Annotated in this window: 206 protein-coding genes, 2 pseudogenes and 1 riboswitch (1 of these 209 only partly in view); of the genes and pseudogenes, 113 read left to right on the top strand and 95 right to left on the bottom strand. The window is 63.4% G+C overall.

Annotation, left to right across the window (positions count from 1 at the left end; translation table 11 throughout):
- Together HNP33_RS03045 and HNP33_RS03040 are read right to left on the bottom strand one after the other, a co-directional pair.
- Positions 1-652, bottom strand: the 5' portion of a protein-coding gene (locus HNP33_RS03045) for a MaoC/PaaZ C-terminal domain-containing protein (protein WP_184705128.1). The gene continues 230 nt to the left of window position 1, outside the view; the window shows 652 of its 882 coding nt (coding positions 1-652); its start codon is at positions 650-652; its stop codon lies beyond the left edge, outside the window.
- A gap of 73 nt (positions 653-725) precedes the next feature.
- The gene (locus HNP33_RS03040) at positions 726-1631 is read right to left on the bottom strand and encodes an SDR family oxidoreductase (protein WP_418903819.1); all 906 of its coding nucleotides are present in this window, start codon (positions 1629-1631) and stop codon (positions 726-728) included.
- A 302-nt stretch (positions 1632-1933) separates the two neighbouring features.
- Between HNP33_RS03040 and HNP33_RS03035 the strand changes: the two genes are divergently transcribed.
- The 9 genes from HNP33_RS03035 to queC all read left to right on the top strand — a co-directional run bounded on the left by HNP33_RS03035 (position 1934) and on the right by queC (position 11333).
- On the top strand, positions 1934-2827 hold the full coding sequence (locus HNP33_RS03035; RefSeq protein ID WP_184705124.1) for an FAS1-like dehydratase domain-containing protein: 894 nt from the start codon (positions 1934-1936) through the stop codon (positions 2825-2827).
- Between the two features lie 90 nt (positions 2828-2917).
- The gene (locus tag HNP33_RS03030; RefSeq protein ID WP_184705123.1) at positions 2918-4084 is read left to right on the top strand and encodes an acyl-CoA dehydrogenase family protein; all 1167 of its coding nucleotides are present in this window, start codon (positions 2918-2920) and stop codon (positions 4082-4084) included.
- A gap of 107 nt (positions 4085-4191) precedes the next feature.
- On the top strand, positions 4192-5382 hold the full coding sequence (locus tag HNP33_RS03025; protein WP_184705121.1) for a CaiB/BaiF CoA transferase family protein: 1191 nt from the start codon (positions 4192-4194) through the stop codon (positions 5380-5382).
- A 24-nt stretch (positions 5383-5406) separates the two neighbouring features.
- Positions 5407-6786, top strand: coding sequence for an MmgE/PrpD family protein (locus tag HNP33_RS03020; RefSeq protein ID WP_184705119.1), 1380 nt, complete (start codon positions 5407-5409; stop codon positions 6784-6786).
- Positions 6787-6836: 50 nt separating this feature from the next.
- Positions 6837-7832, top strand: a complete 996-nt coding sequence (locus HNP33_RS03015; RefSeq protein WP_184705117.1) for a tripartite tricarboxylate transporter substrate-binding protein — start codon at positions 6837-6839, stop codon at positions 7830-7832.
- A gap of 104 nt (positions 7833-7936) precedes the next feature.
- Positions 7937-8815 carry an HpcH/HpaI aldolase/citrate lyase family protein gene (locus HNP33_RS03010; RefSeq protein ID WP_184705115.1) on the top strand — a complete coding sequence of 293 codons (879 nt, stop codon included), beginning with the start codon at positions 7937-7939 and terminating at the stop codon, positions 8813-8815.
- Positions 8816-8897: 82 nt separating this feature from the next.
- Complete coding sequence (locus HNP33_RS03005) at positions 8898-9758, top strand: hypothetical protein (RefSeq protein WP_184705113.1); 861 nt, start codon at positions 8898-8900, stop codon at positions 9756-9758.
- A 202-nt stretch (positions 9759-9960) separates the two neighbouring features.
- Positions 9961-10632: a 7-cyano-7-deazaguanine/7-aminomethyl-7-deazaguanine transporter gene (locus HNP33_RS03000; protein WP_184705111.1), complete on the top strand. Its 672-nt coding sequence runs from the start codon at positions 9961-9963 to the stop codon at positions 10630-10632.
- On the top strand, positions 10629-11333 hold the full coding sequence (queC, locus tag HNP33_RS02995) for a 7-cyano-7-deazaguanine synthase QueC (protein WP_184705109.1): 705 nt from the start codon (positions 10629-10631) through the stop codon (positions 11331-11333). The genes HNP33_RS03000 and queC overlap by 4 nt, the downstream gene beginning before the upstream one ends.
- 112 nt (positions 11334-11445) lie before the next feature.
- Here the strand turns inward: queC and HNP33_RS02990 are convergent, their stop codons facing one another.
- From HNP33_RS02990 to HNP33_RS02975, 4 genes are all read right to left on the bottom strand, one after another.
- Positions 11446-12438, bottom strand: coding sequence for a Bug family tripartite tricarboxylate transporter substrate binding protein (locus HNP33_RS02990; protein WP_184705107.1), 993 nt, complete (start codon positions 12436-12438; stop codon positions 11446-11448).
- Positions 12439-12470: 32 nt separating this feature from the next.
- Positions 12471-14045, bottom strand: coding sequence for a class I adenylate-forming enzyme family protein (locus tag HNP33_RS02985; RefSeq protein ID WP_184705105.1), 1575 nt, complete (start codon positions 14043-14045; stop codon positions 12471-12473).
- 27 nt (positions 14046-14072) lie between these two features.
- Entirely contained in the window at positions 14073-15050 is a 978-nt protein-coding gene (locus tag HNP33_RS02980) for a Bug family tripartite tricarboxylate transporter substrate binding protein (protein WP_418903818.1), read from the bottom strand.
- A gap of 210 nt (positions 15051-15260) precedes the next feature.
- Complete coding sequence (locus tag HNP33_RS02975) at positions 15261-16568, bottom strand: Glu/Leu/Phe/Val family dehydrogenase (protein ID WP_184705103.1); 1308 nt, start codon at positions 16566-16568, stop codon at positions 15261-15263.
- A 225-nt stretch (positions 16569-16793) separates the two neighbouring features.
- On the opposite strand from HNP33_RS02975, the gene HNP33_RS02970 reads away from it, so the two are divergent.
- Positions 16794-17573 (top strand): fumarylacetoacetate hydrolase family protein, encoded by a 780-nt coding sequence (locus HNP33_RS02970; protein WP_184705101.1) that lies wholly within the window; start codon positions 16794-16796, stop codon positions 17571-17573.
- Positions 17574-17654: 81 nt separating this feature from the next.
- On the opposite strand, the gene HNP33_RS02965 is transcribed toward HNP33_RS02970, so the two are convergent.
- From HNP33_RS02965 to HNP33_RS02925, 9 genes are all read right to left on the bottom strand, one after another.
- Positions 17655-18413, bottom strand: coding sequence for a hypothetical protein (locus tag HNP33_RS02965; RefSeq protein ID WP_184705100.1), 759 nt, complete (start codon positions 18411-18413; stop codon positions 17655-17657).
- Between the two features lie 11 nt (positions 18414-18424).
- The gene (locus HNP33_RS02960; RefSeq protein ID WP_184705098.1) at positions 18425-19300 is read right to left on the bottom strand and encodes a YaiO family outer membrane beta-barrel protein; all 876 of its coding nucleotides are present in this window, start codon (positions 19298-19300) and stop codon (positions 18425-18427) included.
- Positions 19297-20499, bottom strand: a complete 1203-nt coding sequence (wecB, locus tag HNP33_RS02955; protein WP_184705096.1) for a non-hydrolyzing UDP-N-acetylglucosamine 2-epimerase — start codon at positions 20497-20499, stop codon at positions 19297-19299. The genes HNP33_RS02960 and wecB overlap by 4 nt, the downstream gene beginning before the upstream one ends.
- Positions 20496-22382 (bottom strand): polysaccharide deacetylase family protein, encoded by a 1887-nt coding sequence (locus HNP33_RS02950; RefSeq protein ID WP_184705094.1) that lies wholly within the window; start codon positions 22380-22382, stop codon positions 20496-20498. Before HNP33_RS02950 ends, wecB begins: the two co-directional genes overlap by 4 nt.
- A gap of 14 nt (positions 22383-22396) precedes the next feature.
- Positions 22397-23383 (bottom strand): hypothetical protein, encoded by a 987-nt coding sequence (locus HNP33_RS02945; protein ID WP_184705092.1) that lies wholly within the window; start codon positions 23381-23383, stop codon positions 22397-22399.
- Positions 23380-24333, bottom strand: a complete 954-nt coding sequence (locus HNP33_RS02940) for a polymer-forming cytoskeletal protein (RefSeq protein ID WP_184705090.1) — start codon at positions 24331-24333, stop codon at positions 23380-23382. The genes HNP33_RS02945 and HNP33_RS02940 overlap by 4 nt, the downstream gene beginning before the upstream one ends.
- Positions 24326-25705 (bottom strand): glycosyltransferase family 2 protein, encoded by a 1380-nt coding sequence (locus HNP33_RS02935; protein ID WP_184705088.1) that lies wholly within the window; start codon positions 25703-25705, stop codon positions 24326-24328. Before HNP33_RS02935 ends, HNP33_RS02940 begins: the two co-directional genes overlap by 8 nt.
- A 207-nt stretch (positions 25706-25912) precedes the next feature.
- Positions 25913-26893 carry a Bug family tripartite tricarboxylate transporter substrate binding protein gene (locus tag HNP33_RS02930; RefSeq protein WP_184705086.1) on the bottom strand — a complete coding sequence of 327 codons (981 nt, stop codon included), beginning with the start codon at positions 26891-26893 and terminating at the stop codon, positions 25913-25915.
- 133 nt (positions 26894-27026) lie between these two features.
- Positions 27027-27797: an enoyl-CoA hydratase gene (locus HNP33_RS02925; RefSeq protein ID WP_184705084.1), complete on the bottom strand. Its 771-nt coding sequence runs from the start codon at positions 27795-27797 to the stop codon at positions 27027-27029.
- Between the two features lie 343 nt (positions 27798-28140).
- Between HNP33_RS02925 and HNP33_RS02920 the strand changes: the two genes are divergently transcribed.
- The gene (locus HNP33_RS02920) at positions 28141-31440 is read left to right on the top strand and encodes a mechanosensitive ion channel domain-containing protein (RefSeq protein WP_233464303.1); all 3300 of its coding nucleotides are present in this window, start codon (positions 28141-28143) and stop codon (positions 31438-31440) included.
- A gap of 138 nt (positions 31441-31578) precedes the next feature.
- Here HNP33_RS02920 and HNP33_RS02915 read toward each other — a convergent pair whose 3' ends face one another.
- Entirely contained in the window at positions 31579-32520 is a 942-nt protein-coding gene (locus HNP33_RS02915; protein WP_184705079.1) for a LysR family transcriptional regulator, read from the bottom strand.
- 138 nt (positions 32521-32658) lie between these two features.
- Between HNP33_RS02915 and HNP33_RS02910 the strand changes: the two genes are divergently transcribed.
- Positions 32659-33114: a PACE efflux transporter gene (locus tag HNP33_RS02910; protein WP_233464300.1), complete on the top strand. Its 456-nt coding sequence runs from the start codon at positions 32659-32661 to the stop codon at positions 33112-33114.
- Between the two features lie 130 nt (positions 33115-33244).
- Here HNP33_RS02910 and gltS read toward each other — a convergent pair whose 3' ends face one another.
- Positions 33245-34480, bottom strand: coding sequence for a sodium/glutamate symporter (gene gltS / locus HNP33_RS02905; RefSeq protein ID WP_184705077.1), 1236 nt, complete (start codon positions 34478-34480; stop codon positions 33245-33247).
- 228 nt (positions 34481-34708) lie between these two features.
- Positions 34709-34820, top strand: a riboswitch (S-adenosyl-L-homocysteine riboswitch).
- A 35-nt stretch (positions 34821-34855) separates the two neighbouring features.
- Between gltS and metH the strand changes: the two genes are divergently transcribed.
- The 4 genes from metH to HNP33_RS02885 all read left to right on the top strand — a co-directional run bounded on the left by metH (position 34856) and on the right by HNP33_RS02885 (position 40138).
- The gene (gene metH, locus HNP33_RS02900) at positions 34856-37624 is read left to right on the top strand and encodes a methionine synthase (protein ID WP_184705075.1); all 2769 of its coding nucleotides are present in this window, start codon (positions 34856-34858) and stop codon (positions 37622-37624) included.
- A 154-nt stretch (positions 37625-37778) separates the two neighbouring features.
- On the top strand, positions 37779-38603 hold the full coding sequence (locus HNP33_RS02895) for an ABC transporter substrate-binding protein (RefSeq protein ID WP_184705073.1): 825 nt from the start codon (positions 37779-37781) through the stop codon (positions 38601-38603).
- 78 nt (positions 38604-38681) lie between these two features.
- Positions 38682-39449, top strand: a complete 768-nt coding sequence (locus tag HNP33_RS02890; protein ID WP_184705071.1) for an amino acid ABC transporter permease — start codon at positions 38682-38684, stop codon at positions 39447-39449.
- Positions 39446-40138, top strand: a complete 693-nt coding sequence (locus tag HNP33_RS02885) for an amino acid ABC transporter permease (RefSeq protein ID WP_184705069.1) — start codon at positions 39446-39448, stop codon at positions 40136-40138. Before HNP33_RS02890 ends, HNP33_RS02885 begins: the two co-directional genes overlap by 4 nt.
- Positions 40139-40195: 57 nt before the next feature.
- Here HNP33_RS02885 and HNP33_RS02880 read toward each other — a convergent pair whose 3' ends face one another.
- The 3 genes from HNP33_RS02880 to HNP33_RS02870 all read right to left on the bottom strand — a co-directional run bounded on the left by HNP33_RS02880 (position 40196) and on the right by HNP33_RS02870 (position 42893).
- Positions 40196-41566 carry a glycerophosphodiester phosphodiesterase family protein gene (locus HNP33_RS02880; protein WP_184705067.1) on the bottom strand — a complete coding sequence of 457 codons (1371 nt, stop codon included), beginning with the start codon at positions 41564-41566 and terminating at the stop codon, positions 40196-40198.
- A 216-nt stretch (positions 41567-41782) separates the two neighbouring features.
- Positions 41783-42052 (bottom strand): hypothetical protein, encoded by a 270-nt coding sequence (locus HNP33_RS02875; protein WP_184705065.1) that lies wholly within the window; start codon positions 42050-42052, stop codon positions 41783-41785.
- A gap of 58 nt (positions 42053-42110) precedes the next feature.
- Positions 42111-42893 (bottom strand): SDR family oxidoreductase, encoded by a 783-nt coding sequence (locus HNP33_RS02870; RefSeq protein ID WP_184705063.1) that lies wholly within the window; start codon positions 42891-42893, stop codon positions 42111-42113.
- 125 nt (positions 42894-43018) lie between these two features.
- On the opposite strand from HNP33_RS02870, the gene HNP33_RS02865 reads away from it, so the two are divergent.
- Entirely contained in the window at positions 43019-43936 is a 918-nt protein-coding gene (locus HNP33_RS02865; RefSeq protein WP_184705061.1) for a LysR family transcriptional regulator, read from the top strand.
- 12 nt (positions 43937-43948) lie between these two features.
- Here HNP33_RS02865 and HNP33_RS02860 read toward each other — a convergent pair whose 3' ends face one another.
- Positions 43949-44626 (bottom strand): ankyrin repeat domain-containing protein, encoded by a 678-nt coding sequence (locus HNP33_RS02860; RefSeq protein WP_184705256.1) that lies wholly within the window; start codon positions 44624-44626, stop codon positions 43949-43951.
- Between the two features lie 321 nt (positions 44627-44947).
- On the opposite strand from HNP33_RS02860, the gene HNP33_RS02855 reads away from it, so the two are divergent.
- Positions 44948-46042 carry a hypothetical protein gene (locus HNP33_RS02855; protein WP_184705059.1) on the top strand — a complete coding sequence of 365 codons (1095 nt, stop codon included), beginning with the start codon at positions 44948-44950 and terminating at the stop codon, positions 46040-46042.
- 18 nt (positions 46043-46060) lie between these two features.
- Here the strand turns inward: HNP33_RS02855 and HNP33_RS02850 are convergent, their stop codons facing one another.
- The 4 genes from HNP33_RS02850 to HNP33_RS02835 all read right to left on the bottom strand — a co-directional run bounded on the left by HNP33_RS02850 (position 46061) and on the right by HNP33_RS02835 (position 49261).
- Positions 46061-46642 carry a pseudouridine synthase gene (locus tag HNP33_RS02850; protein WP_184705057.1) on the bottom strand — a complete coding sequence of 194 codons (582 nt, stop codon included), beginning with the start codon at positions 46640-46642 and terminating at the stop codon, positions 46061-46063.
- On the bottom strand, positions 46639-47331 hold the full coding sequence (locus tag HNP33_RS02845; protein ID WP_184705055.1) for a GntR family transcriptional regulator: 693 nt from the start codon (positions 47329-47331) through the stop codon (positions 46639-46641). Before HNP33_RS02845 ends, HNP33_RS02850 begins: the two co-directional genes overlap by 4 nt.
- A gap of 4 nt (positions 47332-47335) precedes the next feature.
- Positions 47336-48655 carry a C4-dicarboxylate transporter DctA gene (locus HNP33_RS02840; RefSeq protein WP_184705053.1) on the bottom strand — a complete coding sequence of 440 codons (1320 nt, stop codon included), beginning with the start codon at positions 48653-48655 and terminating at the stop codon, positions 47336-47338.
- 237 nt (positions 48656-48892) lie between these two features.
- Positions 48893-49261, bottom strand: a complete 369-nt coding sequence (locus tag HNP33_RS02835; RefSeq protein WP_184705051.1) for a RidA family protein — start codon at positions 49259-49261, stop codon at positions 48893-48895.
- A 126-nt stretch (positions 49262-49387) separates the two neighbouring features.
- Here HNP33_RS02835 and HNP33_RS02830 point away from each other — a divergent pair, with 126 nt between their 5' ends.
- From HNP33_RS02830 to HNP33_RS02785, 10 genes are all read left to right on the top strand, one after another.
- Positions 49388-50041, top strand: coding sequence for a TenA family protein (locus HNP33_RS02830; protein ID WP_184705050.1), 654 nt, complete (start codon positions 49388-49390; stop codon positions 50039-50041).
- A gap of 111 nt (positions 50042-50152) precedes the next feature.
- Complete coding sequence (locus HNP33_RS02825; protein WP_184705048.1) at positions 50153-51352, top strand: threonine ammonia-lyase; 1200 nt, start codon at positions 50153-50155, stop codon at positions 51350-51352.
- 302 nt (positions 51353-51654) lie between these two features.
- Complete coding sequence (locus HNP33_RS02820; RefSeq protein WP_184705046.1) at positions 51655-52923, top strand: MFS transporter; 1269 nt, start codon at positions 51655-51657, stop codon at positions 52921-52923.
- Positions 52924-52956: 33 nt separating this feature from the next.
- A complete protein-coding gene (locus tag HNP33_RS02815) occupies positions 52957-54393 on the top strand; it encodes an MFS transporter (RefSeq protein ID WP_184705044.1) in 1437 nt (478 codons plus the stop codon).
- 26 nt (positions 54394-54419) lie between these two features.
- Positions 54420-58226 (top strand): nitrate reductase subunit alpha, encoded by a 3807-nt coding sequence (locus tag HNP33_RS02810; protein WP_184705042.1) that lies wholly within the window; start codon positions 54420-54422, stop codon positions 58224-58226.
- A gap of 29 nt (positions 58227-58255) precedes the next feature.
- On the top strand, positions 58256-59779 hold the full coding sequence (gene narH / locus HNP33_RS02805) for a nitrate reductase subunit beta (protein WP_184705040.1): 1524 nt from the start codon (positions 58256-58258) through the stop codon (positions 59777-59779).
- An 11-nt stretch (positions 59780-59790) separates the two neighbouring features.
- Positions 59791-60477 carry a nitrate reductase molybdenum cofactor assembly chaperone gene (narJ, locus tag HNP33_RS02800; protein WP_184705038.1) on the top strand — a complete coding sequence of 229 codons (687 nt, stop codon included), beginning with the start codon at positions 59791-59793 and terminating at the stop codon, positions 60475-60477.
- A gap of 17 nt (positions 60478-60494) precedes the next feature.
- On the top strand, positions 60495-61217 hold the full coding sequence (narI, locus tag HNP33_RS02795; protein WP_184705036.1) for a respiratory nitrate reductase subunit gamma: 723 nt from the start codon (positions 60495-60497) through the stop codon (positions 61215-61217).
- Complete coding sequence (locus HNP33_RS02790; protein ID WP_418903817.1) at positions 61214-62107, top strand: peptidylprolyl isomerase; 894 nt, start codon at positions 61214-61216, stop codon at positions 62105-62107. Before narI ends, HNP33_RS02790 begins: the two co-directional genes overlap by 4 nt.
- On the top strand, positions 62108-62773 hold the full coding sequence (locus tag HNP33_RS02785; RefSeq protein WP_184705034.1) for a carbonic anhydrase: 666 nt from the start codon (positions 62108-62110) through the stop codon (positions 62771-62773).
- On the opposite strand, the gene HNP33_RS02780 is transcribed toward HNP33_RS02785, so the two are convergent.
- On the bottom strand, positions 62752-62976 hold the full coding sequence (locus HNP33_RS02780) for a DUF3079 domain-containing protein (RefSeq protein WP_184705032.1): 225 nt from the start codon (positions 62974-62976) through the stop codon (positions 62752-62754). The two genes, HNP33_RS02785 and HNP33_RS02780, sit on opposite strands and share 22 nt — an antisense overlap.
- Positions 62977-63097: 121 nt before the next feature.
- Here HNP33_RS02780 and HNP33_RS02775 point away from each other — a divergent pair, with 121 nt between their 5' ends.
- From HNP33_RS02775 to HNP33_RS02765, 3 genes are all read left to right on the top strand, one after another.
- A complete protein-coding gene (locus tag HNP33_RS02775; protein ID WP_418903816.1) occupies positions 63098-63655 on the top strand; it encodes a hemerythrin domain-containing protein in 558 nt (185 codons plus the stop codon).
- 62 nt (positions 63656-63717) lie between these two features.
- Positions 63718-65679, top strand: a complete 1962-nt coding sequence (locus HNP33_RS02770) for a type IV pili methyl-accepting chemotaxis transducer N-terminal domain-containing protein (RefSeq protein ID WP_184705028.1) — start codon at positions 63718-63720, stop codon at positions 65677-65679.
- Positions 65676-66383, top strand: coding sequence for a response regulator (locus HNP33_RS02765; RefSeq protein ID WP_184705026.1), 708 nt, complete (start codon positions 65676-65678; stop codon positions 66381-66383). Before HNP33_RS02770 ends, HNP33_RS02765 begins: the two co-directional genes overlap by 4 nt.
- 44 nt (positions 66384-66427) lie before the next feature.
- On the opposite strand, the gene azu is transcribed toward HNP33_RS02765, so the two are convergent.
- The 4 genes from azu to HNP33_RS02745 all read right to left on the bottom strand — a co-directional run bounded on the left by azu (position 66428) and on the right by HNP33_RS02745 (position 70298).
- Complete coding sequence (gene azu, locus HNP33_RS02760; RefSeq protein WP_184705024.1) at positions 66428-66883, bottom strand: azurin; 456 nt, start codon at positions 66881-66883, stop codon at positions 66428-66430.
- A gap of 72 nt (positions 66884-66955) precedes the next feature.
- Complete coding sequence (locus HNP33_RS02755; RefSeq protein WP_184705022.1) at positions 66956-69241, bottom strand: nitric-oxide reductase large subunit; 2286 nt, start codon at positions 69239-69241, stop codon at positions 66956-66958.
- 146 nt (positions 69242-69387) lie between these two features.
- Positions 69388-70065, bottom strand: a complete 678-nt coding sequence (gene ytfE / locus HNP33_RS02750) for an iron-sulfur cluster repair protein YtfE (RefSeq protein ID WP_184705020.1) — start codon at positions 70063-70065, stop codon at positions 69388-69390.
- Positions 70062-70298, bottom strand: coding sequence for a hypothetical protein (locus tag HNP33_RS02745; protein ID WP_184705018.1), 237 nt, complete (start codon positions 70296-70298; stop codon positions 70062-70064). Before HNP33_RS02745 ends, ytfE begins: the two co-directional genes overlap by 4 nt.
- 159 nt (positions 70299-70457) lie before the next feature.
- Here HNP33_RS02745 and norR point away from each other — a divergent pair, with 159 nt between their 5' ends.
- The gene (norR, locus tag HNP33_RS02740; protein WP_184705016.1) at positions 70458-72029 is read left to right on the top strand and encodes a nitric oxide reductase transcriptional regulator NorR; all 1572 of its coding nucleotides are present in this window, start codon (positions 70458-70460) and stop codon (positions 72027-72029) included.
- Between the two features lie 30 nt (positions 72030-72059).
- Here norR and HNP33_RS02735 read toward each other — a convergent pair whose 3' ends face one another.
- Positions 72060-73556, bottom strand: coding sequence for a PLP-dependent aminotransferase family protein (locus tag HNP33_RS02735; protein WP_184705014.1), 1497 nt, complete (start codon positions 73554-73556; stop codon positions 72060-72062).
- 134 nt (positions 73557-73690) lie between these two features.
- On the opposite strand from HNP33_RS02735, the gene HNP33_RS02730 reads away from it, so the two are divergent.
- Positions 73691-74302, top strand: coding sequence for a LysE family translocator (locus HNP33_RS02730; RefSeq protein WP_184705012.1), 612 nt, complete (start codon positions 73691-73693; stop codon positions 74300-74302).
- 53 nt (positions 74303-74355) lie between these two features.
- On the opposite strand, the gene HNP33_RS02725 is transcribed toward HNP33_RS02730, so the two are convergent.
- Positions 74356-76542 (bottom strand): phosphocholine-specific phospholipase C, encoded by a 2187-nt coding sequence (locus HNP33_RS02725; protein ID WP_184705010.1) that lies wholly within the window; start codon positions 76540-76542, stop codon positions 74356-74358.
- Between the two features lie 279 nt (positions 76543-76821).
- On the opposite strand from HNP33_RS02725, the gene HNP33_RS02720 reads away from it, so the two are divergent.
- Positions 76822-76962 carry a hypothetical protein gene (locus HNP33_RS02720; RefSeq protein ID WP_184705008.1) on the top strand — a complete coding sequence of 47 codons (141 nt, stop codon included), beginning with the start codon at positions 76822-76824 and terminating at the stop codon, positions 76960-76962.
- Positions 76963-77320: 358 nt separating this feature from the next.
- On the top strand, positions 77321-79189 hold the full coding sequence (locus HNP33_RS02715) for a phosphoenolpyruvate carboxykinase (GTP) (protein ID WP_184705006.1): 1869 nt from the start codon (positions 77321-77323) through the stop codon (positions 79187-79189).
- Between the two features lie 200 nt (positions 79190-79389).
- On the opposite strand, the gene HNP33_RS02710 is transcribed toward HNP33_RS02715, so the two are convergent.
- A complete protein-coding gene (locus HNP33_RS02710) occupies positions 79390-79827 on the bottom strand; it encodes a hypothetical protein (RefSeq protein WP_184705004.1) in 438 nt (145 codons plus the stop codon).
- Between the two features lie 146 nt (positions 79828-79973).
- Between HNP33_RS02710 and HNP33_RS02705 the strand changes: the two genes are divergently transcribed.
- The 3 genes from HNP33_RS02705 (at position 79974) to HNP33_RS02695 (ending at position 82440) form a co-directional block, all read left to right on the top strand.
- Complete coding sequence (locus HNP33_RS02705; RefSeq protein WP_184705002.1) at positions 79974-80951, top strand: LysR family transcriptional regulator; 978 nt, start codon at positions 79974-79976, stop codon at positions 80949-80951.
- A 44-nt stretch (positions 80952-80995) separates the two neighbouring features.
- Entirely contained in the window at positions 80996-81841 is an 846-nt protein-coding gene (locus HNP33_RS02700) for a metallophosphoesterase (RefSeq protein ID WP_184705000.1), read from the top strand.
- A gap of 176 nt (positions 81842-82017) precedes the next feature.
- Complete coding sequence (locus tag HNP33_RS02695) at positions 82018-82440, top strand: universal stress protein (RefSeq protein ID WP_184704998.1); 423 nt, start codon at positions 82018-82020, stop codon at positions 82438-82440.
- Positions 82441-82752: 312 nt separating this feature from the next.
- Here the strand turns inward: HNP33_RS02695 and HNP33_RS02690 are convergent, their stop codons facing one another.
- Complete coding sequence (locus tag HNP33_RS02690) at positions 82753-83697, bottom strand: LysR family transcriptional regulator ArgP (protein ID WP_184704996.1); 945 nt, start codon at positions 83695-83697, stop codon at positions 82753-82755.
- Positions 83698-83790: 93 nt separating this feature from the next.
- Between HNP33_RS02690 and HNP33_RS02685 the strand changes: the two genes are divergently transcribed.
- Positions 83791-85137, top strand: coding sequence for a D-amino acid dehydrogenase (locus HNP33_RS02685; protein ID WP_184705252.1), 1347 nt, complete (start codon positions 83791-83793; stop codon positions 85135-85137).
- A gap of 59 nt (positions 85138-85196) precedes the next feature.
- Here the strand turns inward: HNP33_RS02685 and HNP33_RS02680 are convergent, their stop codons facing one another.
- The 3 genes from HNP33_RS02680 to HNP33_RS02670 all read right to left on the bottom strand — a co-directional run bounded on the left by HNP33_RS02680 (position 85197) and on the right by HNP33_RS02670 (position 89611).
- The gene (locus HNP33_RS02680) at positions 85197-86294 is read right to left on the bottom strand and encodes a branched-chain amino acid aminotransferase (protein ID WP_325064901.1); all 1098 of its coding nucleotides are present in this window, start codon (positions 86292-86294) and stop codon (positions 85197-85199) included.
- 218 nt (positions 86295-86512) lie between these two features.
- Positions 86513-87322 carry an alpha/beta fold hydrolase gene (locus HNP33_RS02675; protein WP_184704992.1) on the bottom strand — a complete coding sequence of 270 codons (810 nt, stop codon included), beginning with the start codon at positions 87320-87322 and terminating at the stop codon, positions 86513-86515.
- A 156-nt stretch (positions 87323-87478) separates the two neighbouring features.
- Entirely contained in the window at positions 87479-89611 is a 2133-nt protein-coding gene (locus tag HNP33_RS02670) for an IPTL-CTERM sorting domain-containing protein (protein ID WP_184704990.1), read from the bottom strand.
- A gap of 295 nt (positions 89612-89906) precedes the next feature.
- Here HNP33_RS02670 and HNP33_RS02665 point away from each other — a divergent pair, with 295 nt between their 5' ends.
- Positions 89907-90419: a flavin reductase family protein gene (locus HNP33_RS02665; protein WP_233464291.1), complete on the top strand. Its 513-nt coding sequence runs from the start codon at positions 89907-89909 to the stop codon at positions 90417-90419.
- A 130-nt stretch (positions 90420-90549) separates the two neighbouring features.
- Here HNP33_RS02665 and HNP33_RS02660 read toward each other — a convergent pair whose 3' ends face one another.
- Entirely contained in the window at positions 90550-91323 is a 774-nt protein-coding gene (locus tag HNP33_RS02660) for a ferredoxin--NADP reductase (protein ID WP_184704985.1), read from the bottom strand.
- Positions 91324-91698: 375 nt separating this feature from the next.
- Between HNP33_RS02660 and HNP33_RS02655 the strand changes: the two genes are divergently transcribed.
- Positions 91699-92901: an ABC transporter substrate-binding protein gene (locus HNP33_RS02655; protein ID WP_184704983.1), complete on the top strand. Its 1203-nt coding sequence runs from the start codon at positions 91699-91701 to the stop codon at positions 92899-92901.
- A 217-nt stretch (positions 92902-93118) separates the two neighbouring features.
- Entirely contained in the window at positions 93119-95038 is a 1920-nt protein-coding gene (locus HNP33_RS02650; RefSeq protein ID WP_184704981.1) for an ABC transporter permease, read from the top strand.
- On the opposite strand, the gene HNP33_RS02645 is transcribed toward HNP33_RS02650, so the two are convergent.
- From HNP33_RS02645 to HNP33_RS02630, 4 genes are all read right to left on the bottom strand, one after another.
- A complete protein-coding gene (locus tag HNP33_RS02645) occupies positions 95035-95973 on the bottom strand; it encodes a DUF6963 family protein (protein WP_184704979.1) in 939 nt (312 codons plus the stop codon). The two genes, HNP33_RS02650 and HNP33_RS02645, sit on opposite strands and share 4 nt — an antisense overlap.
- A gap of 164 nt (positions 95974-96137) precedes the next feature.
- Entirely contained in the window at positions 96138-96635 is a 498-nt protein-coding gene (locus HNP33_RS02640) for a hypothetical protein (RefSeq protein WP_184704977.1), read from the bottom strand.
- A 136-nt stretch (positions 96636-96771) separates the two neighbouring features.
- Positions 96772-98358, bottom strand: coding sequence for a DUF3482 domain-containing protein (locus tag HNP33_RS02635; protein ID WP_184704975.1), 1587 nt, complete (start codon positions 98356-98358; stop codon positions 96772-96774).
- 17 nt (positions 98359-98375) lie between these two features.
- Positions 98376-99866 (bottom strand): DUF2868 domain-containing protein, encoded by a 1491-nt coding sequence (locus tag HNP33_RS02630; RefSeq protein ID WP_184704973.1) that lies wholly within the window; start codon positions 99864-99866, stop codon positions 98376-98378.
- Between the two features lie 103 nt (positions 99867-99969).
- Between HNP33_RS02630 and trpB the strand changes: the two genes are divergently transcribed.
- Positions 99970-101175 carry a tryptophan synthase subunit beta gene (trpB, locus tag HNP33_RS02625; RefSeq protein ID WP_184704971.1) on the top strand — a complete coding sequence of 402 codons (1206 nt, stop codon included), beginning with the start codon at positions 99970-99972 and terminating at the stop codon, positions 101173-101175.
- 77 nt (positions 101176-101252) lie between these two features.
- On the opposite strand, the gene HNP33_RS02620 is transcribed toward trpB, so the two are convergent.
- Positions 101253-102791 (bottom strand): YifB family Mg chelatase-like AAA ATPase, encoded by a 1539-nt coding sequence (locus HNP33_RS02620; protein ID WP_184704969.1) that lies wholly within the window; start codon positions 102789-102791, stop codon positions 101253-101255.
- 292 nt (positions 102792-103083) lie between these two features.
- Between HNP33_RS02620 and HNP33_RS02615 the strand changes: the two genes are divergently transcribed.
- The 3 genes from HNP33_RS02615 (at position 103084) to HNP33_RS02605 (ending at position 105565) form a co-directional block, all read left to right on the top strand.
- A complete protein-coding gene (locus HNP33_RS02615; RefSeq protein ID WP_184704967.1) occupies positions 103084-103821 on the top strand; it encodes a TorF family putative porin in 738 nt (245 codons plus the stop codon).
- A 41-nt stretch (positions 103822-103862) separates the two neighbouring features.
- Positions 103863-104201 carry a P-II family nitrogen regulator gene (locus HNP33_RS02610; protein ID WP_184705250.1) on the top strand — a complete coding sequence of 113 codons (339 nt, stop codon included), beginning with the start codon at positions 103863-103865 and terminating at the stop codon, positions 104199-104201.
- Positions 104202-104266: 65 nt separating this feature from the next.
- Positions 104267-105565, top strand: coding sequence for an ammonium transporter (locus HNP33_RS02605; protein ID WP_184704965.1), 1299 nt, complete (start codon positions 104267-104269; stop codon positions 105563-105565).
- A 110-nt stretch (positions 105566-105675) separates the two neighbouring features.
- Here the strand turns inward: HNP33_RS02605 and HNP33_RS02600 are convergent, their stop codons facing one another.
- Positions 105676-107940: an aminotransferase class V-fold PLP-dependent enzyme gene (locus tag HNP33_RS02600; RefSeq protein WP_184704963.1), complete on the bottom strand. Its 2265-nt coding sequence runs from the start codon at positions 107938-107940 to the stop codon at positions 105676-105678.
- An 86-nt stretch (positions 107941-108026) separates the two neighbouring features.
- On the opposite strand from HNP33_RS02600, the gene HNP33_RS02595 reads away from it, so the two are divergent.
- The 4 genes from HNP33_RS02595 to glcF all read left to right on the top strand — a co-directional run bounded on the left by HNP33_RS02595 (position 108027) and on the right by glcF (position 112110).
- Complete coding sequence (locus HNP33_RS02595) at positions 108027-108503, top strand: Lrp/AsnC family transcriptional regulator (RefSeq protein WP_184704961.1); 477 nt, start codon at positions 108027-108029, stop codon at positions 108501-108503.
- Between the two features lie 66 nt (positions 108504-108569).
- A complete protein-coding gene (locus HNP33_RS02590; RefSeq protein ID WP_184704959.1) occupies positions 108570-109517 on the top strand; it encodes an SMP-30/gluconolactonase/LRE family protein in 948 nt (315 codons plus the stop codon).
- A 136-nt stretch (positions 109518-109653) separates the two neighbouring features.
- Complete coding sequence (gene glcE, locus HNP33_RS02585; protein ID WP_184704957.1) at positions 109654-110814, top strand: glycolate oxidase subunit GlcE; 1161 nt, start codon at positions 109654-109656, stop codon at positions 110812-110814.
- 27 nt (positions 110815-110841) lie between these two features.
- Positions 110842-112110 carry a glycolate oxidase subunit GlcF gene (glcF, locus tag HNP33_RS02580; RefSeq protein ID WP_184704955.1) on the top strand — a complete coding sequence of 423 codons (1269 nt, stop codon included), beginning with the start codon at positions 110842-110844 and terminating at the stop codon, positions 112108-112110.
- Positions 112111-112163: 53 nt separating this feature from the next.
- On the opposite strand, the gene HNP33_RS02575 is transcribed toward glcF, so the two are convergent.
- The 3 genes from HNP33_RS02575 to HNP33_RS02565 form a co-directional block, all read right to left on the bottom strand.
- Complete coding sequence (locus tag HNP33_RS02575; protein ID WP_184704953.1) at positions 112164-113636, bottom strand: gamma-glutamyltransferase family protein; 1473 nt, start codon at positions 113634-113636, stop codon at positions 112164-112166.
- A 1-nt stretch (position 113637) separates the two neighbouring features.
- A complete protein-coding gene (locus HNP33_RS02570) occupies positions 113638-115176 on the bottom strand; it encodes a hypothetical protein (RefSeq protein WP_184704951.1) in 1539 nt (512 codons plus the stop codon).
- A gap of 114 nt (positions 115177-115290) precedes the next feature.
- Entirely contained in the window at positions 115291-115503 is a 213-nt protein-coding gene (locus HNP33_RS02565) for a hypothetical protein (protein WP_184704949.1), read from the bottom strand.
- A gap of 44 nt (positions 115504-115547) precedes the next feature.
- On the opposite strand from HNP33_RS02565, the gene HNP33_RS02560 reads away from it, so the two are divergent.
- Both HNP33_RS02560 and HNP33_RS02555 read left to right on the top strand, forming a co-directional pair.
- Positions 115548-115775 (top strand): hypothetical protein, encoded by a 228-nt coding sequence (locus HNP33_RS02560; protein WP_184704947.1) that lies wholly within the window; start codon positions 115548-115550, stop codon positions 115773-115775.
- 272 nt (positions 115776-116047) lie between these two features.
- Complete coding sequence (locus tag HNP33_RS02555; protein WP_184705248.1) at positions 116048-116701, top strand: GntR family transcriptional regulator; 654 nt, start codon at positions 116048-116050, stop codon at positions 116699-116701.
- Between the two features lie 45 nt (positions 116702-116746).
- Here HNP33_RS02555 and HNP33_RS02550 read toward each other — a convergent pair whose 3' ends face one another.
- The 5 genes from HNP33_RS02550 to HNP33_RS02530 all read right to left on the bottom strand — a co-directional run bounded on the left by HNP33_RS02550 (position 116747) and on the right by HNP33_RS02530 (position 119449).
- The gene (locus HNP33_RS02550; RefSeq protein ID WP_184704944.1) at positions 116747-117676 is read right to left on the bottom strand and encodes an ornithine cyclodeaminase family protein; all 930 of its coding nucleotides are present in this window, start codon (positions 117674-117676) and stop codon (positions 116747-116749) included.
- Between the two features lie 61 nt (positions 117677-117737).
- Positions 117738-118484, bottom strand: a complete 747-nt coding sequence (locus HNP33_RS02545) for a sulfite exporter TauE/SafE family protein (RefSeq protein WP_233464289.1) — start codon at positions 118482-118484, stop codon at positions 117738-117740.
- Positions 118481-118771 carry a 2Fe-2S iron-sulfur cluster-binding protein gene (locus tag HNP33_RS02540; RefSeq protein ID WP_184704942.1) on the bottom strand — a complete coding sequence of 97 codons (291 nt, stop codon included), beginning with the start codon at positions 118769-118771 and terminating at the stop codon, positions 118481-118483. Before HNP33_RS02540 ends, HNP33_RS02545 begins: the two co-directional genes overlap by 4 nt.
- A gap of 16 nt (positions 118772-118787) precedes the next feature.
- Positions 118788-119108, bottom strand: a complete 321-nt coding sequence (locus HNP33_RS02535; protein ID WP_184704940.1) for a ferredoxin — start codon at positions 119106-119108, stop codon at positions 118788-118790.
- A 17-nt stretch (positions 119109-119125) separates the two neighbouring features.
- On the bottom strand, positions 119126-119449 hold the full coding sequence (locus HNP33_RS02530; RefSeq protein ID WP_184704938.1) for a 2Fe-2S iron-sulfur cluster-binding protein: 324 nt from the start codon (positions 119447-119449) through the stop codon (positions 119126-119128).
- Between the two features lie 304 nt (positions 119450-119753).
- Here HNP33_RS02530 and HNP33_RS02525 point away from each other — a divergent pair, with 304 nt between their 5' ends.
- The 6 genes from HNP33_RS02525 (at position 119754) to HNP33_RS02500 (ending at position 125792) form a co-directional block, all read left to right on the top strand.
- Entirely contained in the window at positions 119754-120491 is a 738-nt protein-coding gene (locus HNP33_RS02525) for a TenA family transcriptional regulator (protein WP_184704936.1), read from the top strand.
- A gap of 178 nt (positions 120492-120669) precedes the next feature.
- Positions 120670-122127, top strand: a complete 1458-nt coding sequence (locus HNP33_RS02520) for an aldehyde dehydrogenase family protein (RefSeq protein ID WP_184704934.1) — start codon at positions 120670-120672, stop codon at positions 122125-122127.
- 37 nt (positions 122128-122164) lie between these two features.
- Positions 122165-122641, top strand: a complete 477-nt coding sequence (locus tag HNP33_RS02515; protein WP_184704932.1) for a GlcG/HbpS family heme-binding protein — start codon at positions 122165-122167, stop codon at positions 122639-122641.
- A 63-nt stretch (positions 122642-122704) separates the two neighbouring features.
- Positions 122705-123736 (top strand): 2Fe-2S iron-sulfur cluster-binding protein, encoded by a 1032-nt coding sequence (locus HNP33_RS02510; RefSeq protein WP_184704930.1) that lies wholly within the window; start codon positions 122705-122707, stop codon positions 123734-123736.
- 2 nt (positions 123737-123738) lie between these two features.
- Positions 123739-124518 (top strand): SDR family oxidoreductase, encoded by a 780-nt coding sequence (locus HNP33_RS02505; RefSeq protein ID WP_184704928.1) that lies wholly within the window; start codon positions 123739-123741, stop codon positions 124516-124518.
- Positions 124519-124700: 182 nt separating this feature from the next.
- A complete protein-coding gene (locus HNP33_RS02500) occupies positions 124701-125792 on the top strand; it encodes a ProQ/FINO family protein (RefSeq protein WP_233464287.1) in 1092 nt (363 codons plus the stop codon).
- Between the two features lie 306 nt (positions 125793-126098).
- Here HNP33_RS02500 and HNP33_RS02495 read toward each other — a convergent pair whose 3' ends face one another.
- The 3 genes from HNP33_RS02495 to lplT all read right to left on the bottom strand — a co-directional run bounded on the left by HNP33_RS02495 (position 126099) and on the right by lplT (position 128910).
- Entirely contained in the window at positions 126099-126593 is a 495-nt protein-coding gene (locus HNP33_RS02495; RefSeq protein ID WP_184704926.1) for a glutathione peroxidase, read from the bottom strand.
- A gap of 9 nt (positions 126594-126602) precedes the next feature.
- Positions 126603-127484, bottom strand: coding sequence for a DMT family transporter (locus HNP33_RS02490; RefSeq protein WP_184704924.1), 882 nt, complete (start codon positions 127482-127484; stop codon positions 126603-126605).
- A 121-nt stretch (positions 127485-127605) separates the two neighbouring features.
- On the bottom strand, positions 127606-128910 hold the full coding sequence (gene lplT / locus HNP33_RS02485) for a lysophospholipid transporter LplT (RefSeq protein WP_184704922.1): 1305 nt from the start codon (positions 128908-128910) through the stop codon (positions 127606-127608).
- A 349-nt stretch (positions 128911-129259) separates the two neighbouring features.
- On the opposite strand from lplT, the gene alr reads away from it, so the two are divergent.
- From alr to HNP33_RS02455, 6 genes are all read left to right on the top strand, one after another.
- Entirely contained in the window at positions 129260-130363 is a 1104-nt protein-coding gene (alr, locus tag HNP33_RS02480; RefSeq protein WP_184704919.1) for an alanine racemase, read from the top strand.
- Between the two features lie 325 nt (positions 130364-130688).
- Positions 130689-134768 (top strand): Pls/PosA family non-ribosomal peptide synthetase, encoded by a 4080-nt coding sequence (locus HNP33_RS02475; protein WP_184704917.1) that lies wholly within the window; start codon positions 130689-130691, stop codon positions 134766-134768.
- Positions 134756-135373: a hypothetical protein gene (locus tag HNP33_RS02470; protein WP_184704915.1), complete on the top strand. Its 618-nt coding sequence runs from the start codon at positions 134756-134758 to the stop codon at positions 135371-135373. The genes HNP33_RS02475 and HNP33_RS02470 overlap by 13 nt, the downstream gene beginning before the upstream one ends.
- A gap of 60 nt (positions 135374-135433) precedes the next feature.
- A complete protein-coding gene (locus HNP33_RS02465; RefSeq protein WP_233464282.1) occupies positions 135434-136279 on the top strand; it encodes a hypothetical protein in 846 nt (281 codons plus the stop codon).
- A 205-nt stretch (positions 136280-136484) separates the two neighbouring features.
- A complete protein-coding gene (locus HNP33_RS02460) occupies positions 136485-138020 on the top strand; it encodes an ABC transporter substrate-binding protein (protein WP_233464321.1) in 1536 nt (511 codons plus the stop codon).
- A 117-nt stretch (positions 138021-138137) separates the two neighbouring features.
- Positions 138138-138965: a substrate-binding domain-containing protein gene (locus HNP33_RS02455; protein WP_184704911.1), complete on the top strand. Its 828-nt coding sequence runs from the start codon at positions 138138-138140 to the stop codon at positions 138963-138965.
- 107 nt (positions 138966-139072) lie between these two features.
- Here the strand turns inward: HNP33_RS02455 and HNP33_RS02450 are convergent, their stop codons facing one another.
- Positions 139073-139693, bottom strand: coding sequence for a glutathione S-transferase family protein (locus tag HNP33_RS02450; RefSeq protein ID WP_184704909.1), 621 nt, complete (start codon positions 139691-139693; stop codon positions 139073-139075).
- Between the two features lie 155 nt (positions 139694-139848).
- Here HNP33_RS02450 and radA point away from each other — a divergent pair, with 155 nt between their 5' ends.
- Positions 139849-141234 (top strand): DNA repair protein RadA, encoded by a 1386-nt coding sequence (gene radA / locus HNP33_RS02445; protein WP_184704907.1) that lies wholly within the window; start codon positions 139849-139851, stop codon positions 141232-141234.
- Positions 141235-141237: 3 nt separating this feature from the next.
- Positions 141238-141930 (top strand): phytanoyl-CoA dioxygenase family protein, encoded by a 693-nt coding sequence (locus HNP33_RS02440; RefSeq protein WP_325064900.1) that lies wholly within the window; start codon positions 141238-141240, stop codon positions 141928-141930.
- 51 nt (positions 141931-141981) lie between these two features.
- Here the strand turns inward: HNP33_RS02440 and HNP33_RS02435 are convergent, their stop codons facing one another.
- The 5 genes from HNP33_RS02435 to HNP33_RS02415 all read right to left on the bottom strand — a co-directional run bounded on the left by HNP33_RS02435 (position 141982) and on the right by HNP33_RS02415 (position 146880).
- Positions 141982-142986, bottom strand: coding sequence for an aldo/keto reductase (locus HNP33_RS02435; RefSeq protein WP_184705238.1), 1005 nt, complete (start codon positions 142984-142986; stop codon positions 141982-141984).
- 84 nt (positions 142987-143070) lie between these two features.
- Positions 143071-144168 (bottom strand): FHA domain-containing protein, encoded by a 1098-nt coding sequence (locus tag HNP33_RS02430; RefSeq protein WP_184704905.1) that lies wholly within the window; start codon positions 144166-144168, stop codon positions 143071-143073.
- On the bottom strand, positions 144165-145640 hold the full coding sequence (locus HNP33_RS02425) for a S1 family peptidase (protein ID WP_184704903.1): 1476 nt from the start codon (positions 145638-145640) through the stop codon (positions 144165-144167). Before HNP33_RS02425 ends, HNP33_RS02430 begins: the two co-directional genes overlap by 4 nt.
- A complete protein-coding gene (locus HNP33_RS02420) occupies positions 145637-146071 on the bottom strand; it encodes a pyrimidine dimer DNA glycosylase/endonuclease V (protein WP_184704901.1) in 435 nt (144 codons plus the stop codon). The genes HNP33_RS02425 and HNP33_RS02420 overlap by 4 nt, the downstream gene beginning before the upstream one ends.
- Before the next feature lie 89 nt (positions 146072-146160).
- Positions 146161-146880 carry a MarC family protein gene (locus tag HNP33_RS02415; protein WP_184704899.1) on the bottom strand — a complete coding sequence of 240 codons (720 nt, stop codon included), beginning with the start codon at positions 146878-146880 and terminating at the stop codon, positions 146161-146163.
- 247 nt (positions 146881-147127) lie between these two features.
- Here HNP33_RS02415 and HNP33_RS02410 point away from each other — a divergent pair, with 247 nt between their 5' ends.
- From HNP33_RS02410 to HNP33_RS02395, 4 genes are all read left to right on the top strand, one after another.
- Positions 147128-147559, top strand: coding sequence for a glycerate kinase (locus HNP33_RS02410; RefSeq protein WP_184704897.1), 432 nt, complete (start codon positions 147128-147130; stop codon positions 147557-147559).
- Positions 147560-147799: 240 nt separating this feature from the next.
- Entirely contained in the window at positions 147800-148006 is a 207-nt protein-coding gene (locus tag HNP33_RS02405; protein WP_021028650.1) for a zinc-finger domain-containing protein, read from the top strand.
- Positions 148007-148819: a glycosyltransferase family 2 protein gene (locus HNP33_RS02400; RefSeq protein ID WP_325064899.1), complete on the top strand. Its 813-nt coding sequence runs from the start codon at positions 148007-148009 to the stop codon at positions 148817-148819. It begins immediately after the preceding gene.
- Positions 148816-150114, top strand: coding sequence for an O-antigen ligase family protein (locus tag HNP33_RS02395; RefSeq protein ID WP_233464281.1), 1299 nt, complete (start codon positions 148816-148818; stop codon positions 150112-150114). The genes HNP33_RS02400 and HNP33_RS02395 overlap by 4 nt, the downstream gene beginning before the upstream one ends.
- A gap of 25 nt (positions 150115-150139) precedes the next feature.
- Here the strand turns inward: HNP33_RS02395 and pdxY are convergent, their stop codons facing one another.
- The 3 genes and pseudogenes from pdxY to HNP33_RS02380 all read right to left on the bottom strand — a co-directional run bounded on the left by pdxY (position 150140) and on the right by HNP33_RS02380 (position 152993).
- The gene (gene pdxY, locus HNP33_RS02390) at positions 150140-151015 is read right to left on the bottom strand and encodes a pyridoxal kinase PdxY (protein ID WP_184704895.1); all 876 of its coding nucleotides are present in this window, start codon (positions 151013-151015) and stop codon (positions 150140-150142) included.
- A gap of 28 nt (positions 151016-151043) precedes the next feature.
- A pseudogene (locus tag HNP33_RS02385) lies at positions 151044-152099 on the bottom strand (NAD(P)H-dependent flavin oxidoreductase); the annotation flags it as partial.
- 15 nt (positions 152100-152114) lie between these two features.
- A complete protein-coding gene (locus HNP33_RS02380) occupies positions 152115-152993 on the bottom strand; it encodes a LysR family transcriptional regulator (protein ID WP_184704891.1) in 879 nt (292 codons plus the stop codon).
- 73 nt (positions 152994-153066) lie between these two features.
- Here HNP33_RS02380 and HNP33_RS02375 point away from each other — a divergent pair, with 73 nt between their 5' ends.
- From HNP33_RS02375 to rbsD, 7 genes are all read left to right on the top strand, one after another.
- Positions 153067-154338: a YbfB/YjiJ family MFS transporter gene (locus HNP33_RS02375; protein WP_184704889.1), complete on the top strand. Its 1272-nt coding sequence runs from the start codon at positions 153067-153069 to the stop codon at positions 154336-154338.
- 253 nt (positions 154339-154591) lie between these two features.
- On the top strand, positions 154592-155542 hold the full coding sequence (locus HNP33_RS02370) for a sugar ABC transporter substrate-binding protein (RefSeq protein ID WP_184704887.1): 951 nt from the start codon (positions 154592-154594) through the stop codon (positions 155540-155542).
- 25 nt (positions 155543-155567) lie between these two features.
- The gene (locus tag HNP33_RS02365) at positions 155568-157142 is read left to right on the top strand and encodes a sugar ABC transporter ATP-binding protein (protein ID WP_233464278.1); all 1575 of its coding nucleotides are present in this window, start codon (positions 155568-155570) and stop codon (positions 157140-157142) included.
- A 106-nt stretch (positions 157143-157248) separates the two neighbouring features.
- Complete coding sequence (locus HNP33_RS02360; protein ID WP_224152557.1) at positions 157249-158187, top strand: ABC transporter permease; 939 nt, start codon at positions 157249-157251, stop codon at positions 158185-158187.
- A 10-nt stretch (positions 158188-158197) separates the two neighbouring features.
- On the top strand, positions 158198-159250 hold the full coding sequence (locus HNP33_RS02355) for a LacI family DNA-binding transcriptional regulator (RefSeq protein WP_184704882.1): 1053 nt from the start codon (positions 158198-158200) through the stop codon (positions 159248-159250).
- Positions 159247-160236, top strand: coding sequence for a ribokinase (rbsK, locus tag HNP33_RS02350; protein ID WP_325064898.1), 990 nt, complete (start codon positions 159247-159249; stop codon positions 160234-160236). The genes HNP33_RS02355 and rbsK overlap by 4 nt, the downstream gene beginning before the upstream one ends.
- The gene (rbsD, locus tag HNP33_RS02345; RefSeq protein WP_184704880.1) at positions 160233-160652 is read left to right on the top strand and encodes a D-ribose pyranase; all 420 of its coding nucleotides are present in this window, start codon (positions 160233-160235) and stop codon (positions 160650-160652) included. The genes rbsK and rbsD overlap by 4 nt, the downstream gene beginning before the upstream one ends.
- Here rbsD and HNP33_RS02340 read toward each other — a convergent pair.
- From HNP33_RS02340 to HNP33_RS02330, 3 genes are all read right to left on the bottom strand, one after another.
- On the bottom strand, positions 160649-161908 hold the full coding sequence (locus HNP33_RS02340; protein WP_184704878.1) for a sensor histidine kinase: 1260 nt from the start codon (positions 161906-161908) through the stop codon (positions 160649-160651). The two genes, rbsD and HNP33_RS02340, sit on opposite strands and share 4 nt — an antisense overlap.
- Before the next feature lie 61 nt (positions 161909-161969).
- On the bottom strand, positions 161970-162698 hold the full coding sequence (locus HNP33_RS02335) for a response regulator transcription factor (RefSeq protein WP_184704876.1): 729 nt from the start codon (positions 162696-162698) through the stop codon (positions 161970-161972).
- A 119-nt stretch (positions 162699-162817) separates the two neighbouring features.
- The gene (locus tag HNP33_RS02330) at positions 162818-164170 is read right to left on the bottom strand and encodes an AmpG family muropeptide MFS transporter (protein ID WP_184704874.1); all 1353 of its coding nucleotides are present in this window, start codon (positions 164168-164170) and stop codon (positions 162818-162820) included.
- Positions 164171-164410: 240 nt separating this feature from the next.
- Here HNP33_RS02330 and HNP33_RS02325 point away from each other — a divergent pair, with 240 nt between their 5' ends.
- The 4 genes from HNP33_RS02325 to HNP33_RS02310 all read left to right on the top strand — a co-directional run bounded on the left by HNP33_RS02325 (position 164411) and on the right by HNP33_RS02310 (position 167524).
- Positions 164411-165121 carry a helix-turn-helix domain-containing protein gene (locus HNP33_RS02325; RefSeq protein WP_184704872.1) on the top strand — a complete coding sequence of 237 codons (711 nt, stop codon included), beginning with the start codon at positions 164411-164413 and terminating at the stop codon, positions 165119-165121.
- A gap of 123 nt (positions 165122-165244) precedes the next feature.
- On the top strand, positions 165245-166228 hold the full coding sequence (locus HNP33_RS02320) for a DMT family transporter (protein ID WP_233464277.1): 984 nt from the start codon (positions 165245-165247) through the stop codon (positions 166226-166228).
- 64 nt (positions 166229-166292) lie between these two features.
- Positions 166293-167135, top strand: a complete 843-nt coding sequence (locus tag HNP33_RS02315) for a M48 family metallopeptidase (protein WP_418903815.1) — start codon at positions 166293-166295, stop codon at positions 167133-167135.
- A gap of 8 nt (positions 167136-167143) precedes the next feature.
- Positions 167144-167524 (top strand): hypothetical protein, encoded by a 381-nt coding sequence (locus HNP33_RS02310; RefSeq protein WP_184704870.1) that lies wholly within the window; start codon positions 167144-167146, stop codon positions 167522-167524.
- 101 nt (positions 167525-167625) lie between these two features.
- Here the strand turns inward: HNP33_RS02310 and HNP33_RS02305 are convergent, their stop codons facing one another.
- The 3 genes from HNP33_RS02305 to HNP33_RS02295 all read right to left on the bottom strand — a co-directional run bounded on the left by HNP33_RS02305 (position 167626) and on the right by HNP33_RS02295 (position 170749).
- Positions 167626-168264 carry an MBL fold metallo-hydrolase gene (locus HNP33_RS02305; protein ID WP_184704868.1) on the bottom strand — a complete coding sequence of 213 codons (639 nt, stop codon included), beginning with the start codon at positions 168262-168264 and terminating at the stop codon, positions 167626-167628.
- Between the two features lie 112 nt (positions 168265-168376).
- The gene (locus tag HNP33_RS02300; protein WP_233464275.1) at positions 168377-170449 is read right to left on the bottom strand and encodes a heavy metal translocating P-type ATPase; all 2073 of its coding nucleotides are present in this window, start codon (positions 170447-170449) and stop codon (positions 168377-168379) included.
- A gap of 30 nt (positions 170450-170479) precedes the next feature.
- On the bottom strand, positions 170480-170749 hold the full coding sequence (locus tag HNP33_RS02295) for a zinc ribbon domain-containing protein (RefSeq protein ID WP_184704866.1): 270 nt from the start codon (positions 170747-170749) through the stop codon (positions 170480-170482).
- Positions 170750-171147: 398 nt separating this feature from the next.
- Between HNP33_RS02295 and HNP33_RS02290 the strand changes: the two genes are divergently transcribed.
- Positions 171148-172743 (top strand): Re/Si-specific NAD(P)(+) transhydrogenase subunit alpha, encoded by a 1596-nt coding sequence (locus HNP33_RS02290; RefSeq protein WP_184705224.1) that lies wholly within the window; start codon positions 171148-171150, stop codon positions 172741-172743.
- A 29-nt stretch (positions 172744-172772) separates the two neighbouring features.
- A complete protein-coding gene (gene pntB / locus HNP33_RS02285; protein WP_184704864.1) occupies positions 172773-174185 on the top strand; it encodes a Re/Si-specific NAD(P)(+) transhydrogenase subunit beta in 1413 nt (470 codons plus the stop codon).
- 149 nt (positions 174186-174334) lie between these two features.
- On the opposite strand, the gene HNP33_RS02280 is transcribed toward pntB, so the two are convergent.
- Entirely contained in the window at positions 174335-175168 is an 834-nt protein-coding gene (locus HNP33_RS02280) for a DUF2789 family protein (RefSeq protein ID WP_184704862.1), read from the bottom strand.
- Positions 175169-175291: 123 nt separating this feature from the next.
- The gene (locus HNP33_RS02275) at positions 175292-176095 is read right to left on the bottom strand and encodes an exodeoxyribonuclease III (RefSeq protein ID WP_184705222.1); all 804 of its coding nucleotides are present in this window, start codon (positions 176093-176095) and stop codon (positions 175292-175294) included.
- Positions 176096-176105: 10 nt separating this feature from the next.
- On the opposite strand from HNP33_RS02275, the gene pyrE reads away from it, so the two are divergent.
- Genes pyrE through HNP33_RS02260 form a run of 3 tightly spaced genes read left to right on the top strand, consistent with a single transcriptional unit; the run spans position 176106 to position 178133 of the window.
- Positions 176106-176816, top strand: a complete 711-nt coding sequence (gene pyrE, locus HNP33_RS02270; protein WP_184704860.1) for an orotate phosphoribosyltransferase — start codon at positions 176106-176108, stop codon at positions 176814-176816.
- Positions 176817-176860: 44 nt separating this feature from the next.
- Positions 176861-177505 (top strand): DUF4124 domain-containing protein, encoded by a 645-nt coding sequence (locus HNP33_RS02265; RefSeq protein ID WP_184749434.1) that lies wholly within the window; start codon positions 176861-176863, stop codon positions 177503-177505.
- A 19-nt stretch (positions 177506-177524) separates the two neighbouring features.
- Complete coding sequence (locus HNP33_RS02260) at positions 177525-178133, top strand: DNA-3-methyladenine glycosylase I (RefSeq protein ID WP_184704856.1); 609 nt, start codon at positions 177525-177527, stop codon at positions 178131-178133.
- Here HNP33_RS02260 and HNP33_RS02255 read toward each other — a convergent pair.
- The 5 genes from HNP33_RS02255 to HNP33_RS02235 all read right to left on the bottom strand — a co-directional run bounded on the left by HNP33_RS02255 (position 178130) and on the right by HNP33_RS02235 (position 181250).
- The gene (locus HNP33_RS02255) at positions 178130-178672 is read right to left on the bottom strand and encodes a GNAT family N-acetyltransferase (RefSeq protein WP_184704854.1); all 543 of its coding nucleotides are present in this window, start codon (positions 178670-178672) and stop codon (positions 178130-178132) included. The genes HNP33_RS02260 and HNP33_RS02255 overlap by 4 nt on opposite strands.
- Positions 178673-178793: 121 nt before the next feature.
- Entirely contained in the window at positions 178794-179024 is a 231-nt protein-coding gene (locus HNP33_RS02250; protein ID WP_184704852.1) for a hypothetical protein, read from the bottom strand.
- 70 nt (positions 179025-179094) lie between these two features.
- Entirely contained in the window at positions 179095-179418 is a 324-nt protein-coding gene (locus HNP33_RS02245) for a hypothetical protein (RefSeq protein ID WP_184704850.1), read from the bottom strand.
- A gap of 31 nt (positions 179419-179449) precedes the next feature.
- Positions 179450-180043, bottom strand: a complete 594-nt coding sequence (locus HNP33_RS02240; RefSeq protein ID WP_184704848.1) for a hypothetical protein — start codon at positions 180041-180043, stop codon at positions 179450-179452.
- 76 nt (positions 180044-180119) lie between these two features.
- Positions 180120-181250 (bottom strand): alkene reductase, encoded by a 1131-nt coding sequence (locus tag HNP33_RS02235; protein WP_184704846.1) that lies wholly within the window; start codon positions 181248-181250, stop codon positions 180120-180122.
- Positions 181251-181562: 312 nt separating this feature from the next.
- On the opposite strand from HNP33_RS02235, the gene serA reads away from it, so the two are divergent.
- The gene (gene serA, locus HNP33_RS02230) at positions 181563-182792 is read left to right on the top strand and encodes a phosphoglycerate dehydrogenase (RefSeq protein ID WP_184704844.1); all 1230 of its coding nucleotides are present in this window, start codon (positions 181563-181565) and stop codon (positions 182790-182792) included.
- Positions 182793-182853: 61 nt separating this feature from the next.
- Here the strand turns inward: serA and HNP33_RS02225 are convergent, their stop codons facing one another.
- Positions 182854-183405 (bottom strand): nitroreductase family protein, encoded by a 552-nt coding sequence (locus tag HNP33_RS02225; RefSeq protein WP_184704843.1) that lies wholly within the window; start codon positions 183403-183405, stop codon positions 182854-182856.
- A gap of 165 nt (positions 183406-183570) precedes the next feature.
- Positions 183571-184029: a PaaI family thioesterase gene (locus tag HNP33_RS02220; protein WP_221451973.1), complete on the bottom strand. Its 459-nt coding sequence runs from the start codon at positions 184027-184029 to the stop codon at positions 183571-183573.
- 204 nt (positions 184030-184233) lie between these two features.
- On the opposite strand from HNP33_RS02220, the gene HNP33_RS02215 reads away from it, so the two are divergent.
- Positions 184234-185580 (top strand): hypothetical protein, encoded by a 1347-nt coding sequence (locus tag HNP33_RS02215; RefSeq protein ID WP_184704841.1) that lies wholly within the window; start codon positions 184234-184236, stop codon positions 185578-185580.
- The gene (locus tag HNP33_RS02210; RefSeq protein ID WP_184704839.1) at positions 185577-186752 is read left to right on the top strand and encodes a hypothetical protein; all 1176 of its coding nucleotides are present in this window, start codon (positions 185577-185579) and stop codon (positions 186750-186752) included. Before HNP33_RS02215 ends, HNP33_RS02210 begins: the two co-directional genes overlap by 4 nt.
- Positions 186753-186789: 37 nt before the next feature.
- Here HNP33_RS02210 and HNP33_RS02205 read toward each other — a convergent pair whose 3' ends face one another.
- The gene (locus HNP33_RS02205) at positions 186790-187647 is read right to left on the bottom strand and encodes an alpha/beta hydrolase (protein ID WP_184704837.1); all 858 of its coding nucleotides are present in this window, start codon (positions 187645-187647) and stop codon (positions 186790-186792) included.
- Positions 187648-187965: 318 nt separating this feature from the next.
- Here HNP33_RS02205 and HNP33_RS02200 point away from each other — a divergent pair, with 318 nt between their 5' ends.
- The gene (locus tag HNP33_RS02200) at positions 187966-188121 is read left to right on the top strand and encodes a transcription initiation factor TFIID subunit D10 (RefSeq protein WP_184704835.1); all 156 of its coding nucleotides are present in this window, start codon (positions 187966-187968) and stop codon (positions 188119-188121) included.
- A 34-nt stretch (positions 188122-188155) separates the two neighbouring features.
- Positions 188156-188314: a hypothetical protein gene (locus HNP33_RS02195; protein WP_184704833.1), complete on the top strand. Its 159-nt coding sequence runs from the start codon at positions 188156-188158 to the stop codon at positions 188312-188314.
- A 107-nt stretch (positions 188315-188421) separates the two neighbouring features.
- On the opposite strand, the gene HNP33_RS02190 is transcribed toward HNP33_RS02195, so the two are convergent.
- The 5 genes and pseudogenes from HNP33_RS02190 to gatC form a co-directional block, all read right to left on the bottom strand.
- Positions 188422-189552, bottom strand: coding sequence for an acyltransferase family protein (locus HNP33_RS02190; RefSeq protein WP_184704831.1), 1131 nt, complete (start codon positions 189550-189552; stop codon positions 188422-188424).
- Positions 189553-189578: 26 nt separating this feature from the next.
- Positions 189579-191033 (bottom strand): Asp-tRNA(Asn)/Glu-tRNA(Gln) amidotransferase subunit GatB, encoded by a 1455-nt coding sequence (gatB, locus tag HNP33_RS02185; RefSeq protein WP_184704829.1) that lies wholly within the window; start codon positions 191031-191033, stop codon positions 189579-189581.
- A 20-nt stretch (positions 191034-191053) separates the two neighbouring features.
- A complete protein-coding gene (gatA, locus tag HNP33_RS02180) occupies positions 191054-192529 on the bottom strand; it encodes an Asp-tRNA(Asn)/Glu-tRNA(Gln) amidotransferase subunit GatA (protein WP_184704827.1) in 1476 nt (491 codons plus the stop codon).
- Between the two features lie 13 nt (positions 192530-192542).
- Positions 192543-192650, bottom strand: a pseudogene (locus tag HNP33_RS20965) (hypothetical protein); the annotation flags it as partial.
- 31 nt (positions 192651-192681) lie between these two features.
- On the bottom strand, positions 192682-192981 hold the full coding sequence (gene gatC / locus HNP33_RS02170; RefSeq protein ID WP_184704825.1) for an Asp-tRNA(Asn)/Glu-tRNA(Gln) amidotransferase subunit GatC: 300 nt from the start codon (positions 192979-192981) through the stop codon (positions 192682-192684).
- A gap of 212 nt (positions 192982-193193) precedes the next feature.
- Between gatC and HNP33_RS02165 the strand changes: the two genes are divergently transcribed.
- The 4 genes from HNP33_RS02165 to mrdA all read left to right on the top strand — a co-directional run bounded on the left by HNP33_RS02165 (position 193194) and on the right by mrdA (position 197917).
- Entirely contained in the window at positions 193194-194240 is a 1047-nt protein-coding gene (locus HNP33_RS02165) for a rod shape-determining protein (RefSeq protein ID WP_184704823.1), read from the top strand.
- Positions 194241-194444: 204 nt separating this feature from the next.
- Entirely contained in the window at positions 194445-195386 is a 942-nt protein-coding gene (gene mreC / locus HNP33_RS02160; protein ID WP_184704821.1) for a rod shape-determining protein MreC, read from the top strand.
- A 34-nt stretch (positions 195387-195420) separates the two neighbouring features.
- On the top strand, positions 195421-195939 hold the full coding sequence (gene mreD, locus HNP33_RS02155; RefSeq protein ID WP_184704819.1) for a rod shape-determining protein MreD: 519 nt from the start codon (positions 195421-195423) through the stop codon (positions 195937-195939).
- Between the two features lie 25 nt (positions 195940-195964).
- On the top strand, positions 195965-197917 hold the full coding sequence (gene mrdA, locus HNP33_RS02150; protein ID WP_184704817.1) for a penicillin-binding protein 2: 1953 nt from the start codon (positions 195965-195967) through the stop codon (positions 197915-197917).
- A 93-nt stretch (positions 197918-198010) separates the two neighbouring features.
- On the opposite strand, the gene HNP33_RS02145 is transcribed toward mrdA, so the two are convergent.
- The gene (locus HNP33_RS02145; protein WP_184704815.1) at positions 198011-198781 is read right to left on the bottom strand and encodes a TSUP family transporter; all 771 of its coding nucleotides are present in this window, start codon (positions 198779-198781) and stop codon (positions 198011-198013) included.
- Here HNP33_RS02145 and HNP33_RS02140 point away from each other — a divergent pair.
- Positions 198780-198953, top strand: a complete 174-nt coding sequence (locus tag HNP33_RS02140) for a hypothetical protein (protein ID WP_184704813.1) — start codon at positions 198780-198782, stop codon at positions 198951-198953. The two genes, HNP33_RS02145 and HNP33_RS02140, sit on opposite strands and share 2 nt — an antisense overlap.
- A gap of 208 nt (positions 198954-199161) precedes the next feature.
- Here HNP33_RS02140 and HNP33_RS02135 read toward each other — a convergent pair whose 3' ends face one another.
- Positions 199162-200847, bottom strand: coding sequence for a GMC family oxidoreductase (locus tag HNP33_RS02135; RefSeq protein ID WP_184704811.1), 1686 nt, complete (start codon positions 200845-200847; stop codon positions 199162-199164).
- 244 nt (positions 200848-201091) lie between these two features.
- On the opposite strand from HNP33_RS02135, the gene HNP33_RS02130 reads away from it, so the two are divergent.
- Genes HNP33_RS02130 through HNP33_RS02110 form a run of 5 tightly spaced genes read left to right on the top strand, consistent with a single transcriptional unit; the run spans position 201092 to position 205380 of the window.
- A complete protein-coding gene (locus HNP33_RS02130) occupies positions 201092-202216 on the top strand; it encodes an MlaE family ABC transporter permease (protein WP_184704809.1) in 1125 nt (374 codons plus the stop codon).
- 2 nt (positions 202217-202218) lie between these two features.
- The gene (locus HNP33_RS02125) at positions 202219-203067 is read left to right on the top strand and encodes an ABC transporter ATP-binding protein (protein WP_184704807.1); all 849 of its coding nucleotides are present in this window, start codon (positions 202219-202221) and stop codon (positions 203065-203067) included.
- Between the two features lie 2 nt (positions 203068-203069).
- Positions 203070-204035 carry an MlaD family protein gene (locus HNP33_RS02120; RefSeq protein WP_184704805.1) on the top strand — a complete coding sequence of 322 codons (966 nt, stop codon included), beginning with the start codon at positions 203070-203072 and terminating at the stop codon, positions 204033-204035.
- 16 nt (positions 204036-204051) lie between these two features.
- Positions 204052-204729 carry an ABC-type transport auxiliary lipoprotein family protein gene (locus HNP33_RS02115; protein ID WP_184704803.1) on the top strand — a complete coding sequence of 226 codons (678 nt, stop codon included), beginning with the start codon at positions 204052-204054 and terminating at the stop codon, positions 204727-204729.
- Positions 204730-205380 (top strand): hypothetical protein, encoded by a 651-nt coding sequence (locus tag HNP33_RS02110; RefSeq protein WP_184704801.1) that lies wholly within the window; start codon positions 204730-204732, stop codon positions 205378-205380.
- Positions 205381-205419: 39 nt separating this feature from the next.
- Here HNP33_RS02110 and HNP33_RS02105 read toward each other — a convergent pair whose 3' ends face one another.
- From HNP33_RS02105 to HNP33_RS02080, 6 genes are all read right to left on the bottom strand, one after another.
- Positions 205420-205653 (bottom strand): hypothetical protein, encoded by a 234-nt coding sequence (locus HNP33_RS02105; protein ID WP_184704799.1) that lies wholly within the window; start codon positions 205651-205653, stop codon positions 205420-205422.
- Complete coding sequence (creD, locus tag HNP33_RS02100; RefSeq protein WP_184704797.1) at positions 205650-207077, bottom strand: cell envelope integrity protein CreD; 1428 nt, start codon at positions 207075-207077, stop codon at positions 205650-205652. Before creD ends, HNP33_RS02105 begins: the two co-directional genes overlap by 4 nt.
- 124 nt (positions 207078-207201) lie before the next feature.
- Complete coding sequence (creC, locus tag HNP33_RS02095; protein WP_184704795.1) at positions 207202-208662, bottom strand: two-component system sensor histidine kinase CreC; 1461 nt, start codon at positions 208660-208662, stop codon at positions 207202-207204.
- Positions 208663-208665: 3 nt separating this feature from the next.
- Positions 208666-209397 (bottom strand): two-component system response regulator CreB, encoded by a 732-nt coding sequence (gene creB / locus HNP33_RS02090; RefSeq protein WP_184704793.1) that lies wholly within the window; start codon positions 209395-209397, stop codon positions 208666-208668.
- Positions 209398-209400: 3 nt separating this feature from the next.
- Positions 209401-210147 (bottom strand): SDR family oxidoreductase, encoded by a 747-nt coding sequence (locus HNP33_RS02085; RefSeq protein WP_184704791.1) that lies wholly within the window; start codon positions 210145-210147, stop codon positions 209401-209403.
- A gap of 100 nt (positions 210148-210247) precedes the next feature.
- A complete protein-coding gene (locus HNP33_RS02080; protein ID WP_184704789.1) occupies positions 210248-211129 on the bottom strand; it encodes a helix-turn-helix transcriptional regulator in 882 nt (293 codons plus the stop codon).
- On the opposite strand from HNP33_RS02080, the gene HNP33_RS02075 reads away from it, so the two are divergent.
- From HNP33_RS02075 to HNP33_RS02065, 3 genes are all read left to right on the top strand, one after another.
- Positions 211128-212474 carry an MFS transporter gene (locus HNP33_RS02075; RefSeq protein ID WP_233464273.1) on the top strand — a complete coding sequence of 449 codons (1347 nt, stop codon included), beginning with the start codon at positions 211128-211130 and terminating at the stop codon, positions 212472-212474. The genes HNP33_RS02080 and HNP33_RS02075 overlap by 2 nt on opposite strands.
- A gap of 54 nt (positions 212475-212528) precedes the next feature.
- Complete coding sequence (locus HNP33_RS02070) at positions 212529-213218, top strand: dienelactone hydrolase family protein (RefSeq protein WP_184704785.1); 690 nt, start codon at positions 212529-212531, stop codon at positions 213216-213218.
- A 140-nt stretch (positions 213219-213358) separates the two neighbouring features.
- Positions 213359-215425 carry a bifunctional 2',3'-cyclic-nucleotide 2'-phosphodiesterase/3'-nucleotidase gene (locus HNP33_RS02065; RefSeq protein WP_184704783.1) on the top strand — a complete coding sequence of 689 codons (2067 nt, stop codon included), beginning with the start codon at positions 213359-213361 and terminating at the stop codon, positions 215423-215425.
- An 87-nt stretch (positions 215426-215512) separates the two neighbouring features.
- On the opposite strand, the gene HNP33_RS02060 is transcribed toward HNP33_RS02065, so the two are convergent.
- Both HNP33_RS02060 and hemB read right to left on the bottom strand, forming a co-directional pair.
- A complete protein-coding gene (locus HNP33_RS02060; protein ID WP_184704781.1) occupies positions 215513-216754 on the bottom strand; it encodes a magnesium transporter CorA family protein in 1242 nt (413 codons plus the stop codon).
- A 92-nt stretch (positions 216755-216846) separates the two neighbouring features.
- Complete coding sequence (hemB, locus tag HNP33_RS02055; RefSeq protein WP_184704779.1) at positions 216847-217854, bottom strand: porphobilinogen synthase; 1008 nt, start codon at positions 217852-217854, stop codon at positions 216847-216849.
- Between the two features lie 142 nt (positions 217855-217996).
- Here hemB and HNP33_RS02050 point away from each other — a divergent pair, with 142 nt between their 5' ends.
- The 9 genes from HNP33_RS02050 to HNP33_RS02010 all read left to right on the top strand — a co-directional run.
- Positions 217997-218416: a CopD family protein gene (locus HNP33_RS02050; RefSeq protein WP_184704777.1), complete on the top strand. Its 420-nt coding sequence runs from the start codon at positions 217997-217999 to the stop codon at positions 218414-218416.
- A 24-nt stretch (positions 218417-218440) separates the two neighbouring features.
- Positions 218441-219607, top strand: coding sequence for a VanZ family protein (locus tag HNP33_RS02045; protein WP_184704775.1), 1167 nt, complete (start codon positions 218441-218443; stop codon positions 219605-219607).
- 81 nt (positions 219608-219688) lie between these two features.
- The gene (locus HNP33_RS02040) at positions 219689-220042 is read left to right on the top strand and encodes a (2Fe-2S) ferredoxin domain-containing protein (RefSeq protein ID WP_184704773.1); all 354 of its coding nucleotides are present in this window, start codon (positions 219689-219691) and stop codon (positions 220040-220042) included.
- Positions 220043-220108: 66 nt separating this feature from the next.
- Positions 220109-220750 (top strand): alpha/beta hydrolase, encoded by a 642-nt coding sequence (locus HNP33_RS02035; protein ID WP_184704772.1) that lies wholly within the window; start codon positions 220109-220111, stop codon positions 220748-220750.
- A gap of 83 nt (positions 220751-220833) precedes the next feature.
- Positions 220834-222006 (top strand): D-alanyl-D-alanine carboxypeptidase family protein, encoded by a 1173-nt coding sequence (locus tag HNP33_RS02030; protein ID WP_224151093.1) that lies wholly within the window; start codon positions 220834-220836, stop codon positions 222004-222006.
- Between the two features lie 259 nt (positions 222007-222265).
- The gene (gene rpsL / locus HNP33_RS02025) at positions 222266-222643 is read left to right on the top strand and encodes a 30S ribosomal protein S12 (protein WP_013517317.1); all 378 of its coding nucleotides are present in this window, start codon (positions 222266-222268) and stop codon (positions 222641-222643) included.
- Between the two features lie 162 nt (positions 222644-222805).
- On the top strand, positions 222806-223279 hold the full coding sequence (gene rpsG, locus HNP33_RS02020; protein WP_184704770.1) for a 30S ribosomal protein S7: 474 nt from the start codon (positions 222806-222808) through the stop codon (positions 223277-223279).
- A gap of 155 nt (positions 223280-223434) precedes the next feature.
- Positions 223435-225546 (top strand): elongation factor G, encoded by a 2112-nt coding sequence (fusA, locus tag HNP33_RS02015; RefSeq protein WP_184704769.1) that lies wholly within the window; start codon positions 223435-223437, stop codon positions 225544-225546.
- 160 nt (positions 225547-225706) lie between these two features.
- The coding region (locus HNP33_RS02010) for a GTP-binding protein (RefSeq protein ID WP_233464271.1) at positions 225707-226011 on the top strand (305 nt) is incomplete at its 3' end.

The raw sequence follows: 226011 nt of genomic DNA, 5'->3' as shown, positions 1-226011 counted from the left end.
GAATGGGTTTTTCAAACCCGGCAGCCTGGGCCACGCGCGGATCGGCATGCAGCGGGTTGTAGTCGCCCATCAGGCGGTAGAGCAGGGCGGCCTCGGGGCGGATGCGATGCTCGAACGTCCACCGGGGAGCGGTATCGGGCGTGGCGGCAAGGGCGGGCAGCGATTCGTCGCTGGGCTGGCCGCCCAATTCCTGGCTGTAGCCGCCGTCACCACGGCAGAAGGTGACTTGCTCCAGCGTGGCGTAGAGTGTGCCGTCCTCACCTTCGAGGCTGCGCTCGCTCACCACGATGGCGCCCTTGCCTGGGCCCTTGTCGATGATGCGCGTGACCCGCGTCTTGCCTACCACCTTGGCTTGTACCGGTACGGGCTGGTGGATGGTGGTGCGCTGCTCGCCATGCACCAGCCTGACCCAGTCGATGCCGCTGTCCTCCTGCTTCATCCAGAAGCCGGGGTAGCCCAGCACCGAGCTCATCGTGGGCAGGGCTTGCAGTGGCTGGTCCATGCCTTCGTATACCAGCGGCAGATTTGTCGTGTCGAGTGGGTGGTTGCCAACGCCCAGGCTCAGTGCGTAGAGCATGGTGTCGCGCTGGGTGTAGTGCTGGCGCACCGGCTCGAACACACGGTTCTTGAGCTGCTGGTAATGGATGGCCATGGTGCTTGTCTCTCTGTTTGTGATGGTGCGTTGCGCCGCCAGGCGCGGTGCAACGTGGCTGGAGCAGTGGGACTCAGATCGGGTCCCAGCTGAAGACTTCTGGCGAACGCTCCATGGGCACAAAGGACGACTTCAGCGCGGGTATGGCGTGGCTGGCGATGTCTTCGGGGGTCCAGCCCTCGCCCTGGTGCACCGAGCGCAGCGGGCGTGGCTGGCTCATCAGGAAGATTTCGTTATTGCGCACCGCAAACACCTGCGCGTTCACATCCCTGGCCTGGTCGCTCAGCAGGTACACGGCCAGCGGCGCAATCTTGTTGGGCGTCATCTGCTTCAACTTGTCCACACGCGCCTGCTGTTCGGGCGTGTCGGTGGGGATCGAGCCGATCATGCGGCTCCAGGCAAAGGGCGAGATGCAGTTGCTGCGCACGTTGAACTTGGCCATGTCGAGCGCGATGCTCTTGGACAGTGCCACGATGCCCAGCTTGGCGGCCGCGTAGTTGGACTGCCCCAGGTTGCCGATGAGTCCTGAGGTTGAGGTCATGTGCACCATGGCGCCGCTTTCCTGTTCCTTGAAGTGGTTGGCCGCAGCGCGTGCCACGTAGTAACTGCCGTACAGGTGCACCTTGATCACCGCATCCCATTCATCGACGCTCATCTTGTGAAAGAAGCGGTCGCGCAGAATGCCGGCGTTGTTGACGATGCCGTCCACCCTGCCAAAGGTGTCGACCGCACACTGGACGATGCGGGCTGCGGCGTTGGCGTCGGAGACGCTGTCGGTGTTGGCCACGGCCTCGCCGCCAGCGGCCTTGATCTCGTTGACCACTTTTTGCGCGGGGCCGTCGTCATGGCCTTCGCCACTGGTCGAGGTGCCGATGTCGTTGATCACGACTTTCGCACCCTCCTTGGCCATGGCCAGCGCCATATCGCGGCCAATGCCGCCGCCGGAGCCGGTGACGATGACGATTTTGCCTTCGAGCATTTGGGACATGTCTGTTTCCTTGGATCTGTGTTTATGGAGTGCCTCCGAGGATGCTCTTCAAAAACCGGCTTGCCAATTCGCAAATCCAGAGGAAGCCCTTAGGCAAACTGAAACCGCGGGTTCAAAAACGGGTGGCCACGCTCGCGTATGGCGCGCAGCGGCTGTCTTTCGAGAGCGGCTCTTCCGCCTGAGGCTGGCCGGTGGCGTGGAATACGGGCTAACCCTTCGTCTTCGTGCCCGCAAAAGGATGCGTTCCAATTTCTGTGATTGCTTTGGCCCGCAGAGCCTGCGACAGTGCCACCATGTCGCAAACCCTTTCATCCGCTGCCGCGCTGACGCCTGCGCAAGTGGCGCACCTGCAAAGCTGGATCGGAAAATCCGAATCCCTGCACGACCTGATTGCCGCCGCACCGGTGGCTGGCCTGTCGGCCACCCTGGACCGCGATGACGCGCCACCCCAGGCTGGCGATCCACTGCCGCCGCTGTGGCACTGGGCGAATTTTCTGCCCATGGCCCGCCAAAGCCTGCTCGGGCCCGACGGCCATCCGGCGCGCGGCGGCTTTCTGCCACCGGTACCCCTGCCGCGTCGCATGTGGGCGGGCGGACGCCTGCACTGGAATGCGGACAACCCCATTCAGATTGGCCAGAACGTAGAGCGCGTCTCGCGCATTGCTTCGGTGGACCACAAGGTGGGCCGCTCCGGGGAGTTGCTGTTCGTGCTGGTGCAGCACGAATACCGCAATGAGCGCGGTGTGGCGCTGACTGAAGAGCATGACATCGTCTACCGCGCAGCCGCATTGCCGACCGATCCCGTGCCGCAGCCTGCCGCTGCCGAAACCGTGGCGGCATGGAAGCGCGAGGTCAACGCCGATCCGGTGATGCTGTTCCGCTATTCGGCACTCACCTTCAATGGCCACCGCATCCACTACGACCGCACATATGTGACGCAGGAGGAGGGCTATCCCGGCCTCATCGTGCATGGCCCGCTGATTGCGACCTTGCTGGTGGATCTGCTGCGCCGCAATGCGCCGGGCGCGGTGCTGACGGATTTTTCATTCAAGGCGGTTCGCCCGACCTTTGACCTGCACCCCTTCACCGTGCTGGGCCAGCCGCAGCCCGATGGCAAGACCATCAAGCTGTGGGCGCATGACCATGAAGGCTGGCTCACCATGCAGGCGACCGCCACGGTCCGCTGATGAAGAGGTTTTGCAAACGCGCCTGAAAACAGAGCTGCTGGCACTTGCTGGCAGTAAGCAGAAGGCTTTTTGATTCAATAGATTGATTCCATGATCGAACACACCAGCTCCAACAACTTTCACGAAATCCGCGATGCCATCCGTGCGCTGTGTGCCGAGTTTCCCGATGAATATTTCCGCAAGGTGGACGAGGCGCGCGCCTACCCAGAGGCGTTTGTGGACGCACTCACCAAGGCGGGCTGGCTGGCGGCGCTGATTCCGCAGGAATATGGCGGCTCGGGCCTGGGCCTTACCGAGGCTTCGGTCATCATGGAAGAGATCAACCGCTGTGGCGGCAACTCGGGCGCCTGCCACGGTCAGATGTACAACATGGGCACCTTGCTGCGCCACGGCAGCGCTGCGCAGAAAGAAAAGTACCTGCCCAAGATTGCCAGCGGTGAATGGCGTCTGCAATCGATGGGTGTGACCGAACCCACCACCGGCACCGACACCACCAAGATCAAGACCACCGCAGTGAAGAAGGGCGACAAGTACGTCATCAACGGCCAGAAGGTGTGGATCAGCCGCATCCAGCACAGCGATTTCATGATTCTGCTGGCGCGCACCACGCCGCTGGCCGAGGTCCGGAAGAAGAGTGAAGGCATGTCGATCTTCATGGTGGATTTGCGCGAGGCCGAGAAGAAGGGCCTGACGGTGCGCCCGATCCTGAACATGGTCAACCACGAGACCAACGAGCTGTTCTTCGAGAACCTGGAGATCCCGGAGGAGAACCTCATCGGGGAGGAGGGCAAGGGCTTCAAGTACATCCTCGATGGCTTGAATGCCGAGCGCACCTTGATCGCCGCCGAATGCATTGGCGATGGCTACTGGTTCCTCGATCGCGTCACCAAGTATGTCAGCGAACGCGAGGTGTTCGGCCGCCCGATTGGCCAGAACCAGGGCGTGCAGTTTCCGATTGCCGATGCCTTCATCGAAGTGGAGGCCGCCAACCTGATGCGCTGGAAGGCCTGCGAGCTGTTCGACCAGCACGAACCCATGGGCGCCCAGGCCAACATGGCCAAGTACCTGGCGGCCAAGGCAAGCTGGGAGGCAGCCAATGCCTGCCTGCAGTTCCACGGCGGTTTTGGCTTTGCCTGCGAATACGACGTGGAGCGCAAGTTCCGCGAGACGCGCCTGTACCAGGTGGCACCGATTTCGACCAACCTGATTTACTCGTATGTGGCCGAGCACATTCTGGGCCTGCCACGCTCGTTCTGATGGCACAACGGCCCGTTGCTGCATGGCCTTGGCGCTGCCACCTTGCACCAGGGCCGCACCAGTCTTCGGCATTGCCAACAATGCCGGCTTTCATGAGTTTTTGAGATATGCCCCCTAGAACCCGACCTCTTGACGGAATTACCGTCGTCTCGCTGGAGCACGCGGTTGCTGCGCCCTTTTGTGCGCGCCAGCTGGCCGATCTGGGCGCCCGCGTCATCAAGGTGGAGCGGCCGGGCAGCGGCGATTTTGCGCGCGGCTATGACAGCCGTGTGCGCGGCCAGTCATCGCACTTCACCTGGCTCAACCGCAACAAGGAGAGTCTGGCGCTCGATCTGAAAGACGCGGCGTCGCTCGCTGCGCTGAAAAAACTGCTGGGCACGGCCGATGTATTGCTGCAGAACCTGGCGCCCGGCGCGGCTGCGCGCATGGGGCTGTCCTACGAGGCGCTGCACGCCGAGTTTCCGCAGCTCATCGTCTGCGATATCAGCGGCTATGGCGAAGACGGCCCGTACCGCGACAAAAAGGCCTATGACCTGTTGATTCAGAGCGAGGCGGGGTTTCTCTCCGTCACCGGCACACCCGAGACCCCGAGCAAATCAGGTATCTCGGTGGCTGATATCGCCGCTGGCATGTACGCCTACACCAATATTCTGTCGGCCTTGTTGCTGCGGGGTAAGACGGGCGAAGGCAGCCACATCGACGTATCCATGCTCGAAGCACTGGGCGAATGGATGGGCTACCCGCTGTACTACGCGTTCGAAGGCGCTGCGCCGCCGCCGCGCACCGGTGCATCGCACGCCAGCATCTACCCCTACGGCCCGTTTGTGGCGGGCGACGGCGGCACGGTGATGCTGGGTTTGCAGAACGAGCGCGAATGGAAGATTTTCTGCGACCAGGTGCTGCTGGCGCCGCAACTGGCCACCGACCCGCGCTTTGACAGCAATGCCCGGCGCAATACCAACCGCGATGCATTGCAGGCCGAGATCCTGCGCATCTTCGGGGCGCTCAAGGCGAATGAGGTGGTGCAGCGGCTGGACGATGCCGGTATTGCCAACGCACATGTCAACGACATGGCCGGCCTGTGGGCGCACCCGCAGCTCATCGCACGCCAGCGCTTTGCCGATGTGGCGACGCCTGTGGGAGCCGTGCCCGCCTTGCTGCCGCCTGGCCGCAACAACCAGTACAGCTACCGCATGGACCCGGTGCCAGCGGTGGGCGAACACACCGCAGCGATTCTGCAAGAACTGCAATTGACCCCCGAGGCACTGGCCGCAGTGCACAAGGCATCCGGCATTTGATGCCCTGTTGGAGATACAGGAACCATGACAACAACCCCCGCAACATCCACCCCCGCAGCCCAGCTGGCCCGTTTTGCCGCCGAGCTGAAATACAGCGATATTCCCGAGACAGTTGTCCAAAAGACCGAAGACCTGTGGGTGGACTGGTTCGGTTCGGCCGTTGCAGGCCACAATGCGCGGCCGGTGGCAAGCATCACCCGCTTTGCGTTGGCCATGGGCCCGCAGCAAGGCCCGTCTGAGGTGATCGGCCCGCAAGGCGCCACCAGCAGCCCGTACCTGGCCGCCATGGCCAATGCGGCCGCATCGCACGTGGCGGAGCAGGACGATGTGCACAACGGCTCGGTGTTCCACCCGGCGGCCGTAGTCTTTCCGCCCGCCGTGGCTGTCGCGCAGGCGCTGGGCAAATCGGGCAAGGATCTGCTCACTGCCTGCGTCGCGGGGTACGAGGTGGGAATCCGTGTAGGCGAATTCCTGGGTCGTTCGCATTACAAGATCTTTCACACCACGGGCACGGCGGGCACCTTGGCGTCTGCGGCGGCTGTCGGTCATCTGCTGGGGCTTAATGCTGCGCAGATGCTCCACGCCTTTGGCTCGGCAGGTACGCAGTCGGCGGGCCTGTGGGAGTTTTTGCGCACGGCGGCCGACAGCAAGCAGCTGCACACTGCGCACGCGGCTGGCGCGGGCCTGATGGCCGCTTACCTGGCACGCGATGGCTTTACGGGCGCGGCCGATATCTTCTGCGGACCGCAGGGCATGGCGGCGGGCATGTCCACCGACAGCGACCCGGCCCGGCTGATCGATGGCCTGGGAACACGCTGGGCCACAGCGGAGACATCGTTCAAGTGGCATGCATCCTGCCGCCACACCCACCCAGCCGCAGACGCACTGCTGCAGGTGATGCGCGAGCACCGGCTGAAGGTGCCTGACATTGCGGGAGTGGTGACCCATGTGCACCAGGCTGCCATCGATGTGCTGGGGCCCGTGGTTGATCCGAGCACGGTGCACCAGAGCAAGTTCTCGATGGGTACGGTGCTGGCCCTGGCTGCGCGCCATGGTTTTGCGGGTCTGACCGAATTCGACAACGACTACCGCGCGCAGGACACCATGGCGCTGCGCGACAAGGTCAGCATGGTGCTGGATACCGAGGTGGATACCGCTTACCCCCGGCGCTGGATCGGCAAGGTGACGGTGACCACCACCGGTGGCCGCACGCTGCACGGCCGTGTCGACGAGCCCAAGGGCGACCCAGGCAATACCCTCAGCCGTGAAGAACTGACGGACAAGGCGTTGCGCCTGGGCGCGTTTTGCAAGGAAGTGCCTGCTGTGCAGATGCAAAACGCAGTGCACAAACTCTGGAAAGTACGGGATTGGACCAGGGTCGAAACCCTGCTGCAAGCCGTATAAGACGACAAGCAGGCCATGTACCTGCCACAACCGATAACCGAGGAGACACGATGCGCTATTCGTTGCTGAAGAAAACTGCAGGCGCGGCCCTGCTGGCCTGTGCGGGCCTTGCCATTCACAGCCAGGCCCAGGCCGAAGACTGGCCGACCAAGCCGGTGGTGATGGTGGTGCCGTATTCCGCAGGTGGCCCGACCGATGTGGTGGCCCGCATGCTGGCCATACCCATGGGTAAATCGCTGGGCCAGACCGTGGTCGTGGAAAACACCGTGGGCGCTGGTGGCACCATTGCCCCTGCCCGTGTGGCCCGCGCCAAGAATGACGGCTATACCATCCTGATCCACCACATGGGCATGGCCACAGCGCCTGCGCTGTACAAGAAGCTGCCCTATGACCCGCTCAAGGATTTCGAATACATCGGTCAGGTGCTCGATGTGCCGATGACCTTGCTTTCGCGCAAGGACTTTCCGGCCAACAATTACCAGGAGCTGCTCGCTTACGTGAAGGCCAACCAGGACAAGGTATCGCTGGCCAATGCGGGCATCGGTGCCGTCTCGCAGTTGTGCGGCATGTTGTTCATGCACCAGATCGGCGTGAAGCTCACCACCGTGCCCTACAAGGGAGCCGGCCCGGCGATGAACGATCTGATGGGCGGGCAGGTGGATCTGCTGTGCGACCAGACCACACAGACTGCGCCGGTCATCAAGGATGGCAATCGCGTCAAGGTATTTGGCGTGACCACGCCGCAGCGTCTGTCGACCATGCCCAATATTCCCACGCTGGACGAGCAAGGCCTCAAGGGCTTTGATGTAAAGGTGTGGCACGGCATGTATGCCCCCAAGGGCACGCCTGCCGAGGTGATCAAGAAGATCAATGCTGCGCTGAACGTGGCTTTGAAAGACCCGGTGGTGGTGCAGCGCATTGCTGACCTGAGCAGCGAGCTGGTGACGCCCGACCGCGCTACGCCGCAGAGCCTCAAAACCCTGCTTGAATCCGAGGTGAAGCGCTGGAACACGGTGATTCGCGCCGCGGGTGTGACTGCGGAGTGATCGGATTTTTGTTTCTCCTTCGTCAGTCGCCAGAGAGCAGCCCAGGGGGCTGCTATTTCAGTCGGAATCTGCGGCTGGCTTAGGTTGTGTAATGTTGGTGCGCTATGAAATTCGAGAATCACCCCTTGGCCAATGCCACATCGTGGCTGTTTGTTCCGGCCAGCCGTCCTGAACGCATCGGCAAGGCTCTGGCAAGCGGTGCCGATGCCGTGATCGTGGATCTGGAAGATGCGGTGGCTCCCGCCGACAAGGATGCCGCACGGGAAGCGTTGCTGGATGTCATGCAGACGTTGGCTGCCTCACAGCGCGCGCGGGTGCTGGTACGCATCAACGCACCAGGCACGCAGTGGTTTGATGGCGATGTATGGGCGCTGCGTCAGCTATGCCAGCAGGGCTGCGCAGGCGCTGTGCTGCCCAAGGCCGAGGAGGCTGCAGCGCTGGCAATGCTGGCCGACGCCGTAGGCGATGGTGGCGTGGTGGTGCCCATCATCGAATCTGTGTGGGGATTGCATTGCATCGACACCATTGCACAGGCGCCCAAGGTGCTGCGGCTGGCGTTTGGCCATCTGGATTTTCAGGTGGATGCAGGTATGGCCTGCGCGGCGGACGAGGCAGAGCTGGTGCCGGTGCGGCTGGCAGTGGTGCTGACATCGCGCCGTGCACAATTGCCCGCGCCGATCGACGGTGTGACCGTCAACACGCAAGACGGCAGCGTGGTGCGGGCTGACGCCGAGCGCGCGGTGCGCGGCGGTTTTGGCGGCAAGCTGTGCATCCATCCGATGCAGGCGGCCGAAGTAAATGCCGCCTACACCCCGAGTGATGCACAGTTGCAATCGGCGCAGCAGGTGCTGGCCGCGGCAGAGGCTGCGCACGGTGGTGTCTGTGTGGTGAATGGCCGCATGGTGGACGCTCCGGTGATTGCACTGGCGCGCAAGACGGTTCTGCGCCACCAACTGGCGACACGCCGTGCTGAAACGGTCTGACACGTTCCGCCTGCCACCCACCGATATACTCGCTGCAAGATGGCACTGCGACCCGGCAGTGCCAAAAACGCAGGAGTGAAACATGTTCAAACACACCATTACCGCTGCCGCACTGGCCGTGACTGGCATGGCGCATGCCTTTGTGCCCCAGGGAGGCACCTGGATCATCAGCGATGAATTGAACGGTGCGCCTGGCCGTGGTTTTGCCATCGATGTGCAAAACGACACGGTGGTGATGCAGGTCTATGCATACGAGAGAAATGGCCAGCCCACGTTCTACATGGCCACGGGCCGCCTGGGTGACAACAACATCGTTGACGCACTGTTGGGCCGCTATGAAGGTGGTCGCTACCTGGGCAGCGGCCCGCAAAGCGGCGTCGAGCGGGGGAGCCCTGGCAATGTGCGGATCCGTTTTGTCAGCGGTACGCAAGGCTTCATCACCCTGCCGGGCGAGCCTGAAAAGGAACTCAAGCGCTTTCAGTTTGGCTATGACAACAGCCCGCAGGCCTTGTTGGGCCTGTGGAGTGCCGTATATGCAAACACGGCAGGCCGTATTGAGCATGACGCCATCGAACTGACGCGCGTGACGCAGGGCTCGTCGTTCAGCAACGGAATGGCCGTGTCGTATGACGGCTTGTTTGCCTGCGAGCAGATGATCCGGGGCACCGATGCCGGCAAGACGCAGTGCGTCAAATTCCGCAGCAGCACGTCGAGCGAGTCGGTGCGCTCGTTTGTGATGACCTGGAGCGTGAACCAGGGTGAAGGCAGCTGGCGTTTCAGCAACGGCTCGGATGACGGCGCAGTCTATGCCAATCGCCTGATGCAGCAGTCCGGGCGTATTACCGGCCTTCTGCGCAAGGTGCCCGCAGAGCCTACGCCGGAGCAGGCGAACAACGATGCCGCGCTGCGCGCCGCACTGGAGGCGCTGGCTGCGTCGCGTTGACAGCGGTCAGCCCTGCCAAGCCCCGGCCCAGCCGGGGCTTTTTCGTGGGGCGTTGACCGGGCTCAGGTGCAGATACCTGTTTGCAGCCATGCTGACAGCGTGAGAGCGCCATGCGGGGAATCATCCTGGCAGCTACAATAACGGCCTTCATATTTGTCGTCCCAATGGGTTCCCTCGCCCCCATTCACCAAAAAGGATTGCCATGACGCCCGTTCAGGCATCGCCATCGCGCGTGCCGCTTTACCTACCTCTCCTGGTGGCGTTCCACATCGCCATCGTCATCGCCAGCAATTACCTGGTACAGCTGCCCATCACGCTGCTGGGATTTCACAGCACCTGGGGTGCGTTCAGTTTTCCATTCATCTTCCTCGCAACCGATCTGACGGTGCGGCTCATCGGCAAGGCGCCCGCACGGCGCGTCATTGCGCAGGCCATGCTGCCGGCGTTGGTTGCATCCTATGTCGTGGGCGTGCTGTTTCATGAGGGCCGCTTCAACGGGATGGATGCCCTGTCCGATTTCAACAGCTTCGTCTTTCGGATTGCGTTTGCCAGCTTTGCTGCCTATGTCTTGGGGCAGCTGATGGATATTCAGGTGTTTGACCGCATTCGCCAGCAAAGCCGCGCATGGTGGCTGGCGCCTGCTGCCGCTTCGGTGTTTGGACAGGCGCTGGATACGGTGGCGTTTTTCTCCATCGCTTTCTGGCGCAGTGACAATGCTTTCATGGCGGCCAACTGGGTGGAGATCGCCATGGTCGACTACGTCATCAAGCTCGCCGTGAGCCTGCTTCTGTTCGTGCCTGCCTACGGTGTGCTGCTGGCGGCCATTGTGCGCAGCATGCGGCAAGGCACCGAGCCTGCAGGGGTAACACCATGAATTCAACACGGCGAGCGCTGGTGCTCTTTTCGGGGGGGCAGGATTCGGCCACCTGTCTTGCGTGGGCGCTATCGCGCTATGGGCACGTGGAGACCCTGGGCTTTGACTATGGCCAGCGCCATCGCGTCGAGCTAGAGTGCCGCTACCAACTGCGCGAGGGTTTGCTGGCCATGCAGGATCAGTGGCCAGGGCGCCTGGGCGATGACCATCTGCTGCATGTGGATGTATTGGGCCAATTGGGGGCCAGTGCCATGACGGACGATGTCGCCATCGCCATGCAGGCCGATGGGCTGCCCAATACCTTTGTGCCGGGGCGCAACCTGCTGTTTTTCACGCTGGCTGCGGCACTGGCGTACCGGCGTGGGCTGGATGTGCTGGTGGGCGGTATGTCGCAGACCGATTACTCGGGCTACCCGGATTGCCGCGACAACACCCTCAAAGCGCTGCAAGTGGCGTTGAGCCTGGGGGTGGATCGGCCGTTGACCCTGGAGACTCCGCTGATGTGGATCGACAAGGCGGAGACTTGGGCGCTCACGCACGCACTTGGCGGCGATGCACTGGTAGAACTGGTGCGGCGCGATTCCCATTCCTGTTACCTGGGGCAGCGAGAGCAGTTGCACAGCTGGGGTTATGGTTGCGGAGACTGCCCCGCCTGCCAGTTGCGTGCCCGGGGGTGGGAGCAGTGGCAGGAGCTGCCTTGAGCGGGAGGCAGCGACGCGGAAATCTGCAGCCTCCCCCCCTGTGCCACGATTGGATGCAAAGACGCCCTGTGTAGAAACAGGGCGTTTTTCTTTGGCCCGGCGCGGTAGTCGTTCAATCGACCCGTGCGCCTGTGGCCTTGACCACGGTAGCCCACCGATCGATTTCGCGCTGGATGTGCGCGCCCAGCTCCTGCGGCGTGGAGCCCACGGGCTCATAGCCACTGGCTGCCAGCTGCGTCTGTACTTGCGGGTTCTTCAGCGCCTTGGCAATTTCCTGGCTCAATCTGGTGGTGATGTCGGCGGGCGTGCCTGCAGGAGCGACCACGGCATACCAGCCGGTGATGTCGAAGTCCTTCAGGCCCTGCTCCTGCACCGTCGGCACCTCGGGCGCCAGCGCGGACCGCTTGGCGCTGGTGACCGCAAGCGCATGCAGTTTGCCACTGCGCACATGCGGCATGGAGGTGGAGATGCTGTCGAAAGTCAGATCGATGTCGCCCGCCAGCATGGCGTTGACGACCCCCGCGCTGCCCTTGTAGGGCACATGGGTCATCTTGATACCTGCGGTGCTGGCGAACAGCTCGCCCGCCAGATGCCCGGTGTTGCCATTGCCTGCGGAGCCGAAGGTCAGTTTTCCAGGGTTTGCCTGCGCCGCCTGGATCAGTTCAGGGACATTCTTTGCTGGCAGTTTGCTGCTGCCCACCACGATCATCGGCAGATTGGCCACCAGCGAGACGGGTGCAAAATCCTTGCGCGTGTCGTAGGGTAGTTTGGGGTAGAGGCTGTCGTTGATGGCATGGGCGGCCAGCACCATCAGCACGGTGTAGCCGTCGGGCTTGGCGCGTGCCACATACTGCGATGCCAGGGTGCCGCCTGCACCGGGTTTGTATTCCAGCACCACGGACTGGCCCAGCTGCTGCTGCAGTTGCATGGCCAGCGGCCGGCCCAGCAGATCGGCGCTGCCACCGGGCGGATAGGGGATGACCAGCTGTATGGGCTTGCTGGGCCAGTCCGCAGCATGCACCAGGCCGGACAACAAGGTGCAGCCTGCGACTGCCAGGCTGGCGAGCAGTGCGCGGCGCATGGTGGAAGGGCGGGGTGTGTGCATCCGTGTCTCCTGGGCTGTCATCAAGTGAGCGGTCATGCAGCGCTGGCGTGCGTGCGGGCGTACAGGTCGCGCAGCTCGCGCTTCAATACCTTGCCAATTTCGCTGCGGGGCAGTTGTTCGGCCAGCACCACATCGGCAACGCGCTGGGTCTTGCCGACGCGGCTGTTGAGCCAATCCTGCAGCGCAGGTGCAGCAGGCACTGTGCCTGGCTGCGCCACTACGTAGGCAACGGGCGTTTCGCCCCAGGCGTGCGAAGGCACGCCCACCACGGCGCATTCACGCACCTCGGGGTGCTGCAGCAGCACGCTTTCGATGTCGCTGGGATAGACGTTGAAGCCTCCGGTGATGATCATGTCTTTCTTGCGGTCCCCCAGCACGATGAAGCCGTCCTCGTCCAGCTGGCCTACATCGCCGCTGCGTATGAAACGCTCGCCGCTGGCGCTGAACCACTCGGCTTCGCGGGTCTTTTCCGGCAGGCGGTAGTAGCCCGTCATCATGCCCGCAGAGGCCCCGACGATCTCGCCCTGGGCGCCGGGTGGCAGCTCGTTGCCTTGCTCGTCGATGAAGCGGATATCGGCGCCGGGGCCTGCGCGCCCCACGGTGTGCAGCTTGTCCGGAAAGTCATGGCAATGCAGCTCGCAGCGCACACCGCCTTCGGTCATGCCGTAGTACTCGATCAGCTTGCCGGGCCAACGGCGCAGCACCTCGGCCTTGAGTGCTGCCTTGAACGGCGCACTGGTGCAGAACTTGTTCTGCAGGCGGCTCAGATCGGCTGCATCGAATGCCGGACAGTCGAGCAGGCGCTGGTACTGCACCGGCACCAGCATGGTGTGGGTGGCATGGTGCTGCTGGGCCAGTTGCAGGTACTGGGTTGCGTCAAACTTGCGCATCAGCACCAGGGTACCGCCCAATGCGAGCGTGGGCAGCGCTGCCACCAGGGTGGTGTTGGAGTAAAGCGGTGTGGCGCACAGCGAGACAGCGTCAGGCCCATAGCCGTTGGTGACGGCGCGCTGCACATGCGACCAGCGCATGCCCCAGCTTTGCACGATGCCCTTGGGCACGCCAGTGGTGCCCGATGAGTAGATCAGGTTGAACGGCCAGTCCGGCTGCGGCGCAATGGGTGCGGGCTGCGCATCGGCGGCAATGCCATGGAGCCATGCGGACCAGGGCGTGCCTGCCTGTGGTGCATCGTCCAGCGCAATGCATTGCACCTGGGTATTGTCCTGCACCGGCCATTGCGCTGCCACTTCGGCATCGCGCAGTACCAGCCGGGCTTGCGAGTTGGCGAGCATCGCACTCAGATGCGCTGCCGTGGCAGAAGGTGCGAGCGGCGCAACGACGACACCGGCGCACAGCGCTCCCAGGTAGGCCAATACATAGTGGGGCGAGCTGCTGGCGCAGATGGCCACCACATCGCCTGGCTGCAGGCCCTGGCGTTGCAAGGCACATGCCACCTGGCGCATGCCTTGCGCTACCTGCCTGTAGTTGAGTTGGGTGTTGCCCAGAACCAGGGCAGTGTGGGTGGGTCGCGCCTTCGCATTGGCCTCCACCATGGCGGGAATGGAGCCAAAGCTCTGGGCCAGTTGTTCGGATACGGATGCAGTCATGGCGGGCAGAAGGAATAAAGAGGAGGATCAGTCCAGCGAGAGATTGGCGGCCTTGACGATTTGCGCCCAGTTCTTGCGCTCCTGCGCAATAAAGGCGTCATGCTCGGCAGCGCTTTCGCCGCCGGGCACGCCGCCGAGTTCGGCAAACTTGCTGCGGATTTCTGCGGTCTGCATGGCGTCGTGCGCCACCTGCTGGATACGGTGAACGATGGCATCAGGCGTTCCTGCGGGTGCCAGCAGGTCGAACCACGCCGTCACGTCCATCGGCACACCGGCTTCGCGCATGGTGGGCACGTCTGGCAGTTGGGGCGAGCGCTCCTTGCTGGTGATGGCCAGGGCGCGGAACTTGCCCGATTTGATGTGCGGGATGGAGCTGGGCAGGTTGTCGATCATGAAATCCGTCTGCTTGCCCAGCAGGGCGGTCACAGCTGGTGCGGCGCCGCTGTGTGGCACGAGGGTCACGTCCAACCCGGCTTTCTGGCGGAACATTTCGGTGGACATATGCGGCGATTGCCCAATGCCCGAGGTGGCTGCGGTCAGTGGCTTTTGCTTGCCCCAGGCAATCAGCTCCTGCACGTTCTTGACGGGCGTGTCGGCGTTGACGACCAGGATATTGGGCACCGAGATCACATTGGTAATGCCACGCAGGTCTGTCTCTTTGTACTGCAGCTTCTTGTACAGACTGAAATTGATGGCGACGGGACCGATATTGCCCATCAGCAGGGTATAGCCATCGGGCTTGGCGCGGGCGACGAACGCAGTGCCGATGCTGCCTCCGCCGCCAGCCTTGTTCTCCACGATCACACTGGTTTTCAGCGCAGAGCCCATCTTCTCTGCCAGCACACGGGCAGCGATGTCGGTGGTGCCGCCCGCTGCTGCAGGCACGATGATAGTGATGGGGCGCTCGGGCCAGCTGGCAGCCAGCGCCATCAGTGGCGACAGCAGCAAGGCTCCAAGGGCGTGGCGGCGCAGCATGTGCATGGCAGTCTCCGTATTTTTCGTCATGGACTCACGATACGGAACCACGCCCTGGTGCGTGATGGGGTTTGCCTGCAAAACCACACCCCAAGGCTTCGCACTTGCGAAAGCCATGCTTCAAGTGGCTGGAAGCGGCGCTGGAGTTCGGCCGCAGCAAGTGCTCTTTTTGGGCCGATTGCAGGGCTGCAACGAAAAAGCGGCCCGAAGGCCGCTCTGGTGTACCTGCGATCCCTTGCTTTATGGGTACAGGCCGCGCATTTCGCGTGCATGCAGAATGCGGCGGCAGGCGATGATGAAGGTCGCAGTACGCAGCGATACCTTGTTCTCCTGGGCCACTTGCCACACGGCGGCAAATGCTTCCTGCATGATGCGCACCAGGCGGGCGTTGATTTCGTCTTCGCTCCAGAAGAAGCTGGAGAAATCCTGCACCCATTCAAAGTAGCTCACCGTCACGCCGCCGGCGTTGGCGATCACATCGGGCAGCACCAGCACGCCCTTGTCGGTCAGGATGTCGTCTGCCTCGGGGGTCGTCGGGCCGTTGGCGCCTTCGATCACCAGCTTGGCTTTGATCTTGCCAGCATTCTTGGCGTTGATCTGGCCTTCCAGCGCAGCGGGGATCAGGATTTCGCAGTCTACAGACCAGAAATCGTCGTTGGCCATCTTGTCGGCGCCCTTGAAGCCGCCTACGCCGCCGGTATTGGCCACATGCTCCAGCACGGCTGGCACGTCCAGGCCCTTGGCGTTGAAGATGGTGCCGGTGTGGTCTTGCACGGCCACTACGATGGCGCCAGCTTCGGCAAACAGCTTGCCTGCCGTGCCACCCACGTTACCAAAGCCCTGCACCGCAACACGTGCGCCCTGCAGCGCCAGGCCGGAGAGCTTGGCTGCTTCCACACCCACGGTGAACACGCCACGGCCGGTGGCTTCCACACGGCCGAGCGAGCCGCCCAGGTCGATAGGCTTGCCCGTGACCACGCCGGTCGCAGTGGCGCCGGTGTTCATCGAGTAGGTGTCCATCATCCAGGACATGATCTGGCCGTTGGTGTTCACATCGGGTGCAGGGATGTCCTTGGACGGGCCGATCAGCAGGCCGATTTCGCTGGTATAGCGGCGGGTCAGGCGTTCGAGCTCGCCCTTGGACAAGGTCTTGGGATCGACACGGATACCGCCCTTGGCACCGCCGTAAGGCACGTTCACGGCAGCATTCTTGATCGACATCCAGGCAGACAGCGCCATCACCTCAGACAGCGTCACATCCTGGTGAAAGCGCACGCCACCCTTGCCCGGGCCACGGCTGAGGTTGTGCTGTACGCGGTACCCTTCAAAGTGTGCGATGGTGCCGTTGTCCATTTCAATCGGCACATCCACGATCAGCGCGCGCTTGGGGCGCTTGAGGGTTTCGACCCAGCGGGCCAGCGAGCCCAGGTAAGGGGTGACGCGGTCGACCTGTTGCAGGTAGATGCCCCAGGGGCCCAGGTGCTTGGGGTCCAGGTACGAAGGCAGCGGATGGTTGGATGCTGCTGCAGGAGTGCTGTTGGATGTCATACGATCCATGCGGTTGAAAAGGTACGCATAGCTTAAATTCTCACCCCCCGTCTTGTCCAAGGCCAGATGATAGGCATGGAATGCATTTTGTGCATAACCATGCTTTCGAAATAAGCATCAAAAACAGGAGCTATTGGTGCATGTAATTTATGGAGAAATGGCCTTTTTGACGGGTATTTTGAAGTAACACCTGTCTTGAATGATCTTTTGAAAGCGTTCTCTGCCATGTTCCATTTCGATACACCCTCTACTTTCGAGCCGGGCCTTCTGGCGCAGGCCTTGCAGCAGGCCACTGCTGCGGGCAGCGCGTTGGACGCTGCGGCGTGGCCGCAGGGGCTGTCCGCAGGCGATGTGCTGGGCGTGCATCAGGCGCGGGCGCATAGGTGGGGTGATACCGATCGCGCCCCTCTGTACTGGAAAAGCGGCGGGCCGGGCCGCAGCCAGCCGCTGGCCCACGCGCCGCTGCCTCCGCAAGGTGTGCATGGCGCTGGCGCCTATCTCGGAAGCACTGCGTTCCTGATGCGCGGCGTGGAAGCAGAGATCGCCCTGCGCATTGCCTGCGATGTAGATGCTGCCGCCGCAGCGCATCTGGACGAGGATGCTGCTGCCCTGGTAGATGCAATGGCTGTCAGTATCGAGATCGTCGATTCGCGCTGGCAGCAGCAACTGCAGGCGCCAGAAGCGCTCAAGGCGGCTGACCTGCTGTGCCATGGCGCCTTGGTGCTGGGCGGCTGGCAGCCCTACCACCCACGAAATTGGGCGGAGCAACGCTGTTCCGTGCAGATTGGCAATCAGCCGCAGGTGGTGCGCCAGGGCAGCCATTCGCTGCAAGACCCTGCCTGGCTGCTGCCTGAGTGGCTGCGCCATGCCACCCGGCACTTCGGCACCGTGCAGGCCGGCACGGTGGTGACCACTGGCAGCTGGTGCGGTTTGCTGCAGGCGACCAAGGGTGAGGCCATCCGCGTGCATTTTGATGGCGTTGGCGAAGCGGTAGTACAGCTATGAAAAGTAAAGCGCGCATCGCTGCTGCGATGCGCGCTGGTGGTCTCAGGCGCGGGAGTTTGCGATCGGTTGTGGGCAAATCGTTCAATAGTCGGGCGAGGGCGCCAGGCTCATGAACAGGCCATAGATGCCCAGCTGCCCCACAATCTGCGGCAAAAAACTGAACAGCATGTACAAGGGCACCGCTACCAGCAAGCTGGACTGCTGCGCCAGCCAGGCCAGGGAGGCCGCCTGCAGCGGAATGCTGACGACAAGGAAAAGCAGGCCGGTGAGCGTGGCACCGATTTTGTACAGCACTGGCATCGGAAAGATATACAGCACCAGTGCATGCACGGCGGGCAGCAGCCACAGCATGGCCAGGCCCATATCCAGAATGTTGTCTGCCAGCAGGCGGTTGACATCGCTCACCGCCAGGGCTGGGAGGAATTCATAGGACAGCAGTCCTACGATGCCCAGCGTAGCGATGATGCGCAGGACATAGATCAGGGGCAGGCGCTCCCGCGACAGGAGCAGTGAAATGGCGATCAGCGCAACGGATATGCCAGCGCCCAGCCACCATTGCAGCAGATCGGGCGGTGGCACATAGAAATGCGTGCGCACGACATCGATGGACAGCCCCAGAAATGGAATCACGGAGGTCTGGACGTCTGCGGTGTCTCCCAGGCCCAGAAGCGGCCAGGCCCAGGCCAGCACCTGTGACCAGAACTGGACAGCGAGGGACGCACCCCACCACAGCAGCAGCCAGAATGTGGCCAGCAGCAGTACCAGCTGGATGGCGTGCTGCCAGGTCCAGATATAGCTTCTGAGCCCGCGGTGCTGGCGGGTCATGCGAAGATGGGGCACGGTGCAGGGTCCTAAAAGTCAAAGAAAAGCGCGGCGCTCAACCCTTTGCGGTTGTAGTAGGGGTTGCGGTAGAACTGGCCGCCGACGATATAACCCCAATCCTTTGCGAGCCACTGGCGCCACTGGAGGCTGACTTCGGTGGATTGAAAGCCCACATGGTTGCCGCTGTCGGCAATGGCGCCGGTGGGCAGATAGCCTTCCTTGCCATGGTCGATACGTGCCGTGAAATAGTGCTGCTTCTCGGTGCCCAGGGTCAGCGCCGCAAAGCCGCGGAAACCATCGACGGCGCCGGGGTTGGATTTGTTGTAGACCACGCCGCCTTCAGCAACCCAGGCATTGGTGGAGTAGTACGCAACCGAGGCGGTGATGCCGGTGTCGCGGTGAACGCCGTCGCGGCTGGCAGATTTCATCAAGGCAAGGCCGCTTACCCACTGCTGGGTATCGGTCCATTTGCGGTAGATGGCAATGTCGCCCCGGTACTTGTTCTGAAAATCGGCAGATCCCGCGCTGGCGCCGACTGACATGTACCACCAGGGCGACAGGGTGTGGGTCAGTGACAGGGCGCCGACCGTGCCGCGCTCGTCGAAGTGGCGCTGACTGGACAGATCCCAGTTCAGGGTGGTTCCGGGCTTGAGCCCTATGTGGCCACGAACGAACTGGTCGTTCCAGTTGCTGTTGCCGCCCGTCAGCGTGGAATACCCCATGCCGACGTCTACGCGGCCACGGCGCCCGGGTTCAAATTCAGGGGCCGGTGCTGGCGCAGTTTCCGGGGCAGTGGTTGTGGATGCCGCGGCTTCGCTTTCCACCGTCTGGGCAGATGTGGTGACGGGCATGCTGAGGCTGGCCGTGCCCAGGCCCAAGACCGCAATCGTGAGGAGGTGCTTCATACAGGTAAGGGATGAGGGGTTGCGGCATGGGCGCCATGCAGATGCTTGCGCAGTACAGCTGCAATCTGCGCACCACTGGTGCCATCGCCAAAAGGGTTGGCCTGACCGTGGGTGGGAGCCAGGCCGGGCAGACGGCCGTCGGCCAGAACGCTGGCCGCAGCCGATACGATGCGGTGCGGGTCTGTGCCCACCAACAGCCCGCCGCCGCAGGTGATGACTTCGGGGCGTTCGGTGACGTCGCGCATCACGAGCAAGGGCTTGTGCAAGGACAGCCCTTCCTCCTGGATGCCTCCCGAATCGGTGAGCAGCAGGTTGGCCGCATCCATGATTTCCACCATGGGCGGGTAGTCGAGCGGTGCGCTCAGACGCCAGCGTTGCTGGATATCGGGCGTGCAGGCGGCATGGACGGCGCGCACGGCTTGCTGTACCAGAGGGTTCAGGTGCAGCGGCCAGATGACGGCAGCGTCCGGGCATTGCTGCAGCAAGGCGGCCACGGCACTGGCGATCTGCTCCATCGGCGCGCCCCAATTCTCACGCCGGTGCGCTGTCACCAGCACCAGCTTGCGCAAGCCGCTGTCCAGAAACCACTGGTAGTCTGGATTGGCGATCGGCTGGCCCGCCAGGCGCTGGGCACGCACGTGTTGGGCGGCCAGCAATACCGCATCGACCACGGTATTGCCGACGATGGACACCGATCCGGGCACATTTTCCCTCTGCAAGTTGCTGCTGGCCTGGGCCGTGGGGGCAAAGTGCCAGTGGCTGACGCGGCCGATCAGACTGCGGTTGATTTCCTCTGGAAAGGGTTCATCCATGCGTCCTGAGCGCAAGCCTGCTTCCACATGGCCCACGGGTATTTGCAAGAACGCGGCAGCCAGCGCTCCCATGGCAGCGCTGCTGGTGTCACCGTGAACCAATGCCGCCGCGGGCTGCAGGCTGGAGAGCTGCGTGCCGATGGCCGACATCAGCTCGCTTGCCAGCGCTGGAAGGGTGGGTACTTCGCGCTTGAGGCGGATGATTTCTGCTGGCTTGATTCCAAAGAACTCGTACAGCGGCCAGGCCATTTCCTCATGCTGCCCGGTGTGCAGCACATGGGTCGGCATGCCCTGTTTGCGCAGGGCGAGCACGACGGGCGCCATCTTGATGATTTCCGGGCGGGTGCCCATGATGGCGACAACGCAAGATTGGGTGGGTGATGTCATGGAAGACGGTGCAATACCAGTATAAGTTGCTGACCGGCTTCTGCGCATACCAGCCAGCTGTCGTTTGTGCTTTGCACATTGGCGTTGCCTGACTGTATCTGGACGCCGGAATACCGGGCCTTGGGAACCTTCCAGGCCATGGTGGCCAGGGACTTGGGATGGGATGCGGACAGGATGTCGTTGTCGCCTTCTGGTTGCAGCGACCATTGCACCTGCGCCCGGTTGCTGAGAAATTCCGCAGCTTCGGTCATGGAGATGAACTGGCATTGCGCGCGGTCTGCGCAGCGTTGCATGGTTTCGATATAGGCTTTGACGGCAGGCAGGTAGCTGACGGCGCCAATCGGGTGAAAGTAGCTCAGCCGGATGGAGCGTGTCTGTTCGATGAACCGGGCAAGCTGCTGCAGCCATTGTCCGAATTCGTCGACGGACATGTGCTGAAACGAAGCTTCTTCGGCCGATGCGACCTGGCCATAGGTCAGCACCGGAAACGCCCAGGCATCGCTGACCTGGCGAAACCCCAGCCACAAGCGCGTTGGCGGCATGCCCACGCTGCCCGATGTGTAATAGGCCTTGACGCCATGCGCGGCCATCCAGTCATACACCCACAGGGGCTGGTTGCCGGTCGGGGCGGAGTATTCCTTGGGCTCCTCGCCACCATTGGCCTGGGTGACAGACTGGTTGTTCTGGTCCAGGTACTGCTTAAAATCGTCGCCGTTGTTGTCGTTGGCATTGGCGCCGAAATAGTTATGGATCCATCCGCCATGGTTGCCGATGGTGTGGCCCTGGCTGCGCAGTTTCTTGATCATCTGCTGCGCATCCTGGTTGTTATCCAGGTCCATGCCCAGGCCATCACCCTCCCGATTCACATCGGGGCCGGCGGTAAAGTGCATGGACTGGTGGCCATGGTCAAAGATGCCTTGGTCCTGCAAGGTGTGCAGGAAGCCGATGGCCTTGCGGTCGTCGTTGTGCCAGTTCAGTACCAGGGCGCCTGTGCCGCCGGGGGTGGCCAGCAGGGACGGTTGCTGCGCCAGTTCACTCGAGAAATAGGCGAGAAATCCATGCAGAAAGATACCGTCGGTGCGCTCAAGCAGGTAGGTGAGTGGCAGGTTGACGAACATGGCCTCGCCCTGGCCCCAGCGGTGGATGCTGGCAACGATATTGCCGTCTACGGATTGGAGCAGGATGCGCGGCGCAACCGGGCGGTCGGTTTTCAGGATGGCAAAGCGCTGGGAATCCTTGGTATAGCCTGCCACAAAGGTGTCGAACTTCGGGCTGGCGCGCGCCAGATCGGATGCGGAAATCGAGGTCAGGTTCGCTGCCGCCTTGGTGCTCAGATACCGGCCAGGGGGAATGCCCAGCGTTTCCATGGTGTAGGCGGAGCCCATGATTTCGTCGTAATCAGACAGGTTTTCCTTGTATTGCTCGTAATCTCCGTAGCGGACTCCGAGCATGGCGGAAAAACGCGCCTGGCCTCGGCTGTAGTAGCCCCTCTCATCTAAGAGGCCCGCGTCCTGCACCACCATGGCCTTGCCTCCGGCGTGCACCACGTCCATCAAGGTTTGGGTCGCTGCGTCGGACATGCGGCGATGAAAAGTGTCCGGAATGATGACGGCTTGCCGGGCCGCTTCTGCCCCATAGTTCACACCACGCATCCAGGTGCTGATGGAAAGCGGTGCCAAAAGCACGCCGCGCTCTGCGGCAGCCTCGGTCCAGATGCGTACCTCGGGCGCGTCCTCGGCCATGGAATCGGGGATCAAGAGGGTGAGGCTGCCATAACGCTCGCTGGCGATGAGACTGGCTATCTGGTGCCCGGCAATCGCCGCCAGCACGCAGAGCACGACTGCGATGGCTGCCAGCCATTGTTTCCATGTCAGGATTTTCATTGTCGGCAATGCGCTTATCGGGCTGCGATAGGCAGTGCGCTGGCGCATTGCTTGGCTATGCCCAAATGCGCCAGAGACAGATCAACCATGGCGTCCAGAACGGTCCAGCCGATCTTCTCCTGGAAAGGGCGCAGGGAGGCCCGCCAGCAGGCGGCTTGAATGGGCGCAGTGTGGCGCATGTTCCAGGCAACCAGTCCCCAGGCGTAGTGGTCGCCGCTGCGTGCAAGCCAGGTATCGCGGTGCTGTGCCAGCCACTGGACGGTTGCGCTGTCCGATTCCTTGACCGGCAGGATGCCCGTGTTCCACAGATAGGCACTGGCCAGCGTATGGGGATAGAACTGGACCTGGGCATATTCAGGGATGGCAGGTTTCCATTGCCGCCCAGTCCAGAACTGCTGGCGAATGGCTGCTGCCAACTGGTTGGCCTGCCATGTGGCGCGGGCGTCAGACCGCAAGGCCTCATACACCTCGACGTTGTCCATCAGGTAGCACAGATCGGTATGGGGGAAAACTCTGTAAAGCTGGGTCTGCGGATTGCGAAGGCTGGCCAGCAGACGCTGGCTGGCGGCGATGGCCTGGTTTGCCGCGGGCTGCTGGTCGGCAGGGATCCATGCTCTTTGCAATGCCATGTTCAGCATTTGGATGGTGGTGGCAGCCGTGGAGTCATCGGCATCGGCCGCCATGCAGCTGTGCCACGTCTTGTCAGCTTCCAGGCAGAAGCGGTCAAAGCCGCCATCCTTGCGTTGCTTGGGAAGCAGCCACTTGAGCCATTGCACAAACTCGGTCTGCAGGGGCGCGGCTGCCTGCATGGCAATGATGAAGCTTTTGTTGATGAAGTACGGGTCAGCCACCGGGCTGCCCAGCGTGGTGTAGTAGGCGCCGTCGCCAGTTGCAAAGTCGCTGAGGGCGGGGGGCTCCGCCGCCCGGACGATGCCTGCCGCCCCCATGGCTATGCCAAGAGCGACGGAAGTGCGGGTAAACAATGCATGCAACGGCTTCATAGAACCACCTGACCTGAGCGTACGGCAGACATGCTGCCATAGACGCGAACGGATGCAAGCAGCGCAATGGACCATGCAGATACGCTGCATGGCACTTGTTTGCTGCCAATCTGACTGTTGGGCCCCAGCTGCAGGTGCTTGCCTGCACACAAAGGGCCTTCAATATAGTTGCTGCCCAGGGTATGGATGTCTCCAAGCGCGAACAGCGCGCCCTTGACGCAGGCACCTGTGGCCAAGGTCACGTTGCCATGCACCTTGACATGGCCGGTGACCACCGCCATGTCTTCAATCCACAGATTGCCCGTTACTACCAGTCCGCCCTGAACCATGGTACCCGCCGGTATGTGCAGGTCGCCGTAATGGCGCTGCTGAAGTGCGGTCAAGGGCATGCCTTCGCCCAGGCTGTCCAGTGGAAAGCCCAGCGAACGCTTGAGCGGCCAGGTAAAGATGCAGGCAGCCGACATGCGCTGAAACCGGCTGCCGGGAGACAGCACGATATTGCGCGCAGCGCTGCTCAGCCGAGCCAGGTGTACGGGGCCCAGGCAGTGGATGTTTTGGGCATGCAGTACATGCAGCACCATGCTGTTGGCCTGCAGCTCCACCGTTTCGTTGGAGACCAGCGCCTTGACCTGTGCGCGGAACCCCAGCACCACCGACTGCATGGTTCTGGCCTCCAACCGGGTCTGGCCGCGCGGGATCACTATCTGCCCGCGATCGTCGCGCTGCCACTGCTCGCTGCGAGGCATCTCCTCCAGCAGAGGCAACTGGTCGAGCATGCGCAGCGCGGCATAGTCGGTGCGGCCATTGTCGAGATGGTCGATCTCCAGGGCGGCTGCATCGCTGCGCGAATACAGCTCACGCAGCGCTGGAAGCAGCGGAATCAAGAAGATGGATACCGTCAGCAGCAGCCATGTCGCGCCAAACACCCAGGTGTGCGAAGCGTCACTCACTCGGCACCTCTTGTATCGGCGCTGGCGAAGTCTGGCGGTAGCGCACTGTCTTGTCCCATTTGAACTGGCGCTTGAAGAGCCTGTCAAGCACCAGTCCATCGAGCGTGGCTTTGGAGACGGCAATCATGCTCACGACAAAGCCGGTCAGCAGCAGAGGCAGCAGGCGCAGGCGCCGCTGATGGCCATCCAGGTGCACAGCGGCTGCCACTTCAAAAAAGGCCGCAAAGTTGCCCACACAGGCAAAGCCAGCGGTGACCAGCAGCATCACCAGGGCAATGTTGACGTTGGCATCGATGCCATAGCCCGTCACCGTCAGCACCAATGCCAGAATCCAGCCGATCAGCAGAACCGGTGACATCAGGAACACACCGAGCAGGGCGAGGCCATCGACGCGCTCCATCCATGTCAGGCCCTTACGGGTGACCATCTGCTGCCAGAACTTGGCCAGCACCTGGTTGTGGCCCTTGGCCCAGCGGCCAATCTGGCGAAAGCGCACGGCCCAGCTCTCGGGTACCTCTTCATAGCATTCGGCATAGCCCAGGTAGGCGGTCTGCCAGCCTTTGAGCAGCAGGCGGTAGGTGAGGTCCGTGTCCTCAGCCAGCACGTTGGGCGTCCAGCCTCCCACTTCTTTCAGTGCGCTCAAGCGAATGCCGCCCACGGTGCCGCCATACTGCGCAACCGCGCCAATGTTGTAGCGTGCCTGCTGGTCCACCTGGTAGCCGCCAGAGCGCTCCAGGTCGAGCAGTCGCGTCAGCAGGTTGACGCCAGCATTCTGCGGCACCACGCGGCCCATCACTGCGCCAATTTCGGGGTCCAGAAATGGGGCGACCAGTTGCTTGATGATCTTCTTGCCGGGTAGGTAGTCGGCATCAAAGATCACGATCAGCTCGGATTGGCCTTGGGCTTGCACGATGTTGGTGGCATCTGCCAGAGCAGCAGCCTTGCCGGGAGGGCCGTCCTGGCGGTGGAAAAGCTGCAGGCGGCCGGGGTTGCGGTCCGCGTAGCTATCGATGATCTGGCGCGTTCCGTCGGTGGAGCGGTCATTGACCGGCATGATGGTCAGGCGGTCGCGTGGGTAATCCACATTCAACAGCGCCTCAATGCAGCCGGAGATGACGGCCTCTTCGTTGTGCGCTGCAATGAAAACGGTGATATGCGGCCAGTTGGCCTGCTCGATTCCTGCGTAGATGGGGCGCTGGCGTGCAAACAGGCGGTTGAGGGTGAAAGCGTAGTGCCGGAAGGTATACAGCGCCTCCAGCGCCACGATCACGATCAATGCCACCAGGCACAGAGCCAGCACCCACCCCAGCCAGCCATCGCTTCTGTCCATGGCCCAAGGCTGGGCATGGGCCAATACCGGCAGGGTGCCCATGGCAAACGCCAAGGCTTTACCTACTATGAATTTTGTTGCTTTATGTTTCAACACGGTATTGATAGATTAAATCACTCCAAGCGAGCGAGTCAATTCTATCAATCAAATGTTAAGAATAAATAGTTATTTTCTAAATACTATAGGGAAATAGGCTTTGTTGACATTGTTTCGCTGTTGGCAAAGGTCGTTTGCAGTAAAAGAAATTCGTTACAATTTGATTCCAGCCTGCGCAATGATCTTCGCATTGGCTGCGCTTTCCTTGCGCAGCAGCTCGGCGAATTCGGTGGGACTCATCTTGAGCGGCACGTTGTCGGTGCTACGCATCAGCTCCTGAATGCCGGGTTCATCGAGCTGGGTCTGTATCGCCTTGGCAAGCTGGGCGATGATGGCAGGCGGGGTCTTGCCCGGAGCCATGAAGCCGAACAGCGATGTCAGGTTGGCTTCGGGGACGCCAAGTTCTGCCAGCGTCTTGGCCTGGGGTTGGTTGGGCGCGCGCTGCGGCCCGGTGGTGGCCAGCAGGCGCAGCGTGCCCTGCTGGAGCAGGCCGTTGATGGTGCCGAAGGGATTGCCCAGCATGATCTCGAAGTGGCCGCCCACGGCATCGTTCACGGTCTGGCCCACGCCTTTGTAGGGGACATGGATCATTTTTGCCCCGGTCTTGGCCTGGATCTGCTCAAGCATGATGTGCCCCACCGATCCGATGCCCGAGGTGGCGAAACGAATGGTTTCCGGTTTGGCCTTGGCCTGGGCAATCAGATCTTCCCAGCTTTTGCCGCTAAAGGCAGGCGTGGCCAGCACATAGACGGGGGAGTACATCATCGGCGCCACTGCGGCGATCGAGGTGGCCGGGTCATAGGGCAGCTTCATCAGGTGTGGCGACAAGGTGAGCGGGCTGATGGCCGATAGCGCCAGGGTGTAGCCATCGGCAGTTGCACGGGCCACGTCGCCCATGCCCAGCGTGCCGCCAGCGCCAGCCTTGTTGTCCACCACCAGGGCCTGACCCAGGGCCTTACCCAGGTTTTCGCACAGCTTTCGGCCGACGCTGTCGGTCACGCCGCCTGCGGCGTAGGGAATGACAACCCGAATCGGCTTGGCGGGGTAGGCATCGGCTGCCCGCACAAGACCAGGCGCTGCGCTTGCACTGATGGCGCTGATCGCGGAGAGGGAGAGAAATTGGCGGCGTTGCATGAATGCTCCTGTGATGAAAGCAAAAACCTGCGCGGCAATGGGCCGTGCAGGTTTTGATGGTGATGGTGTTGAAATGCTATTATTTAAATAGCTGGATACGCAATCGGTATTTGCGTTAGTGCGGTATCTGACGCTAATGTTTGGCGCCAAAGCTGGCCATGTAGGTCTGGGGCTCGCCGGTCTTGAAGGCATTGGCAAACTCCTGCACGCTCTCGTCAATGGCCGCGTCGATGGACTGCTTTTCCCAGGCGCGCAGCATGCGCTTTTGCTGGCGCAGGGCCTGCGGGCCATATCCGGCCAACTGCTTGGCAAGGCGCTCCACTTCTTCGTCCAGGCGATCGGGGGCCACCACATGGTCGAGCAGGCCCCACTGCAGGGACTGCGCAGCGTCGATGTTGTCGCCCGTCAGCAGCAGCCATTGCGCGCGGGCTGCGCCAATCAGGCGGGGCAGCAACGCGGCGTGGATGACGGAAGGAATGCCCACCTTCACCTCGGGCATGCCGCACTGCACGCGGTTGCTGGCAATGCGGATGTCGCATGCACAGGCCAGCTCCAGCCCGCCACCCAGCGTCCATCCTGGCAGGCGGGCGATGACGGGGGTGGGGAACTGGCGCGCTGCCTCGCACACGGTACGCAGGCGCGTGATGAAGGCGGCCGCGTTGTCCGCATTCAGGCCGCGCATCTCCTTGATGTCGGCGCCTGCGACAAAGGCTTTGTCACCGCTGCCACGCAGCACCAGCACGCGGATCCGCTCATCTTTGGAGAGCGCGTCGAAGGCCTGGGCCAGATCGGTCAGCACTGGGGATGACAGAATGTTGAGGCTGCCCGCATTGCGGAAGGTGAGGGTGGCAACGCCATGGTCCTCAAGGGTGGCGTGGGCGTGGTGGAGGTCGATCAGGCTCATGCCGGCATTGTGCAAATGCTGCGGCGCGTTGCCCGTCCCGCCAGGGACAAAATAGCAATTACACGCATCCTCGCTGCCGGTGGAAGATGTTTCAATTCATTGATTTTCCGGGAAAATTACACATTCTTTGGGATTGCTTCCAATTTCATAGCTGTTTGCCTGCATGACAAGCCGATTTGGATAAAAAGGCAGTTGAATTCATTGAATATCAAGCGCACACAGCTCTTGAATCCATAGCGAAGGGCCCATGGCATACCGATACACTGTGCCGATGCGAGCTCTCCTTTTGTCGATTCCGGCCCGATTGCGTCCGCCGCACATTGCAACTCACCGATCCTGGGGGATGTATCTGCTGCTGGCGCTGTGTGCATGGCTGCTGCCCTTGGCAGCGGGTGCAGCGCCAGCCTCCTTGCCCTCGCTGGGCGGATTGAGCGTGGGCCAGGCGAGCGGCGGCAGCGAGGAAGAGCGGGCCATTCAAGCGCAGCGGGATGCGGCCAATACTGCTGAGCAGGAGGCCGATGCGCTGGCGCAGTCGCTGGAGCGCCTGCGCAACCGCGTGCAGGCGCCAGCACCGGCACTGCCTGCGCCTTTGAGCGATATGGAGCTGGGCCAGATATTGGCGCGTTGGGAAGAGCGCGTTCCTGCAAATGCGAGCCAGGAAGTGCTGGAGCGCTTGCTCACGGACGAGCGCGAGGCGATTGCAACGCTCAAGGCCGGCATCGAGAAAACGGCGGCCGAACAGGCCAATCTGGTGGCGCAGCCCGGTACGGGCCGCGTCGATCTGGCCACATTGCAGCAGCGGGTGCAAGACAGTGCCCTTCCTGTGACCGCAGAGCCCGGCGAATCGCCTGCGCTGACCCAGGCGCGCCAGCAGCGGCGCAGTGCCGAACACCGGCGTGCCACGCAGGAGCTCGCCCTGCGCCAGGAGGAGCAGGCCACCATCGAGACCCGGCAGCGCCTGCTGGATGCGCAATTGCAGACGCAGCGCCGGGAACTGCTGGAGCGCACGCCGCGCGTGGCCTGGCTGAACCAGCGTATTGCCGAGCGCAGCCGCCAGCAGCTGGAGCAGCAGGTGCAGCAAGCCCAGGCGGCCGAAAGCAATGCGGCAGAGGCCGCACCGGCCATTCGTGAGCTGGCGCAGCAAAATACAGGGCTTGCCGAGCAGATCCTGGAGCACACCAACCGCCTGGTGCAAGAGCGCCAGGCACTGGCCGCCGATGAGTACCGCCAGGGCCAGCTGGCTTCGGCGCTGCGCGATACACAGGCGCGGCTGCGCCTGGGTGGCAGCGCATCGGTGGGGCAGTGGCTGTGGAAGCAGCGGGTAGCGCTTCCCACGGCCAATACCATCCAGGCGCGGCGCAAAGCCACGCAGCGGCAACTGGCGGAGCTGCGCCTTTCGCTGTTCAACGCCAGTGAATGGCGCTTCAATCTCAACGGTACGGTGGCAGGCTCTGGCAGTGCGCAGACAGGAGCGGGTGTGGGGAGCAGTGCCCAGCGCACTGCCCTGTGGACCAAGCAGGCGGCGCTGATTGACCAACTGCAGCCGCTGCTGCTGCGGCGCATTGCCGTGCTGGAGCAGACCGACGCCGCCTTGCAGGCCACGCTGCGCAGCGGCAGCGCACTGCGCCAGGTGATGGACAAGGAGTTGCTGTGGTTCCCGAGCCACCAGGCCATGGACAGCGCATGGTTGCGTGAATGGCGCACCGTGCTGCGTGGCTCGGAGGGCGCGAGCGTTGATTCAGGCGCGAACGCATCGCCATGGAACACGGCGCGCGTGCTGGGCGCCAGCATGCTTCGCAACCTCTGGGTCTATGCCGGCATTCTTGCGGGCGTTCTGGTGCTGCTGGGCCTGCGCCGGTATGCGCTGCGCCAGTTGCAGGCCATCGCCTTGCGGGTCGATGATTTCTCGCAAGACCACTTCGGCCTGACCTTGGTTGCGCTGGGCTGGAGCCTGCTCTACGCCTTGCCATGGAGCTTTGCCACCGCCGCCTTGGGCCTGCTGCTGCAATCGGCTGCCGCGCCAGCGGCGCTGGAGCCGCTGGGCCAGGCGCTTGAGCAATTGAGCGATTTCGTCTTTCTGGTCACCCTGCTCCATGTGCTGTTCCGCCCGGGCGGGCTGGCGCTGGCGCACTTTGGCTGGCCGCGCGAGCGCGTGCAGGCGCTGCGCCAGATGGTGCTGCGGGCTACCTGGTTGATCGTGCCCATCGAGCTGCTGGGCGGCATGGCGTTCTTCAGCCATGACGATGCAGCCATCAGCACCTGGGGGCGGCTGTGCCTGCTGGTGCTCACTCTGGGTCTGGCGTGGATTGCCTTCCGGTACCTGCGGCAAAGCATTCGCAAGCAGCGTCCCGGCCTGCGCTGGGGCCAGGTGGTGAGCGTGGCGGTGCTGCTGGTGCTGGCGGGCACGCTTGCTGGCATCGTGTTGGGCTACGTCTATACCGCCACCGAGGTCATCCAGGCGCTGCTGAGCAGCTTTGTGTTCCTGGCGGCAGCCGAAGTGCTGGTCAGCCTGTTGCGGCGCTGGCTATTGCTGGGCGAGCGCCAACTGGCGCTGAACCGGCTGCGCGCCGCTGCCGTGCAGACGCATGCGGGCAGCACACAAGGTGCGGTGGATGCGGCAGGCAAGGCGCCATCCGATGAACAAAGCCAGATGGCGCTCGTCACCGTGAGCACGCAGGCCCACCGGCTGCTGGGCCTGCTGCAGCGGGTGCTGGTGGCGCTGAGCCTGGTCTACGCCTGGTCGCCGGTGCTGCCCGCATTGCTGCGGTTTGAAGGTGTGGTGCTCTGGTACACCACCAACACCGAGGCGGGCGGTGTCACACGATCTGCCCCCGTGAGCCTGATGGATCTGCTGCTGGGCATGCTGATCCTGCTGCTGACCTTCAGCCTCACGCGCAACCTGCCGGGCCTGGTGGAAGTGGCATTCTCCGCCTCGCTGCGCATCAGCAGCTCTGCACGCTACACCATGGCCACGCTGGCGCGCTACACCATCACCATTGCCGGTACGGTGAGTGCGTTGACACTGCTGGGCCTGCGCTGGAGCCAGCTGCAGTGGATGGCTGCTGCGCTCACCGTTGGCCTGGGTTTTGGCTTGCAGGAGATTTTTGCCAACTTTGTCTCTGGCCTCATCCTGCTGGTGGAGCGGCCTTTCCGCGTGGGCGACATCATCACCATCAACCAGCACACCGGCACGGTAACGCGCATTCGTACCCGGGCCACCACGGTGCTGGATTTCGACAACCAGGAAATCGTCATTCCCAACAAGACCTTCATCACCGGGCAGGTGACGAACTGGACGCTGAGCGACGATGTGACACGTCTGGTCATCGACGTGGGGGTGGCCCACGGCAGCGACCCGGCAAAGGTGCAGAGCCTGCTGCTGTCCATTGCGGCCGAGCACTCGCTGGTGCTGCGGGAGCCAGAGCCCAACTGCTGGTTCATGGCGCTGGAAGGGCAGGGCCAGAAGTTCGAGCTGCGCGTGTATGTGGGCGCCGTGGGAGACCGGTTGCAGGTGCGCAACGATCTCAACCGCAGCATCAACGCCAAGCTGGCGGCAGCCGGTATTGCGATCGCATTTCCGCAGATGGATATCCATGTACGCGACATGCCGTCTGGAGCTGCGGAGAGCGCGAAAGGCGCATAGCGACACGGGTGTCGCTCGGTTCAGCCGGGTTTCTCAAGAAAAGAATAGCTGGCGGCGCTCATGAGTGCAGGATTGAAGACAAAAATCTCTGAAATTCAAGTGCAGCAGCGCTCCTAGCGCACCTTTTGGGCGGCTGGTTCAGGCGTCGGCCTGGGCAGCCGCCTGCACCAGGGCTACAAAGCGCTTGGCTGCAAGGCCCATAGGGTGCTCCTTGGACCAGACCACATCCACACACAATTGGTTGCCATTGCTCAGGTTGGCAAATTCCATCGCCACCAGCGCGCCCGATTGCAGCTGGGGCGCGACCAGCTTGCGCGGCAGCCAACCCCAGCCGATACCGGCGCTGATCATGCGCAACGCGGCCACATGGTTGTCCGTGCGCCAGACATCGCGGGCATAGACCAGCCGCTCGTCGTTCAGGCTCCAGTCACGGCTGGCCACGACGATCTGGCGTGTGTTGGTGAGGTGGTGCTCGCGCAGTAACGGCGCTTTCTGGTTCTTTTCGTGGCGCGCGGCCTGCATCATGGGATGGGCGGGTGCGATCACTGCCAGCAAGGTCTCGCTGGCCACTTCCTGAAAGCCTTCACGGCCATCCAGGCTGGGCCGTTCAAAGACCAGCGCCAACTGTGCGCGGCCGGTGTGCAGCATGGTCAGCGCATCGGCCTGCGGTGCGGTCAGCACCTCGACAGCCAGTTGCGGATATTCCTGCGCCAAGGTGGCCAGCGGTTCTGCCCATGGGGCGGACAGAAGTTCGGGCGCGATGGCCACCGTCAGGCGCGTCTCCAGGCCCCGCTCCAGAGCCAGTGCATGGGCATTGAGCTGCTGCAGCTGGGCAGCCAGCAGGCGAGCCTGTGGTTCAAGCGCCAGCGCGGCGGGCAGCGGTGTGGGTTCGCGCCCGCTGCGGTCAAACAGCGGCATGTTCAGCGCGGCTTCCAGCTGCGCAACCTGCATGCTGACGGCCGACGGCACCTTGCCCAGTGCGCGGGCGGCGGCGGAAAAACTGCCATGGTCCAGTACTGCCAGCAAGGTCTGGATGGCGTCGGAATCGAAAGGGGCAAAGGTGGCGAGCGGCTCGGTCATGGGCAAATCGATTGCGGCGGGGCAAATCTGGCTGGTTCCGCTTGAACGGAGCGATGCCCTGGGATGCCTGATCTGTCAGATTTTCTGAAAGATTCTGACTTATGTTATCAGCATAAAGCACATACCATGGCGGCCAATATGTCAGTTCAAAACATTCAAGGCAGCCCCTGGTCTCTGCAGGGGCCATGGCGCCGCGTCGCGTATGTAGGTTTGTATGAGGCCATTGCCATTGTTGCGGCAACGGCGGGCCTGTCCGCATTGTCGGGGCAGGGCGCTGCGCATTCGGGAGTCGTGGCCGTGGTCTCGTCGGCCATCGCCATTTGCTGGAACGTGGTGTGGAACCACCTGTTCGAGATGTGGGAGGCGCGCCAGGCCACGCGCGGCCGAGGCATTGGCCGCCGCATTGCCCATGCCATCGGTATGGAGGGGGGCCTGGTCTTCATGCTGGTGCCGCTGTTTGCCTGGTGGTTCAAGGTCAGCCTGTGGGAGGCGCTGGTGATGGATATCGGCCTGCTGCTGTTCTTTCTGGTCTATACCTTTGTCTTCAACTGGAGCTTTGACCGCATCTTTGGCCTGCCGCGTTCCGCACAGTGAGCGTAGCTGGGTACCGCAGACAGGCATTCAAAAAAGAAGCTACCTGCGCCTGATGGGGAGGGGTTTCAGGCGAAAAACGATCTGAAGTCCGCATCCATCAGGCGCAGGCAGCTATTAATTTTTGGCTGCCTCAGCGCAGCAGGGCAATCATCATCTGCAGCACAAAGGCGTTGATGATGTCGATGAAGAAGGCGCCCACCAGCGGCACGATGAGAAAAGCCTTGTGCGACGGACCATACTGGTTGGTGATGGCCTGCATGTTGGCTACGGCTGTGGGCGTGGCGCCCATGCCGAAGCCGCAGTGGCCGGCGGCCAGCACGGCCGCGTCGTAATTGCGGCCCATGACGCGGAAGGTCACAAAGGCCGCAAACAGTGCCAGTGCCAGGGTCTGCGCCGCCAGGATGATCATCAAGGGGCCCGCCAGGTCGGTCAGCTCCCAGAGCTTGAGCGACAGCAATGCAATCGCCAGATAAATCGACAGGCCAGCGTTGCCGAACACATCGATGGCGCGGTCAAAGACCTTGAAGCCAAAGCCATAGTCCAGCACGTTGCGGATGACCACGCCGCCGCCCAGTGCCCAGACGAAGGTGGGCAGTTGTACGGCCGTGCCCTTTGTGGCGCCGGTCATGAACTCGGCAAAGGCAAGGCACCCTGCAAACAGGGCCAGGGTTTCGATGGCGGCCTCGGCGGTGATCAGGCGCGGCGCCGTGTTGGGCGATTCGAAATTGGCCACATCGCTGCCTTCGCTCACCGTGGTGCGGTCGCTTTGCTGCTCTGCATTGGTGCGCGGGCGCGCCAGCTGGTGCCGGGTGATCAGGCGCTTGGCCAGCGGCCCGCCCAGCAGGCCGCCAATGACGAGGCCAAAGGTGGCGCAGGCAATGCCCAGGGCAGTGGCACCGCTCAGGCCATATTGTTGCTCCAGCACCGCGCCCCAGGCGCCAGCCGTACCGTGGCCACCCAGCAGCGTGATGGAGCCGGCCACGAGACCAATCAGCGGGTCCAGTCCCAGCAGGGTGGCCAGACCCACGCCCACGCCGTTCTGCACGACGATGAAGACCACGATCACGCACAGAAAGATGATGAGCCCCATGCCGCCTTCGCGCAGCTTGGCAAAATTGGCGCTCAGGCCAATGGACGAAAAGAATACCAGCATGAAGGCCGACTGCAGCCCGGATTCAAAGGACAGGGTGAGGCCGGTGAGCTGGTGCAGCGCAAAGATCACGGCCGCCACCACCAAGCCGCCGGAGACAGGCTCCGGAATATTGAAATCGCGCAGGAAACGGATGTGCCGGGTCAGCAATTTGCCCAGCAACAGCACGAGAACGGCCATGATCAGGGTGTAATAGGCACTGAAGCTCAGGTGCAAGGTTTTCTCCTCAGGGTGCAGGCCTTTGGCCTGATTGGATACAAAAGCGCAGGTGTTCTCTGCTGATCGGCATATTTTTCCGACAAAACCGCGCAATATGCGCGAAATGCGATGGCAGCGTTCGTGAATGGCGATATAACCCGGTCAAACTGCTGCATTTGCCGTTGCTATGCCTGCTGCGCGTGCTATAGGGCAATGTGGGGCGTCCTGGCTTAAAATGGCTGGCCTTGTCCCAAGGAGCGCTGCAGCAGGCCGGTGGTATGACCATTGCGGGCCTGTCAGGCTTGGGCAGGTGGCTGGGTATGCTCTGCGCTGCCCACAGCAACGGCGCTCACCTGTTCTGTCGTGTATTTCTGGTTTTTACAGGTGAGCCCCATGTCCGCGTCTGCTTCTCCCATCTCCGTCCCTCCCATGCGCCTGTCGGGCCTGGAGCCCGTCTTCATCGGCGAGGGCACGCTGTTCGTCAACGTGGGCGAGCGCACCAACGTCACCGGCTCCAAGGCTTTCGCGCGCATGATTCTCAACGAGCAGTATGAGGAAGCGCTATCGGTGGCGCGCCAGCAGGTGGAAAACGGCGCCCAGGTCATCGACGTGAACATGGACGAGGCCATGCTTGACAGCAAGGCCGCCATGGTGCGCTTTCTGAACCTGATTGCCTCCGAGCCCGACATCGCCAAGGTGCCGGTGATGGTCGATTCTTCCAAGTGGGAAGTTATCGAGGCTGGCCTGCGCTGCCTGCAGGGCAAGGGCATCGTCAACTCCATCTCCATGAAGGAGGGGGTGGACAAGTTCAAGCATGAGGCCAAGCTGATCAAGCGTTACGGCGCTGCCGCCGTGGTGATGGCTTTCGACGAGCTGGGCCAGGCAGACACTTACCAGCGCAAGATCGAGATCTGCGGGCGCGCCTACCGCGTGCTGGTCGATGAAGTGGGCTTTCCACCTGAAGACATCATCTTCGACCCCAATATCTTTGCCGTTGCCACCGGGATCGAGGAGCACAACAACTACGCGGTCGAATTTATCGAGGCCACACGCTGGATCAAGCAGAACCTGCCGGGCGCCAAGGTGAGCGGCGGCGTCTCCAATGTGAGCTTCTCCTTCCGCGGCAATGACCCGGTGCGCGAGGCCATCCACACCGTGTTCCTCTACCACGCCATCCAGGCGGGCATGGACATGGGTATCGTCAACGCCGGCATGGTGGGCGTCTACGACGACCTGGAGCCCACACTGCGTGAGCGCGTGGAAGACGTGGTGCTCAACCGCCGCCCCGATGCCGCCGAGCGCTTGCTGGAGATTGCCGAAGCCGCCAAGGGCGCGGCCAAGGACGATAGCAAGAAGCTCGAATGGCGCGGCACGCCCGAGCACCCCAAGACCGTGGGCGAGCGCCTGTCGCATGCGCTGGTGCACGGCATTACCGATTTCATCGTCGACGATACCGAAGAGGCCTACCAGCAGATCGTTGTGCAGGGCGGCGGGCGTCCGCTGCATGTGATCGAAGGCCCGCTGATGGACGGCATGAACATCGTGGGCGACCTCTTCGGCGCGGGCAAGATGTTCCTGCCCCAGGTGGTGAAATCCGCGCGCGTGATGAAGCAGGCCGTGGCCCACCTCATTCCCTACATCGAAGAAGAAAAGCGCCAGCAGGAAGCCGCGGGCCTGGACGTGTCGAGCAAGGGCAAGATCGTCATCGCCACCGTCAAGGGCGATGTGCACGACATCGGCAAGAACATCGTTACCGTGGTGTTGCAGTGCAACAACTTTGAGGTCATCAACATGGGCGTGATGGTGCCCTGCCACGAGATTCTGGCCCGCGCCAAGGCCGAGGGCGCAGACATCATCGGCCTGTCGGGCCTCATCACCCCCAGCCTCGAAGAGATGCAGTACGTGGCGGGCGAGATGGATAAGGACGATTATTTCCGCATCAAGAAGATACCGCTTCTGATTGGCGGGGCCACTTGCTCGCGTGTGCACACGGCCGTCAAGATTGCGCCCAAGTACGACGGCCCCGTGGTCTACGTGCCCGACGCCTCGCGCAGCGTGAGCGTGGCGCAAAGCCTGCTGGGCGAAGGCAAGCAAGCGTACTTGAGCGAGCTGGAAGCCGACTACGACAAAGTGCGCCACCAGCACGCCAACAAGAAAAAGACGCCGCTGTGGCCGCTGGAGAAGGCACGCGCCAATGCCACGCCCGTGGATTTTGCGTCCCACCCGCCCGTCGTGCCGCGCATGCTGGGCCGCCGCGTGTTCAAGAACTTCGATCTGGCCGAGATCGCTCGCTATATTGACTGGGCACCGTTCTTCCAGACCTGGGATCTGGCTGGGCCTTACCCTGCAATCCTTGACGACGAGGTGGTGGGCGAGGAGGCGCGCAAGGTGCTGGCCGATGCACAGGCCATGCTCAAGAAGATCATCGAAGGCCGCTGGCTTACCGCCAATGGCGTGATGGCGCTGTACCCGGCCAACCGCGTGGGCGACGACATCGTGTTCTACAGCGACGAGACGCGCAGTACCGCGCTGATGACCTGGTACGGCATGCGCCAGCAGACCGAAAAGCAGGTGGTCGAGGGCCCCGATGGCCGGCCCGTGATGCGTCCCAGCCGCTGCCTGTCGGATTTCGTGGCCACCAGGGAATCGGGCATCGCGGATTACGCGGGCTTGTTTGCCGTGACGGCCGGCATCGGCGCCGAGAAGAAGGACAAGGAGTTCCAGGACGCGCTGGACGACTACTCGGGCATCATGTTCAAGGCACTGGCCGATCGTCTGGCCGAGGCCTTTGCCGAATGCCTGCACGAGCGCGTACGCAAGGATCTGTGGGGCTACGCCGCAGATGAAGCCTTGAGCAACGAGCAGCTCATCAAGGAGCAATACAAGGGCATTCGCCCCGCGCCCGGTTACCCTGCTTGCCCGGACCACACGGCCAAGATCGACCTGTTCCAGCTGCTGGACGCCAAGGACATCGGTATGGAGTTGACCGACAGCCTGGCCATGTTCCCGGCATCGAGCGTGAGCGGTTTCTACCTGGGAAGCCCCGAGGCCACCTACTTCAACGTGGGCCAGATCGGCGAAGACCAGCTGGCCGACATGGCCGAGCGCCGGGGCATGGACATCGAGGAGCTGCGGCGCAAGCTGGCGCCCAACCTGGGGTAATGGCTTAGCTGACAAAACGCTGGCTGTACATGCGAAATTTACATATCGATTGAATGAAAACGTCGTTGCCTGACGACGGTTCGGCTTTCTACACTGACTTCACTGTGCTGCGGCCCGAGGGGCTGCACACGGGTTTGTTCAAGAAAGCATCGATATGAAAAACAAGACATTGGCGCTGGTCGCCACCGCTGCTCTGGCAGCACTGGCATCGGGCGCCGCCTGGGCGGATCGCTTGCAGGACATCAAGCAGGCAGGGGTGTTGCGCGTGGCGGCGTTTGATGCCAACCCGCCTTTTGGCTTCGTCGACCCAAAGACCCGCAAGATCGTGGGTCTGGACGTGGACTATGCGCAGGAGTTTGCGAGGCGCCTGGGCGTGAAGCTGCAGCTGGTGCCCACCAATCCTGCCAACCGCGTGCCGCTCCTGCTGGCGGGTAAGGTCGATCTGGTGCTGGCCAACTTCACCATCACTGAAGAGCGTGCCCGGCAGGTCGGTTTCAGTATTCCGTACTTTGCTTCGGGTACGCAGTTCATCGCGCCCAAGGGCACATTGACGACGCAGCAGCAACTGAACGCGCTGCGCATCGGTGTGGACAAGGGCACGACCAACGAGATCGTGCTGCGTGAGAAATACCCCCAGGCGACCCTGGTGGCCTACGACGACACGCCGTTTGCCTTTACCGCGCTGCGCAATGGCAATGTGCAGGCCATCTCGCAGGACGGCCCCAAGCTGGTGGGCCTGCTGGCCACCATCAAGGACAAGCAGGAGCGTGACAAGTGGGAGGTTCCGGCCTTCACGATCTCCAGCGACTACATCGGTGTGGGCATTCCCAAGGGCGAAGCTGCTCTGACCGATTTTGTCAACACTGCCTTGCAGGAGCTGGAGGCCAACGGCCAGGCTGGCAAGATCTACGACACCTGGTTTGGCCCGCAAAGCGCAACGCCTCTGACGCGCAATTTCAGGATCGGCGACAAGCGCTGAGGTTTGCCTTCGGCAATGGCAATGGTGTCCGCCTGATCTCGGCCTGTGCCGGGATTCAGGTCTGGTGTGCTGGCAAACATGCATCCTTTCCTCTCCTGGCTCGATCCGCTCTGGCAGCATCTGCTGGCCGGTAAATACTGGCACTGGCTGCTTGGCGGCTGGTGGGTCACCGTGCTGACTTCGCTGCTGGTCATCGCCGCCGCCACGGTGCTGGGCATTGGCTTTGCCCTGGCGCGCAATTCCAGGCTGGCGCCGGTGCGCGGGCTGGCCCTGGTCTATCTGTCGGCCTTCCGCAATACACCGCTGCTGGTGCAGCTGTTCTTCTGGTACTTTGGGGTGCCCAGCCTGCTGCCAGCCGAGTGGGTGGCCTGGCTCAACCGGCCGCACCCGTTGGGCGGCGGATGGCTCAGCCTGGACTGGCCTTCCTTCGAGTTCATCTCTGCGGCGGTTGGTCTGGTGTTCTATTCCACGGCCTATGTGGGCGAGGAAGTGCGTGCAGGCATCCGCAGCGTGGCGCCCAGCCAGATCCAGGCGGCGCGCTCGCTGGGCATGACGGGCTGGCAACTGCAGCGCTACATCGTGCTGCCGCAGGCGCTGGCCACCATTACCTCGCCGCTGCTGGGGCAGTACATGAACATCATCAAGAACACATCGCTGGGCATGACCATAGGCCTGGTCGAGCTGTCCTACCGTGCGCGCCAGGCCGAGGCCGAGACCTTCCAGTCCTTTCAGGTGTATGGCATCACCACGCTGCTGTACATCGTGCTGATCCTGGTGGTGGAGCTGCTGAGCCAGCACCTGGCTCGTCGGCGTCGCTGGGGCAGAGTTCAGCCGGGGCGGGCATGAACTTTTCCGCATTGGGTGACGACTGGCTCTACCTGCTGGTGGGCACCTTCCCTGATGGGCCGCCCGGCGGCGCTCTGCTGACGCTGATTCTGAGCGCCAGCTCGGGCCTGCTGTCTGCCGTGCTGGGATTGGTGCTGGGTGTGGCCCTGGTGATGGGTACCGGGCGATGGAGTGGGTGGTTGCGCGCTGTGCTGGGCTTTTTGCGCGCCATTCCGGTGCTGCTGCTGATCTTCTGGATCTACTTTCTGCTGCCGGTGCTCTTTCATATGGATGTGCCCGGCAGCGTCTCGGTGGTCTGCGCACTGTCGCTGGTCAGCGGTGCCTATCTGGCGCACGGGGTGGCGGCGGGCATTGGCGCCGTAGGGCAAGGCCAGTGGAATGCGGGGGCCGCGCTGGGCCTGACGCGCTGGCAGGTGCTGCGCAGCCTGATCCTGCCCCAGGCCTTGCCGGTGATGCTGCCGTCGTTCGTGAACCAATGGGTCACCCTGATCAAGGACAGCTCGCTGGCCTATATCGTCGGCGTGGGCGAGCTGTCCTTTCTGTCCACCCAGGTCAATGCGCGGCTGATGGTGCATCCTGCCGAGGTGTTTTTGCTGGTGGGCGCCATCTACTGGTTGCTGTGCACGCTGCTCAATCTGCTGGCCTGGGCGGTAGAGCGCTTGGGCAAGGCAGGGTTTGCCGGTGCATAGGCGATAAAAAAGGACGCATGGCGTCCTTTTGCATTGTGAGGGCGGGGGGCAGCAGGCTTACTTGCCTTTCAGCTCGGCAATGTAGGCGTCGCGGGCCTTCACGCCGGTCGGGGTGAAGTCAGTGAAAACGCCATCGATGCCCAGGCGGTAGTAGGCGAGGAATTCCTGCACCGGGTCTCCCTTGTAGATACCGGCAAGGCGCCCCGCTTCGTTGCGGAAGGTGAAGCTGTGCACGACCAGGCCAGCCTTGTGCGCGTTGGCAATCAGGCCGGTGTCCTTGAGGGTGTTCACGTCCTTGAGACCTGCGCCTTCCTTGTACGGTACTACCGAGTGGGCCAGCACCTGAGGCTTCCAGGGGCCGATGCCGTCGGCGTAGGTCTTGATCTCGGCGAGGCCCGCCGGGGTCTGCATGACGGCGAAGGTGCGCGCGTCACCGGCCAGCGTCCAGCTGTAGGGGCGGCCGCTGATGAAGGTCCACTCATCGGAGGTGATGTAGACCATCGAGCCGTCCTTGAGGTCGAAGTCATTGCCGTCGATCAGCTGCACGCCCTTGGCCTTCATGCCAGCCTTGCGCAGGTACTTCAGGCTTTCGGGGTCAAAGCTCTGGATGTAGATGGGAGCATCCTTGCTGTTGAGCTTGTTCTTCTCCAGCAGGGCCAGGGTGGCGTCTTCCAGCGGGTGGCTGCCTGGCGCGCCGCAGCCATTGGCAATGGCCTGCTGGTTGTTCCAGTAGGGGTTCTTGGTTTCGGCGTAGACCGGGATGGTGCGGCCCGCTGCTTTGCCCTTGGCCGCGGCGATGTCGATCACATCCTGCGCGCTGATGAGCGGCAGCTTGCCATTCCACTCGGTAGGGCGGTCGGCACGGTTGTCCAGCGTGGTGCCTGCAATCCAGTCGCGCAACTCTTGCATCGTGAAGTCGCTGATTGACCAGTCGTTGCTGTGGTCCTCGCCATCGACTACCAGGGCCTTGAGCACCGACTTGGGATCGCTGGGGTTGATCTGGTCGCTCAGGTACTGTGCGGGGCCGTTGGCGGGAATGGCGGGGTATTTCACATCCACCAGTACGCCCTTGGCCGTGCGTTTGCGGGCGGCCACGGCGGCGTTGGTCTTGGCAACGTCGGCGATGTTGGTGCTGTCCCCCAGCCATGCATTGTGGCGAGCCACCAGCTGGCAGTCGCGCGTCAGGTGCATGTCCAGCTCGATCATGTCGGCACCGGCGTCGATGGCCTTTTCATAGGCCATGCGTGTCTGCTCGGGGTACATGCCGGAGTAGCCGCGGTGCGCGATCACCTGGGGCTGGGAGCCATCCAGGGTGAGAAAGCGCACACCGTCATCACCGCCGCCACCACCGCAGGCGGTGAGCAGCAGTGCGCCACACAGGGCTGTGCCCAGCGCTGTCAGATGAAACTTGGGAGTACGTGTTGTCATAGGATTCGACCAAGGGTTGAGAAAGCGAAAGGTGGGTGGATGCTGCGGGCGCTGTATGACTGTGGTGTGACAGCACGCCCGGCCGTCAGCTGGCGCCAACGGCAACGCTGCAGCAGCTCGCTTGCGCAAACTGCTGCATGGCAGCGTACGGGATTGCGGGCGCTTTACCCAGTACTTTCGATATTGCGGCGCAGCAAATGTGGCGTAAACACTTTCTCAGGCGCGTTGCAGCAGCCAAACCAGCATCAATGCCAGCGCAGCGGGCACGGCAAAATTGAGCAGCAGAATGGGCAGCTCTTGCGCCACGGTGTAACCGGCCTTGCTGACACCGACCCACATATTGGCCAAGGTCATCGCCAGCCACACAGGAATGAATGCCTTGGCGCCGGTGGCCATGCTGGCTGCATCAGCCCCCCACAGTTTGCCCAGCAGCACGAAAACGGCGAGCTGCAGCCCGCCTGTCACCATCACCAGCAGCATGTGCATGGCGGTCTCCTCTTGGTTGAAAACAATGCGGCCTGCCGCTGGTGCAGGCCATGTCTGCTTATTTTGTCGTGTAACCGCCGTTGATCAAGATCGTTTGTCCGGTGATCCACCAGCCGTCGCTCACCAGGTGGCGCACAAAGGGAACCACGTCTTCGATATCGGTGAGGCCCGTCTGGCTGAAGGGCGAGAGGGCCGCTGCGCTCTTGTGGTAGGCCTGGGCATCGGTGCTTTCCTGGCCGTAGAAGAATGGCGTGTCCATCGGGCCGGGGCCCACGGCAGTCACCGAGATGCCGCGTGCGCCGAATTCCTTGGCGGCTGCGCGGGTGTAGTGTTCTACCGGTGCCTTGGTGCCAGCGTACGACGAATAGAACGGCGTGAACGCGCCCAGCAGCGACGTTACCAAGGTGCAGACCTTGCCGCCATCGTTCACATGCTTGCCTGCTTCCTTCAAAAAGAAGAAGGCGGCCTTGTTGTTGACTGCGTCCATTTCGTCAAATTCAGCCTCACTGATGTCGGCCATCGGTTTCTTCAGCACCTTGCCCACGGTATTGATGGCGATGTCAGGGCGGCCCACGGCGGCAACGGCGTCGGCAAACAGCTTTTCCACCGCAGCGGCCGTTGTCAGGTCGCCTTGCAGGATGACGGCCTTGGCGCCAAGTTTTTGCACGGCAGCCAGGGTCTGTTCGGCATCGGCCTTGCTGGCAGCGCTGTTGTAGTGGATGGCAATGGCCTTGGCACCGTGCTGAGCGAAATCCGTAGCGAGCAGGCCGCCCAGGTTTTTGGCGCCACCGGCGATCAATACGGTTTTGCCCTGGAGGCTGTGTTTGGAAGAAGAGGACATGAATGAATACTCCTGTGCATGAATCAGAGGTATCCAGCGTAATTGGTTATAAATCAAAGATAAATATAGAATTTATTCCATATTTATTCAGAATTTACTAACAATCAACGCCCGCTCTGTGCACCATGGACCGTATAGACCTGCTCCAGATTTTTCTGCGTGTGGCTGCGACCGGCAGCTTTTCGCAGGCGGCCGATCAGCTGTCGCTGCCCCGTCCCACGGTCTCGCTCGCTGTACAGCAGCTGGAGGCCCGCCTGGGCACCCGGCTGCTGCACCGCACCACGCGCAAGGTGGCGCTCACGCTGGACGGCCATGCCCTGGTGGAGCGCGCAAGCAGCCTGGTGGACGAGATGCAGGATCTGGAGCAGCGCTTTCGCCCCAACCACCATGCGGTGGCGGGGCGCTTGCGCATCGATGTGCCCAGCCGTGTGGCGCGCCTGCTCATTGCGCCGGCCCTGCCCGCCTTGCTGGCGCAGCACCCGGGGCTGGAGGTGGATCTGGGCTCCAGTGACCGCGCGGTCGATCTGGTGCTGGAGCATGTGGATTGCGCGCTGCGTGTGGGGCCGCTGGCCGACAGCAGTCTGGTGGCCAAGCCGCTGGGCAGCATGCGGCTCATCAACTGCGCAAGCCCCGCGTATCTGGCGCAGCATGGTACTCCCCAGACCCCGGCCGATCTGGCGGCGCACCAGGTGGTGCGCTACAACTCGCCCACCACCGGCCGCTCCGCGCCCTGGGAATGGGTAGAGGGCGGCAGCGAACACAGCCAGGTGGTGCCCGGTGCGGTGGGCGCCAACCATGTGGAAAGCTATATCGCCTGCGCCCTGGCCGGGCTGGGGCTTATCCAGATTCCGCAGTACGACGTGCGCGGCCACCTGCAAGCGGGTGAGCTGGTGGAGGTGCTGCATGATTACCCGCCGCCCGCCTTGCCGGTGCATGTGCTCTACCCGCACCGCACGCATCTCTCGCGCCGGGTGCGTGTGTTCATCGAGTGGGTGGCGCAGTTGCTGGCGCAGGCGGGGGCTGTTGAAGACGCCATTCAATAAACAGCTTGAAAATCAGCGTGCACCTGCGGCAGTCAGCATTTTTTCGATGGTCTTGTAGCCCCGTTGCCTGGCGTGGGCCAGTGGTGTCACGCCGTCCTTGTCGGCCAGGTTCACATCGGCCTTGGCTTCGATCAGCAATTGCACGATTTGCTGGTAGCGCGGGCCGCCATCCGACAGGATGATGGCTTCGAGCAGGCCTGTCCATCCCAGGCGGTTGACATGGTTCACGTCGACGCCTGCGGCGATGAGGGTCCGCACGGTTTCGACATGGCCGCGCTCGCAGGCAGGAATGAGCGCGGTGCCGCCGTAGCGGTTGGTGCTGCGCAGATCGGCCCCATGGGCCAGGGCCATTTTCAGTATTTCCAGAAGGCCGCGCGCACCGGCGTACAGGTACGGGCTGTCTTGCATGTCGTCCTTGGCGTTCACGTTGGCACCAGCCTCGATCAACGCCCTGGCCGCATCTACGTAGTTGCCATGGGTGGCCACCAGCAAGGCGGTGCGGCCCTGCGCGTCACGAGAGTCAATAGCGGCACCTTCTTTGAGTAGCTGGCGGATCGCGGAGACATCATTGGCTGCAGCGGCCTGGTGCAGGCGGAGGCTGGTCATGGCAGAAGTGGAGGGGTGGGTCTGTGCGCTTGTGTTGGCCTGGGCTCGGGCTGGTGCTGCCCATGGCGCGCTGAGTGCGCCCATCAGGCAGAGTGCAAGAAAACGGTGCAAGGCTTTTCCTCCTGGTCGTTGGGCATGGGGAAATGGCGCGATGAGGGCGAGAGGTCTTGGAGATCGTAGCATCGCCAGAACCCCTATACTCACAAATTCATAGCTGTTGGCGCATAACTGGTGAGCGCCAGAAGGTGATTTATATCGATAGCGATGCTGACCGAATGAGGTGCAGCGACCCCATCATTCCTCCAAGACATGCTGAAAAAAGCCGCACGCGCACATCCTTGCCGCGCAAAGTGCTATCAAAAACAAAGTGGGAACGCAGCGCTGCTGGGCCTGGGCTGGTGCGTGATGGCGGTTCTGGCGCTGGTGATGCTGTGGCTGCTGGCGCCGCTGCTCGTGGGCATAGTGGTGGGCCTGGGGGTGACCGTGCTGCTGTGCCAGAGCATTCGCATCGGACGGGCGTTGCAGTGGCGGCGCGCCTTGCGGGCAGAGTCGCTGGAAAGTGCCGAGGAGGAGGCGCGCACGCCGAACTGGGTGCCGTTTGCGGCAATGCTGTTCACATTGGTAGGCGGCGCAACGGGCTGGCTCACCCTGTTCTGGCTGCCCGAGGGCCTGCACCCCGAGCAAGTACTGCCACTTGGCACAGCGCTGCTCTGCGCGCTGGGGGTGTTCGTGCTGGTGTGGTTGGTGGGGCAGCTGTCCACCGGCTGGAGCCATCTGCGGCAGGGCGAGGCCTGGAATGCGGCACCCATGCCCTCGGATTGGTGGGTGTGGGCGCTGCTGCTGGCATTGCCGACCGGCGTGCTGACGGGCCTGGTGGCACCCGACCAGGCCAGCCAGAAGGCCTGGGGCGAACAATGGCGCGGTTATTACAGCGTGCCCATTCGTATTGCACTGGCACCTGTGGAAAACAGCGAATCACGCCAGCAGCGCGATGACGCCCTGCTGCAGCTGGTGGGCCCCTTGCTGGAACAAGGCAGCCGCCGGGTGGAGGCTCGCCTTCGCACCCGCAACGGCACCACGGTCATGACGGCTGCCGTTCCGGCGCGCTACCGCTGGGCGGATGATGCGCTGGAGATTCGCCTGGCGGGGGAGTTGGCTCCCCAGGTGCTGGCCCAGCATGTAGAGGCTGTGCGAGGGGCGACCCGTGGAGAGGCGGGGATGTGGGTACTGCTGGGCATGGCGCAATGCCAGCCAGCACCCAGTGCGATGGCCGCGTTGAGCATGGCGCACCGCCGTGCGCAGTGGCAGCGCACCCAGGTCTGCGCGAGGGAGCGAGGCGCCGAAATGCAGCGTCTGGCGGCTGTGTTGCAAGGCCAGATAAGCGCTGTGGAGGTACTGCCGGGCGTGCGCTTTCGTCCTTGGCCGTTGCGGCATGGCTGGCGCGCGGTGGAGCTGCCTTCTGGAAAAGCGCTGGAAGCTGCACCGCTGCTGGCGCGTTAGCCCTGCCTTGGGGCGCTTTCAGGCGGAGGGCTGCAGGCAGTCCGCCCATTCACCGGGGTGCAAACCATCCAGCGTATAAGGCCCGATGGCCATGCGCACCAGCCGCAAGGTCGGGTGGCCGACGGCAGCGGTCATGCGGCGCACCTGGCGGTTCTTGCCTTCGCGGATGATGAGCTCGATCCAGCAATCGGGGATGCTCTGCCGCACCCGGATCGGCGGGTTGCGCGGCCACATATCGGGTTGCGGGTCGAGCAGGCGCGCCTGCGCGGGCAGGGTCTTGCCGTCGTTAAGCACTACGCCATCACGCAGTTGCTGCAGTGCGACATCGGTGGGAATGCCTTCCACCTGTACCCAGTATGTCTTGGCCATCTTGTGGCGCGGGTCAGCGATGCGTGCCTGCAGCCTGCCGTCGTTGGTCAGCAGCAGCAGGCCTTCGCTGTCGGCGTCCAGGCGCCCTGCCACGTACACACCGGGTACATCGATCCAGTCCTTGAGCGCCGTCCACCGCCCTTCGGGGGTGAACTGGCTGAGCACGCCATAGGGCTTGTGAAAACGCAGCAGGCGCGGCGCGACTGCGGGCGGGGGCTGGCGCCTGTTCATCGGAGCACCGGAGCCAGGGTGGCACGCAAGCGTTCGCTGGGCGCGGGTTCCGGCTCGGGCGAGGGTGGCGCGATCTCCAGCGCCTCTTCCACCTGGCCGATGTGCGCCAGCATCAGCGCGCGGGCCTGGGCGGTGTCGCCGCGCTCCAGCGCTGCAACGATGCTGGCATGGTCGGCGCAGGATTGCTCGGCGCTGTGCTGCGACTGGTAGAGCGTGGCGGCCAGCGTGGTGCGGGCCGTCAGGTCGCGCAGCGTATTGGCCAGCAGGCGGTGGCCCATCTGCTCGGCCAGGCACACGTGAAAGTCGGCCAGCAGAAAGGCGCGGGTGGCGGCATCGGCGCCCTGGATGGCGCGTTCTTCCTCGCCGATGTGCTGGCGCAGTTGCACAATCACCTTCTGCATCGGGCGCCCGGCCGCATCGATGATGCCCGATTCAATGATGCGGCGCGCTGCGAAGGCGTCGCGTGCCTCGTCGGCGCTGGGCTGCACCACATACCAGCCGCGGCGCGGCTGCACCTGCACAAAGCCGCGCGCCTGCAATTGCATCAGTGCTTCGCGCACCACGGTGCGGCTCACGGCAAAGTTATCGGCCAGCTCCTGCTCCCCCAGCCGTTCTCCGGGCGAGAGCTTCTGCGCCAGGATGGCTTCGACAACGCGCTCGGCGATGGAGGTGGGGGTGACAGGAGACATGGACTCAGGCATGGGATTCGGACGTACCCGATTGTGCCGCCGATTGGGGTGCATCTTCGGCGATGCGCTCGCCATTGAGCACACGATGGGCACGTTCGCGGTCGATATCGCCTTCCCAGGCGGCGATGGCTACCGTGGCCACGCAGTTGCCGATCAGGTTGCCCAGCGCGCGGGCGATGCCCATGAACCAGTCCACCGACAGCACCAGCACCAGGCCGATGGCCGGAATCGCGGGAATCGCATGCAAGGTGGCGGCCAGCACGACGATGGCCGAGCCCGGCACGCCGTGCGCGCCCTTGGAGGTGACCAATGCAATGGCCAGAATGGTCAGCAGGTCGGACATGCTGATGGGCGTGTTGGTGGCCTGGGCAATGAAGACCGCCGCCAGCGTGATGTAGATCGAGAACGCATCGAGGTTGAACGAGTAGCCGGTGGGGATCACCAGGCCCACGGTGGAATCGCGCACGCCCATGTTGCGCAGCTTGGCCATCACCTGTGGCAGCACGCTGTCGGAGGAGGTGGTGGCGAACACGATGGTCAGCTCTTCGCGCAGGTAGCGCAGCAGCTTGATGAGGCTGAAGCCGGACATGCGCATCACCAGACCCAGCACCACGAACACGAAGAACAGCACCGCCACGTAGAACAGGCCCACCAGCATGCCCAGTTGCTTGAGCGAGCCGATCCCGTACTTGCCCACGGTGAAGGCAATCGCGCCCAGCACGCCCAGCGGCGCCAGCTTGATGATGATGCCCATGATCTTGAACAGCGCGAGTGCCGTCATGTCCACCAGATCGGCCAGCGGCTTGACGCGATCGCCCAGCAGGGTGAGCGCACAGCCGAACAGCACCGCAAACAGCAGCACCTGCAGCACATCGCCCTTGGCGAAGGCATCCACCACCGTCGTGGGGATGAGCTTCATCAGGAAATCCACCGTGCCGCCGCTGGTCAGCTTGTCGGCATTGCTGGCGTAGGCTGCCATGGCCGCCGGATCGAGCTGGCTGACATCCACGTTCATGCCGACACCGGGCTCGAACACAAAGGCCAGCACCAGCCCCATGGTCAGCGCGATCGTGGTGAGTACTTCAAAGTAGATCAGCGACTTAACCCCCACGCGGCCCACGCGCTTCAAGTCGCCCGCCCCGGCAATGCCGTGCACGACCACGCAGAACACCAGCACGGGGATGATCATCTTGATCAGCTTGATGAAGCCGTCGCCCAGCGGCTTGAGTTTGACGGCGTATTCAGGCGTCAGCAGGCCAACGATCACACCCACAATGAGTGCGATCACCACCTGCCCGAAGAGGGATTTGACAAAGCGGCGCATGGGAGGGATTCCTTGAAATGTATTTGCATACAAGATTTGTTTATCTTGTGCACAAGAATGTACTCAAGGAGTTTGCTGCGCGTGCAGCGGGTATTCCCGGTAGTGCGGCTGTAGTTGCCAAAAGCCAAAAGGCATGCCCGGGGAGTGTTTCCATGGGCATGCCTTTTGGCAGGGCACAGCGTCAGCAGGGCAAATGCCTGCGTCGGCGCATAACAGTTATTCCTGAGCGGGAAGTGTTCAGCGGGCCGATTCCACTGCGGCTACCACCACCACCTCGATCTTGTAGGCCGGGTTGGCCAGCTGGGCCTGCACGGTGGCGCGGGGCGGCGTGTGGCCAGCCGCGACCCAGGCGTCCCAGACTTCGTTCATCTGGCCGATTTCGCTGATATCGGTCAGGTAGATCTGGCATTGCAGGATGCTTTGCTTGCTGGAGCCAGCCTCGCCCAGCAGGCGGTCGATGTGGCCCAGCACCTCCTGCGTCTGTGTCTTGATGTCCGCGCCGGGGCTGTTTTCCGGAATCTGGCCTGCCAGATACACGGTGCCGTTGTAAATGGCGGTTTCGGACAGGCGGGCGCCCACATGGCGGCGATCGATGGCAGAGGTCATGGGTGTCTTTCTGTGGATGAAAAGATTTTCAAAAATCATAGCGCATGGCGCGCACTGGTGGAGCGCCTAAGGCTGTTTTGGTGCAGATGCGGCACAATGACGGTCCTGCGCCAACGAGACCATGCCATGAGCCAACGATTTTCCGAGTCCCTCAAAGAGCTGAACCACACGCCGTGGCAGGCCTGCACCCAGCACCGCTTCATCAACGAAATGTTCGCTGGCACCCTGGATGATGCGGTGTTGCGCCGTTACCTTGTGCAGGATTACCAGTTCATCAACCAGTTTGTGGCCCTGCTGGGCGCGGCCATTGCCAGTGCAGACCAGTTTGCGCCGCGTGTCACCCTGTCGCAGTTTGCGGCCATGATCACGAGCGATGAAAACACCTATTTCATCCGCAGCTTTGACGCGCTGGGCGTGGCCGAATCCGACCGCCACCTGCCGCAGCTGAGCCTGCCCACGGTTCAGTTCCAGGCGCTGATGCTGGAGGCCGCGCGCAGCCAGAAATACGCCAACTGCCTGGCTGTGCTGTGTGTGGCAGAAGGCCTGTACCTGGATGCATTTGACCGCGATGGCGCTGCACTGCCGCCGCGCTTCGAGCATGCTGAATGGATTCATCTGCACGCCAATGACTTCTTCCGCGGTTTTGTCGCCTGGCTGCGCGCCGAGCTCGACCGCGTGGGCGAGGGCTTGGACCCGCAGGCCCGGGCCGAGGCAGCAGACTTTTTTGCCCGCGCCGTTGCGTTGGAGCAGAGTTTTTTTGACCATGTTTATCCCGCCTAGCACGCACCGCCAGGTCAACGTGCTATCAAAAACCAGAGCAAAACGGCCCCTGCCTTGTGGCGGGCACATCGCTTGCAGGCGCGGCCCTTCTTCCTGACAATGCCATCCACCATGCTCAGCATCCAAGACATCCGCGCTGCCGCGCAGCGCATCCAAGGCAAGGTCGAACGCACACCTTGCCTGTATTCACACACCTTGTCGAACATCGTTGGTGCCAAGGTGTACCTCAAGTTCGAGAACCTGCAGTTCACGGCGGCTTTCAAGGAGCGCGGTGCCTGCAACAAGCTGATGCAGCTGTCCGACGAGCAGCGCGCGCGCGGCGTGATCGCCATGAGTGCAGGCAACCATGCGCAGGGCGTGGCCTACCATGCCCAGCAGCTGGGCATTCGCGCCGTCATCGTCATGCCGCGTTTCACACCCGGGGTGAAGGTGGAGCGCACGCGCAGCTTTGGCGCCGAAGTGGTGCTGCATGGCGACACGCTGGAGGAAGCACGCATCCACGCCTACGCGCTGGCTGACGCGCAGCAACTGGTGTTTGTGCATCCGTTTGACGATGAAGACATTGCCGCAGGCCAGGGTACGCTGGCGCTGGAAATGCTGGAAGACCATCCCGATCTGGACGCCTTGCTGGTGGCCGTGGGCGGCGGGGGCTTGATTGCTGGCATTGCCACGGCGGCCAAGTCCGTCAAACCGGGTATAGAAGTGGTGGGCGTGCAGACATCGCGCTTCCCCAGCATGCTCAATGCCGTGCAGCACAAGGATCTGCCAGTGGGCGTTTCCACCATGGCCGAAGGCATTGCGGTGGCCACGGCAGGCATGATCACCCGCCAGATCGTGGCCGAGACAGTGGACGATCTCGTGCTGGTGGAAGAGGGCGACATCGAGCAGGCCGTGCTGATGCTGCTGGAGATCGAGAAGACCCTGGTCGAAGGCGCGGGCTCGGTGGGCTTGGCAGCGCTGTTGCGCTACCCAGAGCGCTTCAAGGGCAAGAAGGTGGGCCTGATCCTTTCGGGCGGCAATATCGATCCGCTACTGCTCGCGTCCATCATCCAGCGGGGCATGGTGCGTTCCGGGCGGCTGGCGCGGCTGCGCATCAGCTCACGCGACGTGCCGGGCATGCTGGCGCGCATCACGGCCATCGTGGCCGAGGCGGGCGCCAATATCGAAGAGGTGCACCACCAGCGGGCCTTCACCAAGCTGGCCGCACAGAACACCGAGATCGACATCGTGCTGCAGACCCGCAGCAATGTGCATATCCAGGAAGTCATGGACAAGCTGCGCGCAGCAGGCATGCAGGTGGAGCTGGCCTGATGCAGCGCTGGCGCTGACGACACCCCATCCGAGCGTCGTCAGCATGCCGCATCGGGTAAGGGCGTTGACCGCGCAGAGCGACTCGCCAAAGTGGCGAAAACTTTCCATCTTGCTTGCAGGGTGGCATTTCACGTTTGATGCAGATCATGCATTTGAGGGAATTACGAGGCAGTAGTTCTTCAGAACGATGGCATGGCGGCAGCCATCGTTCTTTTGGCGTGGCGTAATGCACTAACAGGTGGATAGTGCGGCGCGCACTGGCGCGCGACAGTAGGGACAGATTCAACAACATCTGCCCCACCATGGATTCCGCCTCCGCACCACCCGCTGTCTCCCGTCAGGCCTGGAGCGTTCTCGCCGTCAGCACACTGGCTTTTACCGTCTGCTTCATGGTGTGGATGATGTTCGGCGTCATCGGCATTCCGCTCAAGAAGCAACTGGGTCTGAACGCGACCGAGTTCGGCCTGCTCACTGCCATGCCCGTGCTGTCGGGCTCGCTGGTGCGGGTGCCACTGGGCATCTGGACAGACCGCTATGGCGGCAGGATTGTGATGACCATATTGATGGCCGTCACCGTGCCAGCCATCTGGCTCATGGCCTATGCCACGCAGTACTGGCAGTTTCTGGTGATTGGCCTGTTCGTTGGCCTGGCTGGCGGATCGTTCTCGGTGGGTACGCCTTACGTTGCGCGCTGGTTTCCCAAGAGCCGCCAGGGCATGGCGATGGGTGTGTATGGCGCGGGCAACTCGGGCTCGGCGGTCAACAAATTTTTGGCACCGGCACTGCTGGTGGCGGGCGGCTGGGCGCTGGTGCCCCAGGTCTATGCCGCCATCCTGGCAGGCACCGTGGTGCTGTTCTGGTTGCTGAGTGCGCACGATCCTCGGCATCTGGTGTCAAGCAATGTGCGTTTCGTCGATCAGCTCAAGGCCTTGAAAGACCCGCGTGTGCTCAAGTACTGCCAGTACTACAGCATCGTGTTCGGTGGCTATGTGGCGCTGGCTCTGTGGATGGTGCAGTACTACGTGGGCGAATACGGCCTTGATATTCGCGTGGCAGCGCTCCTGGCCGCTTGCTTTTCGCTGCCTGGCGGTGTGTTGCGCGCCATCGGTGGCGTGCTGTCAGACAAATATGGCGCCCACAAGGTGACCTGGTGGGTGATGTGGGTGAGCTGGATCTGCCTGTTCCTGCTGAGCTACCCGCAGACCGATTTCACCATCGCCACCATCAACGGCCCCAAAACATTCCACGTCGGGCTGAACGTCTACACCTTCACTGCGCTCATGGGCGTGCTGGGCGTGGCTTTCGCCTTCGGCAAGGCCAGTGTCTTCAAGTACATCGGCGATGACTACCCCGACAACATCGGTGCCATCAGCGGCATCGTGGGCCTGGCCGGGGGGCTGGGCGGTTTCGTGCTGCCCATCCTATTTGGCGCCTTGCTGGATGTGACCGGCGTGCGCTCCAGCGCCTTCATGTTGCTCTACGGCGTGGTCTGGGTGTCCCTCATCTGGATGTACTGGACCGAGGTGCGCCATACCGACCTGATGGGCGGCGTGGCCACCCCAAGCGCATGAACGCCGACTGAATATCCCCTGGAAAGAATCTCCATGAACACCACAACCACCACTGCGCCGCGCCGCGGCAGCACCTTGAAGATCTGGACCCCGGAGGACAAGGCCTTCTGGGAAAAAGAGGGCGAAGCCATCGCCAAGCTCAACCTGTGGGTCTCGGTACCTGCCCTCTTTCTGGCGTTTGCCGTCTGGCAGGTCTGGAGTGTCGTTGCCGTCAGCCTGCCGGGCCTGGGCTTCCAGTATTCGACCAACCAGCTCTTCTGGCTGGCAGCGGCGCCCGCGCTGTCTGGCGCCACGCTGCGCATCTTCTATTCGTTCATGGTGCCCTTGGTCGGCGGTCGCCGCTGGACGGCAATCTCCACCGCGAGCCTGCTGATCCCGGCCATCGGCATCGGCATCGCGGTGCAAGACCCGAGCACGCCCTATCCCACGATGCTGATCCTGGCACTGCTGTGCGGCCTGGGCGGCGGCAATTTCAGCTCCAGCATGGCCAACATCAGCTACTTTTTTCCCAAGGATCGCAAGGGTTCCGCGCTGGGCGTGAATGCTGGCCTGGGCAACCTGGGTGTTTCGGTGGTGCAGTTCCTCAGCCCCATCGTTGTCACGGCCGGGCTGCTGGGTATCTTCGGCGGCGATCCACAGACCGTCACCAAGGGCGGTGCCCAGGTGCAGGTGTGGATGCAGAACGCCGCGTTCATCTGGGTGCCATGGATTGCCCTGACCTCGGTGGTGGCCTGGTTCACGATGAATGACGTAGCAGATGCCAAGGCATCGGTGGCCGCGCAGGCTGCGATTTTCGTGCAGCCGCACAACTGGATCATGTGCGTGTTGTACCTGGGCACCTTCGGCTCCTTCATCGGTTTTTCGGCAGGCTTTCCGCTGCTGATCAAAGGCCTGTTTCCTGCTGTCAATCCGCTGTCATACGCATGGCTTGGCCCGCTGGTGGGCGCCGTGGTGCGGCCTTTTGGCGGTTGGCTTGCCGACAAGGTGGGTGGCGGTGTGGTCACCATGTGGAACTTCCTGGTGATGGCGCTGGCGGTGCTGGGGGTGCTGTATTTCCTGCCCAAGGGCGCGAGCGGTCTGGCACTGTCCGCTGGTCCTGCGGAAGGCAGCTTTACCGGCTTCTTCCTCATGTTCCTGCTGCTGTTCGTCACCACGGGGATCGGCAACGGATCGACATTCCGCATGATTCCAATCATCTTCAACCAGCTCGCACTGCGCCAGGCCGGCAAGGATGACGCATCGCAGGCCGCAGCCATCAAAGAAGGCAATGTACGGGGCGCCGCCGCAGTGGGCTTTGCTGGCGCATTCGGCGCCTACGGTGGCTTCTTCATTCCCAAGGGCTACGGCTCATCCATTGCTGCAACCGGTGGGCCAGAGGCCGCGCTGTGGGTCTTTGCCGCCTTCTACCTGTTGTGCGTGGTCATTACCTGGTGGTGCTATGCACGCCGCCAAGCCGCCATGCCCTGCTGACCTATCACGAGAAAACGAGAACCACCATGAGTCATTTCCTCGACCGCCTCACCCACTTTCGCCTGCCCAAGGAGAGCTTTGCCGACGGCCACGGCCGCACCACGGGCGAAGACCGCACCTGGGAAGATGCCTACCGCGCCCGCTGGTCGCACGACAAGATCGTGCGCAGCACGCACGGCGTGAACTGCACCGGTTCGTGCTCCTGGAAAATCTATGTCAAGGGCGGTATCGTCACCTGGGAAACCCAGCAGACCGACTACCCCCGCACCCGCTGGGACATGCCCAACCACGAGCCGCGCGGCTGCGCGCGCGGCGCCAGCTACAGCTGGTACCTGTACAGCGCCAACCGCGTGAAATACCCGATGGTGCGAGGCCGCCTGCTGGAGCGCTGGCGCGCTGCGCTGGCGGTGGCCAAAACGCCCGTGGATGCCTGGGCCCTGATCGTGCAGGACGATACTGCGCGGCGCGATTACCAAAGCGTGCGCGGCATGGGCGGATTCGTGCGCAGCACGTGGGACGAGGTCAACCAGCTCGTGGCTGCGGCCAACGTCTACACCATCAAGCAACATGGGCCTGATCGCATCATCGGCTTTTCGCCCATTCCAGCCATGAGCATGGTCAGCTATGCAGCGGGCAGCCGCTACCTGAGCCTGATTGGCGGCGTATGCATGAGCTTCTACGATTGGTATTGCGATCTGCCGCCCGCCAGCCCGCAGGTCTGGGGCGAGCAAACCGACGTGCCTGAATCGGCTGACTGGTACAACAGCAGCTACATCATTGCCTGGGGCTCCAACGTGCCGCAGACACGCACGCCTGATGCTCACTTCTTTACCGAGGTGCGCTACAAGGGCGCCAAGACGGTGGCCGTGACGCCCGACTACAGCGAAGTGGCCAAACTCTCCGACGTCTGGCTGCATCCCACGCAGGGCACCGACGCGGCGCTGGCCATGGCCATGGGCCATGTGGCGTTCAAGGAGTTCTACTTCGACCGGCGCAGCGAATACTTCGACGATTACGCACGCCGCTACACCGACCTGCCGATGCTGGTCCTGCTGGAGAGCAAAACCCTGCCCGACGGCAGTGTGATGCAGGTGCCGGGCCGCTACCTGCGTGCCAGCGACTTCAATGGCAAGCTCGGGCAGCAGAACAACCCAGAGTGGAAGACCATGGCTTTCGACAGCGATGGCCGTGCTGTGCTACCGCATGGCTCCATCGGTTTCCGCTGGGGCACAGAGGGCCGCGACGACGCTGGTAAATGGAACCTGGAGGCCAAGGAGGCGCGCCACGGCGCCGAGGTGAAACTCAAGCTCTCGGTGCTGGAAGACGGGAGCCAGGCGCATGAAATCGTCGATGTGGGCTTTCCGTACTTCGGAGGCATTGATACACCACATTTCACGGCCAATGAACAGCAGGGCGATGTGAACCGTGCCCGCGTACCAGCTGTGCGCCTGCGCCTGGGGTGCGATGGCGAGTACCGCGATGCATTGGTCGCCACCGTGTTCGACCTGCAAGCGGCGCAGTACGGTATCAACCGTGGCCTGGGCAGCGGCGCTGCCAGCTATGACGACAATGCGCCCTACACGCCCGCGTGGGCTGAGCAGATCACTGGCGTGCCGCGTCAGCATATCATCACCGTGGCGCGCGAATTTGCCGACAACGCAGACAAGACGCGCGGTAAATCCATGGTCATCATCGGTGCGGCGATGAACCACTGGTACCACTGCGACATGAACTACCGTGGCGTCATCAACCTGCTGATGCTATGCGGCTGTATTGGCCAGAGCGGCGGGGGCTGGTCGCACTACGTGGGCCAGGAAAAGCTGCGCCCGCAGACCGGATGGACGGCGTTGGCCTTCGCACTGGACTGGGCGCGGCCACCACGCCAGCAAAACAGCACCAGCTTCTTCTATGCGCACACCGACCAGTGGCGCTACGAGAAACTGGGCATGGAAGAGATCGTCAGCCCGCTGGCCGATCGCAGCCAGTACGGCGGCAGCATGATCGACTACAACGTGCGTGCCGAGCGCATGGGGTGGTTGCCAAGTGCGCCGCAGCTCAAGGCCAATCCGCTGTTGATTGCTGCGCAGGCTGATGCGGCAGGCATGGCGCCGCGCGACTATGTGGCCCAAAGCCTCAAGAGCGGAAGCCTCGCAATGAGCTGCGAAGACCCGGACGCCCCCGAGAACTGGCCGCGCAACCTCTTCGTGTGGCGCAGCAACCTGCTGGGCTCCAGCGGCAAGGGGCACGAGTATTTCTGCAAACACCTGCTGGGCACCGACAACGGCGTGCAGGGCAAGGACCTGGGGCCGCAAGATGCCAAGCCTGAAGAGGTGACCTGGCATGCCCAGGCACCCCAAGGCAAGCTGGATCTGTTGGTCACGCTCGATTTCCGCATGAGCACGACCTGCCTCTACTCCGATGTGGTTCTGCCCACGGCCAGCTGGTACGAGAAGAACGACCTCAACACCAGCGACATGCACCCCTTCATCCACCCGCTGTCGGCAGCGGTCGATCCGGTGTGGGAATCGCGTTCCGACTGGGAAATCTACAAAGGTTTTGCCAAGGCTTTCAGTGAGGTCTGCGTGGGCCATCTTGGCGTGGAACGCGACACCGTGCTCACACCGTTGATGCACGACACCCCCGCCGAGCTGGCGCAACCCTATGGCGTGGCCGAATGGAAGAAGGGCGAGTGCGACCTCATCCCCGGCAAGACAGCGCCGCAGGTCACGGTGGTGGAACGCGACTACCCCAACACCTACAAGCGCTTTACCGCGCTGGGCCCGCTGATGGATAAGCTGGGCAACGGCGGCAAGGGCATCAACTGGAAAACCGGTACCGAGGTGGAACAGCTGGGCCAGTTGAATGGCCTGACCACTGAGCCTGGCGTGACTGAGGGCCGCCCACGCATCGTCAGCGATATCGACGCCTGCGAAGTCATCCTGCAGTTGGCACCCGAGACCAATGGCCACGTGGCCGTGAAGGCATGGGAGGCGCTGGAGAAGGCCACGGGCCGTGAACACAAACACCTGGCGCTGTACCGCGAGGACGAAAAGATCCGCTACCGCGACATCCAGGCGCAGCCGCGCAAGATCATCAGCTCGCCCACCTGGAGCGGCATCGAGAGTGAGACGGTGAGCTACAACGCGGGCTACACCAATGTGCACGAGCTGATTCCATGGCGCACGCTCACCGGCCGCCAGCAGTTCTACCAGGATCACCCCTGGATGGTTGCCTTCGGCGAGGGCTTCTCCAGCTACCGTCCGCCTGTCGACATGAAGGCCACCGCTGGCATGCAGGGTATCAAACCCAATGGGCACCCCGAGATCCAGCTCAACTTCATCACTCCGCACCAAAAATGGGGCATCCACAGCACGTACACCGACAACCTGCTGATGCTCACCCTCAACCGGGGCGGCCCCGTGGCGTGGATCAGCGAAGAGGACGCCAAGCGCGCAGGTATCGAGGACAACGACTGGATGGAGATGTTCAACCTCAACGGTGCAGTCGCCGTGCGTGCGGTGGTGAGCCAGCGCGTCAATCCCGGCATGGTGCTGATGTATCACGCGCAGGAAAAGATCATCAACACGCCCGGCAGCGAGATCACCGGCGTGCGTGGCGGTATCCACAACTCGGTCACGCGCATCGTGCTCAAGCCCACGCACATGATCGGCGGTTACGCGCAGTACAGCTACGGCTTCAACTACTACGGAACCATCGGCACCAACCGTGACGAATTCGTCGTCGTGCGCAAGATGGCCAAGGTGGACTGGCTGGACACGCCGCGCGATGACCACTTGGCTGGCGCTTACCAGTCGCAGGGCGAGAACCCCTGATTCCGATCAGAAAGAACAAGGAAACCGCGATGAAAGTACGTGCACAGATCGGCATGGTGCTGAACCTGGACAAATGCATCGGCTGCCACACCTGCAGCGTGACCTGCAAGAACGTCTGGACCAGCCGCCCCGGCGTGGAATACGCCTGGTTCAACAACGTCGAGACCAAACCCGGCATTGGCTACCCCAAGGAGTGGGAAAACCAGGAGCGCTGGAATGGCGGCTGGACCCGCAAGGCCGACGGCTCCATCGTGCCGCGCCAGGGCGGCAAGTGGCAGCTCTTGATGAAGATTTTCGCCAATCCCAATCTGCCGGAGATTGACGACTACTACGAGCCCTTCACCTTCGACTACGACCACCTGCAGACGGCCAAGGAGATGAAGGCGGCGCCTACCGCTCGCCCGCGCAGCCTGATCACCGGCCAGCGCATGGAGAAGATCGAGTGGGGCCCGAACTGGGAGGAAATCCTGGGCGGCGAATTCAGCAAACGCAGCAGGGACAAGAACTTTGACGAGGTGCAGAAAGACATCTACGGCCAGTTCGAGAACACCTTCATGATGTACCTGCCGCGTCTGTGCGAGCACTGCCTCAACCCCGCCTGCGTGGCGAGCTGCCCCAGTGGCTCGATCTACAAGCGCGAGGAAGACGGCATCGTGCTGATCGACCAGGACAAGTGCCGTGGCTGGCGCATGTGCGTCTCTGGCTGCCCGTACAAGAAGATTTACTACAACTGGAAGAGTGGCAAGGCCGAAAAGTGCATCTTCTGCTACCCGCGCATTGAAGCCGGGCAGCCCACCGTATGCTCGGAAACCTGCGTCGGCCGCATCCGCTATCTGGGCGTGCTGCTCTACGACGCCGACCGCATTGAGCAGGCCGCCAGCGTCGAAAAGGACAAGGACCTGTACCAGGCTCAGCTGGACATCTTCCTCGACCCGAACGACCCGGCCGTGATCGCGCAGGCCCGCCGCGACGGCATCCCCGAGGCCTGGCTGATCGCTGCGCGCAACAGCCCCGTCTACAAAATGGCGGTGGACTGGAAGGTCGCGCTGCCGCTGCACCCCGAGTACCGCACGTTGCCGATGGTCTGGTACGTGCCGCCGCTGTCGCCCATCACTGCGGCGGCCCAGGCTGGCTACGTGAGTGCCAACGGCGAGCTGCCGGATGTGAACCAGCTGCGCATTCCTGTCAAATACCTGGCCAACCTGCTCACGGCAGGCGACACCGTGCCTGTGGTGCGGGCGCTGGAGCGCATGCTGGCCATGCGCGCCTACCAGCGCGGCAAGCATGTGGAAGGCATGCCCAACCAGGCTGCACTGCAACAGGCGCAGCTGTCTGTGGCCGAGGCCGAAGAGATGTACCAGATCATGGCCATCGCCAATTACGAAGACCGCTTCGTCATCCCCACCACGCACCGCGAATATGCCGAAAACGCCTTCAATGTGCGCGGCGGCTGCGGCTTCTCCTTTGGCAATGGCTGTAGCGAGGGTGAGACCGAAACCAGCCTGTTTGGCAGCGAGAAGAAGCGCACCATTCCCATCAAGGCAACGCTGTGAGGAGCGAAGACATGAAAGACAGCATCAGCTTCACGCTGCGCGCACTGGCCCACCTGCTGCGCTACCCGGATGCCGATATGCGTGGCCATCTGGTCGACATCCATACCGCGCTGAATGCCGAGAACGCCCTGGGCAATGTGCGCCGCTCCGAACTTGACGCTCTGATGGATCGCCTGCTGGCAGAAGGCATGGATGCCGAAGCCAGCTACGTAGACCTGTTTGACCGTGGCCGGGGCACGGCGCTGCATTTGTTCGAGCATGTGCACGGCGATTCGCGTGACCGCGGCCCGGCCATGGTCGACCTGGTGAAGACCTACGAGCAAGCGGGTCTGCTGCTCGATCCGGCCGAGCTGCCAGACCACCTGACCGTGCTGCTGGAGTTTGCCTCCACCCAGCCCACACAGGAGGCGCGAGCCTTCATTGGAGAGTTCGCCCACATTCTGCAGTCCATCGCTGCGGCCCTGGTGCGCCGCCAAAGCGACTATGCCGCCGTGGTGTCTGCCGTGCTTGACCTGGCAGGCCAGCCGGTGGTGGCCGATACGCCAGCCGCTTCCTTGCCCGCCGACGAATCGCTCGATGCAAGCTGGGAAGAGCCAGCAGCTTTCGGCGGCTGCAACAGCCAGGGGCAGGCCGCACCGGGCACCCCGCAACCCATCCACATCACGCGGCGCCAGCCACCGGCCGGCGCCGCCCGCTGAATCCCGAGGAGCCCGCCATGCCACTTGCATTGCACAACTTCCTGTTCGTCGTCTACCCCTACATCTGCCTGGCCGTCTTCCTGATGGGCAGCCTCGCGCGCTTTGACCGCGACCAGTACACCTGGAAAAGTGATTCGTCGCAGTTGCTGCGCTCGGGCCAACTGCGCTGGGGCAGCAACCTGTTCCATATCGGCATTCTGTTTCTGCTGTTCGGCCACACCGTGGGCCTGCTCACGCCGCATTTCATATACGAATGGCTGATCACCGCGCCGCAAAAGCAGATGCTGGCCATCATCTCCGGCGGCATTGCTGGCTTGGTGTGCTTTATCGGCCTGACGTTGCTGCTGCACCGGCGCATCGCCGATCCGCGCATCCGCCGCACCAGCCACCGCACCGATCTCGCCATCCTCGTCATCCTGTGGGTGCAACTGGTGCTGGGTCTGGCAACCTTGCCAGCATCGTTTTCTCACCGGGCTGACGCCAGCGCCATGCTGGTGCTGGCTGACTGGGCGCAGCGTATCGTCACCTTCCGCCCCGACGCCGCGGGTCTGGTGGCGCTGGATTGGCCGTTCAAGGTCCACATGGTGCTGGGCATGACGATCTTCCTGCTGTTCCCCTTCAGCCGTCTGGTGCATGTATGGAGCGGTCTGGCTTCGGTGGCCTACCTGGCGCGCCCCTACCAATTGGTGCGCTCGCGCCGATTGAACCTGCCAGAAAACCGTGAAGGAGGCCGGTCATGAGCGACCACCTGCACGCTGACGCAGGTGGCTGCGGCAGCCACGCCTGCACTTGTCAGGAGAGTGAGACAACCGGCATGCCGCGTATCGAGGCGCCGCTGGATGCTCCGCGCTCCACCTTTCCTGTTCCGCAGGTGAACGGCATTGCCTTGTGCGACACAAATGAGCTGCTGGATGCGATGGAACTGCGCCAGCGTGCCTGCACTGAGTTGCTGCGCCAGGCTGCGATGGAGCAAGGGCTCTTGGCGGCTGATGACCCAGTGCCCAGCGCCGGCGCGATCAGCGAAGCAGCGGGAGATGCCATTGAGCACCTGCTGGACAGGGAACTCCACTTGCCAGAACCCGGCGACGAGGCGGGTCGCCGCCACTATCAGGCGCATGCGGCGCGCTATGCCTGTGGAGCGCGGGTATTGGCGCGCCACGTGCTTTTTGCCGTGACGCCCGGAGTGGATGTGAATGCACTGCGTCAGCGCGCCGAAGCCTGCCTGCTTGATGTGCGCAGCGCCACGCCGGAAGAACAGGCTGCGGGCGACCGCTTTGCTGCTGCCGCACGGGCCAGCAGCAATTGCCCCAGCGGAGCGGATGGCGGAAAGCTGGGATGGTTAAGCGCCGAGGACTGTGCGCCCGAGTTTGGCCGAGAGTTGTTCGGCCACTCAGAGATTGGTGTGCTGCCGCGCCTGGTGCACAGCCGCTTCGGCCTGCATGTTGTTGAAGTGCTGGAACGCGAGAGTGGCACCGTTCCCCCTTACGAGCAGGTGCGCGCTGCGGTAATGCAACAACTGCACCAGCAAAGCTATGCAACAGCCCTGTCGCAGTATTTGCGTTTGCTGGCCGGGCGTGCGCGCGTGGTTGGTGTGGATCTGGATGCTGCGCAGACGCCGCTGGTGCAGTGAATGCCAGACGACGACCTGCTCCAGCGCCTGCGCCGCTTCCGCGACCATGCCTTTCCGATGCATGAAGAGCAGTTTCGTGTGTTGGTGGACCATGGCCAGCATCCCGCTACGCTGTTCATCGGTTGCAGCGACTCGCGGTTGGTGCCGTACATGCTGACCGGCACCGGGCCGGGAGAATTGTTTCTGGTGCGCAATGTGGGGGCCTTCGTGCCTCCCTATGACGGGAGCTGGGGCTACCACGGGACTTCGGCTGCCATCGAGTTCGCAGTCCTGAATCTGCAGGTGCGTCGCATCATCGTCTGTGGCCACAGCCATTGCGGCGGTATTCGTGCGCTGTATGGCGGCGTGCCGGATGCGGCACGCAATCTGGCAGCCTGGCTGGAGCTGGGCCGTGAAGCGGCACTGCCGGTGGCGGAGCCGGGAGCCGATGTGCTGCGCCGTACGGAGCAGCGGGCCGTGGTTCTGCAGCTGGAGCGGCTGATGGATTACCCCATGGTGCGCGAACAGGTCGAGGCAGGCACGCTCAGCCTGCATGGATGGCACTACGTGATCGAAGACGGCGAAGTGCATGTCTTCGATGTGGCAAGCGGTAGCTTCATTGCCGCTGCCGAGGCGAGCCATGCGGGAACCGGGCCTTACGAGCCCTATGCAGAGTCTCCGGCTTGATGCGGAGGAGGCTCTGGCTTGGTCTTCTCCTCCGTAAGCTCCAACGCATTCCATTGCGACCAGTCAGGTCCAAAAAGCTCAGCGGGGTGTTGCGAGCGCTCCGACCCATTGCCGCAAGCCATGTCGGAAGCGGCGCAGTAGCGATCACAGCCCCAGCAGGTACGCTCTGGGTGTGCAGGGTTGTTGGGAAAGCGTTTGGTCATGGATGCGGGAGGGGAGGACAATTCCACTATGTGCGGCAACCTGGCACAAAAAATTGATGTAGATCATTAACGGCGTGCACCATGTGATGGCGCCATCGACCGGCAGCGACAATTTATGGCTGTGACCCTGCAATTGCGTACCTCTCCTTCCGCAGGCTTCGACGAGCCGTTTGGCATGCTGCATGCTTGCCACGGCCGGGTGGAGCGCACGTTGGCGCTGCTTTCCCGTCTGGGCGAGCACCTCGCCGCGCATGGCGGCCAGAGCCCCGATGGGCAGGCGCGCGATGCGGCGGCTGATGTGCAGCGCTATTTCGATGTGGCCGCGCCATTGCACCACCAGGACGAGGAGTTGCACGTGTTCCCGGTACTACGCGCAGCGGGAAACTCGGCGCTGGCCGATGCCCTGCATGCAGAGCACGAAAGGATGGAGGCTTTGTGGCGGCCCATCCGGGCTGATTTGCGGGCCGTGCACGCCGGAAACACCTTGGGCGGTGAGGCCCTTGCCGATGCGCGTGGCCGCTGGGCAGATTTTGCGGCTTTGTATGCCCGCCACATCACAGCGGAAGAGGAGCTGGCCTACCCCCAAGCCCAATCGTGTCTGGGCCTGCATGAGCAGCAGGCCATGGGCAAGGATATGGCGCAGCGCCGCGGCGCTCGCTACCCAGATTCGGCGACATGATTTCGCGCACTGACGCCAGCCAAGGCGGGTCGCACCGCAATGCACAGCAAGGAGGTGATCTCATGAATCCTGAGGGTTCGCAAGCATCGGGGCGCCCGCTGGCGGTCAAGATTGGCGCCATTGGTTGCGCCTTGCTGCTGATGGCACTGATTGCCATTGGCCTGACGTTGCGGCTGACCTGGTCACTCGAAGGAGGGGCTGCCGCCATCAATGAGGCTGGGCGTATGCGCATGCAGACCTGGCGGTTGGCGCAAGCGCTGCCCGGCGCCGATCCGCAGCGCCTGGCCTTGCTGATCGGCCAGTTCGACACCAGTCTGGATTTGCTGCAACGGGGCGATGCTGCCCGTCCGTTGTCTGTGCCGCGCAATGAGGATTCTCGCGTGGCGCTGAAGGCTGTGCAGCAAAGCTGGCAGGAGCTTCGCAAAGAGTGGCAGCAGCCGCTGGCGGGCGGCAATGCAGCGCAGAATGCACTTATTGCGCGGCAGGCAGAGGAATTTGTGGGTGGCGTCGATCGCCTGGTGGGCACCATTGAGCAGCAGCTTGCGCGCTGGACCACCTTGCTCAACGTTGCGCAGTTTGCAATGATGGCATTGGCCATTGCGGCGGCATTGGCGCTCATGTATTCCGCGCAGTTGCTGGTGTTCGGTCCGCTGTCACGGCTACAGGCCGCATTGGCAAGCGTCGAGTCGGGTGACCTGTCGGCGCGGGTGGCGAGCGAAGGCGGCGACGAATTTGGTGCCGTGGCCCGGGGCTTTAACCGCATGGCCGTGCGGCTGCAGGACCTGTATTCCAGCCTGGAGCGTCGGGTGCAGCAGAAAACGGAGCATCTGCAGGCTGAGCGTGCCCGTCTGGCGGCTCTGTATGAGGGCGCGGCGTTGGTGGCGCGGGCTGATTCGCTGCAGGCACTCGCGCAGGGGTTTGCGGCGCAGACGCGCAGGGCCGTACAGGCCGACGCCGTGGCCGTGCGCTGGTCAGACGAAGAGAATCGCCGCTATGTGTTGCTTGCATCCGAAGGGCTTCCCGACGAGATGATCGATGCCGAGCATTGCGTACCGACCGGAGACTGTTTCTGTGGCCAGCCCAAGGCGCAGGCGCAGACTCAGCTGGTAACGCTGCAAGACTGGCGCGGTAGTGTTCCCCGGCGGATGGGTCGCGTGGATGCTGGCCAGTGCCGCCGTGCGGGCTTTGCCTGTGTGCTGAGCGTGCCTGTACGGCTCCATGAGCGTATGGTCGGCGAGGTCGACCTGTTCTTCCGCACTCCCACCGAGCTGGGCGCTGACGACCAGGCACTGCTGGATGCATTGGCCAGCCATCTGGCAGGTGGCATGGAGGGGTTGCGCGCCGACGCGCTGCAGCGAGAGGCTGCAGTGGCAGACGAGCGCAGCCTGTTGGCGCGCGAACTGCATGATTCCATTGCACAGAGCCTGGCATTTTTGAAGATTCAGGCGACGTTGCTGCGTGATGAAATCGCCCGGAAACCGCAGGATGGTGGGCGTGTACAAGCGACGCTGGCGGAATTGGATGCCGGCATCCGCGAAAGCCTGTCTGATGTGCGCGAGTTGTTGGTGCATTTCCGCACCCGCACCAACGCAGAGGACATCGGGCCTGCGCTGCGCACCACGTTGACCAAGTTCGAACACCAGACGGGTCTGCCTGCGCACTTGAGCATCGAGGGCGAAGGCATGGCGCTACCGCCTGATGTGCAAGTGCAGGTACTGCATGTGGTGCAGGAAGCGCTCTCCAATGTGCGCAAGCATGCGCAGGCGCATGCCGTGTGGGTGGATGTACAGCAGGCGCCGCAGTGGGTGGTGGAAGTGCGCGACGATGGCCAAGGCATGGAGAATGCATCGCCCGCATTGGACGAGACCCATGTGGGCCTGCGTATCATGCGCGAGCGCGCCGCCGGTATCGGCGCAACGCTGGATATCACATCCGTAGTGGGTGCGGGCACTTGTGTGACCCTGACCTTGCCGCGCCTGCTGCCCGCTGCCGAGACCTTTGAAGTGGAAAGGACCCTGTCATGAGCGCGGAGCAAGCCCAGCGTGCCCCTATCCGGTTGTTGGTGGTCGATGACCATCCGCTTTTCAGGCGAGGCGTTACAGCCCTTTTGGCTACCCAGCCGCAGCTGCAGGTGGTGGGCGAGGCAGCCGATGCCGGTGAGGCACTGCGCCGTGCGGAGCAGTTGCAACCCGATGTGGTGCTGCTGGATCACCACATGCCTGGCGTCAGCGGGGTAGATCTGCTGCCCGGCTTGCGCGAAGCAGCGCCTGCGGCACGGGTGCTGATGCTCACGGTCAGTGAGGATGCGGATACGCTTGCCCTGGCATTGCAGCGCGGAGCGCATGGCTATCTGCTAAAAACGGCGGATAGCGAGGTGCTGGTTGCGGCGATCGAACGCGCGCTACGCGGCCAATCCACGGTAAGCATGGAAATGACGGACAAGCTGGTGAGCGCATTGCAGGCCCAGCAGCCGCAGGCTGTTGCGCTGCCGGTACCGCCCGTCGCTGCCGAACCGGTCGATCCGCTGGAGCAGTTGTCGCCACGCGAATTTGAGATTCTGCGCGAGATTGCGGCGGGGGCCAGCAACAAGGAAATTGCGCGCAGTCTGGCAATTGCCGAGACTACGGTGAAGATTCATGTTCAGCACATTCTGCGCAAGCTTGGCCTTTCTTCAAGGGTGCAGGCGGCAGTGCTGTTGACGGAGGGACGCGGGCGCGCCAGCGGGTGATGGGGAGCACCGGCGCGCCGCGGGTCCTGTCCAGACAGAGGTGTTTACTTGGCCAGGGCGAGTGTGCCCTTCATGATTCCAGAGTGGCCGGGAAATGAGCAGAACCACGCATAGCTCTCGCCACTTTTGAGTTTGGCCACATCAAAGGTGGCCGAGGCAGATTCGCCGCCGCCAATGACCTTGGTGTATGCGATCACGCGGCTGTCACCGGGCTTCACATAGTCTTTGTCCGCTCCGGCAGAGATGCCATCGGTTGCGGTGGCCTGAAGGTCGGCGGCCTTGGTGAGCACCCAGTTGTGCCCCATGGCGACCTTGGCCATCTTGCCCGTATGCTTGAGGTTCACGGTGAACTGCTTGCAGCTGGCCGGAACAGCAATGCTGGACTTGTTGAACTGCATGGCGTCGTTGGCTTCGATCGCGATATCGCAGCCAGCGGCAGCCATGGCAGGTGCAGCCACCAGGGTACCGAGCAGCAGGGCAAGTTTGGTTCGAGCTTTCATTATTTTCTCCGGGTTGAAAAACAGGCAAGGAAACAGTTTGCCAAGCTGTAGATGAAGTGAATTGGATGTGGATCAAAGCCGTGCGCTTTCGGGCCGAAGCCTGGTCGTTTGAAGGCTTGCGGTGCTGCCCGCGAGTCCACGCACGACCTGTAGCGCCATGGCCACGGCGCCGGTGATGAAGACGACGTCGCCAAAGGTGCGCACCCACCGCAGCGTCTGCAGCAGAGGTTGCTGCATGAAGGCCTCGCTGCGCGCCCACCACAGGCCTTCGCTCACACTGGCGTGGAACTGGATGATGCCGATGGGCAGCAAGCTGGTGGCGATCATCAGCACCAGTCCCGCATTCAGCCCCCAGAAGGCGGTTTTCATCAACCCTTCGCTGAATGCCAGATATGGGCGCACATAGCGCAGCACCAACAGTGTGAATCCCAGGGCGAGGAACCCGTAGACGCCAAACAGCGCGGCATGGGCGTGCACCGGTGTGGTGTTCAGGCCCTGTACGTAGTACAGCGAAATGGGCGGGTTGATCATGAAGCCAAAGACCCCCGCGCCCAGCATGTTCCAGAATGCCACTGCCACAAAGCAGGCCAGTGGCCACTTGAGCTTCTCCATCCACGCAGCGCGTCTGCGCAGACGCCAGCTCTCCCAGGCTTCGTGCCCCAGTACGATCAGCGGAACCACTTCCAGCGCACTGAAGGCTGCGCCGACGGCCATGACCGGTGTCGTGGTTCCCGCGAAGTACAGATGGTGGAATGTGCCCGGAATGCCCCCCAGCAGGAAGAGCGAAGCCGAGGCCAGGCTGGCCGATGTGGCCATGGGGCGTGAGACCAGGCCCATGCTGCTGAAGACGAAGGCCAGCGCCGTCGTGGCGAAGACTTCAAAGAACCCTTCCACCCACAGGTGCACCACCCACCAGCGCCAGTACTCCATCACCGACAAGCTGGTGCGCTCACCATAGAACAGGCCGGCGCCGTAAAAGAGGCCGATGGCACCCACCGAGCAGGTCAGCAGTGCCAACAGGTTCTTGTCTTCCTTGTTGCGGGCCAGAAGCGCTGGCAGTACACCACGCAGCATCAACACCAGCCACACCAGGATGCCCACCCACTTGAGGATCTGCCAAAGGCGGCCCAGGTCTACGTATTCATAGCCCTGGTGGCCGAGCCAGAAGCTCCATTGGGGCGGAATTTTCTGTGCAATCGCCAGGTAATTGCCTATGAACGAGCCCACACAGACCAGCACCAGAGCCCAGAACAGAATGTCCACGCCGAGTTTCTGGAATCTCGGATCCTTGCCACCATTGATGACCGGAGCGAGAAAGAGGCCCACCGCAAGGAAGCCGGTGGCGATCCAGAACAGCGCGCTTTGGATATGCCAGGTACGTGTGAGCGAATATGGCAGCCACTGGGAGATGTCGAGGCCATAGAACTGCTGGCCCTCCACTGTGTAATGTGCGGTAAAGCCACCAATGAACACCTGAAATACGAACAATCCTGCCACAAGCAGCAGATATTTGCCCAGGGCGCGCTGCGAAGGGGTGAGTGCGAAGGCCGCCAGTGGATCGCGTGCTGGCGCAGCCGGTTGCGGCTCGTTGTGCTTGTGCAGAAAGAACCAGCCCCAGATGAGGAAGCCCACGCCTGCGAGCAGCAGAACCACGCTCGCAATCGACCAGACCACGTTTTCGCTGCTGGGTGTATTGCCTATCAGCGGCTCGTGCGGCCAGTTGTTGGTGTAGGTCACATGGGTATCGGGGCGCTCAGTAGCGGCAGCCCAGGCCGTCCAGAAGAAGAAATGGGTGAGCTGCTGGCGCCGCTCGGCGCTGGGCAGTGTGTTTTCCTTCATCGCGAAGCTCGCGCGGCTCTTTTTCAATGCAGGTGCGTCAGAGAAGAGTTGATCGTAGTAGGCTGCGGTCTGGGCCATGGCCTGTGCACGGCGTTCGCTCACGACCAGCCTGCCGGTTTTGTCTACATCGTTTCCTCGGTATTCGGCCCGCAGTTCAGCACGCAGCGCGCCCTGCTGGCCTTCGCTGAGGTCGGCATAGGGCTTGCCGTGCCGTGCCTTGGCGGCGAGTTCGAGCCAGGCGGTGAGTTCACGGTGCAGCCAGTCAGCGGTCCAGTCGGGCGCCTGGTAGGCGCCGTGACCCCAGATTGAACCCAGCTGCATGCCCCCCACCGATTGCCAGGCGGTCTGGCCGTCGAGGATGTCGTCTTTGCCGAACAGTGCCTTGCCATCGCTGGTGACCACCTGTGCGGGAATGGGGGGCGCTGAGCGGTAAATGTCTGCGCCGAACCAGCCCAGCAGCGAGAACATCACGATGCACAGGCCGATCAGCGTGAACCAATGTTTTTTGTACGGTCCCATGATCCGTATTCCTTGATATAGATGAGTGATTTCCGCTTGCACCGCGCGCAAGTGCGCTGGCAGCACCCAGGTGGAGGTACTGCCAGCACTGGCAGCTTTCTTGGCTTGGGTCGCTTCGGCAGAGCGCCGTGCAACGGCTCGGGGGGTTAGTGCACTTTTGCAGGTGCAAAGCGCTCGAACAGGATGTTGTTTTCGGTGTGGATATGCGCTATCAGATCTTCGCGAAATGTGCGCAGACTGAGGTACAGCGCACGCCAGGTGGTGCAGGCGTCGCGCGGCGGAGTGATGTGATTGGTCAGATCTTCCAGGCGCCGCAGCTCGGTGCCGTGGCTGTCGTGCTCCATGCGCATCACGTCGATCGGCATGCCAGCCAGCGAACCCTGGCCTCGCGCGATCAGCGGGAACAAGACCGCTTCTTCCTTGTGCATGTGGCTTTCCAGCTCTTGAGCCATGCGCTGCAGGTGATTGGTCAGGCCATGCGGGCAGTCCTGGCGGTCGCCATGTACTTGTTCCACGCGCTGCGCCAGGCGGATCAGCTCGGGCAGCTGTTCTCGGTGCACGGCATGGTAGCGGCGGAGGATGTGATCGACCAGCTCGGTATCGGTGGCGGTGCTCCAGTCTTTCATTGCGTTGTCATCGGTACGTAGTTGCAGCGTGTGCAATGCATCGGCAATGGGCTCCGCGGCGATGCCCGCCTCTTGGGCTGCGGTGCGCAGGGTGCGGTTGCCAGCGCAGCAGAAATCCAGATGGTGCTGGTCGAACAGGCGCGTGGCGCCGGGAATGCGGCGAGCCAGTTGGCCCAGCGATTGATCCAGGTAGTTCATAAGGGGCTCCTTGTACTGAAAGAATGAGATTGCTCAGCGTTTTTCGGCCCTGTAGACGCCAGCACGATTTCCACCGTGCCATCCACTGCTGCTGGGAGTGCGGGGTTGACTGTTTCCTTGTCATCCACAGAAACCGTCTTGCCGCCCACGATGTTGGTTCGGACCGAGGCAGCTGCGGTACAGACCGGTGCGCTGATCTGCAGGGCAACAGGAAGTGGGCCAAGCATGGTCATGTGATGTCGTCTTTTGGATGAATGCCGTTGTGAACGGTTCTATCCATGCAAGCACTGCGCCATAAAAATGTGATTTGAATTCATAGGGTTGAAAAAACATTGGTAAAAATTACCTTGCGTGATAATGGTTAAATAGACCCTTGAAAGGTATTAATCACCATGAAAGCCATTGATAGCTTGCTGCTTGCCGATCTCGCAGCCGAATTGCCAATGGCGGTGCGCCAGCAGCGGTTGGTGGAGACGCTAAGGCTGCATTTCCGCTGTGGGGCCGTGGCCCTGCTGCGGCTGGACGGAGAGGGCGAGGTGCTGCGGCCCATGGCGGTGGACGGTTTGGTGAGTGATGTGCTGGGCCGGCGCTTTGCGATCAAGGAGCACCCGCGCCTGGCGGCCATATTGCAGGGGCGCGAAATTACCTGTTTTCACCATGACAGTGGCCTGCCTGACCCCTATGACGGCTTGGTGGTGGAGCGGCCCGGTGAGCCGCTGCAGGTACACGACTGCATGGGTGTGGCACTGGATGTGGAGGGGATGCGCTGGGGCGTGCTGACCCTGGATGCGCTCACTGTGGGTACCTTTGATGCGGCCGCGCAACGCGAGTTGGCACAATTGCGCCCGCTCATCGAGGCGGTCGTGCGTGTATCGCGGCTGGAAATGGCGCTGCGTGCAGCGCAGCAACCCGGCGGTGCGGCGGCGGGCGTCGTTCCACTGCACGAGGAAAGCGGCGCTGCCAGCGAAATACTGGGCCATAGCGAGGCCATGACTCGCCTGCTGCGCGAGCTACAACTGGTGGCGGATACCGAGCTGCCTGTGCTATTGCTGGGCGAGACGGGTGTGGGCAAGGAGATGTTTGCCCACCGGCTGCATCGCCTGTCGCGGCGCGGTAACCGGCCGCTGGTGCATGTCAACTGTGCGGCCTTGCCGGAGTCGCTGGCGGAGAGTGAATTGTTCGGCCATGCGCGCGGTGCGTTTTCCGGCGCAGTGAGTGAGCGGCCCGGCCGCTTTGAAGCGGCAGAGGGCGGTACCTTGTTTCTGGACGAAGTGGGCGAGTTGCCATTGTCCATCCAGGCCAAGTTGCTGCGAACACTGCAGAACGGCGAGATCCAGCGTTTGGGAGCCGACCGGCCGCGCAAGGTGGATGTGCGCGTGATCGCAGCTACCAACCGCAATCTGCGTGAACGGGTGGCAGAGGGCAGTTTCCGCGCCGACCTGTACCACCGGCTGTCGGTATACCCGATACCGATTCCGCCGCTGCGTGAACGGGGCAATGATGTGCTGCTGCTGGCTGGGCGCTTCCTGGAGCAGAATCGCGCCCGCCTGGGCTTGCGCAGTCTGCGTCTGTCGGCTGAGGCCGATGCGATGCTGCGCCGCTACTGCTGGCCCGGCAATGTGCGTGAACTGGAGCATGTGGTCAGCCGCGCCGCGCTCAAGGCCTTGAGCCGTGGTGCCCGGCGCAGCGATATCGTGACGCTCGCTGCCGATATGCTCGATCTTGATCTCGATACGGGTGCTCCCCAGCATTCAGCTGCCACGTCGCCCCAAGCCAGCTTCGCGCAGCAAGCGCTGTCATTGCGCGAAGCTGTCGATACCTGTCAGCGAGATTGCATTCGTGCTGCGTTGCAACAGCACGACGATAACTGGGCGCAAGCCGCCCGCGCGCTGGGCATCGACGCCAGCAATCTGCACAAGCTGGCGCGCAGGTTGGGGTTGAAACAGGCCCGTGATGGCTATTGAGATGCGCTGGCTGCAGATCGTCAACACGTTCTAGCCAGGGCGATGGCGCCTGAGCAGCAGCTCCAGCGTCTGCCATGCCGTGGGTTGTTCGGCCATGGCTACCGAAATCCTCAGCAGGGTTGACGGTGCCTGCCGCGGTGAAAACAGCACGCCTGGCGCCAGCAGCAGTCCGTGCTCTGCCGCCTGGCGGGCCAGCAGCTCGGAATCCATGCCGCAGTCCACCCAGGCGAAGGTTCCTGCCACGGGCTCGTGCACGGCTTGGCAGCCCAGTGCTTCCAGCTGGCGCAGGCAGCGGTGGCGTGCCTTGTCCACCCGTTCGCGCAGCCGGTCCACATGTTTGCGGTAGCTGCCATCGGCAAGAATGCGGTGCACGATCTGCTCACTGGGCAGGGCCGAAGTCAGGCCGCCCAGCAGTTTCAGGTCGGTGAGGCGGTGGATGAACTCGGGGCGCGCTGCCACATAGCCCACGCGCAGCCCGCCCGAGAGGGTCTTGGAGTAGCCGCCGACGAGCAGCACGCGCTGCAGCCGGTCCATGGCGGCCAGGCGCAGCGGCATGTTGCCCAGGTACTCGGAATAGGTGTCGTCCTCCACCAGCAGGAAGTCGTGCCGCTCGGCGATGCGCAGCACCTCATGGGCCACGCCGGCCGACAGGCTCAGCCCCGTGGGGTTGTGCACGGCGGTGTTCAGGATGAAGAGTTTGGGCCGGTGCTGTTCTGCCAGGGCTTGCAGTGCCTGCACGTCAGGGCCGCCCGGCAGGCGCGGTACGCCCACGACATTGACGCCCATGGTATTGAGGCGGCCGAAGATCAGGAACCAGCCCGGATCCTCGACCAGCACCGTGTCGCCGGGCTGCAGAAAGCAGCGCACGATCAGATCGAGCCCGTGGGTGACGCCGCTCACGGTCATCAGGTGCGTCTCGGGGTGGGCTGGTACCTCCTGCGCCTGCAGGGTGGAGGCGATCTGCCGGCGCAGCGGCGCAAAGCCCTGGGGCAGGCCATAGCCCAGCAGGCCCAGTTCTGCACGCGCGCCTTGCTTGAGGATGGCGCGCATCGCCCCGCTGATCAGGCCCTCGTCCATCCAGCTGGCGGGCAGACACCCGGCGCTGCCGGTGTGGCCGGAGCCATCGGCATCTTCGCGGAAGATGCCGCGCAGCAGGTAGGCGGTGTCGAAAGCTGCGCCCTGGGCCAGCGTGGCTGCAGGCGCGGGTGGAGCGACCGACACCGCGCGCCTGGCGCAGACGAAAAAGCCCGCACCACGGCGCGACTGTACCAACCCTTGGGCGGCGAGCCGGTCGTAGGCCTGCACGACGGTGTCTCGGCTCACGCAGGCCTGCTCGGCCAGCGCCCGTACCGACGGCAGGCGCATTCCGGCGCGCAGCCCATGGTTGCGGATGCGGTTTCCAAAATGTTCCACCAGTTGTTCGACCAGAGAGGTGCTGCCGGTGCGCACGGGCTGCCATCCCCAGGTGGCGGCAGAGACCTGGGAGGGGGAGGCGGTATCGATGGCGGGCGAAAGTGTCTGGGTCATGGAGGCAGGCCAATTCTTGAAGTGGCTAGATAAAGTGTACTGGCACTGTACTGTTTGGCAAAGGTAGCATGTCTGCACGTTTCCTGTTCTCTTTTCCGTTCTCCTTTCCGTTGCTCCTTTTTCGGTCTGTAGTCATGTCTTTCCTGCCTGATACCTCTGCCTTTGTCCTGCCGCTGGCTCTGTTCACCTTTGTCAGCTCCGTCACGCCGGGCCCCAACAATGTGATGCTCACTGCTTCCGGTGCCACTTTCGGTTATCGCCGCACCGTGCCGCACATGCTCGGTATCAGCCTGGGCGTGGTGACCATGCTGCTGCTGGTGGGGTTGGGGCTGGGGGCGGCTTTCGAGCGCGAGCCCCGGCTGTACACCTTGCTCAAGTACCTGGGTGCGGCTTATCTGCTGTGGCTGGCCTGGAAGATCGCCCGCTCGGGGCAGGTGGACGCAGGTCAGGCGGGTGCCCGGCCTTTTGGCTTCTGGCAGGCAGCGGCTTTTCAATGGGTCAACCCCAAAGCCTGGATCATGGCCATTGGCATTGTTGCCACTTACACGCCGCGCGACGGGTATGCGGCCAATCTGCTGCTCGCAGCATTGGTGCTGGGCCTCGTGAACTACCCCAGTGTCAGCGTCTGGACGCTGTTTGGCAGCGCCGTGGGGCGGGCCCTGCGCACGCCCCAGGCCTTGCAGCGCTTCAACTGGTGCATGGCGGCGTTGCTGGTGCTATCGCTCTACCCGGTGCTGGAAGGATGACCGCTATAAAAAATGGCCTGCAGCGCAGGCCATGAGGACGCAGAAACAGGTTCTCAGGAGGGTTGCTGGCCCATGGCCGGGTCGCTGATGGAGTGCTCGCCGGTCTCCACCCGGCCGGCAAAGCGGCGCCGGTAGCTGGCATCGGCATTGCTTGTCACCTCCAAGTCGTACCAGCCGCCACTCTCGTCGAGCTTCCAGTGCTTCTTGCGGCTTTGGCCGCGCTTGAGCGTGAACGACCACGCATCGTCACCCAGGTAAGCCAGCGGCTTGACGGTGATTGCGCATTTGCCATGCCCCTGGTTGTTCACTTCCAGCTCCACGCGGCCATGTTTGGAGTCATAGCTCACGCTGATCTCGGGCAGCGGCGTTTGCGCAGCGCCTTGCAGGTGCATGTCACCGGCGAAGTGGCGGTGAAAGCCGTTGGGGCCGAGAACCCACAGATCGTAGCGATCATCGCTGTCCTGGGTGCTCCATACGTCTTCCAGCGAAAGGCCTGGCTGCACCATGTAGCGGCGCGGCAGGCGATCGAGATGCAGCTTGTCGTACACATGGAACACCGCAGCAGCGCGGCCGGTGTTGCTGAATTCCAAACGCACTGCGTGGCCATTGGCGTCGGCCGATGCATTCACATGCAGCGCATACGGAAGCGCACGTGACGGACGCACGCCCGCTTCCTGCACAGGAAAAACGCGGTCTGTAGCAGGCACCACCTGGGGCAGGGCCTGCTGCTGGGCACGCAGCGCATCGGCCTGGGCTTTGTTCAGGCGGCCGGCGAGCGGTGGCAGCGCTTCGTTGTTGGGCCGGGCAAAGTTGAAGGCGCTGGTCAGGTCTCCGCAGACTGCGCGGCGGAACGGCGAGATGTTTGTCTCCGGCACACCAAAGCGGGCTTCAATGAAGCGCAGTACCGATGTGTGATCGAACACCTGCGAGTTGACCCAGCCGCCCCGGCTCCAGGGCGAGATCACGTACATGGGCACGCGCACGCCCGGGCCGTACACGCGGCCATCGGGCTGGGGCTGGCTGGAGGTGCCAGGCGGCTTGGGGTGGGTGAAGCGCTCCACTGCCAGATCGGCCTCTGGCAGGGTCGTCTTGCCCGCCCAGGTTCCATCGGGGTTGATGGAGGGCGCGGCCGGCGATGGAACGTGGTCGAAGTAGCCGTCGTTCTCGTCAAAGTTGACGATGAACACCGTCTTGCTCCACACATCGGGGCGGGCGGTCAGGGCGTCCAGCACTTCCTGCGTGTACCAGGCGCCCTGCACGGGGCTGGATGGCCCGGGGTGCTCGGAATACACCTGCGGCGCCACGATCCACGAGACCTGCGGCAGCTTGCCGCCCAGCACATCCTGCTTGAAGCTGGCCAGAAAGCCGCCGTCGGCCATGGTGTTGGCAATGCCTTTGTAGAGCGGATTGCCTGCATCGTCGGCCTCGTCGTAGGCGGGGGAGGGCACATGCTCGTCGTGGCTGACCGGCTTGCCCGATGCTTCGTTGGCCTTGCGGTACTGCTTGAAGCCGGCCAAAGGGTTGTCGGTGTAGTTGTCGGGCATGTTCTGGTACACCTTCCAGCGCACGCCGGCTGCCTGCAGACGCTCTGGGTAGGTGGTCCAGCTGTAGCCGGTGGCGGATGGCCCGATGTCATCCCATTCGTTGACCACGGCTGCCACGCCCGCACCGGTCGGGCCGTTGGTGCCCGTCCAGTGGAACAGGCGGTTGGGGTTGGTGCCCGCGTGCATGGCGCAGTGGTAGGCATCACACAGGGTAAATGCGTTGGCCAGGGCAAACTGGAAAGGCAGCTCCTGTGCCTTGAAGTAGCCCATCGAGGCCGTGGTCTTGTAGCGCGGCCACTGGTAGAGGCGTCCGCCATCCCAGGCGTTCTGACCATCGTTCCAGGAATGTGGCGTTCCGCTCACACGCTGGGCGTTGCCCTTCTGGCTGTCCAGGTGGTAGGGCAGCACCGTGGTGCCGGTGGCATTGCGCTGCTCCCAGACGGATCTGCCATCTGGCAGCGGAATGGTGAAGCGGTCTCCGAAGCCGCGCACCCCATGCAAGGTGCCAAAGTAGTTGTCGAAAGAACGGTTTTCCTGCATCAGGATCACGATGTGCTCCACATCACGAATCGTGCCTGTCTGGTTGTTGGCAGGAATGGCCAGCGCCCGGCGGATACTGGGCGGGAAGGCTGCCAGCGTGGCAGCGGCGATGCCGGTGGTCACCGTGCCTTGCAGAAATTGGCGGCGTGAGTTCATGGGAATTCTCGGGTGTCGTGGATATGGAGTGCTGGCGCAGCCAGCCAGAGCACTCTAAAAATCCGCCATGACAGACCCATGAAACGCGCGGCGCGGCAGTGCCCGAAGGCTGGTAAGCGGTGTAAGAAACTGTGCGGGGCTGCCACCCTGCCCCGGGGTGCGTTGCGCAATGGCTGGCTCAGGGTTTTGCCCGGAGCCAGGGGGTGTGGGCTGTGGCTACAATGGTTTGACTGATTTATCCAGGCGACGCCTTTTTCCTGCGCTTTTTCGGAGAACCCCATGTCCAGCCATCACGACGACAGCGAACACCAGCCCAACGATGCCGTGGAAGCCATTGTTCCGCTCGTGCCCGTGGTGTTGCCTGTGGTGGGCGCGCTGATGATGTTTCTGCTTGCATTCATCGCCGTGAACATGGCCTGACAGAACACTGCCCAGCGCAAAAAAGCCCGCTTGCAGCGGGCTTTTTGGCTGCCGTAAGCCCGGTTTCCATGCGGGTCTGCAACGCCGGTGACAGCCGTCATCACAAAGAAACCGGTATCAAGTAGTTAATGCATATATCAATGCATCAAATGCATAGATATTGGATGAGCGCATCGCCGTTTTGGGGGCTGACTGCTAAAATTGCGCTCCCGACGCGCTGTATTCATGCGGGCTCAGCGGCCAATCCGCAGAGTGCAGCGTAGCGAGGAAACGGTTTTTCAAAGCCCGCAGCTTTTTGAACAGGTTCTTGGGAGCAGCGGTTTTTGATGAACCGTTTTACAACTTTAGAAAGTCTCCCATGAACGCAAGCGTCAATACCGGCGTGGCCATTCAGGCTCCCGACTACGTCAAAAACCCCAAGCTCATCGCCTGGGTGGCCGATATGGCCGCCCTGTGCAAGCCTGATCGCATCTACTGGTGCGATGGCAGCCAGGAGGAGTACGACCGCCTGTGCCAGCAACTGGTGGATGCAGGCACTTTCAAGAAACTCAATCCCGCAAAGCGCCCCGGCAGCTACTTGGCTTGGTCCGACCCATCGGACGTGGCCCGCGTGGAAGACCGCACCTACATCTGCTCGGCCAACAAGGACGACGCAGGCCCTACCAACAACTGGATGGAACCGGCCCAGATGCGCTCCACTCTACAGCCGCTGTTTGACGGTTGTATGAAGGGCCGCACCATGTATGTGGTGCCATTCAGCATGGGCCCGCTGGGCTCGCCGATCGCCCATGTGGGCATCGAGCTCTCCGACAGTGCCTATGTTGCCGTCAACATGAAGATCATGACCCGCATGGGCAAGGCCGTGTACGACGTGATTGGCACCGATGGCGAATTCGTGCCTTGCGTGCACACCATCGGCGCACCGCTGCAGCCCGGCGAAAAGGACACCACCAGCTGGCCTTGCAACAAGACCAAGTACATCGTGCACTACCCCGAGACGCGCGAAATCTGGTCGTACGGCTCTGGCTACGGCGGCAATGCACTGCTGGGCAAGAAGTGCTTTGCACTGCGCATCGCCTCCACCATGGGCAAGGACCAGGGCTGGCTGGCCGAGCACATGCTCATCCTGGGCGTGCAGAACCCCGAAGGCCGCAAGTACCACGTGGCCGCCGCCTTCCCGTCGGCCTGCGGCAAGACCAACTTCTCGATGCTGGTGCCGCCTACGGGCTTTGACGGCTGGAAAGTCACCACCATCGGCGACGACATCGCCTGGATCAAGCCGCAAGCCGATGGCAGCCTGCGCGCCATCAACCCCGAAGCGGGCTACTTCGGCGTGGCACCTGGCACCAACTACCACACCAACCCCAACTGCATGGCCAGCCTCGACAAGGACGTGATCTTCACGAATGTCGCGCTCACCGACGATGGCGATGTGTGGTGGGAAGGCATGGAAAAGGACACCGGCAAGCTGCCTGATCACCTGATCGACTGGCAAGGCAAGGACTGGACGCCACAGATCGCCAAGGAAACCGGCGCCAAGGCTGCCCACCCCAATGCCCGCTTCACCGTGGCAGCTACCAACAACCCCGCGCTGGATGAAGCCTGGGACGACCCCAAGGGCGTGAAGATCGACGCCTTCATCTTTGGCGGCCGCCGCTCCACCACCGTGCCGCTGGTGACCGAGGCCCGCAACTGGAACGAAGGCGTCTACATGGCCGCCACCATGGGTTCGGAAACCACCGCCGCCGCCTTTGGCGCGCAAGGCGTGGTGCGCCGCGATCCATTCGCCATGCTGCCCTTCATGGGCTACAACATGAGCGACTACTTCGGCCACTGGCTGAACCTGGGCAAGAAGCTGCAGGCTTCGGGCGCGACCCTGCCCAAGATCTACACCACCAACTGGTTCCGCAAGGACGAAGCTGGCAAGTTCGTCTGGCCGGGCTATGGCGAGAACATGCGCGTGCTCAAATGGATGCTGGACCGCCTCGAAGGCAAGGCCCAGGGCGAGCAAACCGCCTTTGGCGTGGCCCCACAGTACGCCGAAATCAATTGGACCGGCCTGCAGTTCAGCGCCGACCAGTTCAAGACCGTCACCAATATCGACACCAAGATCTGGACCGAAGAGCTGGCCTCGCACCAGGAGCACTTTGACAAGCTGGCCCAGCGCCTGCCGCAAGAATTGCTCGATATCAAGGCTGATCTGGAAAAGCGCCTCGTAGAGGCTTGATCACCTGGCAGCCCGGCTTGTTACCGGGCTGGCTGCAACAGCAAGCCCCGCATGCGAATGCGGGGCTTTTTGTTTTTGATGTGACCCGCATTGATTAGGTGGAATGGTCACTTCCATGAAAAAAAGCCACGGCATGCCGTGGCTTTCTATGATTTTGATAGCTGTTGGCGCTTATTGGAAAGGCGCTAACCGCTGTTTTATCAATAATTCTTGTGGTAGAACGACACAGCGGCATCGCTCATGGCACGGTTCAGGTCGGCCATGATGCGGCTGTCGCGCAGGGCGGCTTCCCAGGTCTTTTCGTCTTCTGCAGCGCGGCGCTGTTCTTGCGACCAGGTGGTGCCCAGGGCACGCAGGCTGCTGCTCAGGTTGCGGGCAGGCGCGGCCAGCAAGGCGATGGCGACAAATGCCACAGCCCACAGCAGAGCCCAGCCAGCAATCCAGTGGCTGCCGCCAGCGACGGAGTCGATCAGACGGTTGGCGGCTACCAACACGGCGGCCACGATGGCAGCCAGCACCAGGGATTGGCCCACGCCTTTGCCAGTGAAGGTGGATTTCAGATTCTCAGCAGCTGCTTCCACACGCAGAACGCCCGTGTGTTCGGTAGCCATGTCGGTGTGCACAAAACTGTTGGTCATGATGGATGTCTTTGTTTTCCAATGCTTCTTTGAAGCGATGGGAGAAGTATAGGGTTTACCCCAGTGCTTCTCAAATTTATATTTTGAATCTGTATCATTCATGCCAGTGATGTATTGCCAGCCTTTCTGCTGGCGCAGGAGGCCGCATGCAGGCACACCAATTTCGCCACCTGGATTTGAATCTTCTCCGGGTATTTGACGAGGTCATGACGGAGCGCAGCCTGACACGCGCCGCCGACAAGCTAGCCATTACGCAACCTGCTGTGAGCAATGCCATACGTCGTTTGCGTGAGGCGCTGGGGGACGAGTTGCTGGTGCGCAGTGGCCAGGGCGTGGAGCCCACGCCGCTGGCGCATGCGCTGTGGCCCGTGGTGCGTGAATCGCTGGCGCGCCTGCAGAACACTTTCGCGCCAGAGCGTTTTGATGCCGCCAATGCCACGCAGGCCTTTGTGGTAGCCATGGCCGATGCAACAGCGGCCACATTGCTGCCCAGCCTCATGCACATTCTGGAGACCGAGGCACCTGGTGTCTCCGTGCATGTGCAACCACTCACTACACGCGACCCGCGCGAGGTGTTGGAAGACGAGACCGCTGATCTGGCCGTTGGCTACTTTCCCTTCGTGGTGGCGGAGATGACGGCGCGTGCCCAGTCTGGCGCATTGGTGGACTTTGAAAGCCGGCGCCTCTATGACGGCGAATACCTGTGTGTGATGCGCAAGGGGCACCCGCTGAGTGAAAGCTTGCTGACATTGGACAAATACTGCGAAGCGCGGCACATGCTGGTCAGCTTTTCGGGCCAGCCTTTCGGTTTTCTGGATGAGGCGCTGGCTTCGATTGGACGCAAGCGCCGTGTGGTGCTGACGGTCAACCAGTATTTCACCGCCGCGCGCGTTGTGGCGCGCACCGACCTGTTGACCGTGCTGCCGCGCCACTTCGGGCCTGCCACGGGCATCGAGGATCTGCTTGCCTTTCAGCCGCTGCCATTGCGGGTGGAATCGGTGCATGTGGACGCGCTGTGGCGCAGCCGGGCAGGGCACATTCCGCATTCGGCGCTGGAATGGTTGCTGCATGCCATGGAGCGGTCGGCCCGCGCGGCTTTTCCTGACCAGGAATTGCCGCTGTAATGCGGCAAGGCGCTCATCAGCGGAGTGCATGGTAGGCTTTGGCCATGCATCTGCAAATTCTTTCCGACCTGCACCTGGAGACCCACCCGCATTTCCGCGCCCAGCCCGCGCCCGGCGCCAATCTACTGGTGCTGGCGGGCGACATCGGCTCTTACCAGAATGGATCGATGCTGCCTGATGAGGACTTCGGCTTGGCGCAGTTCAGCCCCCAGCAGGCTGGCGGTCACTGGCCGGAGCCGGTGATTCTGGTGCCGGGCAACCACGAATTCGACGCGCAGGATTTTGATACTGCCCGCGCCCGCCTGCGCGCCAGCTGCAACCGGCTGGGTATCTTGCTGCTCGACTGCGAGACGGTGGTGATGGACGGTGTGCGTTTTGTCGGCACCACCTTATGGACGGATTACGACGCGATTGCCCTGCACAACGGTGTGACTGAAATCGGCGCCTTGATGAAGCAGCGTGAAAAAGCCTACAAGGCGGCCAACTTCTACCTCACCAAGGCGCAGATGATGCGGGATGGCCAGCCGTTTCTGGCCGCCGAGATGCGCGAAGAAGCCCTGCGCTGCCAGGCGTGGCTGCGCGCTGCATTGGCCGAGCCCTTTGATGGCAAGACCGTCGTCATCACCCACTTTGCCCCGAGCCTCAAAAGCGCTGATCCGCGCTATGGCCTTACCCCGGGCACCGCTGGTTTTTGCAATGCGCTGGATGACCTGCTGCCTTATGCGGACCTATGGATTCATGGCCACTTGCACGCGCCCAGCGATTACGTGGCAAGCGGTACGCATGCTGACGGCAGCGCCTGGCAGTGCCGTGTGGTGGCCAATCCCCTGGGGTATGCCCGCAAAGGGGAGCAGGAGACATTCAACCCGCATTGTGTGGTGACAGTCTGAAAGGGCAAAGCCGGAACTTTGGCCGTCCCGAAGTCTCAAGACATGACATGCATCAATGTTCGCCCGGCTGAAGCACCTACAGTGATGGGCATGGGCGGTTTGAGCGCGTTTCCCGCGCATGCCCGGTCGGCATGCCTCTTAGAGCGTGAATACGCTCTTGTTTCAGGAGTTCTGATATGCGCATTTTATTGGCCGTCGATGGCAGCCCCTACACCCAGAAGATGCTGGACTATCTGGCTACGCACGCGGAGTGGCTCGGCGCTTCCCACAGCTACACCGCTTTGACCGTGCAGTCCTTGCTGCCACCGCGTGCAGCCAAGGCGCTGGGCAAAGAGCTCGTGAACGACTATTACGCAGAAGAAGCGCAGAAGGTGCTCAATCCGGTGCACCAGTTTCTGGACCAGCACAAGGTCAATGCGCAATGCGAAAGCAAGGTGGGCCATATCGCCGAGACCATTGCCGAGACAGCCGATGGCGGTGGATATGACCTCCTGATCATGGGCACGCGGGGCCATGGCGCGCTGGCCAAGCTGGTGATGGGCTCGGTGGCCACGCAGGTGCTGGCGCAAAGCAAGGTTCCGGTGCTGTTGATCCGCTAGCAAGGTGCAAGGTATTGGGCGCCTCGGGTGGGCGCCCCTTGCCAGGCGGTTACCACTATGACCGGCCTGTCACTGGCCCTTCACGCCATGGCAATACGGGGCGCAGACAATGCGCCAACACCGTAAAGGGCTGGCAAGGGAGGGAGAGCTGGCTGGCAGTGCAAACGCCAGCACACTCCAGGAGCTGCTTGCATTCCGGGTATGGAATGCAAGCAGCTTTTTCAATTGGTCAATTGGCAGCCGCGCAGCCGCTAGCCGCCCAGCAAAAAGGGCTTTTTCAAACGCAGTTGCAGCGGGCAACAGCTGCGCACCTCATGCCGATGCACTGGCCCGCGCTGCCGGAGTGGCAGGCGCCAGACTGGCCTTGGCGGTGCGCAGCATGGCGTCTGTCAGCTGGCTCAGCAGGGCAGACTGTAGGTTCCAGCAGTGCCAGTACAGGTCGACGCGCAGCACCTGTGATTCGGCAACGTTGACGAGGCGCCCATCCGCCAGAAAGGGCCGTGCCAGCAGCTCGGGCACCACGCCGATGCCCCAACCCGCGGCCACCGCGCGCACCTGGGCTTCCGAATTGGGTACGAACAGTTGGTGCAGCCCCACTGTCTTGAGGCCCATGGCTCTTGCGACGAACACGCGCTGCATGTCGTCCTTGCGGTTGTAGCTGAGGAAAGGCACGTTCTTGAAGTTGCTGCGGTTCAGGCCCGAGGGCACATGCTGCAGGGCAAAACCGGGGGCGGCCACTGCAATGTAGTGCATGGCCCCCAGCGCCGCCACGCGGCAGCCGCGCAGGGCTTGCGGCATGGTGGTGACACAGCCGAGCACTTCGCCGGTGCGCAGCAGCTCCAGTGTGTGGTCCTGGTCGTCGGTGATGATCTCCAGCGGCAGCTGCTGCAGGGCTATCTCCTGCAGTGCGTCGATGGCCCAGGTGGCAATACTGTCGGCGTTGATGGCGATGCTGATGGCTTCGTCATGCGCCGTGCGGCGCGCGGAATGCGGCATCAGGCTGTGCAGTTCCTGCTCCAGATCGGTGCGCAGCAGGCGCAACTGCTGGGTGTGCTTGAGCAGCAATTGCCCGGCCGCCGTGGGCCGCAGCGGTCGGCTGCGTACTACCAGCACCGAGCCCACCTGGGCCTCCAGCGCGCGCAGGCGCTGCGAGACGGCCGATTGCGTCACGTTCAGGCGGGTGGCGGCTTTTTCAAAGCCGCCTTCTTCAATCACTGCGGCAAGGCATTCCAGCGCGATCGGATCCAGGTTGTTCATGGCAGCAAGGGGCTTGTATTAGCAAATCTGATGATTCTTGAAGAAGTTTAATTGCACTTTATGAAGCAGCCAAACTGGCAGACACTGCAAGGCATGAAAATCATCATCCTCGGCGCCGGCATCATCGGCACCAGCACAGCCTGGCATCTGCTGCAATTGGGCCACGACGTGACCGTGGTCGACCGCCAACCCGATGCCGCGCTGGAGACCAGCTACGCCAATGCGGCGCAGATCTCGGTCAGCTATTGCGAGCCCTGGGCCAACAAGCATGCGCCGATGAAGGCGCTCAAGTGGATGTTTGACAAGGAAGCGCCTCTGCTGCTGCGCCCGCATGTTGATCCGCAGCAGTGGAGCTGGCTGACCAAGTTCCTCGCCGAGTGCAACGACCGCTCCTTTGCCCGCAACGTGCAGCAGATCGTGGCGCTGGGCGCCTACAGCCACACGGCGTTGAAAGACGTGGTGGCGCAGACCGGCATCCAGTTCAACCGCCTTGAACGCGGCATTGCCCATTTCTTCACCAGCGACGCGGCGGTGGAAGACGCGCAGCAGGCTGTTGACTTGATGCGCCAGTACGGCGTGAACCGCCGCATGGTCAGTACCGAGGAGTTCCTCCAGATCGAGCCCGCCTTCAAGCCCTATGCCGCGCAGATCAAGGGTGGCACCTTCACCGAAAGCGACGAGAGCGGCGATGCCCGCGTCTTCACGCAAAAGCTTGCCCAGCTGTGTGCTCAGGGCGGCGTCCAGTTTCTCTACAACCACAGCGTCCAGCGCTTGAACATGGCGGGTGGTGCTATTGAATCAGTAGCTGTTCGCGCGCATTCATCGGGTATTGCAGCCGGTTTTGATGCACAAGAGCAGGTGCTGAAGGGCGACGCCGTCATCGTTGCCTGCGGCAGCTATACCGCGCCGCTGCTGCGCACCGTGGGCGTGAACGTGGCTATCTACCCTGGCAAGGGCTACAGCGCCACCTTGCCGATCCTGCGGCCCGAGGCGGCGCCTTTTGTCAGCTGCATCGATGATGGCAACAAGCTGGCCATGAGCCGCCTGGGCAACCAGTTGCGCGTGGCGGGCACCATCGAACTCAACGGCTTCGACACATCGCTGGATTCTCCGCTGGCCAAGGCGCGGTGCCATATGCTGGCGCGCCGGGTGGAAGAGCTGATGCCCGGCGTGTGCGACACCCGCCTGCCCGAGCAAGGCGGCAACCCGCAGTTCTGGACGGGCTTGCGCCCCGCAACACCTACCAATATTCCCTACATTGGCCGCACCAAGGTGGGCAAGCTGTGGATCAACGCAGGCCACGGCACCTTGGGCTGGACCCATGGCGCAGGCAGTGGCAAGGCCATGGCCGAGCTGATCAGCGGCCGCGTGCCCGAGATGCCGTTTGGCTTCTACGGCTTTGAAGGAGCCGGTGCGCGGCAGGCGGCATTCGCATCCTGAGCCCTGGTTGAGCGAAAAAGGCCGCACAGTGTGCGGCCTTTTTGCTGGAGCGGTGGGAATCAGGCGAGGCGGACCAGCCAGCCGTGACGGTCTGGCGCGCGGCCGTACTGGATGTCGGTCAGCTCCTTGCGCAGGGCCAGCGTGATTGCGCCAGCCGGCGCATTCAGGTCGCCCACCGAGAAGCCGTTGCCCTTGAGCTGGCCGATCGGCGTGATGACGGCCGCCGTGCCGCAGGCGAAGACTTCGGTGATGTCGCCCGAGGCCACGCCTTGCTTCCACTCGTCTGCCGAGACCTTGCGCTCTTCCACCACCATGCCGCGGTCGCGCGCCAGCTGCAGGATGGAGTCGCGCGTGATGCCTTCCAGAATGCTGCCCGACAGCGCGGGCGTCACCAGCTTGTTTTCCTTGCCATACACCAGGAAGACGTTCATGCCGCCCAGCTCTTCGAGGTACTTGCCTTCCGCAGGATCGAGGAAGAGCACCTGCGAGCAGCCGTTGGCATAGGCCTGCTCCTGGGGCAGCAGCGAGGCAGCATAGTTGCCACCGCACTTGGCAGCGCCCGTACCGCCCTTGGCAGCGCGCGCGTAATCGGTCGACAGCCAGATGGCAACGGGCGCCACACCCTTGGCAAAGTAGGGGCCGGCGGGGCTGGCGATGACGTAGTAGCTGGCCTTGTGGGCGCTGCGCACGCCCAGGAAGACTTCGTCACCGATGATGAAGGGGCGCAGGTACAGGCTGGCTTCTTCGCCGCCGGGAACCCATTCCTGGTCCACGGCGATCAGCTGCTTGAGCGATTCCACGAAGATCTCGACCGGCAGCTCGGGCAGGGCCAGGCGACGGGCAGAGCGCTGCATGCGCTCGGCGTTGGCGGTGGGGCGGAAGGTCCAGACCGAGCCATCGGCATGGCGGTAGGCCTTGATGCCTTCAAAGATCTCCTGGCCATAGTGCAGCACGGCAGCGGCCGGGTCCAGCGAAATCGGGCCGTAAGGCATGACCTGGGCATCGTGCCAGCCGGTGTCCTTTTCCCAGCGCACGGCCACCATGTGGTCGGTGAAATGCAGGCCAAAACCGGGTTTTTCCAGGATTTTGGCGCGGTCTTCAGCGCTGCGTGGGCGGCTCGAACGGGTGAGCGCAAAGCTTGGGGAAGAGGGGGACACGGGACTTTCCTTCCAGATGGCAACAGGGAGCCGGCGGATCGGGCCGCCAGGCTGAACGTGGGGGCTGCCACATCGGCGCAAATGCCGCTGTGCTGCATGCCAGACCCCGTAGCATGCCATTTTTTTGGCCGGGTGTGCCGCAAATCCGACATTCAGCCCAAGCCAATGGTCAGGCACCTGGCCGTGTTTGGCGAAGGGGGGCTTGTTGGAGAACGTTCTCAGTGCACTGTGGCGCGCTGCTGCGCCAGAAAATCGAGCAGCAGGGCCTCGAAGGCGTCCGGGTTTTCGAGCTGCGGCCAGTGGCCGGCCCCGGGCAGGCTGTGGTGCGCTGCGTGCGGCAGAAGGTCGGCGAGCGCCTGCATGCGCTGCGGCGGCATGCATACGTCCTGCGCGCCACTCACCAGCAGGCAGCGTTGGCCCAGGTGCGGCAGTCTTTCGGCCAGGGTGCAAGGGCCGGCCAGCATGTCCAGGGCGCGGCCATAGGCGAGCGGTTGGATCTGGGTGATGGCGTGGCGCGCCAGCTGCAGCCCTTCGGGCAAGGCATTCTGGCCCGCCTGCAGCTGCACCAGCTGCTGGGCAAAGCGCTGCAGTTGCATGGGCTCCGGGCAGGCCTGTTGCTGGCAGTCGGCCAGCAGGCGCTGGCGTGTTGCCACCCAGTGTTCCTGTTCACTGGCCCCCAGCGCCGGGCCGCCAGCCACCAGTGCCAGACTGCGTACGCGGGTGGGGTGGCGCAGGGCGATTTCGGCTGCCACCATGGCGCCCAGCCCGTGCCCGACGATGTGGGCGCGGCCGATCTTCATGGCTTCGAGCAGACGGTCGGCAGTTGCCGCCAATGCGGCAAGACTGTAGCCGCCATAGGGGGGCGGGTTGCCGTGGTAGCCCGGCATGTCCCAGGCAATGGCACGGTAGCCTTGGCTGGCCAGCAGCTCCACCTGCGGAGCAAAGCCAAGATGGTCGGTGTCGGCATCGTGCAGCATCAGCACCGAGGGGCCGCTGCCGAGCATGGCGAAATTGGGAATCAGGGACATACCTTGGTGTTACCTGTGCTGATATTTCAAGTTATCCACAAGATAGGGGCGAGAGCGCGAAAATCAACGCCTGCGCGGCCTGCGGCCTATGCTGCACCGATCATGAAAAAGGCCAGCGCAAGGCTGGCCCGGGGTTGAGAGACGCTGAGCGCCTTCTTAACGGCGATCGGCTGCCTGTGCCTTGCGGCGGCGGCTGGCAATGCCCAATGCTCCCAGTGCAGCAGACAGCGCTGCCAGCGCACCGGCGCCCAGGGCCGGTACGGGTGCGGCGCCATTGATGGGTGGCACCGCATCCTGCGCGGTGATGCTGGCTTGCGCAGTGTTGTTGAGCAGCGCAGCACCTGCCTCACCGGTCACGCCCGTCACGACGGCATCCACGCTGTAGGTGCCAGGCGCCGAAACGGTGACGGGAATGTTCAGTGGCCCCAGGCTGCCGCCGGGTGCAATCGGGCCGCCTGCAGTGGCCAGGTCGCAGGCCACCTGCTGGGGCGTTGCCGCCGTACAGCCAGCAGGCAGGCTGGCGCCTCCGGTCACCTGCACGTTGGCGGGCAGTGTGACGGTGAGCGTGCCATCGGCCACAGCGCCTGCGGCACCGTTGTTGGTTACCTGGACGGCCAATGTCTGGGGCGTTCCGACGCCGAAGGGCGCAGCGGGCCCGCTGATGGCAGGTATGGCGTCAGGCACCAGGGCCAGCGCGGTGAGGCTGGTCTGGGCCGTGTTGTTGAGCAAGGCGGCGCCGGTTTCGCCGGTCACGCTTGCCACGGTCACATCCACGTTGTAGGTGCCGGGGGCCGAAACGGTGACGGGAATGCTCAGCGGCCCCAGGTTGGCGCCGGGGGCAATCGGGCCCATGCCAGCAGCAGCGAGGTCGCAGTTGACCTGCTGTGGCGATACGGCAGTACAGGCGGCGGGCAGGCCGCTGCCTGCCTGCACGTTGGCGGGCAGGGTGATGGTGAGTGTGCCGTCGGCTACATTGCCGCTGCCGCCCTCGTTGGCCACGTTGACGGCCAGTGTCTGTGGAGTGCCTACATAGAACAGGGCAGCGGGCCCGCTGACGGCCGGAACGGCGTCGGGCGCCAGTGGCTTGGCACAGCCAGCCACGGTCTGGGGCAAGCCCCAGACGCTGTTTGCGCCAGCGGGCAGCTTGATGTTGCCCAAGACAAAACCGATGTTGGCGACCAGGGCTTCTTCCGGTGCCGCAATGCGGGTGAGGGAGTTGCCAGTGGTGTTGTCACGGTTGGCGACCCACATGGCTCCATCCGCACCCCGGCGCACATGGCCGCCACCGTTGGAGCCGCCGGTTGCGCCAATGTACTGTTCGCTGGCCTTGATGGTTGTTGCATCGCCAGAGCTCACGTCATAGCGGTACAGCTGGCCAGGATAGATGTTGGATACGTACAGGTATTGGCCGCTGGGCGAGAAATCAGCCGCGTACACCGAGCCCAGAATCCCACCATGCCAGCTGGCGATTTCAGTCGCTTGTCCGGTCTGGGCGTTGAAGCGCATGGTCCGGATGACGTTGCTGGCGTTGGAGCCCTGGACACTGGTTGCAACAGCGAACTGTGTCAGGTCCTTGTTGAAATAAATGCTGCCAAAGAGGTTGCCGACGTCTTCAGACAGCGTGGAGATCACCGGTGCCCCCATGGGGCCGTTGCTGTCGAACTGCTGCGCAACGAGGTTCCTGGTGCCGTAGCTGGTCGTCAGCACCCAATAGCCGGTGCCGTCGTTGTTGGGCACGGCAGAAAGGGTTTCGTTGCTGGAGATACCGCCGGGAACGGTGATGTTCTTGCTCGTTACTGCACCCAGGCCGCCATTGGCGGTCATGTCCACCACCGAGTACCGCAGGGTGCCCGCGTTACCCGCCGCCAGCCCTGACGTAGACACCACAAAGTACTTGCCGGGCACATCAGGCGCGGCAAAGGCCACCACGACCTGCACAGCGCTCTGGTTGCCGACGATGCCATTGCCATTGCTCATGACGACCTGGTCACGGTTGTAGACGTTGCCCTGTCCCACCCAGAACTGCAAGGTGCCATTGCTGTCTGTGACGACCGTGGTGCCTTCATCCACCCAGGGGACGGTGGCAGGGTTTGCCGTGATGGTGGGCAGCGCAGTGCCGGACACACCAAAATCCATCGCGATCCTGTTGCCGGCGAACCAGTAGCGCTCTGTTGCGCGTACCTGGGTAGGCGTGCAGTTTTGCAAGGGGTTGGTGCTGGCCTGGGCCCAGGCCTGTGTAGCGGCCAGACCCAGCAATGCCAGTGGCCAGGCTTTGTGCAAAAGCTTCATGAGTTCCTCTCTCTTTTGTGTGTGATAGGCCTGCGCTGGTGGCGCCATGCAGGCCGCGGCTCTCTTGTTGAGCAAAAGTATTGGATTGCTCAATTATTTTAATTTATCAATTAATTATACTAATTTAATTAAATATTTATATCAACACAAGGAAAGCCAGCGGACCTGTGCAGGCCCGGCTGCCAAGCACCTACGCGGGCAGGGGCCTCGTGGCCTGGTCGATAATTGATCAAATTGCCTTATGAGTGCATGCCGGTATCCGGGCATGCGGCCTGTCTGTCCTGTGAACTGCTCCTTGTCGCCTGAACACCTTCAACCCGCTGCAGCACCGTTTTCCGAGCGTGACTTTCGTGATGCGCTGGGGCGCTTTGCCACCGGCGTTGCGGTGGTGACGGCGCTGGCGCCTGACGGCGCGAAGATAGGACTGACGATCAGCTCGTTCAATTCGGCATCGCTGGCGCCGCCCCTGGTGCTGTGGAGCCTGATGAAGACGGCCACCTCGATGCCGGTGTTCCAGGCCGTGAGCCACTATGTGGTGAATGTGCTGGGCGCGCCGCAAAAGGAGTTGGCGCTGCAGTTCAGCCGCAAGGGTGTGGATCGCTGGGCGGGTGTGGACTGGCAGCCGGGCGCCTCCGGCTTGCCCTTGCTTGATGGCGCGATTGCCACGTTTGAATGCAGAAGCCGCAGCCGCCATGATGCGGGCGACCATGTGATTCTGGTGGGCGAAGTCGAGCACTGCAGCTACCGGACCGGCGTGGCACCACTGCTCTACCATGGCGGGCAGTTCTATACCGAGCAATTGCTCTGACGGGTTCGGCAGATCCCTGACGGCGCTGTGATTTCCCGAAAATAAAACCCGCAGGCGGTGAGCGCTGCGGGTTTTTGTTTTTTGCGTCTGGCGCTTTGCCAGAAAGCGCTATTTGCTACTAAAACGATAGTTATTTTTCGACAAAGGCGCGTTCAACGACAAAGTCGCCGGGGGTGGAGGTGTTGCCTTCCTTGAAGCCGCGCGATTCCAGCAGTTCCTTGAGCTCGGCCAGCATGGCGGGGCTGCCGCAGAGCATGACGCGGTCGGTGTCGGGGTTCAGCTCGGGCAGGCCAATGTTCTGGGGGAAGGTGCCAGCATTGATCTGGTTGGAGATGCGGCCCTGGTTGCGGAAGGGCTCGCGCGTGACCGTGGGGTAGTAGATCAGTTTGTCCTTGACGATCTCGCCCAGGAACTCGTGGTTGGGCAGGTCTTCTTCCAGCAGCTGCTGGTAGGCGAGCTCTTGCACCTGGCGCACGCCGTGCACGACGACCACTTTTTCAAAGCGATCATAGGTTTCGGGGTCGCGCGCCACCGACAGCCAGGGCGCCAGGCCCGTTCCCGTGCCGATCAGGTACAGGTTCTTGCCGGGGAGCAGGTAATCCACCAGCAGGGTGCCGGTGGGTTTTTTGCCGACGATGATGGTGTCGCCGACCTGGATGTGCTGCAGCTTGCTGGTGAGCGGGCCGTTGTCCACCTTGATCGACAGGAATTCCAGGTGCTCTTCGTAGTTGGGGCTGGCGATGGAGTAGGCGCGCAGCAGGTTCTTGCCGTCAACCTTGAGGCCGATCATGGTGAAGTGGCCGCTGGAGAAGCGCAGCGCCGGGTCGCGCGTGGTGGTGAAAGAAAAGAGGCGATCGGTCCAGTGGTGGACGGAGAGGACACGTTCTTCGAGAAAAGCGCTCATGACAATGCAGGTTCAAAAATGGCTGCTGCAAAGGGCGCGAAGATGGCGCTGCGGCAGTCTGGGTTGGTCTTGGAACGTGTTTCCGATCTTCTGGCGCCATGCTGAGATCGGAAATACGCTCTGGTATATCTATAAACGCTATTGTTCACTATTCATACAACTTAAACGTCATATGGGCATATCGTCGTGTTCATATCAGGGGCTTCGCCGCTCTGGGCGCAGGTTGCGCGTTGCCGCTTCGCTGTGGAATTTTCCGCACACCCCGCCGCTTGCCCGCACTTGCGGCGAAAATAGCCCGCCAAAGGCGCGCCCCGGCGTAAACATGTTCTCAGAGGTGGCGCAGGACCGGTTCTTTGAGTTCAGGAGACTTATCCCATGACAACCCGTTTGGCAGTGCGTGCTGTGGCCTGGTCCGCAGCGCTGGTGTGTTCGGCTGGCGCCCACGCAGAGGGCACCATCAAGATCGGCGAGATCAACAGCTACAAGAGTCAGCCCGCGTTTCTGGAGCCCTACAAGCGCGGCATGGAGCTGGCGATCGACGAGGTGAACAAGGCGGGCGGCGTGGGCGGCAAGAAGCTGCAGCTGATCACCCGCGACGATAACGCCAACCCCGGCGACACGGTGCGCGTGGCCGAGGAGCTGATTGCGCGCGAAAAGGTCGATGTGCTGGCAGGCGGTTTTCTGTCGAATACGGGCATGGCGCTGACCGATTTCGCCAAGCAGAAGAAGTTCTTCTACCTGGCCACCGAGCCGCTCACCGACAAGATGGTGTGGAGCAACGGCAATGCCTATACCTTCCGCCTGCGGCCATCGACCTATATGCAGGTGTCGATGCTGGTGGAGGAGGCCCTGAAGCTGAAGAAAAAGCGCTGGGCCCTGGTCTACCCCAACTACGAATACGGCCAGTCGTCGGTCGCCACCTTCAAGGCCAAGATGAAGGCAGCGCAGCCCGATATCGAATTCGTGACCGAGCAGGCCACGGTGCAGGGCAAGGTCGACGCGGGCAGCGTGGTGCAGGCGCTGGCCGATGCCAAGCCCGACGCCATTTTCAATGTGCTGTTTGCCACTGATCTGACCAAGTTCGTGCGCGAAGGCAACACGCGCGGCCTGTTCAAGGACCGCCCGGTGGTGAGCGTGCTGAGCGGCGAGCCCGAGTACCTGGATGCCTTGAAGAGCGAAACGCCCGATGGCTGGATCGTGACGGGCTACCCGGTGCACACGCTCAAGACGCCTGAGCACAAGGCCTTCTACGACGCCTACCAGGCCAGATACAAGGATTACCCGCGCCAGGGATCGGTGGTGGGCTATGCGGGCATCAAGTCGCTCGCCGAAGGCATCAAGAAGGCAGGCGGCACCGAGACCGAAGCGCTGGTCAAGGCCTTCGAGGGGCTGGAGGTGGTTTCGCCCTTTGGCAAGATCACCTGGCGCGCGCAGGATCACCAGTCAACCATGGGCGCCTTTGTGGGCCGGCTCAAGAAAGTGAAGGGCAAGGGCGAGCTGGTGGACTATGTGTACCGCGATGGCAAGGATTACCTGCCTTCGGACGAAGAGGTGAAAAAGCTGCGGCCGAATCCATGAAGCGCCCCCTGTGCCGCTGCGCGGCTTCCCCCTCTTTCTACGCGCTGCGCGCTATGGGTGGGGGACGAGAGCTTTGGTGCGCGGCGGCGCTTCCTCGCTGTCTCGCAGATCGGGCGCGCCGGTTTGGGGCGCTGTGGGCGATGCGCGGTGTTGCAGAGCGTGAAATATCCTCTTCCTGTGGCGCAGCGCCGTACAGCATTGTGCGGAAGCAGAGGCCATGAGCTTTTCCGGTCTGTTGGTTCAACTGCTGGGTGGCCTGGCGGGGGCCTCGTCGCTGTTTCTGGTGGCGGCGGGTCTGTCGTTGATATTTGGCGTGTGCCGCATCGTCAACTTCGCCCATGGCTCGTTCTACATGGTGGGGCTGTACGCAGCCTATGCCATTGCCGAGGCGCTGCTGCCACTGGCAACCTGGGGCGAAGGCTGGGCGTTCTGGCTGTCGATTCCGCTTGCTGCCATCGGGGTGGGGCTGCTCGGCGCGGTGGTGGAGGTGCTGCTGCTGCGGCGTATCTACAAGGCGCCAGAGCTTTTTCAGCTGCTGGCCACGTTTGCGCTGGTGCTGGTCATCAAGGATGCGGTGCTGTGGCTGTGCGGGCCCGACGAGCTGCTGGGCCCGCGTGCGCCGGGCCTGGGCGGTGCGGTTGATATCCTGGGCCGGGCCTTTCCTTCCTATGATCTCTTTTTGATAGCGGCTGGCCCTCTGGTGCTGGGCGCTACCTGGCTTTTATTGCACAAGACGCGCTTTGGCATGCTGGTGCGCGCCGCCACCCAGGACCGGGAGATGGTGGGCGCGCTGGGCGTGCGCCAGGCCTGGCTGTTCACCGCAGTGTTTGCCTTGGGCGCGGCGCTGGCGGGCCTGGGTGGCGCGCTGCAACTGCCGCGCGAGCCCGCCACGCTGGAGCTGGATCTGCAGACCATCGGCTCGGCCTTTGTCGTGGTGGTGGTGGGTGGCATGGGGTCGCTCACTGGCGCCTTCGTGGCCGCGCTCCTGGTGTCGGTGGTCAAGGCCGTCTGCGTGTGGCTGGGCGTGGTACAGATTGCCGGGGTGGATGTCGCCTTTCCGCAACTGACCCTGATGGTGGATTTTCTGGTGATGGCTGTGGTGCTGGTGGTGCGGCCCTGGGGCCTCTTTGGCAAGCCGCAGGCGGCCAGCCGCGCGCAGGGCCTGCGCGAGCAGCCACTGCACCTGCTGCAGCCGGCTTTCTGGGCTGCAGGCGGGGTGCTGCTGGTGGGTCTGCTGGCGCTGCCGTGGGTGGTGGGGGCAGATTCGTACACGCTGGTGCTGCTGGTCGATCTGCTGATTGCTGCGCTGTTTGCCGCGAGCCTGCATTTCCTCATGGGCCCGGCGGGTTTGCATTCGTTTGGCCATGCGGCCTACTTTGGCCTGGGCGCCTACGGCGCGGCCCTGCTGCTGTCGGCGCTGCATTTGCCCATGGAACTGGCGCTGCTGCTCGCGCCGCTGGCCGCTGCCGCAGGCGGGCTGTTGTTTGGCTGGTTTGCCGTGCGGCTGACCGGGGTGTACTTTTCCATGTTGACCCTGGCCTTTGCGCAGATCACCTGGGCCACCACCTTCCAGTGGGATTCCGTCACCGGCGGCAGCAATGGCATGACGGGCGTGTGGCCCGCCGCCTGGCTGGAAGACAAGCGCTGGTTCTACCTGCTGACGCTGGCGCTGGTGGCAGCAGGCGTGCTGTGGCTGTGGCGTGTGCTGTACGCCCCGCTGGGCTATGCGCTGCGGGCTGGGCGCGATTCGCCGCTGCGGGCCGAAGCGATCGGCATTCCGGTGGCCAAGGTGCAATGGCTGGGCTTTGTGCTGGCTGCGGGCGTGGCCGGTCTGGCGGGCGCGCTGTTTGCTTTTTCCAAGGGCAGCATTTCGCCAGAGACCATGTCGGTGGCCAAGTCCGTCGATGGGCTGGTGATGGTGCTACTTGGCGGAGTGCAGACCCTGGTGGGCCCGGTGGTGGGCGCGTTCAGTTTTACCTGGCTGCACGATGCGCTGGCGCGCAATACCGACTACTGGCGCGCGGCGCTGGGCGGCGTGATTTTGCTGCTGGTGCTGATCTTCCCGCAGGGCATCGCAGGCTACGCGGCGCAGTGGAGCGCCTGGTGGAAATCGCGGGGAGAAACCACGCTTCGCTAGCGCGAGGCAAGGCTTGCCAGCGCCAGATTGGCGATGGCCGCCGCCGCTGGCGTGGCCCGGCCATGGGCCACCTGGGCGAACAGCTCGGTAGCCATCTGCCCCACGCAACGGCCCGCTTGCCATACGGGCATGGAAAGCGGCAGCAAGGTGATGTTCTGCTGCGCCTGCGCCATGAAGGGATCGGCTGAGGCGACGCGCTCCACGCGCCACTGCGCATCCACATGCACGGCGTCGGCAGCAGCGGGCTCCACTGGGATGACATCCGTCAATTGCAGCATTTGGTAGCGGGCAGGAGGCTCTGTTTGGTCCAGCGCGGCGCGCAGCATGCTTTGCACACACTCCGCCACCGCCGGTACGGGCTGGATGGCATTGTGCAGAAATGCAAAACCCGCCTGCGCCTCATCCGTGCTGTGCCATAGGCCGGCGCCTGTATCGCCGCGCTGCTGCACGCGCGCACTGTTGCCGCAGCCGATCTGGCCCCGCGCATTGATGGCAATCAAGCCTGCATCGGCCTGGGGGTGGGCGGCCAGCACCTGATCGACTGCCGCCTGGGGGTGCAGGCCGGTGGCCAGCAGGGTGAGCACGCGCTGGTTCAGCGGCTCCTGGTGGATGGCGCCGGGGCGGTTGGGCAGGCGGTGGCCGGTGACCAGGCCCACGCCGTCGCTCCCGGGCAGAAATTGCAAGAGCGGCTCGGGCCGTTGCGGCCCGCTGGTGATGACTGCGGCATGCGTGGCCGCCAGCCATGCGGGTGGAATCTGCAGCGCCGTGATGCCGCCTTGCTGGCATTCGCAATGGTGCACCCGGCCAGCCGCATCGATGATCGCAAACACCGCAAAGCCGCCGATCTCGCCCCGGCCCAGCAGCTCGGCAGCGATCACCGCCTGGCGCACGGCGGCGCCCGCCTGAGGCCCGTGGGCCGCGATTCCTAAGGTCATTCCACCCCTGCCCTGGTGTGTACAAAGCGCAGATCATCGCAAAGAACGTCGGGGCTGAAAAGCAGGCGCCGCTCTTACATGCGCCGAGGCCAGAAAAAACGCCCTGGGCGTATGGCCGCAGGGCGCTGTTGGTGGCTTGGGAATGGATCGCTGTCAGAGGCGAATCAGGCGCTGCAGGCCTTGCTGCCCTTGGCGGCGTGCATGCCCTTGGCCTTGGCGTCGGCCTCGCTCATGTATTCGCCATTCTTGGTGGTGCCGTAGTAGCGGTCGCCCTGGCAGTGGTAGACCTTGGTGTTGTTGTTGGCCCAGACCTTGCCTGCACCGCCGCCGGGGGCTGGCGTCTTGGCGGGCGCAGGGACGGCTCCTGTCTTGGTAGCGGCTGGCGCAGGTGCAGCAGCAGCTGCTGCTGGCGCAGCCTTTGCCGCAGCGGCGGGGGCGGCGCTGGCACCGCCGCTCTTGTCAATGCCCTTGTGGCCCTTGCACGCGCCCTTGGAGGTTTCTGCCTGCACGCTGGTGCCATCCTTGCACAGGAAGGTCTGCATGGCTGCAGCGGGTTTGGCTGCGGCAGCGGGGGCCGCAGTGGCGGCCGGGGTCTGTGCAAAGGTGGCGGCGGTACCGCAGAGGGCGGCGGTGGCGATCCAAGCTTTCCATATATTGCGCATAAAGCACTCCTGTTATCGGTGTGAAGGCTGTTGGTTGCCGGGTGCGCGGCAATTGCGGCACCACAAGGCAGTGCCATGCTGCGCCTGCGTATCGCAAAACACAAGTGGCAGTGGGGGGCATGCCGACGGGCGGCTGTCACTTGTTTGCAGTTGGCGACACGGCGGTGGGTGCTGCCAGGCCGGGGTACAGGGTTTGCAAGGTCTGCTGTAAGCATTCGTTCAGCAGCAGCTGCAGCGATTGCAGGTGGGCGCTGCGGGTGGCATCGGCCATGGGTGCATCCTTTTTCTGCGCGCCGATTGCGGCCCAGATGGCCTGCCACTGGTCGCCATGGGCCTGCACTGCGGCCTGCACGGCATCGTTCCACTGCGCCGGTGCGCTGGGGCTGGTGTAGCGGCCGCGTCCCCGGCCAAAATGCGATATCACCACGTACTTGAGCAGCGCCTGGCGGGCCAGCGCCGTCAGGTAGTCGGGCGAGAGGCGAAAGCGCTGCTCCTCCTGGTCAAACACTTTGTTGGCACCCCAGGCGGCACCGGCAAAGGTGATGGCGCCCACCAGCGCGCCCACCAGTGCGCCCGCGCCCAGCGTCATGCCACCGGCGACCATGTCGGCGCCCAGGCCGGTGGCAGCGCCTGCCGTGACTGCGCCCCACAGGCTGGCGCTTTGCGGGTCGATGGGCGTGCTGATCTTGAGCTGGTCCTTGAGCTGCTGCTGGATCTGGCTGGCGGCCTGGCCGTCGAGACGGTGCAGTGCAAGCAGAGTTTGCGTGCTGGCAATGTCGGCTTGCTGCAGAGACTGCGTGAGCCGCTGCATGGCTGCGGCCTGCTGCGGGCTGACGGCGTCGTCATCGGCGGGCTTGCCGCGCACCGCCTGGGTGACTTGGGTCAAGGTACTGCCGAGCTTGTCCCAGGCCCGTTGCCACAGCTTGCTGTCTTCGGCTTCGGTGACTTCCTGCGCGGCTGCGGCATGCAGCAGCTGCTCGGCCAGCGCCTGGAGGCTGGCAGATTCGCGCTGTTGCTGTGTGCTGGCGCGCTCCTGCAGCAGGCGCAGGTAGGCGGGCTGCTTGGCATCGGGCAGCAGCGGCGTGATCCGCTCCAGCACCTGCTTTTCGTGCCACCAGCTGCGGGTGAAGGCATCCAGTACCTGCACGGCCTTGACAGTGTCTGCAAATTCGGCCGTCGCCGCGCGCCAGCGTTGCAGGTCGGCTGCGGTTTGCGCGGCCGATGTGTCGCTGCCGATCTGGTTGAGCAGCACCAGCACGGGTTTGTTCATCCACTGCAGGATGCGCATCTCGCTGGCCCAGTAGCCGGCATCCTGCGGGTCTTCGGCAGCGTTCACCAGGTAGAGCATTACGTCGGCATGGTCACGCGCGGCCAGCAGGGCGCGCTGGCTCATGTAGAACGGCTTGTCGCGCCAGCGGTCCCATACATTCGAGAGGAACCAGCCCAGCGGATTGCCTTGCTGGCGCAGGCGGTTGTAGAGGCGCAGCGAATCGCCAAAGCCCGGCGTGTCCCACAGCCACAGTGAGTCGCCCTGGGCCGTGTGCTGCAGCCTGTAGCGTTGCGATTCGCTGGTGACGTGGGCGGCATCCTGGATCTCGCCCACATCGCCTTCCACCAGCGTGCGGGCGAGTGTGGTCTTGCCGATATTGGTGTGCGACAGCAGGCACCACTGAATGGACTGATCGCTGCTGGCGAAGGAGGGCGTTGCGGTATCTTCGGTCATGGATGAATACTACAAAATCAGGAGCTGGCAGCGCTTACCAGGTGCGCGGTAAAGCCGTTCTGCCTTGCAAAATCTTGCCACAGGGCTTCGCGCTCCTGCAGGCGCCGGGGCGCGCCGCTGTTGCGCGCGGCAAAGTCGGCGGTCCACAGCCACAGCTGGCTGCTGCTGCCATGCCGCCTGTGCAGCTGGGCCAGCAGCTCGGCGTGGATTTCGGCCTCGGGCGTGGCGGCCAGATTGACCAGCAGCACGGTCTGGGCGGGCGCAGCCGTGGCCATGTCGGGCAGCGTGGCGCCATAGGCGAGGCTGGGGCGCCAGGTGGTGCCTGCCCCTGCTCCGTAAAGCGTGGCGGTGTAGTGTTCCACGGCAGCCTTGCGCTCGGGGGTGATTTCCATGCTGTAGGGCACGATCACCAGCTGCGTGGCCAGTCCGCCAAAATCGCGCTGCAGGCTGGCAAAGTAGGGCTGGTTCAGCGGCAATGCCATGTGGCTGGCCAGCCAGCGCCAGCGCAGGCCCTGCCACAGCGCGAGCATGAGGCGCGGCACGATCACCAGCACGGCCAGCAGCGCGGTATAGGCCCAGACCCAGCGCTCGCCAACGCCCATGGCTGGCAGCTGCGCCCCGGGGGCCGCCGGGCGGTCATTGCTCACCCAGCCTTGCAGGAGCTGGATATCGGACAGGCTCCAGGGGCTGGTCAGCTGCAGCCATTGCGAAGGGGCAAACAGGGCGTTCAGCGATTGCTGCACCTGGGCAGCAGACAGGAAGGTGCTCTCCCAGCCTACCTGGTACTCCCGCGTCAGCCCGGTGATCCACAGCGACGCGAGCGCCCCGGCGGCCATGGCCGCAGCGCCCAGGTGCAACCACAGCAGCCACTGTGCGTGGCGTGCGGGCCGGCTGATCTGCCACCAGTTGCGCTCAAAGGCCAGCGCCATTCGGCGCAGGGCCGTGCCGCGCAACCCGGGCATGGCCTTGCCGCGCAGGCGCTGCAGCCAGCCGGGAGGGCCGTTGCCGGGTGCGCCACTGTCTGCAGGGGCGCTTTGGGCGGGTTGCAGGACCGCGATAGCCTGGCGGCGCGGCCGGGCCAGACGTAGCGCACCGTGCAGCACAGTCCACAGGTACACCAGCAGATTCCACAGCACGATGCCCAGGAGCGAGAGCGACAGCAGGTCAACCCGGTGCGGATCGGTGATGCGGTGGCTGACGAAACCCGCCACCAGTGCGCCCATCAGGATGGCGGCAGGCGCCCAGCGTGCCATGGCAGGGGGCGCCTGCCACAACTGCCGTATATCAGCGGGCAGGTTGCTGGCGGCAATGATGCGCGCCGCCCGTGTCTGCAGGAACTGCCCGAACGCGGCGTGTCCGGCCCGCCCTTTGGTGGCGGGATTGCCCAGCGCGTGCAGCACTTCCTGTGTGATGGCCTCGCGCCGCGCGGTATCCGGCAGGGCGTCGCTTGGGGCAGCGGTTTCTATGGCGTGGGCAAAAACGATGTCGCGAACGGCGTCAGCTTTCATGGGCCTATTGTGGCATCGGGAAAACCTGCAAGGTTTTCGCCTCTACGCTGTGGTATCAACGATGGTTAACCCAGCTCCGACTACCAATGAGAGAGAGACAAGGATGACCACCATGCAATTTGCGCCCATGCCCGATGCAAACGGCTTTTTTGGCGACTACGGCGGCCAGCTGGTGCCGCCGCATCTGAAGCAGGCGATGGACGATATCTCCCAGGCCTACGACCAGATCGTGCAGCGCCAGGATTTTCAGGATGAGCTGCAGCACCTGTTTCAGGATTACGTGGGTCGGCCCAGCCCCATCTTCCACGCCCGGCGCCTGTCCGAGCAGCTGGGCGGCGCGCAGATTCACTTGAAGCGCGAAGACCTCAACCACACCGGCGCCCACAAGATCAACCATTGCCTGGGCGAGGCGCTGCTGGCCAAGTTCATGGGCAAGACCAAGGTGATTGCCGAAACCGGCGCGGGCCAGCATGGTGTGGCGCTGGCCACGGCCTGTGCGCTGGTCGGCATTCCATGCGAAATCCACATGGGCCAGGTCGATATCGAAAAAGAACACCCCAACGTCACCAAGATGCGCATTCTGGGCTGCAAGCTGGTGGCGGTGACGCGCGGGCAGGCCACCTTGAAGGACGCGGTGGACAGCGCGTTTGAAGAGTATCTGAAAGACCCGACCAACTTTCTGTATGCGATTGGCTCGGTCGTCGGCCCGCACCCCTTTCCCAAGATGGTGCGCGATTTCCAGTCGATTGTCGGCCGCGAGGCGCGCGAGCAGTTTCAGGCGAGGCACGGCAGGCTACCTGACTACGTGACAGCCTGCGTGGGCGGTGGCTCCAACGCCATGGGCATCTTCACGGCGTTCCTCAATGATGTGGGCGTGAAGCTTGTCGGTGTGGAGCCCGCCGGCGAAGGTGTGGACAAGCCCGGCAAGCATGCTGCCACCCTGTCGGTGGGCAAGCCCGGCGAGATCCATGGCATGAAGTGCTATGTGCTGGAGAATGCCGACGGCTCGCCTGCCGCCGTGCACAGCATTGCCTCGGGGCTGGATTACCCGGGCGTGGGGCCGCAGCACAGCTACCTCAAGGACATCGGCCGTGTCGACTACCAGGCGGTGGATGACCAGGCGTGCCTCAATGCCTTCATGACGCTCTCGCGCGTCGAAGGCATCATTCCTGCACTGGAAAGCTCCCACGCGGTGGCCTGGGCCATGCGCGTCGCACCCACGCTGGGCAAGGATGTCAACATTCTCGTCAACCTGTCGGGGCGGGGTGACAAGGACGCGGATTACGTCGCGCAGAAGCTGGGGTTGTAACTGCGCCAGCGCACCCTGATGCGGTGCGCCGGGCTTCGCTCAGCTCTCTCGCCTGCCGCTCCTATTCTGTGGCGCCGTCATCCGGCCGCGCCGAGCAGGGCGCGCCGGTACTGAATGGCTTCGGCCACATGGGCAGGAGTGACCGCCTTGGATTGCGCCAGGTCGGCAATCGAGCGGGCCACGCGCAGCGCGCGGTGCACGCCGCGTGCCGACCAGCCAAGCTTGGCTGCCGCGTTCTGCAGCAGTTGCAGTGCGGCGGGTTCGGCCTGGGCGTGTGTATCGAGCGCCTGGCCCTGCAGTTGCTGGTTGGGCGTGCCCTGCCGCGCAAGCGCCATGGCGCGGGCAGCGGCCACCCGCTCGCGGATAGTGGCCGAGGGCTCACCGGGCGGGGCTGTCAGCAGCTCGTCCGCTGGCAGCGGGGTCACCTCGATATGCAGGTCAATGCGGTCAAGCAGAGGGCCGCTGATGCGGGATTGGTAGCGGCTGACCTGATCGGGCGTGCAGCGGCAGGCGCGCTGGCGTGAGCCGCGAAAACCGCAGGGGCAGGGGTTCATCGCGGCAATCAGCGTGAACCGGGCGGGAAAGCTGGCCTGCTGTGCAGCACGGGCAATGGTGATGTGGCCCGTCTCCAGCGGCTCGCGCAGCGCTTCGAGCGCGGCGCGCGGAAACTCCGGAAACTCGTCCAGGAACAGGATGCCGTGGTGCGCGAGTGAGATGGCGCCGGGCTTGGGCGGGCTGCCTCCGCCCACCAGGGCCACGGCGCTGGCGGTGTGGTGCGGCGCCAGTGTGGTGCGCTGGCCCCAATGGCGTGCATCAAAACGGCCCACCAGGCTGTGCAGGGCAGCGTTTTCCAGGGCTTGGGCCACCTGCAGCGGTGGCAGCAGTCCGGCAAAGCGCTGGGCCAGCATGGATTTGCCCGCGCCGGGAGACCCGAGCATCAGCACATTGTGTCCACCGCTTGCTGCAATCTCTAGGGCGCGCTTGCAGGCCGCCTGGCCTTTGACGTCGCGCATGTCCAAGCCATCTTCATCGGGCCGCTGGGTCTGCGGGGGCACCCGGCTCCACTGGCTGCGTGCGGCGTCTTCCGTGCTGGCGCCAGCGGGGGCAAAGTGCTGCACCACATCGAGCAGGTGTTCAGCGCGGTAGACCTCGGCGTCAGGTACCAGGGCGGCTTCTTCGGCGCTGCCCGGCGGCAGCACCTGGCGCACCTGCTGGCCACGCTGGTGCAGGTCCATGCTGGCGGCAAGAGCTCCGCGCACCGGGCGCAGCGCGCCTGACAGCGACAGCTCGCCAGCAAATTCGTAATGTGCGAGCTGGCTGGCATCGATCACGCCTGTGGCTGCGAGGATGCCGACGGCAATCGCCAGATCGAACCGCCCCGATTCCTTGGGCAGATCGGCGGGGGCGAGGTTGACCGTGATGCGCTTGTTATGGGGAAACTCCAGCCCACTGTTCTGCAGGGCCGAGCGCACGCGCTCGCGGGCTTCCTTCACTTCCACGTCTGCCAGGCCCACCAGCGTGAAGCTGGGCAGGCCATTGGCCAGATGCACTTCGACAGAGACAGGGTGGGCGGTCAAACCCACCAGTGCACGGCTGTGCACCACGGCGAGACTCATGGGGATCATCCTTATGCACCAAAGTGGTGCGATCACCTGCCTTTGGAGCGGGCAGGGCTGCTTGGAGCATGGCGAAAGCCGCTATTTCGGGCAAGCGGCAGCCGCCAGGAGGCAAGGATGCGTCGCCCGGGTGAGACAGGCTGCTGCCGCCTGCCTGACCAGAGGTACTGCGTCTTCAAAAACCATAGCGCGCAGGGCTTTTCGGATCAGCACCAGAGAGGGATGAACTTTGAGGCTGGCACGCTCTGTGCATTGCTTCGCCCATATGAGATCACCAACAAGGAGTGCGGCAATGGCGAAAAGCAAGCGGGGTTGGGCGGTATGGATCGGGGCGGTGTGCGTGGTGCTGCCGGTGGCAGCCAGCGCGCAGCTGACGGCCAATGTGGGTCTGACGACCAACTACAAGTTCCGTGGGCAGGATCAAAAGACATCGAGCGCCCGCTGGGTCAAGCCGGCGCTGCAGGGAGGGGTGGATTACACGTTCGGCGAATCCGGCTTCTACGTAGGCAACTGGAATTCGACCGTGCAATGGCTGGACGGCAACCGGGTGGAAATGGACTTCTACGGTGGCTACAAGTTCAAGGCAGCCGATGTGGATTGGGATGTGGGTCTGCTGACCTATGTGTACCCCGGCAATACCACCGGCAACACGACAGAGCTGTACGGCGCGGGAACCTATGGCCCGGTGACGGTGAAGTACTCGCACACCGTGTCGAAGGATTACTTCGGCTGGGCGGGCAACAAGATCGATGGATCGATGAAAGGCCGCAACACCGGCTACCTGAATGTGGCGTTTGCGCAGGAAGTGGCGCCCAAGACGACGCTGAAGGTGTCTGTGGGCTACACGCGGTTTTCCAGCGATATCAAGGATCTGGGCGTGCCCAACTACCTGGATTACAGCGTGGGCGGCAGCTATGACCTGGGAGACGGCCTGTCGCTCAGCGCCGCCTGGGTAGGTGCCAACAAGACCGGCGATTTCGGGTTTGTGAACAAGGGCCGCGCGATTGTCAGCCTGGCCAAGACGTTTTGATGCTGCACCGCTGCAGCGCATGAGAAGGAGTAGCTATGAACATGAAATTGGTAGTGGCGGTGATCAAGCCCTTCAAGCTCGATGAAGTGCGAGAAGCACTGTCCGACATTGGGGTGCAAGGCATCACGGTGAGCGAAGTGAAGGGCTTTGGCCGCCAGAAGGGCCACACCGAGCTGTACCGCGGCGCCGAATATGTGGTTGATTTCTTGCCCAAGGTCAAGCTGGAAATCGCGGTAGGCGAAGACTTGGTGGACCGGGTGATCGAAGCGATTGAGAACGCGGCGCGCACCGGCAAGATCGGCGACGGCAAGATCTTTGTGTCGCCGCTGGAGCAGGTGGTACGCATCCGCACCGGCGAAACCGGAACGAATGCTCTTTGAAAGATAGCTACCTGCGCTTGATGGACAGGCGCTAGAGACCAATTTATCTAAAAGGTGTGAATAACATGCGACGACTACTTTCTCTGGCAGGGGCAGCGGCAGCGGCGGTTGCAGCTGGCAGCGCCATGGCAGCCGATGCGGCGCCTGCACTCAACAGCGGCGATACGGCGTGGATGCTGACATCCACCGTGCTGGTGATCCTGATGGTGATACCGGGCCTGGCGCTGTTCTACGGCGGGCTGGTGCGCAGCAAGAACATGCTGTCGGTGCTGGCACAGGTGTTCGTGATCTTTTCGCTGATCACGGTGCTGTGGGCGGTGTATGGCTACTCGCTCGCCTTTGCGGGAGAAGGCAACTTCTTCGGCGGTTTCGACAAGGCCTTCCTTGCCGGCATCAAGCCCGACACCTTGTCGACGGCGCTGGCAACCATTCCTGAGTTCGTGTTCGTCTCGTTCCAGTCCACCTTTGCGGCCATCACCGTGGCGCTGATCGTGGGCGCATTTGCCGAGCGCATCAAGTTCTCTGCGGTCCTTCTGTTCTCGGTGCTGTGGTTCACCTTCAGCTACATCCCCATGGCCCACATGGTGTGGGGCGGTGGCCTGCTGGCCAAGGACGGCGCGCTCGATTTTGCTGGCGGCACCGTGGTGCACATCAATGCGGCCGTCGCTGGCCTGGTGGGCTCGTACATGGTGGGCAAGCGCATCGGCTTTGGCCGCGAAGCGCTGGCGCCGCACAGCCTGACCTTGACCATGGTGGGCGCATCGCTGCTGTGGGTGGGCTGGTTCGGCTTCAATGCGGGCTCGGCGGGCGCCGCCAACGGCATTGCCGGCCTGGCGTTCATCAACACCATTCTGGCCACGGGTGCTGCAGCAATGGGCTGGATTGCCGCCGAAGCACTGCACAAGGGCAAGGCCTCGATGCTGGGCGCCGCATCGGGCGCTGTGGCCGGGCTGGTCTGCATCACGCCCGCTGCGGGCCTGGTGGGCCCCATGGGCTCGATCATCATGGGCGTCATCGCCGGGCCGCTGTGCCTGTGGGGCGTGTCAGGCCTCAAGCGCATGCTCAAGGCCGATGACACCTGCGACGTGTTCGGCGTGCACGGCGTGGGCGGTATTCTGGGTGCGATCCTGACGGGTGTGTTCTGTGCATCCAGCCTGGGTGGCGTGGAGCCGGAAGGCTACAACATGGTCCACCAGGTGTGGGTGCAGGTCAAGAGCGTGCTGATGACCCTGGCATGGTCTGGTGTGGTGGCCGCAGTGTCGTTTGCCATCTGCAAGTACACCATCGGGTTGCGGGTGTCGGAAGAGGCCGAGCGCGAAGGCCTGGACATCAGCACGCACGGCGAGGTGGCCTACAGCCGCTGATCGTTCCACATACTCCTTGGGAGGCCGGACGGGTGAAGAGCCCGGCCGGCCTTTTTTTGCCTGCGCTGCTGGCGCTGCAGCTGTGCGCGGCACAGTGCTGCGGAAGGCGTTTACTTCGTTGCGGCAGCAGCTGCGTTTGCAGGCTCGGGCCACAGGGCCAGGCCGCCTGCCAGGCTGAAGGCCTGGTGGTGCCCCAGGCGCCGCAGCGCGCGGGCGGCCTGGGCACTGCGGTTGCCGCTGCGGCAGTAGAACACCACCGGCGTCTCGGCAGGCAGCGCCAGCCACTGGGGCAGCGCATTGAGCAGGCCAGACAGCGGCACTGCCTGGGCGCGGTCGTCCCCTTCCAACCCAGGGGCGCAACCCAGCTGCTGCTCGTAAGGCTCGCGCACATCGACCAGCAACGGCGGGGTGCCTGCCTGTCGCAATGCCTGGGCCTGCTCCATCGGCAGCTCGACATGCATCGACTGCGTGCATGCATCCACGCGGGCGCCGCAGGCCATGGTCTGGTACGCGGTTGGCGCCAGGTCGCGCTCCAGCGCCTCCTTGGCGGCAGCAAAGGCTGCAGCATCAAGCCGGCCCTGCAGCACGCCGGCCAGCAGGGGTTGGGCCATGCATTCCACGCCCAGCGTGCAGGCGAACCGATCTTCGTAGTCGTGCCCGGGCAGCAGCAGCGTGTGCGGGCCAACGGCCTGCTCCAGCATGCGCAGCGAGCCTGCATAGGCGAGTGGCTCGCTCTGGGCAAAGTCGCTGCGGCCCAAGGCGCCGGGCATCACGGTATCGCCCACGAAGGCAAGGCGCAGCGTATCGCTCTCATGCAGCAGGTACGCGGTGGAATCGGCTGTGTGCCCCGGCAGCGCCAGCCGTGTGAGGCGGTGGACGCCCAGGGCGATCTGGGCAGCGCCCTCGGGCCAGCCCAGCGCGTCTGTGGCGCCTTCCGCCTGCAACTGGCGCGGCAGGGCGGCGCGCAGCTCGGGTGCGGAGGATTGGTGGTCGCCGTGGCTGTGGGTGTCGACAATGGCAGCGACCGTGAATTCCCGGCAGCGCACCCATTGCGCGAGGCGGTCCACCAGCTCGGGCAGCGGATCGATCACCACACAACGCTGGCTGGTGGCGTCGGCCACCAGGTAACAGCAGGCGCCATCGACGACAAAGCGCGTGAGCAGTGGGGCAGCGCCATGTTCGGTGGCCTGGGGGGCTTCCACCAGGCAATTGGCGCGCAGTACAGCGCCGCAGGCGCGGATGCGGGCGCAGGCTTCGTCGATCATCGCGGTGGAGTCTGCTGCGCCGAAGGACATGCGCACGGCGGCGGCGGTCTGCCATGCGGGCAGGCCCATGGCCTCAAGCACATAGCTGGGCTGCGCCTTGGATGCGCTGCAGGCCGAGCCCCCACTCACGCGCAGGCCTGCGGCATCGAACAGGTCGAGCAGCAATTTGGAGCTGAGCCCCGGCACCGCAAAATTCAGGGTGGTGGGCAGGCACAGCGCGGGTGGTGCGTTGAACACCAGGCCAGCAAACGCATCCTGCAGAGCCGACGCCAGCCTGCTGCGGTGATCGGTCAGCGCAGCGGCATCGGCAAAGGTGGCGCCGTCTTCCAGAGCTTGCAGCACTGCGCCCAGCGCTGCGATGCCTGCCATGTTCTCGGTGCCTGCGCGCAGCGCGCCTTCCTGACCACCGCCAGCCAGCAGCGGGGTAAATGGAGCGCCTTCACGCACATAGAGCATGCCCACGCCCTTGGGCGCATAGAGCTTGTGGCCGGAGAAGGGGGCATAGTCGATGCCGCGCTCCAGGGGCCTGAGTGCCAGCTTGCCCAGCGCCTGCACACCATCCACCAGCCACAGCGCGGGGTTGCCACGCAGCGCACTGGCGATACCCTCCAGGTCGCTCACCACGCCCGTCTCGTTGTTGGCTGCCATGGTGCAGACCAGGCCTGCGGTGGGCGCTTGCGCGCGCAGCCAGTCCAGATCATGGCGTCCATCCGTGCCAACCGGGATGGCCTGGATTGGCAGGTGCAGGCCCAGCACTGCATTCCAATGCTTGAGTGCCTCGGGTACGGCCTTGTGTTCGGTGGCGCCGTACAGCAATTGCGGCGTGGCTGTGTCGCCAGCATCCTTGCGTTGGCGCAGCGCGGTCAGCGCAGACAGCACGGCGGTCTGAATGCCCTCCGTGGCGCCGCTGGTAAACAGCAGCTGTCCGGTGGGTACACCCAGCACGCGGCGTGCGGCAGCGCGCACTTCGTCCAGCAGTGCGCGGGCCTTGAGTCCGCTGCCGTGGATGCTGCTGGGGTTGCCATAGGCATCGCCCATCACGGCCATGGCGGCGGCGCGGGCCTGTGGGAGCACGGGGGTGGTGGCGTTGGCGTCGAGGTAGATTTCCATACGCAAATTGTCGAGCCCAGACCAGGGCATACGTATGCGAATTCAGCTGTTTGTGGCACTATATTTGGAATTAGATTCCAAAAATTATGCAAAAAATAAAACTGGATTCCATTGACCGCAAGCTGCTGGAGCTGCTGCAGGCTGACGCCGAGATCCAGGTCGCCGATCTGGCGGCCCAAGTCGGCCTGTCGGCCACGCCATGCTGGCGCCGCGTACAGCGGCTCAAGGAGGCCGGTGTCATCAAGCGCCAGGTGGTGCTGGTGGATCGTGACAAGGTGAACGTGGGCGTCACCGTTTTCGTGGCGGTGCGCACCAGCACGCACAGCCAGGAGTGGTTCGAACGCTTTCGGGGCGCGGTGCAGGCCATTCCCGAGGTGGTCGAGTTCTACCGCATGAGCGGCGATGTGGATTACCTGCTGCGCGTGGTGGTGCCTGACATTGCAGCCTATGACAAGGTCTACAAGCGGCTGATTGCCGACACCCAACTGTTTGACGTGTCTTCCAGCTTTGCGATGGAGGAGCTCAAGTTCACCACGGCGCTGCCGCTGTCCTATATTCCGTGAGCCTGGCCCGGTGGCACAGAAAATGCAAGGCAGGCCCATGTTTCTCGTTTTTTCAGAAGGAAAGCCATGATCTGGCATACCGTGATCAGCCAGCCGTTTGCGTTGGGAGAATCTCCTTTCTGGCAGGCCAGTGGTGGTGTGCTGTATGGCGTGGATGTGGCGGGTAGAAAACTGTGGCGCACCATGCCCGGGTCGGGCTACCTGGACCGCTGGGACATGCCCGCCGAGCCCGGCTGCATTGCCCCGGCCCGCAGCGGCGGCGCGCTCGACGGCTGGATCGTGGTGCTGCGTGACCGCATCTGCCGCGCCACGGACTGGGGCGGCACCCTGCACGACATGGCCCGCTTGCCGATCGACCCGGCCACCGAGCGCGGCAATGATGGCCGCTGCGATGCCCAAGGCCGCCTGTGGGTAGGCACCATCCACGAGCCTGCCAGCGGCCCGCGCCAGCCGGTGGGGGCGCTGTACTGCGTGGATGCCAGCGGTGGCACCACAATGGTGCGCAAGGTGCTGGGCGGTGTTTCCAATGCCAATGGCCTGGCCTGGTCGCCCGACCGGCGCACCATGTACTGGGCCGATACGCCCACGCACACCGTCAGGCGCTATGCCTGCGACGTGAATGGCAATCCGCAAGGCGCGGGGGAGGTCTTCATCCAGTTCGACGGCAAGCCCGAAGGCTGGACGCCGGGCGAACCCGGCTACGGTGGGCGGCCTGACGGCGCTGCGGTGGATGTGGACGGCAACTACTGGTGCGCCATGTACGAAGGCGGGCGTGTGCTGCAGATATCGCCGCGCGGCGACATTCTGGCCAGCCACACCACGCCCATGCTCTGCCCCACCATGCCCTGCTTTGGCGGCAGTGACGGCCGCACCTTGTACCTGACCTCGGCGCGCCATGGTCGCAGTCCGCAGGAGCTGGCCCAGCTGCCGCTGTCGGGCTGCGTGTTTGCCATGCGCGTGGGCGTGGCCGGGCTGCCTGCACAGCCTTGGCGCGAGCTGGAGCACGGTTTTTAGAACGTGTTTACGATCTCTACGCAGCCGCGTTGGAGTGCAATCGGGAGGAGTTCGTACACACGTTCTTAGGCCCATTTTCGCCGCAGCGCTTTCTTGAGCGGGCGACAGCCCTTGCAACTGCGGCTACCATCGGGCCATGGACCAAGCTGTGGCTGCCTCTCATCACCCCACCGTGCTCGACTGGCAGGAGCGCGTTCGATCTGCCCATGCCCACAAGGCGCCGCTGCGCATACGTGGGGGCGGCAGCAAGGATTTTTACGGCGTTCGCCTGGGCGGCGAGCTGCTGGATACGCGCAGCTATAGCGGCATCGTCAGCTACGAGCCGAGCGAGCTGGTCGTCACCGTGCGCAGCGGCACGCCGCTGGCCCAGCTGGAGCAGGTGCTGGCCGAGCGCGGCCAATGCCTCGCGTTCGAGCCCCCGCACCTGGGTGCCGGTGTCACCCAGGCTACAGTGGGCGGCATGGTGGCGGCAGGCCTGTCGGGGCCTGCGCGCGTGTCGGCCGGTGCCGTGCGCGACTACATCCTCGGCCTGTCCATGATCAACGGCGTGGGCGAACACCTCACCTTTGGCGGTCAGGTGATGAAGAACGTAGCGGGCTACGACGTATCGCGCCTCATGGCGGGCGCCTGGGGCACGCTGGGTCTGCTCACCGACATCAGCATCAAGGTGCTGCCCATGCAGCGGGCCCAGGCCACCTTGTATTACGAATGCAGCCAGCAGCAGGCCATCGACATGCTGGCGGGCTGGCGTGCACAGCCGTTGCCGATCAACGCCAGCCTGTGGCAGTCGGACGGCAGCAGCGACAGCGGCCACCTGCTGGTGCGCCTGCGCGGCGCCATGGCCGCCGTCGAGGCCGCGCTCAGCCACATGGGCGGCACCATGCTCGACCACGCCCAGGCCGATGGCGCCTGGCTGGCCTGCCGCGAGCAGCAGCTGCCCTGGTTCACGCAGATGGAAGCCGACCACGCGCTGTGGCGGCTGTCGGTTCCGGCCACCACACCGGCGCTGCCCTGCACCGAACAGACCATTCAACCGCTGATGGAGTGGGGCGGTGCGCTGCGCTGGGTGCAGGCACCCATGCAGCATGCCGCTGCCTTGCACGCCATGGCAGCCAGCGTGGGCGGCAGCGCGGTGTGCTTTCGGCCCGGCGAGGCCGTGCGCTGGGCGTCGTCCGACGATTTTGGCTACACGCCCACGTCCCCGGCGCTGCGCCAGGTGCAGCAGCGGCTCAAGCAGGCGTTTGATCCGAACGGCATCTTCAACCCCGGCCGCCTGGGCGACTGGGCCATCAGCTGAATCCGCTAATCCAGGTACCCCTGCACCATGCAAACCCAATTAGCCCCCGAGTTCAAGAACACGCCCGAAGGCCAGGAGGCCGAAGCCATCCTGCGCAAGTGCGTGCACTGCGGCTTCTGCACCGCCACCTGCCCCACCTACCAATTACTGGGCGACGAGCTGGACGGCCCGCGTGGCCGCATCTACCTGATCAAGCAGGTGCTCGAAGGCCAGGAGCCCACCCGCAAGACGCAGGAGCACCTGGACAGGTGCCTGACCTGCCGCAACTGCGAATCCACCTGCCCCAGCGGCGTTCAATACGGAAAGCTGCTGGACATCGGCCGCCACATCGTCGATGACAAAGTGGAGCGCCCGCTGGGCGAACGCGCCGCCCGCTGGGCGTTGCGCACAGGCATGACCTCGAAGGCCTTTGGCGCTGCAGTGGCGCTGGGCCGCATCGCCAAGCCCCTGCTGCCCGGCGGCTTGAAGGACAAGCTGCCCAAGGCGCCGAGCGCGGGCCGCTGGCCGTCGCGCGAGCACGACCGCAAGGTGATGATGCTGGCCGGTTGCGTGCAGCCTGCCATGTTGCCCAACATCAATGCCGCCACCGCGCGCGTGCTCGATGCCGTTGGCATCCAGACGCTGGTGACACCCGCTGCCAAATGCTGCGGCGCGGTGCAGCAGCACCTGAGCGACCCGCAGGGCGCGCTGGAGCAGGCGCGCGCCAATATCGACGCCTGGTGGCCCTGGGTCGCCAAAAAGCAGATCGAAGCCATCATCAGTACGGCCTCGGGCTGCGGTGTCATGGTCAAGGATTACGGCTATCTGCTGCGCCATGACAAGGAATACGCCGAGCGTGCTGCCACCATCAGCGCGCTGGCGCGCGACCTGAGCGAGCTGCTGCCCGCCATGCTGCCAGAGCTGGAGCAGCGCTTCCAGGGCAGGCTGCAGGTGCCCGATGCCCCGCTGGCCTACCACCCGCCCTGCACGCTGCAGCACGGCCAGAAGCTGCGCGGCGGTGTCGAATCCAGCCTGCGGGCCCTGGGTTTTGATATTCGCGTCTCGCGCGTCGAATCTCACCTGTGCTGCGGCTCGGCGGGCACCTACTCGCTGCTGCAGCCCGAAATTTCGCACCAGCTTCGTGATCGCAAGATCAATACCCTGAACGAAGCCTGCAGCCAGGAGACACCACCCGCAGCCATTCTGTCGGCCAACATCGGCTGCATCACCCATCTGCAGGCGGGCACCGAGGTGCCGGTGCGCCACTGGATCGAGGTGATCGACGATGCGCTGAAGGCGGCGCAGGCCGCTGGCTAACCAATAACCGTACCTGCCATCGCCAACCCGGCGCGGCGCAAGCGCCCGGTGCGCTACTGCCGGTCAACGGCCAGGGCCATGCCGTCCTTGCGCGGATCGGAGGCACCGCAAAGCCGCCCGTCTTGCAGGCGCAGGATGCACTGCGCGCCGCCAAAATCGCTGCGCCCGCCCAGCTCGCCCTCGTTGCCCGGCTCGCGGTAGCCCGCTGCGCGCAGGGCTGCGGTGACTTCATCTGGCGTGCCTGCCTCCACGGCCAGCACACGCTGCCCCTCCAGTCGCCAGCGTGGCCGGTTCAGCGCAGCCTGCGGGGCTTCGCCACCTGCCAGCATGCGGGTGAGCAGTTGCACCTGGCCCTGCGGCTGCATGGCACCGCCCACCACGCCAATGACGGCGAGGAACTGGCCGTTGCGGGTCACTGCGCCCGGCACCACCGTGTGGTAGGGGCGCTTGCCGGGCGCAGGTCCGTTGATGTGGCCGGGCTGCGCAAAGCCATGGCCCCGGTTTTGCAGCACAAAGCCGCCTTCGGCCACGGCAAGGCCGGAGCCAAAGCGTTTGAAGATGCTGCTCATCAAGGTGATGGCAAAGCCGTCGCCATCGACCACGGTGGTACAGACGGTGTTGCCCGCCGGGTCGGCCACGGTCTGTTTGGCATATTCCATGGCCGCTTCCATGGCCTGCACCATGCGCACGGCGTCTTCAGGCTGGTCGGCCTGTGGTGGCTGGCTCTCCAGGGCTTGCAGGGCATGGAGCACGGCCACGCCATGGGTGTTGGGCGGGCATTCGTGCACCTGGGCGCCGCAGAAATCGGCGCTGACCGGAGTGCAGAAGTGGCCATGGTGCGCCGCAAAATCGGCAGCAGCCAGCACGCCGCCGTGGCGCTGCATGGTGCGCTCGGCGGCCTGGGGAATGTGCCCCTCATAGAAGGCGCTGGGCCCCTGCGCGGCAATCTCACCCAGCAACCGGGCCAGTGCAGGGTTGTCAAAACGCTCACCGGCCCGGGGCGGGTGCTGCGCGCGGTAGAGTGCGGCGCTGGCGGGGTCCCTGGCGATCACCTGCTGAAACAGGGCCCACTCGCGTGCGGCCACGGGCGCCACCGCAAAGCCATGGCGCGCCGCATCCACCGCTGCATCGAACAGGCTGGCCCAGGGGCGCTTGCCATAGCGCTGGTGCAGATCCCACCAGCCCTGCACGGCGCCGGGCGTGGTGACGGAGAGCGGATGGCGCTCGGGAATCTTCCGGCCGGGCAGGGCCTCGATCATTGCCGCAGTCAGGCCGAGCGGCGCGCGGCCCGTGCCGTTGTAGCTGGTGGGTGACTGGCCAGGGGGCACCAGCATGGCAAGCAAGTCGCCGCCCACGCCGGTGGCCATGGGCTCGACCACGCCGAGCACCGCGTCGGCGGCAATGGCGGCATCCACCGCCGATCCGCCCGCCAGCAACTGGGCCTGCGCGGCCTGTGCGGCGAGCGGATGGCCGGTTGCCACCATGGCACTGCTGCCAACTACGCCCAGCAATGGTTCGTCCACCATCTCAGGCGCCCCAGAGCGCCACGGCGGTGAACACGGAGGCAATCAGGCCCAGCACCACCGGGATGAGCAGGGCGCGGGCCAGCTCCAGCACATTGACCCGCGCAAACCCGGCCACGGCGATCAGTGACGACCAGGCGATCAAGGTGCCTCCACCGGTCCATACCGCGCCCATCTGGCCCAGGGCTGCGAGGGCCGAGACATCCATGCCCGAGGCCGGGCCCAGCGCGCCGGACAGGGTGCCGGTCAGCGGCAGGCCCGCAAAGCCGGAGCCGTCGATTCCGGTGATCATGCCCATGATCAGCACACCAAACGACACCAGCAACTGGCTGTCGGGAATCAGGTGCTGGCTCGCCTTCACCAGCTCGAACAGCAGGTCTGGCACCGGCTGACCGGGCGCAATGCCCAGGATGGGGCCTGCGGTCTCATGTGATCCGATGAAGAAGAAGCCGGCAATCGGCAGCACTGCGCCCATGGCCTTGAAGGCAAAGACGAAGCCGTCGGTGATGTGGTCGGCGGCGGTGTCGAGCATTTTGCGAAAACCGTTACGTGCCGTGGTGGCCCAGATCATCAGCAAGGCCGCCACGCCGCCGATCAGCATGGCCGCATCGCCGCCTTTCAAGTCGGGCGCACCCTGGATGAACTTGGGGCCGAGCATGACCAGAATGACGATCAGAAACGCCAGCGGCGTGACGACCGCAAACAGCTTGGAGGCGCCCTCGGTGCTTTTGGTCTTCTTGAGGGCTGCTTCCAGCTCCGAATTGGTGCCCAGATCGGCGTCGTGCGCCGTGCCCTGGGCGATCTCGGCCTTGTTGAAGGTGCCGCCGCCTTCCACTTGCGCATTGATGCCGATGGGGTTGAGCTCCCAGCGCTCCAGCAAGGCGTTGTTGCCCGGCACGATGTATTTGCGGATCTTGAAGTACGACAGGAAGAGGGCAATCATGCCCACCACCCAGGACAGCAGCAGCGCCTTGTCGCCCACCGCAACCGCGCTGATGCCGCCAGCAGCCTTGGCGCTGATGCCTGGCGCCACGCCGATCACATAGTCGGACGACAGCGCCATGCCCTGGCCGGCAATGGCGATGGCCATGGCTCCCGCTATCGGCGGCAGGCCCGCGGCAATGGCAGCGGGCAGCAGCACGGCGGCCACCAGCGGCACGGCAGGTGTGGGCCAGAAGAACAGCGAAATCAGGTAGGTAACCAGTGCCAGGATGAAATAGGCCGTGTGGCCGTTTTTCATGACTGCACGAAACGGTTTGACCATGCGGATGTCGGAGCCCAGGTCCTTGAGGGAGTTGAGCAGCGCCGTCATCAGCGCAATGATCAGGAAGATGTTGAACAGCTCTTTGGCTGCAACCATGCTGGCACTGAAAATGCTACCAATGCCGGTGATGGCACTGCCGCTCCAGGCAAAGGCCACCACGATGGTGGCAATCAGCGAAGGCACCACCACGTTTGCGCGGAAGGCCATGGTGAGAGTGATGACCAGCACCCCGGCCAGATAGGCCCAGTGCGCGGCACCGATTGAAACTGACGGATCCATCGTGGCTACTCCTTGGTATGATTTAACAGCCAATTTGTATACTAAATACAAAAAAGCAAAAAATCATCAGGGAATACCAGATATGCTGCACTGCATCATCTAATTAACCCGGGTTTAAATGCAATCTATCGCATGCTTCGTATACAAAAATGGATGATTTGCACAATGATCCACCTCGCCTAAAGTCATGCCTGTGCCATGCTTTGCGGTGCCATTGAAAGAAATCAATTGAGAAATTTCTTTAAAAACAATGCGATGAATCTTCGTGCCCGCAAGCATGGATAGGGTGGGGTTATTGCCGTGGCCGTTGTTCTTGTATTCGTACATTGGATACACTAGGGTTAACACCAGGAACACAAGGGCACCGAGCTATGAAATCCGCATCTCTTCCCATCACCTCCCGCGAAGCCGCCATGCAACAGCTGACCGCTGTGGTGCAGCCAGCGCTGCCTGCATCGCTATCAGTGCTCTCGCGCATCGAGACCGCTTTCGTCAACTGGCAGGCCAAGCGCCTGGCCGAAATCCCTGCCGAACGCCTGTGGGCACAGGCCATGCAGGACACCCGCTCGTTCGCTGAAATCCGCCGTTCTGCACGCTGATCCGGCGAATGCAGGGAGCAGAACATCGCGCGAGATTTCTGAATCTTCGTCAAAACGAGGCGGTTGAGTTGTATCCAGAACAGGTAGAGTGCCGCCCGGGCATGTAAACTGATGCGCGGCCTCAGCCTCGGCGGTGGCGCGCTGCCGGTGTATCGTGCCGGGTGCGTGCGCCGTGCTGCTGCCATCGGCCTGCCATGGCGGATGCACACCTGCCTGCCCTACCAGGGCTGGCGGGGGCTCGGGAATACCACGTATCGATCGGACCGACTTTCATGCCCATTGCCACCGGAGACAAAAAAACAGGACTCAACCACTCGCCGCTGACGCAGCAGCTGGTGGAAGCGCTGCGCGAAAAGATCATGTCGGGCGAGCTGGCCTCGGGCGAGCGCCTGGTGGAGGAGCGCCTGTCTGAGGAATTTGCGGTATCGCGCATGCCCGTGCGCGAAGCGCTGCGCCAGCTGGCCTCCAGCGGCCTGGTGATCATCGAGCCGCGCCGGGGTGCTTCGGTGGCCCAATTCCATGGCGATCTGCTGCGTGAACTGGTCGAGGTGCGCGCCACGCTGGAAGCGCTCAATGCGCGCCTGGCCGCCAAGCGCCACGACCCCCAGCAGATTGCGGAGCTGGAGGCCCTGCTCGCCGAAGGCGTGAAAAACGCCCATTCCGGCGACGACGAGGTGCTGGCCACACTGAACCAGAAGTTTCACTCCGCGCTGGGCAAGGTGGCGGCCAATTCGGTATTGCAAGAGGTGATGCTGTCCCTGCGCGACCGCACCGCCGTGCTGTTTGCCCCGCGCAGCCGCGAGCGTGCGCCGCAGAACTGGGAAGAGCATGCCGCTATCCTGCGCGCCGTGATCAAGGGCGATCCCGAGCTGGCGGGCCTGCTGGCAGCGCGCCATATCTACAACGCGGCTGGCATCGAGCCCTGAGCGCTTTTTTAGAGAAATAGGGCGCTATTGCCCACCCAGAGCGCGCTAGGCGCTCTTTTTTTGATAGTTCTGATGGTTTTGGTAGGCGAGGCCGGCCAGCGCGATGTCTTCCAGACCCACGCCCACAGCCTTGTAGAGGCGAATGCCCGCACCGCCGCCCAGGCTGGCATGCTTGCCGCAGACGATATCGCCCAGCTCCACCACTTTGCCAGCCACCTGCAGCGCCGGGTCTGCCAGCACCAGGTCGCCCGCCTCGGTCAGCGCCTGCTTTTTCCACTCCACGGCGATCTGCGACGCGCGCGCCAGGGCGGCATCGTCGAGTTCGCGCGTATGCGGCAGGCTGGAGCCAATCGCCGCCACAAAGGCGCCTTCTGCGATGCGCTCCCCGGCAAACAGCGGGTCTTTGGAGCGCGAGGCGGTGACGACGATCTCGGCATCGGCCACGCCCTCGGTATCGTGCACGCGGGTGACCTGGGCGCCGGTGAGGTGCGCCAGGCGCGCGGCCAGGTCGTCTGCTGCGTAAGGGTCGAACACCGCTATGCGCTGCAGGCCCAGGTGGCGCACCAGCTGCTGGGCATGGGCTACGCCCTGCACACCGGCCCCGCACAGAAACAACTGCTGCGGCTGGGCGGGGGCCAGGTGTTCGGCCGCCAGCACCGTGGTTGCAGCCGTGCGCAGGCGGGTGATGGCATTGGCCTCCATCGTGGCGAGGGGTGCGCCGGTGTCGGTGGAGAACAGCAGGATCACAAAGTTGAACTGGCCGGCGATCGTGGTGTAGACCTTGGCGCCGGTCACGCCCAGCGAGGGAATCACCGCCCCCAGGGTGGAGAGCTTGACGCCTCCGGCATCGGTGCGCTCGCGCGCCTGCATCGCGGCCTCGCCTTTGCCAAAGGCGGTAAAGGCGGTGCGCATGGCGGTAAGGGCTTCATCGGCGGACACCAGCGTGTCCACCATGGCGTCGGTAATGTGCAGCATGGGGTGTGTTGTGCAGAGTGGGGAGGGGAAGAAGGGGAGGCAGGCACCTGGAAGCACGTTTCTAGAGCCAGATCTTGAGCAAAATGACGCAGGCGCTCACCGCCGCCGTGCCCAGCAGCCACTGGCGGATGGCGGTTCTGGAGACATGGCGCGCCAGCCGGTTGGATGCGAAAAAACCCACCAGCATCCACGGCAGCAGCACGGCAAAGTACCACCACTCCTGCGCGCCCATCTTGCCGACCCAGGCGAGAGCCATGATCGAGACGATGGTGCCCGCAAAAAACACCACACCCAGCGTGGAGCGCATGGTGGGCGGCGCCAGGTGCTGCATGGCAATGGCAAACGGCGGGCCACCGGCTGCGGTGATCGTGCCCATGATGCCGCTGGCCACTCCGGCAATCGACAGGTTGGCCGTCGTGGGTTGTACCCGCCAGCCGATGGTGCTGAGGGTGACAGCTATCAAAATAAGAACAGCAAACAAGATGGAGAGCGCGCTGGCGCTGAAATACACCAACAGGCCCGTTGCCGCAAAGGTACCGATGACGCGGCCTGCCAGCGTGGCAGCCGCCACATGGCCGTTGAGCGCATCGCGCTCGCGCAGATAGGCCAGAAGGGCGAGCGGCGCGCCCACGGCCAGCAGCGGGCCGGGTACCAGCTCTGGAAAGAAGATGGCAGCCAGCGGCGCGCAGAACATGGCGTAGCCCAGGCCGCCCACGCCCTGCATGGCGGCGCCAGTCAGCACCATCAGACCCATGGCCAGGTAGCGGCCTGCACTCAGCGGGTCGGGAAAGCTTGCCCAGGCCATCATGCGGGCAACTGCCAGCTCACGCTGATGTCGCCATTCACAAAGGTCTGGCAGGCCAGCCGGTGGCCTTGGGCGAACTGCTCTTCAGTGAAGTGCTTGCGCTCCTTGGGCTTGACGGCGTCGGTGTTGGCCAGGCCTTCGACGATCCTGCACTTGCAGGTGCCGCACAGGCCGCCGCCGCATTTGAAGGGGATGCCGCCTTTTTCGCGCAGCGATACACGCAGCAGGTTGCTGTTGTCCGGGGCCTCGACGGCCTTGTTGTCGTTGGTGACGAAGGTGATGGTGGGCATGTGTGGATTCCGGCAGTCAGGCAGAAGCTGCGGCTTGCGGCAGGGGGACGGAGATCAGCTGGGCGTCGAGCGAGCCAAAGTTGCACAGGTGCTGCAACTCGGCGTGCGCCTGTGCAAGCGTGTCAAAACGTTCCAGAAACTTGGAAGGCACGGCGTTGACGGTGCCCGAGGCATCCTCTTCAATCACCTGCACCTTGGTCTCGCGCAGGAGCCTGCCGAGCACGAATTGGGCCAGCACGCGGCCATAAAACTGGTAGTTCCAGGCTTCCAGCAGTTCAATGTCGGCGCTCGGCACGGTGCGGTATTGGCCGGGCTTGCTGGTGAGGATGACAAACATGGTGCGGGCTCCTCGGGTCAGGCGGCAGATACGGCAGGAGCGGCGGCCAGCGGGATCTGCTCCAGCTCCAGGTCATGTTCCAGCCACAGCTGGCAGGCCAGGCGGTAGCCCTGGTCCAGGCGGTCGCCCAGCTGCTTTTTCTCTTTCCAGTTGGGAGGCGGCAGGTTTTCAGCGCCCGCAATGATCCTGCAGGCGCAGGTGGCGCACTTGCCCATGCCGCACTGGTAGGTCAGATGCGGGTACGGGTACTGCTTGATGCCTGCGCGCACCACCAGGTTGGAGCCGGCCTTGACCTCGTCCTGGAAGGTCTGGCCGTTCTTGTGAAACGTGATCAGGGGCATGGAACATCCTCGGTAGTTCTATTACGTATACTGTATACAAATAAGAAATTTTGAGCAATAGGGATAACGTGAGGAGCGCATTGGCGCGAGCATTCTGCTGGAGTGTCTGTTTTTCATTCTGCAGAGGAGAAATACAGAATTCCAGTGAGGTGATCGGGGTGAATTGGCTGTGCCAGTCAGGGAAACTACCGGGGTGAGAAATTTCTGGAAATGGTTGACCTGGTATGTTGTATACAGTATTCTAACTCCGTCGCTTGGCTCGGTTTGATTCAGCGACGTACCCACCATCCACAGAGGACTCGCCATGACGAACAAACTGCTGAACCGCGACGAATTCCGCGCCGCACTGGAAAACGCCATCAAGGGCAAGAGCGCCAACAAGGCCCCTTTCAGCGTGGCCTGGGCCACCGGTCGCCTGAGCCGTGAGCATCTGGCTCGCTGGGCCGAGAACCATTACCACTACGTCGGCCCGTTCGCCGATTACCTGGGCTACCTCTACGCCCGCACGCCAGACCACATGACCGAGGCCAAGGACTTTCTGCTGGCCAACATGTATGAAGAGGAAATCGGTGGCGACCGCCACACCGATCTGCTGATCCGCTTTGCCGAGGCCTGCGGCACCACCCGCGAGCGCGTGGTCAACCCCGACAATATGTCTCCCACCACCCGAGGCCTGCAGTCGTGGTGCTATGCCGTGGCGATGCGCGAAGACCCCGTGGTGGCGGTGGCGGGCCTCGTGGTCGGCCTCGAATCGCAGGTGCCGTCGATCTACCGCAAGCAGACCCCGACGCTGCGCGAGAAATACGGCTTCTCCGACGAGGATGTCGAGTTCTTCGACCTGCACATCGTCTCGGACGAAATCCATGGCGAGCGCGGCTACCAGATCGTGCTGGAGCACGCCAATACGCCAGAGCTGCAAGCCAAGTGCCTGCGCATCTGCGAAATCGGCGCCCAGATGCGCCTGCTCTACACCACGGCGCTCTACCACGACTACGTGGCCAAGGATCTGCAGATTCCTGCAGAAGAGCTGCTGGCCGCCTGATTCCGCTTCTCTCTCCATCTGGCTGCCACCCTGCCGGTCGCGCAGAGCCTGCGCATGCTCGGCGGATGGAGAGACGGCATGCACCCCCGGCCATCGGCCGGTCGAGGCCCCAACTCCACGATCTTCAGCCCGCTGCCTGCAGTGGCCCACTTCTCCACATCACACAAAAACAACCACCATGGCTGACACAGTCCACACGTTTTTGAACTACATCGACGGCGCCTGGGTGCCTTGCCTTCTGGGCAGCACCTTTGACAACCTCAACCCTGCCGATACCCGTGATGTGGTCGGCCGCTTTCAGGCATCGGGCCCGGCCGACGCCGAAGCGGCCGTACAGGCTGCGCAAAAGGCCTTTGACGGCTGGCGCAGGACGCCGATTGGCAAGCGCGCCAAGATCCTTAACGACGCGGCGGCCTACCTGGAGCAGAACGCCGTGCAGTTTGCCAAGGATCTGACGCGCGAGGAAGGCAAGCAGTTTGCCCAGGCCAAGGACGAGTTTCTGCGCAGCGCGCAGACCTTCCGCTTCTACGCCACCGAAGGCCAGACCTACGGCGGCGAGACCTACCCGCAGGATGACCCGAACATGCATGTGTTCAGCCACCGCGAGCCGCTGGGCGTGGTCACCGTCATCTCGCCATGGAACTTTCCCGCCTCGATTCCTGCGCGCAAGCTGGCTCCGGCGCTGATCACCGGCAACACGGTGGTGTTCAAGCCCTCGTCCGATGCGCCGCTCTCGGGCATCCGCCTGGTGGAAGCGCTGGAGAAGGCGGGCATTCCTGCGGGCGTGGTCAACTGCGTTACCGGGCGCGCTGGCGAGGTGGGGCCGGTCATCACCAATTCCAGCAATATCCGTGCGATCTCGTTCACCGGCTCGACCACGGCGGGCGCGCAAATCCACCGCACCGTGCACCTGACGACCCGCCTGCAGATGGAGCTGGGTGGCAAGAACCCGCTGCTCGTGATGGAAGACGCCGATCTGGATCTGGCCGTTGATCTGGCGGTCAAGGGCGGCTTCTCGCTCACCGGCCAGGCCTGCACCGGCACCAGCCGCATTCTGGTGGTGCCCAGCGTCAAAGCGGCTTTTACCGAAAAGCTGCTCGCCCGCGTGGCGGCGCTCAAGATCGGTGACGGCATGGAGTCGGGCATGGACCTGGGGCCGCTGGCGACCGAAAAGCAGTTGCAGACCGTGCTCAGGTACATCGCCATCGGCAAGGGCGAGGCACGCCTGCTGTGCGGCGGCGAGCGCCTGACGGGCCCGGCGTTCGAGCATGGCTACTACGTCTCACCCGCCGTGTTCACCGATGTGAAGAACAGCATGCGCATCGCCCAGGAAGAAATCTTCGGCCCGGTGCTGGCCATCGTCGAGGTGGCCGATTTCGACGATGCCCTGGCCACGGCCAATGACACCGAATATGGCCTGTCGGCCAGCATCGTGACGAACAACCCGCGCTATATGCACGTGTTCACGAACGAGATCCAGTCCGGCACCGTCAAGATCAACCGCACCACCACCGGCAACCTGGTGAATGCGCCCTTTGGCGGGCTGAAGAACTCCAGCACCTCCACCTTCCGCGAGTCGGGCCGCGCCGGGCTGGAGTTCTTCACCCAGATCAAGACGGTGTACCGCGGCATCTGAGCCGCATATAGCGCATACCCAGCAAAGGAGAAGATTTATGAAATCCGCACTGAAACTCGAACTGGAAGAAGCCCGCGTGATGGCTCGCGCCGCCTTGGCCAAGGCCCAGGAGATCGGCGTGCCCGAGTCCGTCTGCATCACCGATGAAGGCGGCTTTCCGCTGGTGCTCGAACGCATGGACGGCGCCCGCGTCACCGGCCCCCAGATTGCATGGAACAAGGCCTTCACCGCCGCAGGCCACAAACGCTCGACGCACCTGTTCAACACGGCGCCCAACGGCCCCGCCCTGCCGGGCAACGAAGCCTTCGGCATTCAGTGGAGCTTTGAAGGCAAGTTTGCGGTCTTTGTCGGGGGCTACCCCATCGTCGTCAATGGCGAAGTGATCGGTGGCGTGGGCCTGTCGGGCGGCAACGGCGAGCAGGACACGGCATGCGGCGTGGCGGCCTTGCAGGCGCTGCGCGAGCACCTGGGCGCCGCTGCCGACGTGGTGGTGCAGGCCGATATCAAAAAGTGAGCTAATGGCGCTTGCCAATGGGGCGCCAGAGCCATATTGAACCAATGGAGCGCGGGGTGTGCAATGAACTACCACGTACTGTGGCTGCAGACGCAGCAATCGTTTGAGGTGGGCGCGGACGAATCGGTGCTGGACGCCGCCACGCGCCAGGGCGTGAACCTGCCGCACGACTGCACTTTTGGCGGCTGCGGCACCTGCCGCATGAAGGTGGAAGAGGGCCGCTTTACCTATGCCGACGGCGAATTGCCGCTGGCCATGGCGGAGGAAGAGCACGCGCAGGGCTATGCGCTGGCCTGCCAGGCGCGTGCGCAGTCGGATCTGGTCATCAGCGTGGAAACGGGCCCGGCCTGCTCGCCGCCTACCGTGCTGCGCGCCACGGTGGCCGATCTGCGCATGCACACGCCCGATATCTACCACCTGGCGCTCGACCTTCCCGAAGGCCATGGTGTGCAGTATGCGGCTGGCCAGTACCTCAACATCTGCCTGGCCGATGGCGAGCACCGCAGCTTTTCGATGGCCTCACCGCCGCAGGGCAACCGCGTCACCTTGCAGGTCCGCAAGATTGCGGGCGGCCGCTTTACCGAAGGCGTGCTGGCCAGCGCCCAGCCCGGCGATGTGTTCGATGTGGAGCTGCCGCACGGCACTTTCTGCTACCACGCGAGCGACTACCAGCCCATGGTATTTGCCGCCACCGGCACCGGCTTTGCGCCGATCAAGGCGATCCTGGAGTCGTTGCTGGACGATGAGGACTGCCCGCCGATCCACTTTTACTGGGGCATGCGCTGCGAAGCCGATCTGTACCTGCTGGATGAAATCGAGGCCTGGGCGGGCCGTCTGTACGAGTTCAGGTTTGTACCTGTGCTCTCGCGGGCCTCGGACCGCTGGACGGGCCGCCGGGGCTATGTGCAGGATGCGATTGCCGAGGATTTTGACGACCTGTCCGAGCATTCGATCTACCTGTGCGGATCGCCCCATATGATTGCTGACGCCAAGGCCGTGGTGGCGCTGTCGGGGGCGGCCATGGACAAGATATACAGCGACAGCTTCATCTTCCAGAACGAAGCGGCCACGGTAGCTGAAATGAACGAGGAGTAAGCATGGATCTGGAGCTGAACGGCAAATCCGCACTGGTATGGGGTGGCAGCAAGGGCATGGGCTATGCAGCGGCGCGCCGCCTTGCGCTGGAGGGCGCGAATGTGGTGATCGCTGCGCGCACCGAGGCCACCTTGCAGGAGGCTGCGCAGGCGCTGTCGCAGGATTGCGGCCGCACCGTGCGCTGCGTGGTGGCAGACATCACCAGCAACGCCGGGCGTGAAGCAGCGCTGGCCGCCTGCCCGCAACCCGATATCCTGGTGAACAACTCCGACGGCTACCCGCCCGGAGATTTTCGTGAATGGACGCAGCAGACCTGGCATGAGGCGCTGGACATGATGATGGTCGGCCCCATCGACATGATCCGCCGCGTGGTCGACGGCATGCAGGAGCGCTGCTATGGCCGCATCATCAACATCGTCTCGCGCAGCGTGAAGGTGGCGCATGCGGAGCTGGGCCTGTCCAACGGCGCGCGCTCGGGCCTGGTGGGGTTTGTGGCGGGCCTGGCGCGGCAGACGGTGCGCCACAACGTCACCATCAACAATGTGCTGCCCGGTGCATTCGACACCGACGCCCAGGCACGCCATATCGACAAGCTCGCCCGGCAGAGCGGAAAGCCAGCGGACGAGGTGCGCAGAAGCCGCGAAGCCGGCAACCCCGCAGGCCGCTTTGGCAGGCCTGACGAGGTGGGCGCGCTGATCGCCTACCTCGCATCCGCCCACACCGGATACATCACCGGCCAGAGCTGGCTGATTGACGGCGGAGAGTACCCGGGCACATATTGACGAGGTGAACGGCCCGCTGGCGGGTCGCCACAAACCCCTCACAAGTTTGCAGCTGCTTACTTGGTGACAATGGTGATTCGTTATACTTGCAGCCTTGCCTTGGGTGACCGAGGCGTTTTGCTTTATACCGGTGCAGCCGCTGATGGCGGGTCTGCACTTTTTTCTGTGCAAGCCCTGTTGATATGACCGAACCGACCTCCAACACCACTTCTGATGCCACCGCACCGGCGCAAGCAGCTCCGGCGGCGCCCGCAGCGGGCGGTGATACGCGTCACCAGGGCCAGCGCAAGCAGGAGCGCCGCGAGCCGCGTGCCGACCGACCCGCAGGCGGCAAGCAACTGCTCAACTCGGCCATGGCCGATGCGCTGCGCGCTGCCACCAAGGGCCATGCTCTCGAAGTGGCCGAAGCGCCTGCAGAGGCCGAAGCTGCCGCGCCCGCAGCTCGCCAGGACCGTGCCGCAGGCGAGCGCCCCGCGCGCACCGGCCAACGCCCTGAGCAGCCACGCCGCAGCAACAAGCCCGGCAACGGTGCCCGCCGCGATGGTGCAGGCCAGGGCCCCCGGGGCCCACGCCGCGATGCGGCTCCTGCGGCACCCAAGGCGCCTCCCCGTCCACGCCACCCGGTGGTCGAAAAGCTGACTGGCATGTACCCGGCGCTTTTTGGCGAGCAGCCGCTGCCGCTCAAGCGTGGCATCTTCCAGGATTTGATGGCTGCCCACCCCGAGGCTTTCGACAAGAACGAGCTGAAGGTGGCGCTGGGCCTGCACACGCGCTCCACGCGCTACCTGAACGCCGTGGCCATGGGCCAGCCGCGCCATGATCTGCAAGGCAATGTGGTGGAAGCCATGGCGCCAGAGCACGTGTTCCACGCGCTGGTCGAGGCTTTCCGCCGCCGCAAGCCGCGTGACGGTGAAGATCTGCAAGTCAAGCTGCGTCGCCGCATGGGCATGGCCTACATCGCCTCCAACCTGTCGCGCGACGCCTTCCTGGAGCGTGTGCAGGTGAAGGACGAAGCCACCCAGGCTCTGCTTGGCGCTGCCATGCAGGAAGTGGCCGAGTTCGACGCCAAGGCAGAGGCTCTGGCCACCGCCCACGCTGCCAGCGGCAAGAGCGTGGCCGAGTTTGCCGACATGTACGGCATGCACCCGGCCGCTGCCGAGCGCCACCTGCAACGCGCTGCCCAGATCAAGGCGATTGCTGCGGCGCCTGCTGCAGCCCCGGCAGCTCCTGTGGCCGCCGAGCCCGCAGAAGACGGCGAAGCTGCTGCGGAATAAACAGCACGCAAAATAGGCGGCAAACCGTCTATTGCTCTTAAAATAATAGCTGCTGGCGCTCTGCCAATGAGTGCCAGCAGCTATTTTCATATCAAAAACACGCTTGATGCAGTGGCCGCCGCTGCGTACACTGGCAGGAACCAGGAGAAGCCTATGTCCCCCAACCCCTCTCGTCGCCGTTGGCTGCGCAAGTTCTGGGGCGCGGTGTGCGTGATCGCCGGCCTCGTCAGCATCGCGGCAGGCCTGGAATCGGTGATTCTGGAATAAAAGCCAGTCACAAGGCGCTCTCGCGCCTTGTGTTTTGTCTCAGCGGGCTGACAGCGCCCGTTCAATCGCCGCCTGCAGCCTGGCGGGTTTGGTCATCGGTGCAAAGCGTTGTACCGTGCGGCCATCGCGCCCCACCAGAAACTTGGTGAAGTTCCATAGAATGCGGCCACCCAGCACCCCCGGTGCCTGGGCCTTGAGCCAGGCAAACAGCGCATCGGTGTGCGGGCCATTCACTTCCACCTTGGCCAGGCTGGGAAAGCTGGTTGCAAAGCGGGCCTCGCAAAACTGCGCAATCTCGGCATTGCTGCCCGGCGCCTGCGCGCCAAACTGGTTGCACGGCACGCCCAGCACCTGCAAGCCCTGGGAACCGTATTGCTGCTGCAGTGCCTCCAGCCCCGCCAGCTGCGGCGTGAAGCCGCAGGCCGTGGCGGTGTTGACGACCAGCAAGACCTGGTTTTGGTAGCGCGACAGCGGCACGGGCTGCGCGCTGGCGTCATGCAGAACAAAATCTTTGACGGAGTGGGTGTTGGTCATGCCTGCATGTTACGGCAGCTTGGATTCAATGGCTGCAATCAGCGATGCCGACAGCACCAGCGCGCCGCCCAGCAGCAGGCGGCCCGAGAGCACGGTGCCTTCGATCAGTACGTTCGATGCGCTGGCAAACACCACTTCGGACAGCATCACCACGGCCGCCGTGGTGGCGGCGAGGCGTGAAGCGCCGTATTGCAGCGTCCAGTTGCTGAGCATGATGAGCACGGCCACCACCAGCACCATCAGTGGCCAGCCCCATTGCAGCGCAGGCAGATGGGGAATGCGGCCCAGGTAGATGCCCAGGAGCGACATCAGCCCGGCGGCAATCACGCCGCCAAAGAACATGGCAAGCATGCGCGCCTCGCCCGGCACCTTGTACTGGCTGCGCAGGACGACATTGGTTCCGGCAAACGTAAAGCCGCCCGCAATGGCCAGCAGGTCGGGCAGTGAGAGGTTGGCCGTCAGGCTCGCCCAGGTGGCGCCGGGCGGAATCATCACGATCAGCACGCCGCTGAAGGCGAGCACGAGGCGCAGGATGGAGTATCTGGTGGGCCTTTCGCCCAGAAAGTACCAGGCCAGCAGGACCGACCAGGCGGGCATCAGATAGAACAGCAGCACCACGCGCACCACATCGCCCGTGGTGGCTGCCCAGTTGAACAGCACATTGGTGGTGCCCGAGGTGAAGGCGAGCAGCAGCAGCAAGGGGTGGCGCCGCGCAATGCCTGCCGCATGGGGCTTGAGCAGCAGCAGGCCGCAGAACAGAATGAGATACACCAGCGCCGTGCCCAGCACCGGGTGCACACCCAGCGCCTGCAACTGGCGGAAGGGCCACCAGATCGTGCCCCAGATCAGGGCATTGGTCATCAGGGCGAGGAAGGGCAGCGCGGTTTGCATGAAAAACGGTGCTTGCGCCCGTCTGTCAAGCGCTGTTAGCTATATATTTGTAGTAATGAATGGCCCGTGGCCACGGTATGGCAGTGCAAAGCAATGCTTGTGGCCTGCCGTTTGCCGCCTGCTAGTGACAGTTGTCATTGCGGGCGATATCGAGCAGCCGCTCGACTTCTTGCGTGTGCTGCTTGCAATTATGCCGGTGCCACCGGCCGATCAGCCACATGATGCCCGCTACCAGCAGGCCAAAGCAGGTGATTGCGCCATAGGCCGACAGGCCCAGCTTGGTGAACAGGCTGTAGACCACACCCAGCGCCAGGATGCAGGCCTGCTCGTTGAAGTTCTGCACGGCAATCGAACGGCCCGAGCCCATCAGGTTGTGCCCGCGGTGCTGGAGCAAGGCATTCATCGGAACCACGAGGAAGCCGCCCAGGCCACCCAGTACGATGAGGAAGGGCACAGCCAGCCAGATGCTGTGGATGAAGTTCATGCACACCACCAGCAGCCCCATGGCGATGCCCAGCGGAATGACCTTGGTGGCGCCATCGAGTTTCATGCGCATCGATGCGAGCACCGCGCCGACGGCCGTGCCGATGGCGACAACCCCCACCAGCGCCGACGCCTTGGTGGTGCTGTAGCCCAGGGCCACGGCGCTCCAGGCCAGCACGATATAGCGCAGGTTGCCCGAAACGCCCCAGAACAAGGTGGTGGTGGCGAGCGAGATCTGGCCGAGCTTGTCCCTCCACAGGCGGCCGTTGCACTGCCAGAAGTCCGGCAGCAGGTCCATGATGTTGGACGCCATACTGCGCGAGGCATCCTGGCGCAGTGGCACCAACTCGGTGTTGGTGCGGGGAATGCGGGTGTTGAACCAGGCTGCAATGGCGTACAGCAGGCCAATCACGCAGATGGCAGCTTCTGACGGCGTGTCGATGGGGGTATCGATCAGCGGCAGATCGAACGACAGCAGCCAGCCAGACACCGTGACCCCCACCAGTTGCCCGCCCAGCAGCACGCCCAGAATGATGGAGGTGATCGTCAGCCCCTCGATCCAGCCATTGGCGCGCACCAGCTGGCTGGGGGGCAGCAGCTCGGTCAGGATGCCGTATTTGGCAGGAGAGTAAGCGGCCGCTCCCAGGCCCACCACGGCATAGGCCATCAGCGGGTGGGAGCCGAACAGCATCAGAAAGCACCCCACCACCTTGATGGCGTTGCTGACGAACATGACCTTGCCCTTGGGGTACGCATCGGCAAACGCACCCACAAAAGGAGCCAGCACCACGTAGAACAGGGCAAACATGGGCACCAGAGCGGCGCGTTGCCACTCGGGAGCGCCGGCATTGATCAACAGGTCAACCGCCGCCACGAACAGTGCATTGTCGGCCAGCGAGCTGAAAAACTGCGCCGACATGATGGTGTAGAAACCGCGCTTCATTCGATAGGAGAAAGATAAGGTGGGCTAATGGCGCGAGAAATATATGCAAGCTGCGGGCAAGCAGGCGTGGTTATAGCACGCAGGGTGGCCGGCAAGGTGCCAGAATATCAAGGCGTTTTCACTTAGATCCGCTACCACAACCCTTGTACGTCGTTGCTATGTCGGGGACGCCTGGCCCTGTCGTACATTTGTACTGCCTGTGGCCGGCGCCTCGTTCCAACCGCAAATCTGCGATCTGCTGGCTTGTGTCAGCGGCTCTCAGAGCGCGTAGACGATCTCTTCGCGCCGCTGCAGGGTACCGGTGACAACGACCCTGAGGTTTTCCATTGTCTTGTTGTGAGTCTTCTCCATGCCGCGTCCCATTCTAGCCACCATTCATACTGCTGCTGTGCAACATAACCTGGCGCGTGCCAGACAGGCCGCACATGACGCCAAATTATGGTGCGTGGTGAAAGCGAACGCTTACGGCCATGGTATTGAAAACGTGTTTGAGGGCATGCGCGCCGCCGACGGTTTTGCGCTTCTGGAGCCTTCGGAGGCTGAACGTATCCGCAATCTGGGCTGGCGCGGGCCCATCCTGCTGCTCGAAGGCGTTTTTGACGCGCGCGATCTGGAACTGTGCTCGCGCCTGAACCTGTGGCATGCCGTGCACTGCGACCAGCAGATCGACTGGCTGGCCGCTCACAAGACGCAGCAGCCGCACCGCGTTTTCCTCAAGATGAACTCGGGCATGAACCGGCTGGGCTTCACGCCCGAGCGCTACCGCTCGGCCTGGGCGCGCCTCAATGCGCTGCCGCAGGTGGACGAGATCTCGTTCATGACCCATTTCAGCGATGCCGATTCCGCCAAGGGCATCGGCCCCCAGCTTGCCGTGTTTGAGGAAACCACCCGCGATCTGCCCGGTGAGCGCTCCATCTGCAACAGCGCCGCCATGCTGCGCTACCCCGATATGCCCGCCCAGGCACGCGGCGACTGGGTGCGCGGCGGCATTTTGCTGTATGGCGGCGCGCCGGACTATCCCGAAAAGACCGCGGATGACTGGGGTCTGCAGCCTGCGATGACGCTGTCGGCCAAGGTGATCGGCGTGCAGAACCTGCAGCCGGGCGACACCGTGGGCTATGGTTCGCGCTTCACTGCCGAGCAGCCCATGCGCATCGGCGTTGTCGCCTGCGGCTATGCAGACGGCTATCCGCGCCACTGCGGCACCGGCACGCCAGTGCTGGTGAATGGCCAGCGCTCGCGCCTGGTGGGCCGCGTCAGCATGGACATGATCACCGTTGACCTGACGGGCATTGCAGGTGCCGGTTTTGGCAGCGAGGTCACGATGTGGGGCCGGGCATCGAATGGGGCCGTGCTGCCCATCGACGAAGTGGCACAGGCGGCAGGTACCGTGGGCTATGAGCTTATGTGTGCGGTGGCCCCGCGCGTGCCGATGGTGGTCGACAGTCGCTAAGACGGTCCAAAGCAAGCCGTGCCATAAAGTTGCGGGCGCCGCTATCAGTGAGTGCCAGTAGTTTTTCTCTTGGAAGCGGGCCTGGCTTTGCTAATCTTTGCCCCTGGGCCGTGGCGCGTATTAAACAGCGCTTAAAGCCTGCCCAATGGCGTGGAATCAGCGTTGCGCCAAATCCTCAGCATTGCAAGCAATCTGTGATCGGAAGGCTGCTTCAAGGCCAGGTGCTCTGCTGTCGTCCCATAATGCGCAATGCCCCATTCTTGGGCGTTCTTGCAAACCACGAAGGCGCGCTGTTGCGCCTGTGCAAGCGCCTGGCATTGCATTCATGTCCGAGACCGTTGTTTTGCGTGGGCCCGAGCGGCCCGATCTGTTGCGCCACGAAGTACTGGCCGACCTGTTTGAAGCCACCGCCTATGCCCATCCGGAAACCACGGCGCTGATTGCTGGCGGCCAGCAGCTGAGCTATGCGCAGCTCGATGCTGACGCCAGCCGCGCCGCGCACCGCCTGATCGAGGCGGGTATCGGCCCTGGCGACATGGTGGGCCTGTGGCTGCCGCGCGGCATTGCGCTGCTGACCCTGCAGTTGGCCATCGCCAAGACCGGGGCTGCCTGGCTGCCGTTCGACAGTGAAACCCCGCCCGAGCGCATTGCCACCTGCCTGGACGACGCGCAGGCCAAGGCGTTGTTGATTGCAGAGCAGGCACCGCGCGATGCACTTGCGCAAGCAGGTGTTTTGGCCTTGATGCTGGATGACGCGCAACTGCTGGCGCCGTTGCCGGGCGGCACCGTGCTGCGCCGCCGCAGCAATGCGCAGCCAGGCGACCCCGCCTATGTCATCTACACCAGCGGATCGACGGGCAAGCCCAAGGGCATTGCCATCACGCAGGGCAGCATCTGCCATTTTCTGCGCAGCGAAAACACACGCCTGGGAGTGCGTCTGGGCGACAAGGTCTACCAGGGCTTCTCAGTGGCGTTTGACATGTCGTTCGAGGAAATCTGGATCAGCTACCTGGTGGGCGCGACCTTGTGGATTGCGCCACGCGAGATTGCGGGCGACCCCGAAGCCCTGCCCCGGGCGCTGATCGAGCAGCAGGTGACGGTATTGCATGCCGTGCCTACGCTGCTGGCATTGTTTGCGCATGATGTGCCCAACCTGCGCATCATCAATCTGGGCGGCGAAATGTGCCCCGAGGCGCTGGTTGCGCGCTGGGCGCAGTCTGGCACCGGGGCGCCGCGCCAGATGTTCAACACCTATGGGCCGACTGAAGCCACCGTGTCGGCGAGCCTGGCCGAGCTGAAGGCGGGCGAGCCCGTCACCATTGGTACGCCCCTGCCCAACTACAGCATGGTGGTGGTGCAGGTGATCGATGCGGACAGTTTTCCCGCAGGCACGGCGCCCACCCTGGTGGGCCTGCCAGCGGGCGAGACGGGCGAGCTATGTATCACCGGCCCCGGCGTGGCTGCCGGTTACCTGGGCCGCCCGGAGCTGACGGCCGAGAAGTTTCTGGACAACCCCTGGCCTGCCGGCCCCCACGACACGCGCCTGTACCGCACGGGTGATCTGGCGCGCATCGACGAACACGGCCAGATGCAATGCCTGGGCCGGGCCGACGACCAGGTCAAGATCCGGGGCTTTCGCGTGGAGCTGGGCGAGATCGAAGCCGTGCTGGCGCAGCAGCCGGGCGTGGGCACCACGGCGGTGCTGCTGCGCCGTGACGATGGCATGGACCAGCTTGTCGCCTTCTATGTGCCCACGGATGTACCCGGCACCACGGCGCCGCCCACACACACCGCCTTGCGCAATGCCCTGGCCGAGCGCCTGCCGCCCTACATGGTGCCTGCGCGCTTCGAGCCACTGGCAGAGGTGCCACGGCTGACCTCCGGCAAGATCGACCGTAAGGCGCTCAAGGCGATGGAGTTGGCAGTGGCTGTGGACAGCACCGATTCCGACACCGCGCAAACGCCTGCGGAAGAAGTGCTGTTTGCTGCGCTCGCCAAGCTGTTTCCTGGTCAGCCGGTGCGCCGGACGCTGGATTTTTTCAGCGATCTGGGCGGCCACTCCCTGTTTGCGGCGCGGCTGACCTCGCAGCTGCGGGCCGATCCGCGTTTTGCCCAGGCCACGGTCAGCACCATCTACCAGCAGCGCCAGATTGGCCGCATCGCGGACGCCTTGCAGTCCGCAATGGCAGATGAGAGCGCGCCTGCAGCCGAGCGGCCGTTTCGCACGCACTCCGCACTGCGGCGTTGGCGCTGCGGCGCGGCACAAGCGGCGGCAATACCGTTTCTGGTACTGATCAAAATGGCGCAATGGCTCGCGCCGTTCTTCACTTACCACTTCTTCACCGGCGACGAAAACGACTCAGTCTCGTTTGCCATTGCCATCTCGGTGCTGGCGTTTGCCATTGCCACGGTGCTGGAGTTTGCCGTGGCCTGGGCGGGCAAATGGCTGGTGGCTGGCCGGCTCAAGGCGGGGCGCTATCCACTGTGGGGGCTGACGTACTTCCGCTGGTGGTTTGCCGACCGGCTGGTGGAGGCGGTGCCGGTGGCGATGATCACCGGCTCGTCGCTCTTCCCGCTATGGCTGCGCGCGCTGGGCGCCAAGGTGGGCAAGGAGGTGGTGCTGGGTTCGATCACCGTGCGTGCGCCTGATCTGCTGGCCATTGGCGACGGCGCCAGCGTGGGCAACGCTGTCAACCTGGAAAACGCCCGCGTCGAAGGCGGCTGGCTGCTGCTGGGCCGCATCGACATCGGCGCCAACGCCTGTATCGGCTCTTATGTGGTGCTGGAAGGCAATACCCGTCTGGGTGAGTGGGCCCATCTGGAAGGGCAATCCACCCTGGCCGATGGCGAGGCGCAGCCTGCGCGCACCGTGTGGGCTGGCTCGCCAGCGCAGCATGTGTCCGCCTTTGACGAAACGGCCATGCCCGAACGCATCTCGCCCAGCGCGGCCTGGCGCAGCTGGGAGATGCTGGTATTTGCCATGGGTGGTTTGCTGATTGCCACGCTGTTCTTCATGCCGGTGTTCCCCACCTTCCTGCTGATCGACTGGCTGGATGTGGACTCGATCTCGGTACGCCCCTTGATCGAAGATGGCACGGTGGATGCACTGGGCGCTTTCATCCTGCGGTTTTTCAAGTTCTTCGTATTGGCGCTGCCCGCCAGCCTGGTGCTGGTGGTCTGCACCATGCTGGTGGCCGCGCTGATCCGCTACCTGCTGCTGCCCCGGCTGCGGCCGGGCACCTGGTCGGTGCACAGCAAGCGCTACCTGGGCAAATGGCTCACCAACCAGATCCAGGAGGCCAGCCTGGGAACCCTCCACGGCATCTATGCCACCGTGTATTCAGCCACCTGGTACCGCATGCTGGGCGCCAAGGTGGGCAAGCGCACAGAGCTGTCCACCGCTCTGGGCGTGGTGCCCGACATGCTGACCTTGGGGGATGAGTGCTTTGTAGCCGACGCGGTGATGCTGGGTGATGAGCGCATCGATGGCGGCTACATGACGGTGCAGCCCACGGTGGTGTCGCGCCGCAGCTTCATTGGCAACGGCGCCTATGTGCCCGATGGCTCCACCATCCCTGAAGGCGTGCTGATCGGCGTGATGTCGGCCGTGCCGCGCAATGCCGACATGCAGGACGGTCAGACCTGGATCGGCTCGCCCGCGATGAACCTGCCCGCCCGCGAAGTGGTGCAGGGCTACCCCGATCACCTGACCTTTGCACCGTCGCGCAAGCGCATTCTGGGGCGGGGCCTCGTCGAGGCCTTCCGCATTGGCGCGCCGCACGCCCTGGTGATTGCTGCGGGCTATGCCATCGTGCTCGATGCCATGCCGCTCGCATCTGCAGGCCGCTGGGGCGCGGTGGTGGTAGACCTTGCAATGGCCGGCATCGTGTTTGGCCTGGGGGCTTTTCTTGCGGTGGCCCTGTTCAAATGGCTGCTGGTAGGGCGCTACAGCAAAAAGGCGGTGCCGATGTGGACGCCCTTTGTCTGGTTGTCCGAAGCGGCCACCAGCATGTACGAAGGTATCGCCATCCCCAACTTCCTGCGCTACCTGCGCGGCACACCCTTGCTCAATCTGGCCATGAATGCCATGGGCAGCAAGATTGCCATGAGCGCCTATCTGGATACGACCGATATCACCGAGCACGATTGCGTGACCGTGGGTGCGCACAGCGAGCTAAACGCGCTTGCGTGCCCGCAGACCCATCTGTTTGAGGACCGGGTGATGAAGATTGACCATGTGATCATCGGCGAGCGTGTGACGATTGGCGCGCGCTGCACCGTGCTGTACAGCGCCCAGGTGGGCGATGGCGTGCAGCTGGGACCCATGACCCTGGTGATGAAGGGCGAAAACCTGCCAGCAGGCACCCGCTGGCACGGCGCTCCTGCGGCGCCATGGCGGTCCTGAACGTGGTGCAGCAGGCAGTGGCACTGCCTGCTGCCTGCCAAGGGGGGCTGCAGGTGTATGCGGTTTGCCTGGCGCCCGCTGCGGGGTCGCCAGCAGCCTTGCGGGAAAGCCTGCGCCATGCAGTGCATCAGTCCATTTGCAGTGCGTTGGCGGAGGTGCTGCAGTGCGATGCGCGGCAGTTGTCTGTGCAGCGCGTGCCCGGCCAGGCTCCGGTGCTGTCGCTGGGCGGCCAAACGCACGCTCGCATTCACCTTTCGGTCGCCTATGCTGGTGCGTCTGCACTGTGGGCATGGTCGGATCGAGCTGCTGTGGGCGTGGATGTCCAGGCGATTCCCGCCGATGGCGATGACGCCGAATGGCACGCTGTAGAGCGGCAATTCATCGGGCCTGCCGCGCAAGCGCTGTCGCCGCTGCAGGGTGCGGGCTTGCGTGCTGCCTTTGCTGCACAGTGGGCGCAGCTGGAGGCGCGGCTCAAATGCGCTGGCCTGCAGCTTTCAGAGGCAGATGCCCGGCCTGCCGACTGGGATGCCAACATGCATTGCGTGCCGCTGGCCTGGCCTGCTGCTTGGGGCACTGCTGCAGCGGCCTTGGCCTGGCATTCTTGAGCGGCTGAGGCGGGCCGCGGCGCTGCTACACTGCGGGCGTCCTCACTCTCGCCCCCAACCTTGCCCCCACCACCCAAACGCCGCCCTGGTAAAAATGCCCAGCGTTATTCGAGCTGGTGGGCGCTGCGCATGCAGCCCCAGCGCATGGCCGCTGCCTTGCAGCAAAAACACTGGTTGCGCATGCACGGTCTGTGCATGGGCTTGCTGGTACTGCTGGTCATGTGGCTGGTCACCGCCGCCATGCTGAAGGCGGGGGTGGAATCGATGGCGGTGCGCTATGCCGTCAGCCTGGGCGTGGGTTATGCCGTGTACCTGGCGGTGCTGCGGTTGTGGGCGGCCTATCTGGTGCGCAATGCGTACGAGCGCAGGCGTGAAGAGTCTTCGGCAGATGGCGCAGATGTTCTCGATGGGTTTCCCGATCTGCACCACCACCATGGCCCGTCCGATGTGCAGGCCGGTGGTGGCGGCGATTTTGGCGGAGGAGGCGCGTCGGGCAACTGGAGCGGCGCAGCAGATGTGCCCCAGGGCGGCAGCGGCTCATGGGTCGACAGCGTGGACATTGGCGATATCGGCGGAGGCGATGAAGGCATTGTGATCGTGCCGATCCTTGCCGTCTTTGCGGGCCTGGTGCTGGCCTTTTTTGGCCTCGGTGCTCTGCTGTGGCTGTATTTTGGGGTGGATGTGCTGCTGACCGTGGCGGTGGAGCTGGCTTTTTCGATGATGGCTGCGCGAGCGCTGGTGCGTGTGGAGCGCGCGGGCTGGCTCGCCTCTGCCGTGAGATTGACCTGGAAACCGCTGCTGGGCGCTTTGGTGTGCGCCGTGGCCGTGGGCGCGCTGGCCGACTGGTGGGTGCCTGAGGCTGACACCTTGCGCGAGGTGGTCGCTCATGTCCGGGGTTCGCATTGACAGGCTGGCGTCGTTCATATGGATACAACCAAAGGTTTGTTGGTAACCAGCGGTTTCGCTGCCATAGTACGGGTTTGGTTTTTACGCGTTTGGTTTTGGTATGAATAAGAAGGAATCTGTGATGTATCCCACCACATTCTTGCAGCGCCAATCAGCCCTGACCCGGGCGGCATCGGCACTGGCGGTAGCCGGAGCACTTGCGGCCATGGCGCTGCCCACCCAGGCGTCCACCTTCCGCTGGACGCGCTCTGCCGATCTGTCGTCCTGGGACATCCATGCGCAGAATGTCGGCGTCAACAATTCGGTGCACCGTGCGGTGTACGAGGCCCTGGTCGAATACAACAGCCAGACCCAAAAGCCCGAGCCATCGCTGGCGGCCAAATGGGAGCGCATCAACCCCAAGCAGCTGCGCGTTACCTTGCGCGATGGCGTCACCTTCAGCGACGGATCGCCACTGACGGCCGATGATGTGAAGTTCTCGCTGGAGCGCGCCAAGGCCAAAACCTCGGGCTTTGTGGTCTACACGCAGGGCATTGACCGCGTGGAAGTGGTGAACCCGACCACCGTCGATATCTTCTCGGACGTTCCCAACCCGGTGCTGGTGAATCAGTTGACCGAACTGCGCATCATGAGCAAGCCCTGGGCCGAGAAAAACAACTCCACCGTGCCCAAGGACATCAAGGCCAAGGATGAGAACTATGCCCACCGCCACGCGCTGGGCACTGGGCCTCTGGTGCTCGATTCGTGGTCGCCCGATTCGCGTCTGGTGCTCAAGGCCAACCCCCACTGGTGGGGCAAGGGCAAGTACCCCACCAATGTGACCGAGGCGGTGTACACGCCCATCAAATCGGATGCCACGCGCACCGCCGCCCTGCTGTCGGGCGAAGTCGATTTCATCATCGACCCGAGCATGAACGATCTGCAGCGCATCAAGCAGGCGCCCAATCTGCAGGTGCTCGAATCGGCGGCGGACCGCACGATGTTCCTGGGGATGGACCAATACCGCGATGAGCTGGAGCATTCCAGCGTCAAGGGCAAGAACCCGTTCAAGGATGTGCGTGTGCGCCAGGCGCTCTACCAGGCGATTGACATGGGCACCATCCAGCGCGTGGTGATGCGGGGCCTCGCACAGCCCACCGGCACCTTGATCGCCCACCACGTGAACGGCTGGACGCCGCAGGTCGACAAGCGCCTGCCGTTCGACCCGGAAGCATCGAAGAAGCTGCTGGCGCAAGCGGGCTACCCCGATGGGTTCGAGGTGGAATTCTCCTGCCCGGCAGGCCGCTACCCGAGCGACGAGGCGCTGTGCCAGGCCGTCAGCGCGCAATGGGCAAAGGTGGGTGTCAAAGCCAAGCTGCGCACGCAGCCGTTTGCCACCTATTTCCCGATGATCCAGCGCTACGAGGCCAGCGTCTACCTGCTGGGCTGGTCCGTACCCACGTTTGATGCCTACTACAGCCTGCAGGCGCTGATCCGCTCGCCAGGCGGTGGCGGCGACGGCAACTTCAACCTGGGCCGTGCATCCAACCCGCAGCAGGACGCGATGATTGAGCGGGTCAAGACCGAAACCGATCTGAAGCTGCGCAACCAGCTGATCGAAAAGGTGCTCCTCAACGAACACAAGGCCATCTCGCACATTCCGCTGTTCAACCTGATCACGCCCTGGGCCACGGCCAAGAAAGTGCAGATTCCGACGCGGGCGGATAACTATATTGACTGGCGGGCGTTGAAGGTCAACTGATCGGCGCTTGGCTGCGGAGGCTTGGGGTTTTGGGGTGCGTGTGAACGCTACTCGGGTTCGCCAAGCCCCATTTTTCGACTCGCCTTACAGGCCGCCCATAATCAGCGCATGCCATCCATGCCCCGACGCCGCTCTCTTCTGCTTTGTCTGGCCGCTGCTGCGCTGGCGGGCTGTGCTTCTGATGTGCCCGACTTTCAGCGAGCGCCCGATGACGAGGCGCTGGCCAGCCTGCCTGTCAAGGTGCTGATGATCCAGGGGTTTGCCGATGTGCACCGGGCGCTTGCGGGGCGGCTCATCATTCCCACGCAGATTCAGACCGAGGCGGGTTACGGCACCATTCCAGCCATTGCGCTGGCCGTGGCACCGTATCTGCAGGAAGGCGCATCGGTGGATGTGGTGGTGGCTCCGGTTGCGGTGCTGGAGCAGTTGCAGGCACAGAGCCTGCTGCGCCGAGGCAGCATCGTGCCCGTGGTGCAGACGCCGCTGGCTGCTGCCGTGCAGGCGGGCCGCGCGGCGCCTCCATTGCAGAGCGAGCAGGATGTGCGCGCCTTGCTGCAATCGGCCAGGACGGTGGCCTATCCTTCGTCAGAGGGCAGCGCTTTCATTGAACAACAGCTGTTGCCCCAACTCGGCATGGCAGATACCGTGTTGTCCAAGAGCATCAAGGTGTTCGGCCCCCAGGTGGCGCAATTGGTGGCACGAGGCGATGCGGAGCTGGGCCTGCAATTGCGCAGCGAACTGCAGCAGTCCGCTGGCACCCGCATCATTGGCGATCTGCCTGCGCCGCTGGCCTATGCCGCCGTGTATGGCGCAGCCGTTGCTGGGCATGCGACCAGCGCGGCCGGCGGGCAGGCGCTGGCCCGCTTCTACCAGCGCGAAGCCGCACAGCACGATTGGGCAGGAACAGGTTGGGAGGCGCCTGCAGCGCAGCGACAGCCGTACTGAGCGCCACCTATTCAGCAGATTGAATGAAATGGGCTGTGGAGTTCAATGAAAAAGTGCTGAATGCTTCATTTTTAATAGCATTTATTCGCCCCCCCCGGTCATGCGGCTCAGGCCAGCGCCCGTTGCACCGCAGGCCGGGCCTTGACGCGCTCGAAATGCGCGGCCACGCGCGGAAACTCCTGGATGTCGACGCCGTCGCTCTTGAGCCACCCGGCCATGGTGAACAGGTAGGGGTCGGCGACGGAGTACTGGTCACCCAGCACCCAGGGCTGGTCGCCCAGGTAGTGCTGCTCGATGATGGTGAAGGCATCACGCATGTTCTGCGGTACCTTGGCCTGCATGGCTTTGTGGGCGGCCTCGTCGTCCGCCCAGCGTGCTGCGCGGGGGCGGTGGGCGTGGTTGATATGCACGGTCGAGGCGAGAAAGCTGTTGAATTCCTGCATGTGCGCCAGGCGGTAGGGGTCGTCCAGCGGCGCCAACTTGGCCTGGGGGTGGGTTTGCGCAACGTACAGGAGCAGTGCCAGGGTTTCTGACAGCACACCTTGCGGCGTGCGCAGCGCAGGCACGCGGCCCTTGGGGTTGATGGCCAGATAGGCGGCGCTGCGCTGCTCGGCCTCGGCCATGTTCAGTCGTTTGGCTTCAAAGTTGGCACCGGCTTCGTGCAGCGCAATCAACACGGCCTGGGCACAGGTGCCAGGGGCGTAGTACAGGGTCAGAGGGGTGCTCATCACAATCTCCTTGGATAAAAATCGGTGGTTGGCGCCTGTCCATCAAGCGCCATCAGCTATGGTTTTGATACTAAACCACGGCAGCAAACCAGGGTGTCGCTTGCCGGTCCATCGGCGCGTATACCATTGGCAGCAGTATCAGCAATCGCGGTGACATGGCCAAAGACAAATCGATTTATACCTGCAATGAATGCGGCGGCACGAGCCCGCGCTGGCTGGGCAAGTGCCCCAGCTGCGGCGCATGGAACAGCTTGGTGGAGACGGCGGCCGAGCCTGCCGGTGGCGGAAAGAACCGCCTGAGCCAGACCGGGCGCACCGGTTATGCGGGCCAGGCGCAGGCGGTCACGCCCCTGTCGGCGATCGAGGCCACGGATGTGGCGCGCACGCCCAGCGGCATCAGCGAACTGGATCGGGTGCTGGGCGGCGGCATTGTCGAGGGCGGCGTGGTGCTGATCGGCGGTGATCCGGGCATCGGCAAATCCACCTTGCTGCTGCAGGCGGTGGATGCGTTGCAGCGTGAGGGTTTGCCCGCGCTGTATGTGACGGGCGAGGAGAGTGGCTCGCAGGTGGCGCTGCGCTCACGCCGCCTGGGGCTCGACAACAGCCAGGTCAATGTGCTGTCCGAAATCCAGCTGGAAAAGATTCTGGCTACTTGCGAGAGCACGCAGCCTGCCGTGGTGGTGATCGACTCGATCCAGACCATGTATTCCGACCAGCTCAGCTCGGCGCCGGGCTCGGTGGCCCAGGTGCGCGAATGCGCGGCGCACCTCACGCGCATGGCCAAGAGCACGGGTATTGCCGTCATCCTGGTAGGCCATGTGACCAAGGAAGGCGCGCTGGCGGGCCCGCGCGTGCTGGAGCACATGGTGGACACCGTGCTGTATTTCGAAGGCGATACGCACAGCAGCTTCCGCCTCGTGCGCGCCATCAAGAACCGCTTTGGCGCCGTCAACGAGATCGGCGTGTTTGCGATGACGGAAAAGGGCCTCAAGGGCGTCTCCAACCCAAGTGCCATTTTCCTGTCGCACCACAGCGATCCGGTGCCGGGCAGCTGTGTGCTGGTGACCCTGGAAGGCTCGCGCCCGCTGCTGGTCGAGATTCAGGCCCTGGTCGACGCGGGCGGCCCCAGCCCGCGCCGCCTCTCGGTGGGCCTGGACCGCGACCGCCTCGCCATGCTGCTGGCCGTGCTCAACCGCCATGCAGGCGTGGCCTGCGCCGATCAGGACGTCTTCGTCAACGCCGTTGGCGGCGTGCGCATTGGCGAGCCCGCGGCTGACCTGGCCGTCATGCTGGCCATTACCAGCAGCCTGCGCGGCAAGGCACTGCCCAAGGGATTCATTGCATTCGGTGAAGTGGGCCTCGCGGGCGAGGTGCGCCCCGCCACGCGCGGGCAGGAGCGCCTGAAGGAAGCTGCCAAGCTGGGCTTTACCGTCGCGGTCGTCCCCAAGGCCAACGCACCCAAGAAGCCGATAGAGGGGCTAACCATCCATGCGGTGGAGCGGGTGGATGACGCAATGCAGATTGTGCGGGGACTGGAGTAGGGCGTGCAAACAGACCTGACAGCCGCATTTGGGCGCGACGGCTTTGTAACTGTGCCTGATGTGCTGGGCACGGAGGAATGTGTTGCTGCGCTGGCAGAAGTTCAGGGTTGGTCGGGCAATGGGCCTGGGTCACGCCATCTGCTGTCTTTGCCGTGGTGCAGGCAGTTGGCCGCTAAATTACGCAAGGCGGGTGATTTGGCTGCACTGATTCCCGAAAGCCATGTCGCCGTGCAATGCACCTATTTTGAAAAATCCCGAGACACCAACTGGCTGGTTGCATTGCACCAGGATCTGGGGATTGCGGTGCGAGAGCGGGTCGAGCACCCTGCGCTTACGGGCTGGTCGGTCAAGGAAGAGATGCATTTTGTGCAGCCTCCACTGCAGGTGCTGGAGCAACTGGTGGCAGTGCGCCTACATCTGGACGATTGTGGTGCAGATGATGGCCCCTTGCGTGTGGTGCCCGGCTCGCACGACATGGGTGTCATGGATGGTGTGCGCGCAGCGGAGGTTCGCAATGAACGGGGCGAAGTGTCATGCCCCGTTGCTGTGGGGGCGGCACTGGTAATGCGGCCCCTGCTGCTGCATGCCTCGTCCAAAGCCACGGGCAGCAGCCGTCGGCGTGTACTGCATTTCCTGTTTGGCCCTGCGCATCTGCCTTATGGACTGGACTGGGCTGCAACAACGGGTTGGGTATAAACAGGCTGGCGTTTGTTGGACAAACGCCATTTGCTGTCAAACAGACCGCTCCTACGCCAACCTCCCCTGCGGCCACAGATGGGCCGGATCGTTGTACCCGGGCGTTGATGGGTGGCCTGGGCTGACCAGCCCGTTGATGAGGCGCTCGTCCTCCACGGTTACCTGGTAGTCCAGCGCGGGCAGGTAGTCCTGCCACTGCTGCAGGGTACGCGGGCCGGCGATGACGGCGCTGATGGCCTGGTGTGCCAGCACCCAGGCGGTGGCAAACTGTGCGGCGCTGATGCCTTGCTGCTGGGCGTGCTGCTGCACCTGCTGCGCAATAAGCAGGGATTCGGGGCGGAACTCGGTCTGCATGATGCGCGTATCGTTGCGGCCGGCACGGCTGTCCTTGGGCGGCTCCATGCCCGGCTGGTACTTGCCGCTGAGCACGCCGCGCGCAATCGGGCTGAAGGGCACGACGCCGATGCCGAAATGCTGGCAGGCGGGCAGGATGTCGGTCTCGGGCATGCGGTTGAGCAGGTTGTAATACGGTTGGCACACCACGGGCGGCGGCAGGCCGATCTGGCGGGCGATGAACACGGCCTCTGCAATGCGCCAGCCGCGGAAGTTGGAGATGCCCCAGTAGAGAATCTTGCCGCTGTCGATCAGGTGTTTGAGGGCGTACAAGGGCTCTTCCAGATTCAGCCCGGCGCGGTCACGGTGCAGGTAGAGGATGTCGATGCGGTCGGTCTGCAGGCGCTGCAGGCTGGTCTCTACTTCGCGCAGCATCCAGGCGCGCGAGTAGTAGCCCTGGTTGGGCTTATCACCCATGGTGTTGCCCAGTTTGGTGGCCAGTACCCAGTCATCGCGCTGGCCTTGCAGCAGGCGGCCCACCATGCTTTCGGAGGCGCCCTTGCTGTAGACGTCGGCCGTATCGATGAAGTTGACGCCGCGCTCGCGCGCATCGGCCACGATGGCTGCGGCCTCCTGCGCATCGGTCTGGTCGGCAAACATCATGGTGCCCAGGCACAGGGCTGAGACCTGAAGCGGGCTGGTGCCGAGTTGGCGGTAGTGCATGGCAATCCCTTTGGCAAATGGTGGGACCATCGTAGCCATGCATGGCGCTGCTGTCTGTCGCGTGGGGTGCGCAGGCAGTGCGCCTCAGTCGAGGCCGCTGTCTTCCTCCGCGCCATCTTCGTCTTCGTCCTTTTCCAGCTGGCTGCGGGTCTGCAGCTGCTGGCGGATGGCGTCCGTGTCCTGCACGAAGCGGTCCACCGGTACGGTGGGCGCCATGCGCCATTGCGGGGGCAAGAGGTTGGACATGTACAGCCCGTCACCCAGGCGCTTCTGCGATTGCCATTGCAGGCCCAGCTTGGCGCCGACGCCCAGCACCAGCAGGCTCAGCATGGCGATGGCGAGCGTGCGGCTGCCCACCTGGGTTGCCGCGCGCAGGTGGAACCACAGCACGACCACCAGCAGGGCGATGGCCACGCTGGAGTCAAACCGCGACAGCAGTGGTATCGACAGTGCAAACGCGCTGGCTGACAGCAGCTTGCCCACCAACGCCGTGGTCACCATGCCGACCGAGGCGATGCAGACATGGCGCCAGAACGCGGTGGCACCCGTGAACAGCTTGCCCATCAGCGACCAGAGAAGGGACCACACCAGCAGGCCACCAAACAGCCACAGCAGCATGGATGGCAGCTGACGCGCCATGGTTCCGGTCTCAGTGGCGCCCAGCCAGGTCTCCAGCGCCGCGAGCAGCGCAAGCGCCACCAGCGCAAAGGCTGTGAGCAGGCCTTGTGCGCGCGAGAAGGGCCGCCAGCGCTGTGTGGGTGCCAATGGCTGTGCTGTGGTGCGCAGCGCCAGTTGCACGCCGCGGCCCAGAATGAGCCGGGTGCCCGGCGTCCATGTGCAACGCTCGCCCGCGCTGTAGTGGCGCTTGCCCAGCCAGATGCCGTTGATGCTGTCGAGCACTTCGATTTCGTACTGGCCGTCGCCGCTGCGATGCAGACGCACATGCTCGGGCGCGATGCTGATGTCGGTCAGCACCAGGTCGGCTGTGGCCGCGCGGCCAATGGCGCAGGGCCAGGCAAACACCGGCAGCGCAAGCGCCAGGCGATGGCCGCGTTCCACCAGCTCCAGCACCGCGCCTTCGGGTGGCACAGCGGCGGGCTGTGCGGGGACTGCGGCATCCAGGGCTGCCATTTCGGTGTCGGGCGCGACTTCGGTCAGCTCGGGGTAATCGTGTTCGCTCATCGCGCGCTCTCGCTGGAAAAACCTTGCAGGAAATGGCTGGCCAGACGCTGGGCGTTGTCAAAGCTGACGGCGCTCACGTTCAGCCTGCCCAGCACGCCCTGGCGCGGCTGGTCCACTGATACGGCCAGCACGGTCAGGTCGTACAGGCCACTGAACTTGCGGTAGGCCGACATGCAGACCACGGCGCGCAGCGGCAATTTGGCGTCGCCTGCGACAAAGTCTTCGCGGCATTCAAAGCCGGTGCGCACGCGGTTGCCGCGCTTGCGCATGGGTTCGTTGGCAAAGCTCTGGCTGTAGGTGTTGGCAAACTGCCAGGGGTTCAGGCGCGGGGCGTCATAAGCTTCGTAGCGCAGCCCCAGGCCGCCCACATCGCCGTCGCCGGTGAATACTTCGCTGTCAATGCGGCACTGGCTGCGCTCGAAGTCGAACAGCGATTCGCTGCGGCGCTCGCGGCCATCGCCCCAGCAGCGGGCCAGGCTCTCCGATGGCACGGATACGCGGTAAGGGCCGTAGCGCTCGGTGCGTGCCGGGCCCGCCAGCAGTCGGTCGGTCAGGGCCTGCTGGTGTTCGGTGAGCTGGCGGGTCAGCTCGGCATGCAGCGCGCCTTTGACGGGTTCTGCACTGCGGCTGCGCGCGAGCAGCTGCTCCACAAATTCCACAGGTACGAGAAAGCTCACCTGCTCGGCGCCCAGGCGCTTGGCCACGTTCACGCCCACCACGCGGCCCTGGGTGTCGATGGCGGGGCCGCCGCTCATGCCGGGGTTGAGTGTGCCGCCAAAGAAGATGCGGGGGTAGAAGCTGCGCTGCACGAGGCCGTTGTACGTGCCTTCAGTGATGGCAAAACCCACGTCGAGCGGGTTGCCGAGCGAGAAGATGCGCTCGCCGCCGTTCAGCGGGTTGTTGGCGGGCCGCAGTGCGAGGGCGCCGTGATGGGGAGCATCGCCGTCCTTGTCTGCCTTGGCAACGCGCAGCAGGGCAAGGTCGTGCAGGGCGTCCACGGCCAGCAGCTGTACCGGCGCTTCCTTGCCATCAACGGCTACCAGCACGGCCCGGTGGCGTTCGGGCTCCAGCGCCAGCTGGCTGATCACATGGTAGTTGGTGATGAGCAGGCCGTCAGCCGATACGAAAAAGCCTGATCCGGTGCTGCTTTGCGTGTTGGTCTGGCGCCTCAGGGTGCGGATCTGCACGAGTTTGTCGCGCGCAGCCATGTAGGCCTGCTGGGCGTCGGGCGAGGGCGGCGGCAGCGGTGCATCGGCCACGGTAGCTGCTGCACGAGTGGGGGGCTGCGCGGTTGCCGTGGTTGCTGCGTCGGCAGGCGCGGTATGTGGATGGGTGTCGCCACCGGCAGGGGCAGATGGCACGGTGCTGGCAAGCGGCGCGGCCGCTGCCGCCTGTGGTTGTGCTGCCGCGGGGGCTGCCAGCAGCACAGCCAGCACGCCAGCCAGGCAGTTGATTCGGATCAAGGGGGTCATGGTTCGGGGCGTTCCCAGTTGGCGATCGGGCCGGGGCACGGTTGCAGCATCGGGTGGCATTGCGGATCGGTGGTATGGCGCCATTGCTCCCACAGCGCCGGGTTGCGTGCCTGCAGCTTGCGCAGCAGGTGCTCCCATTCGTAGGCCATCTGGCCGCTGGTAACGGCAATGGGCGCTACCGCAGAGGCGGGGCCGAGCTTGCTGCTGTCAAAACGGTAGCCGCGTTCGGTGGCCTGCTGCTGCACGGCCCACAGGTAGGCGTCGATCGCCAGCTGGGGTGTGGCGTGGGCTTTGAACCGGTCCAATTGGGGGTGGTTGCGATAGCCTTTGGTGAGGCCATGGAGCACGTGGCGTGCGAGCAGGCCCTCGCGCCACAGCGCAACCAGGCCCTGCGGATCAAGGTACCGGGGGTGCAAGGACCAAAGACGCATGGGTGAATGCTATCAAAATAAAAGTGCCTGCGCGCATGGTATGAACGCCGGTGGCTGAAATTGCTTCAAAGCCACAGTGGGGAGCGGTTTCAACTGCGCAGCTTGTAGGCCTCGGTTACGCCGTGTTCGATGGCGTCGCTGATCAGGTTGCCCAGGCCGCTCCAGGCAATCTGTATGCCCAGGCACAGCAGGATGAAAGCCGAGATGCGCAGGAAGACGATGGTGCCAGTCTCGCCCAGCGGCTTGAGCAGCTTGTCTGCATAGCGGTTGCACACCAGCAGGATGACGCCCACCACGATGCTGCCAACCGTGGCGCCGATGACATTGACGACGGTGAGCGCAGGCGAGCTGCGGTCCAGCAGGCTGACACCGATGGTGATGGTGGCAGCCAGGCTGCCGGGGCCGTAGGTGAGTGGGAAGGTGAGCGGGTAGAAGGCGCGGCGGCGGGCCATCTCGGGGGTGAAGGCCTCGGCCAGCTTCTCGGTGCGGCCTTCGGAGGAGTTGGTGTTGATCATGTTCCAGCCGATCACCGCCACCAGAAGACCGCCGCCCAGCCGCACGATGTCGATCGACAGGCCGAACATTTCCAGCATGTAGGAGCCCACCAGCATGAAGAAGATGATCAGTAAGGTGACATTGATGGCAATGCGCGTGGCAATGGCTCGCCGGGTTTCGTGCGATGCGCCCTCGGTCAGGGTCAGAAAGATCGCGGACACACTGACCGGATTGAGGATGGGCAGCATGGTGGCGACCACCAGCAGAAAACTCTTGCTGAAGGCAGCAAAGGCGATGGCGAAACTCAGAGACATGAAATCGGTTCAAAAAGATATAGCGCGCAAGCATGCCAGCCAAAGCCTGCATGCGCCAGAGGCACATACCGGGTTGTAGGGACAAACCAGAATGCGGCATGTTGCCCGTGGGTGGAAATAATTTGCACTGCCCGCTGTCGTTACTTAGATCGTAAACACGTTCTTAGGGCCGCCACCCTGTAGCGCTCATCCCCCATTTGGCCCCTGGCGTTGGCCCTGTGCGCGCGGCAGTGGACAATAGCGCCCCATGAACTGGAGAAACATACTGATTCCCGTTGGTTTGCTGGTGCTGCTGGGGGCTGCTTACCAAAATTACAAATGGATGGGGGTGCTGGCTGTCGGCGGCGGCATTGTAATGTGGCTGATGCTGCATTTCACCCGGCTGATGACGATCATGAAGCGCGCGTCCGAGCGCCCGCTGGGCTATGTGGCCAGTGCGGTCATGCTCAACGCGAAGCTCAAGCCGCAGATGCCGCTGGTGCACGTGGTGGCGATGACGCGCTCGCTCGGTCTGCGCCAGTCCAAGGACCTGGAGCAGCCCGAAATCTTTGTGTGGCGCGATAACACGGAGTCGACCGTGACCTGTGAATTCATGGGTGGCAGGCTTCGCAAATGGACCCTGGAGCGCCCTGTGGTGCCAGAAACACCGCCCGCTGCAGCGCCTGGCAACCAGGATTGAGCGCGCGAAATTTGTAACAGAAGCGGCGTGCCGGTGGCTCCGGCAGGGCGCTCGGCCCCCTCGTGCGGGCATCACAGGGGGTAGGCAATCCCTCATATTGTGTAAAGCGGGCTGCTGTCCACGTAAAATCTCAGCCCAGCATGACGACGGGAGGCTGGTACTGGGCCGCCTGTCTCGCACAATCATTGATCGTTGCCAGGGCAAAGGGGCGCCTGGCAAGCACAGGAAAGTTTGAACACCATGACGCAGGCAGTTGTTGAGTTGCTGGCCAAAGATCTGAACGCGCAGGGCGGCGTGTTCTGTCCCAATCCCAAGGCGGATATGAAGTTGTGGAGTGGCCATCCCCGCGTCTTTCTGGATGTGGGCCATTCCGGCGAAGCCAAGTGCCCGTACTGCGGCACCGTGTATCGACTCAAGGCAGGTGAAACCTTCCACGGCGGCCATTGAGTGACGAACTCTCCATTGGGCGGTGCTGCAGCTTCCCGCAAGCTGACGCTGACCATTGGCATCCTGACGCTAAACGAGGAAGACAACATCAAGGCCTGCATCAGCAGCGCCTCGTTTGCAGACCAGGTGATCGTGGTGGACAGCGGCAGTACGGACCGCACCACCGCCATCGCCTGCGAGCAGGGAGCCCAGGTCTACCGGTATGACGACTGGCAGGGCTTTGCCGTGCAGCGCAATCGCCTGCTCGCGCATGCCACGGGCGACTATGTCTTCTTTCTGGATGCGGATGAAGTCATTTCGCCTGCGTTCCGCCAAGAGCTGCAGTCCATCGTGCAATCGGGCACCGAAGCCATCTGGATGGTGCGCTGGCGCATGGTGGCCTTTGGCAAGGAGCTCAAGTACCTGCGCTCCACCGCCAAGGTCGAGCGCCTGTTCTGGCGCGGGCTGCTGCGCGAATACACCGGCGTGGTGCACGAGGAAGCGCAGCTCTCGCGTGGCGATGTGCCGCGCCATCTGATGAAGACGCCGCTGCTGCATTATTCGCGCAATACCGTACATTCCAGCCTGGAAAAGCTCACCCAGTACGCCATGCTGGGCGCGGCCAAGCGTGCGCAGGAAGGCGCGCGCGGCGGCATCTGGCGGGGCATCGCCTCGTCAGTGGCGATGTTTCTGCGCCTCTATATCCTGCATTTCGGCTTTCTGTGCGGCGGCGCGGGCTTTCTGTACTGCGTGTTCGTCGCGCTGGAGAGCTTTTTCCGCTATGTGGCGCTGGCCTACGACCGACCTTACCTGAGCGGAGACGTACGCCGATGACGCGCGCGGCGGCCGTGCCGCCTGCATCCATGCTGGCCTTGCGGGCCAGCCAGCTGGCCGCTTTCCTGGTGCCGGGCGTGGCGCTGTCCGTGCCTTCGGGCTATTCGGTCGGGGCTGCAGTGCTGGCGCTGGCCGCGCTGGTGTTTGTGCGCCAGTGGTGGGGCCAGCCCTGGGACCGGCGGGCCGTGCTGCTTGGCAGCCTGATTGCCGTCATGGGCGTGTTGTGGTCATTGAGTTTTGATGGCTGGTCGCTCAAGCCGCGCAACGACCAGTTCTACAAATACCTGCTGGCCATCGCCGGCCTGGGCTTCTTGCAGTTGTATGCGCCCAAGGTGCGTCCGCTGGGCTGGGGCATGCTGGCCGGTGCTCTGGGGGCAGGCCTGGTGGCTGCCTGGCAGGCGGGGTGGACCGATGCGCACCGGGCCAACGGCTTTACCAATGCAATCCAGTTCAGCGGCCTGGCGCTCATTCTGGCACTGGGCTGCTGCTTTGGTGTGCTGCTCTTGTGGCGGTCGCTGGCGGCCTGGCAGCGCGCTCTAGGATTGGTGTGCAGCCTGTTTGGCATGCTGGCGGTCATCCTGTCGGATACGCGCGGCAGCTGGGTCGTGCTGCCCGTGGTGCTGCTGATCGGTGCGATGCTGCTGTGGCGCTGCGGCCTGCGCAAACCTGTGGGTCTGGGGCTGGTGGCTGCGGTCATCGGCATTGGCGGCCTGGTAGCTGTCAAGGGTGGTGAAATGGCGCTGCGCTACCACACGGCGGTGACCGAGGTGGAGCAATACCAGGCGCAGCACCAGGGCGCCGCCCAGACCTCGGTGGGCCAGCGTCTGGCGCACTGGCAACTGGCCTGGGAGATGGGGCGCGACAAGCCATTGACCGGCTGGGGTCTGCAGGGCTATATCAACGAAAAGGAGCGCCGTGTGGAAGCGGGCCGTGCCAGCGCATCGGTGCTGGGCTACGACCACGCGCACAACGAGGTGCTGGATATGTTTGCCAAGCGGGGGCTCGTTGGCGTGGTGCTGCTTCTGGTTTTCTACGCAGTGCCGCTGGCCATCTTCTGGCCTACGCAGCGGCGCATGGCGCAGTGCCCTGGCACGCCAATGGATCGCCAAATCCTCTATCTGCGTATGCTGGGCACGATGGTTCCGCTGTGCTACATGGGTTTTGGACTGACCCAGGTTTTCTTTGCCCACAACAGCGGGCACATGTTCTACGTGTACATGCTGGTGGTGCTGCTGGGTGCGTTGATTGGACGTGAGCGCGCGCTATCTTTGGCGTGCCGTCCTCAAAAGCCCTGAGGGCTGATCGCTCACGACCCAACCCTCACGGCGCAATCGCCTGCGCCGCAAAGTGCGCTGCGGGCTCCACCAGCTGCATCTGCTCGGCAACCAGCGGCAGATCGCGCGAGCCGGGCGCTGTGGCCTTGACCAGCGAATACAGGGTGGCTGTTGCCAGCTCCAGGGCCTGTGGCAGGGCTTTCCCGTCCACCAGCCGGCCCAGCAGGGTGGCGGCAAACACATCGCCCATGCCATTGGGCAGCGGGTGCAGGTCGATGCGGGGCGTGGTTACCAACCAGGCGCCTGTGCCGTTGACGGCCAGCGTGCCAAGCTGGTCGGCCGCGATGTCGGGTGTGGCCAGGCTGGTGATGATGATGGTGTCCGGCCCACGGCCGCGCAACTGGCGGGCCACCGCCACTGCTTCGCCGATGCTGGCGAGCTTTGCGCCGGTCAGCAGCTCGAACTCAAACTGATTGGGCGTGATGATGTTGGCAAACGGAATGGCCTGGTCGCGCAGAAAATTGGGGATGGCCGGGTTCACGAACAGGCCGCGCCCGACGTCGCCCATCACCGGATCGCACAGGTAGCGCAGTTGCGGGTTGGCGTGCCGGATGTCACCTACCGCATCAAGGATGACGCTGCCGGTTTCCGCATTGCCCAGGTAGCCCGACAGCACCGCGCCCACCTTGTGCAGCACGCCGCGCTCGCGCAGACCGGTCAGGATGCTCTGGATATGCTCCGCGCTCAGGATCTGGCCGCGAAACTGGCCGTAGCCCGTGTGGTTGGAGAACAGCACCGTGTGCACCTGCAACACCTCAAAGCCCAGGCGCTGCAGCGCGAACACCGCCGCCGAGTTGCCCACATAGCCCCAGGCCACGTTCGATTGGATGGACAGGATGATGGGTTTGGCAGCAGTGCTCACGGGCGCAATCCTTTAAAAAAGATAGCGTCTATTGTCCGCCAGCGGTGCGCCACTCGTCTTGCAAATGCTGCAAAAGCTGCGCGGCGGGCAGGGCGCGTGCCTGCGCCACACCTTGCCCGGCCCAAAGCGATAGGTATTGCGCATCACCCGCCGTGCCCGCCAGCTTGCGCAGCGCACCTGTCAGCGCGTTTTGCACCGGGTAGGCCGGAATATCGGCCTCGTCGGGCTCCAGCGTGCTGATCATGGCATTGCGGATGCCGCGTGCCGGGCGGCCCGAGATGGTGCGCGTGGTCACGGTGTCTGTTGCCCGGGCACCAGCCAGTGCGGTGCGGTACGCGGTGTTGATGGCCGATTCCGGGCAGACGAGGAAGGCCGTGCCCATTTGCGCGGCCTGTGCGCCCAGCGCCAGCGCAGCGGCAATGCCCGCACCATCCATGATGCCGCCTGCCGCAATCACCGGCACTTGCAGCTGGAGCACACAATCGCGCACGAGCGGCAGTGTGGCGACCATGGAGGTGGCGTAGTCGGCCAGGAAGGTGCCGCGGTGGCCACCGGCTTCGAGGCCGCTGGCGATCACCGCATCGGCGCCCACGGCTTGCCAGGCCAGCGCCTCGGCCACCGTGGTGGCGGTGCCCCACACAGCAATGCCTGCGGCATGCAGGCGCTGCACCTGGGCTGCCTCCAGAATGCCAAAGGTGAAGCTGGCCACGGCAGGGCGCAGCTCGATCAAAGTCTCCAGCTGCTGCGCAAAATCCTCACACCACTGCGCGGGCAGCGCGGGCTCAGCGCCAAAGTGGGCGTAGAGGGGCGCCAGGCGTTGCATGGCGCGCTGCACCTGCGCGGGATCGGGCGTGGGTGTGGCTTGCACGAACAAATTCATCGCAAAGGGCCGCTGCGTGTGCGCGCGCACGGCGGCTGCGGCCTCGCGCATGGCCTGGGGCGAGCGCATGCCGCAGCCGAGCGAACCCAGCCCTCCGCCCGCAGACACGGCTGCCGCCAGCGCCGCGCTGTCGGCCCCGGTCATCGGGCCTTGCACCACGGGCAGCAGCAGATCCAGTTGTTGCATCAGAGCAGTTGGCATGGCGTGATCCTTTGGGGGTTAAAACGGTTGCTGGCGCGCATCTGGTGCGCGGTGAGACTGCAAAACAGATAGCAATTGCTGCACCGCTGGTGTGCGGTAGCCATTGCGGGTGATGAACATGGTGGTACAGGGCGCCAGCGGCAGGGTAGTGATCGGCAAGGGGTCGCGCTGCAGATCGAGCACCGCCTGCGGCGCCACGGCCACGGCGCTGCCAGCCGCCACGCTTGCCAAAATGGCGTAATACGAATGCAGCTGCAGCACCTGTGCGGGCGGCGCACCGCGCGTGCGCTGCATCCAGTCTTCGCCAATGCGGCGGTAGGTGCAGCCATCGGTGAATGCAGCCAGCGTGGCGGGCGCGTCATGCTCCGTGCTGCCAGCGGGCAGCAGCAGGCGCAGCGGCTCTTCGTACAGGGGCTCCAGTGTCAGGGGCAGCGGCTCGCCCAGATCCGGGGCTGGCCAGGCCACCAGGGCAGCGTCCAGTTCGTGGTCCAGCAGCTGCTCCACCAGTTGGCGCGAAGGTGCGGTAGACAGTACCAGCTGCACATCGGGGTGGCTGCGATGGAACTGCGCCAGTGGCTGCGGCAGGCGCACGGCGGCCGTGCTTTCCATCGAGCCCAGGCGCAGTCGGCCGCTGGGCTTATCGGCGCGCAGGTTCTGCTCGGCTTCCTCGGCCAGCGACAGCAACTGCCCCGCATAGCGCTGCAGGCGCAGGCCCTCGGGGGTCAGCACCATGCGCCGGGCTTCGCGCACAAAGAGCGGCACGCCCAGCGATTCTTCCAGCTGCTGGATGCGCGTCGTCACGTTGGACTGCGCGCGGCCCAGCTGCTGCGCGGCGCGCGTGATGCTGCCGCTTTCGGCAACCTGCAGAAAAATGGCGAGCGAGGCAAGGTCGAGCATGGCTGGCAAAAATATCTATCTTTTTATGGAATGGTAATTTATCATTTAATCTCAAAAAAAGATAGATAAAGCCATGTCCATCTCTGCGCCTGCATCTTCTGCCGCGTCTTTGCCACCAACATCGGCAACTCCCGCCCTGAGCCAGCGGCCCTGGCTGGTTGCCATTGCCGGCATGATTGCCATGGCATCGGCCATGGGGGTGGGGCGCTTTGCCTTCACGCCGCTGCTGCCGATGATGCTGCACGACGGCAGCGTCACCCTGGCCCAGGGCAGCTGGCTGGCGATGAGCAATTACATCGGCTACTTTGTCGGCTCGCTCGTGTGCATGGCACTGCCCTGGGTGGCCAGGGGTGTGGTGCAGCGCTGGCACCCTGCGCGCATGGTGCGCTGGTGGCTGTTTTTCACTGCGGCGCTGACGGCCGCCATGGCGCTGCAATGGCCCGGGGCCTGGGCCAGCCTGCGATTTGTATCGGGTGTGGCAAGTGCCGTGGTGTTCCTCAATATCACCTTGTGGTGCATGTCGCAGCTGGCGCATCTGGGCAGGCCTGCGCTGGGCGGTCTGGTGTTCTGCGGGCCGGGCCTTGGCATCCTGGTGACAGGCCTGGCCACCAGCGGCATGGTGGCGGCGGGCTGGCATGCGGTCAGCGGCTGGCTGGTGTTTGCGCTGCTGGCGGCGCTCTTCTGGCTGCTGGTGCTGCCCGTGGTGCGGGGCGCGCTGGCGCCACTGCCCGCCGCGCAGCCGGGTGCAGCAGCGGCGTCCGCTGCGGAAGGCCCGCTCGACCGTGCCTTGCTCACCGCAGCCTATAGCTTTGCCGGGCTGGGCTATATCGTTACTGCGACTTATCTGCCGGTGATTGCCCGTGGTGCGTTGCCGCAAGGCTCTGTCTGGCCCGATCTCTTCTGGCCCATGTTCGGTGGTGGCGTGGCACTGGGCGCATATCTGTCAACCCATGTGCCCATGCGGTGGGACAGGCGCAAGCTGCTGATGGCGGGCTATGGCGTTCAGGCGCTATCGATTGTCATCAGCTTTGTATGGCCTACGCCGGTGGGTTTTGCGCTGGGCAGCATTTTGCTGGGGCTGCCGTTTACCACCATCACCTTCTTTGCGCTGCAGGAGGCGCGGCGCATATGGCCCGCTGCGATCAGCAGCTTTCCGGGCCTGCTCACCGCAGCCTATGGCCTGGGGCAGATCGTGGGCCCGCCCATGGTGGCCTACATGCTTGCCCACACTGCCAATACCCAGACCGGTTTTGCCTATGGGCTGGCCGTGGCTGCAGGTGCGTTGGTGCTGGGCATGCTGCTCTATGCCTGGATGATGGTGCGCCATCCGCAGCGCAGCGTATGACGGCTTTGCAGCGATTCCACGCGGCCGGCACGTGCTTGTTTCAGCGCTCCAATACGCTGTCTGCACTTCACTGACAGGCGCGGGCAGCTATCAAAAACAGAGCCGATGAATTTTGGTAACCGAGGTGTAACCTTGGGGTAAACTCCGGTGCGCAAACGTTTGCGTCATGCAAACATGCGGCTTCTCGCAGTAACTGCTTTGGCTCCGCTTTTGCAGCGCCGCGTTTTGCATACCTATTTTTCTGGAGACTCTCATGCGCTTTTCCCGCCGTACCCTGACTGCTGCGCTGGCCCTGGCTGCCGTGGCTGGTTTCTCCCATAACGCTGCTGCAGCTGACAAGCCCAAGGTGGCGCTGGTGATGAAGTCGCTGGCCAATGAATTCTTCCGCACCATGGAAGATGGCGCCAAGGCGCACCAGAAGGCGCATGCCTCCGAGTACACCCTGCTGGCCAATGGCATCAAGGACGAGACCGATACCGCAGCCCAGATCAAGATGGTCGAGCAGATGGTGGCGCAGCGCGTCAACGCCATCGTGATTGCACCGGCTGACTCCAAGGCGCTGGTGCCGACGCTCAAGGCCGCGGCCGACAAGGGCGTGCTGGTGATCAATATCGACAACAAGCTGGACGCCGATGCCTTGAAGAGCAAGGAGCTGAGTGTGCCCTTCGTCGGCCCCGACAACCGTGCGGGCGCAAAGCTGGTGGGTGATTTCCTGGGCAAGCAGCTCAAATCCGGCGACAAGGTGGCGATTGTGGAAGGCGTGTCGACCACCTTCAACGCACAGCAGCGCACGCTGGGCTTTCAGGACGCGATGAAGGCCGCAGGCATCAACGTGGTGAGCGTGCAGTCCGGCCAGTGGGAAATCGACAAGGGCAACACCGTGGCAGCCGGCATGCTGCGCGAAAACCCCGACCTCAAGGCCATCTTGGCAGGCAACGACAGCATGGCGCTGGGCGTGGTCGCAGCCGTGAAGGCCTCGGGCCGCACCGGCAAGGTGGACGTGGTGGGTTACGACAACATCGCCGCCATCAAGCCCATGCTCAAGGACGGCCGTGTACTCGCCACTGCCGACCAGTTTGCCGCCAAACAGGCCGTATTCGGTATCGAAATTGCACTGAAGGCCCTGGCCGAGAAGAAAAAGCAGAACGACATGCCCACCGAGGTAAAGACCGATGTCGTGCTGGTTACCAAGGACACCAAATAAGCGCTGCGCAAACGGTACAACGGCCATGAATGCGATGGAAAACCCAGGCACGCCGCGCGTTCGCCTGCAAGACATTGGCAAAGCCTATTCCGGCACCACAGTGCTGCAGGGCGTGAGCCTGGATCTGCATGCGGGCGAAGTGCTAGCGCTGACCGGCGAGAACGGGGCGGGCAAGAGCACCTTGTCCAAGATCCTGTGCGGTCTGACCGATCCGTCGCAGGGCAGCATGCAGCTCGATGGCCAGCCCTTTGCACCCGCGTCGCGGCGCGATGCAGAGCACCACGGCGTGCGCATGGTGATGCAGGAGCTGGGCCTGATCCCGACCCTGTCGGTGGCGGAAAACCTGCTGCTGGGCCGCCTGCCCCACCATATGGGCTGGCTGGATCACACCGCCATGCGCGCCCTGGCCGTGGAGCAACTGGCCAAGATTGGCATGACTGGCATCGACCCCGACACACCGGTGTCGCAGCTGGGTATTGGCCAGCAGCAGATGGTGGAAATTGCCCGCAATCTGCGGGACGGCACGCGCGTGCTGGTGCTCGACGAGCCCACCGCCATGCTCACGCCCAAGGAAACCGAGCACCTGTTCGAGCAGATTGCGCTGCTCAAGGCGCGCGGTGTGGCGCTGGTCTATGTGTCGCACCGGCTCGAAGAATTGCAGCGCATTGCCGACCGTGTGGCGGTGCTGCGCGATGGCCGGCTGGTGGATGTGCGCCCCATGGCAGGTGTGCAGGAGCACGAGCTGGTGGAGCGCATGGTGGGCCACGCCGTGCAGGACAACGAAGGCCGCCCGCGCCGTGCGCGCGGCGCGCTGCGCCTGTCGGCCAGAAACATGCAGCGCGGCAGGCTGGTGCGCGGTGTGAGCCTGGATCTGTATGCGGGCGAGATCATGGGCCTGGCTGGCCTCGTGGGCTCGGGCCGTACCGAACTGGCGCGCCTGCTGTTTGGTGCCGATCGTGCCGATGCGGGCGAGATCACCGTGCATGCCGGGCCAGCGGGTGCGGCAGGTGTTCGCACGTCTGCAAGCGTTACGCCCAACTGGCGCAATCCGGTCGATGCCATCCGCGCGGGCATTGGCCTGGTGACGGAAGACCGCAAGTCGCAAGGCCTGCTGCTGTCGCAATCCATACGCGCCAACACCACGCTCGCAGGCATGCGCAAGGTGGCGCGGGCAGGCTGGCTGCAGCGCGCGCAAGAGAGCGCAGTGGCGCAGCACTTCATCGAGCGGCTGCGCATCCGCTCGCGCGGGCCGGAGCAGGCTGTTTCCACCTTGAGTGGCGGCAACCAGCAGAAGGTGGTGTTTGCCCGCTGGTTGCACCAGCCCTGCGATGTGCTGCTGCTTGACGAGCCCACTCGCGGCGTGGATGTGGGCGCGCGGGCCGATATCTACCACGAGGTGGATCGCATGTGCGACGACGGCAAGGCCGTGCTGATGGTGTCGAGCGATCTGCGGGAGCTGATGGCCATGTGCGACCGCATTGGCGTGATGCACAACGGCCAGCTGGTGGCCGTGTTTGAGCGTGGCCAGTGGACGGACCAGCAACTGCTGGCCGCAGCATTTGGCAATACCGGCACGGCCGGTGCAACCCAGGCGGCGTGAGCCGCCGCATTGAATGATCTAGAGCAGGCGAGGACGAGAAGCCATGACAACACAACCCAACGCGCAGCAAGGCGGAGCCGCTGCGGCGGCTGCACCCGCAGGCTTCATGCAGGCCTGGGGCACCTATGTGGGCCTGCTGGTGGTGCTGGTCGGCATGATCGCGCTGTTCAGCTTTCTCTCCGAATATTTCTGGAGCAAGGAAACCTTTGTCACCATCGCCAATGAAATCCCCGCGCTCGCGGTGATGGCGGTGGGCATGACCTTTGTGCTGATCCTGGCGGGCATCGATTTGTCGGTGGGATCGGTGCTGGCGCTGTCGGCGGCGGTGGCCGCGCAGGCCATTCTGGTGTGGGGGCTGGGCCCCTGGGCCGCAGGCCTGCTGGGGCTGATCACTGGCCTGCTGTGCGGCGCCGTGACGGGTGCCGTGTCGGTGGCCTGGCGACTGCCGAGCTTCATCGTGTCGCTGGGCATGCTGGAGGCACTGCGCGGTGGCGCCTATCTGGTGACCGACTCGCGCACCCAGTATGTCGGGGATGCGATCTCCGGCCTGGCCGCACCCATTGTCGACGGGGTTTCCGCAGCCTTTCTGATCGCGCTGGCGATTGTGGTTCTTGGCCAGATCGTGCTGACGCGCACGGTGTTCGGCCGCTATGTGATCGGCATTGGTACCAACGAAGAAGCCATGCATCTGGCGGGTATCGATCCGCGCCCGATCCGCATCATCGTGTTCGCGCTCACCGGCCTGCTCGCGGGCCTGGCGGGCCTGATGCAGTCTGCGCGCCTGGAGGCCGCCGACCCGAATGCAGGCACCGGCATGGAGCTGCAGGTGATCGCCGCCGTGGTGATTGGCGGCACCAGCCTGATGGGTGGCCGCGGCTCGGTGATCGCTACCTTCTTTGGCGTGCTCATCATTGCCGTGCTTGAAGCGGGCCTGGCCCAGGTGGGCGCGAGCGAACCGGCCAAGCGCATCATCACCGGCGTGGTGATCGTGGTGGCGGTGATCATTGATACCGTGCGCCAGCGCCGTGCGGCGCGTCGCGCGTGATCGGGCGGTGATGACAAGTATCAAGGATGTAGCGCGCGTTGCGGGGGTGTCGGTCACCACGGTATCGCATGTGCTCAACAAGACGCGCGCGGTTCTGCCCAGTACGCAGGAGCGGGTGCTGGACGCGGTGCAAAGCCTGGGATATGTGCCCAGCGCCGTGGCACGTAGCCTCAAGATGAACGCCACGCACACCATCGGCATGCTGGTGCCCAACAACTCCAACCCCTATTTCGCGGAGCTGGTGCGCGCGGTGGAAGACGCCTGCTTTGCAGCCGGTTACGCGCTCTTGCTGTGCAACACCGATGACAACGCCGACCGCCAGAAAGTTTATCTGGATGTGCTGTCGCAAAAGCGGGTAGATGGCCTCATCGTGGCCTCGACCAGCGACGACGAGACCATGTCGCGCCACCTGGCGCAGACCGCCATTCCGATGGTGCTGATCGACCGCGCGATTGCCGGGCTGGAGCGCCCCTGCGTACAGACCGACCATGTGCAGGGCGGCTTGCTGGCGACCGAGTACCTGGTGGCTCTGGGCCACCAGCGCATCGCCTGCATTGGCGGGCCCGAGCACCTGCATTCCAGCGCACAGCGCGTGCAGGGCTGGCGCCAGACCTTGCAGCGGATGGGCCACGGCACAGACTTGCTGGTGCACGCCGATTTCAGCGTCAACGGCGGCTACCTGGCCATGCAGACCTTGCTGCAGGGCCCGGTCAGTGCGCGTCCCACGGCGGTGCTGGCCTGCAACGACCTGATGGCCATGGGCGCCCTGCGGGCGGTGCATGAACATGGTCTGCAGGTGCCGCAGGATGTGGCGGTGGTGGGTTACGACGATATCGAACTGGCCAGCTACACGCAGCCGCCGCTCAGCACGGTGGCGCAACCGGTCAAGGCCATGGCGCACCAGGCGCTGGCGCTGCTGCGGGAGGATATGCAGGCAGGCAAGCTGGCGCAGCGGCAGTCTTCGGCCACTGTGCAGATGCTCGCGCCCGCCTTGGTCAAGCGGGCCAGCAGCAAGCCTGCTGGCCATCGTGCAATGCAAACTTTGGGCGGAGGAATGGTGTGAGCGCACCGATTTTGAGCCAGGCGCCGCGCATCGTGGTGCTCGGCAGTCTGAACATGGATCTGGTGCTGCGCGTGCCGCACATGCCGCGGGCGGGTGAAACCATGCTGGGCCACTCGCTTACGCAGGTGCCAGGCGGCAAGGGCGGCAACCAGGCGGTCAGCTGCGCGCGCCAGGGCGCGGCGGTGACGCTGCTGTCCTGTGTGGGCGAAGATGCCTACGCCGAGCAACTGCTGGCGGGCCTGGTGGCAGACCATATCCACGCGCAGCATGTGCAGCGCACTGCGCTGGCAGGAACAGGTGTGGCCGTCATCAGCGTGGACGATGCGGCGCAGAACCAGATCGTGGTGGTGCCGGGTGCCAATGAGCTGCTGCGGGTGCCGCAGGCACTGCTGCAGGCGCAATTGCAGGGTGCAGATTACGTGGTGCTGCAGCTGGAGACACCGCTGGCCGAGGTGGAGCAGGCGCTACGCCTGGCGCGCCAGACGGGCTGCAAAACGGCTCTCAACCCATCGCCCATGCAAGCTTTGCCAGAACACTGGTGGCCGATGGTAGACCTGCTGGTGGTCAACGAAAGCGAAGCGGCGCAGCTGTGCGGCCGGCCGGTGGATACGCCACAGGCTGCCGCCGCTGCTGCACGCCAGCTGCAGGGCCGTGGCGTGGCGCAGGTGGTGGTGACGCTTGGCGCCCTTGGCGCCGTGGCGTGTGATGCGACCATTGCCAATGATGACGGCACGGAGGCAATCCCAGGCGTTGCCCACTGGCACGAGGCGGCGCAGGTGCAGGCGGTGGATACCACGGCTGCGGGGGATACCTTTCTGGGCGCACTCACCGTGCAACTGGCGCGGGGCCTGGGCCTGAACGATGCCACCCAATGGGCCATGCGCGCGGCCAGCATTTGCGTGACCCGTGCGGGTGCGCAGCCTTCCATCCCTTATTTTGCCGAAGTCGAAACTCTGACCGGCGCTACCCGTTGGAGTCTCGTATGAAGCGCAGCCCCTTGCTCAATATCGAGCTGTCCCAGGTCATTGCCGGCATGGGCCATGGCGATGTGCTGGTGATTGGCGATGCTGGCCTTCCGGTGCCGCCCGGCGTGCGGCGCATTGATCTGGCGGTAGCCCAGGGCGTGCCAACGGTCAAGCAGGTGCTCGCTGCCGTTCTGAGTGAGCTGCAGGTGGAGCGCGCCGTGGTGGCGAGCGAATGCCTGTCTGCCAATGATGGCAACGGCGCCAAGGGCGCGTTGCCTGACTGGTATGCCTGCCAGGGCGACCGATTGCCCGTTGCGCCGCAATCGATCTCGCACGAAGATTTCAAGGCCTTGACTGCCCGGGCTGTGGCCGTAGTGCGCACGGGCGAGTTCACGCCCTATGCCAATGTGGCACTGGTATCGGGCGTGGTTTTCTAGAGCTTGGTAGCGGGCCCGCTGGTGGGCGCCCGCGATGCCATGGGCGCCAGCGGCAGGCGCAGCACGAACACCGCGCCACCGCCTTCGCGGGCCTCGCAATGCACATGGCCATCGTGCCGCTCGGCAATCGAGCGCACCAGCGCCAGGCCCAGGCCCACGCCGCCATGGCGCTCGCTCGCGCCAGGCATGCGGTAGAAGGGCTCGAAAATGCGGTCGCGCTGGTCTTCGGGGACACCGGGGCCGCGGTCTGCGACCCGGATTTCCGCATAGGCGCCCTGCTTGCCCAGGAAGAGGGTGATCGGCCCTTGCGTGTAGCGGCGGGCGTTTTCCAGCAGGTTGCGAATGGCGCGGCGCAGCAGCTTGGCAATGCCGCGCACTTCGATGTCTTCATCGGCATGCACGTCGAGCTCGGCGTCGATGCGGGCGCATTCTTCGGCGCACAGGCCCATCAGGTCGATCAGCTCGGACGTGCCCACATCGGCCTCGCGCGCATCCAGCCGGCTGGCCAGCAGGATCTCGTCGACCAGCTGATCGAGCTCGGCAATGTTGCGCTGGATTTCCTGCTTGAAAGTGGGCGAAGGCTTGTCGCCCATCAGCTCCACCCCCATGCGGATGCGGGTGAGCGGGCTGCGCAGCTCATGCGATGAGTTGGCCAGCAGCGACTTGTGCGACTGCACCAGTGTTTCGATACGCGCCGCTGCGGCATTGAACTGCTGGGCCAGCTCGCCCACCTCGTCATTGCCACGCACATCGACGCGCACCGACAGGTCGCCGTCGCCAAACTGTTTGACGCCATTGCGCAGGCGCTCCAGCCGCCCCATCAGGCGGCGGATGATGGGGAACACACCCACGATCACGACGACACCGATGAGGCCCAGCATCCACAGAAAACCGAATGGCGGCTTGACCCAGAACCACCAGGGGCCCAGGTTGGGCGGTGGCCGGTGGGGGCCGCCCCGGTCGGTGCGGCGCTGCAGTTCCATCTCGAAGCTGCGGCCCGCGTCGTCTTCGATCAGGTACAGCACCTTGTCGCCAGGCTCGCCGGGCTGGCGCACGGCTTCCCCGTGCAGCAGCACGGAGCCGTCCGGCCCCCGGATGTACAGCTCGCGCGCAGGCGGCTGCATGGGTGTTGCGTTCTTTTCCGCCGCCACCTGCCAGGCCCAGCCGATCACCAGAATCAGCACCGCCACGCCGCCGACCACAGTGAGCCAGATGCGAAGGTAGAGCCGTTCGGCGAAGTACTTGTACAACTGCATTTCTAGGGGGAAGGCTTCTGGCGCCCGCTGGGAGCGCGCATACGGCTATGAATGGTGGAGCTCAATCCTGTTGTTTGGCAAAAACGTAACCCACGCCACGTACCGTGAGGATGCGGCGCGGGTTTTTTGCATCGGCTTCGATGGCCGCGCGGATGCGGCCCATGTGCACGTCGATGGAGCGGTCAAAGGCCTCGAGTTCGCGCCCACGCACGGCTTCCATGATCTGGTCGCGCGAGAGCACGCGGCCCGCACGTTCGGCCAGGGTGACGAGCAGGTCAAACTGGTAGCTGGTGAGGTCGGCCGGTTTGCCGCCCACGGTCACGGTGCGTGCATCGCGGTCGATCTCCAGGCTGCCAAAGCGCAGTACCTGGGCAGGTTGGGCCGAGGCCGGGCCGCCATCGCCCCGGCGGCGCAGGATGGCGCGGATGCGGGCGAGCAGCTCGCGCGGCTCGAACGGCTTGGGCAGGTAGTCGTCCGCCCCCACTTCCAGGCCGATCACGCGATCCATCGGGTCTCCCTTGGCGGTCAGCATCAGGATGGGGACCTGCGCGGCGGGGCTGCTCAAGGTGCGGATGCGGCGGCAGACTTCCAGGCCATCGATATCGGGCAGCATCAGGTCGAGGATGACCAGATCGGCCGGCTGGCCGCTGGCAGGCTCCTGCAGTGCCTGGAGGCCACTGGTGCCATCGGCCATGTGCGTGACTTGCAGGCCCGACTGGTTCAGATACTCGGTCACCATATTGGCCAGGCGCTCGTCATCTTCGATCATCAACAGTTGGTGGGTATGCATCGCAGTCATGGTGGTGGGCGGGCGGGCCCGCGGATTTCAACAGTGGAACATGCTGGCACGCCGCCATGGCGCAGGCTTGTCCCGTCCGTAAAGTTTGGTAAACCGGCTCTCTGTAGCTCCTATTGTTTTTCGGGCGGAGCGCTGTGCGCTGCGTGCACGCGCGAGGCAAGCCACACCAGCACGAGCACCGGCAAGCCCAGAAGCGCGGTTGAGACAAAGAATTGTGCATAGCCGAAATGGTCGACATACAGCCCGGAGAAACCGGCGATCCATTTGGGCAGCAGCACCATCATCGAGCTGAACAGCGCATATTGCGTGGCCGAATAGTTCACGTTGGTCAGGCTTGAAAGATAGGCGATGAACGCCGCCGACGCAATGCCGCCAGCCAGATTGTCGGCCGAAACCACGACGATCAGCCCCGTCAGATCGTGGCCGCGCGTGCTGAGCCAGGCAAACAGCAGGTTGCTGGCGGCCGACAGCACGGCCCCGAGCATCAGCACCCGCATCACGCCGATGCGCATGCTGATGATGCCGCCGACAAAGGCGCCAGCCAGTGTCATGATCACGCCGAACACCTTGCTGACCGAGGCGACTTCGGCCTCGGTGTAGCCCATGTCCACATAGAAAGGATTGGCCATGATGCCCATCACCACATCGGAGATGCGGTAGACGGCAATCAGCGCGAGGATCAGCGCCGCATGCCAGCCGTAGCGCTGCAGAAAATCGGCAAACGGCGCCACCAGGGTCGATTGCAGCCACTCCTGGGCGTTGCGCGCGGCAGGCAGGGCCTTGGCCTGCGGCTCGGGTGACAGCAGCACGGTCAGCAATCCCACGGCCATGGATGCTGCCATCACGCAGTAGGCCATGCGCCAGGCCTGCGGCTGGTAGTCTCCGGCCCCGGACTGCAGGGCGGCCGCCACCAGCCACAGCACGCCGGCTCCGGCCCAGATCATGGCAATGCGGTAACCCGTCTGGTAGGTGGCCGCCAGCGCGGCCTGCTTGTCGCTGCTGGCCGATTCGATGCGGTAGGCGTCGAGCGCAATATCCTGTGTGGCCGAGCCAAAGGCCGTCAGAACGGCAAAGGCCACCATGGTGTTCAGGTGCTGCTGCGGATCGGTGAACGCCATGCCCAGCAAGCCGCCGATCACCATGCACTGGGCCAGCAGCAGCCAGCTGCGGCGCCGGCCCAGCAGCCGGTACAGGCCCGGCAGGGGCAGGCGGTCCACCAGCGGCGACCAGACCCACTTGAAGGCATACGCCAAGCCCACCCAGCTGATGAAACCGATGGTGGCGCGCTCGATACCGGCCTTGCGCAGCCAGAAAGAGAGGGTGCCCATGACCAGCAGGAACGGCAGCCCGGCGCTGAAACCCAGGGCTAGCATGCGCAGGCTGGCTGGCTCGGTGTAGACGCGGAATGTCTCGCCCCAGGAGCGGCGAGCGAGTGTGTCGGTAGAAGTTGCGGAATCCGCCATGGATAAGGTGTGCCAAAACGTGGTGCAATTTTGACAAGCAGAAGGCGTTGCGGCCATTTTCTGAAGAAAAAACGCCCTGCATGCGCCTAGTTTGCGTTCACCGCACCTGAATCAATTGCGGCGCAACGCTGTGCGGGGCCGCAGACTGTTGCCAATATACGCTCTTTGAGCGGTGCTTTTGGCGGCCTCTGGTTGTGGGGCGCGGCAGGTAAGATAGGCATTCTTCTCAGCCGTATCGCCATGTCGGATCTGCATCTGCATTCACCGCTGCTTGCCCCGGATTACTCTGTGCGCCACTACAGCGGCGAACAGCAGGCGCACAGCCACGGCCATGTACAGCTGCTGTATGCGCTGGCCGGGCGCATGGAGCTGGAGGTGGATGGCAAGGCTGCCTATGTGGATACGGCCAGTGGTGTGGTCATTCCCGCCGGAGCCACGCACGCCTACCTGGCCCAGCATGGCAGCGCGATTGCCGTGGTCGACGCCCCCGAGCAGGCGGGCCTGGCCCAGTTGCGCCGCTTTGCGGCGCCCACGGCGGCATGGCTGGGCACGCATGCCTCGCAAGGCACCATGGCTGAAGCCTACCTGGCCTGGGTGCTGCAGTCACCCGTGTTGCTGCAGCGCCGCGCGCTTGATGTGCAGGCCATCACCCGCGCCGTGCAGGCCGATCTGGCGGCTGACTGGCCAACGGCGCAGCTTGCGGCGCTGGCGCACCTGAGCGCGCAGCGCTTTCATGTGCGCTGGCAGGAGCTGACCGGCCGCACGCCCCAGCAATGGCTGCGCGATCTGCGTCTGGATGCTGCGAGCCGCGCCCTGGCTGCTGGCGAGCCGCTGGAGACCACCGCCCTGCGCTGCGGCTACAGCAGCGCCAGCGCGCTGGCCTATGCGCTGCGGCGTGACCGGGGCGTTGGCAGCCGCAGCCTGCGCAGGCGGGCGCCTTCCATTCGTTGATTGCTATCTTTTTGATAGCTAAATGCGCCTGCTGAGAAGGCGATGGAGCTATTTTTCTGTACATGAATCCGGTGCAAGCGTTTCTCGACATTTGCGGGCCGCTTGCGAGCGCACCATAGCAGCATGAATCCTTCTGCTATGTCCTCGTCATCGTCTGCGGCTGCTTCTTCGTCAAAGACGGGCTCTGGCGCACCATCTTCGTCAGCGCAAGGCATTGCGCTGGTGGCGCTGGCCGGGGTGCTGTGGGGCACCAGCGGCACTGCGCAGTATCTGGGCGCTGCAGGCCTTTCGCCTTTCTGGGTGGGGGCGGCGCAGCTGGCGGCGGCCAGCGTGTTTTTGGGGCTGGCCCTGTGGTGGGCGTTGCAGCGCAGGCCTGGCAGTCTGGTACTGCGTCCGCGCGCTGCTGGGTTGCGCTGGTCGTGGTTTTTCTGGGCATCGCTCGGGATTGGCGGCTACAGCGTGTTCTTCTACGAAGGGCTGCAGCTGGCGGGCGTGGGCGTGGGTACGGCCGTGGCCATAGGCAGCAGCCCCATCTGGGCGGGTCTCTTGCAGGCGCTGGTGCTGCGCGCGCCATTGTCTGCGCTCTGGTGGCTGGGCACTTTGATGAGCGTGGCGGGCGGGGCGGCCATGGTGCTGGGCAAAGGGGGCGGCGGCAGTGCGTCCTGGCCGGGGCTGGTGATGTGTCTGCTGGCGGGGCTGTCTTATGCGGGTTATGCGCTCATCAACAAGCGGCTGGTGAGCCATATGTCGCCCAAGGTGGTGAACTTCTATGTGTTCACGGGAGCCGCGCTGCTGGCAGCCCCCGTGGCTTGGGTGCAGGCAGGCCAGCCGCAGTGGAGCCTGTCCTCCGTGCTTGTGGTGATCTATCTGGGGGCGGTGGTCTCGGGTATTGCGCACATGCTGTTCTCGATTGGCTTGCGCCATATCTCCGGGCCTACCGGGGTGGCACTCAGCCTGATCGAGCCTGTGGCTGCCTTTGTTCTGGCGGTGTGGGTGGTGGGTGAGCACCAGCCGCTGGTGGCCTGGCTGGGATTGGCGGGTGTTCTGGTGGGCCTGTTGGTGGTGGTGCGTGCCGAGATGGCTGTGGGTGCGCCTTCTGCCGCTTGATGGGGCAGGCATTGGCAAGGGCGTTCTCTCGACGGCCTTCTTGCCTGCTTTCATAATGGAGGCCATGCACCTCACCAACGCATTCCTTTCCTCCCTGCAACAACCCAGGCGCCTGCTGCAAGGGCTGGCCATGGGTGCTGCCATGCTCACCCTGGCCACGCCCGTAGTGGCGCAGGTGGAGGTCGGCAAGTCGTCGGCCATGCGCAACCTGGTGCCTGCCGAGACGCTGGAGCAGGCTGCCGTTCAGCAGTATGGTGAGCTGCTTGCGCAGGCCCGGCAGCAAGGCGCGCTGGCGCAGCCCGGCAATGCGCAGTTGCAACGCCTGCAGACGATTGCGCAGAGGCTGATTCCGCAGGCGCTGGCATGGAACGACCGTGCCAGGAGCTGGAAGTGGGAAGTCAACCTGATCGGCAGCAAGCAGATCAACGCCTTTTGCATGCCCGGCGGCAAGATCGTGTTCTTCACCGGCCTGATCGACCAGCTGCAGCTGACTGACGACGAAATCGCCATGGTGATGGGCCACGAGATGGCGCATGCGCTGCGCGAACATTCCCGCGAACAACTGGCCAAGACGCAGGCCACCGATCTGGGCATCCGCCTGGGCGCAGCGATTTTCGGGCTGGGAGACATGGGTACGGCCGCCGCCAATCTGGGCGGCAAGCTGCTGACGCTAAAGTTCAGCCGCTCGGATGAATCGGACGCCGATCTGGTGGGGCTGGAGATGGCCGCGCGCGCAGGCTACAACCCGCAGGCATCGGTCACGCTGTGGGAGAAGATGGGCCAGGCCAACGGCGGCGGTGGCATCGGCTTTTTGTCCACCCACCCCACGGGCCCCGATCGCATCGCCAAGCTGCAGGCCAATGTGCCCAAGGTGGCAGGCCTGTACGAACAGGCCCGCAAGCGCTGACGGCGGCGATGCTATGGGCGGCAGCAACCCCTGTGCTGGCGCTGGCTGCTGCCGTTGCTCTGCCACCAACCGCCCAGGCCGGGGAACCAAGGCTTCCGCTGCCGCCGGGGCGCTACACCTTTGAACACCGTTTTGCCGAGCAGCCCAGCCTGCTGCATGCCAAGGTGCTGGTCATCATCCGCAAGCGGACGATTCAGGTGATCAATACGCAGGCGCACCCGCCTTTTCCCAAGGGCGTGATCGCGCAGGGCCCGCTGGTATGGAACCAGCCGACCGGGCAGTGGATCATTGGCGAGGGAGCGGGCGACCGCACCACTGCCGAAGTGGGCGGTTGCAGCGATGGGCCCGAGGTGGTTGATCTGGTGAAGAGAATCTACTGGACTTGTTGACCGCCGCCAGTATCTGTACCGAAATCGATACCGAGGATCAATTTGCTATTGTTTATATAGCATTTGGTGCTTTTCTGGAAAACGCCTGAGCCCGCTTTCGATCAGGTTCCGCCCACATAGGGATTCATCTTGCGTTCGCGGCCAAATGTGCTCTCGGGCCCATGGCCGGGGATGAAAACTGTCTGGTCGCCCATCGGCCACAGGCGCTGGGTGATGGAGTCGATCAGTTGTTGGTGATTGCCCTGCGGAAAATCCGTGCGGCCAATGCTGCCGGCAAACAGCACATCGCCCACAAAGCAGCGGTCGATCTGCGGCGCATGAAAAACGACGTGCCCCGGCGTATGGCCCGGGCAGTGGCGCACGTTCAGGGTTTCCTGGCCAATCGTCACCGTATCGCCATCGTGCAGCCAGCGCGTTGGCGTGAAAGGCTGCACGGGCGGAAAACCAAACATCTGGCTTTGCTGCGGCAGTCCGTCAATCCAGAACTGGTCGCCTTCCTGCGGGCCGATGATGGGCAGCTGCATTTTCTCGGCCAGCTCGCCCGTGCCGCCTGCGTGATCTATGTGCGCATGGGTCAACCAGATGGCTTTGAGCGTGAGCCCCAGGCGTTCGATTTCCCAGCCAATCTGCTCCAGATCGCCGCCCGGGTCGATGACGGCGGCCTCCATGGTCTGGTCGCACCACACCAGCGAACAGTTTTGCTGGAACTGGGTGACGGGAACGGTGTGGTAGTGGAGCATGGCAGGCAGAGGTGCTGAAAGGCAGGGTCTTAGAACGTATTTATGATCTCCTCGCGGCTGCGTAGAGATCGTAAGCACGTTCGTATTATCGGCGCTCTGCCCATATGCTCACTCAAGCCTGCTGTCGCAGCGGATCGTGATAGGCGAGCAGGCGCAGTGCGTTGATCACCACCAAGAGCGTCGAGCCCTCATGCACCGCCACGGCCGCGCCGATACCCAGGCCCATGATGGTGGCCGGCACCAGAAACGCCACGATGCCCAGGCTGACAAAAACGTTCTGGCGGATCACCCCGCGCGTGTGGCGGCTCAGCCCCACGGCAAACGGCAGGTGGCGCAGGTCGTCGGCCATGAGCGCCACATCGGCGGTCTCCAGGGCAACGTCCGAGCCCGCCGCGCCCATGGCAATCCCGACCGAGGCATTCGCCATGGCGGGCGCGTCGTTCACACCGTCGCCCACCATGGCCACCGGGGCCTGCGCGCGCAGCTTGCGAATGGCACTGACCTTGTCTTCGGGCATCAGGTTGCCCCAGGCTTCGTCCAGCCCCACATCCTTGGCCACGGCCTGGGCCACCGTGGTGTGGTCGCCCGAGATCATGACCATGCGGGTGATGCCCAGCTCCCGCAATTGCTGAAGTGCCTCGCGCGCACCGGCGCGCGGTGTGTCCATCAGCCCGATGACACCCAGATCGCGGCCCCCGCGCCGCACCGCCATGGTGGTGCGACCCGCCTCGCGCAGCTGCGCGACAGCGGCGGTGGCCGCCTGCCCGAGCGGGCCGGTGTCGCCGCTGCCAAACATTTCGGCCTTGCCGATCCATACCGCCTCGCCAGCGACCGTAGCGACCACGCCTTGCCCCGTGAGGCTGCGCAGATCGGTGGCGGCTGGCAACTGCGTATTGGGCCCGAGGCGCTCGTGCCCGTCGCGCACGATGGCCGCTGCCAGCGGATGGTCGCTCAGCGCCTCGACGGCCACGGCCACCGACAGCAACTCCTGCGTATCGACACCCTCCACCGGCACCACATCGGTGATGCGGGGGCGGCCTTCGGTCAGCGTGCCGGTCTTGTCAAAAGCCATGGCCTGCAGGGCACCCAGCTCCTCAAGGGGCGCGCCGCCTTTGATCAAAACGCCGCTGCGCGCGGCGCGGGCAATGCCCGAGAGCACGGCGCTGGGCGTGGCAATGGCCAGCGCGCAGGGACTGGCTGCGACGAGCACGGCCATCGAGCGGTAAAAACTGTCGCGGAACGGCTCGTCCACCACCACCCAGGCAAACAACAGCACCACCGCCAGCAGCAGCACGAGTGGAACGAAGATGCGCTCGAATTTGTCGGTGAACCGCTGCGTGGCGGATTGGCGGGTTTCGGCCTCGCTCACAAGGCGTACCACGCGGGCCAGCGCAGAATCGCCCGAGCGGCGCGTGACCTCGATCTCGATGGCGCCAGCGCCGTTGATGGTGCCGGCAAACACCCGCGATGCTGCATCAACCCCGGTGTCGGGCCGCGTGCGGGCCAGAGCAACATCGAGCACCGGCCGCTTGTCCACCGGAATGCTCTCCCCCGTGACCGGCGCCTGGTTGATGCTGGTGGTGCCTAGCACCACAAAACCGTCGGCGGGCAGGCGCTCGTTGGGCCGCACCAGCACGACGTCGCCCGGGATCAACTGCTCGACGGGGATCTCGATCGGCTCTCCGTCGCGGCGCACCACTGCCGTGGTGGGCGCCAGCTCTGCCAGAGCCTCGATGGCGCGTTTGGCGCGGCCCATGGCATAGTGTTCAAGCGCATGCCCCAGGCTGAACAGAAACAGGAGCAGCGCCCCTTCGCCCCATGAACCGAGCGCCGCTGCTCCCGCTGCCGCCACCAGCATCAATGTGTCGATCTCGAAGCGCTTTTTGCGCAGGTTGCCGATGGCCTCGCGCAGGGTAAAAAAGCCGCCAAAAAAGTAGGCTGCCACATAGCACGCCAGCGGCAGCCAGGCCGGAGCACCTGCCACCCACTTGCCAATGGCTGCGCCTGCCGCGAGCAGCAGCCCGCAGACGAGCGCAAACACCATTTCGGTGTTCGCACCCAACAGCCCTGTGTGGCTGTGCCCGTCGTCCGCTCCTTCTTCTGCATGGCGGTGGCCGGGGCTGCCATGGCCTGGATCCGTCGCTTGGTCGGTGGACTGCTGGGTATTGCTTGGTTTGTCGTCCATGAAGGGTACCTTCCTTCGCTGCCTTGCCGATCAACCTGCGGTGGATTTGCCGCATTGATCACAAAACCGCGCGCCTGCAGACAGCCCCGCGCCGCACTGGGTGCACGCGGGAGACACCAGTGACTGGCCGCATTGCGGACAGAAGCGGGTACCGGCGGCCACTGCGGTGCGGCAGCCTGGGCAGGTGCCAGCCCCCGGCGCCGATCCGCCCGAAGGGGTGTAGTAAGGCCTTGCGCCATGACCGCCACCGTGGTGGCCGCCATAGCCGTGAGATTGAAAAAGCCGACTCAGTATTCCCATGGTGCTCTCTCCTGTTGCTACATCATTCACTGGCGCATTGGTTGCCGCAGCATGTGCTGCATGGCGTCAGTTATATAGGTTCAGGAGCCGCGCTGGGGGCCATTGTTCCATTCATGACCCAAATGTAATCTGCGCGTCATGTGATCAGAGGGAGAGCCTGCAAAAGTGGCCTGCATGCCAGGGGGCTGTTGCGGCTTTGGGGTATCTGGGGCAGCTTCTTGCTGCCGTCTTGCGCTGGAATAAGGCATAGGCACAGACGCGCATAGCCCAAACAGGACGATCATGCTACAACCCAAGGAAGACGCGCTTGCGCGCCATGAATACTGCATGAGAGGAGATGATCCGTGTCCAGCAACGAGAGCCCGAACTCCGCAGGCGGAAGCACCCCGCCGAGTGGAATGCAACCCCATGGCGCCCAACGCATTGGCGTCTTGAAGGAAACCTTCCCGCTGGAAAAGCGCGTGGCCACCGTGCCGGAGGTGGTGGAAAAGCTCATCAAGCTGGGCTTTGGCGTCTGCATCGAAGCCGGTGCTGGCGAAGCGGCCAACTGCAGTGACGATGCCTACCGCGCAGCAGGGGCAGAGGTGCTGCCCGATGCGGCCTCTGTCTGGGCCGCCGCCGACATCATTTTCAAGGTGCGCCCACCCAGCCGCGAAGAAGTGGCGCAGATGCGCGAAGGCCAGATACTGATCGACTTCATCTGGCCCGCGCAGAACCCCGGGCTGATGGAGCAGCTCGCCGCCAGAAAGACGACGGTGCTGGCCATCGACTGTCTGCCGCGTACCCTCTCGCGTGCGCAGAAGATGGACGCGCTGACGTCGATGGCCGGGGTTTCGGGCTACAGGGCTGTGGTGGAGGCCGCCAATGCCTTTGGCCGCTACTTCAATGGCCAGATCACGGCGGCAGGCAAGGTGCCACCGGCCAAGGTCTTCATCGCAGGCGCCGGTGTGGCGGGCCTCGCGGCCATCGGCACGGCAGCCAACCTGGGGGCCGTCGTGCGCGCCAACGACACGCGCGCCGAGGTGGCCGATCAAGTCAAGTCACTGGGCGGTGAGTTTGTGGCGGTGGATTACGAGGAAGAAGGCTCGGGCGGCGGCGGCTACGCCAAGGTGATGAGCGAGGGCTTCCAGGCCGCGCAGCGCAAGATGTATGCCGAGCAGGCCAAAGAGGCCGACATCATCATCACCACCGCCTTGATCCCGGGCAAGCCCGCGCCCAAGCTCATCACGGCCGAGATGGTGCAGAGCATGAAGCCTGGCAGCGTGATCGTGGACATGGCGGCCGAGCAGGGCGGCAACTGCGAGCTGACGGTACCCGGCCAGGCCGTGGTGCGCCATGGCGTCACCATCATTGGCTATACCGATCTTGCCTCGCGGCTGGCCAAGCAGTCGTCCACCCTGTACGCCACCAACCTGCTGCGCCTGACCGAAGAGCTGTGCAAGGCCAAGGATGGTGTGGCGCTGGTCAATATGCAGGACGACGCAATCCGGGGCTTGACCGTTATCAAGGACGGCACTGTCACCTGGCCCGCGCCACCGCTCCCGCAGGCACCGGCCCCCGCACCCAAGGCGGCAGCGCTCGTGGCCGAGAAAAAGAGCAGCCACGGCCATGGCGCTGGCGCGCCGATGTCTGCCAAGGCGCTGGCTATCGTCTTTGCCGTGGCGGCCGTGCTGTTCTGGCTGATCGGCGCCTATGCGCCAGCGGCCTTCCTGGGGCACTTTACGGTGTTCGTGCTGGCCTGCTTCATCGGCTACATGGTGGTGTGGAATGTAACGCCCGCGCTGCACACGCCGCTGATGAGCGTGACCAACGCCATCTCCAGCATCATCGCCATCGGGGCGCTGGTGCAGATCGCTCCACCCGGGGCTGGCGCGAACGGACGGCCTGACGGGCTGATCATGTGGCTGGCCTTTGCTGCACTCGTGTTGACGGCAGTCAATATGTTTGGCGGCTTTGCCGTGACCCGCCGCATGCTCGCCATGTTCCGCAAATAACAACGACAACAACAAGAAAGAAGACGAACATGTCCCAAAGCATGGCTACGGTGGCCTATCTCGGTGCTGCCATTCTCTTTGTCCTCAGCCTGGGTGGTCTGTCCAACCCGGAAACCTCGCGCCGCGGCAACCTGTTTGGCATGATCGGCATGGCGCTGGCGGTGCTGGCCACGGTCTTCGGCCCGCGGGTCAGCCCCTCGGGCATCGCCTGGATCGTGATCGCGCTGGTCATCGGCGGGGGTATCGGCCTGTATGCCGCAAGAGTCGTGAAGATGACCCAGATGCCCGAGCTGGTGGCGCTCATGCACAGCCTGGTGGGGCTGGCGGCCTGTCTGGTGGGTTACGCCAGCTATGTCGATACGTCGGTTCAGTTCACAGGTGCAGAAAAGGCGATCCACGAGGTGGAAATCTACGTTGGCATTCTGATCGGTGCGGTCACCTTCTCGGGCTCTCTCATCGCCTTTGGCAAGCTTAACGGCCGTATCGGCGGCAAGCCGCTCCTGCTGCCCGGGCGCCACTGGCTCAATCTGGTCGCGCTCCTGGTGGTGATCTGGCTGGGCAAGCAGTTCCTGGGCGCCCACGACGTGCAGGCGGGCATGCTGCCGCTGGTGGTGATGACGGTCATTGCGCTGCTGTTTGGCGTGCACATGGTGATGGCCATTGGCGGCGCCGACATGCCGGTGGTGGTGTCCATGCTCAACAGCTACTCGGGCTGGGCAGCGGCGGCCACTGGCTTCATGCTCAGCAACGACCTGCTGATCGTCACCGGTGCGCTGGTGGGCTCGTCCGGCGCTATCTTGAGCTACATCATGTGCCAGGCGATGAACCGCAACTTCATCAGCGTCATCGCGGGCGGCTTTGGCTCTGGCGCGGGCACGCCTGCCAAGAAGGGCGATGCGGCCGAGCCGCAGGGCGAAGTGGTGCCGGTAACCGCAGTGGAGACCGCCGAGCTGCTGCGCGAGGCCAAGAGCGTGGTCATCGTGCCGGGCTACGGCATGGCGGTGGCACAGGCGCAGCATACGGTCAACGAGATCGTCAAGACGCTGCGCGAGCGTGGTGTCAATGTACGCTTTGCCATTCACCCCGTGGCGGGCCGCATGCCGGGCCACATGAACGTGTTGCTGGCCGAGGCCAAGGTGCCTTACGACATCGTGCTGGAGATGGACGAGATCAACGAAGACTTTCCGGACACCGACGTGGCAATGGTGATCGGTGCCAACGACATCGTGAACCCTGCCGCCCAGGACGACCCGGCCAGCCCCATCGCCGGCATGCCGGTGCTGGAGGTGTGGAAGGCTCGGCATTCCATTGTGATGAAGCGCTCCATGGCATCGGGCTACGCCGGTGTAGACAACCCGTTGTTCTACAAGGAGAACAACCGCATGCTGTTTGGCGATGCCAAGAAGATGCTCGATGAGGTGCTGGCAGCACTGCGGGCCTGAGAATGCGCCAGAAAAAGGAGCGCATGGCGCTTATTGGTTGCCCGATTCAGGCAAAAGCAGTCTGAATCGGGCTGGTGCAAGACGCCAGCCGCTTTCCTTTTTCGACAGCTTTGTCCCAGAGGGGCTGTAGCACTCAGCCCGTGCGTGCTTTATTGCGCGCTTGATTTCGCTGCCTTGGACAGCCGCACGAATTCGTGAAATCCACTCAGGTAGGCGCCCAGGTTTTTACGGGTCGCTTCATCGGTCAACGCTCCTTCAGCGTTGAAAGCATTCTGCGCGCGCGACACCAGCACCGAGCCGCCGCTGTACAGCGTAACGCCCAGCAGCTTGAGCGTGGGCAGCCAGGCGGCCTGGGAAGATACGGTGCCAAAGCCGCTCATGGAGGCGCCGATAATCCCTGTGGGCCGTTTGGCAAAAATGGCCTTCATGTCGGCGCGCGAGAGCCAGTCGATGCCATTCTTGAAGACACCCGGCACGCCGTTGTTGTATTCGGGGGTGACCATCAGCAGGGCATCGGCGTTCAGGATCTGTGCCTTCAATTGCTGCACGGCGGCAGGAATGCCTTCGCCTGCTTCCGTGTCGCCGTCGTACAGCGGTATGCCGTGCAGGGTTGCCACTTCGATATCCATGCCCTGGGGCGCCAGGGATTGCGCTGCCCGGGCAAGCGCCGTGTTGAAGGATGCATGGCGCAGGCTGCCTGACAGCGCCAGCACCCGGCAGGTGCTGCCTGCGTTGCGGATATCGGGCGTTTCGCGCAGCGCCTCGCTCAGCTGGTCGATCAATTGCGTCCATTCGGGCGCGTCCTGCAGCTTTTTCTCGCGGATGAACTGCGCCTGCGCTTCGTCCCAGAAGGGAGCGTCGGCCAGCAGCGTGTCATTGGGCAGGGGACGGTGCTGGTTCAGGAAGGCGGCAATGGCCTCGGGCGAATTGGGAAGGCCCAACTGCGCAAACAGATCGTGAAAACGGAAGAAGTTATCGGACATGAAGATCGCTCCTGATGGCTGACAGAAGAAGGCGGTAGCACGCTTGCGCGCGATAGCGCGCGCCACAGCGCAAGTTGGCCGGGGCAGGCCGCTGCATTCTGGCGGGGCCTGCCACCTGCCGGATTACAGCTTGAACTCGTAATCGATGGTGATGGGCGCGTGGTCGGAGAACTTCTGGTCCTTGTAGATATGTTCCCGGCGCGCCAGGGCTGCGATGGCAGGTGTGGCCAGGTGGTAGTCCAGGCGCCATCCCACATTGTTGGCATAGGCCTGGCCACGGTTGCTCCACCAGGTGTAGCAGGCCTCCGTGGTATCGGGCTGCAGCACACGGTAGACGTCCACCAGGCCGCCGGTCTCGGTTTCTTTTTCCAGGATCTTCGTCATCCAGGCGCGCTCTTCGGGCAGAAAACCGCTGTTCTTCTGGTTGCTGCGCCAGTTTTTGATGTCGGCATTGGTGTGGGCAATGTTCACATCTCCGCACAGGATGAAGTCGCGCTCTGCCTTGAGGCGCATCAAGTGGGGATGCAGCTCGGCCAGAAAGCGGTATTTGGCAGCCTGGCGCTCTTCGCCCGAGCTGCCGCTCGGAAAATAGCAGCTGATGACGGAAAACTTGCGCCCAGGCGTGTCAAAACGCAGTTCCACATAGCGACCTTCGGCATCGAATTCACTGGGAGAGAAGCCGATTACCACATCGCTGGGCTCGTGCCGGGTGTAGACGCCGACGCCGGAGTAGCCCTTCTTCTGCGCAAACTGGAAATGCCCGCGCATCTCGTCGATGATCTCGAACTTGTCCAGCATATCCGCTTGCTGTGCCTTGACTTCCTGCACGCAAATACAATCGGGCCGGGTCGCTTCGATCCAGGGAATCACACCCTTGGTGGCGGCAGAGCGGATGCCGTTGAGGTTGAGGCTGGTTAATTTGAACAAGGATTGGGTCATGGCAGAGAGTCTCCCACAGTCGGGTGAATCGGCACAGTTGGTGCAGGATTTGGCGCAGGATTTTGTACGTTTCGCCGTCGATGCGGGTGTGCTGCGGTTTGGGGAATTCAAAACCAAGGCTGGCCGTATGAGCCCGTATTTCTTCAACGCCGGGCTGTTTGACGACGGCGCCAAGATGGCGCAACTGTCCGAATTCTATGCAAAAGCGATCCTCGCGAGCGGCATCGAGTTCGACATGGTGTTCGGCCCGGCCTACAAGGGCATTCCGCTGGCCGCCACGGTGGCGGTGGAGCTGGCACGCCAGGGCAGGAACGTGCCCTTTGCCTACAACCGCAAGGAAGCCAAGGACCATGGCGAAGGCGGCTCGCTGGTGGGTGCCCCGCTCAAAGGCAAGGTCTTGATCATTGACGATGTGATGAGCGCTGGCACGGCCGCCCGTGAATCCATTGCGCTGATCCAGAGCGCCGGGGCCACGCCACACGCCATGGCCATTGCGCTCGACCGGCAGGAAAAGGCCACCGAGAACGGCCAGGACGTGCCCCACAGTGCCGTGCAGTATGTGCGCGATCACCTCGGCCTGAAGGTGGCGACCATTGCCAAGCTCGAAGACCTGCTGGCCTTCCTCGCCCAAGGCGAGGCCGCTGAAAAGATGCGTGAACACCACAGTCGTGTGCTGTCTTACAGACGGCAGTATGGCGTGCACGATTGATGTTTAGAATGCCATAGCTCGTTTCGTTTTGAAGAGGTAATTGGATGCGTAAGGAGGTCTGTGTCGTAGCTATCGCTTCGGTGATGACTGTCTTCACCAGCCTTTGCTATGCGCAAAAATCTGGCTCTGCTGCGGTATATAGCTGTGTTGATGCGACTGGGCGCAACTTGACGGCGGACCGCCCCATCGCCGCCTGCGCGGACCGCGAGCAGCGCGTCACCATGCCTGGCGGCGCCGTGCGTATCATCGGCCCCACCTATTCCGAACGCGAAAAGGCAGAGCAAGCCGCACAAAGCCGCAAGGAGGCCGAAGAGCGCTACCGCGCCAGTGATGGCAAGCGCCGCGAGCGTGCGCTGGCTGTGCGCTTTCCGAACAAAGCCGCGCACGATGCGGAACGCGCAGAGGCCATCGAGCCCCTGATGACGCAAATCAAGATCGTGCAGGAGCGCAAGGTTTCCCTGCTGGAAGACCGCAAGAAAATCGATGCGGAAATGGAGTTCTACAAAAAGGACCCCAGCAAGGCGCCCCAATCGTTGCAATCACGCCTGAAGTACAACCGCGAAGACCTCAAAGAGGTGGACGAGCAGGTCGTCTCGATCAACGAAGAAGTCAAGCGCACCAACCAGCGTTTTGATGAAGAAGCGCAAACGCTCAAGCAGTATTGGGCGCCCGCGCCCACCAGCAAGTAAGTAGAAGGCGGAGACTTCCATGAAAGAACTGGCCCCTGGCCTGGCCCAGGCGGAGGACGGCATTGTGCGCTGCGCCTGGTGCATGGCCACCCCGCACTACCAGCACTACCATGACCACGAATGGGGCTTTGCAGTGCATGACGACCGGCGGCTGTTCGAGAAAATCTGCCTGGAAGGCTTTCAGGCGGGCCTGAGCTGGCTCACCATCCTGAACAAGCGGGAAGGCTTCCGCGCCGGCTTTGCCCATTTTGATGCCGAGCAGATTGCCGGGTTTGGCGAGCCGGACATTCTGCGCCTGTTGGCCGATCCAGGCATCGTCCGCCACCGTGGCAAGATCGAGGCGGTGATCAACAATGCCCAGCGCCTGCTGGAGCTCAAGCGCGAATTCGGCAGCTTTGATGCCTATCTATGGCGGTTTGCACCCGCTGCCAGCAGCAGGCCCAAACGCGTGACGCTGGAGTCCGTGCGCGAGATGGGCGTGCCCCCGCAGGCGCATGCGCTGTCCAAGGACTTGAAGAAGCGCGGCTGGAAGTTTGTGGGGCCTACCACCATGTATGCCTTCATGCAGGCCATGGGCATGGTCAACGACCATCTGCATGGCTGCCACGCGCTGCAGGCCAAGGCTTAGGCTTCCAGCTCTCCTGCCAGCAGCGAATAGCGTTGCAGCGACACATAGCGCCCCTCGCGCTTGGTGCAATCGCGCAGCAGGCCTTCCAGCGTGAACCCGGTCTGGCTCAACAGGCGGCTGGAGGCCGCGTTGCCTGGCTCCACATAGGCCACCACGCTGTGCAAGGCCAGGCGGCGAAAGGCGCCTGGTAGCCATTGGCGCAGGGCAGTCTTCATGATGCCCCGGCCCCAATGGCCGGGCAGCAGCCAATACCCCAGCTCTGCACTGTCACCATCGTCGTCGCGGTCATATACGCCCAGGCCGCCGATGGCATCTGTGCCATTGGCACCTACGCAGATGGCTTGCCACCAGCCTTCTCCGTCGCCCAGCAACTGGTGATACCAGCCGAGCTGCTCGCATGCAATGGCATTGGCATCAGTGTGGTGGGTCTCCAGCCCGTAGAACCGGGTGACGCGGGTATCGCCCATCGCCTGCGCCAGCATGGGCAGGTCGGACTGGCGGAAATCTCGGAACAAGAGAGAGGCGGGAGCAGTTTGCATGCAAACAGCCTAGCACCGTTGCAGGGCTGCGCACTTAGAAGAGTCTGGGGGATATTGATAAAAATGCTATCAGTGCTGGCCTGTGGAGCGCTGATAGCTCTTTGGGACGACGTCGCAATGGTTATTGCAGGGTGTGCCAGCGCATGGGCTGGGTCGCACCGACTTCCTGGATACCCAGCAGCGCCGCATTGCGCTGCAGCAGTGCTTCAAATTGGTCGCGGCTTGCAGCAATCTGGTCGGTGGCACCGTCCCAGTAATCAGCGGCAATCTGCGCTGCGGTGAAATCGCTGTGCGCAAATTTCTGCACAATATTGCGCAGCTTGTCGAGGTTGATGCTGTGGATGTCGGTCATGGCAAGCCTCCTATGCATGTGCCCAGTGTGGCGCAAATAGCAGGGCTGTCAATGGGCATAAATCACCAAGTCAAGATGGACGGGCCGCCCGCAGCAAGCGCACTGCAAGCAGTGCCGCCGCCCAGGCAATGCCGCCGATCCACAGCGGCACCGTCACATAGCTGCTGGCGCGTGCCCACTGCGCAAACGCATCAAGGCCCTGCAATGGCCACAGGGCCAGAAAAAAGCCAAACAGCCACCACAGCAGAGCGAAGGCATAAAAAATCAGGGCGGGGGGCGGTGCAAGCCGCTTTCTGGCCCACAGCACGGCGGCCAGCACCAGCGCTGTTGCCAGGGCCACGGCCACGGGCCACCACAGGGCCACTGGCAAAAAGAACAGAGAGAGGGCGTTCATCAATACCTCGGTAGACCGCTGGCAACGGCGCCTATTCCTTCTGGCACAGCATTTCGTCCGCCAGGCTGCCTACGACCACGCGCATGTTCTTGCCCTGGTGGGCCTGAACGGTCCAGGTATCGCTCAGGTCTTCCGGCACCAGATCCTTGTCGTTGACCAGTTCGGGGTGCTTGATCTCGGAGCGGTCCTGTTTGACGACCTTGGGCACGATCAGGGTAATGGTGTTGCCTTCCATGCGCCAGCTGCCTTCGCCTTGCACGACAAAGCTGTATTTCTGCTGCGTGCTGGGCATGTCGTAGACCAGATAGGCCTGCGCCTTGAGCGTGCCATCGGGATTGAACTGGTCGGTGTAGGTGAAATGGGCGCTGTCCTGGCCCATCTTGACCTGGAAATTGCACTCCCACACGCCATGCAGGTTCGCAGGGCTGATGCTGCCGCTGCCGGGCACAGGCGCCTGGGGCGCGGGCTTGCCTGCGGTCGATGAACCGCTGGGGCTGCTGCTTTGCGGCGCGGGCGCAGCTTCTTCCTTCTTTTTGCCGCCAAAGGGCCACAGGCTGGAGCAGCCTGCCAGTGCCGGAATCAGGAGCAGACACAGGGTCGATCGGAGCAGAGGTTGGTATTGCATGGCCCGCACTCTAGCAAATCCGGCCGCGCCCCTGTGTCAGTCATTTCAGCCAACACAGGCAATCACCGATGACGGGTCAGCCCGCCAGGGTTGGGTAGTCGGTGTAGCCCTTTTCGCCGCCGCCGTAGTAGGTGCTGGCGTCACCTTCGTTGAGCGCGGCCTGCTTGCGCAGCCGCTCTACCAGGTCTGGGTTGGCGATGAACGCCTTGCCAAAGGCCACCATGTCTGCTTCCTGGCTGGCCACGGCCTCTTCGGCCATGGCGCGGGTGTAACTATTGTTCACCATCCAGGTGGCCTTGCCGCCAGCCTGGCGGTAGGCCGCCTTGAAATCGACATAGTCAAATGGCCGGCCTTCCACTTCGCGGGGGCCGCCGGTAGCGCCTTCGATCACATGGATATACGCCAAGCCCAGCGGCGCGAGCTGGCGTACCAGGTATTCGAACAGCGACTGCGGATCGCTGTCTTCAATACCGTTGGCAGGGGTGACGGGCGACAGACGGATGCCGACCTTGCCTCTGCCGACGGCATCGACCACGGCGCGCACCACCTCCAGCGTCAAGCGGCAGCGGTTTTCGATGGAGCCGCCGTAGTCGTCGGTGCGTGCATTGGCGCCGGTCTTCAAAAACTGGTCGAGCAGATAGCCATTGGCGGCATGGATTTCCACGCCATCAAAGCCTGCCGATTGCACCGCGTTGCGTGCGGCGGCGGCATAGCTGTGAACGATGCTGGGCAGCTCTCCTGCGTCCAGTGCGCGTGGTACGGAAGTGGGTACGAACTGACCTTGGCCTGTGGCATGGTCGATCAGGTAGGTTTTGGTCTTGGCCACGATGGCCGAAGGCGCCACAGGCGGCTGGTTGCCCGGCTGCAGGCTGTCGTGCGACACGCGCCCCACATGCCACAGCTGGCAGACGATCTTGCCTCCGGCCGCATGCACGGCATCCGTCACCTTGGCCCAGCCTTCGATCTGGTCCTCCGCATAGAGCCCTGGCACATCAGAGTAGCCCTGGCCCTGGTGGCTGATGGCCGTTGCCTCGGTGATGAGCAGGCCTGCCGTGGCGCGCTGGGCGTAGTAGGTGGCCGTCATGGGCCGGGGCACGGCGTTGGGGGAACGGTTGCGGGTGAGCGGGGCCATGGCAATGCGGTTGGCCAGTTGCATATCTCCGACCTGGATGGCGTCAAACAGGCTGTGGGCGTGGGATTGGGTCATGCAGAACTCCTTAGCTGCGTAGAGAACGTTGTGAACGTTGGCACGTTCTCCGGTTGGCGAATGGCATTTTTTTACCATGCAGGATTGGCCTGTGCAGCGCAAGGTTTAACGCCTTTACTCATCAATTGATAGCTATCGGTGCAATGGATGTAGGCCCCAGATGAGCATTTGGCAACCTGGCTTTACATGACAGTCACCCTGGCGGGCCCCATGCCTGAGCCCCTGTTGCATCATCTCAACCTGATAAGCCGTAATGGCAAAGCTTCTGCGCCATCATCAAAAGGCTATTTGTGAAACAGGAAGCGCGCATTCATGACCAAGACATCGCTGGACAAATCGAAGATCAAGTTTTTGCTGCTCGAAGGCATTCATCCCTCGGCACTCAAGGTGCTGCAATCTGCGGGCTACACCAATGTCGAAGCGCTGACGGGGGCGCTGGATGGCGATGAGCTCAAGCGCAAGATCGCCGATGTGCATTTTGTTGGCATTCGCTCGCGCACGCAGCTCACCGCCGATGTGTTTGCCGCTGCGCAAAAGCTGGTGGCCGTGGGGTGCTTTTGCATCGGCACCAACCAGGTGGATCTGAGCGCCGCCCGCGAGCGCGGTGTGGTGGTGTTCAACGCGCCGTTCTCCAACACGCGCTCCGTGGCCGAGCTGGTGCTGGCCGAGGCCATCCTGCTGCTGCGCGGCATTCCAGAAAAGAATGCCGTCGCCCACCGTGGCGGTTGGAAGAAGAGCGCCGACAACTCTTTCGAGATCCGGGGCAAGACGCTGGGCATTGTGGGCTATGGCTCCATCGGAACGCAGCTGTCGGTGCTGGCCGAGGGCTTGGGCATGAAGGTGGTCTTCCATGACGTGGTCACCAAGCTGCCGCTGGGCAATGCCCAGCAGGCCGCCAACCTGAACGAGCTGCTGGGCCAGGCCGATATCGTGACCCTGCATGTGCCCGAGCTTCCGTCCACCCACGGCATGATGGGCGTGGCTCAGATCGCGGCGATGAAGCAGGGCAGCATCCTCATCAACGCCTCGCGCGGCACGGTGGTCGATATCGAGGCGCTGGCCGGGGCGCTGGAGGCGGGCCAGCTGCTGGGCGCAGCGATCGATGTGTTCCCCACCGAGCCCAAGAGCAACAAGGATGAGTTCCAGTCGCCGCTGCGCGGCATGGACAACGTCATCCTCACGCCGCACATTGGCGGATCCACGATGGAGGCGCAGGCCAACATCGGCCTGGAGGTGGCGGAAAAGCTCGTCAAGTACAGCGACAACGGCACCACGACGTCGGCTGTCAACTTTCCCGAGGTGGCGCTGCCGGAGCACCCTGGCAACAACCGCATCCTGCACGTGCACGAAAACCGTCCCGGCATTCTGTCGGCCATCAACCAGGTGTTTGCCGACAACGGCATCAACATTGCGGGCCAGTACCTGCGCACCGACGAGAAGGTGGGTTACGTGGTGATTGACATCGACGCGCAATCGTCGAAGCTGGCGCTGGAAAAGCTCTCGCAGATTGCGGGTACCATCCGCTGCCGCGTGCTGTTCTGAGCTGCGCTCCGACAAAAAGGCTCCGCAAGGAGCCTTTTTTGCGCTGCAGCCTGCCAGGCGATCAGGCCAGGGGGCCGGCGCTCAGAATCTCAGACAGCGGCTTGCGGGGCGAAGGCACTTCGCGTTCGGCCAGATCGGCAGGCAGGCTGGATTTGTCGCCGCGTTCGCCAATGGCCACCAGGCACTCCACCTTCCAGTTGTCGTCCAGCTGCAGTACCTGGCGGGCGGCATCCAGCTCGATGCCGGCCATGGCGTGCGTGGCCAGGCCCATGGCGTGCGCCTGCAGCGCCAGGTAACCCCAGGCGCAGCCGGTATCGAAGCTGTGCGTTGCCGATTGCTTGTCGGACAGCACTACCAGCAGCGCACCTGCGTTCAGGCACCAGCGGCGGTTGAACTCGTTGGGGATGGTGGAAAACGCCTGCCAATTGGCATCGCCATTGATCGAGTAGGCAAAGTGCCAGGGCTGCTTGTTGCTGGCCGAGGGCGCCCAGCGCGCGCCTTCAACGATGGTTTCAATGTCCTGGGCCGTCAGCTTCTTGCCGGAAAAGGCGCGGGGCGACGAGCGATCCAGAAACTGGGCGGCAACAGGGTGGGTGGATTGACGGGTGGTCATGGTCAATAGATTGTTGGGTAAGCAAACAGGCCGCCAGCATGCCATATCTGCAAGCTTTTTGCTGGCTCCGCGCTTAGGGAACCTGCCACACTCCCTGCCGTGGTCTGAACGCGGTCTTGGGCGATGCGCCTTCATCCCATCTGGCGAGTGTTTTGCAGAGGTTTCTTAGCTGCCGGTTATTTTGCGCTCTACCAGTTTGAAGGTACCGCTGGCCATGCCCAGCAGCTCGCCCGCCTCGCTTCGCAGCTCTCCGCGCACAAAGCTCAGGCTCTTGCCGCGCTTTTCGCAGACCGAGGTGCAGATCACATCACCCGCCGCTGGCGCGATGAAGTGGATGGTCAGGTCGACCGTGACCACGCCGTAGCGCAGCGGGTCGTGGGCGCGTGCCGCGCACGACAGCCCCACATCCAGCAAGGTGGCGATGGCGCCGCCGTGCATGTCGCCCCGGCTGTTGGTGTATTGCTTCTGGTAGGGCATGCGCACGCGGGCGCGGTCATTGCCAATGGCTTCGCCATGGAGCCGGAAGGACTCTGCCATGGCCATGGGCAGGCCAAATATGGTGTCCGCAGGCTCGCTGGCGGTGTAGGGCGGAATGGTGTCAGGGCTGGCAGTGTGGTCGTGCATGGTGGCGAGAAGCTGGCGCTTTGGCTTTGAATAGGTACGTGTGCCGATGGTAGCGGCTGCCGTTGCAGGCTGCGCCCCGCAGCTGACGCACAGGCGCTAGCTGCCTGCCGAGTAGCGCGCTGCGCCTGAAAAAACCGTGGCGCCCCATGCCACCAGGCATAGCCGTTAAGCTGTGCGCCAGTTCTGGTTTGCCGCATGCATGCTATGTCACCCTGGTCATCTCCCTATTGCCCGCGTTGCGGCGCAGCGCATTGCCGCAGCGCCGGGCCGCGCAATGCCTTTGCCTGCCTGCAGTGCGGCGCGCAGTTCAGCATCGACCATGGCCAGGGCTTGCCGCAGGTGCGCATGCACACCCCGGTGCCTGGCCTGGCACGGCTGCAAAGCCATATGCGGTGGCTGTTTCCACTGCTCGTGGTGCTGATGGTGTTGCCATGGCTGGTGCCGCATGTGCAGCAGTTTTTCAAAAGCGATATGAAGCCTTATGAGCTGCGCCAGGCCATGGGGCGCAGCGAGGGCGCCACCATTGTCGAGCGCAACGGCCAGCGCCTGCTGGTGCAGCTGTTTGAAAACCGCGAGCAGGACCAGACGGTCTACCGGGCCGTGATCAGCGATATGGTCAGCGGCAAGCCACTGGCCGAGCCCCAGCGCTTTTCCATGCATTGGGCGAGTGGCTCGGGCCGCGCCGAGCTGCGGTTTTTCTCGGATGGGCAGTTGTATCTCTCTTTGCAGGAGCGCGGCTTTTGGCGGCTGGACCCCGCCACCCTGCGTTTTGTCGATCTGCTGCCCCAGCTGGGAGAGCGCTTTGCCCCGCAGCTGGGGGCGGGCGTGGTGGGCGTTGCCATCCAGCGTCGGGACCGGCCCGACAGCCTGGAGGTGACCAGCAGCAGCGGCAGCAAATACTATGTGTACTGGCTGCTGAACCAGATCGTGCCTGCCGCCGAGAGCAGCCGCCTTTACCAAAAGGCCCAGGCTACCTACCGCGAGCGCATATCGCACTACCGCTACGAGCGGCTGCCACGCCCCACCGGAGAGGAGGACCGGGCGCTGCTGGTGCAATCCTGGTGGCGCTATGAGCCCGGCCAGCCGGTTTTTTTCGACTACTTCGACCTGCTGCCCACCGACAGCCAGGCGTTGCGTGACTCGCCTCGCTACCACGTCGCCATAGGCGGCGGGTTTTCGACAAAGTCGTATGCAGTCGAGGATCGGGGCCTGCTACGCATCGAGGTGGTGCAGCCCGCAACTCCCCGTTTTCACGCCGAAATCCTGGCTGAAAGCGCTACCCGTGTACTGCTGACCTACACGCCGACGCCTGTGCGCCAGGAGGGCCGGGTCATCCAGTTGCTGGACAAGGCCACCAACCAGGTGGTGTGGAGCCGTACCATCGACCAGCTGCCGCAACTCGGCACCCGTGAGGGCGGCCTCTATGTGAAGGGCCAGGCGGTCAACGGCGGTTTTCTGCTCTTCAATGACCTGCAGCAGCCGGCGTTGCTGATGGGAGATGACGGCCAGACCGTGCACGATTTCAGTCCACCCATCCGGCCCGCACGATGACCAGGCGTGTTCCAACCCTCTACCAGGTGGTGGTTGCAGCCATTGTGCTGTTCTTTGTGCTGCCCTACGGGCTGGCATGGGTGCAGGCGCTGCGGCAGTCGGGCCAGCCACAGGATTTGCCACTGGGCAACATCGAAGCCTCGGCGGTCTACCAGGCCGATGACGGCAGCCTGCGCATGCTGCGGGTGATGAAACACAGCACCGAGCGCGAGGACGTGTTCCAGATCCTGCACAACGACCTGCAGGCGCGGCAATTGATCGGAGAGCCCCAGCGGGTGACCCTGCCACGTGATGCCTACGCCAAGTCCGCGCAGATGCGTGTGCAAGCCGATGGCCAGATGGCCCTGGTGCTCAACGGCCGCGACTGGTGGCAGTGGAGCCGGGAGCGCAGCCTGTTTGAACCGATGAACGCGGCACTGATCCAGCGTTTTTCCGGGCAGCTGGCGACCGGCGTGGCCAAGCTGGCATTTGGCAGCCAGCGCGAGCCCGATCTGCTCGACATTACCAGCAACACCGGCGACCGCTACGCCGTGTACTGGCGCACTGGCGAAATCTATCCCTGGGGCGGGCAGCAGCAGCGCCTGCTCCAACGCCCCTGGGGCCGGTATTCGCAGACCGTGGAGCGGATTGACTATGCCGATTTCAGAACCGATGTGGCCCGCTATGGCTTGCCCAGTACCCTGGTGCACTACCGGCAGAAGCTCAGTGAGGACGAGTTCCAGCAGTTGCCGCTGCTGGAGGTGCACTCCACCTCCGATGCGGTGGTGCGCGCCGCGCCAAAGCGCTACCAGGCCGTGAGCGATGGCTATGTGGTGGCCCGCCAAAGCCTGCAGGAGGCGGGGATCACCGACATTGCGTGGGTGGCCAGCGTGCCGGTGCAGTTCAGCGGCGAGGTGCTGGCCCGCAATGCCGACCGGATATTGATGCGCTACGAGGAAACCCCCACCACGCCCGCTGAAGTGGTGCTGCAGATGGTAGACGTGCACAGCCTGCAGCCGGTCTGGAGCCAGGCCACAAGCACCCTGCCGCAGATGCTGGCAGGCGGCTACTACGTGGCTGCGCACCCCTGGAAGGGCGGCTTCTACCTTGTCACCACGCAGAATCTCCCGGCCCTGGTGATCGACAATGCAGGCAAGACGCTCTTCGACTTTCAACCGCAAAAGCGCGAGTAGCGGGCGTACGGCGCCGTCTGCCGTGATTTGACGTGCATCAACGCTGGGCTGGCGCGCCTTCCACAAAGCTGCGCAGGCGCGTTGCAAGGCCTGGCGCTTCCAGAATGTCGATATGGTCGGCGGCGGCAAAGTTTGCAACCTCCACCGCAGGCCCCTTGCGGTTGGCCAGCGCCTGCTCCAGCGCGTCGGTACGGGCAGGCAGCACCAGCGCATCGCGCCCTGCGCGCAGCACCAGCAAGGGGCCGCCGTAGTGCTGCAGCCGCTCGTCCGAGGGATAGCGATCGCGCAGCAGCAGGCCCACGGGCAGCCAGCCATAGTGGTCGCGCACAGTGGCGATCATGCTGTCAAACGGGGTAATCAGCACCAGCCGTGCGGGCTGGCGCTGCGCAGCCACCGCTGCTGCCACGCCGGAGCCCAGGCTGCGGCCCACTACGGTGATGCGTCCTTGCGGGTGCCGCTGCTGCACGGCATCAAACAAGGCAGCGGCGTCGCGCTCCAGGTCTGCGCCCGTGGGCGTGCCGTCGCTCGCGCCATAGCCGCGGTAGGCCAGGGCATAGACGCTGTGCGCAGGCAGCCATTGGCGCAGCAGCGGCACCACCTGCTCCACCCGCTCGGCATTGCCACCCAGGTAGATGACGGCATCGGTTGCAGGGGCTTGCATGCCACCTTCGCCACCTGCGCCTGCGGCGGGCTGGCCCGGGTGGCTTTGCCAACCGCGCAGGGTCGCATCCTCCTGCTGCAGCGAGAAATTGGTCTGCCCCGCTTCCACCCGCGTCATCTGCGGAAAATACATCAGCCTGCGCTGCTGGAAGAACATCAGCACGCACAGCGCTGCGTACAGCATGGCGATCAGCGCCAGGCCCCAGAGCGCCACTTTGGCAAACAAATTGGTCATGGCATGTTTATAGCGGATGCTGCGTCATGTGCCGGCGATCTGCCGACGGGTGGTATGAATGCTTCATTTTTAATAGCGATTGACGCTTTACAGGTAAGCTGTAGAGCGCAAAAAAATCCCAATACGTAGGCCACGGCCGTTGGCCCCCGAAGGCAAGCAAATGTGTGCGGTATGGCGCAGGCGCTTGCAAAACGTGTCTTGATTCACGTCTTGATGCACGGCGTCTGGTATCTCCTACATCCATGGGGCCTGTGAGGCGCGACTATGGAGACATGGCAGGCACGGGGCCTCGCCAGTATTCCTGAAGGAGTGATCGCCATGACACAGCAGAATCAGCAACAGAAACCCAGCAGCAACCAGGTGAACCAGCAGCCGGGCCAGCAACCCGGGCAGAAGAAGGACCAGCAGCACGAGCAGCAATCGCCGCAGCAAAAACAGCCCGGTCAGCAAGACCGCACGCAGCAGCAGCGCTAGCCGCCTGCGCTGGCCCGGATTGCAGGAGCGAGCCATGAAACAGCACACTGCCATTCCGCACCAGCCTTTGCCCTGGCCCTTGCAGCTGGGGCAACCATTGCGAGAGAAGAAGTACAGCCAGCAGCAAAGCAAATGCAACCGCCGTCAGCTCGGGTCGGAACCCAAGACGCCGGACAACACGCAGATGCATTGACGCCCTGTGACTTCTCACTACTCCCTTGGCCCGCAAACGCGGGCCTTTTTGGGTCGCTATTGATGCAATAGCTTCTGACGCTTTATAGACATAGATCAGATGCCAATCTACGATTTGAGGGGTTGTATTAGCGGCTCCTGAATTGCGCGGTTGCGTAGTGCCGGATTGAGCCAGGCTTGTATCCTTCTTTTGGAAGGAAGCTCCACATGCTTGAATATGAAATGGCTCAATAGGAATACTGCCGCAATATAGAAGACAAAAAATGCCGGTGTTTTGGCAATATCCATTCTGTCGATTAAGAATAGATCAGCCACTGTCATGAATGCAACCTGAATAGGCACATGTATCAGATAAGAAGCATATGTTGTGTTGCCTACCAGTTCGCCTATCCTTCCGGAAGAGAAACCAATGGTCTCTGCCGAGGCTGCGAGCCAAATCAGACTGGGAAATAATGCGAACACCACTACCGTTGGGTTCCATGCGCCTTTTATATACAAGTATACGAGCAGCGAGGTGGTCAGTGTGATGGCACCTAAAGGACTGACCCATTTAGGCGTTCTGGAATTGATCCAAAATTGCAATTCATGAACCAACCCACCCAGGGCAAACAGAATGGTGCATTGGGCAAAAGAATTGGTATCAGGCCCTTGAAAGGCCACATAGATGACAGCAAGCCACACCAAGGCGGAGCACAAACGTATGCCAGCAGTCTTGAGATAGGCGAAGAAAAAAATATATGTGATTATCTCGACCGACACCGACCAGATGGGGGCATTGAACGAATAGCCTTTTTGAAAACCCCAGTGAGACGCGAGAAATATATTCAGTAAAAAATGATAAAAATCATTGAATGGATATATCTGCTGATGACCAACTGCATACTGACTGACAGTCTGAAGCAAGGCAACCAGCAAGAGCGTCATCAAGTGAAGCGGGTATAGCCTGCTGAAACGATTGATGAAAAATTCCTTGAGGGAAATATTATCTCGGGATCGATAGGCGTGAAAAAAGACAAAGCCTGATAGCACCCAGAAAAATTGGACGCCATTGGCCCCATACTCATAAAGCCAACGCAATGATGAGTAGAACGGTTGCAGTGGGCGATCAGTAACCGCGAGGGAGACACCTGCACTCGGGTAGAAAAAATGCTGGTAATGCCAGACAAGAACCGCCAGCGCGGTGATGCCGCGCAGGAAGTCCACATTGAAGATCGTGGCGGCGGTTCTTGTAGGGCTCAATGAGGTCTTTCCGGCGTTCTCTGGAATTACGCCAGCTTGGCCTTCAACAACTCATTGACCTGCCCCGGGTTTGCCTTCCCCTTGGAGGCCTTCATCACCTGGCCCACCAGGGCGTTGAATGCCTTGTCCTTGCCTGCCTTGTATTGCTCCACGTTGGCCGGGTTGGCGGCGATCACCTCGTCGATGATGGCTTCGAGCGCGCCGGTGTCGTTCGATTGCTTGAGGTCCTTGGCTTCGATGATGGCGTCGACGTCCGTGCCTTCGCCGGTCCACAGTGCCTCGAACACCTGCTTGGCAGAGTTGTTGCTGATGACGTTGCCGTGGATGCGCGCAATGAGCTGGCCCAGTTGCTCGGCGCTGACCTTGACTTGGTCCATGCCGATCTCTTCCATGTTCAGGCGGCGCGAGATTTCGCCCATGACCCAGTTGCTGGCCAGCTTGGGCTGGCCGCTTTGCTTGGCGGCGGCTTCAAAGTAGTCGGCCATGGCCTGGCTTTGGGTCAGGGTGGTGGCGTCGTACTCGGGCAGGCCGTAATCGGCCACAAAGCGGTCGGCGCGCTGGCGGGGCAGCTCGGGCATGTCGGCCTTCACGGCCTGTACCCAGCTATCTGCAATGACGAGCGGCGGTAGGTCGGGGTCGGGGAAGTAGCGGTAGTCGGCCGCGTCTTCCTTGGTGCGCATGGCGCGGGTCTCGCCCGTGTCGGGGTTGAAGAGCACGGTGGCCTGCTGGATGGCACGGCCATCTTCGATTTCTTCGATCTGCCAGCGGATTTCGTAATCGATGGCGATCTGCATGTTGCGGAACGAGTTCAGGTTCTTGATCTCGCGGCGCGTGCCCAGCGGCGCCCCGGGTTTGCGCACGGAGACGTTGGCGTCGCAGCGGAAGCTGCCTTCCTGCATGTTGCCGTCGCAGATGCCGATCCAGGTGACGATCTTGTGCAGTTCCTTGGCGTAGGCCACGGCTTCTTCGGTGCTGCGGATGTCGGGCTCGGTCACGATTTCCAGCAGCGGCGTGCCGGCGCGGTTGAGGTCGATGCCCGACTGGCCGATGAATTCGTCGTGCACGGATTTGCCTGCGTCTTCTTCGAGGTGGGCACGCACCAGTCGCACGGTCTTCTTGTTGTCGCCAACGAAGAAGCTCACTTCACCGCCTTGCACCACCGGAATCTCGAACTGCGAGATCTGGTAGCCCTTGGGCAGGTCGGGGTAGAAGTAGTTCTTGCGTGCAAAGATGCTGAGCGGCGCAATGTGGGAGCCCAGTGCCAATCCTAATTTGATAGCGCACTCGACGGCTTTTTTGTTCATCACCGGCAGGGTGCCGGGCAGGGCCAGGTCCACGGCGCAGGCCTGGGTGTTGGGCTCGGCGCCGAAGGCGGTGCTGGCGCGGCTGAAGATTTTGCTGTTGGCAGCGAGCTGGGTGTGGGTTTCAAAGCCAATCACCACTTCGTAGCCGTTGATGAGCTTGACGGTTGTTTCGGTCATGTTCTGTGTTCCTCCCTGCGTTATTTCGCAATGCCAGCGGGCTGGCGCAGGTGGTGGTCGGTGGCTTGTTGCAGCTGGTGCGCGGCGTTCAGGAGCTTGGCCTCGCCATAGTAGTTGCCGATGAGCTGCAGGCCCACGGGCATGCCGCCTTCGCCAAATCCGGCGGGTACCGAGAGGCCCGGCAGGCCTGCCAGCGACGCGGGCAGGGTGTAGATGTCGGCCAGGTAGTTGGCGAGCGGGTCGCTCTTGCCGCCCAGGGCCCAGGCCACGTTGGGTGCGGCAGGCCCGGCGATCAGGTCGCAGTCCTTGAAGGCGGCCTGGAAGTCGTCCGCAATCATGCGGCGGATTTTTTGCGCCTGCAGGTAGTAGGCGTCGTAGTAGCCGTGCGAGAGCACGTAGGCGCCCGTCATGATGCGGCGCTTGACTTCGTCGCCAAAGCCTTCGGCGCGGGTCTTCTTGTACATGTCGACCAGGTCGGTGTAGTCCTTGGCGCGGTGGCCGAACTTCACGCCGTCAAAGCGGCTGAGGTTGGACGAGGCTTCGGCCGGGGCGATGATGTAGTACACGGGGATGGAGAGTTCGGTGCGCGGCAGGCTGATGGGCACGAGCCTTGCACCGAGCTTTTCGTATTCCTTGAGGGCGCCGTCCACGGCAGCGCGCACGTCGTCCGAGAGGCCGTCGCCGAAGAATTCGGCCGGAATACCGATGCGCAGGCCGTCCAGCTTGTCGCCCAGGCTGCGGGTGAAGTCTTCTGCCGGGCGGTCCAGGCTGGTGGAGTCGCGGTCCAGATCGGGGCCGCACATCTCGCTCAGCAGGATGGCGCAGTCTTCGGCGGTGCGGGCCATGGGGCCAGCCTGGTCGAGGCTCGACGCAAAGGCGATCATGCCGTAGCGGCTGGCGCGGCCATAGGTGGGCTTGATGCCGGTGATGCCGCAGAACGACGCGGGCTGGCGGATGGAGCCACCGGTATCGGTGCCGGTGGTAGCCGGTGCCAGGCGCGCAGCCACGGCGGCAGCCGAGCCGCCGGACGAGCCGCCGGGCACGCGGGACACATCCCAGGGGTTGCTCACCTTGCCGATGGCGGAGTTTTCGTTGGCCGAGCCCATGGCGAACTCGTCCATGTTCAGCTTGCCCAGAGTGACGGCGCCCGCTTCTGCCAGTCGGGTAACCATGGTGGCATCGAATGGCGACTGGTAGCCGGTGAGCATTTTGCTGCCAGCCGTGGTGGGGAAATCCTTGGTGACGAACAGGTCCTTGTGGCCGATGGGTACCCCAGCCAGCTTGCCCGAGGTGCCTGCGGCAATCGCGGCATCGGCGGCGCGGGCCTGGGCCAAGGTCACTTCTTCGTTGATGTGGACATAGGCGCCCAGGTTCTGGTGGGCCTTGGCGCGGGCCAGAAAGTGCTGTGCGGCCTCTACAGAGGACACTTCGCGGCTTTGGAGCTTGGCGGCCAGCTGGGCCACGCTCAGGTCATGCAATTGGGTAGGAGTGCTCATGCAAATCTCGCTGTCAGAGCGATCTCTCGATCTTGGTAAAAAGGCGGGGCGCTGCCTGGGGCGATGGTGCGATGCTGCATTTGTGATAGCTGATCGCGCTTGCCTGGCATGCGCTGTGGCCTAAAAAGGCCTAAACCTGAAAATGCTGTGAATTACTCGATGACCTTAGGCACCAGGAAGTAGCCTTTTTCCACGGCCGGAGCGCTCTTCTGATTGGCCTCGCGGTTGTCGGGCTCGCTCACCACGTCATCGCGCAGGCGCAGCGTGATTTCCTCGATGGCCGCCACGGGGTGCGACAGCGGCGTGACGCCGGTGGTATCCACAGCCTGCATCTTCTCCACAATGCCAAAAAAGTTATTCATCTGCGAGAGCATGCGCTCACTCTCGGAGTCTGATAATTCGAGCCGCGCCAGGTTGGCGATGCGGGCAATGTCATCTTTTGTCAGTGCCATAGATATTTGTATGTAAACCAGTCGTAAAAAAACGGCGCTGGAAAGCGTTGCCCTGTAAGTTATTCACAGGGGATGCGGTATTATCCCGTCTTTGACGCAATATCACTGCAACGTCGGTCATTGCGCACCAAAACCCCATCAGTCATCTCACCACACCCCAATGACGGGCGATGGAAGGCCGAAGTGCTGCCCATGCCCTAGAGGAATCTTGCATGTTCGGAGCGTTCCGTCGCTATTTTTCCACTGACCTGGCCATTGACCTGGGCACGGCCAACACCCTGATTTTTGCGCGCGACAAGGGCATTGTGCTCGATGAGCCATCGGTGGTCGCCATTCGCCATGAAGGCGGCACACACGGTCGCAAGGTGATTCAGGCCGTGGGCCGCGAGGCCAAGGCCATGCTGGGCAAGGTGCCCGGCAACATCGAAGCCATCCGCCCGATGAAGGACGGCGTGATCGCCGACTTCCTGATCACCGAGCAGATGATCAAGCAGTTCATCAAGATGGTGCACCCCCGCACCCTGCTGTCGCCCAGCCCGCGCATCATCATCTGCGTGCCCTGCGGCTCGACCCAGGTGGAGCGCCGCGCGATCAAGGACGCCGCCCTCAAGGCTGGCGCCACCCAGGTGGAGCTGATCGAAGAGCCGATGGCCGCTGGTATCGGCGCGGGCCTGCCGGTGTCCGAAGCCTCGGGCTCGATGGTGGTGGACATTGGCGGCGGCACGACCGAGGTGGGCGTGATTTCGCTGGGCGGCATGGTCTACAAGGGCAGCGTGCGCGTCGGTGGCGACAAGTTCGACGAAGCCATCATCAACTACATCCGCCGCAACTACGGCATGATGATTGGCGAGCCCACGGCCGAGCTGATCAAGAAGAGCATTGGCTCTGCCTTCCCCGGCAGCGAAGTGCGCGAGATCGAAGTCAAGGGCCGCAATCTTTCTGAAGGCGTGCCGCGCAGCTTCACCATCAGCTCCAACGAAGTGCTGGAAGCGCTGACCGAGCCGCTCAACCAGATCGTATCGGCCGTGAAGAACGCGCTGGAGCAGACCCCGCCTGAGCTGGGTGCCGACATTGCCGAGCGCGGCATGATGCTGACCGGCGGCGGCGCGCTCCTGCGTGATCTGGACCGCCTGCTGGCCGAGGAAACCGGCCTGCCGGTGCTGGTGGCCGAAGAGCCGCTTACCTGCGTGGTTCGTGGCTGCGGCATGGCACTCGAAACACTGGACCGCAAGGGCGTCACCATCTTCACCAGCGAATAACAGCGCCCCATGCTTGCCCACGGCGCATGGCCGCTTCCCGCCTGGGGAACGATCAATGCCTGGGGCAGCCCGGCGGCGATAAATACGTTCAAACACCGGTATGCGTAATAATGGCGAGCGCCAGCTACTATGTTTAGCATAGCAAGCTGCATGCTCGCCATTGGCGTCTGGGCCGATGTCGGGTGCTTTTGAACCGGTTTCAGCATGTCCAGCAACTCCTTCGATAGCGGCGTACCAACGTTCCGTCCACAAGGCCCCAGCCCCAATGTGCGCCTGGCCTTGTGCGTAGCGCTGGCCGTTTTTTTGATGGTGGCGGACGTGCGCTTCAAGCTGACCGAGCCACTGCGCAAGGCAGTGGCCACGGTGCTCTATCCGCTGCAGTGGGTGATGCTGCAGCCGGTGCAACTGGTGAACCAGGGCGCTACCTATTTCGAAGACCTGCACACGGCGCAGACGGCGGCAGCCAGTGCCGAGAAGAAATCGGTGGAACTTGCGCAGCGCGCCACCCTGGTGGAGACGCTCGACCACGAAAACCAGCGCTTGCGCCAATTGCTGAATCTGCTGCCGCGCCTGAGCACCAAGGGCACGGCTGCGCAGGTGGTGTATGAAACCGCCGATGCCTATACCCGCCGCGTGGTGATCGACAAGGGCGAGCTGGCCAATATCCAGCGCGGCTCGCCGGTGATGGATGAGATGGGCGTGCTCGGCCAGGTGACGCGGGTGTTTCCGATGTCGTCCGAGGTGACCTTGCTGACCGACCGTGACCAGGCGATCCCTGTGCTGAACCCTCGCACCGGCGCACGCGCCGTGGCCTATGGCGACCCGACCACAGCCTACGGTGGCGGTATCGAGCTGCGGTTCATGCCGAGCAATGCCGATATCCAGGAAGGCGATCTGCTCACCACCAGTGGCGTGGACGGCGTGTACCCGCCGGGCCTGCCGATTGCGCGCATCATCAAGATCGAGCGCCGCGCTGATTCACCGTTCTCGCGCGTGTACTGCGAGCCGCTGGCACAAATGTATGGTGCGCAGTTCGTGATGGTGATTGATCCCCTGCCCGAAGACGCGCTGCCTCCGCGTCCCGCGCCGGATGTGAAGAAGCAGGAAGGCCCGTCCTCCACCCCGCGAAAGGGCAAGCGCGGATGAAGAGCCCCTACCACTGCCAGCAAGGAGCGCCGCGATGATCATGCCGCGTGGGCAGCCGTTGCTGCTGCCCGTCAACCCCTGGTTCATCGCGCTTTCCATTCTGCTGGCGCTGATGATCAATCTGCTGCCGCTGGGCCGCGGCATATGGGTGCCCGATGTGCTGCTGCTGGTGCTGGTGTTCTGGGGTGTGCACGAGCCGCGCAAGGTCGGTATGGCCTGGGCGTTTGTATTGGGCCTGTGCATGGATGTGCACCAATCGTCGCTGCTGGGCCAGCATGCGCTGATCTATTCGGCGGTGATGTATGGCGTGGCCATGCTGCGCCGGCGCATTACCTGGCTGAGCGTGCTGGCACAGGCGGTGCAGGTGCTGCCGCTTTTCATGGCGGCAGATGTGGTGCAGATGCTGATGCGCATGTTGCTGCGCGGCGGCTTTCCGGGTTGGGGCTTCATCACGCCCGGCCTGTGGTGTGCGCTGCTGTGGCCCGTGGTGAGCTGGCTGCTGCTGCTGCCCCAGCGCCAGCCACCCAGCGACGACGAAAACCGGCCGCTCTAGTGCCGCATAGCGCCGCCTTTGTCCGATGACCGAAATCCACAATTCCGACCGCGACCTCAGTCAATTCAAGCTGCGGGTGGTGGTGATCGGCCTGGTGGTGCTGATGTGCTTTTCGCTGCTCGTCACGCGCCTCTATGTGCTGCAGGTGGAGCGCCACGATGATCTGCTGGCCCAGGCCGAGAGCAACCGGACGGCGGTGGTGCCCATCGTGCCCAACCGTGGGCAGATCTACGACCGCAATGGCGTGCTGCTGGCCACCAACTATTCGGCCTACACGCTGGAGATTACGCCCTACAAGGTGGCAGACATCGACGAAACCATTGATGCGCTGTCCGAGATCATCGACATCACGCCGCGCGACCGGCGCCGCTTCAAGCGCCTGCGCGAGGATTCGCGCAACTTCGATTCGCTGCCGATCCGCTCGCGGCTGACGGACCAGGAGGTGGCCAAGTTCACCGCCCAGCGCTACCGTTTTCCGGGCGTAGATGTGAAGGCGCGGCTATTTCGCAATTACCCCATGGGCGAGGTGGGCGCGCACATCATCGGCTACATCGGCCGCATCAACCAGCGCGAGAAGGAACGCATCGACGATTCGGAAGATGCCGCCAACTACCGCGGCACCGAATACATCGGCAAGACGGGCGTGGAAGCCAGCTACGAGAAAGAGCTGCACGGCCAGACCGGCGTGGAGCGCATGGAGACCTCGGCGGGCGGCCACGCCGTGCGCAAGCTCGGCAGCGCACCGGCCACGCCGGGCGAGAGCGTGGTGCTGTCCATCGACATCAAGCTGCAGAAGATGGTGGAAGACCTGTATGGCGAGCGCCGTGGCGTGGCGATTGCCATCGACCCGCGCTCCGGCGAGCTGCTGGCCATGGTGAGCAAGCCCACCTACGACCCCAACCTGTTCGTCGAAGGCATCGACCAGGAAAGCTGGAAGGCGCTCAACGAATCCATCGACCGCCCCCTGCTCAACCGCGCACTGCGCGGCACCTACCCCACCGGCTCTACCTACAAGCCCTTCATGGGGCTGGCGGGGCTGGAAACAGGCAGGCGCACGCCTTCCACCATCATCCAGGACGGCGGCAGCTGGACCTTTGGCGGCCATACCTTCCGCTCGGGCCATGCCCTGGGCCCGGTAGATCTGAACCGCGCCATTCAGCACTCCAGCAATGTGTATTTCTACACGCTGGCCAATGAGATGGGGGTGGACGCGATCCACGACTTCATGAAACCGCTGGGATTTGGCCAGATCACGGGTATCGACCTGCCCGGCGAGGTGCGTGGCGTGCTGCCCAGCACCACATGGAAGCGCGAAACCTACAAGCGTCCCGAGCAGAAGAAGTGGTTCGCCGGCGAGACCATTTCGCTGGGCATTGGCCAGGGCTACAACAACTTCACCATCCTGCAGCTGACGCATGCACTGGCCACCTTGGTCGATAACGGCAACAGCCGTGTGCCGCACGTGGGCCGTGCGCTGATCGACCCGGTCACCAACACCCGCCAACCGATCGAGCAGCCCGAGTCGGTCAACCTGGGCTACAAGCAAAGCAATGTCGATGCCGTCAAGCGGGGCATGGTGTCGGTGGTCACAGGGGGCACGGGCCGGGGATCTTTTGGCAGTGCGCGCTACAGTGCAGGCGGCAAGACCGGTACGGCGCAGGCCATCACCATCGGCCAGAAAGAGAAATACAACGCAGCCAAGCTGGCCGAGCGCCAGCGCGACCACGCGCTGTATGTGGCGTTTGCCCCGGCGGACAACCCCAAGATCGCCGTGGGCGTGATTGTGGAAAACGCCGGTTTTGGCGCAGGCAGTGCAGCGCCCATTGCCCGCCGGATCATCGATTACTGGCTGCTGGGCGATTACCCCAGCGATGCCGATATGGCCGCCATGCAGCGCGGCCAGGCCACGGCACCCATCGGCACGCCGCGGCGTGTGGAAGAAGTGAGTATTCAGCCGCAGGCCGAAGCAGCACGCTAAAGCGTGCATGCTAATTACTATAAAAATAGCAGCTGGCCGCGCGCTGTCAGGCCTTGTCAGACACGGTCTTGAGGTCTCCGGGCTGCCGGTCGTTCAGCGCACAAAGGCGTCGTAGCCGGTCTTCAGGATGAGGGCGCTCACCACAACAATGAACATGCCGCGAACGAAGCCCGAGCCTTTTTTCAGCGCCATCCAGGTGCCCAGCATGCTGCCCACCACATTGGCAACGGCCAGCGGGATCGCAAAGTGCCACCACACATGGCCCTTGGCCGTGAAGAGAATCAGTGCCGCGATGTTGGTGGCCAGATTCAGAATCTTGGCACTGGCCGAGGCATTCAGAAAGTCATAGCCCAGCCAGCGCACGAACAGAAAGACGAAGAAGCTGCCTGCGCCCGGGCCGAAGAACCCGTCATAAAAGCCGATGCTCGCGCCAATCGCACAGGCCACCCAGGTCTCGGCCCGGCCGCTGTAGCGAGGTGCGTGCGTTTGCCCCAACTGCTTTTTGTACAAGGTGTAGGCCAGCACGGCCACCAGAATCACCGGAAGTGCCTTGCGCAGCATGCTCGGGTCGACCACGGTGACGGCCCAGGCGCCCAGGAGCGAAGCCGCAAACCCGGCGAACGCCGCAGGCGCGACGGCACTCCAGCGCATCTGCACGCGGCGGCTGAACTGGCGCGCCGCAATCAGCGTGCCCCAGACACCGGCGCTCTTGTTGGTGCCCAGCAGGGTTGCCGGTGGTGCGGACGGAAATGCGCCAAAGAGCGCAGGCACCAAAATGAGGCCTCCACCCCCCACCACTGCATCTACAAACCCTGCGAACATGGACGCCAGGGTGACAAAAATCCATTGAAAATTCCATTCCATGGCCGCGATTGTCGCACTGCAACAGGGCAGCGCGCACCGGATCACAGCGGGTAAATGCGCTGCTGCATACGGAACAGTGTTGTGGCGTGGAGACGAAGGGAAAAACAAAAAAGCGCCCGTAGGCGCTTTGGAAGGGGCATCTCTTTTTGTGATGCTTTATCAAAATATTTGAGTTATCGAGATGTCTCCTCGGTCCTCTCGCAGAGCACTGTTTGAGTGCCTCGAGTGCCTCTACTATAGGGGATCGCACCGCCATGGTGCATCAGGATTTACCCCCACTGGTGCTTTGGCAAAGCAAAGCCGGCCGCACCCCTATTTTGGGGCAATGACCAGTCCTGCCGCGGTGCAGGCGCATGAGCGGGGGCACTCGCATGGTTCGGTTACGGGCGGTGGCTGGCCAGGATCCATTCTGCGGCGCGCTCGGCAATCATGAGGGTGGGCGAATTGGTGTTGCCGCTGGTGATGGTCGGCATGGCGCCCGCATCCACCACCCGCAGCCCGCGCACGCCGCGAACCCGCAGCTCGCTGTCGAGTACGGCCATGGGGTCGCTGTCTGCGCCCATCTTGGTGGTGCCTACCGGGTGGAAGATGGTGGTGGCGATGTCACCTGCGAGACGCGCGAGCTCTTCATCGCTTTGGTACTGCGCACCGGGCTTCCACTCCACCGGCCGGTATTTGGCCAGCGCGGGCTGGGCCGCGATGGTGCGGGTGATGCGCAGGCTGTCGGCCGCCACCTTGCGGTCTTCTTCGGTCGAGAGGTAATGCGGCGCAATGGCGGGCGCGGCTCTGAAATCGGCGTTCTTGATCTGCACCGTGCCCCGGCTGGTGGGGTTGAGATTGCACACGCTGGCGGTAAAGGCCGGAAAGGTGTGCAACGGGTCGCCAAAAGCGTCGAGCGACAGCGGCTGCACGTGGTACTGGATATTGGGGTAGGGGTGTTCGGCGCTGCTGCGGGTGAAGGCGCCCAGTTGCGAGGGAGCCATGCTCATCGGGCCGCTGCGCTTGGCGAGGTACTCCAGCCCGATCTTGGCCTTGCCCCACAGGCTGCCCGCCATCATGTTGAGCGTGGGCGCGCCATCGATCTTGAATACCGCGCGGATCTGCAAGTGGTCTTGCAGATTGGCACCCACACCCGGCAAATCATGTTGCACGCCGATGCCGTGCTGCTGCAGCAGCTCGCCCGGGCCGATGCCCGACAGCTGCAGAATCTGCGGCGAATTGACCGCACCGGCGCTGAGGATCACTTCCTTGCTGGCGCGTGCCGTCACCGTTTCAGATCCGGTCCACACTTCGGCGCCGGTACAGGCGAGCTGCCCGTCTGCCTGGCGCTCCAGCAGCAGGCGGCTCACCTGGGCATTGTTCCAGATCTCGACATTGGGGCGGCCATAGCAGGTGGGGCGCAAGAAGGCCTTGGCGGTGTTCCAGCGCCAACCGGCCTTCTGGTTGACCTCGAAGTAGCCGACACCTTCGTTGGTGCCGCGGTTGAAGTCGTCGGTGGCGGGGATGCCGGCCTGCTGCGCAGCCTGGGCAAAGGCGTCCAGAATGTCCCAGCGCAGGCGCTGTTTCTCGACGCGCCATTCCCCGCTGCTGCCGGTGCGGCGGTTGCCATGCAATTGCGCAAAGCTGGGGCTGGCATCGCCTTCGTGATCCAGCCGCCAATGGTCTTCATGGCGCTTGAAGTAGCCCAGGGTTTCATTCCAGCGCCACCGGGCGTCGCCCGTCAGCTCGGCCCAGTGGTCGTAATCGCGCGATTGGCCACGCATGTAGATCATGCCGTTGATGCTGGAGCAGCCGCCCAGCGTCTTGCCGCGCGGGTAGAGCAGGCTTCGGCCGTTGAGCCCGGGCTCGGGCTCGGTCTTGTAGAGCCAGTCGGTGCGAGGGTTGCCAATGCAGTACAGATAGCCGACAGGAATATGGATCCAGTGGTAATCGTCGCGCCTGCCCGCCTCGATCAGCAGCACGCGGTTGCGTGGGTTGGCCGAGAGGCGGTTGCACAGCAGCGCCCCTGCTGTGCCTGCGCCGATCACGATATAGTCGAAGGAAGTGTTGTCTCCGGGTGTCGTCATGCTTTTGGGGGTTTGGTGACTCGGGCCGCGAACGCAGCCCATATCTGGTAAAAACAGCCTGCAGTGTGCAAACAGTGTGCCGCGTTGCCAATCGGGAATCAACCGATGGAGGCCGTGCTGCCGGGCCCGATGCCACCGTGCCGGGCGCGTGTTCACTGCATGCGCCTGGGTGACACTCAGGCTATAGTGCGTAGTCCGTATTCGTATTGCGCACGCAACAAGAACCAGCTCGCTTTTTCCATTCATGGCGGATTCCTCTCCTCACATCACCGATGCCAACGACAGCGGTCAGCGCTGGGCACAGTTGCGCGGTCGCTGGGGGGCGGCAGAGCTGGGGGACCGGCACATCTGGAAATCCGTGCGCGAGCAATTGCGCAAGCACCCGCCCGGCGAGGGCCAGGCCTGGGATCTGACTGCTGCGGACTGGCTGGACCATGTGGGCGCCCAGCTGCTATGGGAACACTGGCGCCAGCAGCGGCCGCAGCATCTGCGCATGACGGACATGCAGCGCCAGATGATGGAGCGCGTGGCGTCACTGACGATTGCCTGCCCGCCCGAAAAACCTGTCAACTGGTGGGGTTGGCTCATCCAGTTGGGAATGGTGCTGCTGGGCTTTGTGGCCCATGCGCGGGCCATGGTCGAGATGGTGGGGCAGTTGCTGATCGATGTGCTGCGCCTGCTGCGCAACCCGGCGCGCGGGCCGTGGCGCGATTTCTCCGGCAATCTGTACGCGGTGGGAACCACGGCCTTGCCGATCACGGCGCTGGTGGGTTTTCTCATCGGCGTGGTGCTGGCCTATCTGATGTCGCTGCAACTGCGCCAGTTCGGCGCCGATGCTTTCATCGTCAATATCCTGGGTATTTCTCTGGTGCGTGAGCTGGGGCCGCTTCTGGGGGCCATTCTGGTGGCAGGCCGCTCGGGCTCGGCCATTACCGCGCAGATTGGGGTGATGCGGGTGAACGAAGAGCTGGATGCCATGCAGGTGATGGGCATCCCGCACGGCTTTCGACTGGTGATGCCGCGCGCGCTGGCTCTGGCTGCGGCCATGCCGCTGGTGGCCATCTGGACCACCATGTGCGCTCTTGTGGGCGGCATGCTGGCTGCCGATGCGGCCATGGGGGTATCGCCTGCCTATTTCGTGCAGGCAATGCCAGGGGCTGTGGATATTGCCAACCTGTTTCTGGCGCTGGCCAAATCGGTGACGTTTGGTGTGGCCATTGCGCTGATTGCCTGCCACTTCGGGCTGCAGGTGGAGCCCAATACCCAGAGCCTGGGGCGCGGCACCACTTCTTCGGTCGTGATATCGATCACGGCGGTCATCGTGCTGGATGCCATCTTTGCGATTGCATTCCGCAATGTCGGGTTCTAGCCATGGCAGTGACAACCTCAACTGCAACCACCGCTCCAACGGCAGACCAGCCTGTGGTGCAGATCCGCAAGCTGTGGACCGTGTTTGGCCGTGGAGACCATGCGTTTGCGATCCATCAGGATCTCGATCTGGATGTGCGCCGCGGTGAAATCCTGACCCTGGTGGGCGGCTCGGGAACGGGCAAATCCGTGCTGCTGCGGCAGATTCTCGGCCTGCTGCATCCCGCCAAGGGCGAGGTGCTGATCGAAGGCAAGCCCGTGGACGAGCTCAGCCGCCACGGCGCAGCCTCGCGCATCGGCATGCTGTTCCAGCAAGGCGCACTGTTCTCCGCCTTCAATGTGCTGGAGAACATTGCCTTTCCATTGAACGAGCAGGGTACCCTGCCCAAGGCCGTGGTACGCGATGCTGCCATGGTCAAGCTGCAGATGGTGGGCCTCAAGCCCGAGCATGCCACCCGCATGCCATCCGATCTGTCGGGCGGCATGATCAAGCGTGTGGCACTGGCGCGCTCGCTCATCATGGATCCGCCATTGCTGCTGCTCGACGAGCCCACGGCAGGGCTGGACCCGAACAGCTCCGATGAGTTCTGCGATCTGCTCAAGGAGCTGCATGAAGCGCTGGGTCTGACGGTGGTGATGGTCACGCACGACCTGGACACGCTGTTTGCCCTGTCCACCCGTGTGGCGGTACTGGCCGAGAAAAAAGTGATCGTGACGGGAGCGCCGCAAGAGGTGGTGCATTTCCCGCATCCGTTTATCGAACATTTCTTCCTGGGTGAGCGGGGGCGGCGCGCGTTGGCGCCGGTCAGCGCAGTGGCCCTTGGAGGAGCGCTCGCTGGAGCAAAGGAGTAGCTATGGAAAACAAATCGCACGCACTGGCGGCGGGCTTGTTTGTGGTGGTGCTCACGGCCCTGGTCATCGGCATCAGCCTGTGGCTCGGCCGGGACAACACCACCTATACCAAGTACGAGCTGGCAACGGCCGAGAGCGTGAGCGGCCTGCAGCTGCAGGCGCCCGTGCGCTACAAGGGGGTGCCCGTTGGCAAGGTGCGCTCGATTGAGTTTGATCCCGAGAAGAACGGCAATGTGCTGATTGTGATTGCCGTCAATGCCGAGGCTCCGGTCACGCAGACCACCTATGCCATGCTGGGCTTCCAGGGCGTCACGGGCCTCGCACACATCCAGCTCGATGATGACAACATGAACACCACACCGCTGCCGGCCGGGCCGGACGGCCTGCCGCGCCTGCCGATGCGGCCATCGCCTTTTGGCCAGATTGCCGAGCAGGGCCCGATCATCATGCAGCAGGTGGAAGACGCCACCCGCAAGGTGAACGACCTGCTCAGCGCGAACAACCAGCGTGCGCTGATGGCATCGGTGCAAAACCTGGGCCAGGCCGCGCAGAGCCTGGATGCATTGGGCAAGCGCCTGTTGGTGACCGTGGATACCAAGCTCGACCCGGCGCTGGCCTCGCTGCCTGCAGTCGCGCAGGACGCTCGCAAGACGCTGGCCGGTATCGACAAGACCTCGCGTGATGTGAGCCGGGCCGTGGCGGGCCTGTCGTCGAAAGACGGCGTGGTGGGCCAGATGGCGACTGCGGTCGACCAGGTGACCAATGCGGCAGACAACTTCAACCGTGGCACCCTGCCCAATCTGGGCCGCACCATGAACGATGTGGGAGCGGCTGCGCGCCGCATGGGCGATACCGCCGATGCGTTCAAGAACAATCCACAATCATTGATCTATGGCACGTCCAACGCCTTGCCGGGCCCGGGCGAGCAGGGCTTTGTCGCGCCCGCTGCTGCAGGTGCATCGCGATAGAAAGGCTGAGTTCACCATGTCCAAACTGAATCCGCATGCATTGACGGGCTATGCACGGCGCGCGCTGGTGGCAGCTGGCGTGCTGGCGCTGTTGGCCGGCTGCTCTGCATTGCCACAGAAACCGGCTCCGGTAGCGCGCTATGATTTTGGCCTGCAAGCCCCGCAGGCTGCAGGGACTGCCCTGCCAAAGACCTCGGCGCAGGCGCCGCTGGTGTTGGCACAGGTCAGGGCCTCGGGCATGCCGGAGGCAAGCGCCTCCATCCTGTACCGCCTTGCCTACGCCAACGACCGCGAGCTGCGGCCCTACACCCAGGCCCGCTGGGCGGCGCCTGCAGAGCAGCTGATCCAGCAGCGGGTGCGCGATACCCTGGCCCAGCAGCGCGCGGTGCTGCTTGACGATGACGGCGCAACCCAGGCCTTGCAACTGCCCGCGCTGCCCGCCATGCTGCGGCTCGATGTCGAAGAGTTCAGCCAGGTGTTTGACTCCACCACCAGCAGCCGGGGCGTGCTGCGCCTGCGTGCCACCTTGACCGAAGTTTCTCCACGGGGCGAAAAGTGGTTGGGCCAGCAGGTGTTCAGCCTGAGTCAGCCAGCCGCTTCTGCCGATGCCGCGGGCGGCACCGCTGCGCTTGCCATGGCTGTCGGCGAGGCCGCCCAGCAGCTGGACGCCTGGCTGCGCCAACAGGGTCGCTGAGTGCCTTTCAGGCCCATTTCTGTGCACGGCGCGGCGTGCAGCCTGGTGCTGGTGCTTGCCGTGGGCGCCGCATGTGGCGTAGGGCCGGTGCACGCAGCCGAGCAGCGCATGTCGCGCCAGGCCTATGCCGCTGCCAAAGACGCAATCAACGAACGCCACGACAGGGCATTGGCCCATTGCAAAACGGTGGATGGCGGCGCGCAGAGCCGCTGCCGCATGCAGGCCGATGGCCGACGCAAGATTGACCTGGCTACATTGGAAGTGCGCTGGCACCCGAGCGCCAACAACAGCTTCAAGGCCAGCATGGCAGAAGTCGATCTGGCTTACGCCTTGGCCATGGACCAGTGCAAGAAGCAGCACACCGGCAGCGACAAGGAAGCGAGGGCAGCACTCAAATCCTGCAGTGACAAGTCCAAGGGCAAGCGGGTGGCCGGTGAGCAGGCCGCACACCAGCAGGCGGCACTGCAGGCTTCGGTAGGCGCGCCACCCAAAAGCGAGGCAGAACGCCAGCGTGAGGCAGATCTGGACACCGCCATCCGCAAGTGCGACAGCCTGTTGGGCGATGCCAATCTGCAATGCATGAACGCCCTGTCGCCCCAGGCGCGGCAGCGCGCCGCTGACCGCAGCAGCGGTGCCTCGCGCAAGGATTGAGGCAAGGCCTGCTCTTTGAGCAGGCCCTGAAAGCCTGGCTCAGAACCTGCGCTCGCGCAGCAGCAGGGAGCAGCGCAGGCGAAGCCATTGCAGGCGCCGTGCATTGGTGGGTAGAGGCAGGCCTTCGCCGCGTTCCAGCCAGCTATGGCGCAGGTCGCGCAGTTGTTGGCGTGTCAGCTGCTGCAAGGCTTGGCGCCACTGCTGGCGCTGGTGGGTGATGACGTCAGATTTCACTGGTGTCTCCTGCGATTGGCGGGCGGTCGCGTGGCTCATGCTGGTTCCTTGGGAAGAGGCCATGGCTGCATGGGAGCTGCAGGGGGTAGCGGGGCAGGCGGGATGGGCGCATTGCCATCGCTTTTGCCAAAGGCATACCAATCAACTTTGCGGGTTGCCACCATCACGACGGCGAGCACGGCAAACAGGGCCAGCGAGCCGACCACCAGTGCGGTCTGCTCCAGCTGCAGCAGCACGAACAGCAGGCCGTACATCACCGCAATCAGCGCAGCAAATGGCAAGCCGCGTTGCATGCTGCCCAGGATGTGGCTGGCGTAGTAGCCCAGCAGCAGCACACAGGCCGCGGCACCAATGGCGTAGGCTTTCTCAAATCCCAGGTGTTCCGACAGACTGATCAGCAGCAGGAAGAAGCTGCACAGGGCAGAGCCTACCAGCAGGTACTGCACCGGATGCACGCGCAGCTTTTTCAGCACTTCGAACATGCCCACGGCCACAAAGGTCAGCACGACGAAGAGCAGACCGTATTTGGTGGCGCGATCGCTCAAGGTGTAGGGGTTCACGGGGTCGATGAAATGCGTGCCGAACTGCTCCAGGCACTGGCTGCTTTCCTGCTCGAATCCGGCGTCCGGGTCGGCGGGCGAGCACAGAGACTTGCCGGAGAGAAAGCCCTGGCGGGCGGAAGAGGCGAGGGCTGAGATGTTCCAGGTGGCATCAAAACCCGCATCCGTGATCTCGCGGCGCGATGGCAGGAAGTTGCCGCCAAACGAGGGATGCGGCCAGTTCGCCTGCATGTTGACCTGGTTGGCGCCTCCGATCGGCACGAAGCCCACGCGTTCGGTGCCCACCAGCTCCAGCGCCAGTTTCACCTCCATGGGGGCGTTGCTGTCTGCCGCTGCGGCGAGAGGTTTCGATTGCAGGCCGCGCGTATAGGTGGGGTGGCCGGTGCCAGGTTCCAGCGCGACCTCCTGGTTGTTGATGCGCAGGCTGGCGGTGCGGATGCCGCGTGGGTCGCTCACCGGCAGCATCAGGCGTGGGGCGTCGCAGTGGCGCACATTGCTGGTTTCGGGCTTGCCCTGCAGCTGGTTGCCGGGGGCAAAACGGGCGGTGAGCTGGTCAGCCAGCACAAAGGTGTTGACCTGGTAGAGCCCGCGTGTGCGTGGCTGCATCTGCGCGTTGGCGCTGTGCTGGAGGCTGTCGGGCAGGGCGTAGCGCTGAAAGCTCACGAGCCGGGTTTCTGCGCGGCCTTCGCTGTCCTTGGCGACGGCTTCACGGGTGCATTGCTGCACCAGCACTGGCCCAAAAACGGTCTGTGATCCGGCCGTGCTGTTGACCACGCTTTGCACGGCGCGGTCGCGGTTGTAGATGCGGTCGCGCACCACGTCGCTGATCAGCATCAGCCCCACCATCAGCACGGCCACGGTGATGGCCAGGGTGATGGCCTTTTGTACCAGTCTGTTCTTCATGCACACCTCGTTGTTGGATTCAGGTGTGTGCAGTGTTCAAGCGCCTGGTGTGGCTGGCATGAAGTGTGTGAAGGCAGTGTGAAGTATGTACACCGGCGGGGCAGGCACAAGGCCTGCCGGGCGCTCAATGCGACACTGGAAAATCCAGGCTTGCGCGCAGGCCCGGATGCGTATTGGCAAAGTGCAGCTGGCCGCCGTGCAGCTGCATGATGCGAAGCACGATCGACAGGCCAAGCCCCGTGCCGCTGCGCTCGCCATTAGGCCTGGGCGTGGTGAAGAAGCGCTCGCCCAGCTTGTGCATCAACCCCTCAGGCACACCGGGGCCGCTGTCCTGCACGGTGACGCGGTGCGGCGCCAGTTGCACCACCACCTGGCTGCCGCCGGGCGAAAAATCCAGCGCATTGGCTATCAGATTGCTGATGGCCAGCTGCACCAGCTGGGCATCCCAGGCGCCTGCGCTGTCGTTGCCCTGCAGCGTCAGATGAATGCCCTTTTGCACGGCTGTGGCTTGCAGCTGGTGCAGTGCAAGCTCGGCGCAGTCGCGCAGGCTGGTAGTGGGGCGCAAGGCAGCGAGCGGCGGGCGCTGCTCCAGCTGGGTCAGCTGCATCAGCTGGTCCACCAGGTTCTGCAGGCGCTGGCTCTGGTCCATGACCTGCTGGGCAAACAGCTGGCGGTCGGCGGCAGGCAACTCATCCTGCAGCAATTCGCCAGCCCCGCGAATGGCAGCGACCGGGCTTTTGAGCTCGTGGGTCAGCGCGCGCACATAGCCTTCGATGTAGTCCCGCCCTTCCAGGCGCCTGCGCATCGAATCCATGGCGAGGGCCAGGTCGCCCAGCTCGCCCGGTACCTCGGGCACGGGCGGTGCGGCAGGCGCGGGCTGGCGGCCATCGCCTTCATGCAAGGTGGGGCCCTGCACGTGCTGAGCGTAGCTGCGCAACTTGCGCACCTGCACCACCAGCCACCAGGTGATGGCAAAACCCACGCCCGCCGAGAGCAGCAGGAACAGTACGCCGCCGCGCAGCATTTTCTGCTCGCTGCTGTCGATGATGTTCTGCACGGCACGCGCTGCCTTCGAGACGGTCAGCACGCCCACCACCTGCCCGCCGGCTTGGATAGGGGCGGAGACATACATCACGCTGGTGGCGTCGTCATCGGCCACATCGCGCGTGGTGCGGGCGCCGTACTCGCCGCGCAAGGTGCGCGATATGTTGCGCCAGCGTGAATAGTCGGCCCCCACATCCTGGCCTGCCGAGTCGAACAGGACGCGGCCCTGCGTATTGGTGACGGTCACGCGCAGGTCCAGCGCTGCCTTGCGCGTGTCCCAGATCCAGATCTGCACCGGCTGCTCTGCCACTGCCTGCACATGCCGGGCAAAGCGACTGGTGGAGGGCGATGCGGCGAGGCTTCCGTTGGCCATGTCGTCACTGGCAAGCGCAGCCAGCAGGTAGGCCGTTTCCACCAGCGTGTCTTCGGTCACCTTGCGCACGCTGGGTTTGATCTCGACCATGAACACGCGCAGCACAAAGAAGGCCGCCAGACCGTTGATCAGAAAGAAGGCGAACAGCAGCCGCAGCCCCAGGCGCATGGCTCAGCCCTTTGCAACTGCATCCGGCAGGCGCAGGCTGTAGCCCATGCCGCGGTGGGTGGTGATGAAGTCGCAGTCCGGCGCTGCGGAGCGCAGTTTGGCGCGCAGGGTCTTGATATGGGTGTCCACCGTGCGGTCGGAGCTGTCGCTGTCGATGCCCCACACGGCGTCCAGCAGGTGTTCGCGGCTCAGAATGCGGCCTGTGGCGGCGAGCAAGGTACAGAGCAATTGGTACTCGCGCCGCGTCAAATCCAGCAAGGCACCTTGCAGGCGAATGCTCTGGCCTGCTTCGTCCACGACGAAGACGGGCGCAATGGGCGCTTTATCGCTGTGCGACAAGGCCGGATTTTGTTTGGAAAATTCCTGCGAACGGCGAAGCAGCGCCCGGGCGCGTGCCACCAGCTCGCGCGGGCTGAAGGGCTTGGTCAGGTAGTCGTCGGCGCCCAGCTCCAGGCCCAGCACACGGTCCATTTCTTCGCCGCGGGCGCTCAGCACGAGTATGGGCGCGGTTGATCCGCTGGCCCGCAACTGGCGGCACCAGTCGAGGCCGTTGCCATCGGGCAGGCCCACATCCAGCAGCAGTGCATCGAACCGCTGGCTGGCCCATTGCTGGCGTGCGTCGGCAATCAGGAGGCTGTGCGTGCAGCGGATTCCGTCGCGCTCCAGTGCATAGCACACGGTGCGGGCAATGGCCGGGTCGTCTTCCAGCAACAGCACATGGGGCGCGGGGTGCATGGCCTAGCGTCCGCCCGATACGTCGATGATCGCGCCGGTGGAGTAGCTGCTTTTGTCCGACATCAGCCAGCAGATGGCTTCGGCCACCTCGTCGGCCGTTCCGCCCCGGCCCATGGGCACGCCGGGCGCCAGGCGCGCTATGCGGTCTGGCTGGCCGCCGCTGGCGTGGATTTCGGTTTCGATCAGGCCGGGCCGAACCGCGTTGACGCGGATGCCCTGGCTGGCTACTTCGTGTGACAGGCCCAGGGTCATGGTGTCGATGGCCGATTTGGCGGCGGCATAGTCCACGTACTGGTTGGCGGCGCCCAGGCAGGCGGCTCTGCTGGAGACGTTGACGATGCTGCCACCCGCGCCGCCTTCGGCAGTGCTCATGCGGCGCACGGCTTCGCGCGCGCAGATGAAGCTGCCGATCACGTTGATGTCGAACATGCGGCGCCAGCGTGCCAGGTCCATGTCCTGCAGGCGCTGGGCGCGGTCCACCACGCCCGCGTTGTTCACCAGGGCGCTGATGCGTCCCAGTTCGGCATCGACGCGCGCAAACATGGCAAGCACCTGCGCTTCGTTGGCCACATCGGCCTGCACGGCGATGGCACGGCGGCCCAAAGCCTGCACCGCCTGCACCACTTCGCGGGCGGCGCCTTCGTTGTTGCTGTAATTCACGGCGACATCCCAGCCCTGGCGGGCAGCGAGCAGGGCGGTGGCGGCACCGATGCCGCGGCTGGCTCCGGTGATGAGGACGATGGAAGTCATGGCAGGCAAGGACGGCTTTGGACCGGGTGTGGTTGGAGGCCTTATCTTATTAGGGTTTGCTCAAAACTACACGGCATGGCGCAGCCCGGCCGTGGCCTGTTCAAGGCGCGGGTAGCAGGGCGAGGCGGTCAAGTGCCCGTGCATCGGCTTGCGTTACGGGCAGATAGACCACCATGCGCATGCCGCTGCGCGGCGCAGACCACCAGTAGGTCTGGCGCAGGTGGATGAGGCCGAGCACGGGATGGTCGAAGGTCTTTTCCTGGTTCTCGGGGCTGCGAACCTGGTAGCGCTCCCAGGCATTGCGGAAGGTGGGCGAGTGCGTGAGAAAGTAGTCCAGCCGCTCGGCAATGGCGCGGTCGCCGCTTTGCTGTGTGGACGCGGCCCGGAACATGGCAACCATGCGCTCGATGGTCTGCGGTTCGTGGCGCACCACCTGCTGCCAGCGCGCATCGAACAGGCTCATGTGCAGGCAGTTGCGCTGCAGTGCGGGCAAACGTTGCAGCGAGATACCCATCAGCCGCTCGTAGGCGGCGTTGGCGGCGAGCAGGTCGAAGGCGGCGCTTTGCATCTGGGCCGGGTAGGGCAGCAGTTTGTCGAGCAGTTGCATGTGCAGGCAGCTAGGCTCATCGGCAGCGAGGGGCGATGGCTGGTCGAGCTTGATGCCTGCCAGCGCCAGCAGATGGCGCACCTCGTCGTCGTTGCATTGCAGCGCCCGGGCAATGGATTCGATGGCCTGGCGTGAAGGCTGGACCTCGCGGCCCTGTTCCAGCTTGGTGTACCAGGTTACGCCGATACCGGCGAGCTGGGCGACCTCTTCGCGCCGCAGGCCTGGGGTGCGTACGCGGCCATGGCGGGCCAGCCCCATTGCGGTGGCCGACAGGCTCTCGCGGCGGGCGCGCAGAAAGCGGCCCAGCTCCTGTGGCTGGGCAGAGGCCGCAACAGCAGGCGGGGCATGGGGCACGGGCGGTGCAGGCAAGGTCATGGAGCGGTACCGTAGCGGGATTGTTGCACTGCAGTATAGGCTTTCCAAGCCTAGGCTACGCAGAATCTTGTACCAGTCTAAAAAAGACAACACACTGGCGCCCTGTTCATTTCTGGCGCAGACCTCCATGCGAAGAATTTCTGCTGACAACGCCTCGTTTGGCGTTTTTCTGGCCTTTTTGCTGATCCCGCTCTCGGGTATTGGCACGGACATCTACCTGCCCTCCATGCCGGCCATGGCCCAGAGCCTGGGTGGCACGGCAGCACAGATCCAGCTCACACTGACTTTGTTCATCGCTGGCTACGGGCTGGGGCAACTGGTGGTGGGCGTGCTGCTCGATCGCTTTGGCCGCTGGCGCCCCATGCTGGTGGCGCTGGCGCTGTTTGCACTGTCGAGCGCTGCCATTGCCGCCAGTGACAATATCTGGCTCATCTGCGCGCTGCGCCTGCTGCAGGGGGTGCTCGGAGCGGTGGCTGTCGTGAGCAAACGCACCTTCTTTGTGGATGTATTCCGGGGGGCCGCGCTGCAGCGGTATCTCACCTGGATGACCGTGGTGTGGTCGCTCGGCCCCATTTGCGCGCCCTTCATCGGCGGCTTTGTGCAGACGCACTGGGGCTGGCGCGCCAACTTTGTCGTGCTGGCGGCGTTTTCGGTGCTGGCGCTGGTGCTGGAATGCCTGGGCGGCGGCGAGACGCTGGCCAAGCCGCAACCGATCCGGCCGCGCGAAGTGGCTGCGCGGGCCTGGGAGATCGTGCGGCACCGCGCATTTGCGCGCGGCGTGCTGTGCGTGAGCGCGGCCTACGCCATGGTGATGGGCTGGAGCATGGCTTCGCCCTTCATCGTCGAGACGGTGTACCACCGCCCACCCACCACCACTGGCGCACTGGCGCTGCTGATGGGGCTGGCCTGGATGGGCGGCGGCCTCATTGCGCGCGCCGCCATGGCCCGTTCGCTGGCGGCCAAGCACCAGGCGGCGGTAGTGGCCATGGCCTGCTTCATTGCGCTGTTGGCGCTCTCGGCATGGCTGCCTGCCTCCTGGCCTTCGCTGGAGGTGATGGCTGCCCTCGCCTTTTGCATCCATGTGGCGGCAGGGCTGGTGTTCAATATCCATTTCGCCAATGTGCTGTCCATGTTCCCGCAAAGCGCTGCGCTCTCGGGTGGGCTGGCGGGGGGGCTTGCCTTCTTGCTGACCTCGCTCTTCTCGTTGCTGGGCATCCATCTGGTGAATCCGCATTCGGCGGCGGGCATGGCGGTGGTGTATGGTGGGCTGGCCCTGGTTCTTGCGGCGGCCTGGCTTTCGATGGTGACGCGTCGGGCACCGGCCGTGCCGTGCACGGCGCCATAATTGGGAACAACCCCGCCCCCGAATCCGGAATTTGTTTAGCAAGGAGTGATCGCTATGGGTAATTTCGTAGATCTGAAGTCTGCCGACGGCCAGCTTTTTCCGGCCTATATCGCCGAGCCAGCGGGCAAACCGCGTGGTGCCATCGTGGTGGTGCAGGAAATCTTCGGCGTCAATTCGCATATCCGCTCGGTGGCGGACCGCGTGGCGCAAAGCGGCTACCTGGCGATTGCTCCGGCTACCTTTACGCGCGTCAAGGCGGGTGTGGAGCTGGGCTACACCGATGCCGACATGCAGGCTGGCTCTGCGTTGAAGGCGGCGGCCGAGCAACTGCCGCCTCCCGGCGTGCTGCTGGATCTGCAGGCGGCTATCGATGAAGGCGCCCGCCGCACCGGCGGCAAGGTGGGTATCACCGGCTTTTGCTGGGGCGGGCTGTTGGCCTGGCGTGCGGCCTGCGAACTGAACGGCCTGGCCGCTGCCGTGCCGTACTACGGCGGCGGCATGACGACGGCTGCCGAAATGGCGCGCAAGCCCAAGTGCCCGGTGATGGCCCACTTTGGCGACAAGGACCACTGGATTTCGCTGGAATCGGTCGAGGCCTTCAAGACCGCGCACCCCGAGGTGGAGGTATACGTATACGCTGCCGACCACGGCTTCAACTGCGACCAGCGCGGCTCGTACGACGCGGCAGCGTCGGCGGCAGCGCGGGCCCGTACGCAGGCGTTCTTTGCCAAGCATGTAGGCTGACCGCCCGCTGCTTCAACGCCCAAAGCCTTGCCGGCGCCATGCCTGCAAGGCTTTGTTGCATCTTGCACGGTGGCTTGTAACACCCCCGTCATCGCTGCTGCGGATGATGCGCGCATCGCTTACTTTCAACCATAGCAATGATGCGACTCTCTTCTTTTGGCGCTGACCGCCCGCAGGCCGCGCCCCGCTCCCGCCAGGCCCTGGCCGTTTTGGCAGCACTGGCCGCTGCGGCCATGGTCACCGCCTGTGGCGGCGGATCGGGCGGTGACAAGTCAGCCACTGCAACGCTGGCCGTGCTGGAAACCACCGATCTGCACTTCAACATTCGCAGCTACGACTACTTCAAGCTGGCGGACGATCCCTCGTACGGCTTTGAACGCACCGCCACCCTGATCCGCAAGGCACGCAGCGAATTTGCCAATACCTTGCTAGTGGACAACGGCGACACCATCCAGGGTACGGCGCTGGCCGATTACGAGGCGCAGGTGGCGCCGATTGCCTGTGAGCAGCAGCTGTCCATGTACAAGGCCATGGGCGTGCTGCAGTTCGATGCGGGCACGCTCGGCAACCATGAGTTCAACTACGGCCTGCCATTCCTCAACCAGGTGCTGGGCGGTGGTCTGAAGGTGGACGGCGTGGATGCGACCAAAAAATGCGCGGGCCCGGGCTTCCCGATGACGCTGGCCAATGTGATCAGCACCCAGACCAATGCACCGCTGGTGGCGCCGTACGTGGTGCTGAACCGCGAAATCACTGGCATAGACAGTGACGGAAAGGCCACCAGGCTGCCCATCAAGATCGGCGTGATCGGCTTTACCACGCCCGGCATCATGGGCTGGGACAAGCGCCACCTGGAAGGCAAGGTGCGGGTGACCGGCGCCGTTGAGGCGGCGCAGAAATACGTGCCCGAGCTGCGCAGCAAGGGCGCAGACATCGTGGTGGCGCTGCTGCACGGCGGGCTGGATGCCTCGGAATACCGCGCCGACATGGAAAACCCCGGCCTGTACCTGAGCAAGGTGGCGGGTATCGATGCGATGGTGATGGGCCACCAGCATAGCGTGTTCCCTGATACGGCGGATAAGCCTGCCTTCAGCATGGCGGGTGTGGACAACAAGGCGGGCACCATCAACGGTGTGCCCGCCGTGATGGCCAGCTCCTGGGGCAAGGCCCTGGGCGTGGTGGCCCTGTCGCTGCGCTGGGACGGCAAGGTCTGGAGCGTGGACAAGTCCAAGAGCAAGTCAGAGCTGCGCAACACCGCAACTGGCAAGGATGCCGCAGGCAAGGTCACCTATGTGGCGGTCGATGGCAGCATCGCTCCGGTGGTGGAGGGCCAGCACCAGGCTGCCATCCGCTATGTGAAGACGCCGGTGGGCCAGACCGACTTTCGCATGGGCACGCAGTTTGCCGATGTGGGCGATCCGGGGGCGATCCAGATCGTCAACCAGGCGCAGCAAGACTATGTGCAGCGCTATGTGGCAGCCAATCTGCCGCAGTATGCGCAGCTGCCGGTGCTGTCGGTGAGCGCGCCGTTCAAATCGGGTTTCCAGGGTGGTGCGGACTACACCGACGTGGCCGCCGGGCCGCTGGCCATCTCCAGCGCCGCCGATCTGTACCTGTACCCCAACACCGTGTATGCGGTGAAGGTGACGGGCGCGCAGGTCAAGAGCTGGCTGGAAGCGGCGGCCCAGCGTTTCAATCGCATCGATCCGGCAGCTATCGCAGACCAGTGGCTGATCAGCAGCTTTCCGGGTTACAACTTCGACATGTTCACCACGGCTGACGTGCAGTACCAGATCGACGTGACCCAGCCGGTTGGCAGCCGCATTGTCGGCCTGCAGTACAAGGGCCAGCCGATCAACACCGCGCAGGAGTTCGTGATCGCCACCAACAATTACCGTGCCACCAGCGGCAAAGGCTTTTTGCCGGAGCTCGATGGCCGCTCCACCATCTACGCATCGCCCGATACGAACCGCGATGTGGTGATTGCCTACGTCAAGGCGCACCCGCAGATCACGCGTGCGGCCAATGGCGCGGCGCAGAGCTGGCGCTTTGCCAAGACGCCGACTGCCGGCAAGGTGCTGTTCACCTCGGCGGCCAATGCACTGCCGGTGGCACAGGCGGCAGGCCTAGCCAATATCAGTGTGGAAAAGGCAGACGACGGTACGGGCACGCAGCGCGCGGTCTATCGTATCGATCTGGGGCAGTAGGCGGCGTATTGGTACTGCGGGTACTGTGCCTACCCAAAAAAGAGAGCGGTGATGCTCCAGCCGCTCTCTTTTTGATTGATCCGGGGCTTATTTTCCCGTACGCGTCAGGTAGCGCTTGTACGAGAAAAAGCCAATCAGCGTCACCGTGATCAGCGCCATCACGCCCATGGCCCACCAGAAGCCATCTTCCTTGTGAATCAGCGGAATGAATTCGAAATTCATGCCGAAGATGGCGGCGATCAGGTTCAGCGGCAGGAAGATGGCGGTGATGGTGGTGAGCGTGCGCATGATGTCGTTGGCGCGATTGCTCTGTACGCTGAAATGCATCTGTACGGCAGTTTCGGTGCTCTGCTCCAGCCGGCGCACATGGTGCACCACGCGCTCGATGTGTTCCAACACGTCGCGGCTGCGAACTTTGAGCGCTTCCAATTCGCGCTGCGCGCCTGCCGATTCGGGCAGGGGCCAGGTTTCGACGGCATCCACCCAGTCCTGCACGGCGGCGCGCTGGTCTTCACAGATTTCGTCGAGCTGGTGCAGGGTCAGGCGTGCTTCGAGCAGGGCTTGCCAGTTGGCGATGCGCTTGCGCGGGGCGAGCAGCGCGCTTTGCCACAGGTCCAGGTGGCGGGAGAGCTCGCGGCGCAGATCCAGGTAGTTGTCCACGATGATGTTGACGGTGCGCATCATCAGATCCGCGGGCGATGTGGGCAGGCGAACCGGCTGTACGCCGCCTGTACCCGCTGCGGGTGCGGCCGCCGGCGCACGGTAGGCCTTGTCCTCGCGCGCGAGCCGCTCCTGTGTGGCATTGGAGAGCGGGTCGGGCTCGGCAGGCGCGCTGCCGCTGGTGTCGGTCCGGGCAAACTGGAGCAGGCGCCGCGCATAGGCATCGCGCACGGTGCAGTCTTCCGGGTGTACCGACAGCAGCACCCGTTCCCAGGCGGCAAAGCCGACCGGTGTGGTGCTGATGTGGGGTGCATCGTCTATGGGTTTGTCCGCTGCCGTGCGCCGAACGGCGGCCAGGGCGGCAGAGCCGGTCTTGGAGGGCGTCGATGCCAGGCGGCGGATCACCAGCAGGTCGTACTGCGAGGTGTAGTCATAGTGCGACGGCAATTGGGGGTTGAGCAGGTCGGACACATGCAGGTCTACCAGCGGCGCGCCCGAGAGTTTTTGCAGCGCCAGCTGCAGGCTGCCCAGCTGTTCACTGAAATAGCTGCGTGTGCAGGCCAGCCACAGAAAGCCTTTGTCGGGCAACTGGTAGGGCACGGCGGCCAGCTCGGTCGCTTCGTTGCCCGCAATGTGGAAGATGCGGATGCTGCTGGGGTTACTCACCATCAATTCCTGGATAGACTTCGCCCGCCAGCATGGCAAAAAAAAGGAGCCCGCGCAAGCTGCGCAGGCCCTGTGTGTACTGAGTGCTATTGTTTTTATGCCTTGAGCAGGCGTGCAGCATCCAGCGAGAAATAGGTGAGGATGCCATCGGCTCCCGCGCGCTTGAAGGCCAGCAGCGACTCCATCATCACCTTGTCGTGGTCCAGCCAGCCGTTTTGGGCGGCAGCCTTGAGCATGGCGTATTCGCCCGAGACCTGGTAGGCAAAGGTCGGCACCTTGAACTCGTCCTTGACGCGGCGAACCACATCCAGGTATGGCATGCCGGGTTTGACCATCACCATGTCGGCGCCTTCGGCCAGGTCCAGGGCCACCTCGCGCAGCGCCTCGTCGGTGTTGCCGGGATCCATCTGGTAGACGTTCTTGTCGGCCTTGCCCAGGGCGCCGCGTGTGCCCACGGCATCGCGGAAAGGGCCGTAGAAGGCGCTGGCATACTTGGCGCTGTAGGCCATGATACGGGTGTAGATGTGGCCCTGGGCCTCGAAAGCCTCGCGGATCGCGCCGATGCGGCCATCCATCATGTCGCTGGGGGCCACGATGTCGACGCCAGCTTCGGCGTGGTTGAGCGCCTGGCCGATCAGGATTTCCACCGTTTCGTCGTTCAGGATGTAGCCGGTCTCGTCCAGCACGCCATCCTGGCCGTGGCTGGTATAGGGGTCGAGCGCCACGTCGGTCATCACGCCCAGATCGGGAAATTCCTTCTTCAGCGCGCGCACCACGCGCGGAATCAGACCATCGGGATTCAGCGCTTCCTTGCCGTCGGGGGTTTTGAGCGCCGCATCGATCTGCGGGAACAGCGCCAGCACGGGAATGCCGAGTTTCACGCATTCCTCGGCCACGGGCAGCAGCAGATCCAGGCTGAGGCGATCCACGCCAGGCATGGAGGTGACGGCTTCGCGCTTGCCCTGTCCTTCATGCACGAACACCGGGTAGATGAAATCATGCGGCGTGAGCACATTCTCACGCACCAGGTTGCGGGTGAACGCATCGCGGCGCAGGCGGCGCGGACGGTTGTGTGGAAAAGGTGTAGGGCTGGACAGATGCATGCGCCGATTGTGCGCCAGATTGCCCTGGGCGGCTGCCCCTCGCTGCCAAACCTGCGTTGGCGGCTGAGATTTGACTTGCATCAAGATTGCGAGCGCAGTCTTCTTCTGTCACTCCTATGGCGTCAGCTACTACACTTGGGGGATGCTGTGGATCAAAGCCTTTCATATCGTGTTCGTGGCCAGTTGGTTTGCCGGTCTGTTCTATCTGCCGCGTATTTTTGTCAACCTGGCCATGGTTCCGGCTGATTCGCAGGCTGAACGTGAGCGCCTGCTGCTCATGGCGCGCAAGCTGCTGCGTTTCATGACGATGATTGCCGTGCTGGCGCTGGGCTTGGGCCTGTGGCTGTGGTTGGGCTGGTGGCGCGGGGCAGGGGGCTGGCTGCATGCCAAGCTGCTGATCGTGGCGCTCATCATCGGCTACCACCACGCCTGCGCGGTGCTGTTGCGCAAGATCGCCAATGGCACAGACAGACACTCGCATGTCTGGTACCGCTGGTTCAACGAAGTGCCCGTGTTGTTGCTGATTGCCGCCGTCATCCTGGCGGTGGTCAAGCCCTTTTGACTTTTGACATGGGTCACTCCTGAAATGCAAGACCAGCCTGCCGCGCAGCTGCCCGCAGACAACCACCGGACCATTGCCTGGCCTCTGGTGCTGGTGTATGCGGTGCTGATCGTATTTGCCAGCCTGTTTCCGTTTGAGGGTTGGCGCACGCAGGGCATTTCGCCCGCGGAGTTTCTGCTGGCGCGGATTCCACCACCGTACTGGACTTGGTTTGATGTGCTCATCAACGTGGCGGGCTATGCGCCGCTGGGCTTCTTGCTGAGCCTGGGGTTTTGGCGCCATGGCTGGCGCAGATCGGGTTGGCTGTGGGCGCTGCTGCTAGGTGGTGCGCTCTCGCTTGCCATGGAATTTCTGCAGATATTCCTGCCTCAGCGGGTGTCGAGCAATATGGACTGGCTGCTCAACAGCATTGGCGCGCTGATGGGGGCGTTGCTGGTGCCACTGTTCGTGTGGATGGGTATTTTGCGGCGCTGGAGCGATGTACGTGACCGCTGGTTCATCCCTGACTCGCGCGGCGCCATCGTGCTGCTGCTGCTGTGGCCGCTGGCGCTGCTCTTTCCGCCACCGCAACCATTCGGTCTGGGCCAAGTGTTTGACCGGCTGGAGAGCTGGCTGGTCGATATTCTGGTGAATACCGCATTTGAAGAGTGGATGCCCAACTTCATGCAAGCCAACGAGCCCTTGTCGCCGATCGGCCAGTTGGTGGTGGTGATGCTGGGGCTGCTGATACCGTGTTGGCTGGCTTTCAGCGTGATGACCCACTTCACGCGTCGCATGGTGATGGTGGGGCTCATTGTGGTGGTGGGGATTGCGGTTTCGGCGCTGTCATCGGCGCTCAGCTATGGCCCGGCATTCGCGTGGGACTGGCTGGACCATACTGCGCGCCTGGGCATTGCGCTGGCGTTGGCGCTGGCGCTGCTGCAGGTGGGCCTGCCGCGGCGCTATTGCGTGCTGCTGCTGTTGATGGGCCTCATGATCGACGTGAACATGCTCAACCAGGCGCCACCCAGCCCGTACTACGCCACGGCACTGCAATCGTGGGAGCAGGGCCGGTTCATTCGCTTTTTTGGGCTGGGCCAGTGGCTGGGCTGGCTGTGGCCGTTCGCGGTGATTGTGTATGTGCTGCTGCTTTTGGGGCGTGTGCCAGGCGATGTGGTGGCGCGGCGCCGCCGGCAAAGCGCCGGGCACTGAAGCGCAACCGCGCTGCCATCATGGGTGTGGCGACTTGCCAAGCTGCCACAATAGCGCCATTGCATTTGACGAGAGCGAGCCATGAGTGAGCAAAAACCCGGCGACAGCGGCCAGTACTACCAACACCATGTGTTCTTCTGCCTGAACGACCGTGTCAATGGCGAAGACAGTTGCGCCCACCACGGCGCACAAGCCATGTTTGACCACTGCAAGGCACGCGTCAAGGCCGAGGGCCTGAATGGCCCAGGCAAGGTACGCATCAACAAGGCCGGCTGCATGGACCGCTGCGCGGGCGGCCCGATCATGGCAGTGTATCCAGAAGGTGTCTGGTATACCTACATCGACAACGACGATATCGACGAGATCATCGAGTCGCACCTGAAAAACGGCAAGGTGGTCGAGCGCCTGGTGACGCCGCCCGACGTAGGGCGTTGATTCTTTGAGTAAATTGCCTCTGGCGCTTATCTGATAAGCGCTATTTGCTATGGAGTTGATAGCGTCATGAATGCGCAGACAGAACGATTCACCATCCACGGCCCGGCCGGAACCCTGGAGGTGGCGCGAGACGCGGCCGCCTCCCCCGACGGCGCCGTGCACGGCACCGCCGTCATCGGCCATCCTCACCCGTTATTCGCAGGCACCATGGACAACAAGGTGGTGCAGACCCTGGCGCGTGCCTTTGTGGCCAGTGGCTGGAATGCGCTGCGCTTCAACTTTCGCGGCGTGGGCCAGTCGGCTGGCACCTACGACGAAGGCCGGGGTGAGCGCGAGGATTTTCTGGCGGTGGTGGAGCAATTGGCGCCGCAGGGGGCACTGGCGCTGGCGGGCTTTTCTTTCGGCTCCTTCGTGATGAGCCACGCGCTGGCGGAACTTTGGCCCCGGCGCCAGATCGAGAAAGTGGTGTTTGTGGGCACGGCCGCGTCGCGTTTCACCGTGGCTGCGGTACCGCCCGAGGCGCACGAGCGCACCCTGGTCATTCACGGGGAGGTGGACGACACCGTGCCGCTGTCTTCGGTGATGGACTGGGCGCGGCCGCAGATACTTCCAGTTACGGTTGTGCCAGGGGGCGCACACTTCTTCCACGGACAATTGCCGCTGCTCAAAGGCTTGGTCATGCGCCACCTGAGCACTGCTGCGGCTTGACCGTGGTGTAGTATTGCTATTGGTTTTGATGGCCTGCCGCCCGCTGCATGGGCTTTGGCAGGCAAGTTGTAAAGTTGGACGACATGAAATCTTCTTTGATGCCCACCCTGCGCACCTGGGCTGCTGCGGCCTTGCTGGCCCCCACACTGGCCCTGGCCCAACTGGCGGCACCTGTACCTCCCGAAATCGCCGCACGCAACTACCTGTTGTTTGATGCAACCACTGGTCAGGTACTGGCTGCCAAGGACATCGATGCGCCGGTGGAGCAGGCATCGCTCACCAAGCTGATGACCGGCTATGTGGTGTTTGACGCGCTGCGCGCCAAGAAAATCAGCCTGGAGCAGACCTTGCCAGTGAGCGAGCGGGCCTGGAAGATGCCGGGCTCGCGCATGTTCATCGACCCCAAGATGCAGGTGAAGGTGGACGATCTGCTGCACGGCATGATCGTGCAATCGGGTAATGACGCCACCATGGCGCTGGCCGAAGGTGTGGGCGGTACTGCCGAGAACTTTGTGCGCCTGATGAACGAGCAGGCCAAGGCTCTGGGCATGACAAACACGGCCTACAAGAACCCGGAAGGCCTGACCGAGCCCGGCCATACGACGACCGCCAAGGACCTGAGCATCCTGGCCAACCGCCTGATGAAGGACTTCCCGGAATACATGCACTACTACTCGACCAAGCAGTGGTACTACCCCGGCACCCCCAAATCCAATGGCACCAATCGTAATACTTTGTTGTTCCGCGACCCCACGGTGGACGGACTGAAAACCGGTCACACCAATGCTGCGGGCTACTGTCTGGTATCTACGGCCAAGCGCCAGGTGCCCAATGCAGGTGACCGTCGCCTGATCTCGATCCTGCTGGGCGCTGCCAGCGACAAGGACCGCGCCAACGAGAGCCAGAAGCTGCTGAATTGGGGCTACACCGCCTTCGACACCGTCAAGCTGTTTGATGGCGGCCAGCCTGTGGCAACGCCCAAGGCCTGGAAGGGTGCGCAGGACACCGTCAAGATGGGCAGCGCCACGCCGATCATCGTCAACGTGCCCGCTGGCACCGGCGGCAAGCTGGAAACCCAGGTGGTTAGCCAGGAGCCGCTGATCGCGCCTTTCACCAAGGGTCAGAAGCTGGGCAGCCTGAAAGTGATGGCTGGCGGCCAGCAAGTGGCTGAAGTGCCGCTGGTGGCGCTGGAGGATGTGGGCGAAGCCGGCATCTTTGGCCGCGCCTGGGATGCAATCCGCCTCTGGATCAAGTAAGCGCCTGGAAATCGACAAAAGCGTGCCTTGGCACGCTTTTGTCATTCTGGCCTGTTCAAAAACAGGAGCGGGATGCGCTTTGCCGGCGTGGGTCATCGCGTAAAAAGACCGGTCATGTGCTGTTGACGCACTACGGGTTCCCCCGTAAACATTTGCCGGATTTTGCCTTCGGTGGTACATTAGAGGGCTTTTCGGAATTTCCGAAGGGATTCACGTTTTCGCTTTTCGAAGCAAATTCACGTTTAGGGACGTTTAATTAATGCCAACCATTAACCAACTCGTGCGTCAGGGCCGCACGGTAGAAGTTGTTAAATCCAAGAGCCCTGCTATGGAAAACTGCCCACAGCGCCGTGGCGTGTGCACCCGTGTGTACACCACGACGCCTAAGAAGCCTAACTCCGCTCTGCGTAAGGTGGCCAAGGTTCGTCTGACCAATGGTTTCGAAGTCATTTCGTACATTGGCGGTGAAGGCCACAACCTGCAAGAGCACAGCGTCGTGCTGGTGCGCGGCGGCCGTGTGAAGGACTTGCCAGGTGTGCGTTACCACATCGTGCGCGGTTCGCTTGACCTGCAAGGCGTCAAGGACCGTAAGCAAGCCCGTTCCAAGTACGGTGCAAAGCGTCCTAAGAAGGCTTAATCGCTTTTTCAAGACATTCCCGGTGTTTGTCAGCCAGGCAGGCTGCACAAGCGTAGTGACCCCAAAGGCAAATGTTTTGCCCGGGTCGAGTAAGTGGGAGTCCATATTGGCTCTCGCGGTGTCTGAAAAGATACCAACTGAAGCAAAGATAGAGGTGAAGAAATGCCACGTCGTCGCGAAGTCCCCAAACGTGAAATTCTGCCGGATCCAAAGTTCGGCAATGTAGAGCTGTCCAAATTCATGAACGTGATCATGGAAGGCGGCAAGAAGGCAGTTGCAGAGCGCATCATTTATGGCGCTCTGGATCTGATCGAGAAAAAGCACCCAGGCAAGGATCCTCTGGAAGCTTTCGTTGTTGCTATCAACAATGTCAAGCCCATGGTCGAAGTGAAGTCCCGCCGTGTTGGCGGTGCCAACTACCAGGTGCCAGTGGAAGTGCGTCCTGTCCGTCGTCTGGCTCTTTCCATGCGCTGGATCAAGGAAGCCGCACGCAAGCGCGGTGAAAAATCGATGGCCCAACGTCTGGCCAACGAACTGCTGGAAGCCACCGAAGGCCGTGGCGGTGCGATGAAGCGCCGTGACGAAGTGCACCGCATGGCCGAAGCGAATAAGGCATTTAGCCACTTCCGCTTCTAATCTGAGCGATCTCTCTTGATCCTGCAAAGGCCGCCAGCAACAGATTTTTGCTTGCGGCCTTGCTTGGATTCAGACTGCCCTCATATCGTGGTTGATGTCTGTGCTATCCGCCAGTTTGCATCACCTCCTCCTCACTGATCAACAAAGGATCAATCATGGCTCGCAAGACCCCCATCGAGCGCTACCGCAATATCGGTATTTCTGCGCACATCGACGCAGGTAAAACCACCACGACCGAACGTATCCTGTTTTACACCGGCGTGACCCACAAGCTGGGTGAAGTGCACGACGGCGCTGCTACCACCGACTGGATGGAGCAGGAGCAAGAGCGCGGCATCACCATCACTTCCGCTGCAGTGACCTGCTTCTGGAAGGGTATGGACATGTCCTACCCAGAACACCGCTTCAACATCATCGACACCCCCGGCCACGTGGACTTCACGATTGAAGTGGAACGTTCCATGCGCGTGCTGGATGGTGCCTGCATGGTGTACTGCGCTGTGGGCGGCGTGCAGCCACAGTCTGAAACCGTGTGGCGTCAGGCCAACAAGTACAAGGTGCCTCGTCTGGCCTTTGTGAACAAGATGGACCGTACCGGTGCCAATTTCTTCAAGGTCTATGACCAGATGAAGCTGCGCCTGAAGGCCAATCCTGTGCCCGTGGTGATCCCAATCGGCGCTGAAGAAAACTTCAAGGGCGTGGTTGATCTGGTCAAAATGAAGGCCATCATCTGGGACGAAGCTTCCCAAGGCATGAAGTTCGAATACCAGGACATCCCTGCTGATCTGGTGGAAACCGCCAACAAGTGGCGTGAAAACCTGGTGGAATCGGCTGCCGAAGCTTCGGAAGAGCTGATGAACAAGTACCTGGAAGAAGGTACCCTGTCGGAAGAAGAAGTGAAGGCCGGTATCCGTGCCCGCACGCTGTCGACCGAAATCCAGCCTATGCTGTGCGGCACCGCGTTCAAGAACAAGGGTGTGCAGCGCATGCTGGACGCCGTGATCGACTACCTGCCTTCGCCAGTGGACATCCCTGACGTGGCTGGTACCGATCCTGATGACGAAGAAAAGAAGCTGACCCGCAAGGCGGATGACGGCGAGAAGTTCTCTGCTCTGGCGTTCAAGCTGATGACCGACCCATTCGTGGGCCAGTTGACCTTCGTGCGTGTGTACTCCGGCGTTCTATCCAAGGGCGACACCGTGTACAACTCGGTCAAGGGCAAGAAAGAGCGTATCGGCCGTATCGTGCAGATGATGGCGAACGACCGTATCGAAGTGGATGAAATCCGCGCCGGTGACATCGCTGCTTGCGTGGGTCTGAAGGACGTGACCACGGGTGAAACCCTGTGCGACGTCGCCGCTCCTATCGTGCTGGAACGCATGGTGTTCCCAGAGCCCGTGATTGCACAGGCTGTGGAGCCCAAGTCGAAGGCCGACCAGGAAAAGATGGGTATCGCTCTGTCGCGTCTGGCTGCAGAAGATCCATCCTTCCGCGTGCGTTCGGACGAAGAATCCGGTCAGACCATCATCGCCGGCATGGGCGAGCTGCACCTGGAAATCATCGTTGACCGCATGAAGCGTGAATTCGGTGTGGAAGCCAACGTGGGTAAGCCCCAGGTTGCCTACCGCGAAACCATTCGCAGCACGGTCAAGGACGTGGACGGCAAGTTCGTTCGCCAATCCGGTGGTAAGGGCCAGTACGGTCACGTGGTTCTGACTCTGGAGCCTCAAGAAGCTGGTAAGGGCTTTGAGTTCGTCGATGAAATCAAGGGCGGTGTGGTTCCTCGCGAATACATCCCTGCGGTGGAAAAGGGCGTTATCGAAGCGCTGACCTCTGGCGTGCTGGCTGGCTACCCTGTGGTGGACGTCAAGGTGCGTTTGACCTTCGGTTCGTACCACGATGTGGACTCGAACGAAATGGCGTTCAAGATGGCTGCCATCTTCGGTTTCAAGGAAGGTGCTCGCAAGGCCAACCCCGTCATCCTCGAGCCAATGATGGCCGTGGAAGTGGAAACGCCTGAAGACTACGCCGGTACCGTGATGGGCGACCTGTCGTCCCGCCGCGGTATGGTGCAGGGCATGGAAGACATGGTTGGTGGCGGCAAGGCTATCAAGGCAGAAGTGCCACTGTCCGAAATGTTCGGCTACGCCACCTCGCTGCGTTCGCAAACGCAAGGTCGCGCTACATACACGATGGAGTTCAAGCACTACGCTGAAGCTCCGCGCAACGTGGCGGAGGCCATCGTCGCAGCACGCGCCAAGGCCTAATAAGTAGCGCTTGCGTCCGTTGATCGGGCGCAAGCTGCTATCTTTTTAATAGTTTTGTCTACGATTCGGTGCCGCTTTGTTTCCTGTGCGAAGCGATCAAGCAATCGGATGTAGACGTTAAACCCAACACAGGTTTTGCTCTTTATTTGGAGAATTTCTCATGGCAAAAGGTAAGTTTGAACGTACCAAGCCCCACGTGAACGTGGGCACCATCGGTCACGTTGACCACGGCAAGACCACCCTGACGGCTGCTATCGCCACCGTTCTGTCCAAGAAGTTTGGCGGCGAAGCCAAGAAGTACGACGAAATCGACGCGGCTCCTGAAGAAAAGGCCCGTGGTATTACCATCAATACCGCTCACGTCGAGTACGAAACGGCCAACCGCCACTACGCTCACGTTGACTGCCCAGGCCACGCTGACTATGTGAAGAACATGATCACCGGCGCTGCCCAGATGGACGGTGC

The sequence above is a fragment of the Comamonas odontotermitis genome, from assembly GCF_014207855.1.
In the GTDB taxonomy this organism is placed as follows: Bacteria; Pseudomonadota; Gammaproteobacteria; order Burkholderiales; family Burkholderiaceae_C; genus Comamonas; species Comamonas odontotermitis_A.
Note: the sequence above shows the minus strand (reverse complement) of the source record. Positions and strands in the feature narration are given on the sequence as shown.

Bases quoted from the DNA above. Each gene is read 5' to 3' on its own strand.
- HNP33_RS02050 (WP_184704777.1), top strand. From the start codon at position 217,997: ATGCTGTGGATCAAAGCCTTTCATATCGTGTTCGTGGCCAGTTGGTTT.
- HNP33_RS02125 (WP_184704807.1), top strand. From the start codon at position 202,219: ATGGCAGTGACAACCTCAACTGCAACCACCGCTCCAACGGCAGACCAG.
- HNP33_RS02295 (WP_184704866.1), bottom strand. From the start codon at position 170,749: ATGGGAATACTGAGTCGGCTTTTTCAATCTCACGGCTATGGCGGCCAC.
- lplT (WP_184704922.1), bottom strand. From the start codon at position 128,910: ATGAAGCGCGGTTTCTACACCATCATGTCGGCGCAGTTTTTCAGCTCG.
- narI (WP_184705036.1), top strand. From the start codon at position 60,495: ATGCCACTTGCATTGCACAACTTCCTGTTCGTCGTCTACCCCTACATC.
- HNP33_RS02065 (WP_184704783.1), top strand. From the start codon at position 213,359: ATGCGACTCTCTTCTTTTGGCGCTGACCGCCCGCAGGCCGCGCCCCGC.
- HNP33_RS02945 (WP_184705092.1), bottom strand. From the start codon at position 23,383: ATGAAGCCGTTGCATGCATTGTTTACCCGCACTTCCGTCGCTCTTGGC.
- HNP33_RS02340 (WP_184704878.1), bottom strand. From the start codon at position 161,908: ATGCAGTTGTACAAGTACTTCGCCGAACGGCTCTACCTTCGCATCTGG.
- HNP33_RS02555 (WP_184705248.1), top strand. From the start codon at position 116,048: ATGCCCATTGCCACCGGAGACAAAAAAACAGGACTCAACCACTCGCCG.
- HNP33_RS02985 (WP_184705105.1), bottom strand. From the start codon at position 14,045: ATGACTGCATCCGTATCCGAACAACTGGCCCAGAGCTTTGGCTCCATT.
- HNP33_RS02930 (WP_184705086.1), bottom strand. From the start codon at position 26,893: ATGCAACGCCGCCAATTTCTCTCCCTCTCCGCGATCAGCGCCATCAGT.
- ytfE (WP_184705020.1), bottom strand. From the start codon at position 70,065: ATGAACTACCTGGATCAATCGCTGGGCCAACTGGCTCGCCGCATTCCC.
- HNP33_RS02475 (WP_184704917.1), top strand. From the start codon at position 130,689: ATGTCCGAGACCGTTGTTTTGCGTGGGCCCGAGCGGCCCGATCTGTTG.
- HNP33_RS02195 (WP_184704833.1), top strand. From the start codon at position 188,156: ATGAAACAGCACACTGCCATTCCGCACCAGCCTTTGCCCTGGCCCTTG.
- HNP33_RS03020 (WP_184705119.1), top strand. From the start codon at position 5,407: ATGACAACAACCCCCGCAACATCCACCCCCGCAGCCCAGCTGGCCCGT.
- HNP33_RS02130 (WP_184704809.1), top strand. From the start codon at position 201,092: ATGGCGGATTCCTCTCCTCACATCACCGATGCCAACGACAGCGGTCAG.
- HNP33_RS02215 (WP_184704841.1), top strand. From the start codon at position 184,234: ATGTCACCCTGGTCATCTCCCTATTGCCCGCGTTGCGGCGCAGCGCAT.
- HNP33_RS02815 (WP_184705044.1), top strand. From the start codon at position 52,957: ATGAACACCACAACCACCACTGCGCCGCGCCGCGGCAGCACCTTGAAG.
- HNP33_RS02780 (WP_184705032.1), bottom strand. From the start codon at position 62,976: ATGACCAAACGCTTTCCCAACAACCCTGCACACCCAGAGCGTACCTGC.
- glcF (WP_184704955.1), top strand. From the start codon at position 110,842: ATGCAAACCCAATTAGCCCCCGAGTTCAAGAACACGCCCGAAGGCCAG.
- HNP33_RS02615 (WP_184704967.1), top strand. From the start codon at position 103,084: ATGGCGAAAAGCAAGCGGGGTTGGGCGGTATGGATCGGGGCGGTGTGC.
- HNP33_RS02405 (WP_021028650.1), top strand. From the start codon at position 147,800: ATGACGCAGGCAGTTGTTGAGTTGCTGGCCAAAGATCTGAACGCGCAG.
- HNP33_RS02890 (WP_184705071.1), top strand. From the start codon at position 38,682: ATGCATCCTTTCCTCTCCTGGCTCGATCCGCTCTGGCAGCATCTGCTG.
- HNP33_RS02735 (WP_184705014.1), bottom strand. From the start codon at position 73,556: ATGACCCAGACACTTTCGCCCGCCATCGATACCGCCTCCCCCTCCCAG.
- narJ (WP_184705038.1), top strand. From the start codon at position 59,791: ATGAAAGACAGCATCAGCTTCACGCTGCGCGCACTGGCCCACCTGCTG.
- HNP33_RS03030 (WP_184705123.1), top strand. From the start codon at position 2,918: ATGATCGAACACACCAGCTCCAACAACTTTCACGAAATCCGCGATGCC.
- HNP33_RS02875 (WP_184705065.1), bottom strand. From the start codon at position 42,052: ATGCACATGCTGCTGGTGATGGTGACAGGCGGGCTGCAGCTCGCCGTT.
- HNP33_RS02560 (WP_184704947.1), top strand. From the start codon at position 115,548: ATGAAATCCGCATCTCTTCCCATCACCTCCCGCGAAGCCGCCATGCAA.
- queC (WP_184705109.1), top strand. From the start codon at position 10,629: ATGAATTCAACACGGCGAGCGCTGGTGCTCTTTTCGGGGGGGCAGGAT.
- HNP33_RS02710 (WP_184705004.1), bottom strand. From the start codon at position 79,827: ATGACCAACAGTTTTGTGCACACCGACATGGCTACCGAACACACGGGC.
- HNP33_RS02085 (WP_184704791.1), bottom strand. From the start codon at position 210,147: ATGACTTCCATCGTCCTCATCACCGGAGCCAGCCGCGGCATCGGTGCC.
- pyrE (WP_184704860.1), top strand. From the start codon at position 176,106: ATGGCAGAGAGTCTCCCACAGTCGGGTGAATCGGCACAGTTGGTGCAG.
- HNP33_RS02105 (WP_184704799.1), bottom strand. From the start codon at position 205,653: ATGAGCCACGCGACCGCCCGCCAATCGCAGGAGACACCAGTGAAATCT.
- gatC (WP_184704825.1), bottom strand. From the start codon at position 192,981: ATGGCACTGACAAAAGATGACATTGCCCGCATCGCCAACCTGGCGCGG.
- HNP33_RS02500 (WP_233464287.1), top strand. From the start codon at position 124,701: ATGACCGAACCGACCTCCAACACCACTTCTGATGCCACCGCACCGGCG.
- HNP33_RS02850 (WP_184705057.1), bottom strand. From the start codon at position 46,642: ATGAACAGGCGCCAGCCCCCGCCCGCAGTCGCGCCGCGCCTGCTGCGT.
- HNP33_RS02685 (WP_184705252.1), top strand. From the start codon at position 83,791: ATGAAAATCATCATCCTCGGCGCCGGCATCATCGGCACCAGCACAGCC.
- HNP33_RS02510 (WP_184704930.1), top strand. From the start codon at position 122,705: ATGAACTACCACGTACTGTGGCTGCAGACGCAGCAATCGTTTGAGGTG.
- gatA (WP_184704827.1), bottom strand. From the start codon at position 192,529: ATGAGCACTCCTACCCAATTGCATGACCTGAGCGTGGCCCAGCTGGCC.
- HNP33_RS02660 (WP_184704985.1), bottom strand. From the start codon at position 91,323: ATGAGCGCTTTTCTCGAAGAACGTGTCCTCTCCGTCCACCACTGGACC.
- HNP33_RS02335 (WP_184704876.1), bottom strand. From the start codon at position 162,698: ATGCATACCCACCAACTGTTGATGATCGAAGATGACGAGCGCCTGGCC.
- HNP33_RS02045 (WP_184704775.1), top strand. From the start codon at position 218,441: ATGCAAGACCAGCCTGCCGCGCAGCTGCCCGCAGACAACCACCGGACC.
- HNP33_RS02430 (WP_184704905.1), bottom strand. From the start codon at position 144,168: ATGAGCGAACACGATTACCCCGAGCTGACCGAAGTCGCGCCCGACACC.
- HNP33_RS02635 (WP_184704975.1), bottom strand. From the start codon at position 98,358: ATGACCGAAGATACCGCAACGCCCTCCTTCGCCAGCAGCGATCAGTCC.
- HNP33_RS02255 (WP_184704854.1), bottom strand. From the start codon at position 178,672: ATGCAAACTGCTCCCGCCTCTCTCTTGTTCCGAGATTTCCGCCAGTCC.
- rpsG (WP_184704770.1), top strand. From the start codon at position 222,806: ATGCCACGTCGTCGCGAAGTCCCCAAACGTGAAATTCTGCCGGATCCA.
- HNP33_RS02920 (WP_233464303.1), top strand. From the start codon at position 28,141: ATGTATCTGCTGCTGGCGCTGTGTGCATGGCTGCTGCCCTTGGCAGCG.
- HNP33_RS02210 (WP_184704839.1), top strand. From the start codon at position 185,577: ATGACCAGGCGTGTTCCAACCCTCTACCAGGTGGTGGTTGCAGCCATT.
- HNP33_RS02365 (WP_233464278.1), top strand. From the start codon at position 155,568: ATGAATGCGATGGAAAACCCAGGCACGCCGCGCGTTCGCCTGCAAGAC.
- HNP33_RS02870 (WP_184705063.1), bottom strand. From the start codon at position 42,893: ATGTCCTCTTCTTCCAAACACAGCCTCCAGGGCAAAACCGTATTGATC.
- HNP33_RS02880 (WP_184705067.1), bottom strand. From the start codon at position 41,566: ATGACAACACGTACTCCCAAGTTTCATCTGACAGCGCTGGGCACAGCC.
- HNP33_RS03025 (WP_184705121.1), top strand. From the start codon at position 4,192: ATGCCCCCTAGAACCCGACCTCTTGACGGAATTACCGTCGTCTCGCTG.
- creD (WP_184704797.1), bottom strand. From the start codon at position 207,077: ATGAAGAACAGACTGGTACAAAAGGCCATCACCCTGGCCATCACCGTG.
- HNP33_RS02765 (WP_184705026.1), top strand. From the start codon at position 65,676: ATGAGCGCGGAGCAAGCCCAGCGTGCCCCTATCCGGTTGTTGGTGGTC.
- HNP33_RS02030 (WP_224151093.1), top strand. From the start codon at position 220,834: ATGAAATCTTCTTTGATGCCCACCCTGCGCACCTGGGCTGCTGCGGCC.
- HNP33_RS02410 (WP_184704897.1), top strand. From the start codon at position 147,128: ATGAACTGGAGAAACATACTGATTCCCGTTGGTTTGCTGGTGCTGCTG.
- HNP33_RS02720 (WP_184705008.1), top strand. From the start codon at position 76,822: ATGTCCAGCCATCACGACGACAGCGAACACCAGCCCAACGATGCCGTG.
- HNP33_RS02225 (WP_184704843.1), bottom strand. From the start codon at position 183,405: ATGACCACCCGTCAATCCACCCACCCTGTTGCCGCCCAGTTTCTGGAT.
- HNP33_RS02245 (WP_184704850.1), bottom strand. From the start codon at position 179,418: ATGAACGCCCTCTCTCTGTTCTTTTTGCCAGTGGCCCTGTGGTGGCCC.
- HNP33_RS02605 (WP_184704965.1), top strand. From the start codon at position 104,267: ATGCGACGACTACTTTCTCTGGCAGGGGCAGCGGCAGCGGCGGTTGCA.
- HNP33_RS02790 (WP_418903817.1), top strand. From the start codon at position 61,214: ATGAGCGACCACCTGCACGCTGACGCAGGTGGCTGCGGCAGCCACGCC.
- HNP33_RS02140 (WP_184704813.1), top strand. From the start codon at position 198,780: ATGGCCGCGATTGTCGCACTGCAACAGGGCAGCGCGCACCGGATCACA.
- HNP33_RS02820 (WP_184705046.1), top strand. From the start codon at position 51,655: ATGGATTCCGCCTCCGCACCACCCGCTGTCTCCCGTCAGGCCTGGAGC.
- HNP33_RS03040 (WP_418903819.1), bottom strand. From the start codon at position 1,631: ATGCTCGAAGGCAAAATCGTCATCGTCACCGGCTCCGGCGGCGGCATT.
- HNP33_RS03005 (WP_184705113.1), top strand. From the start codon at position 8,898: ATGTTCAAACACACCATTACCGCTGCCGCACTGGCCGTGACTGGCATG.
- HNP33_RS02260 (WP_184704856.1), top strand. From the start codon at position 177,525: ATGAAAGAACTGGCCCCTGGCCTGGCCCAGGCGGAGGACGGCATTGTG.
- HNP33_RS02810 (WP_184705042.1), top strand. From the start codon at position 54,420: ATGAGTCATTTCCTCGACCGCCTCACCCACTTTCGCCTGCCCAAGGAG.
- HNP33_RS02865 (WP_184705061.1), top strand. From the start codon at position 43,019: ATGGACCGTATAGACCTGCTCCAGATTTTTCTGCGTGTGGCTGCGACC.
- HNP33_RS02830 (WP_184705050.1), top strand. From the start codon at position 49,388: ATGAGCCAACGATTTTCCGAGTCCCTCAAAGAGCTGAACCACACGCCG.
- radA (WP_184704907.1), top strand. From the start codon at position 139,849: ATGGCCAAAGACAAATCGATTTATACCTGCAATGAATGCGGCGGCACG.
- HNP33_RS02960 (WP_184705098.1), bottom strand. From the start codon at position 19,300: ATGAAGCACCTCCTCACGATTGCGGTCTTGGGCCTGGGCACGGCCAGC.
- HNP33_RS02420 (WP_184704901.1), bottom strand. From the start codon at position 146,071: ATGCGTCTTTGGTCCTTGCACCCCCGGTACCTTGATCCGCAGGGCCTG.
- HNP33_RS02395 (WP_233464281.1), top strand. From the start codon at position 148,816: ATGACGCGCGCGGCGGCCGTGCCGCCTGCATCCATGCTGGCCTTGCGG.
- HNP33_RS02935 (WP_184705088.1), bottom strand. From the start codon at position 25,705: ATGGGCACCCTGCCGGTATTGGCCCATGCCCAGCCTTGGGCCATGGAC.
- HNP33_RS02845 (WP_184705055.1), bottom strand. From the start codon at position 47,331: ATGTCTCCTGTCACCCCCACCTCCATCGCCGAGCGCGTTGTCGAAGCC.
- HNP33_RS02895 (WP_184705073.1), top strand. From the start codon at position 37,779: ATGAAAAACAAGACATTGGCGCTGGTCGCCACCGCTGCTCTGGCAGCA.
- HNP33_RS02450 (WP_184704909.1), bottom strand. From the start codon at position 139,693: ATGAGCACCCCTCTGACCCTGTACTACGCCCCTGGCACCTGTGCCCAG.
- HNP33_RS02690 (WP_184704996.1), bottom strand. From the start codon at position 83,697: ATGAACAACCTGGATCCGATCGCGCTGGAATGCCTTGCCGCAGTGATT.
- HNP33_RS02355 (WP_184704882.1), top strand. From the start codon at position 158,198: ATGACAAGTATCAAGGATGTAGCGCGCGTTGCGGGGGTGTCGGTCACC.
- HNP33_RS02590 (WP_184704959.1), top strand. From the start codon at position 108,570: ATGATCTGGCATACCGTGATCAGCCAGCCGTTTGCGTTGGGAGAATCT.
- creC (WP_184704795.1), bottom strand. From the start codon at position 208,662: ATGCGCCTGGGGCTGCGGCTGCTGTTCGCCTTCTTTCTGATCAACGGT.
- HNP33_RS02655 (WP_184704983.1), top strand. From the start codon at position 91,699: ATGACAACCCGTTTGGCAGTGCGTGCTGTGGCCTGGTCCGCAGCGCTG.
- wecB (WP_184705096.1), bottom strand. From the start codon at position 20,499: ATGACATCACCCACCCAATCTTGCGTTGTCGCCATCATGGGCACCCGC.
- HNP33_RS02205 (WP_184704837.1), bottom strand. From the start codon at position 187,647: ATGACCAATTTGTTTGCCAAAGTGGCGCTCTGGGGCCTGGCGCTGATC.
- HNP33_RS02950 (WP_184705094.1), bottom strand. From the start codon at position 22,382: ATGAAAATCCTGACATGGAAACAATGGCTGGCAGCCATCGCAGTCGTG.
- HNP33_RS02885 (WP_184705069.1), top strand. From the start codon at position 39,446: ATGAACTTTTCCGCATTGGGTGACGACTGGCTCTACCTGCTGGTGGGC.
- HNP33_RS02235 (WP_184704846.1), bottom strand. From the start codon at position 181,250: ATGACCCAATCCCACGCCCACAGCCTGTTTGACGCCATCCAGGTCGGA.
- HNP33_RS02525 (WP_184704936.1), top strand. From the start codon at position 119,754: ATGACGAACAAACTGCTGAACCGCGACGAATTCCGCGCCGCACTGGAA.
- hemB (WP_184704779.1), bottom strand. From the start codon at position 217,854: ATGCATCTGTCCAGCCCTACACCTTTTCCACACAACCGTCCGCGCCGC.
- HNP33_RS02315 (WP_418903815.1), top strand. From the start codon at position 166,293: ATGCACCTCACCAACGCATTCCTTTCCTCCCTGCAACAACCCAGGCGC.
- mreD (WP_184704819.1), top strand. From the start codon at position 195,421: ATGATCATGCCGCGTGGGCAGCCGTTGCTGCTGCCCGTCAACCCCTGG.
- mrdA (WP_184704817.1), top strand. From the start codon at position 195,965: ATGACCGAAATCCACAATTCCGACCGCGACCTCAGTCAATTCAAGCTG.
- HNP33_RS02990 (WP_184705107.1), bottom strand. From the start codon at position 12,438: ATGCACACACCCCGCCCTTCCACCATGCGCCGCGCACTGCTCGCCAGC.
- HNP33_RS02305 (WP_184704868.1), bottom strand. From the start codon at position 168,264: ATGCTCCACTACCACACCGTTCCCGTCACCCAGTTCCAGCAAAACTGT.
- HNP33_RS02070 (WP_184704785.1), top strand. From the start codon at position 212,529: ATGGGTAATTTCGTAGATCTGAAGTCTGCCGACGGCCAGCTTTTTCCG.
- HNP33_RS02495 (WP_184704926.1), bottom strand. From the start codon at position 126,593: ATGACCAACACCCACTCCGTCAAAGATTTTGTTCTGCATGACGCCAGC.
- HNP33_RS02375 (WP_184704889.1), top strand. From the start codon at position 153,067: ATGTCCATCTCTGCGCCTGCATCTTCTGCCGCGTCTTTGCCACCAACA.
- HNP33_RS02515 (WP_184704932.1), top strand. From the start codon at position 122,165: ATGAAATCCGCACTGAAACTCGAACTGGAAGAAGCCCGCGTGATGGCT.
- HNP33_RS02415 (WP_184704899.1), bottom strand. From the start codon at position 146,880: ATGTCTCTGAGTTTCGCCATCGCCTTTGCTGCCTTCAGCAAGAGTTTT.
- HNP33_RS02640 (WP_184704977.1), bottom strand. From the start codon at position 96,635: ATGCGCAATATATGGAAAGCTTGGATCGCCACCGCCGCCCTCTGCGGT.
- creB (WP_184704793.1), bottom strand. From the start codon at position 209,397: ATGCACCCCGCGCCCCATGTGCTGTTGCTGGAAGACGACCCGGCCATT.
- HNP33_RS02770 (WP_184705028.1), top strand. From the start codon at position 63,718: ATGAATCCTGAGGGTTCGCAAGCATCGGGGCGCCCGCTGGCGGTCAAG.
- pntB (WP_184704864.1), top strand. From the start codon at position 172,773: ATGTCCCAAAGCATGGCTACGGTGGCCTATCTCGGTGCTGCCATTCTC.
- HNP33_RS03010 (WP_184705115.1), top strand. From the start codon at position 7,937: ATGAAATTCGAGAATCACCCCTTGGCCAATGCCACATCGTGGCTGTTT.
- gatB (WP_184704829.1), bottom strand. From the start codon at position 191,033: ATGACCGAAACAACCGTCAAGCTCATCAACGGCTACGAAGTGGTGATT.
- HNP33_RS02240 (WP_184704848.1), bottom strand. From the start codon at position 180,043: ATGCAATACCAACCTCTGCTCCGATCGACCCTGTGTCTGCTCCTGATT.
- HNP33_RS02755 (WP_184705022.1), bottom strand. From the start codon at position 69,241: ATGGGACCGTACAAAAAACATTGGTTCACGCTGATCGGCCTGTGCATC.
- rpsL (WP_013517317.1), top strand. From the start codon at position 222,266: ATGCCAACCATTAACCAACTCGTGCGTCAGGGCCGCACGGTAGAAGTT.
- HNP33_RS02970 (WP_184705101.1), top strand. From the start codon at position 16,794: ATGTTCCATTTCGATACACCCTCTACTTTCGAGCCGGGCCTTCTGGCG.
- HNP33_RS02570 (WP_184704951.1), bottom strand. From the start codon at position 115,176: ATGGATCCGTCAGTTTCAATCGGTGCCGCGCACTGGGCCTATCTGGCC.
- glcE (WP_184704957.1), top strand. From the start codon at position 109,654: ATGGACCAAGCTGTGGCTGCCTCTCATCACCCCACCGTGCTCGACTGG.
- HNP33_RS02925 (WP_184705084.1), bottom strand. From the start codon at position 27,797: ATGAGCCTGATCGACCTCCACCACGCCCACGCCACCCTTGAGGACCAT.
- HNP33_RS02785 (WP_184705034.1), top strand. From the start codon at position 62,108: ATGCCAGACGACGACCTGCTCCAGCGCCTGCGCCGCTTCCGCGACCAT.
- HNP33_RS02200 (WP_184704835.1), top strand. From the start codon at position 187,966: ATGACACAGCAGAATCAGCAACAGAAACCCAGCAGCAACCAGGTGAAC.
- HNP33_RS02575 (WP_184704953.1), bottom strand. From the start codon at position 113,636: ATGGTGGACGAACCATTGCTGGGCGTAGTTGGCAGCAGTGCCATGGTG.
- HNP33_RS03035 (WP_184705124.1), top strand. From the start codon at position 1,934: ATGTCGCAAACCCTTTCATCCGCTGCCGCGCTGACGCCTGCGCAAGTG.
- HNP33_RS02120 (WP_184704805.1), top strand. From the start codon at position 203,070: ATGGAAAACAAATCGCACGCACTGGCGGCGGGCTTGTTTGTGGTGGTG.
- HNP33_RS02825 (WP_184705048.1), top strand. From the start codon at position 50,153: ATGCTCAGCATCCAAGACATCCGCGCTGCCGCGCAGCGCATCCAAGGC.
- HNP33_RS02840 (WP_184705053.1), bottom strand. From the start codon at position 48,655: ATGCGCCGCTTTGTCAAATCCCTCTTCGGGCAGGTGGTGATCGCACTC.
- HNP33_RS02075 (WP_233464273.1), top strand. From the start codon at position 211,128: ATGGAGCGGTACCGTAGCGGGATTGTTGCACTGCAGTATAGGCTTTCC.
- HNP33_RS02565 (WP_184704949.1), bottom strand. From the start codon at position 115,503: ATGTACGAATACAAGAACAACGGCCACGGCAATAACCCCACCCTATCC.
- HNP33_RS02360 (WP_224152557.1), top strand. From the start codon at position 157,249: ATGCAGGCCTGGGGCACCTATGTGGGCCTGCTGGTGGTGCTGGTCGGC.
- HNP33_RS02455 (WP_184704911.1), top strand. From the start codon at position 138,138: ATGCCCCGACGCCGCTCTCTTCTGCTTTGTCTGGCCGCTGCTGCGCTG.
- HNP33_RS02035 (WP_184704772.1), top strand. From the start codon at position 220,109: ATGAATGCGCAGACAGAACGATTCACCATCCACGGCCCGGCCGGAACC.
- HNP33_RS02135 (WP_184704811.1), bottom strand. From the start codon at position 200,847: ATGACGACACCCGGAGACAACACTTCCTTCGACTATATCGTGATCGGC.
- HNP33_RS02695 (WP_184704998.1), top strand. From the start codon at position 82,018: ATGCGCATTTTATTGGCCGTCGATGGCAGCCCCTACACCCAGAAGATG.
- HNP33_RS02745 (WP_184705018.1), bottom strand. From the start codon at position 70,298: ATGACCATGCTTGGCCCACTTCCTGTTGCCCTGCAGATCAGCGCACCG.
- HNP33_RS02505 (WP_184704928.1), top strand. From the start codon at position 123,739: ATGGATCTGGAGCTGAACGGCAAATCCGCACTGGTATGGGGTGGCAGC.
- HNP33_RS02040 (WP_184704773.1), top strand. From the start codon at position 219,689: ATGAGTGAGCAAAAACCCGGCGACAGCGGCCAGTACTACCAACACCAT.
- azu (WP_184705024.1), bottom strand. From the start codon at position 66,883: ATGAAAGCTCGAACCAAACTTGCCCTGCTGCTCGGTACCCTGGTGGCT.
- HNP33_RS02545 (WP_233464289.1), bottom strand. From the start codon at position 118,484: ATGATGGCCTGGGCAAGCTTTCCCGACCCGCTGAGTGCAGGCCGCTAC.
- HNP33_RS02915 (WP_184705079.1), bottom strand. From the start codon at position 32,520: ATGACCGAGCCGCTCGCCACCTTTGCCCCTTTCGATTCCGACGCCATC.
- HNP33_RS02910 (WP_233464300.1), top strand. From the start codon at position 32,659: ATGTCAGTTCAAAACATTCAAGGCAGCCCCTGGTCTCTGCAGGGGCCA.
- HNP33_RS02310 (WP_184704870.1), top strand. From the start codon at position 167,144: ATGCTATGGGCGGCAGCAACCCCTGTGCTGGCGCTGGCTGCTGCCGTT.
- HNP33_RS02705 (WP_184705002.1), top strand. From the start codon at position 79,974: ATGCAGGCACACCAATTTCGCCACCTGGATTTGAATCTTCTCCGGGTA.
- alr (WP_184704919.1), top strand. From the start codon at position 129,260: ATGCCGCGTCCCATTCTAGCCACCATTCATACTGCTGCTGTGCAACAT.
- HNP33_RS02325 (WP_184704872.1), top strand. From the start codon at position 164,411: ATGTCGGATCTGCATCTGCATTCACCGCTGCTTGCCCCGGATTACTCT.
- HNP33_RS02300 (WP_233464275.1), bottom strand. From the start codon at position 170,449: ATGGACGACAAACCAAGCAATACCCAGCAGTCCACCGACCAAGCGACG.
- HNP33_RS02490 (WP_184704924.1), bottom strand. From the start codon at position 127,484: ATGCAAACCGCGCTGCCCTTCCTCGCCCTGATGACCAATGCCCTGATC.
- HNP33_RS02670 (WP_184704990.1), bottom strand. From the start codon at position 89,611: ATGAAGCTTTTGCACAAAGCCTGGCCACTGGCATTGCTGGGTCTGGCC.
- HNP33_RS02460 (WP_233464321.1), top strand. From the start codon at position 136,485: ATGGCGCTGCCCACCCAGGCGTCCACCTTCCGCTGGACGCGCTCTGCC.
- HNP33_RS02730 (WP_184705012.1), top strand. From the start codon at position 73,691: ATGTCTTTCCTGCCTGATACCTCTGCCTTTGTCCTGCCGCTGGCTCTG.
- HNP33_RS02165 (WP_184704823.1), top strand. From the start codon at position 193,194: ATGTTCGGAGCGTTCCGTCGCTATTTTTCCACTGACCTGGCCATTGAC.
- HNP33_RS02975 (WP_184705103.1), bottom strand. From the start codon at position 16,568: ATGACATCCAACAGCACTCCTGCAGCAGCATCCAACCATCCGCTGCCT.
- HNP33_RS02725 (WP_184705010.1), bottom strand. From the start codon at position 76,542: ATGAACTCACGCCGCCAATTTCTGCAAGGCACGGTGACCACCGGCATC.
- HNP33_RS02220 (WP_221451973.1), bottom strand. From the start codon at position 184,029: ATGCACGACCACACTGCCAGCCCTGACACCATTCCGCCCTACACCGCC.
- HNP33_RS02370 (WP_184704887.1), top strand. From the start codon at position 154,592: ATGCGCTTTTCCCGCCGTACCCTGACTGCTGCGCTGGCCCTGGCTGCC.
- HNP33_RS02835 (WP_184705051.1), bottom strand. From the start codon at position 49,261: ATGACCTCTGCCATCGATCGCCGCCATGTGGGCGCCCGCCTGTCCGAA.
- fusA (WP_184704769.1), top strand. From the start codon at position 223,435: ATGGCTCGCAAGACCCCCATCGAGCGCTACCGCAATATCGGTATTTCT.
- HNP33_RS02980 (WP_418903818.1), bottom strand. From the start codon at position 15,050: ATGACGAAAAATACGGAGACTGCCATGCACATGCTGCGCCGCCACGCC.
- narH (WP_184705040.1), top strand. From the start codon at position 58,256: ATGAAAGTACGTGCACAGATCGGCATGGTGCTGAACCTGGACAAATGC.
- trpB (WP_184704971.1), top strand. From the start codon at position 99,970: ATGACCACCATGCAATTTGCGCCCATGCCCGATGCAAACGGCTTTTTT.
- HNP33_RS02620 (WP_184704969.1), bottom strand. From the start codon at position 102,791: ATGAGTCTCGCCGTGGTGCACAGCCGTGCACTGGTGGGTTTGACCGCC.
- HNP33_RS02380 (WP_184704891.1), bottom strand. From the start codon at position 152,993: ATGCTCGACCTTGCCTCGCTCGCCATTTTTCTGCAGGTTGCCGAAAGC.
- HNP33_RS02115 (WP_184704803.1), top strand. From the start codon at position 204,052: ATGTCCAAACTGAATCCGCATGCATTGACGGGCTATGCACGGCGCGCG.
- HNP33_RS03015 (WP_184705117.1), top strand. From the start codon at position 6,837: ATGCGCTATTCGTTGCTGAAGAAAACTGCAGGCGCGGCCCTGCTGGCC.
- HNP33_RS02535 (WP_184704940.1), bottom strand. From the start codon at position 119,108: ATGTTTGTCATCCTCACCAGCAAGCCCGGCCAATACCGCACCGTGCCG.
- HNP33_RS02320 (WP_233464277.1), top strand. From the start codon at position 165,245: ATGAATCCTTCTGCTATGTCCTCGTCATCGTCTGCGGCTGCTTCTTCG.
- HNP33_RS02080 (WP_184704789.1), bottom strand. From the start codon at position 211,129: ATGACCTTGCCTGCACCGCCCGTGCCCCATGCCCCGCCTGCTGTTGCG.
- HNP33_RS03000 (WP_184705111.1), top strand. From the start codon at position 9,961: ATGACGCCCGTTCAGGCATCGCCATCGCGCGTGCCGCTTTACCTACCT.
- HNP33_RS02290 (WP_184705224.1), top strand. From the start codon at position 171,148: ATGCAACCCCATGGCGCCCAACGCATTGGCGTCTTGAAGGAAACCTTC.
- HNP33_RS02855 (WP_184705059.1), top strand. From the start codon at position 44,948: ATGGCGGTTCTGGCGCTGGTGATGCTGTGGCTGCTGGCGCCGCTGCTC.
- HNP33_RS02600 (WP_184704963.1), bottom strand. From the start codon at position 107,940: ATGGAAATCTACCTCGACGCCAACGCCACCACCCCCGTGCTCCCACAG.
- HNP33_RS02530 (WP_184704938.1), bottom strand. From the start codon at position 119,449: ATGCCCCTGATCACGTTTCACAAGAACGGCCAGACCTTCCAGGACGAG.
- HNP33_RS02630 (WP_184704973.1), bottom strand. From the start codon at position 99,866: ATGAAAGCTGACGCCGTTCGCGACATCGTTTTTGCCCACGCCATAGAA.
- HNP33_RS02250 (WP_184704852.1), bottom strand. From the start codon at position 179,024: ATGACCGACATCCACAGCATCAACCTCGACAAGCTGCGCAATATTGTG.
- HNP33_RS02425 (WP_184704903.1), bottom strand. From the start codon at position 145,640: ATGACCCCCTTGATCCGAATCAACTGCCTGGCTGGCGTGCTGGCTGTG.
- HNP33_RS02860 (WP_184705256.1), bottom strand. From the start codon at position 44,626: ATGGGCGCACTCAGCGCGCCATGGGCAGCACCAGCCCGAGCCCAGGCC.
- HNP33_RS02540 (WP_184704942.1), bottom strand. From the start codon at position 118,771: ATGCCCACCATCACCTTCGTCACCAACGACAACAAGGCCGTCGAGGCC.
- mreC (WP_184704821.1), top strand. From the start codon at position 194,445: ATGTCCAGCAACTCCTTCGATAGCGGCGTACCAACGTTCCGTCCACAA.
- HNP33_RS02520 (WP_184704934.1), top strand. From the start codon at position 120,670: ATGGCTGACACAGTCCACACGTTTTTGAACTACATCGACGGCGCCTGG.
- HNP33_RS02610 (WP_184705250.1), top strand. From the start codon at position 103,863: ATGAAATTGGTAGTGGCGGTGATCAAGCCCTTCAAGCTCGATGAAGTG.
- metH (WP_184705075.1), top strand. From the start codon at position 34,856: ATGTCCGCGTCTGCTTCTCCCATCTCCGTCCCTCCCATGCGCCTGTCG.
- HNP33_RS02700 (WP_184705000.1), top strand. From the start codon at position 80,996: ATGCATCTGCAAATTCTTTCCGACCTGCACCTGGAGACCCACCCGCAT.
- HNP33_RS02435 (WP_184705238.1), bottom strand. From the start codon at position 142,986: ATGCACTACCGCCAACTCGGCACCAGCCCGCTTCAGGTCTCAGCCCTG.
- HNP33_RS02265 (WP_184749434.1), top strand. From the start codon at position 176,861: ATGCGTAAGGAGGTCTGTGTCGTAGCTATCGCTTCGGTGATGACTGTC.
- norR (WP_184705016.1), top strand. From the start codon at position 70,458: ATGAAAGCCATTGATAGCTTGCTGCTTGCCGATCTCGCAGCCGAATTG.
- HNP33_RS02675 (WP_184704992.1), bottom strand. From the start codon at position 87,322: ATGTCCCTGATTCCCAATTTCGCCATGCTCGGCAGCGGCCCCTCGGTG.
- HNP33_RS02595 (WP_184704961.1), top strand. From the start codon at position 108,027: ATGCAAAAAATAAAACTGGATTCCATTGACCGCAAGCTGCTGGAGCTG.
- HNP33_RS02715 (WP_184705006.1), top strand. From the start codon at position 77,321: ATGAACGCAAGCGTCAATACCGGCGTGGCCATTCAGGCTCCCGACTAC.
- HNP33_RS02470 (WP_184704915.1), top strand. From the start codon at position 134,756: ATGGCGGTCCTGAACGTGGTGCAGCAGGCAGTGGCACTGCCTGCTGCC.
- HNP33_RS02280 (WP_184704862.1), bottom strand. From the start codon at position 175,168: ATGTCCGATAACTTCTTCCGTTTTCACGATCTGTTTGCGCAGTTGGGC.
- HNP33_RS02060 (WP_184704781.1), bottom strand. From the start codon at position 216,754: ATGGTGAGTAACCCCAGCAGCATCCGCATCTTCCACATTGCGGGCAAC.
- HNP33_RS02650 (WP_184704981.1), top strand. From the start codon at position 93,119: ATGAGCTTTTCCGGTCTGTTGGTTCAACTGCTGGGTGGCCTGGCGGGG.
- HNP33_RS02550 (WP_184704944.1), bottom strand. From the start codon at position 117,676: ATGCTGCACATTACCGACGCCATGGTGGACACGCTGGTGTCCGCCGAT.
- HNP33_RS02330 (WP_184704874.1), bottom strand. From the start codon at position 164,170: ATGGCGGATTCCGCAACTTCTACCGACACACTCGCTCGCCGCTCCTGG.
- HNP33_RS02145 (WP_184704815.1), bottom strand. From the start codon at position 198,781: ATGGAATGGAATTTTCAATGGATTTTTGTCACCCTGGCGTCCATGTTC.
- rbsD (WP_184704880.1), top strand. From the start codon at position 160,233: ATGAAGCGCAGCCCCTTGCTCAATATCGAGCTGTCCCAGGTCATTGCC.
- HNP33_RS02645 (WP_184704979.1), bottom strand. From the start codon at position 95,973: ATGACCTTAGGAATCGCGGCCCACGGGCCTCAGGCGGGCGCCGCCGTG.
- serA (WP_184704844.1), top strand. From the start codon at position 181,563: ATGACCAAGACATCGCTGGACAAATCGAAGATCAAGTTTTTGCTGCTC.